This is a genomic window from Thalassotalea algicola (assembly GCF_012932965.1).
Lineage (GTDB): Bacteria > Pseudomonadota > Gammaproteobacteria > Enterobacterales > Alteromonadaceae > Thalassotalea_F > Thalassotalea_F algicola.
On the sequence record NZ_JABBXH010000003.1, the window covers coordinates 288,358 to 519,043 of the forward strand.

The window sequence follows — 230,686 nt, forward strand, 5'->3', positions numbered from 1 at the left end:
TATTGAAACTTTATACACGCGCACCGGTGGCAGTGATTTAGTTGGAACTTTCCGCGTCAATTTTAAAAATTGGCAATTTCGCAGACCAGCAGATGACGTTGTTGCTGATATTGAACAACGTACTGCAGACTTGGCAGGTGTTGAAATTGAAGCTCGAAAAAATAGCCCAGGTCCGCAAAGTGGCAAAGATTTGGTTATAGAGTTAAGTTCTCGTTTTCCCGCTAAGCTGGATGAAAATGTCAAAATTATTCGTAATGCGTTAGTGGCTAATGGCCAGTTTACCAATATTGAAGATACAGGTTCGAAACCTGGTATTGAATGGCAGCTTAAAATCGATCGATCGTTAGCTGCAACTTATGGTGCCGATGCAGCACTTTTAGGCTCTACGGTTCAGATGGTAACCAATGGCCTTAAATTAGGTGAATATCGTCCAGATGATGTCGATGACGAACTTGATATTCGCGTTCGCTTTCCTGAAGAAAAACGTAATATTGGTCGTTTAGATACTATTCGTGTAAAGACTGCTGAAGGGCTAGTTCCAGTGGGCAGCTTTGTAGAGCGTAAGGCTTCACCTAAAGTTGATACTATACGTCGAGTTGATGGTAAGCGCGTGGTAACTGTTAAAGCGAACCTAATACCAGGCGCTCAACTTATTCAGGAATTGCCAAAATTAAAAGAACAGCTACCAACCCTAGGTTTGGATCCATTAGTTGATATCACCATAAAAGGTCAAAATGAAGACCAGCAAGAATCACAAGACTTCCTTGTGAATGCTTTTGGTGTTGCTCTATTTGTTATGGCTATTATTTTGGTCACTCAATTTAATAGTTTTTATCAAGCGTTTTTAATTTTAAGCGCGGTGGTTTTTTCAACCGTAGGTGTATTCTTAGCACTGCTCATTGTCCAAAAACCATTTGGGATTGTGATGGGGGGAATTGGTGTCATTTCATTGGCTGGCATTGTGGTAAATAACAACATAGTATTAATAGATACCTATAATGTGTTACGAAAAGAAGGCTTCCCGATAACCGATGCAATATTGCGTACAGGAGCACAACGTTTGCGGCCGGTAATGCTAACTACCATCACCACGATTCTTGGTCTAATGCCGATGGTACTTCAAGTTAATTTAGATTTCTTCAATCGTACAGCTGTATTTGGTGCACCTTCTACACAATGGTGGGCACAACTGGCAACGGCTATTGCCGGTGGCTTAGCGTTCGCAACCGTTTTAACGTTAGTATTAACACCTACATTGTTAGCGCTACGTGATCGTCGGAAAGAAAAAAAACAAGGTAAGTTAAAACGAATACAACAGCATTCCGTCGAAAAAATTGGTGACGCTGCCTAATTGCGATTGCAAGTAAATGTAATTCGAGCTAGGTTAAATTTAATATTAATCAAACGGCTAAATTCTTAGAATTTAGCCGTTTGTTGTTTGGGAGGTTGAATGAAAAATAAAATTATCGCATGTATTTTAGCTTGCTTGTCACTGGCAACATCAATAGTGGTGGCAAAAGAGCTTACTAAAGACGAGCAGAAAGTACTAATGCAGTTAAAGCAGCAAAGTATGCAGTCAGACTTGTCTTATCAAATTATTGAGTCGTTAACGACAGAAGTGGGTAACCGTTTGATGGGAACTGCAGGCGATGAGAAGTCAATTATATGGGCTGTCGATAAAATGAAAGCGCTAGGCTTTGATAAAGTGTGGACAGAAGAAGTTACCTCTACACAATGGCTACGCGGCGAAGCCAAAGCACAAATTATTGCACCATATCCACATGATATGGTGGCAATTGCTTTAGGAGGGAGTGTAGGTACAGGTGAACAAGGCATTCAAGCAGATGTTGCTCATTTTAATACACTAGCCGATTTAAAAGCCGCTAAACCAGGCTCAATTACGGGAAAAATTGCCTTTGTTTCGTATCGTATGGAACGACATATTGATGGTCATGGTTATGGCAAAGCAGTGGGAACTCGAGTACAAGGCGCTTCGATTGCCGCAGAAAAAGGCGCTATTGCATTAATTATGCGCTCAGTTGGAACTGATGATAATCGCACCGCACATACTGGTGTAATGCGCTACAGTGAAGGAATAAATAAAATCCCTGCAGCAGCGCTATCAAATCCAGATGCTGATTTATTGGTTAATGTCTTAAAGCGTGGCAAGCCAGTGAGTGTATTTTTAAAGTTAACATCTGAAATTAGAGAAGATGTTGTGATTAAGTCCGCTAACGTAATTGGCGAAATCACAGGGAGTGAAAAGCCTGAGGAAATTGTTGCAATTGGTGCTCACTTAGATAGTTGGGATGTTGGTACTGGTGCACTTGACGACGGCCTTGGTATTGGAATGGTTATGGCGGCAGCACATCATATTGGCCAATTGCCAACTGCGCCGAAACGTACGATTCGAGTAATTTTATTTGCAGCTGAGGAAGTTGGTTTATTAGGTGCCAAAGAATACGTAAAAGTGCATGATAAAAACATGAGTAATCATGTGATTGGAGCTGAGTGGGATTTTGGCTTAGGTCGTATCTACAAAATGAAGTCAGGTGTGGGAGCGCAATCTCTAAACGCGATGAGAGAATTTGCACAATATATTGCTCCTTTAGGTGTGGCACTTGCTCCAGAAAATAATGCCAGAGCGCAGTCTGACATGGGCGCATTATCAGATAAAGGCATGCCAAGTGTAAGTTTCTCTCCTGATGGAACACAGTACTTCGACTACCACCATACGGAAAATGACACATTAGATAAGGTAAATCCAGACGATCTCAAGCAAAATACTGCGGTGTATACTATGTTTGCATATTTTGCGGCAATGGCAGATGTGGACTTTAGGCAGTAAACCAATCAACAATAGACTCGCAGCTTAGCTACTTTTAATTGCTAGCTAAGCTGTTGTTCAAAAATAAGTATTCTCCAAATTAAGTAGACTTTCTATTTAGCCTTAATGCCAAAATACCTAAACCAAATATTATCAGTGTCGAAGGTTCAGGAATGTCTACTTCTAGAAACGTCGGGTACAAAAACTGTCTGGTTGCATATTCATCATTGGTCAATGGCATTAGGTTTTCTAGCGGATTGTTTGGCCCAACGCCTACGCCTCGAGACTCCATTAATAGATCAACTCCTGCATTAGTTAAATGGTTTGGAGTCAAATTAAAATATTGACTTAAACCTATTGAGTCAGCCGGGTTAAGGGGGTTGATCTGCAGCGCCCATGAGTTGTTTAGTGTGCCAACAGGATCATTTGGATCGAAGTTATCGTCGATAAACCCAAAGGTTTGAGCATCTTCCAGATCGCCCATGCCAATAGCATGACCAATTTCGTGCGTTAAAATTCGGGTAAACCAATCTAGGCTCCAGACTGTACCAACATTATTATTCATATTGATATCTGCACCTATAATAGAGTAGCTATTAGCATAGTTGGTCGTACCCGACGTCAAAGTGACATTATTTGAACTTGCGTTAAAATATGCAGTTCCTCTCATCCCTGAGCCACCAGCATTAGATGCTAGCAGGTCAATCTCAGCCCCTAAAACATTTACGGTAGCAAAACCATTCCCAACGGCAGTGGTATTGTCAGAGTCATTAATGAAACTTAGAGAAGTAGTTAACCCTGTGAATGGGTCGGGAACTGTCCAGGCATTAAACGATTGTTTTATCGCCGTAGTAAAGTCACTGATAGAAGGTATAGTGTCCCAAACAAAGGCATCGCGATAAGCTTCAAATGAGCCGCCTTGCATTGAATATCTTAAGCCACCGTCAAGCGAACGTTCTAGACCATTGTGGATATAATGGTCGGCATTCCACCTAGAGCCACCACCGAGGTTTCCATCGGTGCCAAATATCACCCCAGCATTACTTGAAGTTGTTAGAACAATTATAATGACTACAAAAATCGCCTTTAAATGTTTCATGACTTTCGTTCCTGAAAAAATCAGCGTTTAATTAAAGAAAAACGAGCAATAGAAAGACTAAGTATAGGTTATAATTTGGGCAATATAAGTCGAATTACGATTGGTTTTTAACAAGCTGAAAATTATATATATTTTTATAGGAGTGCTAAATTTAAATGGGCATTTTAAAAGTGTATAATTTGGTTCTTAACCTTGTAACATTAAGAATTCCACAATCTTATTCATTTCCAAATTAAACTCATCAGCTCTTACACTTTTAACAATAAAGTCATCGGCTTTAGATAAGTCGATATCTTGTGTCATAGTATAACGTCTAAAGTCAGTATTATAGAATGAGCGCACTTTGGGCCTTATCGGATCGTCAGTACGAGCTTCGACAATTGCTAGTTTATTGGTATTAAGTTCAACCAGAGAACCAATAGGGTAGACCCCCATACATTGAATGAATTTATCTACTAATTCAGCATCTAGTTCGTTAGTCGAAGCTAATTTTCTTAAAATATTAAATGCTTTGACGTGGCAGTACCCTTTTTTATATACACGATCTGCGGTTAGGGCGTCGAATATATCGCAAATAGTGATCATACGCCCGTAGAGAGATATATCATCTGCGGCCAACTGGTAAGGGTATCCAGAGCCGTTAAGCTTTTCATGGTGCAGTGCGGCAACTTCTAAACTGACATCAGACAAACCAGGCGTTTGATTAATAATATCAATGGAGTGATTAACATGAGTTTTCATTATTTCAAACTCATCATCGGTAAGCCTTGAAGGTTTATTAAGTATGTTATCTGGAATCTTAATTTTCCCGACATCATGTAAAAAAGCGCCAACACTGATTTCTTTTGCAAGCCTTTTGTCTAAGTTTAAATGGCGGGAAAATATGGCGACTAGCACTGAAACTGATACTGAATGCTCAAGTAGATATTCGTCTTTCATTCGAATGTTAAGTATACAAGCTAAGGCGTCTGGGTTTTTAAATACCGTTTCTACTGTCTCATCGGTAATATCTTTTATTGGGCCTAAATCAATCTCTTTATCTGCAACTATGTCTTGCAATACCTGGTGTTGAACTTTTTTTGAATGGGAAAATATCGCTTTAGCTTGGGATAGCTCGAACGCTAGCGGCTCTTGTGGTTTCTTATCGCTAGGGGCCTGTGAAAAGGAAGGCTTTTCATCGTCTTCTGACTGAGTAACAGTTAACGTTTTACTGGTATCAATTAGTAGGGTTTTAACGCCACGAGACGCAAGGTTACTTATTGATTTCTCGCTTTTTACGTGACCTGGCTTTCGAAGTTGGTAGGTACCGTCTTGTTCAACAATATCAACAACGTAATGACCAAGTTCAATCTCGTTTACTGCTATTTCAACAATCATAACTACTTCTAAATTCCTATTTCAATTCAGCCAGAAAGCTCAAATTAGCTTATCATCCTTAGGCTTAGTATTAATAATAGCGCTGTGACCAGAGTTTGCAATCTTACACAGAGCTTAAATTGTGTCGTAGCTCAGTTTCTTATTCTTATGCAAGTAAAGTTGCTCGTCAGCTCTTTTAATGAGCTCATCCATTGATTGCAAACCATCGCTTTGGGCCGCACCACAACTAATGGTTATTGGTAGTAACATGTTTTGATATGGCATTGGATTATTATCAAAAAATTCAGTTAAGCGTTTAGCTGCTCTTAATGCGTCAGCATATGACTGGCTGGCAAGGGTGACGACAAATTCATCGCCTGCGTAGCGGAAACAACGATCTGTTTCACGAATTAGCTCTTTTAATTGGTTGGCAACATAAGCAAGTACTTTGTCACCACAATCATGACCATAGGTGTCATTGATTTGCTTGAATTTGTTGCAATCAATGAATAACAAAGAGAAGGGAACGTCATAGCGTTTCTGGCGGCTAAGCTCTTCCGTAATACTAACTTCCATTAGTCGTCGATTGGCAACGCCCGTTAGGCGATCATAATTTGCCATGTATTCGAGTTGCTCTCGCACTAACACATTCGATAAACACAAGCTTACCTTAATTGCGAGTTGCTCTAAGTGAAAAGTGCCAAGTTCTGGTGAAAAGCGGTCAAGTGATTCATCGATAAGTAACAAGCTACCAAACAATTTTCCTTCAAGCTTCACTGGAATAAATGCGGCAGATTTTGCCCCTGCAAATATATTAGTTGGTAATATGCAGTCAAACTGGCTTAAATCATTCGTTAGTAGTGGTTTACCGTCAGGGTGAAATAGGTTGAGGCGTTGCTCACTAATTTGACGGGTATTAGCTTTATGCCAGTCGGTTTGAGCTACATTACTTAATATATAGCTTATGGGTGTCGGTTCGACGAGCAGTAAGTGAATGCTGTGTAAATTGAATTTATCTTTAATTAAGGTGAGCAAAGTTTGCAGCAACTCTTTACTGGACTTGCTACTTAGAATTTCCGTTTCAATCTCAAACAGCTTTTGAGCTATAGCTTCATTGACTCTAGAATTCTCAATTAACTGTTCTAATTGCGACATCTAACCCTACTCAATTAAACTAGCGATAATTTCATTGTTAAGAATTATTGGCTTCGTGGCAAGTAAAAAATTGCACTTAATTAACTGCTATCTTGGTACTGAAATTGCTGTAAAAATTTAATAGCTTGTCGTCAACAATTCGACAATTTTACGAATTAATGGCTTATTCAATAAATGTTTTGCTTGATTTGCCGATAAAGAGATTACTCAATTTAAGTGGTTAAAGAAATGCGATTTTTATTTTCTATTATTCTATTCAGCATCATGAGTTTGCCTGCTAATGGTCAAAACTTGCAGGCGGTGCAAATTTATACTGACAATCAATTGTTAGACTTAATAAAAGAAAATAAGCATTTAAGCCAAGTAGTTTTAGATGAATGTCAGCTAGTTCAAGACATAGAAGCTCGAGCTATTAGAGCGCAAATGCCTTCATATCAATTTTTATGGGGCGATATGTTGGCTTATGGAGTGTGTATAAAAAAGAACGTTGAACTGGGGTTGTATTACATGCAAAGTGCCGCTGATCAAGGATTACCAGAAGCATTAGAGCAAATGGGCCGTTATTATCATATTGGCAAGTTTATGCAGCCTGATCTAGAAAAAGCGATAGTGTTTTTAAAAGCGGCCGCGAGTTCTAATAACTTAAATGCACAATTGAGATTAGCAGACATCTATAATCGAGGGCACGGTAGTCCACTTGATTTCCCTGCTTTATATTCGCAGCTGCATCATGCTGTAACCGATGATAAGAAAATTCATAAACGAATCAGTACGTCTCTTTCAGAACTAGCAGAAAAAATGCCGGAACATATCGTTGCAAAGGCTAAACGAGTGAAATACTAAATTTCTTGCTAATTTGCTCACTAGATTAAGTATTTAGGTTTATAATACAAAAAAAATCTAGAGCAAATCATGTGAGCCCTAAAGACCCTTTCCAACAGCGTGAAGCACAAAAATACGAAAAGCCAGTTGCTAGCCGTGAGCACCTGCTTGAGCTTATCAAGTTATCACCTGTCCCACTTACTTTTAGCGCGATAATTAAAAAACTTGGCTATAACAAGGATGAAGAACGCAAAGTTGGTGTTAAAAGACGCCTAAGAGCGATGGAAAATGCAGGACAGCTAACCTTCAATAAATTCAAACAGTACGTGATTGCAGACCAAACTAACAAGCTTACCGGTCGGGTTATTGGTCACCGAGACGGCTATGGTTTTTTTGCGCCAGATGGCGGTGGCAAAGACTTTTTTATTTCTTCTCATGAAATGCAAAGGGCAATACATGGCGATATAGTCGAAGCAATATTGTTAGACCGTACCGATCGTCAAGGCCGTAAAGAAATTAAAATACTCGATGTCATCGAACCTCGTAAGAGTGGCATAGTTGGCCGTTTCTTTGTTGAAAATCATTTAGCTTTTGTCGTACCAGACGATGCTCGGATTAATCAAGATATTATCATTGTGCCTGATGGTAAGTTAGGCGCTCGTCACGGACAGGTTGTTGTGGTGGAAGTAATTCAGCGTCCTAGTAAACGCTCAAACGCTGTCGGTAAAGTTACTGAAGTGTTAGGCGATCATATGGCGCCAGGCATGGAAATAGATATTGCTTTAAGAGAGCATGATTTGCCGCACACATGGCCTGAAAAAGTAGATAGAGAAATTGAAAAGCTTTCGGAAGAAGTTGAAGAAAGTGCCAAGCTTGGTCGTAAAGATTTACGAGATCTACCTTTAGTTACTATTGATGGCGAAGATGCTCGAGACTTTGATGATGCTGTTTATTGCGAACGCAAGAAATCTGGCGGCTGGCGACTTTGGGTCGCTATTGCTGATGTAAGTTATTATGTGCAGCCAGGTTATGCATTAGACGACGAAGCGTTCACTCGAGGTAATTCTGTTTATTTCCCAAGCCAAGTAATTCCTATGCTGCCGGAAAAGCTTTCTAATGGCTTGTGTTCGTTAAATCCAGATGTTGATCGTTTATGTATGGTTTGTGAAATGACCATTAGCGATCGCGGAAAACTGTCAGGTAGTAAGTTTTACCCTGCAGTAATGCGCTCCCATGCTCGGTTTACTTATACAAAAGTTGCTGCCATTTTAGATGGTGATAAAAAGCTTCGAGAGCAATACTCTGATAGGGTTTCAGAGCTGGAAGAGTTACACGCGCTGTATACGACATTAAACGACGCTAGATTAAAACGTGGTGCGATTGCATTTGAAACTGAAGAATCTCGTTTTATCTTCAATGAAGACAAAAAAATAGAGGCAATTTTGCCACTTGTACGAAACGACGCGCATAAAATGATCGAAGAGTGCATGATCCTAGCAAATGTTGCCACGGCCAAATTTGTAGAAAAGCACAGTATGCCAGGGCTCTTTCGAGTTCATGACAAACCGAGCGAAGAAAAGTATAAAAACTTTGTCAGCTACTTAGCTGAACTTGGTCTGTCGATGCCCTTTACTGAACAGCCTGAGCCACAAGATTATTGTGATATTTTAGCAAAAGTAGCAGATAGACCCGATCAAGAGCTTATTCAAACCATGCTGCTGCGTTCGATGAGACAAGCGGTATATCAAAGCGATAATATTGGTCACTTTGGTTTAGCCTTGGAATCCTATAGTCATTTCACTTCACCGATTAGGCGCTATCCGGATTTAGTTATTCATCGAGTGATTAAAGCGATTCTAGAAGCGCAAGAAAATAACCCAGTGAATATTGGGTGCTTTAGTTATTCTGAAGAGCAAGTGGTTGCTTTGGGTGAGCATTGCTCGATGACAGAGCGTCGAGCAGATGATGCCACCCGTGATGTGTCAGATTGGCTAAAATGCGAATACATGCAGGATCACGTTGGCGATGAATTTACAGGAGTAATTTCTACGGTTACCAATTTTGGTATGTTTGTGCGCTTATCTGATTTGCATATTGAAGGTCTCATTCATATTACTTCGCTTGGCCGAGATTATTATCATTTTGATGATGTTCGCATGTGCTTAACTGGAGAAAAAACAGGTGCGAAATACCATGTAGGTGATGTACTAAAAGTACAAGTTGCATCGGTAAACCTAGATGAAAAGAAAATAGATTTAGTGCTGGCTGGCGAAGATGCAGTCTTAAAACGAGCAAAGCCGCTTCGAGGAAAGGACAAAAATGCCAAACCTCCGATGCGAGACAAATCCAAAGCTAAAGCCAAAAGTGGAAAACGCGGTGGTGTAAGTTATACACCAGATAAATCGACGGATAAAAAATCATCGGGTAAAAAGACAAAACACGAAAAAGCTAAAGTTACTAAACGTAAAGCCCGCAAATCGAGGCCGGGCAAAAATGCTCGAAAGCAGAAAAAAGTTAAATAAGGTCAAAGGTATAAAAGAGCACTATGGCAAAAGATGAAATTGTTTTAGGTATTCACGCAATAAACGCATTAATAAAACGTTCGCCAGAGCGTTTTATTGAGATGTGGCTACTAAAAGGTCGTGATGATGAGCGTTTATTACCCATTATCAATCTAGCAAGAAAATACAAAATCCCAGTGCAGTTTGTTCACCGTAAAGTGCTCGACGATAAGGCCGATGGCGAACAACACCAAGGCGTTATTGCTCGAGTAACGCCAGGTAAAACTTATACAGAAAATGATATTGAAGACATTTTGTCACAAGCCGATAGCCGTGATGAGTTGCCTTTTTTGTTGATCCTTGATGGTGTTACTGACCCGCATAATCTTGGCGCATGTTTACGAAATGCTGATGCAGCTGGTGTACAAGCAATTATAGTTCCTAAAGATAAAGCAGCTCGCATAACGGCAACTGTAAGGAAGGTCGCGGTAGGTGCTGCTGAAACAGTACCTTTAGTGCAGGTTACTAATCTTGCACGTACCATGAAACAGCTTCAGCAAATGGGTGTTTGGATAATTGGTACGGCTGGAGAAACCGATTCTTGTCTTTATGACGTTAAGCTTGACGGGCCGATGGCATTAGTTATGGGGGCAGAAGGTAAAGGCATGCGACGTTTAACTAGAGAGCATTGTGACCAATTAGTTAAATTACCTATGGCTGGCAGTGTTTCCAGTTTAAATGTGTCAGTAGCTACAGGCATTTGTTTATTTGAAATTGTCAGACAAAGACTTAAACAATAGTTTTAAGGGTAGAGTTTTAACCATAGCTGCTCATTATTCGTGTCAGTGGACGCTGGCAATGTGCGATTAGTTAGATGGAAATAACGTTTATTGCGCCATTGAGCAAGTGGAAAGAGGTTTAATGTTGCAGCGTGACTTTTTCTTAGCATTGTTATGCTGCCATCTTCTAAAGCTTGTATTAACCCATATTCAATTTGTTCTGCCAGTATTTTGTTTTGCGTGTTTGTGAAAAAATAAATAGGGAAAGGGTAATGTAGAACCAGCTCGTCATACATTACTAGTTCAGGGTAACGCTCTTTAGCTGCTTTTAATTCAGCATAACCTTCAAATATTGCTCTTGGGAAATAGTCACAACGCTTCTGGGCAAGCATTTTAAACATAAGATCAAAACGAGATACGCGAATAACCTGATAACCGTTATCCTCTAAAATATCGGAATCTGGCCAATGTTCGCCTTGGCAGGCGAGTTTTTGCTTTAATTCTACTTCAGTGATATTGCTAAAATCGTTTAGGTTATCTCGATGAACTATTGAGACTCGATAACCTAATAAGCCTTTAAATAATGGAATTTTGATAGGAATAAGTTCCTGTTCGCGTTCATTATTGGTGCCAGCCCAATGAATATTCACTAAATTGTTGGTAAGCAGTTTAATAGAGCGACCTTGAGTAGTGTTCTGGGCATCAATAATTTCAATAGCTTTATATGGATATAAGGCTTTGCTTTTATCTAACGCGAGTGTTAATAAATCTCGAAAATATTCATAGCTGGCATCTTCAATGGATTGTGCTCCCATCACTTTTATGCTCAGTGACTCTTCTGCACATACACTTAAAGAGTGAGAAAATACAAATAAAAGTGTTGTGATATATTTATTAAATACCATCAAATTAGAATTTTAACCCGCCGAATATCTTTACAGTCTCTTATGAACATAGTCGAAGTTAAGAAAAGATTCACTGTTAAAGTAACTACATATTTATAGAGTTCTAACATAACTTCTCGTTGCTCTACTCATCAGTAGAAGGTAATAAGTGGCTAACTAAAGGAAAGTGTTGCTGGTTATACATATTGCCTATGTGTCAACATCGTTAAGTTCAATAAAAGCAATTACTTAGTTCGTTTATTTTCGTATTTTTTGTTTCAAAAAATCTATAATTTTTCTATTTTTGGTATTAAATATAAGTTTTTTAGGACTTTAATTAAGCCAACTTGAAAAACTATCTGAGTATTTAAAACAACATAAACTCAGGAAGTTAATAATGAAACCTAACAAGTTATTCATCTCTTTATTTCTTACTTCGGCATGCTTCGGAGCACATGCTGGTCAACAAATTAAGCCTATTGAACCGATCATGGTGACGATTCCAGCTGGTAGTTTCGACATGGGCTCAACGGAAAGTGAAAGTACTCAACCGATTCACACTGTATCGTTACCGGAATTTAGTCTAGGTAAATACGAAGTTACTGTGAAGGAGTTTGGTCAATTTATTCATGCAACAAATTATCAGGCTCCAACAGAGTGTAGACACGAATTGGATGGTTGGTTTAGGCCATCAAGCAAAGGTAACTGGCAAACCAATGCGCTGAATACTAGCGAGTTTCAGCCTGTCGTTTGTATTAATTGGCAAGCAGCTAAAGCTTATGTCGATTGGCTGGCAAAAGAAACCGGTAGACCATACCGTTTGCCTACAGAAGCCGAGTGGGAATACGCTGCTCGTGCAGGCACCAAAACTACATATTCATTTGGTGATGAGTCGAAAGTGAATGTCTGTGAATATGCCAATACTGCAGATTTGTACGGTGAAAGTATATTACAGCGTGATCGAAATACCAGCTACGTAAACTGGAGCACAGGAATTAATAACTGTTCTGACGGCTCTGCGTACGCAAGCATCGTTGGTATGTATAAACCTAACCCATTCGGATTGCATGACATGTTGAGTAACGTTTTAGAGTTCTTGCAAGACTGTTATGTAGATAATTATCAAGGAGCACCGGTTGATGGTTCGGCACGCGAGAGTGAAAATTGTGAACGTCGAGCGACAAGGGGAGGAAGTTGGCACTGGAACCACTGGCCGTTAACTAATCGTGGTCGAATTCCTGTCGATTTTGCTGGTGGTGTTGATGGCTTTCGTATTGCGCTCGATGGTAAAGCGCCTAGTTTAAGTAAGAAAACTAAGGTATTTAAGAATGCATTGCTACATGCACAAAACCTTGAACAAAAACGACGTGACTTAGTAGCTGAATTGCCGGCAAAAGTCGAAAACCTAGTTCTTAACGTAGAAGATGGTTTAGTGAAGCTGACTTGGGATAAAAGCAGCGATGAAGAAGTGACAGGGTATCGTGTGTATCGTAATCAAATCGCGGGAACCATGTTCAAACTAAGAGGTATGAATATTAAAGGAAGTGAATTTGTAGAGCCTCTTGTAGATAACTCTTACGAATACGTTGTAGTTGCTGTTAAAAACCATATGCAAGGGGAGTACAGTGAACAGGTTAAAACGCCAGTTGGCTGGACAAGCATTCCTGGGCAAGTGGAAGCTGAGTGGGGGGAAACCATCACCGGTGCCGCGATTACTATGAGCTCAGATGGTGAAGGCGATTTCAATTTAACGGGGCGTGATGGAATTGCTAAGGATGCGGAAATGACTTATCAAATTAATGTACCGAAAGCGGGCCATTATGAGTTGAGTTATCGTGTAGCAACACCAAATGAGGTTAATGGGTTTGATGTGTTATTAAATGATAAGAAATTAGCTACAGCTGCAATTGACGTGACGGGTGGCTACCATGACTGGCAAACCCAAACAGCATCAAAAGTATACTTACCTAAAGGTAAGCACATACTTAAATTAAAGTCGTTAGACAGCTTCTGGAAACTCAACTGGATTGCACTCAACTAGCAAGCACTGATTACTACTTTTTTAGCTTCATGTTGTCAATGGACAAACTATTGTATGTTGATGGCATGAAGCTTTTGTTGATTGCGGCGTGACCAATACTCGGTTGCGTGTTCTTCAATGTAGCGGAAATAGAAGTCGTAATTAATTTGCTTGTCCGGCTCATCGCACATCAGTAAAGCAATATCGAGCGATAATGATCTTTTTCCTGCAAGTTGTGCTTGTTCAAAAGCTTGTTTTCCATAAGTTTGATATTGTTCCTGCTGTTTCAATTCTTTAGCTAACCGGGCTTTTAATAGGGTGTTTTCAGGCGTTGTTGTATCGAGCGGGTTAACTAGTTCACTCGCCAAATTAAGTCGCCCAGAGGAAATGTAATAATCGAGTAATTGTCGACGACTAGATTGCGCCACCCAATGGTTGGGTGTGTGTTCGGTGTAAGTGAGCACTTGCTTTAAGTGAGGTTCTCTTTGAGCTGGACTATTGCTGTATATTGCATGGTGAAAGGGAATTTTGGCGTAGTGATACTGCGGCAGCTTGTAGCCATCCATTTTACTTTCAGCTTGTTGCAAATATAAGTACTTGTCGTCATGACGCTTGTGTTTATGTGCGAGTACAGAAAGGTAGGTTAATGCATGCAATTCACGTTCTATGTCATTTACCGCTAACGCGTGTTTAGCTGAGAGTAAAAGATGTTTTTTGATAGCGTTATAATCGCTATTTTGGTGATCTAACCAAGAACGGGCATTGTATGTATCAGCCAGTCGCCTATCATCTTTGATAGCTTCAAATGCTTTTTGCGCATTCATAAGTTTGTGATTACTTAACTCGAATATTTCTTTGTTGGTTAGAATGCTGCTTTGAAAAAGTAACGCATTACCCAGCTGTTGTGGGTTGTTTTCTTCTATGGCTAGCTGTTCTAGTTTGTCCGCTAGCGTCATCGCCGTATCGTATTGCTCCATCGTAATGTAAGTGTCAACCAGACGGTTTAGAACCAACAAATCTTTTGGTGATTCTTGATGTGCGATAGATAGCCTCGCTTGCTTTACCTCTGGTGACAATGGTTTAGTAACCATTTCTAAAATAAATGGTTGCTGTAAGTGAGCCGCGAGATTTTTTGTCAATTGTTCAATGGTGGTGCCAGACATTTGCCCTTGCCAGTCGCCGCTTAAGCCTTTTAGCAAAAAATCTAGGTGAACCTGCTTTTCAGAACGCCAAAATGAGCCTGATAAAATGAGCGGGTGTGATTGTTTAAGTGATTGGTAACTCAGTATTTGTGTTGCTTCATACTGCTGTGCAGAGATGTTTTTGAGTTCATTCACTTTGAAGGTTAATTGGTGAATGGGTACTTCTTGTTCAGCCATATTGGTGAAAGTAAACGGGACAATCGCAACTTGTGGTTTACTCTCCTTATTCACTGAGAAAACGCTAGAAAAATAGCTAACAAAACCAATCAACAATACCGCGATAAATGCTATTAATCTCCAATGTGTTTTATTTTGTGCACGAGTTTGTTGTGCTGTGGAGGGCACATTTACTGGCTGAATAGGGGATTCAGCATTTTGGCATTGAAATGTCAGTTGCCATTGATAGCCACGCTTGGCAAAGGTTTTAATAGCGTTACCACCAAATAAGCTACGCAAATGGCTGATGTTCTGGAAAACTGCTTGCTCAGAAACTACTTTGCCTTGCCATACTTCAGATAATATTGTGTCTTTACTAACGACCGATTGGTTATTTTCCAATAAGAGCTTTAGCAAAAGAGCTTCATTATGTCGAATCGCAATTGTTTGTTGATTGTGCTTAAGAGTTAAGCTGTTGGCATCAAATTCAAACTGTTCAAAGTAGTAACGCATTGAGTGATTATTGTCGTTTATTATCATTTTTAGCACGCTAGTGTACTTAACCTTTGTTGAGAATGGCAAAGAAACTATTAGCCGAATTGCAACAATTTTTATATTAAGACAACTCTCTTATCGATAAACTTCCTTTGCTCTAAGTAAAAGCTTGCCTTTATTGCTTAATTTCCCTACAATACGCGACCTTAAATCAGCCGCAAGTTTTGTTCCTTGCCTCAACACTGGTGTTGGCTGAGCCAGATACGAGGCTACAACCGTAAGGAGCTCGTAATGCGTCATTACGAAATCGTATTTATGGTTCACCCTGATCAGAGTGAACAAGTACCTGGCATGATCCAGCGTTACTCAGACATGATCACAGCTGCTGAAGGCACAATCACTCGTCTTGAAGACTGGGGTCGCCGTCAACTAGCTTACCCAATCAATAAACTACACAAAGCACACTACGTTTTATTAAACGTTGAAGCGCCACAGTCTGTTATTGATGAATTAGAAACTTCTTTCCGTTATAACGATGTTGTTCTACGTAACATGATCATGCGTACTAAAGCAGCGGTAACTGAAGCATCGCCAATGGCAAATGCTAAAGATGACCGTCGCGAAGATCGCCGCGAAGCTAAGAAAGAGGTTACTGAAAAGCCAGCTGCTCCAGCTACAGAAGAAGCTGCTGCTGAATAATTAGTAATCCGTGACAAATAATTGTCTTGTTTTAGTTGGTAATGTGGTTAAACCACCTCAATTATCAACCAGCCCTGCCGGGGTTCACCATTGTCAGTTTTCGATTGAGCACCGCTCGATACAAGTTGAAGATGGAATGAATCGTCAAGCATTTGTAAGAATGCAGGTGGTGGCAACAGGCGATTGGTCACAAAGATTAGCATGTGAATTAACTGAGGGTATGCAAGTTCAAGTGTCAGGTTTTATTAACCGTCACGAATCAAGAAGCGGAAATCCAATTCTTGCATTGCATGCTCAGCAGATTGAAATGATTAATTAGGAGAAATCCCATGTCACGTTTTTTTAGACGTCGTAAGTTCTGCCGCTTCTCAGCGGAAGGTGCTAGCGAAATCGATTATAAAGATATCGCAACACTTAAAAACTATATCACTGAAAGTGGTAAAATCGTTCCTAGCCGTATCACTGGTACAAGCGCTAAATATCAACGTCAACTTGGTCGTGCGATCAAGCGTGCTCGTTACTTAGCATTATTACCATATACTGATTTACACAAGTAACCTAAAGGGGCATTAAGATGGAAGTTATCCTTCTAGATAAAATCGCCAAGTTAGGCGGCCTTGGTGACAAGGTAACGGTTAAGTCTGGTTACGCTCGTAACTACTTATTACCACAAGGTAAAGCTGTATTCGCATCTAAAGCTAACGTTGAGCACTTTGAAGCTCGTCGTGCAGACTTAGAAAAGCAATTAGCTGAAGCGCTAACTGCTGCTGAAGCAAAAGCTGCTAAAATCACTGAAATGGCTGAAGTAACTATTGCTTCAACTGCTGGTGATGAAGGTAAGCTTTTCGGTTCTATCGGTACTAAAGACATTGCTGATGCAATCACTGCAGCTGGCGTTGAAGTAACGAAAGCTCAAGTACGTATGCCTTTAGGTACAATCCGTGAAGTTGGTGAATACGATATCGTAATTCACTTACACACAGATGTAGACGTACACGTTAAAGTTGTTGTTATCGCTGAAGCTTAATTAACAATTTTAATTAAAAAACACCATGGACTTAGGTCATGGTGTTTTTTTATGCCTGTAATACAATCTATTAATGGTGAATAGGTGGTATTAAACTTGTATCAAGTCTATAACTATTAAAGAGATGGATTTTTGACAGGTGACATGAGTGCCACAGATTTTTAAGCACACACTAACGGCAGTTATTAAGCGATTTGATATTGGCGCACTAATACTTTATTTGGCGTGTGTTGGCTTCATATTGACTTCATTATGGTATGAGCAAAACCAACAAGCTGCTCTTATCAATCAAATACCTAGTCAATGGTATCCAAGCGCGTTAGTTGAAGTAAAGGAACTCACCAGCCAACAAATTATTTATCAAGAGCGAAGTAATCGTTTTAACCTATTGAGAACGGTTAATCGTGACTCACTCCAATTTGTTTTTATACACCCGATAAGCCTTCTTATAACTTCTTGGCTTTTTCTTGCCTTTAACTTTATTTTTGCCCTTTGTGTATTGGTTATTAGACTAAGTTTACTCAAAGCGCTTCAATCAACTTTTAGCCCGATACGAGCTTTAGAAAATTGGGCATCACTTACCCGTATTCATGGCAAAGTACAGCCGATTACAGGTAAAGATCCTATTAGTGAATCAATTGCTGAAATTATCAAAAACTTGCAAGAAGCAAAAAATAAGCAAGGCGAAAATGAGCTACAAATTAGGGAGCGTTTATTATTAGACCCTGAAACGGGGGTAGGTAATCGCGAGTATTTTAATAATCGTTTGGAAGCGTTATTAAAAGAAGAAGATTCTCGAGGTGCTGTGTTGATTATTTGCCTAAAAGATTACGATACAGTTCAAACCGCCTATGGGGCACATCAAGCATTAGAATCAGTTGAGCAATGTATTGCGTTAATAAAGAAAAGGTTGGTCAACTATAGCAACTATTTTATCGCGCGCCCGAATGAAGCTGAACTTGCTTTACTATTACCTGGCCTTTACGCTGATGAAACGGCTAAACTTGCTGATAAGCTAATGGCCAGTTTTAAGCAAATCCCATTACCTGTTGGTATAACCAAAGATGAATTTATTCATGCAGGCATTGCATGCTTTGCCGGACAAAATCAAGCATATAAAGTGATGGCTGAAGCGGATATGGCGTTGCGAAATGCGCAACTACAAGGGCCTTCTCAATGGTTTATGTACGACAGTGGCGAGGTTGCTAGCGAAAGTGCTAAAGGCTCGCTAAAGTGGCGAACATTCTTAACTAATGCGATTGAAAAAAATGCTTTTGTGATTTTCTTTCAACCTGTGATTGCCAGCCAAAGTGATCAAATCTTACATCATGAAGTGTTATCAAAAGTCCGTGACAACCAAGGAAAGCTCATTAGTGCACGAGTATTTCTGCCTATGGCACAAAAGTGTGGTTTAAATGCACGGGTAGATTTGTTAGTTTTTGAACAAGTTTGTCGGCTTTTGCAGTACGAAAAAAAACAACAAGAAGCTTGCAGTCTTAATGTCTCGATTGATGCACTCTTAGATGAGAAGTTTATTGAAGTGATGTTCACTAGGCTCGCTCATACACCGGATATAGCTAAGCGTCTGATAATAGAGGTTAGTGAATATCACTTGGTTAAAAAGCATAGCAAACTAATCGCAGTATTAAGTTTGCTGCATGAACTTGGCGTAAAAATACTTGCTGATAAGGTAGGACAATATGTCGTTAGTACAGATTATTTAAATGATTGCCCAATAAGTTTTATTAAACTACATCGCAGTATCGTTTATCAAATACATGAAAAGATAGAAAACCAAGTATTTATCCAAAGTTTAAAAGCGCGTTGTATTCAACATAATGTGAAGATTTATGCGTTAGGTGTTGAAAGTAAAGACGAGTGGCGGACTCTAGTTCATTTAGGAGTAACTGGTGGTCAAGGGCATTTCTTTACAGAGCCTGTGGCGCAGATGGCAGATGCGATTGTATTACCCTAATAAACTCTTCAGGTAGTAATTTTCGTTCTATTTGGCCACCTAAACCTTGTAAGCCACCCGTATGGATGAGCACAATACGATGGCCGCTAGGAAAGTAACCTTGTTCTAGTAGTTCCAGTAGTGCTAATACCATTTTCCCAGAATAGACAGGCTCAACTGGTATGCCAGTTTGTGTGGAAAATTGAGCAAGCTTAGCGCAATCGTGCTCAGAAAACTTTGCGTAACCACCACGATGATAGTCCGTTAATAATGTCCAGCTACCATCCTGACTAACATGAGCTAACTCTTCTATTACACTGTTTAAATACTCTGCTTGCTTTAGCACCGCCACGCCTAAAATATGGTGCTGAGCATTGTCTGCTTTGATCAAACCTGAAATAGTACCAGCGCTACCAACAGGTAGTATTACTGTATCGAAATCAATTTGTTGGTTGAGTTCGGTTATTACTTCACCAACACCAGATAGCGCTGTGTGATTGGTACCACCTTCAGGGACAATATAATATTCAGGATATTGTTGTTGCAGCTGATAAAGGTACTCTTCATTGTGGCGGCATTTGTAGGTTTTTCTATCAACAAACTCTACCTGCATACCCCAATGTCGTGCCCATGTTAAAGTATAATTATTTTGATACTGAGCTTCGCCACGGACAATACCAATAGATTTCATGTTATTTTGTTTGCAAGCATATGCGAGTGCATGAATATGATTAGAATAAGCACCACCAAAACTCAATATTCCCTGTTTATCAAGCTTTTGAGCAGCTGCAATATTGCCTTTTAATTTTCGCCACTTATTGCCTGAAATGATCGGGTGAATTAAGTCATCGCGTTTAATGAATACTTCTACACCATAGCGTTGAAATATTGAAAGTTTTATTGGTTGTAATGGAGATGGTAGCAAGGCGAAATTTAATTCTGAAATGGTGTGTGAATTTTGACTTTAAATTGTAAAAATTACAATTAATTACGCTCAGCATTATCTATCGCTTAAGTTAGAGAATTCGTTTAGTAATGCTTTTATCGCAACAATATCAAAAATATCAGTGGCTTCTATTAGTCTTGTCGAATAGTCATGAAGCTGTTCAGAGTTATGTTCTTGCGCTAATTGACTAAGATTTTGGGCGAAATTAGCGATATCACTCAGATTATTATTGAGCTTGAGTTGTTCACATTGAGACATATAGTGATCGGCTAGTAATATTCTTAATGAGTCGCTAATTTGTTGAACAACAGCTTTCTCTTCTTGCTGAAGACTTTCTTTTTCGTAAGGTAAGTGATTTTTTAATTCAGATATCAACTCTTGTTTTAATACGGGTTTTCTTAAATACCCAGCAAAGTTTTCTCTTCGCATTAATTCATAATCATCTCGCATTACGGATGCGGTAAGGGCAATAATTGGCAATGTTGGTTTGGATTTTTTTATAATGTTTGCCGCTTGATAGCCATCCATTTCAGGCATTCGAATGTCCATAATGATCAGATCAAAGTCGCTAGATTCGGCTAATTTTACAGCTTCTAAACCATTCGACGCTTCCATAAACTCTATGCTAAGCGTACGAAAGATTTCAATTAGTAGTTTTCGGTTGTCTAAGATGTCGTCAACAATCAATACCCGAGTATTCTTGAATTTTACATTGCTAACTTCTTCGGTGTCTTTAGAGGTGCTTTTTACATCTTTAATCGCAGCGACATCGATACTTCGAAGATAAACTGAGAAGCAAGATCCGACCCCTAGCTTGCTCGTAACAGATAATTCACCATCCATTAGCTCGGTCAGTCGTCGGCTAATTGTTAGACCTAAACCTGTGCCACCATACTTTCGAACGCTCTGTCCTTCTTGTTGCTGAAAGCTTTCGAATATATGAGATAGCTTATCTTCAGAGATACCAATGCCTGTATCTTGAACGTCAATTCTTAAATCTACTTTACTATGAATCTTATCTTCATTAAGCGCAGTTGCTGTTAATGTAATAACACCTTTGTCTGTAAACTTAACGGCATTACCTACTAAGTTGAATAAAATTTGACGAATTCGAGTGGAATCTAATAGCAAAGCGCTAGGGATACGTTCATCTATTTCGAGCATGAAATCTAATTGTTTGCTTCGAACGTTCATTGTAAATATTTTGCTGATATCGTCAAAGATGTCGTGCGGGTTATGGACCTCTTTCGAAATGGTCAATTTACCGGCTTCTATTTTGGAAAGGTCCAAAATGTCGTTAATAAGCAGTAATAAGGAGTTGCCAGCAGACTTAATTGTTTGCACAAATGACTTTAGCTTATTGTCTTGTATTTGCTCGTGCAAAAGTTCGGTGAAGCCGATAATCGCGTTCATCGGCGTTCTGATTTCATGGCTCATATTCGCTAAAAATTCGGATTTTGCTTTATTGGCACTTTCAGCTTTATCTTTCTCTTGTTCCAGCGCACGTTCCATCACTATTCGGTCGTTAAGGTTAACCACAATGTGAAGTAACGCTGTTTTTCCTTGATACCGGATTGGTATTACAGAAAGCAGGCCATCTATAATGCGTTTTTCAGTTGTTGTAATTTGGACCTGTTGTTCATAAATGTCTTCTATGTTTCCATTATAGAATTGAGATGCGGATATTTGATTTATATTGCTTTCGTCTAATTCCAGCTCATCAATAGCGTTCGAATTAGCCATCAGTAATCTGTTCGAGTTTATATCTACCACATAAACGATGACAGGAATGTTGTTTATTACAACAGAAAGATTTCTTTCACTTTGCTTTAGAGAAAGCTCGGTTTTTGTCCGCAACTCTATTTGTTTTTGTAATTGTTTGTTCCATATAAAGATAACAATGATAATTAAGGCGGCGATTAGTACCACGATGCCAACCAATTTATAGTCGGTCTTTATAATAAGATCTTTACTACCCCAACGATCTAATACTTGCTGCTTTTCGGCAGTACTAATACTGTTTAGTACTTTGTTTAAAAGTGGCACCAGCGGCGCGTGCTGTGGTTGTACGGCAAAACTTACTTCAAGTGTGTAATCAGTTTTACCAACAATACGAAGGCCGCTATAACCTTGTTCTGCAATATAGTAGTTGGCTTGTGCTAATGAGCTAATAAATACATCTGTTTTACCTGAGGATAGCTCTTCTAATCCTTTAGCTGGCGTATCGACAAACGTAAATTCTTTATTAGGAAACCGACGAATGATGTCCTTGGTGCTAGGGTAGTCTTTTAATAAGGAGATACGTTTATTGATTATTTGCTCAATACTATTAATGTATTTATTTTCGTTTTGCATAACAAATACGATGGGAGTATTGATATAACTATTTGAAAAAGACATTGAATCAAAGTTTTTGTAATTGGGAAATGCGGAAACAATATCGGCTTTTTGGCTAAATACCTTTTCTTTACTTTGTTGCCAATTTTCGGTCTGAATGGGTTCAAAAGTAATATTTAGAGTGTCGGCTACGATTGCTAAGTAATCATGTATGATGCCTACATATTGTGCATCGGCATCTAATGCTTCAAACGGCATCCAGTTTGGATCGCCGACAATAGTAAATTTGTTGTTTTGGTTCAACCAAGCTTTCTCACCGGGGGTGAGTGGTACAACTCGTTTAACTCTTTCCAATGAGTAATCAACGAGCCATTTGTCTAATATTGGCTGAAGACCATTTGTTTCAAGTGATAATAGTGCCTTGTTTAAAATACTGATGAGTTGGCTATAGTCGTTTCTTACAGCAATGTGCAATGAATTTATTGGCGAGTTGGGTAATGTTTTAAATGCTTTTATAGAAGTTATATTTTTGGCATTTAGAATATAATTTATAACGGCATGTGAGTCATAAAGTATATCTGCATCATTCTCCAGTAACGTTGTTATCGCTTCCTCTGGTGATTCAACATATACCATTGTAATGTTAGGCAATAACCGCTTGATTTCATCTTCTTTAGCGCTATCTCTAATAATTGCTATGCGTTTTCCTGATAAGTCATCAATGGTATTTACCCGTGAATCTGTTCGAATAAAGAAGTAATTAAGCAAACTAATATAGGCATTTGAAAATAGTAAATTTTGTTCTCGCTCTTTTGTTTTAAATGTCGCAACCAGAAGATCTTTTTCTTTATTTTCAACTTCTGCAAGTGAGGTTTCCCATACGTTGGTAGAGAAATGAAATTGAAGCCCAGTTAATTTTGCTATGGCTAACAAAAGATCATGTCCTAAGCCATCATGCAATCCTTGCTCATTGCTAAATTCAAATGGCGCCCATGCATAATCACCAGCAACATTGATCACCGGGTGATGCTTAATCCAAATCTTTTCTTCTTCTGTTAATTGGAGTGGGTTGTTGAGGAATTGTTCGCCTTGTTGCAAGCTGTCGATATACAAACCGTCACGTTCTGAGGCAAGGTCTTCGATTGTTTTTGTTTTGAACCATTTGTTATGAATATTTCTGTGTTCAAGTGGGCTGATGGCATCAAGCCCTTTTTGAATTATACTAGCGAGTTCAGGGTGCTGCTTACTTGATACAATATGAATGGGATTCTTGCCTAAATGCCGTGTGGACTTGAATGGCTTTATTGTATTTATACCTTCTTCTTCTAGCGTATAAATTAGCGCACCATATGTATCAAATAAAATGTCAGCTTCTCGCTGTAATACCAAGTCAATTGCACCGCCAAACGTCTGAGCATCGACCATAATTATTTTAGGAAAGTGCTCTTTTATGATTTCTCTATGAGCATAGTCTTTTGGGATGGCTAAACGTTTACCGTCTAAATCTGCAAATGTTTCAACATTGATGTCTTGATGAACAAAAAAATAGTCTAGTGCTTCGAAATAAGGAGTAGAAAAATTGAGAAAGGTTTCTCGTGCTGGTGTTTTATAAACCGCAGGTAAGATGTGAATCTCATTTCGCCTAATACGTTGTAGATTGGCCTGCCAAGTATCGATTACCAGTTCAAACTTTAGGTCGGTATTTTTTGATATTAATTCAAGGTAATCATTTGCGATTCCCTGATATTGTCCTTGGCTGTTGACGAAATTAAATGGTGTCCAATCTAGACTACCACCTACAAGGACTTTTTCATTATTTGCTAACCAAGCTTTCTCTTTGTCTGATAAGTTAACTTGCGCACTTAGCGCCGGAAAAAGTGCTAAGCACAGGCAGGTGGCAAGTAAAATTGAACGAAAGGACATTTTATTGTTTCATTATGTCCAAAAACTCAGGCAGATGATCAATTAGTATATCGACTAGTGCTGGATCAAAGTGCTTACCACTATTGTCTTTTATGTACGTTATAGCATCATCAATTGTCCATGCGTTTTTATACTGACGTTTATGGGTCAAAGCATCAAATACGTCTGCCAATGCGACTATTCTGCCATATATATGAATTTCTTCGCCTTTCAAACCGAGAGGGTAGCCTGTACCATCCCATTTTTCATGGTGCTCTTTCGCAATTATTGAAGCCGCTGTTGAAAGACGTCTTTTAGAATTTTTAAGTAATTCGTACCCTTTTTCAGCGTGGGTTTTCATGACAGTCATTTCTTCTTCTGTCAGTTTGCCAGGCTTGTGAAGAATTTCTTTAGGAATGGCAATTTTACCTATATCGTGCATCGGAGAGGCTAAAAAGACACTATTGATATCACTTTCGCTTAGCGAAGGGACATAGCTGGCGAGCAGTCTACTCATTTCAGCAACTCGTTTTATGTGCTGTCCTGTTTCGTCAGATGTCGACTCCATTACTTCCATCAATATGTAAATCATTTCACATTGATTTTTTTCAATTTCATCTGCTAAACGCTGTGCTTGAAGTTTTGCTTTGGTTTCGACTTCATCAGCGTATTTTTGGAGGAATGTACGAGATTGTGATAGTTCTATGTGTGTTTTTACACGCGACAATAATTCGTTGGCGTGAAAAGGTTTGGTAATATAATCAACTCCGCCAGCCTCAAAGCCTTCGGCAATTGAATCGGCATCAGCCTTTGCGGTCAAAAATATAACAGGAGTGTGTTTGGCGTGCTCTATTTTTTTGAGTCGACGGCAAACATCGAAACCATTTAATTTTGGCATCATTATGTCGAGTAAAATTAAGTCAAATCCACCCGATACAATTAAATTTAACGCTTCTTGCCCATCAGTCGCAAAAGAAAATGTATAACTATCTTCCTTTAAAATATTCATCGCCACTTGAATATTTTCAGACACATCATCGACAATTAAAATACGAATATCACTACCGCTTTTCACAATTATTTCCCTATTCATGTTTACCGCAAACACAGATGACAGTATTAGTAAGTTGCTAAACAAGCTCTGTGGGGTAAGGTAATCAGAATACTTTTTTTTCTCAATATAGCAAGAAAACTCTTATGAATTTAAGTAGGTTTTGGCGTGGGGATTCGCTTAGTTTTAGGGCAGAATGTTCTGTCTATGCGTATGTAACTGAAAAGAATTTCTAATAGCCTATGGCGCTGAAGACAAGGCGAGGGCTGTTGTTGAATTACTCACTTCAAGCAAAATTCACCGTACACTTTAATCAAATTTGCGCTTATAGCTTGTTTTTCTTGCTAAAACACTTGCGTGAATAAGCGAATCGGGGATAATGAAGTTGCACGGTTATGTGCAGCTGATTTGAACAATAAGAATCGTTGAATGTCGTTTATAACAAAAATATCAAAGCTGTTTGCCAAGACTGAACCACGTCACCAACTCGGTATTGCTTTTCGTCAAGATGCCTTGGCGTTTTGTTTTGCTTCTGAGCAGGGGCAGTTCCAATATCAACAAACACCTATAACCAATGGCGAGCAAATTGCCGCATTGGCACAGGTATTGTCAGTGGATAATTTATCTTCCCAAGGACATGTGATTCTTGCGCCTAGCCAATATCAAATCGTAGCGATAGATAAGCCAGATGTGCCAGAAAATGAAATTATCAGTGCTTTAAAGTGGCAGGTGAAAGAATTGGTGACCATTGCTCCGGAAGATATGATCCTAGATTATTTCTCTGGACCAACGTTAGCTGGTGGTGCAGAAAAAATTAATGTTGTTTGTGCACAAAAGTCGTTTTTAAAATCCGTTGTTGAAGAATTTGAAAATAGTGCGGTTTATCTAAAAACAATCGCAACAGAAGAGTTTGCTTTTGCCAGCTTAGTGCCTTTTCAAGAACAAGCGGTAATGCTACTTTGTCAGCAACCGAATGAAGAAATAGTGATTCTGATCGTTAAACATGGCTGTATTTATTTTCATCGCCGATTACGTGGTTATGCACAGTTAAGTGCAAAATCAATCGAAGAGCTATCATTTGGCGCAATCGATTCATTAAGTTTAGAAATTCAACGTTCTTCAGATTATTTTGAACGCCAATTAAAGCAAGCGCCTATCAAAGAAATTCAATTAATCTTGCCAGTGAAAACGCAGGACTTTATTGCGACAAAGTTGGCTGAAAATACCAATACACCCGTAAAGGCATTTGAATTTGACCAAGCTCATCTAGATAAAACCATGTATGCCGCTGCTATCGGTGCCACGATGCTAAATCAATTGGAGGTAAAAGCTAATGCTTAAGCCGTCGATCAATTTATTACAAGCAGAGTTGTTACCTGAAAAAACGTTTTTTACCTTAAAAAATGTCGTGATTATCTGGTGTGTCTCATTGTTATTAATGATTTCACTTAGTGGCTATAGCCAATGGAAAGCAGCAGATTTGGCAAACCAAGTAGCTCAATTAGACCGCGAGAATAGCCAATATAAAAAGCAATCACAGGCATTACAAACTCAATTGGCTAATCATAAGGCTGATAGTGGGTTATTGGCAGAACTGGCTACGTTGAAATCACTTGCTCATAACAAACGATTTTTATATAGCCACCTGACTAATACTGACTATAGCTATATCGGTGGCTTTGCAGCAGCGATGACAGAATTTTCAGATTTGCACAGTAAAGATATTAGTTTAGAGCACATTGTTATTAAGCAAAATGAGTTATTATTTTCCGGAATTGCTCGAAATCCTAATGCTGTACCTGAGTGGTTAGAGAAGTTTGAGCACTCTAAAGTGTTGTCAGGAAAGTTATTCCAGCAATTTAAAATGAGTGAACGAGAAAAAGATAACTTAGTAACTTTTACTGTAAGTTCAACTAATGCTGATTTATCTGGAGGTAGTCATGCAGCAGTGGAATAGTTACGCTGAAAAGTTTTTGCAACTCACTAAACGAGAACAATATATTGTTTTCTTCGCCGGTTTGTTCTTGTTTTTATATGTGCCTTATATATTGATTATTGAGACTAATTTTGCACAAATCGACCAGCACTCTACCAAGATCGTTACGCTTAAAAACTCTGTAAAAACGGAGAAGCAATCCATTGAACTGTTTGAACAGGCATTAAACGAAAACCCTAATGCGCCTATTGAAAAACAGATTGCTCAACAGAAAGAGAAGCTTGAAAAAATTGATGCTCAATTATTGACGCTTACCTCAGAATTAATTAACCCGATACAAATGCGCAAAGCCCTTGTTGAATTATTAGCGCTTGAGCCAAATGTTTCTTTAGTGTCATTTGAAGTGTTAGCTCCTAAAGCACTGCTAACCGACAACAAGCAGATAGCTGCTGAGGAACAAGACAAAGACGATAACAAAGCGTCAAACTCAGCTAAAACAGTAAATAGTAAAGCGCAACCTGTCGGGCTGTATCGACATGGAATACAACTAAAATTGAAAGGCCGGTATGCGTCTTTACAAGACTATTTGGTGCGATTAGAGCGGTTAAAATGGAAATTTTTCTGGCAAGATTTTGAATTGAAAGTGACTAAATATCCAACCAACGAATTATCGGTTACTTTATATAGCTTAAGTACAAAGCGAGATTTTATCGGTGTATAAACTTATTATAGGAATAGTTTTTTCGCTAGTTGCCTTGAATGTGCTAGCTAAAAGTGACCCAACAATGCCACTAAGAGCAGGGCTTGCGTCTACAGAAGGTAGTGAGCGTCAAAAAAATTCTGATATTGTGTTGCAGTCGATAATTAAGTCGACGACATCTACAAATCTAAAAGCCATTATTAGTGGCAAGTTAGTTGAACAGGGACAGAAGTTGTTTGGCTATACAATCGTAAAAATTGATGGACGAAGTGTTACGTTGCAGTCAGAAGATCGGGCAAGGAAGTTAACCTTATTTACCCAATCTGTCGTGAAATATAAATAAAAGAAATCGATATGAAAAAGTCTCAAATAAGTCTCTTTATTGCTAGTGTTTTCGTGGTGTTATCTGGGTGTACATCTGTACCTAGTGAGCCAACATTTATTAACAAAGAGTTAGATAATGCTATCGATGCCACGTCGCCTCAAAAGCAAAAAAAGCCACTAACTGAACTGCCAAGTGCTGTTGAACAAGAATTAATGCAGCAAACCATGGCAACTGCAAAACAGTCTTTATTAGCGGAAAAACGGTTGGATATTGCCGCTGTTGAAGTTGATGCTAAAGAGTTCTTCGCCGCCATTGTTGAAGACTCTCAATATAGTGCTGCCGTTCATCCAGACGTTGCTGGCAAAGTCACCTTGAACTTGAAAGACGTCACAATTGATGAAGCATTAGATGTATTAGCTGACCTCTATGGTTTTGATATTAAACACAGTGGAAAAGTAATTCAGGTTTATCCTGCTGGCATGCGCACTGAAACTATTCCGCTGAATTATTTGTTTGTAAAAAGATATGGTGCTTCAAGTACAAGTATCAATTCTGGCGGGGTCTCTGAAAACGATCCAAACAGCGGTAATAGCAGCAACAATAGCTCGCGCAATAACAATAATAACTCGTCTAATAACAGTGGTAATGGCTCAGGTAATCAAAACAATCAGAATTCATCCAGTGGCATAAACTTATACACTGAAAATGAGTCAGACTTCTGGCAAGAACTAAAAGATACTTTGGAATCACTTATTGGTAATGAGGATGGCCGTTCGGTTATTGTCTCTCCTCAAGCAGGCTTAGTTACGGTTAAAGCATTCCCGAATGAAATAAAGTCAGTGAAAAAGTTTATTAGTGATACACAAAGCCACTTGCGTCGCCAAGTAATCATCGAAGCGAAGATTATGGAAGTAACGTTAAATGATGATTATCAACAAGGGGTTAAGTGGGACAAAGTACTCGGTCATATTGGTAGTACTGATATAACTTTCTCAACTGCAGGCAATATCCTAGGCAATACTATTTCTTCTGCGGTTGGTGGCACAACATCGGTCGGCTTTAATAATGCTGATTTCTCCGGTGTCATTGAGTTGTTGCAAACACAAGGCAATGTGCAAGTGTTATCTAGCCCTCGTATCACGGCAACTAATAACCAAAAAGCAGTGATTAAAGTTGGTGAAGATGAGTACTTCGTAACAGATATTTCTAGCACTACAACAACGGGTACGTCGACGACAGTAACTCCAGAAATTGATTTAACGCCGTTCTTTTCTGGTATTGCGTTAGATGTTACGCCACAGATTGATGAAAATGGTGAAGTGATTTTACATGTACATCCTTCTGTAACCGTAACCGAAGAGCAGCTTAAAACGGTATCGCTAAATTCTGAAGATGTTGTGCTTCCACTTGCGCAAAGTAGCGTCCGTGAATCTGATACCATTATTCGCGCTAAATCTGGTGAAATTGTTGTCATTGGTGGTTTAATTGAAACACGTAAAGTTGACTTGGAATCTAAAACACCACTGCTAGGCGATATTCCAATTATGGGTGAGTTGTTCAAGAGCAAATCACAGACGACACAGAAAAAAGAATTAGTCATTATGCTTAAACCAGTAGTAATCGGTCATGATACTTGGAATGACCAATTACAAGAGGCGCGAGCGTTATTGAAACAATGGTTCCCTGAAAGCAAATAAACCATGTACCTGTACCATTTTGGCTTAAAGGAGTTACCGTTTACTTTAACGCCAAATACGAGTTTTTATTTAGGATTAGCGCCTCATAATGAGGCGTTGGCAGTATTAATGACTGCGTTAAAAACTGGCGAAGGCTTTTTAAAAGTTATTGGCGAAGTAGGTACAGGTAAAACGTTATTGTGTCGTAAATTACTCAATGAAATTCCTGAGCATTTCGTAACGGCTTATATTCCCAACCCTTATTTAACTCCTGATGAGTTAAGAAGAGCGGTTGCAGTTGAGCTGGGCGTGAAACAGGCACAGCGTATGTCGGTGCAGCTATTAACGCAACGTATACAAACGCGGTTGTTGGAATTGCATAGCAAAGGTCACTCAGTCGTACTTATCGTTGATGAAGCACAGGCGCTTCCAGAAGAAAGCCTTGAGGCATTACGACTGTTCACTAATTTGGAGACAGAAAGCCGTAAACTGCTGCAGGTGGTTATGTTCGCCCAGCCTGAATTAAACCAACGATTAGCACAAGAGCATTTTCGACAGCTTAGACAACGTATTACGTTTTCTTACGAATTAAGACCAATGAGTGCTGTAGAAGTTGAACAATACATTCAGCATCGATTAACGGTTGCGGGCTATAAAGGTGCCGCGTTATTTCCAAGCATATTGTGCAAAAAGCTCACTAAGGTTAGCAAAGGTATTCCGCGTTTAGTTAATGTGCTTTGTCATAAAATGTTGATGTTAGGTTATGGTGAAGGTCAATATTTAATTACCGCTAAACATTTGGCTTTAGCAGCGAAAGATACGGAAGATACGCAGCCATTAGGGCTTAACTTTTCTAAAAAAGCATTGTGGTTAACTAGTTTAACGCTGATTAGCGTTTTAGTGGGTTTATCTTTATATACCGTAAGGGGAAGTTTGTGAGCGTCATTAATCAAATGCTCAAAGATTTAGAAAAACGAAATACCGATGCAGGGGAGTCTTCGACGGGACCTGTGGTTATTGCTCAATCGAATGACAAATCTTCAATGATGCTTGTCACTATCTTAGTTTCGGTGCTCGTAACCTTGGCATTAGTTTCGGCGGTGTGGTTTTATCAAGAAAACAAATTATTAAAGCAACAGCAACCAGCAACTGCTAATGACGTTCATCAGCAAAACCAACAAGCACAACAATTGGTTAATGCCTTTGAAAAAATCGCTCAGCAATCAAAAGCTATAAAAGAAGCCGCTACTGAAGAGCAACACTTTTCTGCTAAGCCTGCTGAAACAACTCAAGTGCAAGTTGCAATGCAAGAAAAAGAGTCAAATGGTGAAAAATTAACGCCAAACGCTTTAGCCAATCAACAAAAAACTGACCTAGTAACTGAAGAAGCGCAGGGCAATACCGATGTGGCATCTTCAAAAAAGGTTGTTCGTGAAAATAATCCAGCCATTGAAAGTAACACTGTTAGTCAAAGCACAAATGAAAAGCCACAATTAAAAAGTTTGTCATCTCTTTCAATCGCTCGTAAGCAGCTATCACCCTCAGAGTTAGCGGAGCAAAAGCTAGCAAACGCTGAAAAAGCCTTAATGGATAAAGAAGGCGAAAAAGCAGAACAGTTATTGCAAGATGTATTGTTGCTTAAACCGGATCATATTGAAGCGAGAAAGAAGTTGGCGGCTATTTGGTATGCGCAAAAATCCTATAACCCAACGATTAATTTATTAAACCAGGGTATAGACCAGCTACCGCAAGAGCCAGATTTTAGGCTGATGAAAGCTAAAATTTTATTGCAGCAAAATTTTCCGGAACAAGCGTTGTCTTCACTAGAGCCACTCGCTCATATCCAGAGTGTTGACTATCAAGCGCTTTTGGCAACTGCGGGGCAAGCAGCAAATAAACACCTTATAGTGATTGGTGCCTATCAGCAATTGGTGCTATTACAACCAAATAAAGGAAAGTGGCACTTAGGCCTTGCCGTTGCATATGACAGAAACAGTCAGTTTAGCGAGGCAGTATCAGCTTATCAAAATGCCCTAAATGTTGGTGATTTGTCCGCGCAAAGCCAGCAATTCGCCGAACAACGAATTTTAGCATTAGGAGACTAAATTTATGGCCGCCCCTAAATTAAAAATGCGCCTTGGTGATTTGCTGGTACATGAAAGCATTATTACCGAAGAACAACTAATGCAGGCGTTAAGTAGCCAGAAAACTTCAGGTCGTAAATTAGGTGACGTATTAATTGAACTGGGTTATATCAGTGAGCGTCAACTACTTGAATTCTTAGCGCAGCAACTAGATGTTCCATTTATGGATATCAGTCAGTTACGTGTGGCAACAGAAGTTGCTAGCTTGTTATCTGAAGTGCATGCACGCCGTTTAAGAGCATTAGTGATTGAGGATCGTGGTGATAGCGTCCTAATTGGCATGAGTGACCCAGCCGATCTAAGTGGTCTTGATCAGCTAGAGCAAATGCTTGCGCCTAAACGCATTCAATTAGCTGTTGTTATGGAATCTCAGCTTTTTGAAGCATTTGATAGCTTATATCGACGTACTGCAGAAATAGAATCTTTCGCGAGTCAACTAGAGCAAGAATACGAACAAACATCTGATTTTGATATCTCAGCTACTTTCGATGATGGTGGCGATGCAACTGTAGGTAAGTTACTGCAATCTGTATTTGAAGATGCCGTGCAAATGCGTGCATCGGATATTCATATTGAGCCAGATGAAAAACAATTACGAATCCGTCAACGAATTGATGGAGTGCTTCAAGAGAATATTCTCAACGAGAATAAAATTGCGTCGGCACTAGTTTTACGATTGAAGTTAATGGCGGGTCTCGATATTTCAGAAAAGCGTTTGCCGCAAGATGGTCGGTTTAACTTGCAGATTAAAGGCCACAGCGTCGACGTTCGTATGTCTACTATGCCGGTGCAATACGGTGAGTCAGTGGTAATGCGTTTACTTGATCAATCTGCGGGTCTTCTTTCACTAGATGAAACGGGTATGCCACCAGAGTTAGTGACAAGACTGCGCCATCAAATTACCCGTCCCCATGGCATGGTATTAGTTACTGGTCCTACAGGTAGTGGTAAAACAACAACACTTTATGCTGCCTTAAGTGAGTTGAATCAATCTTCAAAGAAAATTATTACTGCTGAAGATCCCGTAGAGTATCGTCTACCTCGAATTAATCAGGTACAGGTTAACAGTAAAATTGAGCTAACCTTTTCGAGTGTTTTACGAACCGCCCTACGACAAGATCCCGATATTATCATGGTGGGTGAGATGCGCGATCATGAAACGGTTGAAATCGGTTTACGAGGCGCATTAACAGGTCATTTAGTCTTATCAACGCTCCATACTAATGATGCTATTACCAGTGCATTGCGCTTAATTGATATGGGCGCAGCTGGCTTTTTAGTTGGAAGTTCTCTTAGAGCGGTAATCGCTCAACGTCTCGTTCGTCGAATTTGTGACAACTGTGGTATTGATCATCAGCCTGACGTACAAGAAATCAACTGGTTAAATAACCTTACTGGCTTAGATACTTCAACGATGCAGTTTAAGCAAGGTAAAGGCTGTCAGTCTTGCCAGTATACGGGCTATCGTGGCCGTATTGGTGTCTTTGAATTATTAGAAATGAATGAAGCCATGATGGGCGCGCTAAAAAGAGAAGATACTGAAGCATTTACTGAGCTATCAAAGGCTAATCCGACATTTAAACCTTTAGCTAATGCCGCATTTGATTATGCGCAAACGGGTATTACATCCGTTGAAGAAGTGCTAAAGTTGGTTGAAACGGTTGACGTAGCAGGGTAATTATTTCGAGATGGCGGTATTTAATTACATTGGAAGAAACGCACAAGGAAGCCAAGTTAAAGGCGCTCTTGAGGCCGCGAGTTCTACTGCGGTTGCAGAGCAATTGACACGTCAAAACATTATTCCAATTAGTATCGAACTAGGCAAAGAGAAAGCTGAAACTGCGACGAGCGCCAATGTAGATATTGGTGAACTGCTTGGTTTTAACAATGTCGCCTTAGATGATTTAATTGTGTTGTGTCGCCAAATGTACGCGTTAATGCGTTCTGGTGTTCCGATATTACGTGCAATACATGGCTTGGCTGAATCAACGACCTCCTCAAAACTTAAAGGTGTTTTATCTGACGTCGCTACCCAACTTGAGGGGGGGTATGCATTGTCGTCGGCACTTAATCAACATCCTAAAGTGTTTTCTTCCTTGTTTGTTTCAATTGTTCATGTGGGTGAAAATACCGGTCAACTCGATGGTTCGTTTCTAAAATTAGCTACTTATTTCGAGCGTGAACAAGAAACTCGTAAGCGTATAAAATCTGCATTACGTTATCCAAGCTTTGTTATTACGGCGATAGTAGTAGCTATAGTCATCTTAAATATTTTTGTTGTCCCGACTTTTGCCAATATGTTTTCAAAATTGGGAGCAGACTTGCCGTTAGCTACTCGTATTCTAATTAACAGTTCAGAGTTTTTTCTAGCATATTGGCCTCACATGTTGGTCGCTACCATCGGCTTAATATTTGGCCTTCGGTACTATGTCAGAACTCCTAAAGGGAAATATGAGTGGGATAAGCGAAAACTGAAAATACCTGTGGTCGGTAGCATTATAGAACGTTCATTGTTGTCGCGGTTTACTCATAGTTTTGCGATTGTACTTAAAGCTGGGGTGCCAATGACATCAGGGTTATCCTTAGTGGCCGATGCGGTAGATAATGACTTTGTTCGTGACAAAATACTGAATATGCGACAAGGTATTGAAAGTGGCGATAGCTTATTGCGTACCGCGATGACGAGTAATTTGTTTACTCCGTTAGTATTACAGATGGTTGCTGTAGGTGAAGAAACCGGCCGAGTCGATGAACTGTTAGAGGAAGTTGGGGACTATTACGAACGAGAAGTTGATTACGACTTAAGTACACTAACAGCGCGTATAGAGCCAATATTACTCGTGATTGTCGCTGGCATGGTGCTGGTCTTAGCGTTAGGTATATTCACTCCAATGTGGGATATGGCTTCTGCTTTCCAAGGTAAATAATGACTCTGCAAAGTGATGCTGAAAAAAAAGAACGCTCATTAGCAGAGCTTGTGATTATCGTTGTGATAATAGCGGTATTAATGGCGAGCTTTATTCATTATTTCTTTAAACAAGAGAATAATATTACTGATGCTGGCTTTGCTGCATTGGCAAATAATTTTGCGACGAGAGTACAAACAGTTCATGCGAAATGGTTGATGGATAATAAACCAGACGTTGTAACTGTTAAGGATCAAACTGGCCAAGTTGAAGAGTTTGAGGTCAATGAATTTGGTTGGGTAGATGGCCCTAATTGCCACCAAGTATGGCAGCAAGTTATGGGGACGCCCTTAGAATTTTTAAAACAACCTATTGGCGCGGTTGAACTAGCGAAAAGTGAGCAAACAGTTACAAAACGTTGTCGATACGCAATAGGTAGTTCGACATTTTTTGAATATTCACTAAGATCAGGTAAAGTTTTACTGTGATCAAGTGTAATCTTGACCGAAAAGTCAGTGACTTATGTCGTAAATCACTGCTAGAATTATATTAATAGTGTTAAAACAGGTGTGCACATGAAAAAACAAACAGGCTTTACGTTAATCGAGCTCGTTATTGTTGTAGTTATTCTTGGCTTTTTAGCCGTAACGGCAATACCAAAGTTTTTAGATCTTACTGATCAGGCGAAAGAAGCTAACATTGAAGGTATGGCTGGTGGCTTTGCTACTGCGGTATCGTTAGTTCGAGCGCAGTGGGAAGCTGAAGGTCGACCTGTTGATGGAACAAGTCGTAATATTGTTGAATATGACGGCACTGAAGTGTTATTGACGACAGAAGATGATGCCAACAATGTGCGCCCGGGTTACGTGGTTGCAACAACCGGTGGTGTAAACGCAGGTGCTGGATTGGGCGGTGGCTTTACTGTAGCTAACTGTATTGAAATTTGGCAAAACATTTTACAACAACCTCCAGGCATCTCGTCTAATGTTGCAGATTTAAATGGCGCCAGTGGCGGACAGTTTAATTATTTAGCAGCATTTAGTGGTGGTACTGATGACGGGGCAGTATGTCAGTATTATTTAAAAGAAACATTACCGCAAACAGGTGGTTCATATACGAATCCAGGTTTTGATGTAAGCGCAACAGCGGTAGGTAATAGCTTTACTTATCAGCCTTCAAACAGCTCTGTTGTTGTATACGTAAATAATTAATCGATAAATATTAGTAGAGATTTAATATGAAAAAAATTAACAATCAAAAAGGTTTTACCTTAATTGAATTAGTAGTAGTAATTGTAATTTTGGGTATTTTGGCGGCTACTGCTGCACCTAAATTTATCGACTTACAAGACGATGCAAAAACAGCAACATTAGATGCTATAAAAGCGTCTATGCAAAGTGCTTCAACGTTAGTACACAGTAAGTCATTAATTGACGGTACGGATAAAGACGCTGACGTTACTTTAGCGATTAATGTAGGAAACGTGTTTACCGTTTATGGTTATCCGTCTTCTGCGTCAGCTGATAGCGACGGTGCGAACACATGGGCTAATTTATTAGATGTCGATACAACGAGTGAGTTTACTATCAGTGTTGTTGCCAATGTTGTTTATGTAACTCCATATACGGATGGCACAGTATTGACTGTTGCACCAACAGAGTGTTTTGCTAGCTTTGCCCAAGCAACTTCTGTTGCAGGTCCTCCGCAAGTTATTACTCCTCCTTCAGTATCAGTTACCGATTGTTAATTGATAGAAAATAAAGTTTTAAAAAAAGAGAGCTAAGGCTCTCTTTTTTTATGTCCTAAATTTATGTAGTTCTTAGAATTTTGGAAACTAAGTAAGTTCACGTATACTAAGTTAAGTACTTAATAAAGCAGTAGTAATGGTTGTTGCAGTGCCTATGGTTTTTCCTAAACAAGCTCGGCTAAAAAAGCAAAGTGGTTTAACGCTACTAGAGCTTATTGTCACCATTATTATTATCGGCGTGCTATCTGCCACTATCTTACCGCGCTTTTCTGGCTCTGAAGGCTATGAAGAATATGCCTATCGTGCGCAAGCTATAGCGACACTTCGCAATATTCAATTGCGTACAATGCAGCAACGTATTGGTGACTGTTATGAAGTTGCGATTGATGCCACACGCTTAGGTATTCCAGATCAAAATCCTTGTAGTGCAAGCCGTGGGTTTTCAGGTGGTTTTGGCGACGATAATGTTAATTTTTCCATTGCAACCCAAATGCGCATAGAAAGTGGACACGATGTGACCTTTTCAAATGTTGGCGGTAATTTTGTCATGAGTTTTGATCGATTAGGCCGGCCACTTGGCAGTTGCAATGGCGGCTGTAACATTGAAATTAGCGGCCTTGAAACAATAACCATTCGTATTGAATCTGAAGGATATATTTATGCTTCAGATTAATCGCTCAACTGGCTTTACGTTAATAGAACTCATCGTTGGTATTATCGTATTGGCAATTTCATTTACCGTGATTACTCGTTTAGTCATGCCAGCGTCGGTGCAAAGTGCTAGCCAAATACATCAAATAAGGGCTGCTGAACTTGGGCAATCACTGATGAATGAAATTCTCAGCAAAGCGTTTGACCAAAACTCTGATCATGTAGGGGGCATTGTTCGATGCGGGCAAACGGTGCCAGTTGTAATACCAGCAGCTCCAGCATGTACAGCCCCCGGGTTATTAGATAATGAGGAGGGAGGTAATCGTGAAGACTTTAATGATGTAGATGATTACCATGGTTTAAATGAATCTGGTGTAAATATCGAAAATGCCTTAGGCGATCCAATGGGGAGTTTATACAGCGGCTATAACGTGTCGATAAGTGTGTTCTATGATAGCAACTACGACGGTGTAAACGATGGTGCCGTTGGCTTAGCCAAACTAGTATCTATTACAGTAACTACGCCAAGTGATGAGCAGGTTAAATTTGCGACTTATAAGGTGAATTTCTAATGAGTATGCGTGCTAAGGGTTTTACGCTAATCGAAATGGTGATGGTTATCATCTTATTGGGAATTGTTTCAGTAACGGTTGGTAGTATGATTCGTATGGGCTCACAAGCGTTTGTTGATGTGTCTAATCGAGATGAACTTATCTCTAGCGCAAGGTTTTCTGTTGAACGTTTAAACCGTGAGTTACGTGCCGCATTACCAAATTCTGTACGCTTAACGGATGCAAATACTTGCATCGAGTTAATTCCGTCAGTAGCAAGTACTGTCTATACCGATGCGCCTGTTCCCCCAGAAACCGTTAGAAATACTATCGATATCATCGCTTTTGACTCAGCGTCCGACGCGAAGGTTAATCCAGCAGCGTATGACGTGGCGATATACCCGATAGATGATGTTGATTTATATGCCGGAAGTGACCGAATCGCGAGTGTTCAAACCATCACAGAGCCAACAGCAACCGAATGGCAAATTGAACTAACCGCGAATACTACATTTGCTGAAGACTCACCAACTCAGCGTCTTTACTTTATCGAAAGAAATTCTGTTAAATATTGCATAACAGGAACTGAATTAACACGCAATACTGTATTGATGGCAGAAAATTTGGCGGCAGGATCTGCTTTTACTTTAGACGATGCGACGCATCAGCGAAATTCTATTGTTACCACGTTACTGATCTTTGAACGTAATAATGAACGGGTAACATTTAATAATGAAGTGCAGGTGATAAATGTGCCATAAGCAATCACAGTCATTGACTGCTAAATATCAGACACAAAGTGGTAGCGCCTTGGTTATTGGGATCTTTATTCTCGTTGTTATGTTACTGCTTGGTACTGCATTAACTCGTACTCTTAATAAAAGTGCCGATTCGATTGCCTATGAAGTGCTAGGCACTAGAGCTTATCAAGCTGCGAATATTGGCGTACAACATAGGCTTGCTACTATCTTTCCGCTTGATAGTGCCTCTCAATATTGTGCTGGTGGCGATATAACCGGTGCTGATCCTGGTGACGTGCTTAACGACCCTAATTATTTAACCAGTATTGAAGGTGTTGATGGTTTACGTAATTGCCGTGTAACACAAGTCTCGTGCGTTGACTTTAAAGTAAATGATGTTGTGTATTATCGAATTAGATCGACAGGTGAATGTGATATCGATGGCACGCAAACCTCGCGAACAGTAGAAGTTGAGGCACGCAGTTTATGAGAATGATTCAAGTATTATGCTTACTTATTTTTACCAGCTTTTCGCCGTGGATATACGCCGCTTGCTCCGCTTTTGCTGGCAGAGCAGTAATTAATGAAGTGTACACTGGTACATTTGAGAGTCACTTTATCGAGCTTAAAGTGCTTGATAACACCATTGATGACAGCGATTACGATAGCTGGAATTTAAGACTTTGTTCTGACAGTGGTTGTGACAATTACGATATAGACGATTTTACAAATTATTACCCTTGGCTTTATTTAGAAACCGCCGATTTCAATTCATCACGTGTCGATTTCAAAGACGGCTTCGATGTTCATCTCACCGATGGTAGTGGTGACACCATCAATTACATATCTGTAGAAGGTTTTGACGACCAAGATCCAGGGTCATGCTCTGCCTATGATGAAGAAGTCAATACCGGCGCTAGCACTAGACTTATCAAACGTGAACCGGATGGTACTGGTTCATTTGACGTACATAATAATGGCCAATCCCAAGATGAGGTTACGCAAGGGGATGACAATGTTAATCCTACACCAGCGCCGCCGGTTGGGTTTTCATGTGATGCCGCAGATAGCTTTGATGTCATTGCCCAAGATGATTTTGGCACAAACTCAGGTCGTTGGTCAGTCGAAAACTTTGACAGAAACGTGCTTAATTGGCCTGGGCAATCAATCTATAATTCGCCATCAGAAACTCAGGTAGTTGACTTTGACATCACTGGTGGTCAAATGGAAATCAATGGTGGCGTGACAAGTGGTGGAGACAATGAATACGGCGCTGTGGTTTATGACTTCGGTTCTGATTACATTACAACTGAGCCTAATCAGTACTCTATTATTGGAAAAATAACCACGAATTATGGCAATGATACCAATAATGATGTCGGTATTGTTTTCGGTTACGTCGACGATGAAAATTATTATTTAGCGCGCTGGACTAAGTTCGGTGCGATTTACAGTAATGACAGTAATTTCCCCGGGACATATCGACAACTTGACCTAATTAAAGTTGCTGGTGGTGTTGCGACAACGTTAGATACGTTAACGCGTGCGGATTCGATAGTTGAAAGTCATGCTGCAGATGATGGTACTGGCAGTAGTAACGATGGCAACATTTCGATGAAAGTTGTTGTTACTGATGAAGGTACAGGAGTTTGTGTTGGCAAAGCTGACCGCAGCGCTATGACATTACAGTTATTTTCGACTGAATCACCAGAATTAAATCGTACCGGTTTTTATAGTTACGACAATGATATCGGTCTTGAAATTGATGACTTCGAAGTGCGCTGTGATGATTGTGAAGCTGAAGTATCTGCAGCTTTTTATGAATTTGAAGATGCTGATCAAGATTTTAGCGACGGCGTGGAAGATTCCAATGGTATTTTAGACGGTATTAATTTTGGCGGTAGCTCAACAGCTGATGGCAAGTATTGTCGAGCATTTGTCAGCGATGCCAATAGCAGCTCTGCTACGAGCAATGCATTTGAGACCGGCGTTACGTTAACTAATGGCTTTACTAAAGGGACGGTGAGCTTTTGGTATAACAGTAACACTGCATGGAATACAGGTGCTGAGCGGACGTTGTGGGATGCATCAAACTACTTATGGATATTTGATTCCGTCAATAAACACTTTGTCTTAAAAATTAACAGTTCAGGGCAGCTGGTTTTTAGTGTCGAGGATAATGGATTCTTCTTTATATTTGATAATGATTATGTCATCACGGAAACGCCTGCTGCCGGCAGAGTAGCTGACACTTGGTATTATGTGACAAGTACGTGGGACTATGACAGTGGCGACTTACAACTATTTGTTGATGGTAATTTGGTTGCATCTAATAATTTTGGTGCAGGTTTAATCTTCCCAAGTGGATTGGGTAAAGTTGTTATCGGTGACAACTCAAGTGCCAATGTCGGCTCTGGTAATTACCCATCGGCGAACTCGGCTAACGGTAAGTTTGATAATGTAAAAGTATACAATAAAGTACTAAGCCAAGCAGAAATTACCGCTGATATGGATGGTGTGAGCTGTGCTACGGACCCAACTTACGTCATTGAACATGATGGGAATGGCATTACTTGTTTGCCAGAGCCAGTAACCATTCGAGCCTGTTTGGATGCAAGTTGTACCACGGTAGATACCTCGATAAATACTCAAATAAGTTTATTAGTTAACGGCGGAGCATCTCAAACGGTCGATATCGTTAATGGCATTGCTAATCCTATCCCTAGTGTTAATTATACCGATACTGTTAACAACGCGATTTTATCTTCAGGTGCTGATTTTGTCTGCCGTAATACCAGTATTATTGGTAGCTTAGGGCAAACGGATGCTGACTGTGGCGTAAACTTTGCGAATGCAGGTTTTGTATTTAACACGATAAATAATCAAGTGGCGGGTGAAGATTTTAATCAAGCGGTGACTGTTCAAGCGGTGCAAGCTGATGAAAATGGTGCCTGTAGCGCACTGTTTAATAATACAACCACTGTAGGTTTTGCCATGCAATATCAGGCACCAACTACTGCAACGGTAAACGAGTACACCATTGGCGGCACGAGCATTAGTAAAGTCGTTGGCCAGCCAGCAGCAGGAGACTTTGTCGATATTGATGTGCCGTTTAACGCTTCTGGAATTGGCACACTACCAACCAATATCTACTATGATGCAGGCCAAATTACCTTACACGCTTATAAGGTTATACCTGCCACTCCAGATCTAGACGCGGTTACACTAACTGGTAATTCTAATAATTTTTGGGTGCAACCCGATAGATTTGAAATCACTAGTACTTTAGCTGGGGCGTTAGGAACATATCCTGCTGGAGAGGATTTTAGTTACCAAATAACAGCGGTTAATGAACAAGGTGCAACAACAACCAACTATCGTGATACCCATGGTAATGTCCAAGCATCAATAGTACGAGTAGCGCCAACTTCTAGTGATGCCACTAATGGCACATTCACTTTTGCTGATAGCTTGGGGATTCGAGTTGTTGATGCATCAGAGACCTTTATTGATAGAGGATTTGATTTTGGCAGTAATGGCGTTGCTGAAATAACTACTGCTGAATATTCTGAGGTTGGCGTTATTTCCTTAGATGTACAAGATAATAATTATGGTTTGGCAGGTTTATTGGTTGAAGCTACTGCTGTTAATTTAGGACGTTTTATACCTAAATATTTTGAACAATCGGTGCCCGAAGACGGCAATATTAGCGGCACTTGTGGGCCGTGGGCATATAGCGGTCAGTTAATGGACGTAGGTGGTAATGGAGCAATAAGTTATGGTACAGAGCCTCGATTGTCGATAATAGCTAGAAATGCTCACAATGCAATTACCAGAAACTATCGAGATTTTGGCGTAGGGGATAACTTTGCTCCTCTTGTTCAAGGAGATATTGTTATAACGCCTCCCACTGAAGATTTGAATCAAGATGGTGCGTTAGGCACTAAAATGTTGTTAACTAGCGATATATCTCATGCAGTAGATGCTCTCGAACCAAAGCAAATTGGTGGAAATGACGTGGGTGGTGAGTTTATTTACTCATTTAACTCTACAGATCATTTTGTTTATACACGTGATTTAAATGCCGTATTTACCCCTTTTAATGCTGAATTTGATATTGAAGTCACGAGCATTACAGATAGTGATGGCGTGGTAGCGACTACGCTGGAAGACGTTAATATAAGAAGTAATGTCGAAATTCGTTTTGGCCGTTTGGTGCTTGCTAATTCTTATGGCCCTGAAACCTCAGATTTACCACAGCCATTTACTACTGAATATTTAACTAATGCTGTTTCAAAAACTTTTATTGCGAATGTTGATGATAGTTGCACTGCTATAAGTGATGATGCTGGGGATTGGGATATCACCAACGGTGATACAAGCAATGGATTATTTGCCAGTGACATTAGCTTGCAAGGTGGCGCTGGTGTCATGACAAGCGGCGAATTCAATGGTGTGGAATTGCGCAGTGACGATAGTGAACAAGGAAGTGTAGGCGTTGAATACACTACCCCACCATGGCTGCAATATGACTGGAATAACGATGGCGTATATGACGATAATGCTAGCGCCATTGCTACCTTTGGTCGCTTCCGTGGCAATGACCGTATTATTTACTGGAAAGAAGTGAACAATTAGGACGTATCAATATTTCGCTTTAACTACGAGCGAATGCGCAATACTCTTTAGTGACAAGTTGCCTGAAAATTCATCGATTTGACAAGTTTGTTGAAAAAACTGCGAATTTGATGAATTTTTTTGGTAAATAGTACACACATCCATTAAATACTGGGGTATGATACTTCGATCAAAGCTTTTAAAAGATAACAATAACCAAGTTCCTCACGCGAACCTGCAACAGTTATAGGGTATTTCGTTAATATGTTTAAGAAATTGCGCGGAATGTTTTCTAACGATTTATCAATCGATTTAGGAACAGCAAACACATTAATTTATGTAAAAGATCAAGGGATTGTTCTAAACGAACCCTCTGTAGTTGCTATTAGACAAGATCGTGCAGGCGGCTCGAAAAGTGTTGCTGCGGTAGGTTTGGCGGCTAAACAAATGTTAGGTAGAACGCCTGGCAATATTGAAGCGATTCGCCCAATGAAAGATGGGGTAATTGCAAACTTCTTTGTTACGGAAAAAATGCTTCAGCACTTTATTAAACAAGTGCATAGTAATAACTTCCTACGTCCAAGCCCTCGCGTACTTATCTGTGTTCCTTGTGGTTCTACTCAAGTTGAACGTCGTGCGATTCGTGAATCTGCTCTAGGTGCTGGTGCTCGTGAAGTGTACTTAATTGATGAACCAATGGCGGCTGCAATTGGCGCTGGCTTACCGGTTTCTGAAGCAACTGGCTCTATGGTTGTTGATATCGGTGGTGGTACAACTGAAGTTGGTATTATTTCACTAAATGGCGTTGTTTATTCATCGTCAGTGCGTATCGGTGGTGACAAGTTTGATGAAGCAATCATCAACTACGTTCGTCGTAATTTCGGTAGCTTAATTGGTGAAGCGACAGCTGAGCGTATTAAACATGAAATTGGCTCGGCTTACCCAGGTGAAGAGTTAGTAGAAATTGAAGTACGTGGTCGTAACCTTGCTGAAGGTGTCCCTCGTAGCTTTACACTAAACAGCAACGAAATCTTAGAAGCATTGCAAGAGCCATTAACGGGTATTGTTAGTGCGATTATGGTGGCACTTGAGCAATCTCCACCAGAGCTAGCGTCAGATATATCTGAGCGCGGTATGGTATTAACAGGTGGTGGCGCATTATTAAAAGACTTAGATCGTTTATTAATGGAAGAAACTGGTATTCCTGTTGTTGTTGCTGAAGATCCATTAACTTGTGTTGCTCGCGGCGGTGGTAAAGCAATCGAAATGATTGACATGCACGGCGGCGATTTATTCTCTTACGAATAATCAAAAAGAGCGCTAGTTTAACTAGCGCTCTTTCACTTCTATGAACCCAATATTTAAACACGGCCCTTCTCCTCAGCATCGCTTAGCATTTGTATTAATGTTGTCGGCGGCGTTAGTGTTCTTTGATCATAGAATGGGGAGCTTTGAAGGTGTACGCGGTTATTTGCAGTCACTCGTGAGTCCATTGCAATACATGGCGAATACGCCTAAACAGTTAATGACTTGGGCGGCGGAAAACTTAATAACACGTAAACAGTTGATAGAAGAGAATCAGGCGTTAAAAATTAATGAGCTAAATTATCAGCAACAGATGATGGAGCTTGAAATAGTCAAAAAAGAAAATGAGCGACTACGTTCATTGCTCGCCTCTCCTTTACGTTCTGATACCAAGAAAATGGTGGCGGAAATCCTCTCTGTTGATAGTGACCCATACACGCATCAATTAGTGATCAACCGTGGCGCAAATGATGGTGTATATGAAGGCCAAGCCGTTATTGATGAACAAGGTATTGTTGGTCAAATTTTGCATGTAGGTACAACAAGTAGTCGCGTAATATTAATTACGGATGTTACCCACGCCGTTCCGGTTAGAGTGAGTCGAAATGGCACGCGTTTGGTGGCTAATGGCGCAGGGAGAATTGAACGTTTATCTCATGCTCATGTTCCGCATAGTGCCGACGTTCAATCGGGTGATTTATTAGTGACTTCTGGTCTTGGCGGTAAGTATCCAGAAGGATATCCCGTCTCTCAAGTTATCTTAGTACGTAAAGATGAATCTCGACCTTTCGCTCAAGTACTTAGCAAACCAGTCGCACAAATTGATAAGCTACGATATTTGCTATTGTTATGGCCGAATAAGCCGACCAGTATTTTTGCGCCAAAACCAAGCGAGAAAAGCACTAATCAAAACGATAAAGTGGAAAACCAAGTGAAGGGGGCGACTAATGCTAGCGAATAACGGCATTATTATCGTTTTAAGCTTATTGCTTGCCGTGATTGCCAGCATAATGCCAATGCCACTTGATGTTGATGCATTTAGACCTGATTGGGTGTTAATCGTCCTAATATATTGGAGCCTTGCACTGCCAAGTCGTGTAAATGTCGTTACCGCTTGGGTAACTGGTTTTATTCTCGATGTTTTGCTCGGTTCTACTTTAGGCGTGCATGCTGCGGCAATGGCGTTATCCGTATATATCGCTGCGGTGAATTTTCAGAAAATTCGTAACTTTTCATTATGGCAGCAAGCGCTAATTGTTGGCGTGTTGGCAGCGCTTTATCATTTATTGGTTTTTTGGATGCAACGTTTACTTACGGATGTTGTTTTCTTACCAAGCTATTTGTATCCAGTGTTAACGAGTATTGTGTTATGGCCGTGGGTTTTCTTGTTACTAAGAAAAGTACGTAGACATTTTAAAATTTCATAGCCGTAAATAAGGGCATGAATCATATGAATTTAATTCTAGCTTCTCAATCGCCTAGACGAAAATCTTTACTTACACAACTTGGCTACCAGTTTAGTTGTCAGCCAGCTAATATCGATGAATGTGTTCTCGCTAATGAATCGCCTCATGATTATGTAGAGCGTTTGGCTAAAGAAAAAGCACAGTGTGTGGCTAGTTGCGCCGGTGAAGAATCTGTCGTGTTGGGAAGCGATACGACCGTAGTTGTTAATGGCGAAATTTTAGGTAAACCTGCCGATTTTGATGATTTTTCTCGAATGATGGCTTCGATATCAGGTACCAGTCATCAGGTGCTTACTGGTATTGCCGCTGTCTCCCGCAATAAAGTGCTATCTTCAGTTATACAGACTAATGTGTTTTTTAAGCAATTATCGTCTAATGAGATTGAGCATTATTGGCAGTCGGGTGAACCCCAAGATAAAGCGGGTGGTTATGGCATACAAGGTATCGGCGGTCAATTTGTTATTGAAATTCAAGGTAGTTATTCAGCCGTAGTCGGTTTGCCAATGTACGAAACGGTGGCATTACTCGCACATTTTGGTGTCGTAAATGCGATTAATGGTTAAGTTGTAAGGAAGTTCAGGAGCAGAATATGAGTGGAGAGTTATTAGTAAACGTTACCCCCAGTGAAACTCGCGTAGCCCTGATAGAAAACGGTGTTTTACAAGAGTTGCATGTTGAACGAGAGGCTAAACGAGGTTTAGTTGGCAACATTTACTTAGGCAAAATCATTCGTGTATTACCAGGTATGCAAGCAGCCTTTGTCGATATTAACCTTGATAAAGCGGCATTTCTTCATGCATCAGATATTCATTCAAAGTTAATGATAAATGAAGACGGTAGCGAGGTTGAGCAAGTTCCTGATATTCGAACATTGGTGCATGAAGGCCAATATTTGATGGTGCAAGTGGTTAAAGACCCGCTTGGCACAAAAGGCGCACGTTTAACGACAGACATTACGATTGCTTCACGATATTTAGTTCTGATGCCTAATGCGAGTCATGCAGGTATTTCACAGCGTATAGAAGATGTTAGTGAGCGTACTCGTTTAAAGGATATTGTCGTGCCATATTGCGATGACAAGCATGGCTTTATTGTGCGTACCGCGGCCGAAGGTGCTGGTGAACTTGAATTAAAACATGATGCTGAATTTTTACGCCGTGTATGGACCAAGGTCTTAGAGCGGAAGCAGCGTAAGCAAATTAAAGCGCCTATTTATCAAGATATTTCGTTGGCATTTCGTGTATTGCGTGATTTCTTTGGCACAGAGTTAGAGCGTATACGTATTGATTCAAAATTAACATTTGATCAATTAGTAGAATTTACCCAAGAGTTTGTGCCAAACCTTTCCTCTGTGTTGGAATATTATCCTGGCGAGCGACCTATTTTTGATTTGTTTGACGTTGAAGCTGAGATTCAACGGGCATTAGATCGAAAAATTATGCTTAAATCTGGCGGCTATTTAATCATCGACCAAACTGAAGCGATGACTACAATTGATATTAATACCGGGGCATTTGTCGGGCACAGAAATTTAGAAGAAACTATATTTAGTACTAATGTTGAAGCAACACAAGCAATAGCCCGTCAGCTTAGGTTAAGGAACCTAGGTGGTATAATCATCATTGATTTCATTGATATGGAAAGTGAAGATCATCAACGGCGCGTGCTACATAGCCTTGAAATGGCAATGGCAAAAGATAAAGTGAAGTTTAGTATTCATGGTTTCTCGGCGTTGGGCTTAGTAGAGATGACCCGTAAGCGTACTCGCGAGAGTTTAGAACACATATTGTGTGGCGAATGCCCGTCGTGTCAGGGCAAAGGAAAACTCAAAACGGTTGAAACCGTTTGTTTTGAAATATTACGTGAAATAGTTCGTGTAAACAGAGCATATGATGCGGATCAGTTTATTGTTTATGCTTCTACTGCAGTAAGTGAGTCTTTACTTAATGATGAGTATCATAATTTGGCAGAATTAGAGGTCTTCATTGGTAAATTAATTAAAGTACAAACTGAACCTATGTATAATCAGGAGCAGTTTGACGTCGTTATGATGTAGTCAGCAGGTTAATTGAAAGGTTTTAGGTAAGAATTTGGGTATTACAGCACTATCAAATAAGTGGTTAAATAAACTATACAAAAGTATTGCAATACTTTTGGTGCTGTTTGCCGTGTTGATTAGCGCCTTACGATTGTTTTTGCCTTATGCCCAACACTATCGTGTAGATCTCCAGAACTACGTAAATAATACCTACAATACCAATATTGAAATTGGCTCTTTGTCAATGGAGTGGCAAAAGCTTGGACCGGTGTTAGTAGCCAATAATGTTAGCTTGATTGATACCGGTTCGGTGGCAGCTTTTATTCAAAACCTAGATATTAAGGTTAATTTTTGGCGTAGCCTTCAACATCAAACCATTGTAACTAGAGGTTTTACGCTCGATGGTGCAAAGGTTTTTATTGATAGGGAAGCGTTAACCCAAAATGCGAGTAGTAGCCAGGACACTGATTTATACGAGCGATTGTCAGATATCTTTTTGTTGCATGTTAATAAGTTCTCCCTGACAAATAGCCAAGTTATTGTCCGAACAGATAATGGCGATAGAAAAATATCGATTGAGCACTTAAACTGGCTTAACAATGGGGATCATCATAGAGCAAGTGGCAATATCATTGCTCGTGGCCTTTCAACCAATAGCGCAAAGCTATTAGTCGAGATGAAAGGGACTGAGTTTGACAATATGAATGGTCAACTCTACCTCCAAGCACAAAAAGTTAATGTCACTCCTTGGTTAGATAAATTACTGGCCTTGGAAGATGAGAAGACGTATTCAGAAGTAAACCTGGAATCTTGGTTAACTATTGAAAAAGGGTTTGCAACGCATTTTCAATTAGCAGTTGAAGATACCAAAATGCGTTGGATTCTTGATGAACAAGAGCATGAGCTTTTAGTCACAAGCGGTGCAGTTAGTGCCGACATTCTACCTCAAGGTATACGTGTTCGTTCTTCCGCATTTGATGTGTCGGTAAATCAGCAGCCTTGGCAGCCGTTATATTTTAATATGGATGTTGCCGATAATGTCTACGATCTTTATGTCTCTTCTGTTGATATTGCTGGAGTAAGTGAACTAGCTCCGCTTGTTGTTGAATCAGAGTCTTTAGCAACAATACTTACAAATTTGATGCCACAAGGGCAACTGACTGATATCCATTTCCAAAGTGTTGCTGGCATAACGGCAGCGACAGCCAATCTTGAAAATTATCAGCAGTCGTTTAGTGGCGGCATTCCAGGGTTAAATAATTTAACCGCAAATGTTGTGATGCAAGGCGAAAAGTTAATTGCAGATATCTCTACAAACAACTCAGCATTAGATTTTGATAAGCACTTTCAACAACCCATCCCTTACGATGAAATTGTTGCTCAATTGCAGTTAGGGTGGGGAGAGAATGGCATTGATGTTACGGTCGATAATGTGCAGTTTGATGCACCATCGTTAGCATTAAATGCTCAAGTAAATGTTTCTGTGCCTACCGAAGGCAAGGCAAGTATGGCTCTGCTGGCTAATATTGAACGTGGCGATACTCAATCAGCAAATTATTATTACCCGCACCTGCTAATGGGCGAAGACTTAGTTGGCTATTTAAATGACAGTATTATTGAAGGAAAAATGGCCAGTGGGCAGGTACTGTTTAATGGTGCTTTCGCTGATTTTCCTTTTCACAATAACGAAGGCATTTTCGTTGTTGATGCAGAGTTAGAAAACGCAAAATTTCAGTTTGATTCAGCATGGCCTGTGATCAATCAAATGGCGGCTAATTTAAATTTCACTAATAACAGCATGTTAATAACGGCAAATTCTGGTGATTTAGTTGGCTTAAATGTTACTGGCGTAACTGCAGCTATAGATGACTTAACGGATGAGCAGTTGTTGGTGGTAAAAGCTAATATTCACCAGCAAGCCCCTGAACAAGTTACGCAATTGATGCAGCAAAGCCCTTTAGCTGATTCCGTTGGTAAAACGTTAACTTCGCTTACTGTTGGGCAGCAAGTGTCAGGCAAGTTTCAGCTTGATTTACCATTAAATGATGTCGATAGTGTCGTGGCGTCTGGCCATATAGATTTTACTGAAAACTCTTTAGTATTAGACACACCAGAAATGCAATTTAGCGAGATTCATGGACGATTAAGTTATCGCAATGATGTCATTGTTGCTGATGGTATCACTGCTATTTGGCGGGGCATGCCAATTACGGTAGATGTGAATGCCCAAGATAGACAAGACTATTATGAGATACTGCTTGATGTCGAAGGACAGTGGCAGAGTGAGCAGTGGTTAACGCAACTGCCAGAAAGGTTGAAATCATATGGTGAAGGAGAGCTAAATTGGCAAGGGAATATTGCACTGAATGCTCATCATAATGGGGGTTTTAGCTACCAAGCAAACGTCAGTAGTGAGCTACTAAATACTGTTTTGCAGTTACCTGAACCTTATGCTAAAACTGCGGCGCAAACATTACCTGTAACGGCAATAGTTGAAGGCCAATTAGACAAATCTACCGTCACGATTAATGCCGGTGATGAACTGAGCTTTTATGGCGTGCTAGACCATAAAGATACTCAGTTTAAAAGGGCTCACTTAGTATTGGGTAACGATACTATGTTATTACCTATGGATGGGTTTCATATCACCACGAAACTGTCGCACGCAGATGTATTAGCGTGGGAACCGTTAATTCAAGATATTTTAGATAGTTTACCTAGTGAAGAGCAGCAAACAGCAAGCGTTGGATTGTTTCCTGCACCCGAGCGTATTCGAGGGAATATTGATAGTGTCGACGTATTAGGACAACAGCTTAATAATGTTTCGTTTAACCTGTTAGATAAAAAACAATGGTGGCTGCTACGGTTTAATGCCAAAGAAGCACGTAGTGAAATTAAGTTTTTCCCAAATTGGTTAGAACAAGGCATTGAAGTAGATGCTGATTTTATTCATCTTGTGACAACAAAACCGCAAGACAATGACCAAGAGTTATTGGCTGAGACAGAGACTGAACCTGAGCCAGTGCCCGAGTTAAGCTATGAAGAAAGCTTAGCCATATTCAATAGTATTCCAAAAATAGAGTTGGTTTGTGATAGTTGTAAAGTTAATCAACTCGATTTAGGTCAGTTAAGCTTTTCACTTAAGCGGAAAGATGATGCGATTTTATTGCAGAACTTTAAAGCTAAACGGAAAAAAGGTAGTGCAAACTTTGATGCAAGTTGGCAATTAACTCCAGAAAACTCGGTGACTCAAGTTGTCGGCAAAATTAATGTTAAAGACCTAGAGCATGAATTTGAAAGTTTGGGTTTTGCATCAATAATCAAAGATAGCGGTATGAAGGCTGACTATGATTTGAATTGGCAAGGTGGTCCACAGCAGTTTTCATTGGCCAACGTCAATGGCGAAATAAAGTTAGATATTGATGATGGTTATCTAGCTGATGTCAGCGATAAAGGGGCACGTATATTTTCGGTATTAAGCCTACAGTCGTTAGTTCGCAAGCTAACGCTAGATTTTCGTGATATTTTCTCTGACGGTATGTTTTACGACTATATTCGTGCTACCGCTCAAGTTAAAGACGGTGTGTTATATACAGACAATACTCGTATGAAAGGTGCCGCTGGTGATCTAATCATTAAAGGTAATACAGCACTGGCAGATGGCATGTTAGATTATCGAATGAGCTATAAGCCCAATTTGACAGCAAGCTTGCCCGTTTTAGCGTGGATTGCAACGCTTAACCCAGTTACGTTTTTAGCAGGTGTTGCGATTGATCAGGTGTTTACTTCGCAAGTAGTTTCTGAATTCAATTTTGAATTGACTGGCAACGTACTCGATCCGCAACTAAAAGAAGTTAATCGCAAAAGTAGAAATGTTAGCGTTGGTCGTTCAACGCCTCCGCAATTTGTTGAGAATAAAACTGAACAAACAAGTGATACGCCAAAAGGGAAAAACTTAACGCCTCCATTGCCGTTAGAATTAAGTGAAAAAGATGACGGTTAAGCTCTCTGCTATTCAGTTATGTTCTGTACCAGATATAAAAGCTAATTTAGCCAAGATTGAACAGCAACTTGCTCAACTACCTCAAGCCGATGAACATATCGTTGTCTTGCCTGAATGTTGTCTGTTTTTTGGTGGGAAGGATAGGCAGCAATTAACAATAGCGAGCCAAGAAAAGTCTATTAGCCAAATGCAAGAGGGCCTATCATCTTTAGCTAAGCGCTTTAGCCTATATCTAGTTGCTGGCAGTATTCCTGTCGCCAATTCTGTTGACACTGATAAATTTGCTAATACCTGTTTAATGTTTGCACCTAATGGCGAACTATTACTTCATTATCAAAAAATTCATTTATTTGATGTAGAGGTTGAAGATAGTGAAAAAAACTATTTGGAATCTCGCTATACTAGCCCAGGTAAGGACTTAGCTGTTGCTGACCTCCCTTTTGCTAAATTGGGTTTGTCTATTTGTTACGACCTGAGGTTTCCAGAGCTTTATCGCAGTTTAACAGTATGCGGGGCGGACATTATCACTGTTCCCGCGGCGTTTACGCGAGTTACAGGTAAGGCCCATTGGCAAGCGCTTTTACAAGCTAGAGCAATCGAAAATCAAGTATATATTGTGGCTGCTGGACAAGAAGGCAGGCATGAAAACGGCAGAGAAACGTGGGGACATAGTATGATTATTAGTCCTTGGGGTGAAATATTGGCGCAATTACCATCCGGTATTGGATGTATTAGTGCCGATTATGATGCTGAACTAATTAAACAAGTTAGAAATAATATTCCGGTTGCTAAACATAACCGATTTAAAACAGAGTTAATTCATGATGAATAATGTTGAGCAAGTGTTGCTTGCAGATAGTCAGCTCGATAGAAGCGCGTTGACAGACACCTTAAATCACATTCACCAACATAATGTTGATTTTGCTGATTTGTATTTTCAATCTTCTCGCCATGAGTCATGGATGTTAGAAGACGGTATTGTTAAAGAAGGTTCGTACAATATTGAACGCGGTGTTGGTATACGTGCTATTTCCGGTGAAAAAACGGGCTTTGCTTATTCTGACGAAATATCAGCTCAAGCGATTGAAAAAGCGGCTAGTGCTGCACGAGGCATTGCTAATAAAGGCGAACAGGGCTCTGTACAAGTATTTACTGATGTAAGTGCAGAAGCCATTTATCATTCAATTGATCCGCTAGCGAGTTTAAGTCAAGAAAAGAAAATTAGTCTGCTACATGAAGTTGAAGCACATGCTCGAGGCGTAGACAGTCGTGTATCACAAGTAATTGTTAGCCTTTCTGGTGTTTATGAAAAAGTGTTGGTAGCCGCTACAGACGGCACCTTTGCAACGGATATACGCCCATTAGTTCGCCTTAATTGTTCCGTTTTAATTGAAGCAAATGGCAAACGCGAGCGCGGAAGTTCAGGCGGTGGGGCTCGAACTGATTACAGTTACTTTTTTGAAGTTCAAGGCGATAAACCGCGCTACAAATTTTACGCTGAAGAAGCGGTGCGACAAGCGGTTGTTAATTTAGATGCGATTGAAGCTCCAGCCGGAACTTTGCCAGTAGTATTAGGCGCAGGTTGGCCAGGTGTGTTATTACATGAAGCGGTTGGACATGGCTTAGAAGGTGATTTTAATCGCAAAGGCTCGTCAGCATTTTCTGGCAAAGTTGGTGAACAAGTCGCTTCGGAGCTTTGTACCATAGTTGATGATGGCACGTTAGCTAATCGTCGCGGTTCGGTGAATATTGATGATGAAGGTACGCCTGGTGCATACAACGTTTTAATCGAAAAGGGTGTGCTTAAAGGGTATATGCAAGATAAGCACAACGCTGGACTTATGGGGGTTGCACCAACCGGTAATGGTCGCCGTGAATCATATGCGCACCTGCCAATGCCACGCATGACTAATACCTATATGCTTGCTGGTGAAAGTACGCCGGAAGATATTATTAAATCAGTGAAAAAAGGTATCTATGCGCCTAACTTTGCTGGTGGCCAGGTAGATATTACGTCTGGAAAGTTCGTTTTTACCAGTGCCGAAGCTTATTTAATCGAAGATGGAAAAATTACTTCACCGGTTAAAGGAGCGACGTTAATTGGCAGTGGTCCTGAATCAATGAAAAACGTCTCGATGGTAGGTAATGATTTAGCACTAGATGCCGGTGTAGGAGTCTGTGGTAAAGATGGTCAAAGTGTGCCAGTTGGTGTTGGTCAGCCAACATTAAAAGTAGATGAAATGACTATTGGTGGTACTCAGTAGTTCCTCCTTAGCTTCAACAAGCTCAGCTACCTTGGCAAACTCAGCATGAAATATGTTGGGTTTGCTGAAGAAAAGTCACTCATATTTAACGAGTTTCTCAACGCTAATTCCATTAATATTTTCTAATTGTTAACCTTTGTAACGAGTTGTAAATATTTTCAGTTTTAACGCATTTTTATGGTCGTTAATCTGATCTCGCTCCTTTTTTGCATGCCTATCCGCTACTCTTGCCGCCAAGTTAGGATGACCTGAGTCTGAACATGAATTTAACCCGTACCGCATTAAAAAACCCCGCCGCGATAATTGTCATCGTGGCCTTGGTGATGGTGTTTGGTTTGTTGAGCGTTTTTAAACTGCCGATTCAGTTAACCCCAGATATTGAGCAGCCTCAAATTTCAATATTTACTGGTTGGCGCAGTGCCGCTCCAGAAGAAATGGAGTCAGTGATTATTGAGCCATTAGAAAATGCGGTGAAAAATACTCAAGGGGTGACTAAAGTTACGACTAATATTCAGCGCGGTTTCGGCAATATCACGCTGACGTTTGATGTTGGTGCCGACATGCAAAAAGCCATGTTGGATGTTATTAATAATTTGAATCAAGCACCTCCCTTACCATTGGATGCTATCGAACCAGTTGTATCTGCAGGTGGCGGTCAAGGTGGCCCTCAAACTGCGTCATTAATGATCAAAACATTGCCTGATAACCCCAATAAAGATTTAGGTAAATATCAAAAATTAATTGAAGACGTTGTTCGTCCTCGTTTCGCTCGTATCCCAGGCTTGGCACAGGTTAATTTAGCAAGCCATCGTCCGCGAGAATTACGCATTACCTTTGATCCGTTAAGAGCTGCTTCACTAGGATTAACTATTGGTGATATTAGCTCAACGATTGCTCGAGCCAATGACGTCTCTGGTGGCACTGCAGATGTTGGTCGCCGTCAGTATACGGTGCGCTTTGCCGGTAAATATAGCGTTGAAAACTTAACGGAAATGATTGTAGGTTATAGTGGTAATCGACCTATCTATTTGAAAGAAGTCGCGACGGTTGAAAATACGCTTGTTGATCGATTTGGCTTTAGCTGGCGAAGTGGTCAACCTGCCTATTACTTTACGTTAACACGTCAAAATGACGCTAATACCGTCGCATTGCTTGATGAAATTAACATCGCGATAAAAGAGCTCAATGCTGGCCCAATGAAAGATGCCGGCTTAACGATTGATTTAAGTTTTGATTCTTCAGTACATATTCGAAATGCTCTTAAATTAGTGAAGAGCAACTTAGGCTTAGGAGTATTGCTTGCACTAATCATTTTATGGCTTTTTCTGCGAGGACTGAAAAATACGCTTATCATAGCGACCACTATTCCAATTTCACTTATGGTGTCATTCGTTGCTTTAAGCTTATTTGAGCGTAGTCTCAATGTAATATCTCTAGCAGGTTTGGCCTTTTCTGTAGGTTTAGTACTCGATGCTGCAATTATAGTGCAGGAAAATATTGTCCGTATGCGCAGTATGAAAGGTGGCAAGGGCAATAGTGATGATAAGGCGGTCATGCGTGGCGCTATGCAAGTTACCGGAGCGTTATTTGCTTCTACAGCAACAAGCGTCGCGATATTTTTACCTATTTTATTTATGAAAGGGATTGAAGGTCAGTTGTTTTCTGACCTTGCTTTAACACTTTCTATAGCGGTTATTGCTTCTTTAGTGTCTGCGATAACTGTACTACCAATAGCCAGTAAATATTGGCTCAAGAACGCCAAAGAGATAGACCCTTTTGATCATTATTGGCAAAAGCTGACAAATTTAGTGATGCGCCTAACCAACAGTCCGATAAAGCGCTTTAGTTGGATTGGCGTTCTTATTGGCGGTTCATTATTAGTTACTGTGTTATTACTACCTAAAACTGATTTTATGCCACGTGCACCAATCGATGGATTTTTCTATAGCTTAAATATGCCACCAGGTGGCAATGTAGATTTTGTTGAAAATGAAATGGCGGACTTAGTGAAGTCGAGGTTAGCGCCTTATTTATCGGGCGAAAAACAGCCTAAAATAAAGAGCTATAACTTTTACTCTAACGGCTCAGCCAATACCGGTGGTTTCATTTATGCTGATGACCCAACACGTGTCGATGAGCTGATGAATATCGTTCGCACTGAAATTTTCAAGGGATTACCTGATACACAAGCATTTTTGTTTCGCGGTTCTATGATCAATGTATCAGGTGGTGGCAATGGCCGAACCGTCGATATTGATATTAACGGCCCTGATATAGAAACCCTGATGAAAGTCGCGCAAGTAGGGATAGGGGCAATTAATCAAGAAATGGCCAACACCACCGCGTTTCCAATTCCAGGACTAAGCTTATCTGAGCCTGAATTAAAGTTAGTGCCAGATGATCAGCGTATCACTCAAGCAGGGTTAACTCGTCATGATGTAGCTAATGCGATTCGTGCATTTACCAGTGGCTTATTTATCAATGAATATTTTGATGGTAACGACAGGGTTAACGTGATTTTACGTGGTGATCAGTGGAATACGCCAGATGAGTTAGCAGCCTTGCCAATTCATTCGCCATTTGCCGGTATTCAAACCATAGGCGAACTTGCTTCAATTACTCGTACAGCGGGCCCAACTCAGTTACGTCGTGTAGATGGTAAACGAACGATAAGTATTCAAATATCGCCGCCTGCAGATATGTCATTAGAAGAAGCACTTATAATTTTAAATGACAAAGTTGTGCCAAAAATGAAAGCAGAATTACCTGCTGACTCATCAATTTTACTTAGTGGAAATGCGAATAAAATGGCCGCAGCTATTAGTGATATGGTGCAGAATTTCGTATTGGCATTAATTATTCTGTTTTTACTAATGACTGCATTGTTTAAATCAGCCAGGGATAGCTTATTAGTCCTAATGGTAATGCCGCTTGCTGTTGCCGGTGGGGTATTAGCACTTAATGTATTGAATATGTTTAGTTTCCAGTCATTGGATTTATTAACAATGATTGGCTTCATCATTTTGCTTGGCCTAGTAGTGAATAATGCGATTTTGCTTGTTGATCAAACACGCCAAGCACAAAAAGAAGGTTTATCGACACGTCGTGCTGTTGCGCAAGCCGTTCGAGTGAGAGCTCGTCCAGTGTATATGAGTACCCTTACCAGCTTATTTGGTATGTTGCCATTGATGGTTATGCCCGGAGTTGGTAGTGAAATTTACCGCGGTTTAGCGACCGTTATTGTTGGCGGCATGGCAGTAAGTGCAATATTCACGCTAATACTTTTTCCTGCGCTACTGCGTTTAGGTGAACCTAAAGCCACACAAGACAGCAGTGATGGCGACAACGTTGAAACTTTACACCCAACCCCACAACTTAAAATTAGCAACAGCTAGGAGCTAGATATGAATAAATTATTAAAACAAACGTTATTCTTTTTAGGAGTGGGTTTGAGCTCGGCAGCATTGGCTAATACGCCCGCTCCTAGCCCAGTTAAAGTGGATAAAGTCACCAGCGTTTCGTTAGAGGCAACGGCGAATTTGATGGGCACTATTTATAGTAAAATGCATGTACCAATGACCGCTGGTATTAGTGGTAGAGTGGAGTGGGTTGCAGAGCCGGGTAGTTTTGTTAAAGCTGGCGAACCATTGGTAAAAATGGATATGTTACCGCTGGAATTAAGAAAGGCGGAACAAGTTGCTCAAATGAAACGGGCTCAAATCAATGTTAAGTATTTGTTCAATGAAGTTGAGCGTTTACAAAAACTACGTAAAACAAATGCGGCTTCGCAATTTCAGCTAGATCAAACAAAATCTCAGTATGATTTAGCATTAGCTGACAACGAAATTGCTGAATTAAAGCGTAAACAAATCGACGATCAAATTGCTCGAGCAACCGTTAATGCGCCTTATGACGGAGTAGTAACAGAGCGGGTTATTCTGGCTGGAACTGACGTCAACCGAAGTGATGTGATTAGTAAGTTTTTAGATACAGAGCACCTTGAAGCAAGAGTCTATATTCCTATTAAATACTTAGCATTTTTGCGCCGAGGCAATGAAATTAATTTAAGCAATGAGCAGCAACAAATTACCGCGCCGATTACAGCTGTGATCCCGAGTGCTGACCCTCGCTCACAAACGTTTGAAGTAAGAGTGGAAATTCCAAATCATGCAAATAGCCAATGGGCAGCAGGCCAGTTGGTAAAAGTTACTGTACCGGTCCAAAAAGCAGACCCGTCATTAACCGTTCACCGTGACGCGTTAATCTTAAGAAAAGACGGTACTTATGTGGTTAAAGTCAATGCCGATAACACTGTAAAAAGACTGCCAGTTACAGTAGGAAAAGGAAGCTTCGATCGTGTAGCAATCGTGGGTGAATTAGGTGATGGCGATACAGTCGCTATTCGAGGTGCTGAAAGGTTGCGTGACGGTCAAAGTGTAGTTATCAACTAATTCGGTAATAATTTGGCTTAACTTGCAATCTACAATAATGGCAATTTGTGTTACATTTAAAGGATAACAATAACTAATTAGCTGTTAATCTTGAAATTATTAGATTTTATTAAATATATAGTTCAGTCGGCAAGCTACGGCGTACTTGCCGCTGTCATTCTTATCTTATTGGTTCCCGAGCTTCGCACCCAGTTAGCCAACTCTACCTTTGTACAAGGCGAACCAACAGAAGAAGCTCCATTATCTTATGCCAAAGCGGTTAACCGAGCAGGTCCTGCGGTCGTTAATATCTATTCAACCGATATTAATAACTCAAGAAGTTATGCTCGAACTGCGAGAAATAATACCCGCTTAGGCTCTGGCGTAATTATGGACGCCAATGGTTATATCTTAACAAATTACCATGTTGTGCAAAATGCGGATCTAGTCTCGGTTTGGCTACAAAACGGTCAGCGTTATGACGCAGTACTTATTGGTTTTGATATTTTTACTGACTTAGCTGTACTTAAAGTTGAGGCGACTAATCTGCCTGTTATTCCACAACGCGAAGATTTAGATTCGCTTTCTGGCGACGTTGTACTCGCCATTGGTAACCCGCTTAATTTAGGTCAAACAGTTACTCAGGGGATTATTAGTGCAATAGGACGGAACGGTTTAAGTAGTACGAGTTATCTGCAGTTCTTACAAATGGATGCTGCGATAAATGAAGGTAATTCTGGGGGGGCTCTAGTAAATACAAATGGCGAGTTGGTAGGAATAAATTCGCGAAAATTTACACAACGTAACCCTCAACTCAATGTGCAAGGTATTTTCTTCGCTGTGCCTTATAAACTTGCCAACAAAATTATGCAGAAAATTATTGAGCAAGGTCGAGTGATTCGTGGTTGGTTAGGTGTGGATACAAGGCAGTTGCCCGCTAATAATAAGGGTTTCATTATTACCGCAGTTACGCCAAATAGTCCGGCATTTAAAGCTGGCCTTAAAATAGGAGATTTAGTATATCAAATTGATGATATTGCTATTACCGACGTGCCTCAAGCATTAGATATCGTTGCTGAAACACCACCAGGAACAACAATTAACATTGGTTTGTATCGTAAAAATCAAGCGCTGACTATACCGGTCGTGATTGCGGAACTAAATACTATTCCGAAATAGGTTTTTATATATTTCGGTAAATTATTTTAGACGTCTAAACGTTTAGATGTTGACATATCTAGAAATCCAAGGCACATTTAGTGAATTGAATGTTCGCTATTGTTACCCTTGGATTTTTTATGCCGATTAAAATACCTGATCAGCTACCTGCCTTATCGATTTTAGATAATGAAAATATCTTCGTGATGTCTGAACATCGCGCAGCTAATCAGGATATTCGTCCAATGGAAGTGGCTATCTTGAATTTAATGCCAAACAAGATAGAGACAGAAGTTCAAATTCTTCGCATGTTATCGAATACGCCTTTGCAGATTAATATTGATTTAGTACGTATTCATGCCAATCCTTCAAAAAATACTCCAACGTCACATTTGGATGCTTTTTATCGGCTATTTGATGATATTAAAGACAAGCAATACGACGGTATGATTATTACGGGTGCACCGCTTGGTTTAAAGGATTACGAAGACGTTAGTTACTGGAACAAAATTCAAGAAGTATTCGAGTGGGCGCAGAGCAATGTCGTATCGACTATGTTTTTATGTTGGGCTGCACATGCGGCTTTATACCATCATTACGGATTAAATCGCCAAATTAGAAGCAGTAAGTTATCAGGTGTTTATCGTCATGATGTCGTTGAGCCGCACGAGAAACTTACACGTGGTTTTGATGATGAATTTTGGGTACCGCATTCACGTTATGGTGAAGTTACCGCAAACGATTATCAGTCAATCGCTGACTTAAACGTTTTAGCACAATCACCTGAAGCGGGCGTATATTTAGTGGCTAGTGAAGATAAACGACAAGTGTTTGTTACAGGGCATCCTGAATATGATCCAACAACTTTAGATGAAGAATATTGCCGCGATGTTGCAGCCAAGATTTCGCCTGCTGTCCCAGTTAATTATTACCGAGAAGATAATCCAAATAACGCGCCAATGAGCAAATGGCGCAGTCATGGTAGTTTGTTGTTTAATAATTGGATCAACTACTATGTATACCAAATCACCCCTTATCAATTAGATGCTGAGCATATTCAGACATCGATCACAGGAGAGTAACGTGCAGCAGTCAGCATCGTTCAAGCAATTACAGCAAGCTTTATCAAAACGCATTCTTATATTAGATGGTGCGATGGGCACTATGATCCAACAGCATAAGTTTGAAGAGCAAGACTATCGTGGTGATCGTTTCTCTGATTGGCATTGTGACGTAAAAGGTAACAATGACCTGCTCGTACTCACTCAACCTGACGTGATAAAAGATATTCACCGCCAATATTTGGCGGCGGGCGCTGATATTCTTGAAACCAACACTTTTAACGCCACAACTATCGCGATGGCTGACTATGATATGGAAAGCCTAAGCGCCGAAATTAATTTAGTTGCAGCGCAGCTGGCACGTGAAGTAGCGGATGAATTTAATCAGCAAAACCCGGACAAGCAGCGTTTTGTTGCAGGTGTACTTGGGCCAACAAACCGTACATGTTCAATTTCACCAGATGTCAATGACCCAGCATTTCGTAATGTGACATTTGATGAGTTAGTTGAGGCATATAAAGAGTCAACACAAGCGTTAATTGATGGTGGTTCAGATATTATATTAATTGAAACCATTTTCGATACGTTAAATGCAAAAGCGGCAATTTTTGCGGTGGAAACCGTGTTCGCAGAGCGAAAATTAAAATTACCAGTGATGATTTCTGGGACGATTACTGATGCCTCTGGCCGAACGTTATCTGGTCAAACTACAGAAGCTTTTTACAACTCATTGCGTCATGCAAAGCCGATTTCATTTGGCCTGAACTGTGCGTTAGGTCCGGTAGAGCTGCGCCAATACGTAGAAGAGTTAAGTCGTATTTCAGACGCAGCAGTATCGGCACACCCAAACGCGGGTCTACCAAATGCTTTTGGTGAGTATGATTTCACTGTTGAAGATATGAATGATCATGTTAAAGAGTGGGCCGAGTCTGGGTTTTTAAACATTATTGGTGGTTGTTGTGGTACAACGCCGGATCATATACGTGGTATGGCAGAAACTGTGGCTAGCGTTACACCGCGTGAAGTTAAAGCACGTGATATTGCTTGTCGTTTATCTGGCTTAGAACCGTTAACTATTAATAAAGAAACATTATTTGTTAACGTCGGTGAACGTACCAATGTCACTGGCTCTGCAATATTCCGCCGTTTAATTACCGAAGAGAACTACGATCAAGCAATTGCCGTTGCCTTACAGCAAGTTGAAAATGGCGCGCAAATTATCGACATCAATATGGATGAAGGTATGCTCGACTCAAAAGCTGCCATGGTGCGCTTTTTGAATCTTATCGCTGGTGAACCTGATATCGCCAAAGTACCCATCATGCTTGATTCTTCCAAATGGGATATTTTGGAAGCAGGCTTGAAATGTATACAGGGTAAAGGGGTAGTTAACTCAATTAGCATGAAAGAAGGCGAAGAATCATTTCGTCAACAAGCTGAACTGATCAGACGCTATGGCGCTGCGGTTATAGTGATGGCCTTTGACGAAGTTGGTCAAGCAGATACTCGAGAGCGTAAGTTCGAAATATGTCAGCGTGCATACAACATTCTGGTCGATGAAATAGGGTTCCCACCTGAAGACATAATTTTTGATCCAAATATTTTCGCCGTTGCAACGGGTATTGATGAGCACAACAATTACGGCGTCGACTTTATCGAAGCGGTAAAAGATATTAAAGAGAACCTGCCTTACGCTATGGTGTCTGGCGGTGTGTCGAATGTCTCTTTCTCGTTCCGTGGTAACAATCCCGTTCGTGAAGCTATTCATGCAGTATTCCTGTATCACGCGATTAAAAATGGCATGGACATGGGGATTGTTAATGCCGGGCAATTGGCTATTTACTCGGATTTACCTGAAACGCTGAAAAAAGCCGTAGAAGACGTAGTACTTAATAGTGATGAAGGTGCAACAGAGCGTTTATTGGAAATTGCTGAAGCATATCGTGGACAAGCCGGTGGCAGTGGTAATAAAGCTGATTTGGCATGGCGAGAATTGCCGGTAAATAAGCGATTAGAGCATGCTTTGGTTAAAGGTATTAATGAATTTATTGTTGAAGATACCGAAGAAGCTCGCCTTGCTGCATCACGTCCTTTGAATGTGATTGAAGGACCATTGATGGATGGTATGAATGTCGTTGGCGACTTATTTGGCGCTGGTGAAATGTTCCTGCCGCAAGTGGTTAAATCTGCGCGAGTGATGAAGCAAGCAGTAGCTCATTTGCAACCCTATATTGAAGAAGAAAAAACTGAAGCTACATCAAACGGTAAGATATTGCTCGCTACGGTAAAAGGTGACGTTCACGATATCGGTAAAAACATTGTAGGCGTAGTTTTACAGTGTAATAACTATGAAATTATCGACTTAGGCGTAATGGTTTCTTGCGAAGAAATTTTACGTGTCGCCAAAGAAGAGAATGTTGATGTGATTGGCTTGTCAGGCCTAATCACTCCGTCACTTGATGAAATGGTACATGTGGCTAAAGAAATGACGCGACAAGGTTTTGAATTGCCATTACTTATTGGCGGTGCAACGACATCAAAAGCCCATACCGCGGTCAAAATAGAGCCACAATATGAGCACCCTGTAGTTTATGTACCTAACGCTTCACGTTCGGTATCAGTTGTGAGTGCATTACTTTCGGATGAGCTGCGACCTGACTTCGTTGCCAAGCAAAAAGCTGAATATGTCAAAGTGCGTGATCGCCATAATAATAAAGGACCTCGTTCTACCTTAGTGTCGCTAACCGAAGCACAAGCAAATGCAGCGCCAATTAATTTTGATAATTACACGCCGGTTGAACCTAAAAAGCTGGGGGTAACCGTTCTTGATGAACTTGATCTAAACGTGGTGCGAAACTATATCGATTGGACCCCATTTTTCATGACTTGGCAGCTATCGGGTAAGTACCCGAAAATATTGCAACATGAACTGATTGGCGAAGAGGCAACTAAGCTGTTTAACGATGCCAATGCCATGCTTGATGATGTGATAAACAACCAAAAACTTAAAGCCAAAGCGGTAGTGGGCTTATTCCCTGCGCTGCGTGACGGTGATGATGTGCATTTATATGCCGACCAAGCTAAGTCGCAATTGTTAATGACTACCCATCATTTGCGACAGCAAGGTAAGAAGACACAGGTTAACCAAGGGAAAACGCAATACAACCGTTGCTTAGCGGATTATATCGCTACCGAACAAGATGGCGTTGACGATTATATGGGCGCATTTGCAGTATCAGCCGGTTTCGGTTGCGACGAGTTGGTAGCAAAATTTGACGCTGAGCATGACACTTATAATAGTATCTTAATGAAAGCAGTGGCAGATCGTCTCGCTGAAGCAAGTGCAGAATATTTACATGAAATGATCCGTAAAGAATACTGGGGTTATGCATCAGATGAAAACTTTGATAATGAAGCGTTAATTAGAGAGTCTTATCAAGGTATTCGCCCTGCGCCTGGTTACCCTGCTTGTCCTGAGCACACTGAAAAAGGCAGTTTATGGCAGCTGTTAGATGTTGAGAACAACATTGATATGCAACTAACGTCGAGTTACGCGATGTGGCCTGGCGCCGCGGTAAGTGGCTGGTACTTTGCACACCCTGACGCTAAATACTTTGCCGTCGCTAAGATTGACCACGATCAAGTGCAAAACTATGCTGACAGAAAGGGCTGGGATTTAGATACCGCGGAAAAATGGTTGGCGCCAAATTTAGATGACTAATTCTTAACTCGTCTTATCTTTGCTATAGATAAAATCTACTTTGTAGAAAGTGCGCACATATACTTACATATAGCGCGCTTTTTTGTATATAAGCCTTATTACTTTGGTTAATGACGTGCCTAATCTATGTTTGTACTCACACCTTTTTATTTTCGAGTATTATCTCCCTGAGCATATCGAAAGGATTAACTAAAATAATGGCAAAACCACGTAAAAAGCTACCTGAAAAGTCGGTTGATATTTATTGCAGCAAATGCAATAGCCAGCTTTTTCAATATAAAAAAGGTGGTAAGGGCGCTTTGGTAAAGTGCTTCAAAGAACGTATTACAAAGGACTTCACAGAAGCACTTTGTACGTGCCCAAACTGTCAGCAAATATTTGCTCGTGACACTTTAGTGCGTGGTACACCTGCTTTTAAGATGATTGGTGGCAAGGTGTGGTTTAAGTAATTATAAATATTTTTCAAGCCACTGGTGAACTTCAGTTAAATATTCATTTTGAAATTTTCTTAAACTGTGTGTGCCGCCTTTATAGATGACTAACTTATTAGGGTGTTTGGCTTCTTCCAATTTTTTAGCTAGCTGCTTAGATTGTTCAACATTTACACGCTTATCATTATCACCATGAAGCAATAGAATAGGGGCTTTGGGTAAGTCGCCTAACCAACGAATTACTGAACGTTTTCTCAATTCTTCTTCGCGATTTTCTTTAAAGTTAGGGACAAGCCAGGAGTATATCTTTTCCATTTCTGGTCGCCATTTTAAAGCTTTTGAGGTATCCGAATTCCCCGCACCAGCGATTATTGCTTTGACTTCTGGTAGCTGTTTGGCTGCTAAATAAGATTGCATGACACCTCGGCTCCAGCCGAACAAAGCAATACGAGATGTATCAGCATTAGGTATTTCCTTAGCCAGCTCAACTAATTTCACTACGTCATTAATATCGGCACCGCCAAATTCATCCTTGCCATTGTTTTTTAGCCAACGGCTAGCACCACGATATTGGCTGGCAAGCACAATGTATTTATTGCTGGCGACAGGCGATAATTTTAGCATTTTGCTACCAAATATCATGGGGTGTTTAGGATTACCACCTCGGTTATAAATGACAATCGGTAGCTTTTCGTCAGCAGTTTGCTTTGGTTTTATGTAGTAACCCGATATGGTTAATCCATCTACTTGGTAAGTAAAATCAATACACTCTTGCTTTTGCTTAAATTTGTTATATTTTTCGCGAGTGAATGTGGAAAACTTTTCTTTATTAAATTTTGGTTTTTTCTCAGCAAGAAAATTCGCCCATTTTTCATGGCTCTCGAAAGCTCCGCGAAAGCAGGATTTAGCGTTTTGAATTAAGTTTTCAGCGTAAAGGGAAGGAGAAGCGATTAGCAATAGAATGCAAAATATGCGGGTCATTTTAAATTCCTTTTAATTGAGCTGCCTATAGTAAAACAGGGGACGTTCACGCAGTCAAACTAATTGATTTATAGCTAAAAATTAAAAAGGAGCCATAAGGCTCCTTATTGGTGGAAATAATAATTTAGTTAGACGCTAAACTGAGAAATAGTTTTATTTAGGTCTTCAGTAATTGTCCGCTGCTCATCACTTTTCGCCGCCATTTCACCCGTTTGAGCAACGGTTGTATCGGCCAGTTCATTAACCGCAACAGTTTGACGTGTAATTTCATCAGAAGCAGAGGCTTGCTCACGAGTGGTTGAGGCAGTTTCGTTTGACTGCTCTTCAATTAACGAAATAGCTTGGTTAATTTGAGTAAGCTTTTCGTTCACTCGATTGATGATATCGGTGCCTTGCTGAGTTCTATCACGGCCGACATTCATTGCCTCAACTGCTTTTGAAGCGGAAGTATGAAGCTTGGCAATAATGTCTTCGATTTCTTCAGTAGAATCTTGAGTGCGGCTAGCCAGTGTTCTTACTTCATCAGCTACTACTGCAAAGCCACGACCTTGCTCGCCAGCACGGGCCGCTTCGATAGCAGCGTTCAACGCTAGCAAGTTAGTTTGTTCTGCAATGCCTTTAATCACCTCTAGCATTGAGGTAATTGATTGTGAGTTTTTGTGTAGCTCTTCGACGACATCTGAAGCGGTTGATACGTCACTGGTTAAGTCAGACATAAGTCGCGTTGCATTGTCTGCTAACTGCTGGCCTTCGGCAGACTCATTGGTTGCTTGAGTTGCATACTCTAGTGCGGTTTGTGCGTTATCTGAAATGCCATGAATAGTTTGGGTCATTTCTGTAGCTGCCGTAGCAATTTGTTCAATATATCCTTTTTGCTCAGTAACATTGCTAGCAAAATCGGAAACGAGGGCACTTACATCATTTGATTCACACAAGACCTTTTCCGTTGTGGTATTGGCTTGTTTGATAATGCTTTGGATGTTTTCAACAAACTGGTTAAACGAATCACTTAACTGACCAAGTTCGTCATTTCGGTCCATATGGATACGTTGCGTTAAATCGCCATCACCTGTAGCAATATCATCCATAGCGACAACGATCTTGCTTAATGGATTAGTTAACAGTTTTTGAATGGCAAAAACCGTTACGCCAGCTGTGATCAAAATGATTAAAATAACAATAGTCGCTGAGCCCCATATTGCGCTATTAACAGGGTCATCAATAACATGTTGTGGGACCATAAAACCAACACGCCAGTCTAGTTCCATCGAATCATCCTCAATATTGGTAACAAATACTAAGTAGTCTTCATCTTGCCAAGTGACATGGGTAAGCGTTTCTTTCTGGTTTTCAGCTATCTTCATTAATTCACTAAAACCATCTGCGCCAGCAATTTCGTTATCAACCACGTTCAATTTCGGTAGTGTGCTCATATCGATGCGGTTTTGTTTATCTGGGAAAGAAATTATTTGACCGTCAGAAGTAAATAAAAAGCCATACCCTAAACCTTGGAACTTCATGGTATCAATTAAGCGACTACGAATTTCTGATGCCAAAATGTCGATACCCATGACACCTAGTAATTGCTTACTTTCGTTATAAACTGTGGTTTTTATCGAGGTAACAATCGAGCCGTCATTGGCGTCTATTTCAGGTTTTGTAATGAATAATCGGTCACGCTTTAGCGCTTCAAACCACCAAGGGCGCTTGCTGGTAAAGTAATTTTCATCATTGTATCTGCCATTGATGTCGAAATATTCATGCGTGGCTTTTGGTGCATAAAAAACTGATTTTATAAGTGGGTCGTGTTTAGATTCATTTTTAAATAATTGAACCATTTGCTGGTATGCTGGATCTGAATCTATTTCACTCCCTCGTTCAGTATAACCTTCAAACCAATCATTAACGAAGGTGTTACCTTGTAGCGCGGTGACAACACGAGAGCGCTCTCTAAAGAATTCATGAATACCATTAGATGCTTGTTGAGTTGAAATGCGAATGTCTTTTAACACTGACGATTCAACATTGGCAGCGCGTTCGCTGGTCACGGTTATTGCAACAATAATGGCAATAACGGAAATGATACTTGATACCGATAATAGTACTTTACGCACCACTGATGGTCGATTGGTCATATCTCACCTTTTATTTATTAATTTAGAACGAGAACGCCTTCACGAATATCCACTCCATGATAGTTAGCTATTAGCTATTGATAATCCATTTGTATTAGTTTGAAAGGCTCGTTGCGCCGTAAATCTATTTTTTTATGTATTGTACTCGGCAGCACGATAGCTACATCTTGACGAAATAATGATTCCTTGTCACGTCAATTTTATTCACCTATGACATTTTAATGACATTATGCTAGCGTGCGCATGCAAATTTAAAAGAAGGTTTGAAAATGTACAAAATATTATCGCCAGATAGCTATCAAGTTACCCCGTGGAAGAATGGTAAAGGAGAAACCGTAGAACTTGCCATTAACCCTGGAGGTACATTAACTGATTTTCAATGGCGCATTAGTATTGCAACGGTAAGTGAAGATGGTGTGTTTTCAAACTTTTCAGGCTTGCGCCGTGACTTGTTTTTAATTGAAGGTAAGGGTATCAGCTTGACTCATGATAATGAACAAACTGATGTGCTAGATGAATTGTTATCTGTGGCTACATTCGATGGCGGTTCAACAACCGTAGGTAAGCTTAAAGCAGGTACGATAAAAGACTTAAATTTGATGACTGCTACAGGGAAATATCAAGTGAGCACCGCGAGTCTAATTGCTGCTCAGCACTACCCATTGCCTAGTGAAGATTTATGTTTTGTATATTCTCATGAACACGACGTTGTTTTTCGCAAAGGTAATAGCAACGTAGTGTTACCACAAGGGCATCTATTACAAGCTGAAAATGGTTTATCGGGATATGCAGTAACAGGAAAACGTTTACTTATCATTCAATTAAAATCTGTTTAACACATTGCTATCTTAACAATAAAAAAAGCAGGCCTTAGCCTGCTTTTTGTTTCGCATTGAAATGCTTATTTAAAATGACGATTGAAAAAGTTGACAATAGTGTTGTTCAAATGCACTTTAACTTTTTTACCGCGCATACTGTGCTTACTACCAGGGTAAGTCATCAATTCAAATTGCTTGTTCTTATCTTGCATGGCTTTTATCAATTTAGTGGTATTGGTAAACAACACGTTGTCATCTGCCATTCCGTGATAAACCATTAGTTCACCAGATAAGCCATCGATATATGGAAAGACACTGCTTGCTTCATAACCATTTGCATTCGCATTAGGGTGATTTAAATAGCGCTCTGTGTAATGTGTATCGTACAGCATCCAGTCGGTAACAGGTGCACCTGATACGCCAGCTTTAAAGTAATCTCCTGCTTTAAACATGGTCATCAGTGCCATATAGCCACCGTAAGAGTGACCATAGATGCCAATACGCTCTTTATCGACATAAGGCAGTGTATGAAGGTATTTAACGCCAGTAATTTGGTCTACAACTTCAACTTCACCTAGCTTTTCGTAAATAGGAAACTCAAAACTTGTACCGCGGTAGTTCGAACCTCGGTTATCTAATTGAAAAACTACGTAACCTTGTTGAACTAGATATTGAGTTAAATATTCTTTTGAGCCCCATTGATTAGTGACACGTTGTGCATGTGGACCACCGTAAACTCGCACGATTACAGGGTACTGTTTACCCGGTTCCATGCTTTGCGGTTTGTATAATTTGTAATACAGCGTTGTGCCATCGTCTTCTGTTTTAAGAGAGCCGAATTCTGGTGTTACCCAGTTGGTTAAATAGGGAGTGATAGGATGGCTTTCATCAAGCTTATTTTCTGACAACCAAGTAACATGTTCGCCAGTAATTTTATGCAGGCTCACTTGCTTAGGTTGTGCAATGCTTGAATAATCATCGATGTAGCTTTGGTTGTCGCTAGAGATAAACACATTATGGTAACCATTACGCTTGGTGACTCGCACTACGTGTTCCGGCGACTTTCCTGACAATGGCGCTTTGTATAAATGTCGCTCAAGTGGCGTGTCGGCACGGCCCGTAAAGTAAACCCAACCGTTTTCTTCATCGACACTTTTAAGGCTATCAACAACCCACTCGCCTTTGGTTAGTTGCGCAACGAGCTGGCCTTTTTTGTCATAGCGATATAAATGTTTATAACCATCGCGCTCTGATGCCCAAATAAACCCACCGTCGCTTAAGAATGACAGATCTTTATGTAAATTAATCCAATGTTCTGATGTTTCTGTAAGTAAAACGTGTTGACGACGTTTCTCAGTATTGTAACGTTTGAGTACTAACGTTTTTTGATCGCGGCTTTGCCATTGATAGCTCAAGTGCTTGCTATTAGGCAGCCATTTTACGCGTGGAATGTAAATGTCTTCGTTATCACCGGTATCAATAAATCGTATTTTTTTGCCTTTAACATCTACCGTTGCTAATTGAATTTTAACGTTATTAGTGCCTGTGGCAGGGTAGCGTTGCTCGATGAGCTTTATATCTTCAGCATAGATTTCATTACGAATAGCCACTTGTACTGGAGACTCATCAACACGCAAGAATGCTAACTGCTTTTCGTTTGGTGACCACCAATAGCCGGTCATGCGATCCATTTCTTCTTGCGCGACAAATTCTGACATGCCGTTTTTGATTAAACCGCCGCCGTCCTTGGTTAATTGTCGCTCTTTACCTGATTCAATATTAATGACGAATAAGTTTTGCTCGCGAATAAACGAGACAAAATTACCTTTAGGTGAAAACTTAACATCGGTTTCAAATGCTTCGGTTTCTGTTAAACGTTTGGCTGACTTCTCAGTTAAGTTGTAGTAGTAAACATCACCATTTAATGGGAAAAGTAAGGCGGTACCGTCACTTGAAAACGTATACTCCATGATGCCTGAACCGTATACTCTTTGACGCTCACGACGAGCTTTTTCTTCATCAGATAAATTTTCAGGCCCAGAAAATATATCGTTAGAATCTACTAGCAGGCTATTTTCTTGAGTTGCAAGGTTGTATTCCCATAGATCATAACGAGATGAGTTTTCTTGCTTTCCTTGCAAATATGTCACACGTTTACCGTCAGGAGAGAATTTTAATGATTTTGGTGTTTGGCCACTTAATGCTGGCGAACTATAGATACGGTCTAAAGTTAATTGTTCGGCGCTAGCACTTAATGTGATTAACGAGCAGCTGATCACAAATGCTGCGTGTTTTAATATCGACTTCATAGTAAACCTGTATACAACTGGGTTTAAATTCGGAGTGGCATTACTGCTAATTGTAATGCCGCATAAAAGTGGCGAAATAGTAGCAAAAATAGCGTGCTAAGGTTAGTGTTAATTCGTAACCTAATGTCTATTTTGTATTAAATTGCTTCTAGTGCCTGACTTAATTTTTTCACGCCGATTACTTCCATACCTTCAATAGGCGTTTTCGGGACGTTGTTAAAAGGCACTATCGCGCGCTTAAAACCATGTTTAGCTGCTTCGTTTATGCGCTCTTGTCCACTTGGTACCGGACGAATTTCACCAGATAGGCCTACTTCACCAAATACCACTAAATCTTGAGGTAATGCCCGATCTCGAAAGCTTGATACTAAAGCCAGGAGCAGTGCTAAATCGACGCTGGTTTCTGCCACTTTCACTCCGCCTACGACATTAACAAAAACATCTTGGTCATTCATTTGTAAGCCGCCATGTCGATGTAATATTGCCAGCAACATGGAAAGACGATTTTGCTCAGCTCCTACGGCGACACGTCTGGGGTTGCCAAGTGCAGAATGATCAACTAGCGCTTGAATTTCCACGAGCAAAGGTCGTGTACCTTCCCAAAGTACCATTACCACGCTACCCGGCGTTTGCTCTTCGCCTCTGTTGAGAAATATAGCAGATGGGTTTTTAACTTCTTTTAGCCCTGTACCTGTCATGCCAAAGACCCCAAGTTCATTAACGGCACCAAAACGGTTTTTGTGTCCTCGAAGGGTGCGATATCTAGAATCGGTAGAGCCTTCGAGCATAATTGAGCAATCAATACAGTGTTCTAAGACTTTAGGCCCTGCCAAACTGCCGTCTTTAGTCACATGGCCAACAAGAATCATCGCGACATGGTGTTGTTTGGCAAATCGGGTAAGAAACGCGGCACTTTCTCTTACTTGAGATACACTGCCTGGGGCTGATTGAATATCGCCCATGTGCATAACTTGGATAGAGTCGATGACCATTATTTTTGGTTGTTCGCGTTCAGCAATATGACAAATATTTTCAACGCTTGTTTCCGACAGCAGCTTAAGTTTGTCGGTAGCTAAGCCTAATCGCTTTGCCCGCATTGCTACTTGCTGCAGCGATTCTTCACCCGTGATATACAAGGTAGACATTTGGCTAGCCAAATGACACATGGTTTGTAACAGTAGCGTACTTTTTCCGGCGCCAGGTTCGCCACCAATTAATATGGCGCTGCCAGGTACAATCCCGCCACCCAATACGCGATCAAATTCTACAAATCCAGAAGAAAAGCGTGGTAGCTCGGTTAAATCAATGTTATCTAACGTTTGAACTTGCGCATCAATGGTACCTGCAAACCCTGAAAAGCTGCCGCCTCGACCTGCTGCTTTGGCTTGGCGAAATTCAGAAATAGTATTCCAAGCTTTGCATTCTGTGCACTGACCTAACCAACGTGTAAAGTCAGCTCCACACTCGGTGCATACATAAGAAGTTTTGTTCTTAGCCATAGTTGTCCTTTAAGGGCATAGATATTGCTTTTATTTTGATAGTGTTTAAAAATTGGCACCAGATATATTTTATTGAAAACTGGTTTGATTTATTCTGTAGTGAATTAAACTTCATTAATTAAACAACCATTTTTGTATTGCCATTGTAATGATAAATGAGCGTAAATGACCAAAGATTTTTCTCAATATAGTAGCATCATTGAGCGCTTTAGAGGGCAGGTGAATCAAAGCGAGTTTGAAGCTAACTTCACGCACGCAACTAAAAGCATCGCAAAGACTGAACGTTTCTTATTAAAAATGGAAATAAAACGTTTGGCGCAACCGTGTACGCGTTTAATTGATTTGCGAGGTCATGTTGATGGTGAGTGTAAAGCATATGAGCATGATAAACGTACCCACTTTTTAGATGATATTGCGATAAAAGTTTATCAAGACAATGTTTCAGCTTATGGAAGTTATACCTTTGGAGTTTATGAGGCGGTAAATAATACCGAAAACAATTTTCGAGTAATTTACCAACGAGAAAAGTCAGGTGATCTTGCACCTGCAATAACTAAACAAAACAAGCCCAAAGTTTTTGAAAAATTACAGTATCCGGCTAAGTTTTATCAGTTTGGAAATTACGCGGATCGTAAAGAAGAGCGAATGAATTTCGCTATTCCTATTTTAATTACCTTAACCAATGACATTACTATCGAGGCAACGAGCTCAGATATTAGTGTTCACGGCTGCCGCTTTAAATTTAATGAGCCTCAAAAGATTGCCGTTGATGATGTTATACAAATCGAATTTACTGGATTGACTCAAGATTTTCAGTTTGGCCAGCAATCAATATTTGAATATCAGGTTAAAAACTTAGAGCATGAAGACAACATCCAATTTATTGGTGTTCAGCGCCTTTTAGATAAGCCTAAAGATGGCTTCAAGCAATTTCTTGCAGGTTATATTCAGGGGAATAAGCGCCGATATAAGATTAATTTAGACAATACTATTGCTGCTCTTCAAGCACGTAGTTTGGAGCAATTTACCTTACCTAAATCGAATGAATTGCCAATTTTTATGGAGGCAAGTGCAGGTGAATATGCACCTCGCTATGCGCTTACTTCGAATAATAATCAAAGTACGTATCAATATTGGCAAGACGAACTTAAACACAATACATTGCATTGCTTGGTCAGTAGCAGTCGTGTTGAGCGGCTGTTAAGGGCGGCAAAACTCGGTCGCTCGTTAACGGTCTATAGTTTCATTCACCAAAGTAAAGGTAAGTCGTATTTTTATACGGCTGATGAAAAACAATTAAGCCAAGATAAAGGCTTTATGAATCAGTTTATTGGTTTTGCTGCATCGAAGCCTTCATTTGCTGTAACACTATTAACTATTTTGTCACTAGATAAGGCAAAGGCTTATTCGCCATTGACGTTGGCCAATACTTTGCCGAAAAAAGATGAGTATCTTAATTTACCGCCCTCTGAAGATATTGAACAACGTTTATCACGCACTCCTTATGTTGTTGTCGCGCTTGATATTACCGATGAGCAAATTCGACAAGAATATGCTCAACTGAGCTTTGAAGATATTCAAACGAGTAAATTAAAGTCATTTGGACATATACGACTCACGTCACCTCCTGTTGTTGATGAGCTTGGCATTAACTACCGTAATCAACGAATTGAGCCAAGATTTGTATATAAAACGCCTGTCGAAGTTGAAGCAGACGGCGTGAACTGGATAGGAAAGTCGCAAGATTTTTCGGTGTCTGGATTAAAAGTTCATTTAGAAAAGTCAGCGGTGCTAACTAAAGGGGAAATTGTTAATGTCAGCTTCCCTAATCTGCAAAAAATAACTTCAAGCTTTGAATTAAAGTCGCTGCCATATGAAGTCATGCGTATTAATAAGAAAAAAAATATTCTTAATTTACGGGTGCATGTTGAAAAGCATCAACATATTGGTAGGGCATTTTTTAAAGTGCTCATTGAAAAGAACAAAGACAAGCTAACAAAAGATGAATATGCGGATATGAATCCTGGTTTGTCTAAGGCGTTGCGCTCTATTTATGCGCATACATTGAATGTTCCATCTTTGTTTATTCAAACCAGTGGAAGCCGTTATAAAATTGAGTCGATAGGTAGCAGCAGTAATCAACTGCCATTGCTAAATCAAATGAAAGCCTTAAGTGATCGACCCAATCATTACAACTTATATCCGTTGTTGAATAATCAACAAGCGATTAGCTTGATGAGCAATACGCTGAAGAAATTACAATCAGGTGATGCACCTATTACTGATACTTTGTATATATCGATTAAACATGAATCGGAGCTTATCGATAGTGCGGTCACAACTAAGTTGGCGAGTGAATTAAAAACCACAAAACTTCGTAAGATGTTTATTGATAAAGCACTTAACAACGGACGCTTTTATTGCATTCTAGTGAAGCTTTCTCGTACAGACGAACCCGACATGGAACATTTAAACCCAGAATTAAGTTACATCGGGTCTTATGCGATTCACCGAGGCAAACAAATTGAACAAGAAATATGGAGTGTCGCCGGTGTAATACAGTGTTTTGATATTACGCAAGAAGTGATACTACGCCATCAACTACTGCTTCAATAAGCGTAAATTGATGGCGATTACTGGCTAGCAAACCTGATTCATTTGGTTAAGCTAGCCAATGCAACATGCAATCTAAGCCCGAATGACTAATACTTGAATCTGCTTGCGCCAAAACTAATGGTTTAGCTTTATAAGCAACGCCAAGATCTGACGCTGACATCATCACTAAATCATTAGCTCCATCGCCCATTGCGACCATTTGGCCAGCCTCAATGTCGTATTCCTTAGCGAGTTTTCCTAGCGTTTGTGCTTTAACATTAGCATCAACAACATCACCTAGTACCTTACCGGTGAGCTTTCCATCAATGATTTCTAAAGTATTTGCAACGGCAGCATCTAGCCCTAATATATTTTTTAAGTGATCGGCGAAATAGGTAAAGCCCCCAGACGCGATTGCAACTTTCCAACCATGCTGTTTCAGTACGTCGATTAATGGCAATAAACCTGGCATTAATGGTATGTCATTAGCCACTTCAGCTAAGATAGATTCAGAGGCACCTTCTAATGTAGCCACGCGCTGATGCAAGCTTTGAGCAAAGTCGAGTTTGCCTTGCATAGCCAATTCGGTCACTTCTGCTACTTGCTCGCCGACACCTGCTAATTTTGCAATTTCATCGATACATTCTATTTCAATTGTCGTCGAGTCCATATCCATAACTAATAACCCAGGCTTGGCAAGCGTTGGCGCATTTTCGACAATTGCAGCTTCTATATTATTCGCTAATGTAAAAGTCACTAATTTTTCACGGGCTTGAGCAATATCTTCGCAAGCTATTGAAAACCTTATACTGGCTTGGTTGTTTCGAGATACTTGCTTTAAAAGTGTTACTGGCGTAATTCCACATTGAGTAGTTAGCTCGGTAAATTGTGCTATAGAAGTATCTGAGAAAATAATAAGTTCTAGCGAGTTATTGGCTTCATCGCCAGCAGAAATTATCCATGCTTGAGCATTTTGTAATAAGGTTGCAGGTAACTCAGGAGAGAATTCTTTAATAACTTCGGCCCATGTTTGGCTGGTGTTTGTTGGTAATGAAAGAGGGCTGTTATTCATTGTTACAGAATTTCCTATCAGTAATTGTCTAGTTAATGATTTTCAAAACACATCTAAAGCACTATAGTGATAGTAGATGGAAGTTTTTTAGCAGTTACGTGTTGCTTATGTCGCAAACAGATTTGCCTTTATACCCTAAAATATCGTCGATATATAATAAAATTCTGCAATTAGCTATAGCAATTGTGTTGATCATCGTATTATTGAATTTAATTATTGATAGCTATAGCCGTCAGTCCTCACTTATAGAGCGTCAACAGCAAGTTTATGGGGATGATTACATTAATCAGGCTGCTCGCTCGACTTTAGTTATATTAGCTAAACGCAATAAAGCATTATTAAAAGAACATATAACACAATTAGCTGTCCCGGAATTTATTGAGCAAGCCATACTTTATGATGAAACCGGCCAAACTATTGCGCAATCAGGTCTCGAACAGTCGGTTAATCAAATTTACGGTATCGGTGAACATTTACCCGATAAAAGCGGTAATAGACAGCCGTTTGTTATCGAGTTAAGAACCGATAAGTTATACGGATATTTGCGCTTAACGCTAATGAATAATCAACGACATGAAGATCTGAAATTAGCCAATGAAAACAACCAGGAACTTACTCGATTAATGTTATTAATGGCTGGGCTCGTTGGTTTTTTACTTACTCGTGGTTTGAGTCGTTTTAGTCGCCAAGGCTACCGAGTTAATTCAAAAAGTTGATTGATATTTTCTTCCATTTGCATTGCTAGCTGCTCTGCAGATTCTTCTCTTATCGCTAATAAATGTTCAAAGACGTTGATAATGCGCTTGGGGTGATTGGGGTGACCTTGATAACCTGCCAACGGCATTGATGGCGCATCTGTTTCTAGCACGAGACAGTCGATTGGTAGTTTTTTGACTGTTTTAATTGTTTTTTCTGCCCTAGGATAGGTGATTGTGCCGCCAATCCCAAGTTTGAACCCTAAATCTAAATAGTGTTTTGCTTGCTGGTAACTTCCTGAAAACGCGTGAATAATCCCTCCACTTTTTAATTTCGCTTCTTTGAGACATTTGACCGTTTCTGGATGCGAACGCCGGTGATGAACAATAACTGGTAATTGGTGTTTATTTGCCAACATTAGCTGAAGTTCAAATATTTCGATTTGCTTTGTTAAGTTTTGTTTTTCCTTGGCTATTGTGCCGTCAATACCCGCTTCGCCGAGTGCGATTAATTCGCTTTTGTGTGTTGATAGCAGTTCATCGAGTAAATTGATTGAATCAATGCTGATATCATCTAAATACCAAGGGTGAATGCCTAAGCATGGATAAATTGAAATATCACTTTTGACAGAGGTTAGCGCTAGCACTTTAGTCCAATTTTGTGGCCCGACGCTAGGTACTATAATTCGTTTGATATTATTCCGTAAGCATTCAGCGAGTACAACGTCAATGTTACTGGAAAGTTCTTGAAAGTCTAAATGGCAATGGCTATCTGTGAAGGTATGCATATTAAATATGTAAGCAAAATCATAATCAGTGTACTCAAAGTGTGGTGAAGCCGTCAATTTTAGCGAAAAACACATTATTGATAAGGCATCTAATGTAGACTTATTATGGGCTGCTTAAAAAATATTTTCTAAAACAAGCTTTAAAAAAAATTGTATCTAAATATACCAAACAGCTTTGAACTCAATCTATTTCAAATTAATAATTTAAAAACTCTCCTGTCGAACTTATTTACATTAATAGTTATAAAGAGTGACCATAAATGCATAATCGCTTGTTTTATATGGGTTTATGGTTTTGGAGTGATTATTGCTTTATTGGTGATTAACTCCATTAAAAAGGAATTACATAATGAAATTATTAAAAACCTTGCTAGCTTTTGTTCCTATTGTATTTGCTGCTTCAGTGTCGGCAACTATTATTACCTTGGATTTTGAAGGGATAGGTATTGGCGCTGACATAAACGACTTTTACAACGGTGGCACCGATTCGTTAGGCAATTCAGGTATTGATTATGGTATCTCATTCGCAGATGCAATCGCATGTTTAGATTCAGACGCTGGTGGTAACTGTAATTCTGCTAATGAACCTAGTCCAGAAACAGGGATGATTTTTCTCAATAATGATTCTGCTATTTTAAATTTGTCGTCGGGATTTGATACCGGCTTTTCTTTCTTTTATTCAAGTAACAGTTCAGCTGCGACAGTATCAGTTTGGAGTGAAGAAGGAGCTACAGGTACGCTGTTAGGTTCTATTGACTTTGGTAATAACCTTGGTAACTGTAGTGGCGATCCAAATGGGAATTATTGTAATTGGGATATTGGTTCAGTAGCGTTTTCAGGTACAGCGAAGTCTATCGACTTTGGTGGAACGGCAAATTTTATTATCTATGATGATGTTACTTTTGGTTCGGTAGATCCAACTTCAAGTAACTCTGTGCCAACCCCAACAACTATTGCGCTTTTTTCAATCGCTTTATTTGGTTTAGCTTATAGAAATCAAAAAAGCTTAAATAGAACTGGTGCATAGATAAATATACATCTGTGCTATAAAAGCTCTTATCTTGGACATGTGAACACGCAGGATAAGAGCTTTTTTCTTTCTTAATGCCTGTTAAAGCTAACCTTTTTCTCTACATTCTTAACTTATCTGCACGAGCTTGCAGTTTTTCTAACACTGACTCTAGCTTAAACTTATCAATAAAGGCGGGAGATAAATCTCGCTCTCTAATTAATGCGTCGGCAATATATATGGCATGTGCAACACCAAAAGGCTTTTTAATCAGCTTTTCCGGCTGGTGATGTAATACAACTGCTTCAATAATTGGGTAAGGGAACCCCCACATATGCAATAAATAGCCACCAAGATGCGCGTGGTCGGTAGCAAATATTTTTTGCTCAAGCAAAATATTGTCACTGCTATTAAAGCGATTTTGTATAAATTTTTTAGTTTGCTCAGCATTAATTTCAAATAATACGAGCTTTCCAATGTCATGTAACAAGCCCGCTAGTAGTGCATTTTGTTTAAGTTCTGGTTTCACAATAGATGCTGCCAATCTTGCGGTGCCTAGACTGTGCATTTGTTCTTTTTCTATTGAAAAATCGGGAATATTAGGCTCGTAAGCAAATAATTCCGCAGTCATGACAATACAACATAAGGTGTCTACGCCCATTTTGGTAATGGCGTCAGTAATGCTACTTAAAGCTTTACCTTTTGACATGGCAGAGCTATTTACAAATTGCAATACTTTAGCGACTAGTGCCGGATCACGACTAATGATTTCCGCAATTTTCTCAGAGTCTGTTGATTCTTGTTTTAAGAGCGCATTAAGTTGCATGTAAACTTTAGGTGGACTAGGTAACGCTTTAACTTCGTTAACCGCTTTGACAATTACTTTTTTAGTAATGGCATGGTTATTCGGAATAATTGATTCCAATAACTCTACAAGACAGGCAGGGCGAATAGGACTAACAAGCTGTGAATGAGCACCATCAATTTCTTGTTCTTCACCATTGTCAGTAACAACAATTCTAATCGCTAGTGGAATAAGCGTTGTTATTTCCTCTAGAAATGCTGAGATACTAGTCTCTGATAGCTGTGAATTTACAACAACAACATCGTATTTTTCATTGCCAACAAGCTCTACAGCTAAGCTGGCAGTATCAACCATACTAAGTTGATGACTGCCACGGCTAAATATTTTCTTGAGTGTAGCCTGATCGGTACTATTGGCACCGACAAGTAATAACTTCATTGAAATAAAACCTCTAGCTTACATTCTGTCCATAACTTCAATACCAAGAATATCAAGACCTTGGCTTAAGGTGTTAGCGACATTAGCACATAATGCTAATCTCGATGTTTTTACTTCATCACTAATGTCATCTTTTAAAATTGGACAAGCTTCGTAAAAACTCATGTATAGACTAGCTAATTCGTATAAATAATTACACAATAAATTTGGTGTACATTCAGAAATTACAGAATCTAATACTTCCTCAAGCTGTAATAGTTTAAGCGCTAACGCTTTTTCTTGAGGTTCAGTAATTGTTGCCTTTGTTGAAATACTATTGGCACTTACCTCTGCTTTTCTGAAAATACTTTGAATGCGAGAAAAAGCATATTGTAAGTATGGTGCTGTAGCGCCTTCAAAACTCAGCATGGTTTGCCAATTAAATATGTAATCGCTGGTGCGGTTTTTTGATAAATCTGCAAACTTAACGGCGCCAATACCAACTTTACGTGAAATCTCGGAGAGTAGTTCGCTGTCTATTTCTGGGTTCTTTTCTTTAATTAGTTCAGTCGCACGAGAAACTGCTTCATCGAGCAGCTCTGCCAACTTAATTGTGCCACCAGTACGGGTTTTAAATGGTTTTCCGTCATCACCCATCATCATGCCAAATGGGCAGTGATCGTAGGCAACGTTATCAGGCAAGAAACCAGCTTTACGAGCAACAATTTCAACTTGTTTAAAGTGTAATGATTGACGCGCATCAGTGAAAATAACAATACGGTCAGCGTTTAGTTCGCCGCTACGATAACGACATGCCGATAAATCGGTTGTTGCATATAAGTAGCCGCCACCAGATTTTTGGACGATAAAAACCGATGGTTCACCGTCTTTGTTAGCCATTTCATCAATAAAAACAACTTTAGCGCCTTGATCTTCAACGGCAATTTCCTTTGCCATTAGCTCATCAATTACTTTTGGTAAATCGGCATTGTAGGCGCTTTCACCCATAATATCGCTGCGTTTAAGTGTCACGTTTAATTTGTGGTATATCTCTTCACTGTGGGTAATTGAGATATCAATAAATTGCTGCCATAGCTTGTCGCATTCGGCATCGCCACTTTGTAGTTTTACCACGTACTCACGAGCTCGATCAGCGAACCCTTCTTCATCATCAAAGCGCACTTTCGCTTCTCGATAGAAGTTTTCTAAATCGGCTAATGCGGTTTCTGCTACTTCATTAGCTGCTAGTTTGTCACTTAAGTGTGCCAACAACATACCAAATTGCGTGCCCCAGTCACCCATGTGGTTTTGGCGAATAACTTTGTCACCACGAAATTCTAATGCACGTACTACTGCATCGCCAATAATGGTCGAACGTAAATGACCTACATGCATTTCTTTAGCAAGGTTAGGAGCTGAATAATCAACGACAACGGTTTGTGGCACTTCACGTTGAGTAACACCTAACTGTTTATCTTTAGCACTAGCGGCCAATTGATTGGCTAACCATGCTTTATCTAAATGAATATTAATAAAGCCAGGGCCTGCTAGCTCTATTTTTTCTGCAATACCAGCGCTAACTAACGCTGGTGTTAGACTTTCAACTACTTTTGTTGCTAGCTCGCGCGGATTTGTTTTTAATTTCTTTGCCGCGCCCATTACACCGTTAGCTTGGTAGTCGCCAAATTGTGGTTTACTTGACTGACTGACTGCTGGGTTAGTACCTTCGGGTAAACCTGCAGCTACCATTGCTTTTTGTACGATGTCTGAAAGTAGTTGTTTAATATTCATTTATGTATCTCTTTTTGCTTTAAGCAATCCTAACCGACATGCAGTTAGTAAAATAATTTTAAAATAACCTTAGGTAGGGTTTTAGAAAATGCAGTGCTTAGTGAAGTCTTTAGCTTCAGTAGCTGTCCAGTCGCCTTTAGGCTTCTCTTTCATCGCTTCGCACCAAGCTTCGCTACCTACTTCTGGTGCACATGCCGTAATTAATAGTAATGTTGAAAATACGATACTTAATTTTTTCATTATGGTTGCTCTACTTATTGAGTGTTTCGTTCAAGTATAAATAGCCTTTTACCAAGGCGTTTTAGTGTTCTCGAGTTTTATGGAACACTATGTCCGGATGGCGTTCTTGCGCCAAACTTAAATTGACCATTGTTGGTGCGATATAGGTTAAGTTATCACCACCATCTAGTGCCAAGTTATCAGAAGCTTTTCGTCTAAATTGTTCTAACGTGCGCTCGTCTTCACAAGTACACCAACGTGCTGTTGCCACACTAATTGGTTCGTATATCGCATCAACGTTATATTCAGTTTTTAAACGTTGAACAACAACTTCAAACTGCAGTACACCAACGGCGCCTACGATCATGTCATTATTATCAAGTGGACGGAATACCTGTACCGCACCTTCTTCCGATAATTGGATAAGACCTTTTTGCAGCTGCTTAGCTTTTAACGGATCACGAAGACGAATACGACGGAACATTTCTGGTGCAAAGTTAGGAATACCGCTGAACTTCATATCTTCATTTTGCGTGAAAGTATCACCAATTTGAATACTGCCGTGGTTATGTAAACCTATAATGTCGCCTGCGTATGCTTCCTCTACGTTAGAGCGGTCGCCCGCCATAAAAGTAACAGCATCAGCAATTTTTACATCTTTACCTATACGTACTTGGCGCATTTTCATACCTTTAGCATACTTACCAGATACGATTCTCATAAAGGCGATACGGTCACGATGTTTTGGGTCCATATTTGCCTGAATTTTAAATACGAAACCAGAGAACTTTTCTTCACCTGCCTCAACGTCTCGGACATTGGTCGCACGTGGTTGTGGTGTCGGTGCCCACTCGGTCAAACCGTCCAACATATGGTCAACGCCAAAGTTACCCAATGCGGTACCGAAAAATACAGGTGTTAATTCACCTTTTAAAAACTCGTCTAAGTTGAATTCATGTGAAGCACCAACTACTAGTTCAAGCTCTTCACGTAAATCATCAGCAAATGCACCTACTTCCGCGTCAAGCTCAGGGTTATCGAGCCCCTTAATTACACGCTTTTCTTGAATGGTGTGGCCTTGACCTGTTGAGTACAAAATGGTTTCGTCGGTTAAAATGTTATAAACACCCTTAAATTCCTTACCCATGCCAATCGGCCAAGTAATAGGGGCACATTTTATTTTAAGAACTTCTTCGACTTCATCCATTACTTCCATAGGATCACGAGTATCGCGATCCATTTTGTTCATAAAAGTAATGATTGGCGTATCACGTAGGCGTGTTACTTCCATTAACTTAATGGTTCGATCCTCAACACCTTTCGCGGTATCAATCACCATTAAACAGGAGTCAACTGCCGTTAATGTACGGTAAGTATCTTCCGAGAAATCTTCGTGACCTGGCGTGTCGAGTAAGTTAACTAAACAGTCGCCATAAGGAAATTGCATTACCGAGGTTGTTATTGAAATACCACGATCTTTTTCCATTTCCATCCAGTCTGATTTAGCGTGCTGGCCCGACTTTTTACCTTTAACCGTACCGGCTGTTTGTAAAGCTTGACCGAATAAAAGCACTTTCTCCGTGATGGTGGTTTTACCAGCATCTGGGTGAGAAATTATCGCAAACGTACGTCGTTTCGACACTTCCTGCTGTTGTACAGACATATAATACCCTGTGGTTTAAAAATGGATGGAAAATAAAGCGCGATATTATATCTGAAAGTCTTACTTAAGAGAAATTTCTAAGGAGATTTAATGTGGTTAATTATTGTTTTTTTGCTATTAGGAATTGAAAGTCAGATGTTTTTAATAAATAATCAATTAAATTAGATGTTTAAGGATGAATGTCATACGTTATTATAGCGTTATAGGTATTCACCAGTGCAATGGAAGTGCTATTTTGAATAAGTTAGTCTTTTTTTTAACCCTCAATCTATATAGCCAAATTTCGGCAGCGGTAGATATAGATACATGCAAATCAAAACTCCAAAAATTATCTGCAAACTTTCAAGAAGATGCGGCAAATATTGTTGAAGATTATCAATCAGTAATTAAAAAAATTGAAAAGCGATATATTAAAAAGCATGGGAAGCAAAAAGCCTCTGATTTTCATCATTTTCAATCACGATTAGAAAAGAAAGGTCAATTCGATTATTACGTTACTGAATACACGGAAATGTTCCCTAAAACCATTCTCGAAATAGCTGAAAAGAGTGAACAGCAACACTTTTGTGAGGATTTGTCTAGACTGGATGATTTGCTTGAAGAACATGAGCAGCAATTTGGAGGTTTATTAGAAAATATTGAAGAGAAAATTATTGAACGAGTGAAATTAGATGAACTGAGCAAAAATGAAGGCTTGGTTGTTATTGTAATTCGTTCCAACTATCGAAATATCGCAACTGAATACATATTAAAAAGTGAATCGTTGTTTGGTGACAACATTACGATAGGACCGATTGGAACATCGTATCATTTTGAAGTTGTAAAATTACCTGAGGGGAAATATTACTGGGAAAAAATTAAATGGAATAAAAATAACTATGGTTACAGTTATTTTAATTTTAAAAATGAAAAACTCAGTTTTCAGGTTGAAAAAGGAAAATTAAATTTCGCCGGTGAGTTCCTGTCTAATGTTATTAATGGCAATGGTTATGGCGATGTAAGTGATAGAAGCTCGATGATGCTCCAAATGATGGAAATTAAATTTCCATTACTTTTAAAAAATTTTTCTTGGACAAATGCTTTAGTACCGCACGACCCATTTTTAGGGTTTTATAAACAGCAGATCATGGAAGTTTCTGATGAAGAATAATAATTTTGTATATCTATTTTGCCTTTTGTTTCTTGTCTCGGCGCAATTTACTTTAGCCTCTGAACAAGAAGAGTCGGCGCAAGTTACGGTTGAAGATTTTTTTAGGAAAGCGGTTATTTCCAATGCTTCAATGAGCCCTTCTGGAAATAGTGTGGTTTATGAAAAGTTTAATGAAGTAATGTTTAGCAGAGGAAATGAAAAAGCAAGCAGTATATTTAACGTGAGTAGGGAGTTTTATATATCGAACTTTTATTGGTCTTCTGAAAATGTCATTGTCGCAAAAACCGTAAGAAGAAATGATGGAATGCATCGCTTTTATGCGTTTAAGATCAAGCAAAACGAAAACGGTGTCGAGCTCGAAAAATATAAAGTGATTGATGAACAAGCCTACGTCGTTGATCCTTTATTTGGTAACGAGGACCGAATTTTTCTTGCTCGTTATAAACGTACCGATACCAACCTATACACTGATGTGTTTAATGTAAATCTTTTCGAGCGAAATTCCTTTAAAAAGCGCCATCGTATTAATAGAGATAGCGAAGATATCGTAACTTGGCTTACAGATTCATCGCATAAACTTGCAATAGGTATTAGCTACCGTCAAGGAGTTCCAAGTATTTGGGCTAGAAAAAATAACTCCAAAAGATTAAAAATGGTATGGACAGCTCAACGCAAGAGTGAGGTGTATCCCATTGAAATAAGTAAAGACGGGAAAAAGCTTTGGCTAATTACTGATGCTGTCAATGATACAAAGAGCGCCGTACAGTTTGATTTGGAATCATTCTCTATTACAAAAAAGCTTTTTGAGATAGACGGGAAAGATATTACGGATATTTTAATTGATAATAAAAGTGATAAACCCTTTGCAGTAAGTTACTTAGAGGATGGGTTACTTACTTATCAGTTTCTAGATGAAGCGGATAAAAAGAAATTTTCTTCATTTATGTCTGTAGTCAAAGACAAGGTATTTCATATCATTGATGCCACAGAGTCATTTGATAAGCTTTTAACGGTGGCAACAAGTCAGAGTAATCCAGGTCAATTGCTTTTATGCGAAATAAATTCAACAGATTGCTCAGAAGTTGGTGACTTATTCCCTTGGCTTAAATCGGTGAAATTGGCTAAAACTCAAAGCTTTAAGACACTAAGTGATGATGGTTTGGAAATAGAGTCTTATATCACTTTACCTAATTCAGAAGAACAGAATATTCCTGTAATTGTAATGCCACATGGTGGCCCTATAGGTGTTAGAGATAGCTCTTATTTTTCAGGTGATCCACAGTGGTTAGCATACAATGGCTATGCAGTGTTGCAAGTTAATTATCGAGGTTCGGCCGGGTTTGGGCGTCAGTTTAAGTTTAAAGGGATGCAACAGTGGGGACGAAGTATTGAAGATGATATAGAGGCGGCACTAGCAAATGCCTTAAAAAAATACCCTCAAATAAATGAACAGAAAATATGTCTATTTGGTAGCAGCTATGGCGGTTACTCTGCAATTATGGGGATAATAAGAGCGCCTGAACAATATTCGTGTGCAGTATCGTTTGCAGGAGTAACAGACCTACCATTACTGTTTAATAAAAGTTCCGTTAAGAATGATCTAGAGTTGACTACAACCTTAAAGGAAATTGTCGGAGATCCAACGAAAAATGTTGAATTACTTATGCAGTATTCTCCCGTCTATCAATATCACAATATTACTAAGCCACTTATGCTTGTCCATGGCTCAACAGATGAGCGTGTAGATATTGAACACTCATGGCGCCTAAAGACTTTGCTTGAATTAGCGGATATACCAGTAGACTTTTTTAAAATGAATAATGTGGGGCATAGTTTCAAAACAACGGGTGAGATTAAACAGCTCTATGACTATATTATGCCGTTTTTAGAGAAACACTTATCAGAACCTGCTAAACAAGTCGCTGTAACAACAGGCAACCAGAATTAAAACTTCATGGCGTGTCAAAGGCTTTATTTGCTAAAGGCTAATTGCAAATAAATAAGGGGGAGCATTAAGAGTCTGAATAGTGTTCCCATCAACTTTTATCGAGCAAAAAATAAAACTTGCGATATTTGATTACATGTGTAATCTTAACTGTAAATTACAGTTGTAATCGTTTGATCATGAATTTATTAAGACTTGTTTGTTCATTGTCGGTTATTTGCTTTGTTGGAGCTTGTAGTTCGCCTACTGTGCATATCTACGGGCGCTATATGTCTAATGAGCAAACTCAAAGCTTGGTTAATCAGTTAGTAAGCCGCTCCATTGATGTAGAAATTAACCACCACAGCTTTCCTCAAACGATTAACAACACGGCAATTGTTTATTCGCCATTTGTCACGAAGCCGGAAGTTGTTCATCAACTCGAAGATATTTTGATGGCACAGCATTGGCCCGTTTCAAATGTTTCTGCATTGGTTGAAGATAATCATTGGTTTCAGAAAAATTCAATTGGTGTATTTATTGTACCTGAAGGTATAAATCCACATGCAGGCACTTCAATTGTTGATATTGCAAACAACTATCACAGTGATAATTGCTCAAACGATATAAACTTAAGCCTTCACCGTGATGGTAGTTATACCTTTAGTAGAGAAGTAAAAAGTTACAATTACAGTTATGGCACTCATGGTTTTTGGCGGATTCGTTCATACCCTTATATTGAAATGAAACCAATGAATGCTGATCGTTGGTTGTATTTTGAAGTGTCTAAACAGAAGGTCAATGATCGACTTGGTAGTGCGCTAGTTTATCGACTGTTGCCAGTTGAAGAATATGCTGCAATACGTGGCTGTGACTTTATTTTTGGTGAACGAATTTAACTAGTGTAATTTACGCTAACGAAGGTAAAAGTTTAGGCAAAAGCAGGAAAAATTATGGCAGACATTAGTAATGCGGAATTAGAAGTTTTAGGCGTGCTTTGGCAGCAAAGCCCACTTAGTGCGAATGAAATTATTGAGCGACTAAATGAGCAACGTGAATGGCATGAAAAAACCGTCAAGACATTGCTCAATCGCTTAGTAAAGAAAGAAGCAATTGGTTTTGAAAAAGAGCAACGCCGCTATCAATATTACCCGCTAATTGCCCAAGAAAATTATCAGCAACAGGCAAGTCAGTCGCTAGTTCAACGACTCTTTAGTGGTAAAGTTTCTCCGTTAGTTGCAGGGTTTGCTAAGAACAATCAATTGCAAAAAGATGACATAGAGTCACTTAAAGCTTTAATTGATGAGTGGGAGCAAGAAAATGATTGAGTGGCTATCTAACATTATTGGACCATTTACTCTTTGTTGCTGTTTGCTGTTAGCCATGCGTAGCTTAGTTGTTAACAAGTTGGGGCCTTCGGTTAGTTACATTAGTTGGCTGCTAATACCTGCTAGTTTAATTGTTCCTGTAATCGAGCTGCCTAATTGGTTTGCTTTGGTCAACGACGGTCAATCGATGCAGCGTTATTTGACGTTTTCTACGGATCAAAATATAGGAAGCTGGCTAGCGCCTATTTTGCAATACGCATGGGCGGTAGGGACATTTAGCTTAATTGGCTATTGGTTGGTTCGTCACTTTTTGCTAATTAAAGTGCAACGAAACTGGCAAACAGTAGAAAAAAGTAAGCTCAATGAATTGCAAAATAGTGACCTGCAAGTAAGAAAGAGCGACCAAGTTTTTAGTCCAATGCTTGTCGGTGTTTTTAAGCCTAAATTAGTGATTCCGAGTGAATTTGATGAATTATTTTCAAAGGAGCAGCAAGCGCTGATCCTTGAACATGAACTTTGTCACTACCGCCGTGGTGACTTGGTATGGAATGCATTTGCGCTAATGGTTTTAGCAATTATGTGGTTCCACCCTTTGGCATGGTTAGCGTTTTCTCGCTTTCGCCGTGACCAAGAACTTTCCTGTGATCAAGTTGTGTTGGCGCGCAAACACACCACAAGCAGGATCAACTACGGTAAAGCCCTTTTGGTGGCTGCTGAAACTGCACCACCACTAGGTTTTGCCCAATTGTCCTTTAAAGAATATGGAGATAAACACGTGATGTTTGAACGAATCAATCTGATCAAGAATAAACCAACAGGTTCAAAATTAATTACTACAGCGCTATTGGCTGGGGCTGTCACCTTAATGTCGGCTATTAGCTACGCTGGTAATACTGACGATGGTGCTAAACACAAAACAACTGCAATTGTTCCAGTAACGCGCATTGAGCCAATTTATCCTGAAAAAGCGGTTACTGATAGCCTAGAAGGTAGTGTCGTCTTAAAGTTTGATATCAAACCTTCTGGTGATGTCACTAATGTAACCGTTGTGAATGCTACCCCAAAGAAGGTTTTTGATAAAAGTGCAAAAATTGCATTACGACAGTGGAAATACAATGCATCAAGTGCTGGTAGCAAAAATAATTTAGTACAACTAGATTTTCTGCTTAGCCCTGAGTCAAAAGGGAAGTTTAAACAAGTGGAACAAATTGCTGTGGTTAACCACTAACGGTTCATTTAAAGAAGGGGCTAAATCAATGCTCCTTCTTACTCAAATGTATCGTTTTTATTTCAAGAATTAAGCAAATAAACCGATAATAAAGTCGCTTTCTTGATGCGAAATAATATTGAATTGAGACGCACTATCGGTGAATTGCTGCTTAATAAGTTGTTGACATTGATTTTCTGATAGTTGAGTTATTTGCTGTAACTGTTCAACAGCCTGAGCAACTAATATATTTGCTAGTTGGTTGTTACTTAGTTGGCTATCGCTTGGCAACTGTTGGCGTTTAAACATGGCATTTCTACTTAAATTAACGAATGTTTAAATCATAGTCGTACACGTTATTTGTAACTAGCTAGATAGCGTAATGAAATGTAGTTATTTGTAACTGGTAACCATCAAGCTGTGCGTTAGCAATACTTTTTCATAACGATGGCATCTTCATAGCCTATTTCTTTAGGGTAGTAACCGGTGCGCCTACCTGTTTCTATAAAGCCATGGTTAATGTAGAGCATAATGGCAGAGATATTACTTGCTCTTACTTCTAGCCAAATAGTTTCTGCACCTAAAGACTTAGCCTGATCGATAAAATGGTTAGTGAGTGCATTGCCAAAACCATTGCCTTGTTGGGAAGGGGATACACAAATATCCATTAACGTTGCTTCGCCCAAAATATATTCGCCGATATAAAAACCAATTAATTCGTCGCCTTTCATGGCGTACTGACCAAAATAACGTCCGTCAATGCATGAGCGAAATACTTTTTCTGACCAAGGGTGGCTATGGCAAGCTTGTTCTATAGGCATAAGCTTAGCAACGTCATTAGCGGTTATTTTTGTATAAGTAAGCGAGTTCATTTTATATGTGGGTGAGGATTTGTTGCCATAGTTGCTGTTTAAGCTCAGGTGACGATATTAGTTCATTTAAGGGCGGCGTTATTAATAAGGTTTTAGTAGATGTAATCTCTGAACCTTCCTTAAACTGCCAATTAAATAGGCCTAAATCGATAGCAATTTCAGAGAATTTTAGTTCAGCACTATTTAAGTTCAGTGTAGCGAGTAGATCGTGAAACAAGGTGGAATCTTCCATTGCGTTTTTATCTATGGCAATGAAACAACTATCTTGCTCCGTGGTATCTGCTATTTCCTTTACTTGATATAAAGGAACGCCCATCGCTGTTAATTTGCTAAATGCTTGTGATGAAATCATGATCAAATGAATCGAACGTTAAGAGCTCATATAATGACAAAAGATAACAAATTAAGATAGTGTGCGAAAAAGAAGAAAATGGCAGGGGTAGAGAGATTCGAACTCCCAACCGTCGGTTTTGGAGACCGCTGTTCTACCAATTGGAACTATACCCCTGCTGAGGTGGTGAATTATACCCAAGCAACATTAAAGGTAAAGCACTTTGCTGAAAAAAGTAGTCTGTTCGATTAATAAATCAGCAAAGCAGCGAAAAAGGGAGGTAAATGATTAGTTAGAGTTTGGTACAGGACCTGCGACAATCCAGTAACTATCTTTCATTTCATCAACTGTTAGTTTTCGACAAGCGACAGCGGCGTTACAATCAATGCCAGGTATGCGAGTGCCTGTACGTCTAATTTTACGTCGGAAGCTCTTTAATTGGTCACTCAAAATTTCATTGATGTCAGGGGCTCTAACGGTAATCACTTCAGTGCCGTCCATTTCAGGCCAAATCAATTGGTTGTCTTTTGATTTGATCAATGGCTTTTCATCTAACTCGGCATAAAGCATCGGAAAGTTTTCTTGAGTAATGTCTTCAAAGCTATACATATGGTCGACAAATTCTGGCATATCGTTATGGCGATAACGGAATGCACGGGCAAGCCATTTGTCAGCTTTTGCTTTATCGTGTTCGCCAAACTGATCGCTGTAATAAATAATACCAAGTAGATACATGGCATTCATATGTTGGTTATATGCTGCTTTTTCTAGGTATTTAATGCCTTTATCGTAATCATGAAATCGTTCATTAATTAGATGGATTAACCCTGCTTTATACTGTGCTCTAACAACGCCTAATCGTGCCGCTTTTTTATAATGCTTAACTGCGCGAACAATATTTTTTGGAGTGCCATAACCGTGATAATAAAATTCCGCTAATGTGGCTATAGCATCTGCTTGGCCGCGCTTGGCATTAAGTTTGAAATGTTTGTAATATTCACGACACTCAGCTGTGTCACATGGCTCTATTTTAATGGCTGTGCTTGAAAAACTGATCACTAAAGCGGCTATGGCTATCATCGCCAGTAATATTTTCATTGAAACTTCCTTTAGTTGTTATGTCTATTAAAGCTTATTTCTTGTGCACTTGTAAAAAAATCGGCGCTCTTTATTAAAGATGGAAGGATTAAAAAGCGCCGATACACTAAGGGAACTAGTTATTAACTCCTTGGGTATGAGCTATTGGACCGGCGACTATGTCCATACGATCAGCCATTTCCTGATGAGTAAGCGCTTTACAGGCGACTGCTGTTTGACAATCTACCCCAGGCATTCGGCTACCTAGATGTTTCGTTTGTTTTCTTGCGGCTGCCATTTGCTGACGCAGTAATGTGTCAATGTTTGGAGAGCGCACTGTGATGACTTCTGTACCATCTTCCGGTGGCCAAGCTAAGGTATTCTGGGCGGTAGTAACAAGCGGTTTTTTCTTGATAGCTGAATAAAGATGAGGAAATTGATTCTTGGATAACTCTTCAAAACTAAGAATATGACCAATAAATGCAGGCATATCTTTATGCCCGCCACGATATGCTTGTGCCAGCCATTTGTCAGCTTCAAGCTTGTCATGCTCGCCAAAGCGATCACTGTAATATATCGCCCCAAGTAAATAAGGCGCATTTGGGTGGTCGTTATAAGCAGCACGCTTTAAATATTTAACCCCTTGCTCTAAATCGCCAAAATGATCGTTGTTTAAATACAGCAATGCTAATTTATATTGCGAACGAACAACGCCAAGTTTAGCGGCTTTTTTATAGTATTTGTGCGCGAGCTTGAGGTTCTTTGTGATACCAAATCCGTGATAATAAAATTCTGCTAGTGTCGCAGTAGATTCAGCATGCCCTCGTTTGGCAGACATTTTAAAGTGGGTGAAATAATCTTTGCATCGATCAGTTTCACAAGGTTCAACTTTCATTTTTGCTTGAGTGCTAGTAGCAAATACCACTAGCATCAATAGTAAGATAGGGGTTACAGCTCTCATACCTCATTACCAAATCGCGGGCACTATGTAACAAGGTATGTCTAAATCTACATTTTGTGTAGTTAACTGTGATTAGTGGCAGGTTTGGTGTGATAAAACCTTATATCGTCCGGATAGGGAAAAACATCCTCTACAATGCCGTTGGCAACATTTTGCTGTGCTTGTTGCCAATAACTGGCTTCCAGTAATTCGGGGTGATGAACTAAAAATGCTTTACGATACTTAGGGTTAGCCAATGCAAAAGTGGCGAGCTCTTCTGGAAACATATCACCTGGCTCAACGGTATACCAAGGCTCTGCCGCATAAATTTGTTCTTCGGTTTTGGGTTGAGGCTTAACTCTAAAGTTCACCTCATCCATGTAAGTGATTTCATCATAATCGTAAAAGATTACTCGGCCATGGCGGGTAACACCAAAATTTTTCAGTAGCATATCGCCTGGGAAAATATCGGCGGCAATAAGTTGTTTTATCGCAGTACCGTAGCCAAGCAAAGCATCACTGATTTCTTCATCGTTAGCATCTGCTAGATACAAATTAAGTGGTGTCATGCGTCGTTCAATATACATGTGTTGAATGATAACCAGATCCTCTTCGTATCGAATTAGTGAGGGGGCTACTAGTTCTAGTTCAGCCAATAATTCGTCTGAAAAACGATCTTTTGGAAATGCTACCTCTGAGTATTCCATGGTGTCAGCCATTCGGCCAACTCTGTCATGCAGTTTTACTAAGCGATACTTGCTTTTAACATCTTGCTTAGTCATTTTCTTGCTAGGTGCAAATTTATCTTTAATTATTTTAAATACATAAGGGTAGGAGGGCAGGGTAAATACTGACATCACCATGCCTTTAATTCCTGGCGCCAATGCTAATTTATCGTCACTTTGAGCCAAGTGATGTAAGAAATCTCGATAAAACTGTGTCTTGCCTTGCTTGTGATAACCAACAGCGGCATAGAGTTCTGCTTTGGTTTTGCTAGGCATAAGCTCTTGTAGGAAGTTAACTAGTGGTAGTAAGTACTTACAGTCAACAAAAAAGTAAGCACGAGCAAAACCAAAGACAACCGCCATATGTTCTTTGTCTGTTAACAAGGTATCAATATAAATATTGCCATCTTCATCGTTTAGTAGTGCCACAATAAATGGCGTTTCACCGCCAGGAGAAACCACACGGCCAATTATATAGGCGCCTTTATTTCGATAAAATACCGGATCTAAAATATCGAATTTCATTTGACTCACAGGGTAGCGGGTTTTGTCCGCTTGTCTTAAAAAGCGGTCAATTAAAGTATTAATATCGCGTTTCAAGTTTTGGTAGGGGCGCTCAAATTCTGGTTTGTTTAAAATGGTCGCAATAGTGTCATATAAGCCTTTCTCGTCAGGCTCGTATCGGGTGTACATGACTTTATTCTTTAAGTTTTCTAAACATTGTTGTGAAGATTCAACAAAAATAAAGGCATTGTGGTAATACTTGCGCTCAAATAGGTGGCAGAATATCGAATTATAAAAGCTCTCGGCTAAATCAGATTTATTATGATAAAGCAGCTGCTCTATATATTCTTTTTTAACAGCTTGCCAAAGTGTTTCGTCTAGTTCAGTTATAGCGAAATCTTTTTCAATGGTGATCAATGTCTCTTTAATTCGAAGATCGTAAAAATCGGTGCGTTGCTTTGATGCTTCTTGAACTTCGTGCCATTGAGCTTGTTCAAATCGCTGTTTGGCGGAGCGCGTTATTTCGTTAAAAAGGTAAAGGTGTCGCTCGAAGCCGTTGATAATGGTTTTGGCAATTGCTACCGCTAAACTATTCATTTTTATAACCAATTTTTGTTTTTCTGGTTAGACCAGATAAGCCTATTCATTGAGCATAACGCAAGATAATAAAATCGTCCTGTTTATTTTGCTAAATATTGATCATCAACAAGGTTAATATTGCTTGAATTTCCGCCGCCTCGGCACTAGACTTACGCGGTTTTTTTGTTGGTTAATATAATATTACTATGCGCGTTTCTGATTTTGCCTTTGATTTACCGGAAGAGTTAATCGCTCGCTACCCAAAAAGTGACCGAACTGCTAGTCGTTTAATGACCGTAGATGGTGATTCAGGTGCTATTGAAGATGGTACTTTTACTCACGTGCTAGATAAACTAAACGCTGGCGATTTACTGATTTTTAACAATACGCGCGTTATTCCCGCTCGGATGTTTGGTAAAAAAGCATCCGGAGGCAAACTCGAAGTATTAGTAGAGCGCATTCTGAACGAACATAGCGTGTTAGCACATGTTCGTTGTAGCAAGTCACCTAAGCCAGGTAGTGAGATTATATTAGAAGACAGCGTGCACGTAACAATGGTAGCCCGTCACGATGCATTATTTGAGCTTAAATTTGAGTCTCAAGAAAATGTACTCGATATTTTAGAACGTATTGGCCATATGCCTTTACCGCCCTATATTGACCGACCAGATGAAGAGTCTGATAAAGAACGTTACCAAACCGTTTATAACGAAAAGCCAGGAGCGGTAGCGGCACCAACAGCAGGTTTGCATTTTGATGATGCATTGCTCGAACAAATTAAAGCCAAAGGTGTTGAATTAGCCTTTGTTACATTGCATGTTGGCGCTGGTACTTTTCAGCCAGTTAAAGTAGATGAAATCGCCGATCATGTTATGCATGCTGAATATGTTGAAGTGCCAAGCGATGTCGTTGACAAAATTGAACAAACTAAAGCCAATGGTGGTCGAGTTGTTGCGGTAGGCACAACATCTATGCGCAGTCTTGAAAGTGCTGCCAAAGCGGCTGATGAACAAGGCAAACTCATCATTCCATTTTATCAAGATACCGATATTTTTATTACGCCAGGCTATAACTTTAAAGTGGTTGATTGCTTGATTACCAACTTCCATTTGTCTGAATCAACATTACTTATGCTGGTAAGTGCGTTTAGTGGCTACGAGCATATGATGAATGCTTATCAGCACGCGGTTGAAGAAAAATATCGCTTCTTTTCTTATGGCGATGCGATGTTTTTGACTAAGGCATCGAGCGGCGCATAATACTGTGAGAAGCCCAGCATAAAAAACTGAGATATTAAGTAACAATATACAAGTATGTTCACACTGAGCTTGTCAACGTGTGAACAATTATTAACTTTAAGCCGCTGGTCTGTTTTACCGGTGGGCGGAGAATAAAATGAAATACGATTTAATTAAGAAAGACGGTAAAGCTCGTCGTGGTCGTTTGACCTTTGAACGCGGCACTGTTGAAACACCTGCTTTTATGCCAGTGGGAACATACGGCACAGTAAAAGGTATGAAAACTGATGAAGTTGAAGAAATCGGTGCCGAAATTATTTTAGGTAATACCTTTCACTTAATGCTACGTCCAGGTACTGACATTATTGAACAGCACGGTGACTTGCATGACTTTATTAACTGGGATAAACCGATTCTAACTGATTCAGGTGGTTTCCAAGTATTTAGTCTTGGCAAAATGCGAAAAATCACTGAAGAAGGCGTTAAGTTTTCATCACCAGTAAATGGTGAAAAAATCATGCTGACGCCAGAGCGTTCAATGGAAGTTCAGCGAGCACTAGGTTCAGATATTGTGATGATATTTGATGAATGTACTCCTTACCCTGCGACTCATAAAGAAGCGAAAGATTCTATGGAGTTATCGCTACGATGGGCACAGCGTAGTAAAGATGCGCACCAAGGTAACCCAAACGCGTTGTTTGGTATTGTACAAGGTGGCATGTATGAAGACTTACGAGAAGTGTCGATTGATGGCTTAAAAGCGATTGATTTTGACGGTTATGCTATCGGTGGTTTATCGGTAGGTGAGCCGAAAGAAGATATGGTGCGAATTTTAGATCATACCACCCCCTTGATCCCTGAGAATAAGCCCCGATATCTGATGGGAGTAGGCAAACCTGAAGACTTAGTTGAAGGTGTGCGTCGTGGTATTGATATGTTTGATTGTGTTATGCCAACGCGTAATGCACGAAATGGTCACTTATTTGTATCAGACGGTGTGGTTAAAATCCGAAACGCTAAAAATAAAACGGATACAGGGCCACTAGATACCGAGTGCGATTGCTATACCTGTAAGAATTATTCGAAGGCTTATTTACATCATTTAGATAAGTGTAATGAGATTTTAGGATCGCAGTTAAACACTATTCATAACTTACGTTTTTATCAACGAGTCATGAAAGGATTGCGTGATGCTATTGAGGCAGGTACATTGGACGACTTTGTAGCGGATTTTTATGCGCGACGTGGTTTACCGGTCCCTCCATTAGCTGAAGGTAGTGAGCAAGTTTAAGCGTTTGCCCATATAGAAAAAAATTTAATTTATAACGATTAGAAGTAGAGGAAATTATGAGTCTAACTTTAGGTACAGTATTTGCCCAAGCACAACCACAAGGTGGCGGCATGGAAATGTTAATCATGTTAGCGGTATTTGGTTTAGTGTTTTACTTTATGATTTACCGTCCGCAAGCTAAGCGTGTAAAAGAGCACAAGACGTTAATGTCAGCATTATCAAAAGGTGATGAAGTGCTAACGCAAGGCGGACTAGTTGGTAAAGTGACTAAAGTATCTGATGAAAAAGACTTTGTAGTTATTTCAATAGCAGAGACTACTGAAGTAACGGTTCAAAAAGCTTCTATCAGTGCAGTATTGCCAAAAGGAACAATGAAAAGCCTCTAATCGAGGCTTTTTTCGTACTAAGGAAACATTGTGTTAAATAAAACGCCTTTATGGAAAACACTACTAGTAATCTTTGTGATTACTATTGGTGCTTTGTATGCTTCACCAAACCTTTATGGTGAAGACCCAGCAGTTCAGGTTTCTGGGTTAAGAGGTGTTGAAGTAGATGCTTCGACACTGGATCAAATTAAATCTCAGCTGGATGAAAATAACATTGAAACCATGAGCGTCGCATTAGAAGACGGTCAAGTGTTAGCTCGTTTTAAAGACACTGAGAATCAACTTAAAGCCCGTGACTTATTAGACGACACTTACGGTCGAGACTACTCTGTTGCACTTAACTTAACACCCGCTACTCCAGATTGGTTAGCGGCCGTTGGTGGAACGCCAATGAAGTTAGGTTTGGACTTAAGTGGTGGTGTGAGCTTCTTAATGGAAGTGAACATGAAAGAAGCGGTTAACAAAGCACAAACTGGCTTAGTAGGTGATTTTCGCAGTGAATTACGTGGCGAAAAAATTCGCTACCGCAGCGTAAAGGCTGATGGTGATGCAGTTAAAGTTATATTCCGCAATGTAGAAGACATCGAAAAAGCAGAAGATTTTTTAAGTAAGCAAAATCGCGACTTGTTATTCACAATTGATGAAGACGCATTGACACTTAAAGCAACGATGACTGAGCAAAAGCAAAAAGAAATTCGTGAATATGCGCTTCAGCAAAATATTACCATTATTCGTAATCGTGTGAACGAATTAGGTGTAGCTGAGCCATTAGTACAACGTCAGGGTCAAAAACACATTGTTATTGAGTTACCAGGTGTACAAGACACAGCTAAAGCCAAAGAAATTTTAAATGCGACGGCAACGATCGAGTTTAGAATGGTTGACTCAGACAACGATATTTCAAATGCGTTAGACGGCCGAGTACCTGCTAGCTCTCAATTACTTTATGAGCGCAACGGCACGCCGGTGCTATTGAAAAAGCGCATTATGTTAACTGGTGATCATATTGTTGATGCCAACTCTGGTTTTGACGAATATAGTCGTCCACAAGTTAATATTACCCTTGATTCGCCAGGTGGTAGTAAGTTCTCTAATGCGACGAAAGACAATATTGGCAAACCTATGGCAACGGTATTTATCGAGTACAAAGGTACTGATAGAAAAGACGCCGAAGGCAATATGATCTTTGAAAAAGTGGAAGAGGTAATCTCGGTTGCGACTATACAAGCACGTTTAGGTAAAAGCTTCCGTATTACTGGTGCAGGTTCTCAACAAGAAGCGCATAACTTAGCATTGCTACTTCGCGCGGGTGCGTTAATCGCGCCTATCCAAATTGTTGAAGAACGTACTGTTGGTCCTTCATTAGGTGCAGAAAACATTAAGTTAGGCTTCCAAGCAATTGTTGGTGGTTTTGCATTAGTATTTATCTTTATGATGATTTACTACCGGGCATTTGGTGTAGTAGCTAACTTAGCGTTAGGTGCTAACTTAATTATGATTGTTGGTGTAATGTCGATGATCCCAGGCGCTACATTAACGCTACCAGGTATGGCGGGTATCGTTTTAACCGTTGGTATGGCGGTCGATGCAAACGTACTAATCTTTGAACGTATCCGAGAAGAATTGCGCAGCGGTAAATCAGTGCAGCAATCAATTCATCAAGGTTATGACGCAGCTTTCTCAACCATTTTAGATGCAAATATTACGACGTTAATTGCTGCATTCATTCTATTTGCTGTAGGCACGGGTCCGATCAAAGGGTTCGCGGTAACACTTTCAATCGGTATTATTACGTCAATGTTCACAGCGATTGTTGGTACACGTACCGTAGTAAACGCAGTTTGGGGCGGTAAACGCCTTGATAAATTAAGTATCTAGGTGATAGTGAAATGCAAATTTTAAAATTAAATGAAACTGTTGCCTTCATGCGTATACGCAAACCGGCAATGATCCTAAGTATTATTGTAATGTTGGCGGCGATAGCTTCGCTTGCAACAAACAAATTGAACTTTGGTTTAGATTTTACTGGTGGTGTGAAAGTTGAAGTAGGCTTTGAACAAGCCGCCGACTTAAAGAAAATGCGTGAAGTACTAGATGCTAACGGATTTGATGATGCTGTAGTGCAGCTTTTCGGTACTAGTCGTGATGTTGTTATCCGTATGGGGGAACGCCCTAACGTAAAAGCTGAAATGCTAGGTAATGAGATCTTAGATATCTTAAAAGAAGGTATGGGCGTAAATGTTGAAATGCGCCGTATCGAATTTGTTGGTGCTAGTGTTGGTGGCGAATTAACCGAGCAAGGTGGCCTTGCTATGCTAACTGCATTAATTTGTATCTTAGTGTATGTTGCATTCCGTTTTGAATGGCGCTTTGCTGTTGGTTCAGTATTCGCATTATTTCACGATGTATTGTTAACCTTAGGTTTATTCTCGGTATTGCAAATAGAGTTCGATTTAACGGTACTTGCCGCGATACTTGCGGTTATAGGTTACTCACTAAACGATACCATTGTTGTATCTGACCGTATTCGTGAGAATTTCCGCAAAGTACGTGAAGGCGGCCCTGAAGAGATAATTAATATCTCATTAACGCAAACGTTAAGCCGTACTTTTATTACTTCAATAACAACGCTATTAGTATTAGCTGCACTATTCTTTAAAGGTGGTGCGCTAATCCATGGTTTTGCTACAGCATTACTATTTGGTGTATTTGTTGGTACATACTCTTCAATCTATATCGCAAGCTCTGTTGCATTGGCATTTGGTATTTCAAAAGAAGACTTAATTCCAGAAGTGATTGAAAAAGAAGGTGCAGACCAAGAAGAAATGATGCCTTAAATTATAGGTCATTGATTTCAATATAATCCGAGTCTCATTGCAAATTGAGACTCGGATTTTTTTTGCTAAAATTTTTTAACCCCATTTTTATCTACCATTCGTTTTATTACTGAAGCGTTATGTTTCCTAGCTAGTAACTTTATGTCCTGTGCACAGGCGGCAACTAAATCAATATGGTAGGAATTAACATGAATAAATTAATCAGTTCGATTGGGTTAGGAGTAGCCACGACATTTGCCCTTTTTGTATTTATGGCAAAATTAATCTCCAGTGATGACTTAAATTGGCAAGACACGGAAAAGCCGCCGGTTATTACCGTACTTCAAACACCAGATGAGCCAAAAGTGGTACCTAGAGAGCGTCCAAAGCTAACACCGCCACCACCTCAACAGCTCCCACGAGTACAAAACGAAATGGTTAGTGAGGTTAGCGATGCTATATTGCCGGGATACCAACCTACAGGGTTGAAGATAAAAACAGATATTGGCATTGGTAATAAGTTTAACGTTGCGCCAGATGGCGATGCTCGTCCAATAGTTCGCGTAAATCCTAAATACCCAGTACCCGCAGCTCGCGATGGCATTGAAGGTTGGGTTAGTTTGAGTTTTGACATTAATGAAATAGGAGAAGTGGTTAATGTTAAAGTTACGGATGCCGAGCCTAAGCGTATATTCAATAAGGCGGCAACGCAGGCGTTAAGAAGATGGAAATATCGCGCTAAAATCGTTGATGGTAAGCCAATAGTTCAACATAATCTTTCCGTGTTGTTAGAGTTTAATATGTCACAAAGCAGTTAGGAGTTGTTTTTGAAGTTACCCTCAAAAATAAAAGGATTATTATCGACAGGAACTTCGCCAGAGTATCTTTGGCGAAAGTTTTACCGAACAAGGAAGCCAGAATATTTGGCTTCTCTTGTTCAGCTATTTAATCAGCCATTGTTTCACTATCTACTCACGTTAACTGACGCTAGCACTGCTGAGGATGTTATCCAAACAGTTTGGTTGAAGGTACTTAAAATGGATACCCCTCAAACAAGTGATATTGTGGTCAAATCTTGGTTGTTTAAAGTGGCTCGAAATTCTCTCATCGATGAACTGAGAAGGCTCAACCGTTGGCGTTACGAAGAATTAAAAGAACATACAATTGAACTGGAAGTGCCACTAGAAATAAAAGTATTTGACGATAGGCTCGGCAAATTTAATTGGGCACTAAGCAAGCTCTCATTTGCCCAAAAAGAAGCATTTATTTTTCAGCAGGAAGGGTTTTCATTAATGGAAATATGTGAAATCACCGACGAAAGCTTTGAGACAATAAAAAGTCGAATACGTTATGCCAAAGCCAATTTAAAAAGGCTAATGAGTTAATTTATGAAAAACAATGAATTTGAACAAGAATTGAATGAGCTTTATCGCCAACGAAAAGAACTGGTAAAAGCCCCACCAATCGATGTGCTTAAAAGTGAAGGTAAAGGCGTTTATGTACCTAGGTACTTAAAGTTTGCTGTTTTAAGTCTGTTTGGCGGTGTTGCCTCATTTGGCGTGCTTGCATTAATTACTCACTTCGCAGCGCCTAAGGTCCAGCCACCTGTGATTGATGGTACGGCAACACTTTTGCCTGTAGAAATTGCCTCACCTGATTTGGATGAGCCCATAACAATCAAGACATCGCTACCACCTATTCCAAAAATTGTTATAAGGCCGATAGAGACTCGTTCGATGCCAAATGGCACTGAAAAAATTCACGCAGCTAAAGATTTTCAACAAGCAAATGAAGACATTAATTCATTAGTTATCCCTGAGGTAGCTAAACCAAATGTACAGCAGCTAATCCCTTTATTGAAAGTGCTGCCTGAATACCCTAAAAGTGTAGCAAGAAAGAAAGCCAGTGGTGTAGTTAGGTTGAGCTATGAAGTTAATGCTAAAGGTGAAGTAATCAATATTAAAGTTGAGCAAGCACAAGGTGAACGTTTGCTGAGAAGGGCGGCTCAAAAAGCCCTCAGCCAATGGCGTTATCCAAAAAATGAATCTAGTCAGGGGCGATTAGAAGTATTATTTGATTTTACAGTTAGCTAGCGAAAAATATTATGTTACTTGCCAATATGGCTGGCAAGTAACACCATTAACTTGAATATATTGGTAAGACGAACGCCTAATCTAATTGGTTTTTTTGCATTCTCAATGTTGGCAGCTTGCTTAACGATTGCTACTTTTGAGTAAATATTTTCGAAAAGCTGTTGGGTTTCCCACCCTTGATATTGGTTTAATTGTGACGAGATAATCGCTCTATCGATAGTTATTTTTTTACTGTTTAAACTATTAAAGTTAAACCCTTCCGCCAAAGCGTGACGATAAGCATCTTCTTTTAAGTTTAAGGCTAATTGCTTAGGATTTGCACCTGTATCTATGTACAATCGAATAAGTTCGATATTTTCTTTTAATTCAACGGTTACGGTGTTTTTAAAGCCCCGATTGCCAGCTATCCATTTAAGCAAAGCAGCAGTCACTTTTTCGGTTGTGCCAATTGCCGCGATAGTTTCTTTTATGGCCAATATAATATCCCTATCTCTTTAATATCGCCGTCATTAACGGTGTACATCAAACTCTTGTTGTGCACGTGAGGCATTACTATCTTCGATAAATGGGGTTTGTTCAATAGTTTTTAGGTAATCTATTGGTACATCAATTTCCTTGGCGCCAACAATTACATGGTTTAAATACCAACTATAGGGTTTAAGTTCAGGATTTATATCGGTTGCATAGTAAATAAAAGCGTCAATCGTTTCATTTTCTTCGTTGGTAACCTTTACCCATTTCAGCTCGTAACCAAGCCCTAAGCCTTCTATTTTGTCTAAAATTGGTTTTTCATCGGCGTTAATTTCATAAAGGGCCCCAATAATTTCATCGCTGCTTTTCCGGGTGTAGTGTGCGTCACATTTACCGGAACCATCATGACTAGCTTTATGAAATTTTAGCGAGTGATCTGTTAAGGCATATCGGCCTAATCGTTTAACACTTGGCGTGCGTTGACTTAATCGATTGAATGACATGTTTGAGCCATAAGCAAAGTATTTCATGTTATTCGGTAACCTCAATATAGTAGTTATGCGATTATTATTTCATTGAGGTGATTATTAAAATGCATCACATGGGCTTGTTCATATTGCATCTTAGTTAATTCGCCATAGGCAAAGTGCGGCGCGAGCTTACCTTTATAATTTTGGAAAGTGAGTAATGATTGCTTAAAACGCTCGAAGGCACTAGGTAGATCAGCAGCTCCTGAAATTTCAGGGGCACCAGGTATTGCCTCGTTCAATCCGTGAGCCATTCTCCTTTTTGCACTGAATGCGGAAAATGCGAATTTACCTACAGTGTTTTTAAATACGGGTGACTTATGTTCAGGATAACCGATCATTGAATATTCAACACTTTGCGCACAATGGACAAGAATTTGGTATAGACTCCATTGCCCCGTAGTAGTGACTTCGTTTTGTAAAAGCAACTCAAGTTTATCCAACGAGGTAGCAATAGTGAGTGGCTCATTATTTGGTTCGATGAGCTGCCAAGCAAGTCCTGTAGAGCTAATAGCGGCAGTCCCTACAACTGCACTAATGATAAATGCCCGTCTATTCATGTCTGCTGCCTACCTTCGAGCCTTTAGCTCAGCTATGTATCCTTTGTAGTTAGAACAACAAAGGATACATGTAGCCAGCGATAATCGCCATTGAAATGATGACTACCAGAAAAGTAACTATCATTTTGTTTTGAAAGATGGATTTAAGTAAAATAACTTCAGTTAGGCTGGCGCCAGCACTACCGATGATTAACGCCATCACTGCTCCTAAGCCCATACCTTTCGCTGCTAATGCCGCGCTTAACGGGATCACTGCTTCTGCCCTAATGTAGAGTGGAATACCGATTATTGCAGCTATTGGAACCGCAAGCGGGTTACTGTCGCTTGCCATTGATGAAACAAATTCGGTTGGTAGGAAGCCGTAAATAACAGAGCCTATGGCAATGCCGCCGAGTAAATATGGTGACACTTTCTTAAAGTCTTGCCATGTTGCTAACCAGATTTCGATCCATTTACTCGCCTGAGTTTGTTGACCTGAACAACTCGCCCCGCATTGGCTCTTTTGTGGTACTTGGTAGACACTCGCTTTAATGTATCGTTCAAACCCCAGCTTTTCTAAAGTTACTCCGGCTATTATCGATACGCCCATAGCGACAGCAAAGTAAAAAATAGTGACATTAAGCCCAAACGTTATCGCGAACAAACCTATGATTACTGGGTTTAACAGTGGGCTAGCAAATAAAAATACCATCATAGTGCCAAAACCTGCTTGAGCTCTTAATAACCCTTTTAAAAATGGGATGGTAGAACAAGAACAGAAAGGTGTAATTGCTCCCAACAACGCCGCGATGAAATAACCTTTGCCATTCTTGCTACTTAAAATGTGGCGAATTTTTTCAGGTGGTATGTACATTTGTAATATCCCCACTAAGTAACTTATGAGTAGGAATAATAACGTTAATTCAATCGTCAAGAACGCAAACATATTGACGGTATCTAATAGTGAGTTTTTATCGAAACTAAACATATTTAAACAAATCCATATTTCCGGAATATTCGAAATATAAATGGTGTAGATGGATAATTCAAGTTATTTCTAGTAATATCGAAATATGTAGAATTGAAATGTGTGAAAATATAACGAATGGATATTGAATTAATTGCTAAAGCTTTTAAAGAATTAGGCCACACAACACGATTAACTATTTTTAAAAGTGTCGTTAGAGCAGGGCATCAAGGTGTGTCGGTTGGACAGCTACAAGAAAAACTATCAATACCGGGATCTACACTTTCTCATCACATATCAAGTTTAGTTTCTGCAGGTTTAATGTCGCAGCGGCGGGAAAGCCGCACGCTATTTTGTACGGCAGAATATGACACACTATTATCGGTAATTAGCTTCTTGCAAGATGAGTGTTGTGCAGATGAAAGTGATGAATAAATGAGTGTTTATTCCACGGCAATATATACTTCGATGCTATTACCGTTAGGATAATATTCAAAATCAATGGTATGAAGCCTCTGATGTTTTGCTTCGCCGGTAGTGAAGTACTGCCAAACCTCAGTCCACGCATCAATGGCAATTTGTGGCATTTCACCTTGTTGGCTAAATACTAAGTATTTTCCACTAGGGATGTCTATTTTGGTGAGTGAAACATTCGTTGGTAAGTTTGCACCGTCAAAGCCCGCTAAAACATTAAATTCACCTGTATGATCAGACTCATAGTCATAATAAACACCATAGACCCGCTCACCATGTTGGTAATCTACCGGCACTAACTCATCAAATTTTTGCCATAGCCCTGGTATTTTACCGTTAGGACTCATTTCCAAGGCATTATGAGTTCGTTCGACAATGCCATTAATTGTTTTGGCGCTAATTGTTTTCAATTCCATTTAAACTGTTCCTTAAATAAATTTATAAAATTTTGTGGTGATTACACATTTGAGTATTGTTCAGGTATTTTTTGTCGATGTTAGTTAAGCAATTCCATTTGATAAACGCTCCATTTTTAGAGGCTTTTGGTTGCAATACAAGTTTCTTGTTTTGACCAAAATCTTTCGACAAGCTGATCTTGATAGCGGCTTGATTTGTGATCTCTGAAGAAGTGATTAACTCGTGTTCGTTTAAGTCAAACATACGAATATCAACATCATTTCTGCCACGAGGAAACTCGCCGGTCATTTGATAATGTGTGGCAATTTGCATTTTTACTGGCGTTACCATGGCTAACACGTTAGCAAAATTTGCTCGAACAACATGGTTCCGATAAGTCGGCGTTACCAGGTCAACAGGTGTTGGTAATTGGTTATAAGTTGGCTGCTCGGCGGTTTTGTCTTTGCTGAGCATCGACATCAGCATAACCGTAATACCAAATGTTACCGCCACGCCAAGAATAAATCCGTAAAAGCTAGACCCACCAAACATTTTCTTTCTAGGGGGAGTTTGTATGTGCTTTGGTGAGTGCTGTTCCCGTATCAATGTGTGATTTAATGCTGAGTTTACTGCGCTTTTCTTCATATAATTACATGTTCCGGTTAGCACGATTAAATATTGTTTATTGTATCGCTAATAATGCCGCTTTTTGTGCATGAATAGTTGTCGTGTCAAATAAAGGTATATTGGTATGGCTTTGATTCACTAATAAAACAATTTCGGTACAACCTTCGATAATACATTCAGCACCGGCATCATAAAGCGACTGAATTATTCGTAAAAACTCAAGTCGTGATTGCTCGCTAACTTTACCTAAACATAACTCGTTGTAGATTACATCATGAACTATTTCTCTATCTCGCTCGTTGGGAACAAGAATGTCTAATTGATGCTTGTCTTTAAGGTGTCCAGTGTAAAAGCTATCTTCCATAGAGAATTTGGTACCTAAAAAACCGACATTACGATAGCCTGACGTTTTTATTTTTTCTGCAGTAGCGTCGGCTAAATGAATCAGGGGAATAGAGACTGCTGATGCTATAGCAGGCGCTACTTTGTGCATCGTATTCGTGCAAATTAAAATGAAATCTGCACCAGACCGTTCTAAGCGCTTTGCACAAAGACTCAAAATTTCGGCAGCACCTTGCCAGTCACCTTTATCTTGCATATCTTTGATCACTTGAAAGTCGACGCTTTCCAACGCTATAACGGCAGAGTGATGACCACCAAGTAAGTTCTTAATTTCACAATTTATTTTGCGGTAATATAACTCGGTAGACTCCCAGCTCATACCACCAATTAAGCCAATTTTTTTCATGTTGAACGTCCTTGTAGGTATTTGAAGAGACTGATTATTCAGTCGCTTGCGTTCCTGCAATTAAATTGCTGATAAGTTTAGACATTCGTTCCTTTTGATAATCTTCCATTGACGCGTAAAAAGCTAACGCCAAAACAAAGAAGATTGAACTGGTAATTACGACCGACTTTTTAAGTTTAGTTTGCATTAATATTCCTTTTAAAATAACAGAATGAATTTATTTTTTATTGCCATTCACATGAGACTTCTTTGTTAATGTTAATAATGACAATGACTCGTTTATGTAATTCATTGTGAGTCAAATAGCCACACTCACCTGACACTTCAGTGCCGCTAGCAAACAAGGTTTTATAACGATAAACACCATCTTTTTGAGCTAATGTATAGTGAAGCGTGTTTTGTGTACCAGGGGCAATACTCCCGAAATCTAAATGACTACTTGGCAAGGTAATTTCAAATTGCTTAATTTTTTCGCTAGTGTGATTAAACACGGTAATGCTAGGCAGTAAAAAGTAACTTAAATAGTACCCGCCAACTACAATGACTAGTAATGAGACGAGTATTTTTGCAATAAGTTTCAGTTTTATTTTCACTTAATTTTTACCTGAATGAATTTTTTAGCTAGTCAGTTCGCTAGAAACTAGAGTTCGGTTGCTTCAAAAATTCAATTTCTGCTTCGGTGGATTTTCGTCCTAGGATTTCATTTCTATGTGGATAACGGCCAAATTGTTCGATGATGGCTTTGTGTTTTAGTTCAAACTCCAAATTGGCAGCGTTGCCTAATGCTTTATATAAATGAACCGCCTGTTCATGAATCACTAAAGACTCACTATGCATAAATGGTAGGTATAAAAAACTACGCTTTGTTTCGTCAAGTTCAGCGTTAAAGCCTTTGGCAATTGCATTCTGGGCAAGGGCGAGGGCAAGAGAATCAAAGGCAAATGATTGTGGCTTATCGCGATAGATATTTCGTGAAAATTGATCAAGTACAATCACTTCTGCCAAGCTACCTAAGGCGCTTTCACGCCAGTGACTTAATTCTCCATTGACAGCTTTATGATGAATAGATTCAAATCGTTTCTTAATTAGTGCATCAAATTCATCATCTTTTTGCCACCATTGTTGTGGCGATATTTCATTAAACCAAAACGTAAGAATTTCGTTATTCATACTGTGTTCTCTACTTTTATGTTGCCAATTTGGGCAATTGTCATATGTATGACTTTGTTAAGGTTGTGATTAAGTATTTAACTTAAATAATTTCCTAACAATCTTTGAAATTACAAATGCGAGTGCAATGCCAACTACAAAGTACATTGCGACTAAATAGTTGGTAAAGCTTGCTTTGTGTATTTCACCATTAGCTAGCTCACATTGGCCTGTTTTGTAGTTAAAACTGCCACTATGGTTAAGGCAGTCATCAACAACCGTAAAATCGTTTATCAGTAAAATAATGATAATACTTGAGATAACACCAACAAATAATGGAATTGATTGCTTATTCATAATTGTACATTGACAGAGTTTAGGTGAGTTATAACATGTTTCTATTGCAATAAGTTGCTTTCTCGAAATCACTAATATTCATTGCAATATTCGGAATGTCAGGAAATAAAGTAACTAACCTTGCAACCAGTTGTTGTGACAAGTTTGCCTTTTGCTCAGTAGTTCGCCCTTGCATTATGTGAGCAAAGATATGAATGAAATCTTCAGTTTTATTACCGACAGAATATGTCGTAAAAGGGTTCAATCTGACTTTAATGTCGTTGGCTGCAAATAGGCCAGACTCGTTAGCTACCAGATAAATTTGTTCGATAATGTAAGTTTCATCGTAAGAATTAAGGACGGTATTGGAACAGTCCATTACAAAGTGTGGCATTCATATTCCTAATTATTAATAAGAGATAAATAACGTTTATTCGCCAATTTTTATTAATTGTTCGAGCTTATTAAAGGCGTCAATCACCACTTCCGGTTCGTGATCCAGAATAAGGTGTCTGCTATTTGGGGCAAGCATGTGATGAGTGTTTTTGGTTAAGAGCATTAAGTTTTTAATATACTTAAAGTGAAAATCATTGAATTGTCTAAAGCCTCTTCAGACGCAATTCCTGAAGGAGGCTCTAATATGGTAATAGGGTGTCCATCACCTCTACACGTATAGCTTAAATCGTAACCGTCGACAGTCATTGTTTTATCATAACTTATGACTGGTTTTTCAGCATATGCGTTAGCTGACAATATGAATAAAAGAACTGCTATTTTTTTTATCATTGATGCTCTTCCTAATATGAGCTGAAAAATTAACGAATGTGGCAATTTTAGTAATTGGTTGGATTATCTAATTCAAGTAACTGCTTTCATCGAATAAATATATCAAGCAATTACTTTGCAAATAACTAAGCCATTTTAAAATAAATAATGCTTACCACTAAGGCTAAGACCACAAAGGATAAAAACTGTAGTCCTGCTTGCCTATACGTGGCAGCAAGTTTCAATACCTGCTCGTTGGAGGCATTTTTTAACAGTTTTGCACCTTTAGGTGATACAAATACCATTGGCACTTTCAAGAACTTAGGAGAACCAAGTTGCTGCCAAATATCTGGCTCTAGCGTTTTTACTGATTGATAATAGTTGTATTCTGCAATACAAGAACGACACATAAGTAGTGCCCAAATTGCCCCAAGCGTTATTAGCATCAACATATCAAGTCCTAAGTTATTCAATAGAATTGTTATTTTCGGTTAGGTTCGAAAGCGTCATATCTTGGTAGTTTAGCATCAAGATCTTCCCAATTTGCTTTTGAAGAAACAAAATTATGAGAAATAGGTTTTTCAACAATAGCTGTATCTAAAATGCCTAGTCTTAATCTATAACGTTCTGGGTCTTGTTCATTCGAGCTATACACCGGTGAACCACAATGCGAACAAAAATGGCGATTTTTTCCCGGTTTAAAAGAGAACTTACTTAAACTTTCTTTACCTTTAATTATTGTAAAGTCTTTGGCTTGAATAAAGCCATTTGTAGCATACGCCGTACCACTGTTTTTTCTACATAAAGAACAATGACAATGAATGATGTCGCTAATTCCACCGTGGATTTGTATTTCAACTTGCCCACATAAACACTTGCCTGAGTACATTGTTTATTATTTTTCCTTAGTTAATCGTGTTAAATATTGTTATTCACTAGACAGATTAAGGCTTCTTCGCGATTACATACACATGCTTTTCTGGGTATTGATCCAATGCTAAATGTAGTGGCGTGAGGCCGTTAGTGATAAGCGTATTTATATTTTCATTTATGCCAATTGAACTGTAATAAAAGATATCACCTAACCAATTATCAGTGTGCGCACCAATGTCATTGCCAAAGGTATACATTAATATACCGCCAGAAGTTAGCATGCCACATAACTTCGTAATGACCGATTTTTGTTGTGATAAAGGTAAGTGGAACATGCTGTCCCAAGCGTAGATGAAGTCAAACTTTTCGGTAGAGTTCCACGTACAAATATCTTGAACTACAAAGCGCTGATGAGGATGATTAGCTTTCGCTAAAGTAATCATTTCTGTAGAGGCATCTACGCCAGTTATTTGGCAACCTTGTTTCTCAAGAATTCTTATAAAACGGCCGCCCGCGCCACAACCTACGTCAAGGGCGCTTTTGCAAGCGGAAGAAAAGCTCAGCGCGTGCTCAAACTGCTTTACGCCATAGTTTGAATGTTGGTGGCGCTGATGCCACCATCCAGCAATTTTATCGTATTTCTTAGCGAGTTCAGAAGGTTCCATCAACGATAGTTCTAGTGCTTTGTTAGCAATTGCTAAGCTTATTACGAATGTTCAAATGAAAGCCAACAAAATTAAAAAGATAATTGTTACCAAACTTAATGTTCTAAATGATTTACCTAACTCATTATTGAGTTTGAGTGAGGTTTTCTTAAAGCTAGGCTTAAGTTTTTTGGCGTCAGCCTCACTTAAATTCTTGCAGTGAGGGCAAAAAGGCTCTCTATCATTAATTTGCAAATAACAACGAGGACACCTACTCGACCTAATTCTGCTGTACATCTCTTAAATCCTTTTATGTATACGTTATTGGCTAAGTGGTTTCTAACGCTAACTCTTTTGATTGAGTAAAAATAATCAGTGAAACAAGTACTTCTGTAATGCCACCAATAAAGGCACCGACAGCGAAATTAGCGTCTAGTAAAATACATAACACGCCGGATATCATAAGTATTACGCCCAGTAGCCAGTAAACTTTAGCGCCATAAAGCGTATTGAAGATTAAATAACGAACACCAATACTTAGTAACATGATTGGATAAAACCATTCAATTTGATGCTTTGCGACAAAGAATGCGATAAATAAGCCAACAAATAAGATAACGGTACTTTCTAACGCCAGCTTTCCTAAAGGGTTTCTAGCATCGTGATTACCGGGGCGGTTAAGTAATTTTGAAAGCAACATTGCTAATGGGTGAATAAACATACCACCAATAAATAAGGTAAACATACTGGCTAAGTGAGTCATTGTTAGTGCAACTGTTCCGGCAATACACCACACTAAGCCAGACACTAATACACCGGTTGCACCTCCGAAATAGGCATAGCTCATGTCTTTTTGTGCTTGTTCAATATTCATTAATACACCTCACCGTCGCTTACTCATTATTGTTGTTTGGTATTAGCATGCGATTGACCCATAGTTCAGCGTCTGCAACATTTCCAAAAGAACTCCCCGAGGGCGGCAGCAACTTTTGACAAAGTGCAAGTTGTAACGAGTTAGAAACAACTATAGCGATAGCAGTGCAATTATCCTGTAAATGGTTCGTCCAAAAGTCTGCAACCATTGCCATCACCTCTGGTGAACCAAGGCTGTCATTATCCCAAATTTCGATAATGGCGTAGTGCGCTTTTGCGTGCTGTGAAAGGCAGTTTGAATACGCATTAGCTGCTTTTACGATACCTTCTTCATTGAAAGGGCCGAATGTACGAACATAAAGTACATTATTAAGCCATTCAAATGTTAGTTCTCCGTGAACGTTCATCTATATCCTTTCACATAAGGTTAGTATTAACAGGTGAAGACTGTACAGCTATGCCGTTTTGTTTAACAGAAAAAGCACTAAGTTCTTATATTCGTCCATAGTTTTAATTTTGTTAGTTACAGGCTTATATTTACCGTTGATAATAAGGGTTGGTACGCTGGTAAACCCTTGACTTCGAATGTTTTCGGTGTTCTTTTGCATTTTTTTTGCACCCATATTCACTGAAAAACTCGAAAACACTTTGTCGAACTTGTCACCATCAACATCATTAATTACAAACAAATTTTTAATGTCTTTTTCATTACTAAAGTTAGCTTTATTGAGGTGGATGTAATTAAAAATAGCGGGAACAATTTTGTCTTCAACGTTTAAATGCTTAGCGGCAATTAATGCTTTCGTTAATAAGTTTTCTATTTCGGGATTTCTACCCGGCATGCCATCAACATGATTCTTCTTAAATGTTGCACCTTCGGGGAGCGCTATTTTTAGCTGGTTCATAAAGGGCTCTTGTTTGAAACAAGCAGGGCAGTAGAAAGAAAAAAACTCGGTAATTTCTTTTTGCGCTGTTACGTTACCTTTAATTTCTACGTAGTAGTCTCCTTCGGTAAACTCAATAGCTTGAGCAGGGAACAAAGGTAAAAGTAAAAAAATGACGGCGAATAACTTTTTATACATGAACAATCCTTTTGTACGCTTGATTTGTCTATATTATTAATTTGAATAAAGAAACTTAATTAGAGCTTTAAGCGATTGAATATTCAACCCTAATTTTTTAACCTGACTTCACATTTCAATTCATTGTCATTAGGTGAACTGGCTGGGGGAGATACTATTCGCTGCGTGAGTACGAACCGTCCAACAAGCTATTCACCTTGCCATAGTCGCCTAGCGCTCTTTTCTAAAGTGTTAAAATCAGCTTGTGTTATTTTCCCGTTAGCCAAATCATCTTCTGCGGCCCAAACAATTTTCTGATATTCATACTCTATTGCCGCAAGAATATAGCCTAACTTTTTTTCCGTAATTTTTCCTGCGTGAAACTGAGACATCGCGACTTTCTTATTCCAAGGTTCGTTGTTAGGAGGTTTAGGAAGGGTGTAGTCCAAAGTGAGTAATCGCTCGTCAGATATAGTGTAACCTTTAGCGAGAGAATCTTTAGCGCAAACGTATAACATATAATCGATAGAGTCTTGCAAGCCGTATAAGTGCCAATCATATCCCGCAATGCAACCGCCAACGACTTTACCTTTGCTATCAATAATATCGATAGTTCGTTCAGCACACCCCGAAAGGCATAGCGCAAAAAGGCTTGTAACTAACAATTTTTTTGGCACAAGTTATCTCCATTATGTATGTAATGCCTCAATTCCTAGCAGGCTATTTAGTTGGCTAGCGTTTTATACAAGGTTAAAATCGCCAACTATTTTTTAACTAAACGCTCTCGGGGAGGCGAATCTAGTTTCCCATTATTTATAAATGGTGGGTAGAACATTTTTATGTAAAACCTAAATTTATACTGAACTTCGGTGCTAAAGCGTATTTTTTATAGACAGTGCTAGTTTTTGTATGCCATGACTTGGCGTCCATCGCTTAAACTCAACAAAGCCATGTTTCTTATATAATTTAATGGCTGGCTCATTAGCAACTGCTGTTTCTACAATTGCTTCGGTAAAGTCAAAAAAATCGAAAGCATATCCTATCAATTGACTCGCTATTCCTTTTTTAAAGTAGTTAGGGTCTACGGTTAAACTATCAATTTCAAGGCGTTTGTCTTTTATGGCGATCTCTATTACGCCAGCGAGACAACTATTTTCATAACAGCCATAAAAACGTGTTGCTGAATTCATAATTTCATTGAGGGTTCGCGACAGCGGTGGAAACTCACTAACACCAATAAGCTGTGCTTCAATTTGGTAAGAGTTTTGAAAAACTGTGAAAATTTGATTGGCAACGTCTACATTCGAATTATCAAGTTCATTTATCATCATATCCATATATCCAAAAACTAAATTGTTCGCTATGGCCCTGCCTGAATAGTTTGTTAATCAGAGGTATTTTGAAACAGCTGCTTTACCAAAGCTTTTATCCTCATGGACTAGTAAATAGCATTCTGCCTGTCGGTAATGAACGTCGGTTTTTATTTTCTCAATTTATTTGGTGATTTGGCGTCATATAAGGCAATAAGTGTCAGCCAATATTAGATGTGTTAGTGCCTACATGTCGCTTCAGCTAATTGCTCTGGATATTTTCTAATGCGTAAATAAATCGAATACGTTGCCTAGGGTACTGGTTTTTCCGCGATAAAATTCAGTATATGTGCAGTTAGTGCATATTACCGCAGTAAACTTTCGGTTTTGCATATCAAATATTTTTGACCAACCACTGCCTGTTGTTGCAATGGTGTCTGTATCATATTCTCTGCAATCGCATTTTGGGCACTTCCAATTTTTAGACATATTAATTCCTTGCTTTAATAATGGAACACGTACACAGAAGACATTGCAAAGCGCGAAAAACTACTGCTTGTTGCCTTCTTTAACTACCTTGTTGGACAACGTTACCACTTATTCCATGCATTTGCGCAATGAATCTATCTAAATGAATAGTATGGTGTTCATCGCAATAAACTGTTTACTATTTTCACTGAGTGCTTCAGCAGCTTCTTATAAACTACATTGCCCTTCAAGTTTAGTTCATTGTTTTAATTTCGAAATCGACAGGATAAAACCATGTCTTTTTAGGGCGGGTATATTTAGGTATGTTAGCCTCCTCAATGTAATGAGGAGGTGTCTACTAAAACGGAAGAAGACTACAGTCCTGCTTTAAATTCTTGGTATGCAGAATTGATGTACAAGCTATTATTAGTAGGTTTTATGGTACTGATATTTTAATTATTGCTTCAACCCTTATGAACTCAATAGTTTTCTTGGTTTGTATTTTTAGCCAATTATCTGAGACATCTATAACTTCTCCTTTAACAACATTGCTAAAGTCGGTAGTACCTAGTGCGATTACAACATTCTTACCTTGAACTTCTTTGAGCATAATTAATTCCTTTTGCATAATGGATGATTATCACCAAAATTTTGCTTTCTGCATAACGCCCCAATAAGGGGCTGGTAATGCTTGGCTAAAATTAGCGACGAAGGAGCACAAGCCAAGCGTTTTGCTTCCTTTTGAGTACCTTGCTAGATGGATTTATCCCATCACAAGATAGGTTTATATTTCTAGTCTTTGCTTTTGACCCTAAAGAAATAAAAAACGACAAAACCAACAAAAGGAAAAGCAAAAGAAAGAATAAACCAAATCAGTTTATCATTACTGCTTGTTTTACTTCTAACAACAATTGCTAAGGTAATTATAAAAAGAACTAATGTTAATAGTTCCGCAATACCAGTAGTGTTCATATTTAACCAAGATCTCCATATCGAGAATTCAAATATACATCTAACAGCTTAACAGGAGGAAAAAATCCTCTTTTAAACAGGGGATTTTTCCTCTTTTCTACAAATTTATTTTTTATTATGCGTTAAGTTTTTATAAATGCTAGCGTTTTTCTTTCTAAAAATTTGAGCGTAGTGGTAAGGGGGAATAATACCTCCTTTCTGCGGTTTTCCTCTTTATTACGAGTTGCTGTATTTAACAACAGTGAAGAGGGCAGTTATTTTTAGGTTATTTGGTTATGTTATTTTGTTGTTTATAAATCGATAGTATATCGCTTGCAGAGGCCGACCATACCCCTTGACTGGTAACGTACTCTAACACTTGCTCTAACTTGGCGATACGATGCGGTTGGCCGAGCATCCAAGGGTGAATATTGAGCGCCAGTATTCGCCCGCCTTGTGACTCTGCCTCGTTTAATAAGAAGTCACATGCATCACATAATTGCTCTACATAGCTTTGTTCACTATGTTGATTGTTCATAAGTATGAAGGCGTCGTCTAGCTCATTTGAAAGTGGCATGGCGGTTAGGTTGCCTTGCTGGGTGTGAAATTGATAGGGCATGTCATCGTTCACCCAGTCACAAAAATATTCTATGCCATTTTCTGCCAGTAATTCTGGCGTGTTTTCACTTTCACTACGCACTGGACTTAGCCAGCCAGTTATTGCTTGCCCGCTCAATTCTCGTAACGTAGAGAGAGATTCTTTTACTTGCTGACGCTCTTGGCTGATGTCTTGCCCGCCATAATGCAAGGCGTCCATGTGTATACCGTGGCCAAGTATTTCATTGCTACGTTCTTTAATCACATTTAGCAGGTAAGGGTTACGTTTAGCTAAAGCGGAGTTCATTGCAAAGGTTGGTGTAACTTGGTATTTGTCGAAGGCGTTTAGCAAGCGGTAAATACCGACACGATTACCGTAATCTCGTAGGGTAAAATGACGTAAGTCGGGATAAGGCATAGTCATGCCACCAGGCACTTTAAATGGCACGCCTTTTTGATCAAGTGGGAAGAACTGTAACGGTACATTTACCCACAGTGCTAGTTTATTGTTGTTCGGCCATTGAATAGATTTACGTTCACTAAGTTGTGACCAACGATATCTGTCGTGATCCATGCCATAACTACGATGTGGATATTCAAGATGTGCTTTATCTAATGACATTATTGCGCTCCTTGAATGCTAGTTTGTTTTTCTGCAATGTCATTGATTGCAGCTTGGTAGTAATGTTCACGAAAATACTCGGCGATTTCTCGGCCTGTGGTCACCCAAACATCCTCATGGCTGGTAATGTAATCAAGCGCGGCTTCGTAAGCTTTCATTCTGTGCGGGCAAGCCACTTGATAGTTGTGGGTTGGGATACACATGATGGTGCCAGATGCCTCTCCTTCTTGATAAAGACGGTCAAAATTGTCTTTAAGAATTTGTCCATAGCGGCGTGGTTCCATTTTGTTAACCACAAAGGCAATGGTGTCGTTCATTTCTAACGAGTAGGGAATAGAAACAAACTGCTTACCGCTTCTAAGGTGTATCGGCGTCGGTTGGTCATCATGAAATAAATCGCAAGTGTAAAAACCACCATCGTTACCGAATAGTTCGGTGCCCACTTCGGCAAATAAATCAAGTGTTAGTTCTGAATGTGATAGCGCTGGTGCTAGGTATCCGGCACATTTTTGGCCGGTATGTTTGTATATGGTTTCCATGGCATCTTTGATCATGTCTCGTTCTTGCATTTCACTCATGCCATAGGTGTAGCGCGTGTTGTAAATACCATGACTAAAGAATTCCCAGTTGCGCTCTTTGCAAGCGGAAATAATTTCAGGGTGATGGTCGCAAAGTGCGGTGGACAGTGAAATCGAGCCACGAATACCGTATTTGTCCAACAGCTTCATTTGTCTATCGTGACCAACGCGATTTCCATAGTCACGAATACTGTAACCAGCAACAGCAGGGGTTGCCTGAGGCCAAGCAGCGCGATTCGGGTTTTTCGGTGGGTTAAGTTCGTAATATTCAATGTTGGGGGCAACCCAAAACGCTAGCTTTTTACCATTAGGCCATTTTATTTTTGGACGATTATGGTACGGCCAATAGTCGTAAAATCCGGGATCTGATTTCATTGCCAACACTCTTTATTATCTTTGAAGACTAACGTTAATATGCTCACTATAAAGTGGGATATCGATGTGCGGCATGACAAATATCAAGCCGCAAATTCGCTTACTACTTTGTCTGTGCATCTAGCCAATTAAATACTTCTTCTACGTCTAGCACATCTGCGTATTTCAGCGATAAGTCGGTCAAGTTCGCATAGTGATAACTTTCATGTTTATCTGCGACACACTCTTCAGGCACAATTGTGCGATAGCCGCGTGACAGTGAATCTACAGCTGTGGCGCGAATACAGCCTGAAGTTGAACCGCCGGTAACAATAACGGTATCAACTTGGTGCCACACCAGCAGCGATTGTAATTGTGTTTCAAAGAATGCTGATGGCATTTTCTTGGTGTAAATAACGTCGTTAATGCGATCTATTTCCAGGCGATCGTCAAATTCGCTACGGCGTGATTCAAATTTAATGTTTTGGAGTGAATCTGGCGTATTGGTGCGCGTAGCCCAAACACCGGCATCTTCACCCGACTCCATGTAAGCGACATGTGTCCAGACCACAGGCCAACCAAGGGCACGGAACTTTTTTGCTAGTTCGTTGGTGTATTCCATTTGGCGTGGGTCGGTTTCATAAGCGGTAGTGAATTCATCTGTCGCGGTATAGGCTTTTTGTGGATCAACATTCACCAGCACAGCTTTATTGCCAAAACCAAAGCGTTTACGGGCAGGGTTGTTTTTAACGTCGAAATAGATTTCTTTGGCGGTTTTGTTGGTAGTTTCCATAGGTTGACCTTTAATTTTGATTTTTATCAAGGGTTTTAACGCAGGTTCACTAAATAATGCGTTAACAGTTTAGTCAAAAACGTCGGCAAACGTTTTGGCTGTGGAAACTTTTAATTACTTTTAAGTGGCAACGGCGTATTTATATACCCAATCAAATTGCTTTGTAAAGCACTATTGTTAATGCACAATAGAGCTAGCTAAGCTCAGCCTAAATTCGAGGAAACTACCGTGGCAAATGCAGTGTTAAGCAACTGGGATGACATCCTTTTACTCAACGATCAGCTAACTGAAGACGAGCGAATGATTCGCGACATGGCACATAACTTCTGTCAGGAAGAGTTAATGCCTGGCATTTTGATGGCTAATCGTAACGAAGAATTCGACCCTAACATTATGCGCCAATTCGGTGAAGTTGGTTTATTGGGCGCAACGATTAAAGACTTTGGCTGCTCAGGTGTGAACTATGTCAGTTATGGCTTGGTGGCTCGTGAAGTTGAACGTGTTGATTCGGGCTATCGCAGTGCAATGAGTGTGCAATCGTCATTAGTTATGCATCCAATTAATGCTTTTGGCTCTCAAGCTCAAAAAGAAAAGTACTTACCAAAACTCGCGACCGGTGAATACATCGGCTGTTTTGGTTTAACTGAACCGGGTTCGGGGTCAGATCCTGCGAGTATGGTAACTCGAGCGAAAAAAGTAGACGGTGGCTACCGTTTAACAGGTTCAAAAATGTGGATCACTAACTCGCCAATAGCTGATGTTTTTGTTGTATGGGCGAAGAATGAAGCTGAAGGTGATGCAATTTGTGGTTTCGTGCTTGAAAAAGGTATGGACGGATTAACGGCACCAAAAATTGAAGGTAAGTTATCGCTTCGTTCATCGATTACCGGTGAAATTGTGATGGATAATGTGTTCGTGCCAGAAGAGAATATGTTCCCAGAAGTTCGCGGCTTAAAAGGACCATTTAGCTGTTTAAATATGGCGCGCTACGGCATTTCGTGGGGCGCATTAGGGGCTGCTGAATATTGTTGGCATGCTGCTCGTCAGTACGGTTTAGACCGTGTGCAATTTGGTAAACCACTTGCGCAAACTCAACTGTTCCAAACTAAGTTAGCGAATATGCAAACAGAGATTACTTTAGGCTTACAAGGTTCGCTACGCGTGGGTCAAATTATTGATAGTGGTGATTGGGATCCTACAATGATCTCGCTTGTAAAACGCAATAACTGTGGCAAGTCGTTAGATATTGCACGCATGGCTCGCGACATGCACGGCGGTAACGGCATTGCTGATGAGTTCCATGTGATTCGTCACATGATTAATCTAGAAACAGTAAATACCTATGAAGGTACTTATGATGTGCATGGTTTAATTTTAGGCCGTGCACAAACTGGCTTACAGGCGTTCTTCTAAGGGGTATTGATGCTTGTATGAGCTTTTCGGAAAATGAAAAGCTCTTGGTTACATTGAGTTCAACGCAGAGCGTTAGGCTCATACGTCGTCAGGCTCAGTATGAAGAAAGCACTTTTAGTGTCTCTGATTCAACCTGAGCAAGTCGACGGGGTTGCTACCGTTAGCCTTAACAACAGGTACCCGTTTGGCAGCTATCACTAGGTGCACAGCCCTGTTGAAGTGGGTCGCATCCTCGGCCTAAATAAGTCTCTTCGGATAAATAAAAGCTGACAAACTTTTCTTCAAAATCAGTTGTAACACTCTGCTCAAATAACCCTGTTTTTGCCAATGCTTGTTGCCACGCCTTGACCTTTGGAAAGCTAGCTAAAAAGTCATGGCCGGAGTGCTGCTCAATTATTGCTGCGCGATGTAACAGCGGCAGCCACGCCATATCGACATTACTTAGGTGCTCGCCTTTCCAAAAAGGATGGACGACATTGGCTTCGGCTTTGATGAATGCTTTGGCCAATTTAGCTTCGCGCTCATTTAACGTGGTTTCATCTGTACTGCGCATTGTTGAACACTGCACTAAATAATGTTTTGCAGCTTGGTAGCTCCATGCTCTATCTAGTGCTTTTTGTTCAGCTAATACATCGTTTTCGATCGCAGGGTACGCATCATCCAAATACTCAGCAATTGCATCTGATTCAAATAGTGCAGTGTTGTTGTCGGTAACAAGTACCGGAACTTGTCCATTAGGTGAAATATCTAAAAACCACTGAGGTTTGTTTTTTAAACTAATGAATTCGATTTGGTATGGGACGTTTTTTGCTTCCAATAACGCGGTAATACGTTGCACGAATGGGCAAATAGTAAAACTAACAACTTTGATCATTTTCAATCCTTACTTCATTGATTTCCCTTATAAGACGAAGCAGGTTTGAAAAAGACGAAATTATTGATAATTATTTTTATAGCTATTGTTTTAAAGCGCTAACATTTGTTGCAGTTGTTTGATTTCTCGATGAATTCGACAATGTTGCCGTGCTTGTCTAATTCAAAGGTACAACATTGTTCAAATAACTTTTTAAGCTCGCCGCGGCTTCTTTGCAGACGAGATTTTAAGGTTGAATAGGCAATATTGTGATTTTCTGCATAGTCTTTTTGTGAGCTGTCACCAAGTTCGATATCACGAAGTAGCTGACTAGATTGTTCGTCAAGTGCGTTTATAAATGGTGATAAACAGGGCGCCAAAGCTTTTTTCAAATCAGTGGCTGATTCATTAAATACAGTCATCTCTTCATCAAATGGTTCAAGGTGCTTTTGCTTACGATAGAAGTCAATAATGGTGTTGTTGGCTATTGCAAAAAGCCAAGACTTTAAACTGTTTGCTTGGTTTACTGTGCCTAGCTGTTGATGCGTTTTAAGTAAAATCTCCTGCAATAACTCTTCAACATCGCTAGGGTTGCTTACTTTACGTTGTAAGAATCGTTCTAGCTGATATTTATATTCTTGCCAAATATGTTCTATGTTCATGGGAAGCTCTTTGTTTATCTTTTTTACGGCTGGCAGAGATACCTTATCGTTTGTCAAATAATTCCATGTTAACTATATGGGTATTTGAAATTGACAAAGGTCAACGCGCTTTACCTGATAAACAGTAATGATAACCGACATTATTTGGCGAATAACAGTGAATTATGAAACATAGAACGATTAGAGGTACGGTTCAGTACACCAGTAAAAAGCCTGAGCGAATGGATCAAGAACGTGGTCGCGAATATTTCTCGATTACTAAGCAAAACGATGGTGTGCGAGTTTTACAAGCTCACTGTGAAATTGATGATGAACCTAATGTTGTACGTGATGTTGTTGTAGCAATGAATCCCGATGCGAGTCCTATCGATTGTTCTGTTCGTTTGTCGGTAGGTGATAAATACGAAGGCACTGGCTGGTTTCGCTTTGCTAAGCACTATGTTGAATGTGAAAGCCATAATCAACGCGATGGGCGAATTACCCAAAAGATAGATATCGATGAGCCTGTAAAGTGGTTACAAGCTCACCCTATTGTTGGTGACGCGCTATTGATGCGCATCTATGATTTGTCTCAAGGACCGGGTAAAACGTTTTTTCCAGATTTAATGCTAACTTCGCCAGATCACCGAGGTGCGACTGGTCCATTATTGTTTAAAACAGGTTTTGGTATTCGTTATGTTGGTGAAGAAAAGATCACAGTAAAAGCTGGAAGTTTTACCGCTAGACACTTTCAAGTGGTTGATACGGCAGGTAATTTACCTGAAGAGCACCCTCCGTACAATTTATGGTGCACAGCGGATGATGACTACTTGCTATTAAAAGCGGGTGCCGAAGGTTATATGCAGACTCACTACGAATTGGTTGAATATTCAATTATTGAAGGAGGCTTATAATGGCCACTAAAACACTCCCTTCATGGGACGTGATCACTAAACATGATGTGTTTGCTGATGCAAATCATGACGAAGTAGCAAGGCTAAATTTCCTAACACATTTAAATGTGCATTTAAGTGCCAACGTGTTGCCTGGTGTAAAAAATGCCTATGAAACTCAAGTAAAGCCAGAGTTTATAAAAGCACAAGGGCATGAACCTGAAAATCGACATCAATTGCGAGCGGCGATCACTCAAAATCATACGTTTCAGATGTGGAGCGCACTGCGTCGAAATACCATGGAAATGCGCCAGCAAGCGGGTCGGGCACAAGTGCTTCGTCAAATTGAAGACATAGTCGCTAAAGTAGAGCACTACAATGAAGGTGCTGATACCTTGAAGTTAGATGAATCAATTGCGATCCCAGAAAACGTTGGCTCGGTAGATATTCATTGTCAGCCAGGGTGTTATTACACCGAATATTTTGAAAATGATGTCACCGTTGCGGCAAGTTATGATTTAGGGTTATTCGTTACTACAGCAGGCTTACTTGGAGCATTGAGTGATGGCGGTGGTCAAGCGGTAGGTAAATGGTTGGCAGACAATCACCCTGACTTTCAACCTAAACGTATTTTAGATATCGGCTGTACCATTGGCCATAATGCAGTGCCCTTAGCGCAAGCGTTCCCTAATGCTGAAGTTATCGCCGTTGATGTAGCTCGTCCAAGTCTTCGATATGCTCATGCTCGCGCAAAAGCATTAGGTGTGAATAACATCACTTTTGTACAAGCAGATGCTGAAAATCTTAGCCAATATCAAGATGAATCATTTGATTTAATAACTACAGCCATGTTTTGGCATGAAACATCTGACACTGCAATGCCAAACATCTTAAAAGAAATAAACCGCTTACTTAAAACAGGTGGCTTAACTTTACATCTTGAGCAGCCACAATATCAGGGCATGGGGGTTTATGAGCAATTTATTCGCGACTGGGATACCTATTACAACAATGAACCTTACTGGGGACCGATGCATGACTTAGATTTAAAGGACATGCTTAGCAAGTGTGGCTTCAATAGTGATGATTTGTTTGAAACCGGGGTTGTGTCGTTAGTTGACGAGAAAATTTTTGGTAAACGCGAAAAAGGTGATGCTGGCGAAGATTACGGGCGAGCGCCAGTGTGGAATGCGTTCGGCCTCTGGAAGAAATAAAGGTTTCTTGTATTGGTCTTTGAGTTAATTTCGTTGTCGAAAATACTCACGTATGAGCATAAGTAGTGTGTTTTCTCCTAGAACTTAAGCCATATACCAACACAATTATCCCGATTATTAGTGTCTAGAAAATCGAATATTAATTTTTGAGAAGAATTTGAGCAGGCTAAAAAAGTCTGGAGAGATAAAATGGCAGAGATAGATAAATTAAATTTAGCGGGTACTAAGGCGAAAGGACAACGCCCTTATTTTTTAGCAGATAAACAAACTGAGCAAGTGATGTCGATTACAATGGCGCTTGCTATGGAACTATCGGTTGCACGTGAACGTATTGCTACGCTTGAGTGTGTGCTTGAGCAAAAAGGTGTATTAACCAGAGATGAATTGGCGGCGTTTAAACCGGATGCTGATGAAGTCGCGAAGCGCAGTCAAGAAACACAAGAGTACTTAGCGCGAATCTTACGTATTATTCAGCAAGATAAAGAAGAGCTTATGTCAAATGAACCAACGGTTGAAGAAGTTCAGGAAAAGCTAACGCAAGGTAATACCTAGTTTTTCAACGAGTGAAGCTTTTTAAATGATTGAGCAAATATTTGCTGAGTATTACTTGTCATACCTTTGGTATATATCGCAATTAATTGCTCAATAAACTTATTACTTGCTAGTAGTTTGTTAATTTGAGCAAGCGCTTTGTCAGATAATGCTGACTTTGAACAAGCGATGAAAGACGGTGATAAATCTTCGTAACCCACCATGGTGTAGCTTTGGAAATTAAATGATATTGAATCGTGTGGTTTAGAATCTTTTAATAATCTAGGCAACCCTATTAAGTAGTCTATTCGTTTACGTTTTAAATATTCGTAACTATCTCTTAGTTTCGATTCATCAATAATTATAAATCGTTCGGGGTTCGCATCGATTAGCGCTCTTAGTTGTTGATCAAAACTTTGAACTGAAAAACGATAGTAGCCAAAAATAGCATCAGTATGCTTTTGAAATAATTCTATAATATCTATCTTCTCGTCATTGAGTAGTGGCAACAGTTGCTGCTCAGGTGGTTCATATCTCAAAGTATATAAGCGGTAATTAAAATAAAGAGCGGAAGCATTGCTGTAATCGGCAACTGCAAGTCTTTCTTCACTTTTGATGGTATTTAAAATACAGAGATTATTTTGATTACTTAACTGTTGAAAACCGATGGCCGTACTCCCAGAGTCGATGTGTTTACTGTTAAATTCACTATTCAACATTTTAAGTACTTGTTCGTCTTCAGAGTAGGGGACTAGCTTGCCTAGTTCAGTGTCGAATTTCTTGACTATCAAATACCACTGAAGTGCGTCACTATCTGATTGTCTGTTTGAGTTTTTTTTGGGGGTGTGTTTTAAAGAAATTGCCGATTTTGAATAGTTTGCCGCCATATTCGCATCGCGAAAATAAACATAAACGGCTTTTTTTTCTGATAGTGGGGTAATAACAACATTAGGTAATTCCCGATAATATCGCGCTTGGTTTTCTCGGAAGTCTATAATGCCATCAATTTTATTCTTTGCTAATAATTTAACTGCACTATCGCGATCGTCCACTATATAACTATTTTGTTGGCTTTTAAGCAGGTATTCATGGCGAATGGCGCCATATAATGGGTTGCTAACTTGTGCGACACTTAGTGTGATTAAGTCAAACGCTGGAATAGTATCAAGTAAATAATAAGACTTAATCCACTGGCTGTTTTGTTGTAATGCATCGGTAATAAGTATGTCGGCGTTAAGTAAATTGATCGCTTCAGCAACGTTTACAGATTGGCCAAGTGCATTTTGCAGAATTTGTTGGTATCGCAGTAAAGTGGCACCGTTAAGTTTAACGGTGCTTATATGAATACTTGCTTGGGTCGTAGCAAAGCACTTGGCGGGCATCAACACCAATAAGCAACTAAATAATGTGAGAGAAATAACTTTCGCTAACGTTCCTTGCATTTACTCGCACTATTTTGTCCTTTTTAATAAGCCTAGTGTTTGTCTTTATTGCTGTCAAAATTAGAATGGTTAACGATTATTAAAAAGTTGCTTTCATGACGAGTTGGTTAGTCTAAACGTCGTTATTTATCTGACCAAACGGCTAGTTCATTGTTACAAGGGTCGGTAAAGTGAAATCTTCGACCACCAGGAAATTCAAAAACTGGCTTGATAATATTACCGCCAGCACTTTCGATAGCGTGTTGTGTTGTTGCTAGATTGTCACTGTAAAAGACTATTAGTACACCACCTTTTGCTTGACTAGATGCGGCGTCAGCTTGATAAAAGCCACCGTCGATAGTATCGCCGGAAAATGCAGTATATTCAGGGCCGTAGTCGGTAAATTGCCAATTAAAAACAGTCTGATAAAAATTTTTCACTGCAGGTAAATTACTAGCAGCAAGTTCTAAATAGTTTATTTTGGCCATATGTAGCTCTATGTCTCATAAAGTTCTAGTGGTAAGTTATCGGGATCTGCAAAGAAGGTATAGCGTTTTTGAGTAAATTCATCAATGCGAATAGGCTCTACAGCAATGTCATGGCTAACCAAGTGTTCAACGGCAGCGTCGACATTAGTTACTTTAAAAGCAAGGTGCCTTAACCCTCTTGCTTCAGGATAACTTGGTCTTTCAGGCCGATTAGGGAATGAGAACAGTTCAATTTGACCACCGCACGGTAACGCGAGATCTAGCTTGTATGAGTTTTGCTCTTCTCGGTAATTTTCAGCAATAACTTTCAAGCCTAAGACTTTGTGGTAGAAGTTTTTAGAACACTGATAGTCGCTGCAAATTATCGCAACATGATGTATCCCTTGTAGCAAATTCATTTATCCATGATGAGTGGTTGAATATTAATTGGGCTTCACTTCACTTGAACATTCATCAACAATATTCATTTGATTAAATCCTTTCACCTGCATGCAAGCGACTTTTAAACCATTGTTATTGTTAACTTCAATATCACTAACCGCATTTAACTGTTCGCCTGTTAAGTGAAATTGAAAATGATGATGCGGTTTAAAAAACATCATTTGATAAGCGCCTTGCAACCAATCGTATTCAATCTGATAGCTGCCTAATGCCGCAGCAACATCAACTCGTTCGACAAGTTCAGATTTAGCGTAATTAAACGCTTGGTAGGTGGCGTAACCTCTAAAAGCAACAACAGACAATATTACTGCAATTATGGCTAACCATAACTTAGTCATGCTCATGCAACCTCCTGATTTTTATTTTTATATTTATTTTCGATTGCAAATTCATATTAAGAGTAATCTTTAATCAAGGTCAAGCGCTGAGTTTAGTTATTGCCATTTATCAATTCTATCCAGAGCGCTTATCGTTAAGGTTTAGGCTTATAACAATAAGCTGAAGACAACTTAGGAGTGAGCCATGACCACCGTCGTTGTGCTATTTAATTTAAAAGCAGGCGCAGACCAAGCTGCTTATCAAAACTGGGCAAAAGAAACGGATATACCAACCGCGGGGGGCTTGCCTTCAGTTGACGTATTTGAAGTGCTAAAAATAGAAGGCTTATTGATGTCCGAAGAAAAACCACCTTACCAGTATATTGAAATATTAAAAATTAACGATATGGAACAGTTTGGCAAAGACGTTAGTAGCGACATAATGCAAAAAGTCGCCAGTGAATTCCAAGCATTCGCTGACAACCCTCTATTTGTTATGACATCCAAGTTATAGAGGTGATTATGTCTCAATCTACTCACAATCAATATCCTGAACTAAACGGCAAAGTAGCGGTTATTACTGGTGCTGGTCGCCATGAAGGTTTGGGTGAAGCTATGGCTAAACGCTTAGCAAGTGAAGGCTGCAAAGTGGTAATTACTGATATAGGCCAAGCACAAGGCGCTCACATGCCGAAATCCGCTATCGGTACCTCTGATGAGATGCAGCAAATTGTTGCAGAAATTAAGGCGGCAGGTGGTGAAGCCGCTAGTTTTGTTTGCAATGTGTTAGATGCAGAGCAAGTAAAAGCGGCTGCGCAGTTTGCTGTTGATACCTACGGTAGTTTAGACATTTGGGTGAATAATGCCGGAATTGGTTATTTAATGAAGCCAATTCTAGAGATGGATGTCGAAGAGTGGGACTCGGTATTAAATGTAAACCTGCGGGGCACATTCTACGGTATTAAGTTTGCTGCCGAGCAAATGGTTAAGCTTGGTAATGGTGGCAAAATTATCAATATTGGCTCTCAGGCGTCCAAGTCTGCTTTTGCTCATGCTTCGGCCTATACTACTTCAAAACATGGCATGAACGGTTTAACTCGCACTGCTGCATTAGAGCTGGGCTCAGAAAAAATCAATGTTAACCAGATTTGTCCTAACCATGTAACGACAGGTTTAGGGGCTTGGCAAAATGCTCACTTTTCTGATGTGACCGGTAAAGGCCACGAAAAATATATGGAAGAAATGCGTAATCGTATTCCACTTGGGCGCCCTGGTTTACAGGAAGATATTGCTAAAGCATGTGCCTTTCTATGTTCGGATCAGGCTTCCTATATTACAGGCGAAACGATGAATGTCTCTGGTGGGGAAGAATATCACTAAATTGATTTATATGGGCTATTAGGCTTTCTAGCTTTGTCGAGAATGCTCACATATATTTGTATGTTGCGGCTTATCTCCTCGCTATAAAACCTATTAGCCATCTTATAAACCCAACTTAGTTCTCAAAATAAATAAGTTTGTTGAAAAAATTATGTCGAAAAATTATCAATGGCCAAAGAATGCGCGACTTGCGATGTCAGTTGTGGTGAATGTCGAAGAAGGCTCTGAGTATACGGTTAAAGATGGTGACAAAGGTATGGAGCCGGTTGACGAGCTGCATGTGCATTTGAAAAAACCGATGCGTAACTACGGCAATGAATCGAATTATCAATACGGTATCAACGAAGGTGGTCCGCGCATCATTAAGTTATTAGATAAATTTGATATTCGTTGTACTTGGACTGCCGCAGCGCTTTCCTTAGAACGTGCGCCGTATTTGGCTGAAGCCATTCGTCGCCGTGGTGATGAACCTTGTTCTCATGGTCATCGTTGGGTGCATCAATTTAGAATGGATGAAGCACAAGAGCGTCAATTTATCCGTGAAGCAGTTACTAGCATTGAAAAAACCACTGGCACTCGCCCATATGGTTGGTTATCTCGCTACCTACATACCGAGCATACGCGCCGATTGCTTCAGGAAGAAGGTTTTCTATATCACATGGATGATTACAGTGCTGATGCGCCATTTTGGGATTCAGTTAATGGTAGTGACGAACCTATGGTGATTGTGCCGTATGCTCTTGATTCCAATGATATGAAGATGTGGGTAGCACCGAGTTACACGCCAGAAGCTTGGTTAAAATATGCCAAAGATACCTTCGATGTACTTTATGAGGAAGGTGCAGAGCAACCTCGCATGATGAGTGTAGGGTTACATCTACGCATTATTGGTCGACCTGGACGAATCTGGGCTTTAGAAGAATTTTTTAATTATATCAGCAAGAAAGACGATATTTGGTTTGCAACTAGGCAAGATATAGCACTACATTTTAAAGAACACGTTTCTGCGACCTAATGAGAATTTAAATGTCTATATCCCCAAATAAGTTAATTCGTTCACTTCTTTTTGTGCCTGGTTCAAAACCTGACCGCTTTGCTAAGGCAGATGCAGCAGGAGCTGATCTTATCTGTATTGATTTAGAAGATGCTGTGCTACCAGAAGATAAAGACTGTGCTCGACAAGCAGTCGTTAACTATATCAATGACACCAATCGAGAGGTATGCGTGCGCATAAATCCGATTGATTCTTGGTTGGGTCAACAAGACTTAGTGGCAATCGCCAAAGCAAAACCAGCTTACATAATGTTGGCCAAATGTGGCTCTGCTGAACAAATTAGTATGGCCGCTAAAGCGTGTAGCCCTAAAACAAAACTTATTGGCCTAATTGAAACGATTGAAGGGTTGGAACAAGCTTTTCAAATTGCCACCGGCTCAGACAAAGTCGCTGCTTTGATGTTTGGCGGCGCTGACATGTCGGCGGAGCTGCGCTGCGACTTTAGCTATCAACCATTGTTATTTGCTCGTAGTCAACTAGTCATGGCTGCTGCAAAAGCGGGCGTAGATGTTTTAGACGTACCTTTTGTTGATATTAAAAATGAAGCAGGGTTAATCGAAGAGACCAATCAAATTAGGCTGCTTGGCTTTACAGGCAAGGCAGCCATCCATCCTATACAGGTGCAGGCGATTCATGATGGATTTACGCCAACCAATGAGCAATTAGCGTATGCAGAGTCTGTTATGGCTGCAGTTGATGGCCCTGATGCCGGTGTTGTCGTTGTCAATGGCCGAATGGTCGACCGCCCAATTATTCTAGCGTCTGAGCGCGTATTAGCGTTGGCTCAGGCTGCTCAACACTGTAGTTAAGAGAGAAAAACATGGTACAAAGTGCAAAAAAAGTAGGTGAAAACCGTTATAGAGAAACTTTTGGTCGTTATTTCGAGCAATTTCACGTTGGTGATATCTACGAACATCGTCCAGGTAAAACCATTACCGAGTATGACAACCACTTATTTACACTGATGACCATGAATACGCATCCAATGCATTTTGATGATGAGTTCGCAAAGAAAAGTGAATTTGGCAAATGTATTGTCTGTTCACCACTAACCGTGGCGTTAATGGTAGGAATGAGCGTGACCGATTGTAGTCAAAAAGCAATTGCTAACCTAGGATGGGATGATATCCGTATGACCAAACCTTTGTTTGTTGGCGATACTCTATATGCAGAATCAGAAGTGTTGGATAAACGTGAGTCTAAATCTCGTCCTACTCAAGGTATTGTGACTATTAAGACTAAGGGCTTTAATCAAGATGGCGAGCAGGTTTGCCAATTCATTCGAAAAATGTTGATCGCGAAAGAGGGTCACGCAGTAGAAGATAAAATTGATTAGCTAATTGTACGAAATTCTTAATTGTTGAGGGGCTTGGTAACGTTAGTTGCCAAGCCCTTTTTGCTTAATATCAATCACAAAAATTGCAATTTCAGCCACTATCTACTCATAACTGAGTATTACCGGAGCTATTAATGTCTGAAGCTTATTCAAAAGAAGACGAGATCGCGATTTTAGATATGATCAACAAATGGGTTGATAACGAAGTACGTCCAATTGCCCAAACGTACGATCAAGCAGATAAATACCCATTTGAACTAGTCGAACAAATGAAAGAGTTGGGTTTGTTTGGTGCAACGATTAGCCAAGACTACGGCGGCATGGGTCTACCTGCGTCTATTTACGCAAAAATTGTGATTAAAGTTGCTTCCGCTTGGATGGCGCCAGGAGGCATATTTAATTCACATTTAATACAAGCTTCTGCTATTGAACGTTGTGGAACAGAAGAGCAAAAGTCTCGATTTTTACCACGCATGGTGACAGGTGAATTGCGTGGTGGCATTGCGCTTACAGAGCCAAATGCTGGTAGCGATTTGCAAGCCATTAAAACGGTTGCTATTCGTGATGGTGACGATTACATCATCAATGGCGCTAAAACTTGGATAACTAATTCATTAAATGGTAACTCACTAGCAGTCCTTGTTAAAACTGATACAGAAATTGAGCCTCGTCATAAAGGTACTTCTATGTTTTTAGTTGAAACCAAAGACGAAAATGGCGAATTCCTGCCAGGTATTGAAGTGATCAAAATGAAGAAGCTCGGCTATAAGGCGATAGATACCTGTGAGGTGGTATTTACAGATTTTAGAGTACCTGCTGAGAATCTTATTGGTGGTGTTGAAGGTAAAGGCTTTATTCAAGCAGTGGGAGGCTTAGAGCTAGGTCGCATAAATGTAGCTGCTCGAGGCGCTGGTATCGCGCAAGGTGCTATGGAACTTGCGGTGCGATATGCACAAGAACGAGAGACCTTTGGTAAAGCTATATGTAACCATCAAGCGATACAGCTAAAGTTAGGGGAAATGGCTTCTAAAGTAGAAGCATCACGTTTACTTATCGAGCAAGCTGCACTTAAGTATGATTCAGGAGAGCGCTGCGATATGGAAGCTGGTATGGCGAAGTATTTCTCATCTGAAACAGGGGTTTTCTGTGCCAATGAGGCGATGCGAATTTTTGGTGGGTATAGCTACAGTTGTGAATACGAAATTGAACGCTATTACCGTGACGCCATGCTGATGTGTATTGGTGAAGGTACGAACGAATTCCAGCGTATGATTATTGCTAAGCAGTTAATTGAGCGTAACAAAGTATAAATTTGTGCGCCATATTTGACGTTTTAGCTGCGTTATTGTTTGTTTCATTTTAGTCATGCACTGACGGTGTCCACCTAAAGCAGAAACCGCACAATGCCTTGCTCTAACAGCAACTATTTAGCGCAATGTACTTCTTTAATTACTTGGCTTAAAAGAACTAAATTTATTGGATGTAAAATGACAAACTCACTACCACTTAAAGGCATTCGAATTATTGCTGTTGAACAATATGGCGCTGGTCCATATGGCTCTATGTATCTAGCTGATATGGGCGCGGAAGTAATCAAAATAGAAAACCCAAAAATTGGTGGCGATGTCTCTCGTCAAACAGGGCCATTTTTCTTAGGAGAAAACGATAGCTACTTTTTCCAAACCTTTAATTTAAATAAGAAAAGTATCACGTTGAATTTGAAGTCAGAAGAAGGACGAGCGGTTTTTGAAAAGCTAGTTAAAACGGCTGATGCGGTAACAAATAATTTACGTGGTGATCAACCTGAAAAACTAGGCATTACTTATGAGGCGTTAAAGCACATTAACCCTAAAATTGTCTGTGGCCACCTATCGGCCTATGGCCGAGATAACGATCGTGCGTCATGGCCAGGCTATGATTATTTAATGCAAGCAGAAGCGGGACTAATGAGCTTAACGGGTGAGCCGGGTCAAGCGCCAGCTCGATTCGGGGTGTCTATGGTCGACTTTATGACAGGTGCAGTCGCATCACTTGGCTTAACTGCCGCTTTGCTCGGTGCGCACCGCTCAGGTGTCGGCTCTGATGTAGATGTATCACTATTTGATGTTGCACTGCATCAGCTATCTTACCCTGCGACTTGGTATCTAAATCAAGGGCATGTAGTGGAACGCGTTGCTCGTTCAGCACACCCGGCTACTGTGCCATGTCAGCTTTATAAAACACAAGATAGCTTTGTATTTTTAATGGCAATGACTGATAAATTTTGGCAAGTGTTGATGGATATACTTGATGACGAAGTGTTAAAAGCGCAGCGGTTTGCAAAAGTGGCAGATCGTCGTGAAAACAGAGACTTGCTAACGCAGGAAATTGATCGCGTACTTGGCAAGCATCCGACAGCATATTGGCTTGAAGTACTCAAAGGGAAAATTCCTTGCGCACCGGTTTACGACTTACCACAGGCAATGAACAATCCTTATATACGCGATACGGGGATGGTGCAAAAAGTACCGCACCCTCACAATGCCGATATGGAAATATTAGCTAATCCAATCAAAGTTAACGGTCAGCGATTGGTTGGTAAAGCGTCGGTTACTATGGGTGAAAATACTCAGGAGTTACTGTCAGAATTAGGCTATGACGAGCAAGCTATTGCAGGTTTAAAGCAGCGTCAGGCTATCTAGGAGTTAATAATGAAGCTTGAGGGACTAAAAGTACTCGATTTGTCAATGTTTCTACCTGGTCCTCATTTTACCATGATGATGGCTGATCATGGTGCAGAAGTCATTGCACTTGAGCCTCCTGGCGGTGAACCAGTGCGTCAAGTTGGCTTAAAGCAAGATGAGCATACAGTTTGGTTTCGAAACGTTTTTAGAGGTAAGAAAAGTATTAATTTAAATCTTAAATCGGAGGCCGGGAAAAAGGCGTTTTTTGAACTGATTAAGACGGTTGATGTCATCGTTGAAGCATTTCGTCCTGGTGTTGTTGAACGTTTAGGAATTGACTACAAAGCAGTTTCAGACGTTAATCCTCATATTGTGTATTGCTCAATTTCTGCTTATGGGCAAACCGGTGAAAAACGTTTAAATCCCGCACATGATTTAAGTATCCAAGCCGACTCTGGCTCAGTATTTATCAATGAAGGTTTAGATGGAAAGCCAGCCCAACCAGCAATGCCGGTTGCTGATATGGCAGGAAGCTTAATGGCATTTTCGGGTATTTTAATGGCGCTCTATCGCCGTAACGAGACGGGCAGAGGGGATTACTTAGATATTTCAATGCAAGACTCCTTAATTGCTTGGTACGCTAACGTGATGGGGCCGCCATTTGCAGAAAACAGACCACCAGTGCCCAAACAAGAACGCAGTTGGGGTGGGACAGCGATGTACAATGTGTATCAAACGTCTGATGACAAATATTTAACGCTTGGTGGCAGTGAACTAAAGTTTGCTGCAAACCTGTTAATAGCTCTTGGTCGTGAAGACTTAATTGAGTTATGTAAACAGCCGCCAGGTGAGGCTCAAGAGCCAGTAAAATTATTTTTTAAAGAGACATTTAAAACTAAAACGTTGGCGTATTGGACATCATTATTAGCAGAGGTTGATGTATGTTGGTCTCCTGTTAGAGAGTTAAATGAAGCAATTCGAGAGCCTCATTTAAAAGAGCGTGAGATGATAATTAAAGATGAAGATGGCAATTATCACTTAGGGGCACCGATAAAATATGCTCAAGAACCAGCACAACTTGATTTTTCATTGCCTAGATTTAGCCAGCATACCGAACAGGTATTGGCTAAGATAGGTTTTAGCGAACAAGATATTGCGACAATGAAAAAAGACAAAGCGTTTTTATAACGCTTTAGTGTTTCTCAATTGATTAGTAGATAGGGAATGCCGACAACATTTCCATTGCTTTTTCATTACAGTAATCAAGCGCGTCGTCTACATCTTTCATGGATAAACCTAAATCTTCTAATAAATGTTGTCCGACGATGTTCTTTTTGGAATAAAGGCCAGGGTGTGCATTATAGACCGCAAGTCGTGAGCCAATATAAAGCAGATTGCTAGCAGCATCTAACTCCTTTTGAAAGGCCAAATTAAATTTAGAAATGGGCTCAACTATATTGTCTGGTAGGTTCCAAAGTTGAAGTAATTCTGCACTGCAATCGGCAAAGGTAAAACCAAAGACATCTTGCTGCCTTTGCCATGGTGTTTCTTTGGAGTCATATTGCTCACAATATTTTACTTCTTTGGGCGCATTATGAATTAGTGCTAGTGCGCCAAGGTTATGAAACAGTCCAGACAAAAATATGGTGTCGGTATTAGCAATTTTTTTACGTCGCGCAAGAAATTGACAAATTAACGCGCAATCAACGCTAATTTCCCAGAATTTATCCATATCAGCTATTTGTGGATCTAGGCCAGAAAAAGCGGCAGTAACCCCATAGGCATTAACTAACTTTTGAACTTCTTTGAGGCCAAGCAATAAGAGTGCTTTTTGGATGTTATCTACTTGCTTAGGAAAGTTAAACATAGCGCTGTTAGCTATTTTCAATAGGCTAGAAGCTATTGCAGGCTCCATAATAATGATTTCGGCTAAATCATCTAAGGTGCACTCATCTTGCGCTAACATATCAGTTAGTTTGGTGTATATATCAGGCAAAACACAAAGCTCTTGTGCTTGTTGTGCATAATCTGAAGGAGATTGCGGCATAACGACTACTTCCAGCAAAAAGATTAAATCCTATTCCTTTTAATATGGGACATGTTAGTTTTTTCGTCAAACTTAAACGCAATGAATAGGCAGTTAATCAAAACTTAGCTAGAATATCGGCTGTTTTATTAGTGAGATTTTCCCTTTATGTCTGGCCCTGTTAATTATTCACATACTTTTAAGTTAGATAGAGCATTGCTAAATGAATGCTTTGAACAATCAATGGACCAGCCGGTTACTTGGTTTAACTACCGCAAAGCCTTAGTATTTGTTTTTATCGGTATGGCGTTACTAATGGCTACTGAGGTTGACGGGTATTTAGCGAGTTTTATTGTTGGCTTAGGCGTTGTTGAAGCGTTAAGCGTAAAGTATCAACAAGCTTGGTGGGTGACTCGTCAGCTGTTTGGGCGCAGTGGCAATAGTGACGTCACTGTGGGGGTAGATATTAACGGTGTACATATTAACTCTGCTTATGTGTCGCAATCGTTTGTTTGGCAAGATATAGATGAAATTATAGAGACAAAAAAGGGGCTGCTTTTGATGAGTAAAGGCATTAAACATTACCTGTCGGCAAGTGTATTGTCTGACGAAGCGCAACAATTTATGCTAGCTCAAACAAGCCACCAGACTGATAACTAAAACTAATAATTAAATCCCATAATAAATAATGACTAGTGATTAACTACCAATGTATAAACCCTTTTTGAGTCAGTATTAACGTGTCGCATAATCTAAAGCTGCCCCAAATCATCACTAAGCCAAAATTTTACCTGCCTTTTGTTGTTTGTTGGTTATTGCTTATCTTCTTGTCGCCACTACCAGTAGCGCAACTTTTTGATTACTTAATATTTTCATTACTTGGTGTGCTGGGAGCGATATTCGCGAATTCTACCGGTGCTGGCGGTGGTGTTATATTTATTCCTATGTTTAATCAGCTGGAATTTACTGAAGCACAAGCTATTGCCACCAGCTTTGGTATTCAATGTTTTGGTATGACAGCTGGTGCTATCACTTGGTGGCAGCATTACCACGTTGATAAAAGAGAGTTAAGACTGTGGCAAGGTTTTAAACGAATTGTTTCAGTTACTACATGTGCAGGAATTATCGGTATTTGGTTTACCTATGGTGGAAATATTTCATCTCCAGCCTCTTTACATCAAAGTTTTAGTTGGTTTTCGCTAATACTTGGTGCCTTTATTATTAGTTCGGTTTATTTTATTAAGCCTAAGCGAGAATCCAGTCAAATTGCTTGGTTTGATTATTTAGCGCTTATTTTGATTGGTTTATTGGGTGGTGCAATCACTGCGTGGTTATCTGTTGGTATTGGTGAAATTTTGGCTATATACCTGATCTTAAGGCGGTTCGATGTCACTATGGCAGTTGCAGCAGCAGTGGTGGTATCGGCTTTTACTGTTTGGTCTGCAATTGCACAGCATACAATCGTAAGTTTTTCGGTGTATTGGCAAGTCGTGATATTTGCAGGACCTGGGGCCGTACTCGGTGGGATTTTAGCTAAGTCTTTAGTGACTTACTTATCGGCAAGGCGACTCAAACTATTTTTTGCTTTTTGGTTACTAATGATAGGCATTGTTGGAATTTAAATGAGAATTATTCTCAAAAACCTTGACATGATTTAGGCAGTTAATTACTCTTTCGCAACATAACAATTAAGGTCAATACAATAATAGTATAAAGGCTTAGTATGATTAAAAAAATTATTGGAATTTCGGCATTAATTGCCACTAGTTTTTCAACATTTGCCAGTGAAGTGAATGTTTATTCTTACCGTCAAGCGTTCTTAGTAGAGCCGCTTTTTAATGAATTTACCAAACAAACGGGTGTTAAGGTTAACGTTGTCTTTGCTAAGAAGGGTATGGCTGAACGTTTAGAACGTGAAGGTGAGCATAGCCCAGCAGACGTACTATTAACGACAGATATTAGCCGCCTAATTGAATTACAGGAAAAAAGCTTATTACAACCGGTAAATTCGGCAGTTTTAGAGCAAGCAATTCCGTCACAATTTCAAGCTGACGATAACACATGGTTTGGATTAACTACTCGTGTACGTAATATCTATTCAGCTAAAAGATTAGGTAATGTCGACATTAATTATGAAGATTTAGCTGACGTTAAATACAAAGGAAAAATTTGTACTCGCAGTGGTAAGCACCCATACAATGTTGCACTAGTTTCATCAATGATTGCAGAACATGGCGAAGCTAAAACTTTGGAGTGGTTGAAAGGGGTAAAAGCTAACTTAGCCAGAAAACCTCAAGGTAATGATCGCGGGCAAGTTCAAGCTATCCACCAAGGCTTATGCGATGTGTCGCTGGGTAATAGTTACTACTTTGGTAAGATGATAAACAACGACAAGCAAAAAGTCTGGGCTGATGGGGTAAATATTAACTTCCCTAATCAGGCTAACCGTGGTGCTCACGTTAATATCTCTGGTGTTGGTGTAGCTAAATACGCGCCGAATAAGTCTTCAGCGATTGCACTTATTGAGTTTTTAGCCTCTGAACAAGCACAACAAATGTATGCGGAGACGAATATGGAATACCCTGTGCGTGCTGGCGTTAAAAAATCGGAGCTAGTAGCGTCTTGGGGTGAATTTAAGTCGGATGCTTTGCCATTAGAAACTATTGCTAAGCACCGAAAGACGGCACTTAAACTGTTAGATCAGGCACAATTTGATCTGTGATATTTGGTCGTACGAATAAAATATGGCAGTCCTCTAGTTGGATAATAGCACTGGCGCTTCTAGCGCCAGTGCTCGTTATGCTTGCATCAAGTATCGGCCATTCCGGCGATACCTTTTCTCATTTATGGCAAACGGTTCTTCCTACCTACATCAGCAATACCATTTGGTTAACATTCGGTGTCGTCGCCCTTTCGCTACTTTTTGGTGTACCGGCGGCCTTGTTGGTTAGCCAAACTAATTTATATAGTGCAAAAGTGTTGCGCTGGGCTTTATTGTTACCGCTGGCTATGCCTGGTTATTTAGTGGCTTACCTCTATACCGATTTGTTTGACTATGCAGGGCCTGTTCAGCGTTTATTGCGAGAATTATTTGGTTGGCAATCACCGAGTGACTATTGGTTTTTCGATATTCGCACCTTATCAGGGGCGACTGTGATTCTAGCGTTGGTATTGTTTCCTTATGTATACATGCTAGGCCGAACGGCATTAGAGCAACAGGATAAAAGCCTACTTCGCGCCGGGCGTACGTTAGGTTTAACTGCAAGACAAAGTTTAATCAAAATCGCCTTACCTTTAGCTAGACCGGCAATAATGGTTGCTGCCAGTTTGGTGATGATGGAGACCATCGCTGATTTTGCAACGGTGCAATATTTTGCTGTTAATACTTTAACAACTGCTATTTATGATACTTGGCTTGGCTATAGTGACATGGCAGCGGCAAATGCGTTAGCAAGTGTCTTGTTGCTTTTTGTTTTATTTGCTGTGGTCGCTGAACAAAAAAGTCGTGCTGGACAACGACATCAGTCAGTAAGGCCTAATACATCTAATGATAAGTTAGTACTTACTCGTATGCAGCAGCTGTTGGCTGTCAGTTTTTGTTGGGTGCTAGTAGTACTCGGTTTCGTATTACCTTTTGTGTTATTAGCCATTATGGCGATTGATTATGCGCAAATCGATCAACTAGCTAAACTTGGCGAAATTGGGTTAGCGACAATTGAAGTGTCGGCATATGCAGCAACAATAGCTGTAGTCATTTCATTAACTCTAGCGCTGTTAAATCGGTTTTACCCTGTACGTATAAATAGCTTGCCACTTCAAATTTCTGGCTTTGGATATGCTGTGCCAGGCACTGTTTTAGCAATGGCGTTAATGGCTAGTTTTGGTCCGCTTGATCATTGGTTAAATGATATTGCGGTAGCAATAAACATAGAAAAGCCAGGCTTAATATTGTCAGGTACAACGTTTGCTATTATTTTTGCCTTTGTTGTTCGCTTTGCGGCAATCGCTAACGGCACCGTAAATTCAGGTATAGCGAAGATCCCCCATTCAATTGATAAAGCACCAGCAAGTTTAGGCATTGGCTTATTAAGTACAATACGACAAGTGCATTTACCCTTATTGAAAAGTTCTATTTTAGTTGCCTGGCTGTTGGTTTTTGTTGAGGCAATGAAAGAGTTGCCTGCGGTTTTGTTATTACGACCTTTTAACTTTGAAACGCTCAGTACTTTTATCTATCAGCTAATTTCTGATGAACAGCTCGAGCAAGGCGCTATTGGTGCCATTTTTATTGTACTGTTTGGTTTAATACCAATTGTTTGGCTTAATAAAGATAATCAATCTAGCTAAGTGTTTGTTGAACTGCGCTTGCTAAGTTAAACTGCAAATCGATTTATCATTCTAACTAAAGAGTTTTACTAGTTGTGAGCCATGTATTAGCTGTCAATCAGCTTGACGTTACCTTAGATAACCAGTCGATATTGAATAACATTTCTTTTTCATTATCTCGAGGTGAAATATTAGGGCTAGTAGGGCCCAGTGGTTGCGGTAAAACAACGTTATTAAATACAATCGCAGGGTTTATTGCTCAGCAGTCTGGTGAGATTATTATTGATGGTACATCAATAGATGCGACTAACTTATTAGCTCCAGAAAAGCGTCACGTTGGTATGATCTTTCAAGATTATGCGCTGTTTCCTCATTTAACCGTTCGTCAGAATATTGCATTCGGACTTAAATCGCTGACTAAAGAGCAGAGAATCATCCGAGTTGATGATTTACTTGCGCTGTTAAAGCTAGAAGATTATTCAGAACGATTTCCACATCAATTATCTGGTGGCCAACAGCAGCGTGTCGCCATCGCAAGAGCAATTGCACCGCAGCCAAAATTGTTATTGCTTGATGAACCTTTTTCCAATATTGATGCGAGATTACGTCAAGCGTTAATGTTAGAGCTAAGGCAACTCTTAAAATCATTAGACATGACGGCAATCTTTGTGACTCATAATAAAGATGAAGTCTTTACCTTTGCCGATAAAATGGCAGTAATGTCGGCAGGCACTATATTGCAATTTGGCTCTCCTTCTATGCTTTGCCAGCAGCCTAATAGCTATCAAGTTGCAGACTTTCTTCAGTTAGGAAGCTGGTTACCTTGCAAGGTCGTTGAAGGTCAATTGATTACTTGTATTAGTCAATTTGAAATAAGCCTACCCCTTGAGCGCAGCCAATCATCCGCTTTACTTGTCAAACCACAACATTTAAGTATTGAAGCTAATACTAATAGCAAGCTGTGTGTCTCCAATATTAGCGTCACCGAACAGGGCTTTCATTACTTATTAACGAGTGAAAATGACCAAGACGATCTAGCCATTCATCAATTAAGTGTTTATTCAGAACAAGTTTTTACTTTAGGTGACAAAGTGGCTGTTGAGATAAAACCTCACGACTATTTGATCTTTGCCACTCCATAGTGAGCATAACCCACTTAAACACCTGTTTATATCCTCAGTGGTTCAAAATCTTTAAAAAATATAGGTATAAATTAATTTTTTTGGGTCATTGATCCACAAAACCCCACAGAATCATCAACTTCGCTTGATCGCCTAATTTTTCTGGCTTTTAGAGCGATCAAAATCACTATTCTTTGCTTGACATAACTTTACTTAACTCTCTAAACTGTACAAATGTGGGAAAAAGTGGGAAATAGTGGATCGAAGGTGTTAATTATCGATCACTTAACTAAAAAGTAAGGTTATGTTTAGAGGCACCAGCGCAATCACGCTAGATAGCAAAAAACGAATCACGATGCCAACTCGGTATCGCGAAGAGCTTGTTGCCGATTGCCAAGGAAAAATGGTGTGTACTGTTGATATTCAACATCCTTGTTTATTGCTTTATCCACTTCCTGAATGGGAAGAAATAGAATTGAAACTGTGTGGGTTATCGTCAATGAACCCGCAAGAACGTTTACTGCAGCAAGTGTTACTCGGCAATGCCTCCGATTGCGAGATGGACAAGAGTGGACGTTTATTGATCAATGGCCCGTTATGTCAGCACGCGTCTTTAGAAAAGAACGTGATGTTGGTGGGTCAACTAAAGAAATTTGAAATTTGGAGTGAAACGGCTTGGCAAACGCAAATGCAACAGGGTATTAGCAAGATCCAAGCAGGCGAAATCGAATTAACTGAACGATTACTTGATTTATCATTATAAAAAAAATGCCTAAACAAAGTTCACACATTTCTGTATTGCTTGATGAAGCAATCGAAGCCCTAGCAATCGATCCCGATGGCTATTATATCGACTGTACCTTTGGTCGAGGCGGACATTCGACGCAAATTTTATCGCAACTTGCTGACAGCGGGAATTTATTAGCAATTGATCGCGATCCAACAGCAATAACAGCAGCAGAAAAATTTGCAGATGATAGTCGTTTTGCCATCGAACATCATGGCTTTGCAGAGCTCGGTAATATCGCCCAAAAAAGAGATATTGCCGGTAAAGTTGATGGTGTTTTATTTGATTTAGGTGTTTCCTCACCTCAATTAGATGAAGCTGAGCGTGGTTTTAGCTTTATGAATGATGGTCCCCTAGACATGCGCATGGACACCACTCGTGGTGAGACGGCTGCAGAATGGCTAGCGCGTGCAGATGTTGAAGACATCAGTTGGGTGTTAAAAACCTTCGGTGAAGAGAAACATGCTTGGCGTATTGCAAATGCTATCGTCGACACTCGTGAAGAGTCGCCACTTACCCGTACTGGGCAGTTAGCCAAATTAATTAAAACAACTGCACCGCAACGAGAAATTAAAAAGCATCCAGCAACGCGCAGTTTTCAAGCGATCCGCATGTATATCAATTCTGAATTGGATCAAATTGAACAAGCATTAGCAGCTTCGTTGGACGTGTTGAAACCCGGCGGTCGATTAGTCGTGATTAGCTTTCATTCATTGGAAGACAGACTGGTAAAACAATTTATGCGGAAACATTCACAAGGTAAACAAGTACCGCGTGGCTTACCTGTCAGCGAAGCAGAATTACAAAAAGGCAAAAAGTTACGTTTGGTAGGTCGTAAAACTAAACCTAGCAAAGCTGAAGTTGAACGTAACGTGCGCTCTAGAAGTTCAGTGTTACGTGTGGCAGAGCGATTGGCTGATAGCTAATGGCTGCGAAAAGTGCCGCTTTGGTTGTAGATATCTTACATGATATCCAACAACACATTTTGACATATTTACTATTGGTTGCCGTTATTTCTTCGGCATTTGCGGTGATTTATTTCACCCATGTTAATCGCCAAACCACTAGTGAATTGGAAGTGTTGTTAACCGAGCGCGATGAATTAGATATTGAATGGCGAAATTTATTAATAGAACAAAATAGTTTGGCTGAGCATAGTGCGATAGAGCGCAAAGCATCAAAAATGCTAGATATGCACAGACCAGATACAAACTCAGAAGTAGTTATAAAATTACCATGACAGTAGCGAACAAAAGAAACAAAGCAAAACAAAAGCCCAGCACAGTTGCTTGGCGCTTTTATGTTGTGCTGTCTGTTGTTGTCATTATTTATGGTAGCTTGATGGCGCGTGCTGCTTATATTCAGGTTGTTGAACCTGACATGCTGAAAAAGCAAGGTGATATGCGCTCATTAAGAACGGCAGCAAATAAAGTACAACGTGGCTCTGTGCTTGATCGCAATGGCCGCGAGCTTGCCGTTAGTGTCCCAGTAGAAACTGTTTGGGCAGACCCTAAAATTGTTATGGACAACAATGCACTTGCGATGACTGATCATTGGCAAGCGCTGGCTGATGTTTTAGGGCAAGACGTAAACAAATTAACCAGCCGAATAGTGCGCAATCCCAATAAACGTTTTGTTTATGTGGAGCGTCAAGTTTCGCCGGTGATGGCAAATTATATCAAAGAGTTGAAAATTCCTGGTATTCACCTACGGAAAGAGTCGAAACGCTTCTATCCATCAGGAGAAGTGAGTGCTCATGTTGTTGGTTTTACCAATGTTGATGACAAAGGCATTGAAGGAATTGAACGGGTATATAACACGTTACTCACCGGTACTGGCGGCAAGAAAAAATTTAGGAAAGATGCCAAAGGACGGAAAATAGAAATTCTCTCCGTCGAAGAGGCTAAACCACCCAAAGATGTCGTACTCAGTATCGACCAGCGAATTCAAACATTAGCATACCGCGAACTAAAGGGCGCGGTTTCTGCGTTTAAGGCGACCTCAGGTTCTGTGATTGTTGCAGATGTTCATACCGGTGAAATTTTGGCGATGGTGAACTCTCCATCTTATAACCCAAACAATCGCAGTAATACGCCAGTTCATAAGCTTCGCAATCGTGCGATTACTGACATGTTTGAACCAGGTTCAACAATGAAGCCGCTGTCTTTGTTAACCGCGATGGAGTTTGGTGTAGCTGAAGGTTCTACGATAGTAAATACTCACCCTGGTTGGATGCGATTAGGGGGTAGACGAGTAAGCGATCCTAGCAATCGTGGCGATCTAACCATGGAAGAAATTCTTATTCATTCTTCAAACATGGGAACAGCGAAACTTATTCTATCGCTGCCGAAAGAGTTTTTATTAGATAAGTTTTTCGATGTTGGTTTTGGTGAAGATACTGGAACTGGTTTAGTTGGCGAATCTAGCGGCATGATGCATGACCGTGCTAGATGGTCTCAATTTGAGTTGGCTACTTTGTCTTTTGGTTATGGACTTGCCATTACGCCAATGCAAATAGCACGCTTTTATACTGCAGTTGCTAATGGCGGTAAAAAGTTACCATTTACTATTTTGAAAACAGATAAACAGGTAGAAGGTGAACGAATATTTTCAGAGCACCATACAGCAGATTTGAGAACTATGCTTGAAGGCGTTATTGAAAACGGTGCGAAGAAAGCGAAAGTTGAGGGCTACCGTGTTGGTGGCAAAACTGGTACGAGTATCAAAGCCATTGCCGGTGGCTATGGTAATGACTATGTTGGTTTGTTCGCTGGTATGGCACCGATTGATAACCCAGAAGTAGTGGTTGTCGTAGTTATTAATGAGCCAGGTGGTGATTTGTATCATGGTGGTGATGTAGCCGCGCCAGTATTTTCTCGTGTTATGAAAGGCACAATGCAAGTACTAAATATTGCACCTGACAATACAAGGGTAGTAACAGCAAGCAAGAAAAAAGGAGATACGAATGCCTAACACCGTGTCTACTTTTAACATTGCCAAAGCTTTATCACAGTTTGATATTGAGATTGAATATACATGCTCAAATCAGATAACGAATGATAGTCGACAAGTCACTCACGGTGACGTGTTTTGCGCTGTTATTGGCAGTGAAAGTGACGGTAGACAATTTATTGATCAAGCAATTGCTGCAGGAGCGGTGTTAGTTATTGCACAGTGTCATCACCAACAACAACATGGCAATGTAATTAGCCGCAGCGTTGAGTCAATCAGTGGTGAAGTGCTTACTGCACAAATTGTTCAGTTCTATGAGTTGAATGAAAAGTTATTTGAGCTTGCTGCTCATTATTATCACCAACCAGTTAATGAATTATCGCTGATAGGGGTAACGGGTACTAACGGTAAAACCAGTACAACTCAGATAATTGCAAGCTTATTGGAACATTGCGGTAAAAAGTCTGCCGTTATAGGGACAACGGGAGCTGGAAGCTTAAATTCTTTAGCACCAATCGCTAATACCACGCCTGGCCCTACAGAGCTTAACCACTTGATGGCAGGTTTTGTTGAGCAAAAAATTCAGCATGTTGCTATGGAAGTATCTTCTCACGCCTTAGATCAAGGCCGGATATTGCCTAGTCAGCTTGATGTAGCTGTATTTACTAATTTGTCCAGAGATCATTTAGATTATCACCAAACTATGGAAGAGTATGCTGCTGCCAAATTCAGTATTTTTTCAGGTAGCGCAGGTCAGACGGCCATTATAAATGGTGATGATGTATATGGTCAGCAATGGTTAACTCTGATTAACCAACCTAGCTATGTTTACGGACGTTCAGGTCAAGTTAAGACTTATGAGCAGTTTGTATATGGTAGCAATATAAGCCTTAGCGAACATGGCATAACGTTTACTATAGAAACCTCAACTGACCAGGTTGAAGTAACTACTCAATTACTTGGTATGTTCAATATCGATAATCTTCTTGCCGCAATTGCAACTATGCTAGCGCTTGGTTTTTCATTAAAAGATATATCCCCAGCAATTGAAAAAGTCGAGCCTAGCCAAGGACGAATGGAAGCTTATTCAACGATTGGCATGGCGACGGCAGTCGTCGATTACGCACATACTCCAGATGCATTAGAAAACGCACTAATGGCATGCCGCGAACATTGCCAAGGTGAACTTTGGGTAGTATTTGGTTGCGGTGGCGACCGAGATAAAGGTAAGCGCGCACAAATGGGCGCAATAGCAGAAAAATATGCAGAGCATGTAGTGATCACCAATGATAACCCTCGCAGTGAAGCTCCTGAACTTATCGCAAACGATATCTTAAGTGGCTGTAGTCATACTGAAAAAATTACCGTGATGTTAGATCGCAAGCAAGCTGTGCGCTCAGCAATTGCACATGCTAAAGCAGAAGATTTAGTGTTGCTAGCGGGCAAAGGTCACGAAAACAATATAGAAATTGCTGGTCAAATTATTGAATACAGCGAACGCGCTGTCGTCAAAAGTTTATATCAGGCGGGAGAGCGCCCATGATCAAATTAACCTTGTCAGAAATTGCAGAAGTTACTGGTGGTCAACACTTAGGTAATGATTTAACTATTGACGCAATAGGTACTGATAGCCGAGCTTTGACGAATAATGAAGTCTTCCTAGCACTTAAAGGACCAAATTTTGATGGTCATAAATTTGTTGCGCAAGTGGCTGAATTAGGGGCCAGTGCATTGATCGTTGATCATCAAGTGGATAGTGAACTACCACAGGTTGTAGTCAATGATACAAGAATAGCGTTGGGTAAAATTGGTGCTTATGTTAAGCGACAAACAGCACCGAAAACGGTAGGGATAACCGGAAGTAGCGGTAAAACAACTGTAAAAGAAATGGTTGCTGCTATCTTATCTCGATTGGGCAATGTGTTGGCAACAGATGGTAACTTTAATAATGACATTGGTGTACCACTAACCTTGTTGCGTCTTAGCCATGAACATGATTTTGCCGTTATTGAAATGGGGGCTAATCATATTGGTGAAATAGCTTACACCACTAACTTAGTTAAGCCAGATGTTGCGATTATTAATAATATCGCTGCAGCGCACTTAGAGGGATTTGGCGATTTATGTGGTGTTGCTCGAGCAAAAGGTGAAATCTTTGAAGGGATCCCGCAAGGCGGCGTAGCGTTATATAACCAAGATTCAAAGTGGGCGAACAAATGGCAGTGGCGCTTAACCGATAAAAACGTTCGCCGTTTTTCTTGTGCAGGTGAAGCCGATTGTTACAGCGCTAATGTTGAATTAGATGATAACGGTTGTGCAAACTTTAAATTGAATACGCATATTGGTAGTACATATATACAACTGGCTGTTCCTGGAAAACACAATGTATGTAATGCAGTAGCAGCTGCTGCTATTGCCATTGAGTGTGGTGCAAGCCTTGACGATATCAAGTTGGGTTTAGCTGAAATGGCACCAGTTAAAGGGAGACTAAACCTTTATCAGTTAAGTGATAACTGCAAGCTGATTGATGATACATACAATGCAAACGTTGAGTCTATAAAAGCCGCGACAGAGTTGCTGGCTAGCTACCCAGGCTATCGAGTTTTAATTCTTGGTGATATGGCAGAACTCGGCTCTGAGGCGAGAAGTTATCATCAGGAAGTTGGAGAACACGCGAAAGTTCAAGGCATAGATTCATTATTAACATTAGGAGTGTTAAGCCAAAGTACTGCTGATGCTTTTGGTGATAACGGTCAGCATTTTAGTTCTAAAGACCAGTTATTAACTAGCTTGTTTAATTTATTAGCTGATGAATCTCGTTATATCTCTATTCTAGTTAAAGGTTCACGCAGTGCGCATATGGAGCATGTAGTGAATGAAATAATTGCTTGGCGAAAAACGGACGCCACTGAGGAGCACTCGTAATGTTATATTGGTTAGGCGAGTACCTCACACAATATTTTTCTGGGTTTAATGTATTTTCGTATTTAACGTTTAGGGCCATTGTTAGCACTCTAACGGCGTTAATTATTTCACTTTATTTTGGCCCAAAACTAATTCGCTATTTGCAACGAATGCAAATTGGTCAAACGGTTCGTGATGATGGTCCTGAAAGTCACTTATCTAAGTCAGGTACACCTACAATGGGTGGGATTTTGATCTTAGCATCGATAATTTTTAGTGTATTGCTTTGGGGAGATTTGTCCAATAGCTATGTATTGACTACGTTATTTGTCGTTGCCAGTTTTGGCGTAATTGGTTTCGTTGATGATTATCGTAAAGTTATTCGTAAAGACTCCAATGGCTTAATTGCACGTTGGAAATACTTCTGGCAAACCGTTATAGGTTTAACAACCGCAGTATTTTTATATTGGAATGCACAATCTCCTGCTGAAACTGCATTGCTTATCCCGTTTTTGAAAAATGTTATGCCGCAATTGGGCTTGCTATATATCGCTTTAGCCTACTTTGTGATTGTAGGTACAAGTAACGCTGTGAATCTTACGGATGGATTAGATGGTTTAGCTATCGTTCCAACTATTATGGTCGCAGGCGCATTTGCCGTATTTGCTTATGTGACGGGCAATGTGAACTTTTCTGCTTATCTTAATATTCCCCATATAGCACAAGCCAGTGAATTAGTGGTGGTATGTACCGCCATCGTTGGTGCTGGTCTTGGCTTTTTATGGTTCAACACTTACCCCGCTCAGGTATTTATGGGGGATGTTGGCTCATTGGCGCTAGGTGCCGTCTTAGGTGTGATCGCGGTACTAGTCAGGCAAGAATTAGTGTTGGTGATCATGGGAGGGGTTTTCGTGATGGAAACCTTGTCAGTAATTTTACAAGTTGGTTCATACAAGCTACGTGGTGAGCGCATTTTTAGAATGGCACCGATACATCATCACTATGAATTAAAAGGCTGGCCAGAGCCGAGAGTAATTGTACGCTTTTGGATAATTTCCTTGGTACTAGTGCTCGTTGGTTTAGCGACGTTAAAACTCAGATAAGAAGAGAAGATGTTAGATTTATCGCAATTACAAAATAAGCGCATTGTCGTGTTAGGTTTAGGCCTAACAGGCATGTCGTTTGTGCGTTTCTTATCAAATAAAAAAACGTACAATGCGCTTAATTTTGCGGTAAATGATAGTCGTTCATCACATGCTCAATTTGAAGAATTTAAACGTGACTACGCTACGATTGAGTTAGTTACTGGTTGTTGGGACAGTCGGTTAATTGCAAGTGCTGAAATATTACTGGTAAGCCCTGGTGTGGATATTAATCAGCCTGAAATTGCTGATAACATTGCCGATAACTGTCAAGTATGGGGCGATATCGAATTATATGCTCGATTAAAACAAACACCATGTGTCGCTATAACTGGATCAAATGGTAAATCTACCGTTGTTAATCTAATACACCATATTGGCCAAAAGCTTGGTGTTAAAACCCAGCTTGGAGGCAATGTTGGGGTGCCAGTGTTAGACACCCTTGATACAGAACCAGAGTTACTAATACTTGAATTATCCAGCTTTCAACTTGAAACTTTAACAAGCCTAACGCCAATTGTTAGTTGTATGTTGAACTTAAGTGACGATCACTTAGATCGTCATAAATCCATTGAGAATTACGGTGAGATAAAGCAGCGTGTCTATCAAGGCGCACAATATGCAGTATTTAATCGTGATGACTTAGTGACAAAACCAACATCGGAGTTAGCTGCGGTATCATTTGGAAAAGATAGCCCGGCCGCAAATCAGTTTGGCATTATAGAAACGACTCGAGGTAAATTCTTGGCGTTAGGTAAGCAAGCATTAATGCCATTAAGCCAGTTAACAATTTCTGGTATTCATAATGCGACAAATGTTTTAGCAGCGTTAGCCATTGGCCAATTACTTAAATGGCCATTAGATACGATGCTTGAAGCATTAGCTAGTTTTGAAGGGTTAGCACATCGTTGTCAGGCAATAGCAAGTAATGACGATATCTTCTGGATTAATGATTCTAAAGCAACCAATGTTGGTGCGACAGTCGCCGCTATTGAAGGCATTAGCTCAACGATAGGTGCGCAGCAACAATTAATCCTTATTGCTGGTGGCGACGGTAAAGGTGCAGACTTCTCTCCTTTAAAAGCTGTAATCGATGAACACGTAAGCCAATTATTTGCATTGGGCAAAGATAAGGCTCAGCTCCTTGCGCTTTCAGAAAAGTCACAAGCGGTTGAATCGTTAGAGCAAGCCGTTGAACTATCGAGAACAATCGCCAAAAGTGGTGATGTAGTTTTATTATCTCCTGCCTGCGCAAGCATTGATATGTTTACTAATTTTGCTGAGCGTGGCCAGACCTTCGTTGACGCAATCAATAACGTAAAGGAGGCAAGCTAATGGCAGCTAACTTCTCTTTACGCGTAATGGAAATGCCAACATTACCTAGTTGGATGAAAGTAGAAACTAATGCCAACGTTACATTTGACCGTAGCTACGTCATTTTAATGGTTGCTATGTTTTCTATTGGACTAATTATGGCGGCTAGCTCGTCGATGCCGGTTGCAGAACGTTTGTTTAACGACCCATTTCATTTTGTCATTCGACACGGTATATACATCGGCTTAAGTGTGTTAATTGCCGCCTTTGCACTGCAAATCCCCATGAGTTGGTGGCATCAGAATAGTGGGAAATTACTGATACTTGCCATTGGTTTATTAATAGTTGTGCTTGCAATTGGTCGAACAGTTAATGGTTCTACTCGTTGGATTGTTGTCGGACCTATTACAATTCAAGCTGCGGAACCGGCCAAATTGTTCTTCTTTTGTTACTTAGCTGCTTACTTAGTGCGACGCCGTGATGAAGTGATGGAAAACATCAAAGGCTTTGCTAAACCGCTCGTGGTCTTTGGTGTGTTAGCAATGTTGTTATTGCTTCAGCCTGACCTAGGTACAGTCATTGTAATGTTTGTAACGACCTTTGGTTTATTGTTCCTTGCTGGCGCTAAATTATGGCAGTTTATAGCGGTTGCGAGTGTTGGTGTTGGTGCGCTATCATTGCTCGCCATTTTTGAGCCCTATCGATGGCGCCGAGTTACCAGCTTCCTTGACCCTTGGGCAGATCCTTTTGGTAGTGGATACCAATTAACACAATCGTTAATGGCCTATGGTCGTGGCGAAATTTTTGGTCAAGGATTGGGAAACAGTATTCAAAAATTAGAATATCTTCCAGAAGCGCATACTGACTTTGTTATGGCGGTTTTGGCAGAAGAGTTTGGATTTATTGGTATCAGTGCCATTTTAGTATTGAGTAGTATTTTAGTGATTAAGGCATTATTGCTGGGCCGTCGCGCGGTAAATAAAGAAAAGTATTTTGAAGGCTTCTTTGCCTACGGTATTGGAATTTGGTTTTGTTTTCAGGCTGCGGTTAATGTTGGAGCAAGCGCTGGTATTGTGCCAACTAAAGGTTTAACGATGCCCTTGATTAGTTATGGTGGTAGTTCAACGATTATTATGACGCTTGCTGTTGTTGTATTGCTGCGCATCGATCATGAATTGCGTCTGCAGAGTCTTCAAGCGACAAAGTCGACGCGGAAGTCAGTTAAAAAAGGAGCGTCCGATGACTAAACAAGCTCCTAAGTTGTTAGTAATGGCTGGTGGTACTGGCGGACATATATTTCCTGGTGTTGCGGTAGCTAAGGCGCTAGAGAGTGAAGGTTGGCAAATTCACTGGCTTGGTACAGCTAAGCGTATGGAAGCAGAAATTGTTCCTCAGCAGGGTTACCCCATCTCCTTCATCAATATTGCTGGTATGCGCAATAAAGGTTGGAAAGAGTTAATTAAGCTGCCTTTTAAACTACTGCAATCATTAATACAGTCAATTCGAGTAATACGTGGAATTAACCCTGATGTGGTTTTAGGTATGGGTGGCTATGCAAGTGCTCCAGGTGGTGTTGCTGCGTGGTTATTGGGTAAGCCATTGGTATTGCATGAACAAAATGCCGTTGCAGGTATGAGTAATCGTTACCTATCAAAAATTGCAAAACGCGTACTATGTGCTTTCCCTAATGCATTCAAAATTAGTGTTGGTGCAAAAGTTGTTGGTAATCCTTTACGTAAAGAAATGGTTGAATTAGAGCAAGTGGTTTCTGTTCAGCCTACAAGCAGTAAAAAAGTACTTGTGGTTGGTGGTAGCTTAGGCGCCAAAATTTTTAACGACACTGTGCCTTCTGCGATGAAACAAATTCAACAGCAACATATTCATGTATGGCATCAAACGGGTAAAGGAAATGAAGCTGAAGTTCAAGCCAGGTACCACGAGCATGGCTTACCAGAAGAGCGCATTAAAGTAACTGAATTTATCGATAATATGGCTGAAGCCTATAATTGGGCTGATATTGTTGTTTGCCGAGCCGGGGCTCTTACTGTGTCGGAATTAGCGATGGCTGGCAAGCCTGCTATATTCATTCCTCTTCCTCATGCCGTTGACGATCATCAAACAAAAAATGCAGATTACTTAGTTGGACGAGGCGCCGCTAAATTAATTGCCCAAAAAGATTTTAACGGTACTACGTTAGCGCAAATGCTAAATAGCATGTTTAGCTCAGATACCGTGGTTAGAAATATGTCAAAAGCTGCATTAGATGCGGCCCATGCAGACGCTACTATCAAGGTTGCAGAAGCCTGTAAGGAGTTAGTAGCTAATGGTTAAGCAAGTGAATCAAGCAGGACAAGTAAATACATTGGCACCAATTAAAGTGCCAGAAATGCGCCGCGTAGAACAAATACACTTTATTGGTATTGGTGGTGCAGGAATGGGTGGTATTGCCGAAGTGCTACTCAATGAAGGTTATAAAATTTCAGGCTCTGACATCAACGAGAATGCCGTTGTTAAACGCTTGGTTTCATTAGGTGCTCAAGTTCACATTGGTCACGACGCTAAGAATATCGATGGTGCGAGTGTCATTGTTGTATCTACGGCAATTGATCAAACAAACCCAGAAATTATCGCGGCATTTGAACAGCGTATTCCTGTAGTACGCCGCGCTGAAATGTTAGCTGAATTGATGCGGTTTAGACATGGGATTGCAATAGCAGGTACTCATGGCAAAACCACAACTACTAGCTTAATCGCCAGCATATTAGCAGAAGGGGAACTTGACCCGACATTTGTTATCGGTGGGCTGCTAAATAGTGCAGGTACCAATGCTCGTTTAGGCTCAAGTCGTTATTTAGTGGCTGAAGCAGACGAGTCAGATGCTTCTTTCTTGCATTTACAACCTATGGTGGCCGTTGTAACTAACATCGACGCTGATCATATGGAAACGTATGAAGGTGATTTTGAAAAGTTGAAAGATACTTATATCGAATTTTTACATAACCTACCCTTTTACGGTGTTGCAGTTATGTGTATCGATAACCCTGTCGTACGTGAATTATTACCTCGAGTAGCACGTCAGGTGATTACCTATGGCTTCAGTGAAGATGCCGATATACGAGCGACAAATTATCAGCAAACTGCAGGACAAAGTAGTTTTACTGTTGAGATGGCTAATGAGACTCCATTTAGCGCAACAGTTAATTTGCCCGGCCAACACAATGTATTAAATGCACTGGCAGCCATTGCAGTTGCTAAAGATGAAAAAGTAGTAAATAGCGCAATCGTGAAAGCGCTAGGTGAATTTGAAGGTATTGGCCGACGTTTTGAACAGTTATCAAACCTTACAACATCACAAGGCGAAATGGTGTTGGTTGATGATTATGGTCATCATCCGAAAGAAGTAGAAGCAACGATTAAAGCAATGCGCAATGGTTGGCCGAAAAAACGCTTAGTCATGGTGTTTCAGCCACATCGTTATTCTCGTACGCGTGACTTATTTGAAGATTTTGTAGAAGTTTTGTCGGAAGTCGATAGTTTATTTTTGCTAGATGTCTATGCAGCTGGTGAAGCACCGATTCCAAGTGCGGACAGTAAAGCTTTGGCTCGAGCAATTAGATTGCGTGGCCAGATTGAACCTGTTTATGTGAGCGATGCGGACAAGTTAGCTGAATTATTAGCAAATCAATTACAAGATAAAGACATGGTTATCACGCAAGGTGCCGGAAATATTGGAGCTATTGCTCGTTCGTTAAGTGATGACCCTCTCCTGCATAGGGAGGTAAGGTAATGACTGATACAAAAAGCATTGCGGTACTTCATGGCGGTACTTCTGCTGAGCGCGAAGTTTCTTTGAATTCTGGGCAAGCGGTTGCTAGGGGCTTAGAGCAAGCAGGTTACCAAGTGGAACTTATCGATACTAAATATGTTCCATTAGCCGATATTGCAGCTAAAAAAGTTGATTGTGTATTTATAGCGCTTCATGGACGCGGTGGTGAAGATGGCTGCCTACAAGGTGCACTAGAGTTTATGGGCTTACCATATACTGGTAGTGGTGTACTAGGTTCAGCATTGTGTATGGATAAAATACGCACCAAACAAATTTGGCAAGCTGTGGGGCTACCAACAGCGCCATTTAGCATTATTACCAAAGCTGATTTTGATGAGGGTAACTGTTCGCAAATACTTGCTAATTTGGGCGGTAAAGCGATGGTAAAACCAGCCAATGAGGGTTCTAGCATTGGTATGGCAAAAGTAAGCAATGAAATAGAACTTAAAAATGCGTTAACAGAAGCGTTTGGATTTGATTCGCAGGTACTGGTTGAAGCGTGGATTGATGGGCCTGAATATACAGTGGCGATTTTAGGCGATCAGGTATTACCTGCAATACATATGGAAACGCCAAGAGAGTTTTACGATTACGAAGCAAAATACCAAAGCAATTCGACGCAATATCACTGTCCAAGCGGTTTATCAGATGAAGATGAAACACAGCTTAAAGTATTAGCAAAACAAGCTTTTGACGCAGTAAGTGCTGAAGGGTGGGGGCGTGTTGACGTGATGCGCAACGATAAAGGTCAATGGCAATTACTAGAAGCGAATACAGTGCCCGGGATGACGGAAACTTCGCTAGTACCGAAAGCTGCAAATGCGGCGGGTATAGACTTTTCTAGCTTGGTGTCGAACATAGTGGAGCTAGCGATTAAATGACAAGTGCAGCGGTAACTAAAAAAGAACAACCTGATTTAACAAAAGTTCATTGGAGCTTTTGGGCAGGCTTAGTGTTTTTCTTTTTGGTTGTTATCGCCATGTTGTCGGTATTTTGGAATGTTAGTAAGCGAGTAAGCTCAGCTGAAACTGCACCGGTTACCTCCGTTGTTATCAGTGGTGAAATGCCTTATACGCAAGAGCAAGATATTTACTCGGTGATTGAACCGTTAAACATAGGTAACTTTTTTAAGGTTGATGTTAATCAAGTACAACATCAAGTTAAGCAGTTACCTTGGGTATATTCAGTTTCTGTCCGTAAACAGTGGCCAAATGAACTGAAGATATATGTGGTTGATCAAGCACCTATTGCGCGTTGGAATGGTGATTTTTTCATTAATCAATATGGTACTGCTTTTCAGGCCAGCGCTGAGCGAGTTAGCGAGCCGATGCCAGAGTTTTTTGGTCCTGAAGGCAGCGAATTAGTCGCGTTGGATAACTTTAAAAGTTTAAACAAGCTATTGGAATATCGTCGCTTAGCAATAGAAGAGTTAGTGTTGTCCGAGCGATTCTCTTGGCAACTAACGTTAAGTGATGGCGTACAAATAAATTTAGGTAGGGAAGAGCGTGTAGAACGTGTTCAACGTTTTATGGATATCTACCCTCAGATAAAACAGTATCAAAAAGAAAACGAAGTGATTGATTATATCGACCTTCGTTACGATACCGGTGTAGCAGTTGGCTGGAAGCCGGCTCCAGAAAAACAAAGAGTTTAATCAGATGGCAAAAGTGGCAGACAGAAAATTAGTCGTAGGTTTAGATATCGGTACATCAAAGATATCTGTCGCCGTTGGTGAAATTACCCCAGAAAACAAGCTAAGTATTGTTGGTGTGGGTAATCAGCCATCACGCGGTATGGACAAAGGTGGAGTTAACGACTTAAACCTAGTCATTCAATCAATTCAACGTGCAATTAATGAAGCTGAGTTAATGGCAGATTGTCGTATTACTTCGATCTATCTAGGAATATCAGGCAAGCACATTAGTTGTCAGAATGAAAATGGCATGGTGCCAATTAGCGACAATGAAGTAATACAAGAAGACGTCGATAATGTTATTCACACTGCACGCTCTGTACCAATTTCTGCTGAGCGCAGAATGCTTCACGTACTACCGCAAGAATTTAGTATTGATTGCCAAGATGGTATCAAAAGCCCAATAGGTATGTCAGGTGTTCGTATGGAAGCGAAAGTCCATATTGTGACTTGTGCTAATGACATGGCAAAGAACTTAGTGAAATGTGTTGAACGCTGCGAATTAAAAGCAGACCAACTGATTTTTTCCGCTTTAGCCTCTAGCTATGCTGTGGTCACAGAAGACGAGAAAGAGCTGGGTATCTGCGTTGTTGATATCGGTGCCGGCACTATGGATCTAACGGTATTTACCGGTGGTGCGTTACGTCATACCGCTGTAATTCCTGTTGCGGGCAATCAGGTAACTAGCGATATCGCGAAGATTTTTAGAACACCACTGAGTCATGCAGAAGAAATTAAAGTGCAATATGCCTGTGCGCTTCGCCAAATGGTAAGCATGGAAGAAAGTATTGAAGTACCGAGTGTTGGTGGCCGTCCGGCGCGCACTATGTCACGTCATACATTGTCAGAAGTCGTTGAGCCGCGTTATCACGAGTTATTCGAATTAATTCAAGAAGAGTTGCGCGAAGCGGGTTTAATTGATCAAATTGCTGCAGGTTATGTCTTTACTGGTGGTACAGCGAAAATGGAAGGTGTTGTCGAGTTTGCTGAAGAAGTATTCCAAATGCCGGTTCGTATAGCACAGCCCTTACCTGTAGAAGGTTTATATGAATATGTCAGCGACCCGACATATTCAACCGTAGTTGGTTTACTTCATTACGGTATGCAGGAAAGCAGCAATGAAGAAAAAAGTAAGAAGAATGTTGAAGGTGTGACTGATCTTTGGTCACGCATTCACGCCTGGTTTAAAGGCGAATTTTAAGCGTTGCTTGGTAAGAATAACAATCACTTAAGCAACATTGTTTTAATTTTTGGTGGAACAAAAACGTTAAAAACGGAGAGAAAAAGATGTTTGAATTGATGGAAGATCATAATGAAGAAGCGGTAATTAAAGTTATCGGTGTAGGTGGCGGTGGCGGCAACGCTGTCGAGCATATGGTAAGTCAAACCATTGAAGGTGTTGAATTTATCACGGCAAATACTGATTCACAGGCATTACGCAATTCATCTGCAAATGTAACATTACAACTTGGTAGTGATGTAACTAAAGGTCTTGGTGCTGGTGCAAACCCAGAAATAGGTCGTCGCGCTGCAGAAGAAGATCGTGAAACGATTAAACAAACGCTACAAGGTGCCGATATGGTATTTATTGCTGCTGGTATGGGCGGCGGTACAGGTACTGGTGCAGCACCAGTGGTTGCTGAAGTAGCTAGAGAAATGGGGGTGTTAACGGTTGCTGTAGTAACAAAGCCATTCCCATTTGAAGGTAAAAAGCGTATGAATTACGCTGATCAAGGTATTGAATTTCTAGCTAAACATGTGGATTCGTTAATTACGATTCCTAACGAAAAGCTATTAAAAGTATTAGGCCCAGGAACATCATTACTCGATGCATTTAAAGCAGCAAACAATGTATTGCTTGGTGCTGTGCAAGGTATCGCAGAATTAATTACTCGCCCAGGCTTAATTAACGTGGATTTTGCTGATGTTCGTACTGTTATGTCTGAAATGGGCACAGCAATGATGGGTTCTGGTATTGCATCAGGTGAAGATCGTGCACAAGAAGCAGCTGAGGCAGCAATCGCAAGTCCATTATTGGAAGATGTCGACCTAGCTGGTGCACGTGGTATTTTGGTTAATATTACTGCTGGTATGGATATTAGTATTGATGAATTTGAAACTGTCGGGAACCAAGTGAAAGCTTTTGCGTCTGAGAATGCAACGGTTGTTGTTGGTGCCGTAATCGATCCTGAAATGACAGATGAATTAAGAGTTACTGTAGTTGCAACAGGTATTGGTGCAGAGCGTAAGCCTGATATTACACTAGTAAACCCTGCTCCTGCGGTTGAACCAATTGCAGTTGGTCAAGAATTTGTTGCATCACCACAGGCTGAGCCAATGGTAAGTGCAGCAATGGAAGCACAAGCTGCTCCGGTGACGACAACAGAAAAAGAGTTGGACAATTATTTAGATATCCCTGCTTTCTTAAGAAAACAGGCTGATTAACACTTAATTGTTACAAATCGTACAGTTTACGGCTGTATTTTTGATTTTGTTGGGAATTTTTGATACATTACGCCACCGCTAAAACAGGTGGTCGGATGTTGTCCGAAATTTTATGGCTTAAGTAAAGGCGATCTATGATTAAACAACGTACATTAAAAGATAGCGTTTCAGCAGTCGGTGTTGGTTTGCACAAAGGTGAAAAGGTAAGGGTCACTCTCCGTCCTGCACCTGCGAATACTGGTATTGTGTTTAGACGCGTCGATTTAGATCCGGTAGTTGATATTAAAGCTACTCCGGAAGCTGTTGGTGAAACCACGCTATGTACATGTTTAGTTAATGAAGAAGGTGTCCAGATTTCCACCGTCGAACATCTTCTATCTGCAATTGCAGGTATTGGCATAGATAATTTAATTATTGATGTCGACTCGCCGGAAGTACCAATTATGGACGGTAGTGCTTTACCTTTTGTTTATCTAATTCAATCGGTAGGTGTTGAAGAGCAAAACGTTGCTAAGCGTTTTCTTCGAATTAAAAAGCCGATTCGTGTTGAAGAAGGTGACAAGTGGGCAGAGTTAACACCTTATGAAGGTTTTAAAGTTGATTTTGCCATTGAGTTTGAGCACCCGGTTATTTCGAAAACAGGTCAGAGTATGACCATGGACTTAACCACATCATCATTTATCAAAGAAATTAGTCGTGCTCGTACCTTTGGTTTTATGAGAGATATAGAATTTTTGCGCTCTCATAACTTAGCATTGGGCGGTAGTTTAGAAAATGCGATTGTACTTGATGAATATCGCATGCTTAATAAAGACGAACTTCGTTATGATGACGAATTCGTTAAGCACAAAATTTTAGATGCCATTGGTGATCTTTATATGGGCGGCGTTAGTATTTTAGGTGAACTTAAAGCATTTAAATCAGGCCACGCGTTAAATAATATTCTACTTCGTGAAGTATTTAATCAAACAGATGCTTGGGAGTGGGTAACTTATGAAGATGAAGCCAAAGCACCGATCATGTTCCAGGAAGCTGGCGCATTTAGCTAAAAGCAACTGACAATTGAATTATTAAAGGCTGACTTTGTCGGCCTTTTTTGTTTTTGTACATTGTCGTACAATAAAGTAATTAGTTTTAGCAGTTGGCATTTATGATAAATTATGCCAAAGTGCCGCACGCCTTTTAGGTTGTGTATTAAAAGCGAATGATAATTGTCGTTCAAATGAGCCAAGTTTAGTAAAAGTTTTATGAGTTTAACCCTATTATATCGTGGCAATAATGTAAGATTCTCAATGAAGTTAACAAAGCTTCATTGGCTTTCTGCGCTTACAATTTTTGCCTTAATGTCAGGGTTAATTGTCCATTTAGTAATATCGGCCAATGCAATTCCGCAGCACAATGTTCAAGCACTAGATCCTAATCAAAGTATTGAAGAATTGGCTTCTTCTGAAAAACAACAAGTTATCGCATTAACGCTTAAAATTGCTGAACTACAATCTCAGGTTTTAAGGTTAAATGCTCTAGGCGATCGCTTAGCAGACGACAATAATATTCCTCAAGAAGAATTTAATTTTGAGCAGATGCCACCAGCGGGTGGGCCTATTCAATCACCTGAAGAAATAAAAGATAAAACATTGGCAGACTTACTGTTAGAAACTAATGATTTAGCGAAAAGTCTGGCACTTGAAGAAAAACAATTAAAAATACTTGAATCACTGACATTAGGTCACCATATACAAAATAATAGTTATTTATCTGGTCGCCCAATTATAAAGGGTTGGCTTTCTTCCTATTACGGGATCAGGAAAGACCCATTTAATGGCCGTCCTGCTATGCATAAAGGTGTCGACTTTGCAGGAAAGGAAAATGCTCCTATCATTGCGACAGCTTCTGGCGTCGTTAGCTGGGCTAGCGAACGTTATGGATACGGGAATCTAATTGAAATAGATCATGGTGACGGTTACAAAACACGTTATGGTCACAATAAAGTGATATTGGTCGAATTAGGCGATGTGGTAGAAAAAGGGCAAGTAATTGCAAAAATGGGAAGTACAGGACGTTCAACTGGTCCTCATGTTCATTACGAAATTTTACGCAATAATACACAAATCAACCCCGCGAAATACGTTTATCGCAAAGCTAAATAACTCAAAGATTTAACAAGGTTTAGGTAACAGGTGTATCCCTGTTATTGGATTTTTTATTAGTTGAAGAATTGTCTTCTAAAAATGGTTTAACAAGATGTTTGTAAAGTTAATGACAAAGCTTTTCGGTAGTCGAAATGACAGATTACTGAAAAAAATGCGCAGAGAAGTAGATAAAATTAATGCGTTAGAAGCGACAATTGAAGCGTTAAGTGACGAAGAGATTAAAGCGAAAACAACAGAGTTCAAAGAACGTTTAGAGCAAGGTGAAACGTTAGAAGCGATTTTACCTGAAGCATTTGCTGTTGTTCGCGAAGCAAGTAAGCGTGTTTTTGAGATGCGTCACTTTGATATGCAAATGGTCGGCGGCATGGTGTTAAACCAAGGTAAAATTGCCGAAATGCGTACTGGTGAAGGTAAAACGTTAACCGCAACATTACCGGCTTACCTTAATGGTTTGACTGGAAAAGGCGTACATATCGTTACTGTTAACGACTATTTGGCTAAACGTGATGCTGACTGGTCTCGCCCATTATTTGAATTTCTTGGCTTAACAGTTGGTTGTAATATCCCTGGTATGGCGCCAGCGGAAAAACATGAAGCCTATAACTGTGACATTACCTACGGTACAAATAACGAGTTTGGTTTTGATTACTTACGCGACAATATGGCATTTACCACTGAAGAGCGTGTTCAACGTCCTTTAAACTTTGCGGTAGTCGATGAGGTAGATTCAATCCTAATTGATGAAGCTCGTACGCCATTAATTATTTCAGGTCAGGCAGAAGATAGTTCAGAACTTTATCGCGCAATTAATACAATTGTTCCAGACCTAGAACGCCAAAGTGAAGAAGATAAAGACGAAGAAACAGGGCAGTCAGAAGATTTTGTAGAGGGTGATTTCACCGTTGATGAAAAATCTAAACAAGTTTATTTAACTGAGCGTGGCCAAATACGCATCGAAGAAATCTTGCAAGGTAAAGGCCTTATCAAAGAAGGTGAGTCTTTATTTGCTGCCGCTAATATTTCGCTATTGCATCATGTTATGGCGGCACTTCGTGCACATAACCTATTCCAAAAAGACGTTGATTACATTGTTAAAGACGATGAAATCGTTATTGTTGACGAGCACACTGGTCGTACAATGGAAGGACGTCGTTGGTCTGAAGGTTTACACCAAGCGGTTGAAGCTAAAGAAGGTGTAAATATTCAAAATGAAAACCAAACATTAGCATCTATTACGTTCCAAAATTACTTCCGTATTTATAACAAACTGTCAGGTATGACAGGTACTGCTGATACTGAAGCGTTTGAATTTAACCATATTTACGGTTTAGAAACGGTAATTATCCCAACGAATAGACCGATGATCCGTAAAGATATGGCGGATTTAATCTACCTAACAGCGGAAGAAAAGTTTGAAGCGATTTTAGAAGACATTAAAGATTGTGTAGAACGTGGTCAGCCGGTTCTTGTAGGTACTATCAGTATCGAAACTTCAGAATTCCTTTCTGCTTACTTAAAGAAAGCGAAAATTAAGCACAAAGTACTGAATGCGAAATTTCATGCTCAGGAAGCGGAAATTGTCGCAGAAGCCGGTAAAATCGGTGGTGTAACTATTGCTACTAATATGGCTGGTCGTGGTACTGATATTGTATTAGGTGGTAACTTAGATGCTGCTATTGCAAAAATTCAAAACCCAACAGATGAGCAAATCGCTAAAGTTAAAGCGGACTGGCAAGTTGAACATGACAAAGTGCTAGAGCTTGGCGGCTTACATATTGTTGCTACCGAGCGTCACGAGTCACGTCGTATCGATAATCAGCTACGTGGTCGTTCTGGTCGTCAAGGTGATGCGGGTTCTACTCGTTTCTATCTTTCAATGGAAGATGGCTTGATGCGTATATTTGCCTCTGAGCGTATCGCTAACATGATGCGTAAGTTAGGCATGGAGCGTGGCGAAGCTATCGAGCATCCGTGGGTAACTAAGAGTATTGAAAATGCGCAACGAAAAGTAGAAGGCCGTAACTTCGATATTCGTAAGCAGCTACTAGAATTTGATGATGTTGCCAATGATCAACGTAAAGTAATTTACGAACAGCGCAATGAATTATTAGACGAGAGTGATATTGGCGAAGTTGTAGGTATTATTCGCAATGATGTTTTAAATGGCATTATTGATCAGCACATACCACCGCAATCATTAGAAGAAATGTGGGATGTTCAAGGATTAGAGGATCGTCTGAAAGGTGAATTCAATACAGAACTTGCAGTAGCGAAATGGCTTGAAGAAGATAAGAGTCTTCATGAAGAAACACTTCGCGAAAAAATTATTGCTGAGTTTGAAGCGCTATACTCTGCTAAAGAAGAAATGGTTGGTAAAGACGTACTTCGTCAGTTTGAAAAAGCAGTTATGCTGCAAAGTTTGGATTCTCATTGGAAAGAACATTTATCAGCAATGGATCACTTGCGTCAAGGTATTCATTTACGTGGTTATGCGCAAAAGAATCCGAAGCAAGAGTACAAGCGCGAATCTTTTGAGTTATTCTCAGAGATGCTTGATAATTTGAAGTATGACGTTGTAGGAATTTTAAGTAAGGTTCAAATTCAGGCTGAATCAGATGTTGAAGCAGTAGAAGAGCAACATCGTAAAGCCGAAGAGTTACCGAAAAACTACCAACATCAAGAGGCCGAAAATGAAGTTGCACCACAGCAGCAACGTCAGCCTAGAGTTGGGCGTAACGATCCATGTCCATGTGGTTCTGGTAAAAAGTATAAGCAATGTCATGGTAAGTTAAACTAATCTAACCAAGTCATAGAAGAACAAATTATAAAAAGGTGGATTTTCCACCTTTTTTATTGCCAAAAAATTAGGAGAAATTTTGAAACAAGTTCATGTTGCCGTTGGCGTTATTGTAAAAGGCAAGCAAGTATTTCTAACTAGAAGGCACAGTAGTGCTCATCAAGGCGGGAAATGGGAGTTTCCTGGTGGTAAGGTGGAAAGCGATGAAACTGTCGCTCAAGCGCTTGCTAGAGAGCTTAAAGAAGAAGTGTCAATAGATATTCTAGCGTGTACGCCATTTATGGAAATTAGCCATGATTATGGTGATAAACAAGTGAAGCTTGATATATTTGTTGTTGATCAGTTTATCGGTGAGCCCAACTCTTTAGAAGGTAACGAACAGCAGTGGTTTGCAATCAGTGCCATCAATGACTTGGACTTCCCTGCTGCAAACCTAGCAATTGTTGAAAAACTCCAAGTAGAATTTTCTTAAAATTACAGGAATGGTTTATTCAGGCTCAACGAAGAATTTGTTGTGTTGAAGGAATTGCTCTTCCAATGCATCTATCATTTCTTCGGAAATCGGCTCATTGCTTGGTAATTTTTGAGAAATCTTATGGTTTTCTTCTGCCCAGTCACCCAAATCAATTAGTTTACAGCGCTCAGAACAGAAGGGTCTAAAAGTATTTTCTGCTTGCCATTGTACGTCTTTTTCGCAAGTGGGGCATTTCACAATTAATGTCATTTTGTTTAATGTATCACTTCATTTGATTGAATTGGCGCGAGTATAGCGCTAGCAGCGGGCAAGTTCAAATGTCGTGGGCTGGCTTGAATATTTTCGCCCAGTTTTATCGCATGGCAACATAAACCGAATGGAATAGCGAAATTTATTACCACTAACGGTTGGGTAATGTTGAGACCTTTCATCAACCTTAATGCGCAGTAGTAATAGGCCTTCACCATTATCTTGATAAAAGCCGCTTTCAGTATTAATCGTGTCATACCCACTGCGTTGACGCAGGAACTTCATAATTAATCCAATTGCTTGTTCTAATTCTGCAAGCTTACTTAACCAAAGTGATATATCTGTACTTATCCTATCGATTGGCCTGCTTAACCAAAATTGCAGTTGTGGAAGGTCAAATATTGAACTACCACCTTGAATGGCAAACCGTTGCTTAATTGATGCAAGCAATTTGTCATCTTTTAATACGTGCCAAGGTGGAAGGTTGCCGCGTAATGTACAAATCAGAGCAACGACTTGTTGTAAATTTTCTTCTAAAACTGGGCTATTAATTTCGGGTGATTTAGACCAGATCACCAAATGTTGTTCTAGTTTCTCTAAATCTTTTATTAATTCGCCGCGGATGTCATTTCTGTCTAAAGTGTCAAAAATAGCGAAAAGGGCATTAAAGAATACTTGATAATTGGTTGCGATTTGTTCTGGTAGGCAGTTTTTAGCCTGAGCAAATAATTGCTCAAGTTTAAGGTAATTTCGGATACGCTCGTTGAGCGGGTGTTCGTATAAAACCGATGCCATTACAAAAAGTTAAAGGTTAAGTTGCAGTTATACTAACGGGTGATTCTAAAAATGGCGAATTATTTTAACCAAATTGTCATTTTTCATTGGCAGCCAACTGTAAATAGTGCTTATGAAGTGCATCGACACTTTGCTCAATTTGGATAAAATCGCTTTTACTATTGTCAATAATGTCATCAGCTCTACTGAGTCTAAGCTCTCGGGTAATTTGCGCATTAATTATATTTTTAACAATATTTTCGTCACAATTATCTCGCTGTGCTGTTCTTGATATTTGTTGCTCTTCAGGCACATCGACAACCAAAACTCGGTTAACATGTTTGTCGAGTTGATTCTCTAACAATAACGGAGCAACCAAAATACAGTAGGGTGAATGACAAGCAGATATTTGAGAAAAAACTTCATCTCTGATCAGTGGATGAAGTAACTGGTTTAGCCACTGCTTTTCAGACTCATCAGTGAAGACTATTTCTCTTAGCGCAGCTCTATCTAGTTCGCCATTGCCTTTGATTATGCTTAAACCAAAATGATCAATTATTGACCCTAAACCGACACTTTCAGGTTCCACTACTTCGCGAGCAACGACATCAGCATCGACGATGTCTATATCCTTTTGAGCAAATAAATTTGCTATGGTCGTTTTACCGCTGCCGATGCCGCCTGTTAAACCGATGATCACAATTTTACCCTAATTGACTTAAATACCATTGCCATATCGGAGCTCCCCAAAGTAAGCAAATCCAACCGGCTACTGCTAAATATGGACCAAAGGGTATTGCTTGATCACGTTGATGATTCTTAAATACCATTAAACTGATGCCAACAATTGCGCCAACTAATGAGGCCATTAAAATAAGTAATGGTAGTAATTGCCAGCCCATCCAAGCACCGAATAAAGCGACCAATTTAAAGTCGCCATGACCCATTCCTTCTTTACCCGTTAATATCTTAAACAACCAAAATACACTGAATAAACTTAGGTAACCGGCTACAGCGCCTATCACGGCATCGTCAATTGGCACTATAAGGCCGTTTAAGTTAATGAGTAGCCCTAGCCAAAGAAAAGGTAATGTTATTTGGTCAGGCAGTAGCATGTGGTCCAAATCGATGACGGTTAATGCGATTAAAGCAAAAGTGAGAAACAGCACCCAAAATGCCGTCCAAGTCACGCCATAATGGCTAGCCACTATAAATCCCATTACCGCTGTAATTAATTCAATTATTGGGTATCGTTTAGCAATAGGATTTTTACAACTACTACACTTTCCTTTTAATAGTAACCAACTTAATACTGGAATATTTTCGTAAAACTTAATTGCATGACCACATTTAGGGCAGGTCGAATTTGGTTTAGATAAAGTGATTGGTGTTAAATCTCGAGTAGGTTCTTTTGGTACTTCATCACTTAAAAATTCGCGACATTCTTGATACCAGCCGTACTCCATCATTTTTGGTAAGCGATGTATTACGACGTTTAAAAAGCTACCAACTAATAATGAAAAAACAACAATTGATCCATAATAAAATGCGGGCACTTGTTCGAAAGTAGCAATGACATTTTCTAACATACTAAAAACCTAAATTTATTAAATGTTAAAACCAAAAAAGCCATTAACTAGCTTTTACTAGCAATGGCTTTATTTTAGGGGTTGTTGATTATACCACTTGACCGATTTGGAAAATTGGTAAATACATCGCAATAATTAAACCACCGATGACTACACCTAAAACTGACATAATCATTGGCTCTAAAAGAGCCGTTAAATTATCTACGGCGTTATCAACTTCTGCTTCATAAACACTAGCTACTTTAGCCAACATGTCATCAACTGCACCAGATTCCTCACCGATAGCAACCATTTGGATTACCATGTCGGGGAAAATTTGAGAATTTCGCATAGCTAAGTTCATTTGCATACCAGAAGATACTTCAGAGCGAATATCTAATATTGCATCTCGATATACCGCGTTACCGGAGGCACCGGCAGCAGATTCTAATGCGTCTATTAACGGTACACCAGCAGCAAATGTGGTCGACAAGGTTCGGGCATAACGGGCAACTGCTGCCTTATCCAAAATATCACCAATAACAGGTATCTTCAAAACTGCTTTATCAACCTTGTCTCTAAAATCTTGACTGTTTTGGTGGGTTTTCTTAAACATAAAGCCAGCAGCAAATAAAGTACCCAATCCAAGGTACCAATAAGCTTGCATAAACTCAGAAATAGCTATAACTAACAGCGTGAAGGCTGGAAGTTCTGCGCCAAAGTTAGCAAAAATGTCTTGGAAAACCGGTACTACAAATATCAGTAGTATTGAAGTCACAATTGCTGCAATAACTAATACGGATATAGGGTAGGTTAGCGCTTTTTTGATTTTGGCTTTTAATGCTTCAGCTTTTTCTTTATATGTGGCTATACGGTCATAGATAGTTTCAAGTGCACCAGATTGTTCGCCAGATGCCACTAGATCACAATATAAATCATCAAAATATTTAGGGTGCTCTCGAAGACAATCGGAAAGCGGTAAACCGGAAGCGAGTTTTATGCCTATATCGTTTAAAAGTTTTTGCATATTGCCATTATCATTTCCTTTGGCAATCATTTCGATGCTTTGCACTAGCGGCACGCCTGCACCCAACATAGTTGCGATCTGCCTTGTTACGGTAGCGATATCTGCAGGTTGAATTGCCTTATCACCACCGCCGAGACCAAATAAAGGTCTTGGTTTTTTCTTAACTTTACCAGGGGTTACGCCTTGCTTTCTCAGCTGAGCTTTTAAATCTAAAATGCTTGCAGCACTTAGTTCGCCCGATATTTTTTTACCTTTTCGGTTAACACCTTGCCAAATAAATACATCATTAGGCTTTGTTTTAACATTTTTCTTGGAAGATTTTGCTTTCGATGCTGATGATACTGCCATGTTTACTTCCTTTACGCTTTTTCATTATTTTATTGTAATTATTGGTGCCTAGCCCGCAGTAACACGGTTAACTTCTTCTAGACTAGTAATGCCGCTCATAGCCTTAACTATGCCAGATTGGCGAAGATTATTGTAGCCTTCTTTCGCGAACTGCTTGGATATGTCTAAGGAGTTACCACCCTCCATAATAATACTAGCCACTTCTTGAGTTATTTTTACTACTTCGTAGATACCGACACGGCCTTTATAACCCCCTGTACATTCGTCACACCCAATAGGCTTATAAATGGTAAAAGTACCCAATTTATCTTCAGGGAAACCCATTTGCGTCAAATGCTCATGTGGTATATCGTCTTCTGCTTTGCATTGAGTACAGAGCCTTCTTGCAAGGCGTTGGGCAATAATTATACTTACTGAGCTGGCAACGTTAAATGCGGGAACACCCATATTGAGTAAGCGCGTTAATGTTTCGGCCGCAGAGTTAGTATGAAGTGTAGATAACACTAGGTGACCTGTTTGTGCCGCTTTTATCGCAATTTCAGCTGTTTCTAAATCACGAATCTCACCAACCATTACAATATCTGGATCTTGACGTAAGAAAGAGCGCAAGGCGCTAGGAAAAGTCAGCCCGGCTTTAGTATTAATTTGAACTTGGTTAATGCCTTCTAAATTTATCTCTACCGGATCCTCGGCTGTCGATATATTACGTTGCTCAGTGTTAAGAATATTCAAGCCAGTGTACAAGGAAACTGTCTTACCAGAACCGGTAGGGCCTGTAACTAGTATCATGCCTTGCGGTTGATCTAGTGCTTCCATATAGATATTTTTCTGATCGGGTTCATAACCTAGCATATCAATACCTAGCATCGCGCTAGAAGAATCAAGGATACGCATTACGATTTTTTCACCCCACATAGTAGGGAGGGTTGAAACACGAAAATCAATAGATTTCTTTTTTGATAGTGCTAGCTTGATACGACCATCTTGAGGTACTCGTCGCTCAGCAATATCAAGCTTAGACATAACTTTTAATCTTGCAGCCATGCGTGATGCAAGCGTGACTGGAGGTTTAGCTATTTCATTTAAGATGCCGTCAATACGAAAGCGAATCCTATATGTATGCTCGTATGGTTCAAAATGTAAATCTGAAGCCCCTTTTTTTATTGCATCCAGCAGTATTTTATTAATATAAACAACAATCGGTGCATCATCTTGTTCTTGGCCAACAGGTTCGTCGTCAGATTTATCTTCTTGAACTTCTAGGCCAGATAGTTCATCGGAATCTATATCGCTTATATCAAGAGCATCAGCCTCTGATTCAAGTACCGCTTCAATTGCATTTTGTAAACTCTGCTCATCGACAAGCACAAGTTCTGTGCTAAATCCTGTATTGAATTGGATATCTTCTAGCGCGTCAAGGTCTGTTGGATCAGACATAGCAACAAACAACACTTTTCCCCTTAAGAACAAAGGTAGTGCGTTATGCTTTTTTATTAGTTTTTCGTTGCGTACACCTTCTGGTACCAGTGATGTATCAAAATGCGCGAGATCAATTAAAGGATAGCCAAACGAGCGAGATAAAACAGAAGCAATTGAGTGACCATTTAGGTGTTTATCTTCAACTAAAAAGCGTAAGAAAGGCTTTTCCTGCTCGTTGAAAGCCTCATTAATTTCTACAATTTGATCATGTGCAATCAAACTGTTTTTAGCTAAGGCAGATAATAAGCTTGATTGCTGGTGAATTCCTTTCATTATCTATCAGTTAAGTTTAGGTAATATATACATAGTGTATAATATTTGTAGGTAAAATAAATCTATTTAGTGTCTTAGTAATAAATGAATTCTGCTATCAGTGATTCAAATCAGATATTTCATTTGCTAAGAAGACTTAATTTAATATTTCTACCCTTTATTAAGGTAAGAGCAGATCTCATTCCAAAAAAAAGGAACAGGATCCAGCGTATTTTTTAATAAATAGTCTAACTTTGCGGTTACTTCACTATCTGTTAAATTGAGTAAGTAGTTTATATGATTTAGAATGCCACTTTCGTTATCAGGCTTGAACCCTTTGGTTAACTTCATTTCCTCTAGAGCCTCTAAATAACCAATCCTCTTTGCAAATGAAGATATTCTTATATTAGGAACCCCTAAAACTGCAGCTTCTGCAGCCATAGTTTGACTGTCAGTTACTAGAATAGCTGCATTTGCTAGTATATTGTGTTGCTCTTTTTTTTCACAATTCAATTGAAGGTCTTCTAGTTTCCCACTCAAATTAGTTTCAGATGATATTACTATTTCGAGTCCATTACTCAGTTTTGTAATTACTTTAGATAATAGTGAGCTGCTAACTCCGCTCTCACCGATATCATGATGAGCTGACATTGAAGAAAGTCGAATTAAGGCATAAGGTTTATGACTATCTATCTCTAATACTTTATATGCTCTTGTTCTATTTTTCTTAAATCTAGAAGGATGTAGATAGAACAGTTCATGGAACGAACGATATTTTACTATTTTATTTTTAAAATTCTTTGTTCTAGTCCAGTTCGTGCAGAGCACTTTATTCGCGAAAGGATAGCTGGTTGCTGCAATTAAGGGAACGATATCTTCATCATCGTCGTTGAAACTAAAATTATCTATTCTTAGTAACCAACTGCTGATATTAACTGAGCCGTACTTTGATAGCCAAAAGTCAATATTGTATCGTTTTGAATAGTAGAGAAATTTAAATATATTTGTAAAAAGTTCACATGCATTACCAATGATGCCACTTCCCGCTTTTGAAACGAGAACAAAATTTAAATTTAGCTCCCTAGCAAGTGCTAACGTAACATCTTTATCTCTTATAAACCAGACTACTTCTGCATTATCTGGAGCGCAGTCTGCTAATGATTTCATCATCCAAAATTGTGCAGGATGCGCAGGGAAAAAGCCTATTCTAAAGTTTTTCATTTTGTCAATTTTAAGACTATGGTAGATAAAGTGGCGTTGACTAATTCACTTAATATTAATGCAAGCCTTGATATAGATGCACATATAAGTGCTGCCTCTAATTCAACATTTAATGTTGTTAGAAAAAAAACTATAGCAGCCTCTTTCACAACTAAGCCGGCAGGAACTAATAAAGCTAGTTGGCCTAGAAGGCTACTTATATATAATGCTGTAGTAGCCTCTAGGAAACTAATATCTAAATGGGTAGCGGTGGTTATTATATAAAACGCCAGACCATGTATTGCGACTGCGGTAAAAGAGAGAAAAAGCGCCTTAAGAATATGATTAGGATTATAAGAATCATCGTTTAGCTTTTGAGCTATCTGTTTATTGAATATCTTGATAACCTTTCGCAGGTTAATTACCGTAACGAAGCTTAAAATAATTGCACATAAGATAAGGTATGGAAAGTCTTGAAAAAAATATATCAAAACTAAAATGAATACAGGGTAATAACTGATGATTAACTCATTAATTGACGCAATTAGAGAGTTTTTTTTAGTCGAACCTTGTAACTTATGCCTTACTATATAAGTGAAAACTTTTCCTGGGACATATCTAAATAAACGGCTAATTGACCATGCTTGAACTGATTGAAAAAATTTAGTTGAGTAATTCTTTATCTTGTTAATTTTATACCAAAGATAAGCATTTATTAGCCCAGCTGCCACAGCCAATAGTGTTGGTAGGATAAGTGTTTTAGACAAAATTAAAGAAAATTCAATATGACTTTGACTAATGGTAGTAACAACGGCGTTAAATAAGTAGTAAGCAGCCACTGAAACCAAAAGCAAACTTGTAACTATATTGAGAGCTCTTAGTGTTAAATTCATTTATAAGCTATAGCAATAGTTTGATGGCAAAAAAAGCGTGGGCAAGGAATCAGTCCTATCGCTGGAATTGGAAAACCTCCAGAATGCAGCTTTACGTTTTTAAAGCCTGATATTTCAAGCATTCGAACTAACCAACGTTGTGGAAAAAGCATTACATGATCTTTGGTATAAAAATACTTACGGTTTAAGGTAGTTGTAAGTATAGTTTCAATAATCGAATGAGGATTTGGTGTTGATAGAATTATTGCTCCGTCAGGCTTTAAAAGCGAGTAGCAATTTTTGAGGAATGATATTGGATCTAACAGATGTTCAATTAACTCGCCTGCAATTATTGCATCAAAAAGTCTATTTTCCCCAACAAGCAAGTCCTCAATACGTCCAACGATATGCGTATGATAATTACTTGGAAGCATCATGTCGTTTAAGTCTAAACCTGTAACCACTTTATTGCTTAAAAAAAGATTAGGCGACTGTGCACAGCCTACATCTAGTACCGAGTTATATTCTCTAGCTAATCGTGCGATTTTTTTGGTTCTGTAATCTTCGTTGACGGTATAAGGCATATTTAGTGTGTGACTAGTCTTTATACATCAAATTGGTTATTTGCTCTGAAACTAAACCAACCATAAATATTGTAAGGGCAGTAGTGAACATCAGCGCACTCATATTTGTAAACCTGCCCATTGTTATAAAAGTATATAAATAGTAACAGCAACCGGTCAGAAATACTGAACCTGAGATAGGTAAAAACATTTTCAGTGGTGAATATAAAGTGCCTATTTTGAAAATAATGAGTAAAAATCTAATGCCATCTTTTATAGGGCTTATGTGGCTTTCACCCTCACGTTGATTCGCATTGATGGGGTGGTAACTTACCGAGTAGCCTGCTCTGAAAAAGGCCATTGTAGAAGTTGTAGGATAAGAAAAACCATTTGGATAAAGGTATAAGAACTCTCTAAACTTATTAGCATTAACAGCTCTAAATCCAGAAGTTAAATCTTCTACTTTATGACCTGTCATATAACTAGCTAAACCATTATAAAATTTATTGGCTAGGCTGCGACCTATTGAAGCCTGAGAGCCTTTTTGTCTAGCGCCAACGACCATGTCATAGCCATCGTTCAACTTTTTAAGTAAAGAAGGTATATCTTCAGGTTTATGCTGACCATCACCATCTAAGAATATGATAATATCTCCTTTAGCCTGCCTTGCCCCCGTCTTAATTGCAGCACCATTGCCCTTGCTATAAGGATGACTGATTACCGTTGCTCCTGCATTTTTTGCAACTACTTTTGTGTCGTCATTTGAGCCATCATTCACAACAATGACTTCTAATAGTCCGGGTATATTTTCTGCGTAAATTTGTTCTATAGTATTAGCTATGGAAAGGCTTTCATTTTTGGCTGGAATAACAACCGATATTTTATTTGCTTTCATTAAGTTAATTGCTTTCTTTATATTTAGCTTTGAATCTTGTGCAATATTCCAACTGTGACATTTTCGGGTACTTAAATAAATCAGAAGAGTTGCAAACAGACGTTATTAAATATTCGGCCTCCTCCTGCTTAGCTAATTTCTTAAATACCTCTAACATCTCATATGCAATAGCAGGATCTGTTGTTAATTGCCAAGCTTTTTTAATATATAACTCAGCATTGACATAGTCATTATTTGATACTGATATATTGTACATATTTTGCAGCAGCACAAGGTCGTTTCTAATTAACAACGGCTTGTTTTGAAATAACATCTTATTTATTTCATACAATAACGAAGTATTTATGCTTGGACATACACCGTCATTTTTTAATTTTGCCAATGTTGCAAGTTTGCCCGAAAGCCCTTTTACTTTCACTACTTCAGGTAAACGAGTCTTAACATCTAGAAGAATATTATTGATATTAAGCTTGTCATTTAAAAAACAGGCCGAAATTGCAGATTGTAATTTAGCATTTAAACAGTTTGTGCATTTCTGTGCTTGATAGTTGGCAACATTGAAGCTTTCGGCGTATTTCTGTTGATTAAAAAGCATTACAGATAGGTGCTCTGAAGCTCTTTCAGATGAGCCTTGTTCTATAAACCAACGTTCTGCGGCAAGTTCTTTATTTCCCCACGTATTTGCTGTCATGGCAAGGGCACAAGCTAGTAGGATGATATATGCAATAAAAGCACAATAAATCGCTCGTTTATGTTCATATTTTGATATTGCAAAAACAATGGCAATACAAGGGCCTACTAGAGCAATATAATTACGATGTAAAAAAAATAGTTCAAGTGGAATAATGGTTGATTCAATAAGGTGCGCAGTTAAAAACCATAATACCGCAAAGCTAAACAAAGGTACTTTACCTCGATAATGTATAGCTGCCGTAAAAAGGCTTATCAAAATAAATGTAGCTATTGCAGTATAAAAATTAAAAAAACTGGTAGCTTCGGAGTAGTTATCATGAAATGGATTTATAGCGTCAATACTCGGTATAAAAGACAAGAGCAGATAATCTAATAAAACTTGAGGCTGAGTCATTAAACGCTCAACTGTTGTAAACTCCCTTCCTAAAGGGTAATTACCTGTTTTTATTACTGAAATAATAAGTGTAATAGAAATAAGTATAAGAGCAACAATTCCTAGCAAAATTCGATGTTTTCTAAATTGATGAATTCCTCTGCAATGCTTTAAAATTGTAATTTCCATAACTAAAATAAAAATGGGCAATAGAGCACCATTTTCTTTACTGAAGATTGCTAAGAGAGAGCCTAATAATACGCCTGCGACTTGCCAAACTATGCTTATATATAGTTGATTACTGCTTTCTTGTTCATAAGCACGACTTTGCTTAACAAGCCCCCATAGATATAATGCTATCCCAAGCAACATAAACATTGTAGTTAACTGAGCCATGCGTTGAATAGCAATGAAAACGGTAGCGGCATTAATTGGTAATACAAGCCAGAAGACTGCACATGCTAATGCTATTTTAAAAGGATATTGCTCAACTTTAGGGGGAGAAACTGCGCTAAGCTTGATAGTTAAGTAAGCGATAATATAAATTAGTCCACCGCATACTAAATGGATAATAATATTACCTAAAAAGAATGCTTGACTATTATTCGGCCAATCGTTGACATGAGGTAAGAAGGACAGCATTGAAATTGGGCGTCCAAGAGGCCCTGAAGTTTCCGAAAAAACGTAGGTAATTGCAGATGTCACATCTGTAACATTAACTAAAGCACCAATTGGTCTGTAATCATCATAATAAAACGATGCATCGATACCTAGCGAGTAAATAGCAAATATAACAACAGCTACTGATGCAAGATAAATAAATTGCATGTTACGTTTTTGAATCATGTAATTGGGCTCTATAGAATATTAGTAGTTCAAAAATAATTAGATTAAAATTACGGTAATCTAGAAATAGCGGCTTACTAATAATTAAGGAAGAAGTTTTTTAAGTATAAAAAAAGCCGCTAGTGCGGCTTTTTCAATATCTAGGTAATATTAACAAACACCGTTTGCTATACATGTGCCTGTTTGAACCCACTCTGTAATTCCAACAGTAGCGATTGTTGGTGTTAAAATGTAAGTAGACGCACTTCCATCAACACCCGTACCTGTAATTACGCCATTAGCGCCAACAGCTACGGAATCAACATTTTCACCTGCTTCAACTTGTGCTTGTACAGCGCCAATTTCAGCATAAGAGTCACAGTTGTCGATGTCACGATTACCACGTGTTTGGTAACAAACATCAATTGCACCTTTAACTGAAGATACTGCTAATACGACTTCAGAGTATCGTGCTTTTTCTGTATATGTTTGATAAGCAGGCAATGCAACTGCTGCTAAAATACCGATGATCGCAACAACGATCATTAATTCAATTAAAGTAAAACCTTTTTGAACTTTGTTCATAATAATATTTCCATCTTTATTACGGGGGCTAGGCACATACTGCAATAAAATATTGCGTATGTAAAATATTGTAACTGTTTTTTTTCGTTTTATGGTGATTTTTTGCAAAATCATTTGTTTTTTAACAAAAAATTAACCAGCTTAGCAACATTTTATTAGCAAAGTAGGACTTATTTGCTGGATTTATGTACTTTTTTATGAGTTTTGTTGTTAAGAAAAGCGCATTGATAGATCAATAGCATTGACGTGTTTGGTTAAGGCGCCTGAAGAAATATAGTCAACGCCGGCTTTGGTATATTCTTTCAATGTTTCTATTGTCATATTGCCTGAAACTTCAAGCTTTGCTTGTTTAGTATTTGCTTGGTTATGGGTTTCGGTAATGTGAACGGCTTGTTCAATCATCGCCGTGGTGAAATTGTCTAACATGATGATATCAGCGCCAGCGTTCAAGGCTTGATTAAGCTCATCCATATTTTCTACTTCAACTTCTACTTTTATTTCTGGCTGATTTTGTCTAGCCGTTGCTACGGCTTTATCAATACCACCGCATGCAGCAATATGATTCTCTTTGATAAGGTAAGCATCGAATAAACCAATACGATGGTTGTTGCCACCACCGCATTTTACCGCGTATTTTTGTGCGCTTCTTAAACCAGGTAACGTTTTACGTGTATCTAACAGTTTTGTTTTCCCACCTTCTAATTCTTTTACATAACTCGCGGTGAGCGTTGCAGTGCCGGAAAGGGTTTGTAAAAAATTCAGGGCGGTACGTTCACCGGTTAGTAATGTTCTCGCGTTACCACTTAATTCACATAAAACGGTATTGGCTTTAACCTTTTCACCGTCATTAACAAACCAAGTGATATTGGTTTTATCGTGTTGCGTTTCATCGAGTTGCTCGAATACTTCATTTACCCAAGCAATTCCACAGACAATACTTTCATCGCGACAAATAATTGTGGCGACTGCTTTATTTTCAATTGGAATAAGCATCGCCGTTACATCACTCGTTGCACACACTGCTTGATCACTATTAAAGCCTAAGTCTTCTTTTAGAGCCCAGGAAACGGTAGATTTAATATCGTTCAAAAGTGCTTGCGGTAACATTGATTTGTATTCTCTTTATAATGGTAATAATTAATAATGTTGAAACTAACGTTGTTGTAATACAAGTTGATTTCCAGTTTGGCGAAATTCTACCTTTTTTAATGCGCTCATGCCTAACAGAATTTCATTGCTTTGCATGCCAGGGTTAATATGAGCGTCGACATTGTATAGGTATAAATTGCCGATAGATAGCGAGTCTATCTTAGTGCGATAAACGGTAACGGTGCCATTTGCAGTTTGAACAGGGTATTGACCATAACTTTCTAATTGAAGTTGTTCGGCAATATGTGCCGGAATCGAGACTTGTGTCGCGCCAGTGTCGAGTAAGAACACGACTGGCGAGTCATTAATGGTACCGCTCGTAATATAGTGCCCACGTCTATTTTGATTTAACGTAACGCTCGCCTTTCCTTGCGCTGAAAGTGCTGATTCTGGTTGTTGGTTAGGATTCCATTGGCTATCTAACGCGTCTTGAAATACAAATACCAATAATGCGATGGCTAATATCCAGGCTATCCAAATAAACCCTTTACCTAGTTGGTTAGTACTATTACTTTCTGTCATACGCTATAGGATAAATAACTATGTCTAGGTATTATGATACGTAATTTATAAATAAATAGCTGCAAATGTCACAAATGCTCACAATAAAAAATGGTTGGTTGGAAAACATAGAGCACCATAAAACGTCACATTTTACTCCTAGGGAACTAGGTGAGAAAATCGATTTACTGGTTGTACATAATATTTCATTGCCACCCGGTAAATTCGGCGGATCATTTATCACCGATTTATTCTTAGGGAAACTTGATAAAAACGCCGATCCATTTTTTGAAGAAATATATCAACTGGAAGTTTCCGCGCATTGCTTAATAAGGCGCGATGGACAAATCATTCAATATGTATCGTTTGACAATAAAGCCTGGCATGCCGGTGTTTCGGCCTTTAACGGACGTGAACGATGTAATGACTTTTCGATAGGGATCGAATTAGAAGGCACCGATATATTGCCTTATACTCCGCAACAATATCTGCAACTGGTCAGCTTAGTGAAAAAACTGCAAGAATCTTATCCACTTATTAGCCATAATAATATCGTTGGCCATTGTGATATTGCACCAGGGCGCAAAACCGACCCTGGAGAAGCATTTGATTGGCCTTATTTTCATTCACTTTTAAATGATTGACTAAAACGTTAATTCACACGTAAAAGCACGACTAGCACAGGAACTGTTATGGGATTGATAAGCTTACTTATCTCACTTGCCGCTGAGAAAAAATTGTCATCACCTTTTTGGCAATTTAATTACGCGTTCTCACATTATATGCAATTTGCTAAGCATCAAGACTTCCACAATAAAATTAAAGGCACGCTTTACCCTATATTATTGTTAGCGGTGCCTGTAACGATTACATTAATTGTTCTGCATTTAATTCAAGACAGTGTTTTAGATCTTATCGTCTCTACTGGATTATTAATCATCTGTTTTGGTTGTGTAAAAACGCGAGATACTTACAAGTGCTATCTTAAAGCGGCTTATCAAGGTGAAAATACAACTTGTGATTTGCATTACCAACAATTATTAACCGACAAAAACCTGCCAGATTATGGCTTTGGACAAACGTTAATTTGGTTGAATTACCGCTATTATATAGCCGTCATGATGTACTTCGTTGTATTTGGCGCTGCTGGGGCCGTATTTTATCGCTTACTATGTAGCCTCGATGAGCAGCAAAAAATTATTAAACAGGAAGAGCCTGATAGCCCTGCAATTACACCTGTATATGGACAAATTCTTTATTGGGCAGATTGGTTACCTGTTCGAATTGCTTCGTTTGGGTTTATGGTCGTCGGCCATTTCTCTAAGGCACTACCTGTTTGGCTGGAAAATATATTTGAATTTCATAAAAAGCCTCAATGCGTATTAATTGATGTCGCTCAAAAATCAGAAGATATTATGGTTGATAAAGACGACTGTACAGCAGAGCCTTGTTTATTAGTAAGACTTGCAAAGCGCAACGTGTTGCTATTTTTAGCGACCGTGGCAATGTTAACTCTGTCTGGTATTTTGCTATAACCTAAACATCCACAATCTGTTCAGACCAGTAAGTAAAAAGACTTCTTAGGCCAGTATTATTGCGGTACTGGCCTTTTTAATGTCACTGGAAAAATCCTAACTATCAACTAAATTAATTTACACATAGCACAATCTTTGTTAAGTTAATGCGCAGAAAACACAATGGTAAGACCAATTTACCAAAAAGTTACAAGAGTCTATTTAAAGCTCAATAATGAACTTTAAACTGTAAAAATATAGAAGGTAACTCACCAATACATGGTTGCAATAAAGAGCGTTAGAGCGAAACAGCCCAAATTATCCGATGTGATTTTGTCTCAACTGGAGCAAATGATCGTTGAAGGGAGTTTAGTGCCTGGCCAAAAATTGCCTCCTGAACGTGAGCTAGCTACACAGTTTGAAGTTTCACGCCCTTCATTAAGAGAAGCGATTCAGAAGTTAGAAGCAAAAGGCCTTGTTACTCGTAAGCAAGGTGGCGGTACGTTTGTCACGGAAAACTTACTGAGTGGTCTTTCAGATCCTCTATTCGACCTGATGTCGAATAATCATGAATCGCAATTTGACTTATTAGAGTTTCGTTATGGCATGGAAGGGATGTCTGCATATTACGCAGCAATGCGAGGAACGGAAGCGGATTTTGAGCAGATTAAACTTAAGCATGAAAATATCGGCAATGTACAAATAGAAAATAATTACCGCGCTGAAGCTGAAGCGGTATTTGAGTTCTATATCGCAATTTGCGGAGCATCTCACAATGCCATCATGTTGCACTTAGCACGCAGTATGTCGAGTTTAATTATCGACAACATTGAACAAAACTTAACAGTATTAGCACAGCGACCTGATATCTTTTCAAAGATCTCTGAATATCGCACGCAGCTAATGAATGCGATTGTCAGCGGGCAGCCTCAAAAAGCTTGGGGAGCAAGCCATCGACACTTAGCATTAATTGAAGAAGTCCTATTGAATTTAACTGATGAACGCAGCCGTATGGAACGTTCTATGCGCCGCATGCAACGGTACTAATTGAAAATTTATAAAGAATATAAGCAGATAGTTAATTTTTAACTATCTTTAAGAGATTTAAACACATAACAATACGGAGACTAAGTAAAATTATGTCTGAGCTCCCAAATCACTTTGATGTAGATTCTGCAGAAACTCAAGAGTGGCTAGAATCGTTAGAAGCAGTTTTGGATAATGAAGGTCCAGAGCGTGCTCATTTCATCTTAGAAAAATTGATTGAACGTGCCCGTCGCGGTGGTACGCATTTACCATTTGAAGCAACTACTGCTTACGTAAACACAATACCACCAGGGCAAGAGCCACATATGCCAGCAGACCAGACGATTGAAGCACGTATTCGTGCCGCAATTCGTTGGAATGCAATGGCACTTGTACTTCGTGCTTCTAAGAAAGACTTAGAACTGGGTGGACATATCGGTTCATTCGCCTCTAGTGCTATGTTATATGATGTTGGTTTCAACCACTTCTTTAAAGCTGCTGGCCCTGAAAACGGTGGTGACTTTATTTTTGCCCAAGGTCACATCTCTCCAGGTATCTATGGTCGCGCGTTCTTAGAAGGTCGTTTAACCGAAGAGCAAATGGACAATTTCCGTCAAGAAGTTGATGGCAACGGTTTATCTTCGTACCCTCATCCGCACTTAATGCAAGACTTTTGGCAGTTCCCAACGGTTTCTATGGGCTTAGGTCCACTTCAAGCTATTTATACTGCTCGTTTCTTAAAATATTTAACTGACCGTGGCATTAAGGATTGTTCCGGCCAACGTGTTTATGCGTTCTTAGGGGACGGTGAGTGTGACGAGCCAGAATCATTAGGTGCTATTGGTTTAGCTGCTCGTGAAGGTTTAGATAACTTATGTTTTATCATTAACTGTAACCTTCAGCGTCTCGATGGCCCAGTGCGTGGTAACGGTAAAATAATCCAAGAACTAGAAGGTACCTTCCGTGGCGCTGGTTGGGAAGTATTAAAAGTTATCTGGGGTTCATACTGGGATCCACTGATTTCTCGTGATACGTCTGGCAAGCTTTTACAGTTGATGAATGAAACTGTAGACGGTGAATATCAAAACTGTAAAGCCAAAGGCGGTAAATATACTCGTGAAAATTGGTTTGGAAAATACCCTGAAACAGCGGCAATGGTTGCTAATATGTCAGACGAAGATGTATGGCGCTTAAACCGTGGTGGTCATGATCCAGTTAAAGTTTATGCAGCATATGATCGAGCGAAAAATACTAAAGGTCGTCCAACTGTAATCTTAGCTAAAACAGTTAAAGGTTTTGGTTTAGGTCAGTCTGGTGAAGCGCAAAACGTTGCTCATAACGTTAAGAAAATGGATATTGAATCGATCAAGCAATACCGCGACCGTTTCAACATGCCAATTGCTGACGACCAGTTAGAAGAGTTACCTTTCTTCCGTTTTGATGACGACAGTCCAGAAATGCAATACATGCGTGCGCGTCGTGAATCACTTGGTGGTTCTTTACCTGCCCGTCGTGAACAATCTCAAGACGAATTAGAAATACCATCAATGAAAGTGTTTGATGCGATTACTAAAGGCTCAGGTGATCGTGAAGTATCATCAACAATGACCTTTGTACGTGTACTTAATGCACTTTTAAAAGATAAGAAAATTGGCAAACGAATCGTACCAATTATTCCAGATGAAGCGCGTACCTTTGGTATGGAAGGTTTATTCCGCCAAGTAGGTATTTATGCACATGAAGGGCAAAAATACGTACCACAAGATGCTGATCAAGTGGCTTACTATCGTGAAGATAAGAAAGGCCAAGTATTGCAAGAAGGTATCAACGAACTAGGCGCAATGGCGTCATGGGTAGCTTCAGGTACATCTTATTCAACTTGTAATGCGACGACTATTCCATTTTATATCTACTACTCAATGTTCGGGTTCCAACGTGTTGGTGATTTAGCGTGGGCAGCTGGTGATAGCCAAGCGAGAGGATTTTTACTTGGTGCAACGGCAGGTCGTACAACGCTTAACGGTGAAGGTCTGCAGCATCAAGATGGTCATTCTCATGTTCAGGCTAACCTTATCCCTAACTGTTTAACGTACGATCCAACTTATGGATACGAAGTGGCGGTTATTGTGCGTGAAGGTTTACGCCGTATGTATGAAGAAAATGAAAATATTTTCTACTACATCACATTGATGAATGAAAATTATCAGCACCCAGCTATGCCAAGTGATAAAGATATCGAAGATCAAATTATCAAAGGTATTTATAAGCTTGAGCGTGTCGAGCCAAAATCGGCTAAAGCAAATGTGCAATTGATGGGTTCAGGTACAATTTTATTGCAAGTACGTGAAGCCGCTCAAATTTTAGCAAATGATTATGGCGTATCTAGTGATGTTTACTCAGTAACTTCATTTAATGAATTGGCTCGTGAAGGTCAGGAAGTTATTCGTCAAAACATGCTAAACCCAGAGTTAGAAGCGAAAGTGCCGTATATCGGTCAAGTTATTACTAAAGAAGCTGGTCCAGCAATTTCGGCTACTGACTACGTGAAGAACTACTCGGATCAAGTACGTGCATTTATTGATACTGACTTCCGTTGCTTAGGTACTGACGGTTTCGGTCGAAGTGATAGCCGGGCAAACTTACGTCGCCATTTTGAAGTGAATGCCTCATATATCGTTGTTGCATCACTTTATGAATTAGCAAACCGCGGTGAAGTGGACAAGAGTGTTGTAGCAGAAGCAATTAAGCGCTTTGATATTGATACTGACAAACTTAACCCGCTTTACGCGTAATTTGGGATTTAGGAGAATTTAATATGTCTGATATTCAACAAATTCTAGTCCCAGATGTTGGTGGTGATGAAGTTGAAGTGATTGAAATTTGTTTCTCAGTGGGTGACACGTTAGAAGCAGATGAAGGAATCGTTACCGTTGAAACTGATAAAGCGTCAATGGATATTCCAGCACCAATGGCAGGTGAATTAGTATCACTTGATGTTAACGTTGGTGACAAAATTAAAGAAGGCGATGTGATTGGTACCCTTCGACAAGCTCAGGGTGAAACTACAGATTCAGCTGCAGCACCGGAAGAAGCGCCAAAAGCAGAAACTCCACCATCAGTAGAGATATCTGCTCCAGTTGAAACACCGGCGTCAGCTCCTGCTGCAGGCGGTAGTGAAGTGGTTGATGTTATCGTGCCTGATATTGGTGATGATGGCCAAGTAGATGTCATCGATGTGCTAGTTTCTGTCGGTGATGAAATCGCCGAAGAAGATGGGCTAATCACCTTAGAAACTGATAAAGCGACCATGGACGTACCTTCGTCACATGCCGGTATTGTTAAAGAAGTACTCGTAGCTGTCGGTGATAAAGTTGGCCAAGGCTCGTTAGTTATCAAGCTAGAAACCAATAGTGGTGCACCAGCGGCAATTGAGCAACCTGCAGCGCCAGTTGCAGCTCCTGCACCTGAAGCGCCAGTTGCAAGCCAAGTGCCTGTAGCAAAAGCAGCGCCTGTTCCGCATCATCCGCATGCTGGAGATTTCAAGGCGGTAGGTAAAGTTTATTCATCACCATCTATTCGACGTTTAGCACGTGAATTTGGTGTAGATTTAACCTTGGTTAAAGGTTCGGGTCGTAAGGGTCGTGTACTAAAAGAAGATGTTCAGTCTTACGTTAAATATGAATTGTCTCGCCCTAAAGCAAATGCAGGCAGCTCTGTTGCATCTGGCGAAGGTGGCTTACAAGTCGTAGCGGGTAAATCTATCGATTTCTCAAAATTTGGTGAAATTGAAACTAAAGAACTTACACGTATTCAGAAAATATCTGGTCCATTCTTACATAGAAGCTGGGTGACTATTCCTCATGTTACTCAATTTGATGAAGCAGATATCACTGACTTAGAAGCGTTCAGAAAAGAGCAAAATGTTATCGCTGAAAAACAAAAGCTTGGTTTTAAAATCACGCCACTTGTTTTCATTATGAAAGCTGTTGCAGATGCACTTCGAACCTATCCAGTGTTTAACTCTAGTTTAAGCGAAGATGGCGAAAGCTTAATACTGAAGAAATATATCCACGTAGGTGTAGCTGTTGATACGCCAAATGGTTTAGTCGTTCCAGTGGTGAGAGATGTCGATAAGAAAGGCATTTATGAACTGTCAAAAGAGCTATTGGAAATCAGCAAGAAGGCAAGAGACGGCAAGTTAAAAGCGACTGATATGCAGGGTGGTTGTTTTACCATATCGAGTTTAGGTGGTATTGGTGGTACGGCATTTACGCCTATCGTTAATTCGCCTGAAGTAGGCATTTTAGGTGTATCAAAATCAGAAATGAAGCCGAAATGGAACGGTAAAGACTTTGAGCCTCGCTTAATGTTGCCATTATCGATGTCGTACGATCATCGTGTAATTGATGGTGCATTGGCTGCACGCTTTACCGTGCATTTAGCACAAGTGTTATCAGACTTACGTAAACTAATTCTGTAGTTAAACACTAAAAAGACGTCGGCAACTTAAAAGCCCACTTAAAAGTTTTTAAATTTGCCGACAATATCTTCTACAAAAGATAGCGATTTACTTGAAGTTTAAGTAAACTTCGAGCCAGAAAAAATAGAATCAACTTTGCTAGCTTAGCATTAGGTTAAATTAGCAAAATTACACACGTTAATTTGAGGTTAGCATGAGCAACGAAATTAAGACTCAGGTAGTAGTTTTAGGGGCAGGCCCAGGTGGTTATTCAGCAGCATTCCGTGCTGCAGATCTTGGTCTAGATGTAGTATTGGTAGAAAGCCGTGAAACACTAGGCGGCGTATGTTTAAACGTAGGCTGTATTCCTTCTAAAGCATTACTTCACGTTGCTAAAGTGATTGATGATGCGGCTGAAATGGCATCTCACGGTGTTACTTTCGGTAAGCCTGAAATTGATTTGGATAAAATCCGTAGCTGGAAAGAAAGCGTAATTGGTCAGTTAACTGGTGGTTTAGGCGGTATGTCTAAAGCTCGTAAAGTAAAAACGGTAACTGGCTATGGTAAATTTACTTCTGATAAATCTATCGAAGTTGAAGGTGCAGATGGCAAAACTACCATTACTTTTGATAATGCTATCATTGCTGCAGGTTCATCAGTAATTGATTTACCATTTATTCCAAATGATGATCCTCGCGTTATAGATTCAACTGGCGCATTAGAACTTAAAGATGTACCAGAAGAAATGTTAGTACTTGGTGGCGGTATCATCGGCCTAGAAATGGGTACTGTTTATAATGCATTGGGTTCAAATGTTTCTGTAGTTGAGTTTGCTGACCAATTAGTACCTGCTGCCGATAAAGACATTGTTCAAATTTACACTAAATACAACAAGAAGAAGTTCAACATGATGTTGTCTACTAAAGTTGTTGCCGTTGATGCAAAAGACGATGGCTTATATGTAACATTTGAAGGTAAGAATGCGCCAGAAGGCCAAGTTCGTTACGACAAAATTTTAGTTGCGGTTGGCCGTAAACCAAATGGTCACTTAGTTGCAGCTGACAAGGCTGGTGTTAATGTTGATGAGCGTGGCTTTATTAACGTATCTAAAGAGCTACGCACAAACGTGCCTCATATTTTCGCTATTGGTGATGTAGTTGGTCAGCCAATGCTTGCTCATAAGGCGGTTCACGAAGCTCACGTTGCTGCAGAAGTTATCTCTGGTAAGAAACATGAATTTGATCCTCGCTGTATCCCTTCAATTGCTTATACAGATCCTGAAATGGCATGGGTTGGTGTTACTGAGCGTGAAGCAAAAGAGCAAGGTTTAAACATTGAAGTTGCTAATTTCCCTTGGGCAGCGTCAGGCCGAGCAATCGCATCAGCACGTACTGAAGGTAAAACGAAGATGATCTTCGAAAAAGAAACCGGTCGTGTACTAGGTGGTGCTATTGTTGGTATTAATGCTGGTGAAATGCTAGGTGAAATTTGTTTAGCAGTTGAAATGGGCGCGGATGCAGAAGATGTTGGCTTAACTATTCATGCTCACCCAACGTTGAATGAGTCAATCGGTTTAGCGGCTGAAATTTTTGAAGGCTCAATCACTGATTTACCTAATGCAAAAGCAGTGAAAAAGAAAAAATAATTTCTTACCGTTTAACTGATTAAACTATCGCTAAATCAGCGAAAGCTTAAAAATAATAAAAGCCAGCATTTAATGCTGGTTTTTTTGTTTCCTAAATTCCTACAACACGCACCATATATATGATTCCAACAAAACTTAGTAACTTAATATTCACCTGAACGCAAAGGCAAAATGCATTACTTCGGATGATGAGATTCGAGAATTTTGATTATTTTATAAGTTACCTTTACAAAAGTTATACAATCTAATGTATTTGTGTTAAAACTATGTTAACGGGATGTTTAAATTGTTATCAAATGTTGCACAGGATTGGCGACGTTAAATTTGAATAGCAAAAAATACTTATAAAAAATTAGTTCAGGGAAATTCTGTGAAAAATCTCAATATATTATCTAAAAGCATTAAGGTTGCGCTTTTAGCGGGTGTTGTAGGTGGCATGAGTGCACAAGCGCTAGCTGCTGAAGCAAACGCTGTAGCTGCAATTGAAAAGCAAACTGCAGAACAAGCAAGCGAAGAAGGCGGCGTATTGCTTGAAGAGGAAGACGAAGAGCGTATCGTTGTAACGGGCTCTCGTATTCGTCGTTCAGAGTTTGCTACCGCATCACCAGTTCAAGTAATTAGTGGTGATATCTCTCGTGAACTTGGTTTATTCGATGCAACAGAAATGTTGCAAAGCACTAACCAAGCTGCCGGTAGCCAAATTGATAACTCATTTGGTGGCTTCGTACTAGACAATGGCCCAGGCTCTGCAACTATCGGTTTCCGTGGTTTAGGTGCTGAGCGTACATTAGTACTTGTTAATGGCAAGCGTATGGCACCTGCAGGTGTTGGTGGCGCGCCAACTTCACCAGATCTAAACTTAATTCCTGCGGTAATGATTGACCGTGTAGAAAACTTGTATGATGGTGCTTCTACTGTTTACGGTTCTGATGCGGTAGCTGGTGTTGCTAACGTTATTTTACGTCAAGACGTAGAAGGTTTTGAATTACAAGGTTCATACAACAGCCCGAAAGGTGGTGGCGGTGAAGAAACCGTACTATCTGGTATGTGGGGCAAAACAACAGATAATGGTTTCATTTCAGTTGGTGCTGAATACTATGATCGTAAATCACAATCGTTAGCGCAAAACTCTTTTGTTAAAGGCTGTGAAGAGCGTATTTTCGAAACCGAAGACGGCGACATTATTAAACGTTACGGTGGCATTGGTCCAACGGTAAACGGTGAAGATTCTTGTGATATTTTCCCATTAACTAACCGTATGTTTATTTATAACGGTTTCTGGGGCAGTGTTTATAATACACCAGGTTTCACCAATACTGGTATTCCAGGATGGAGTGAGTCTACAGTACCATTCCAATACGCAGGATTGTTACCAACTTGGATCGAAGGTGATTCAAATGGTGATGGAATTAATGACATTGCGTTCCCTGATGGCGACGGTGATGGCTTTAGAGATTTTGACTTCCAAGACCCACGCTATGCTTTCCAACAATCTGATTACTACAAATCGGGTGACTACTTAGGTAAGAACAAGCGTTTATCTGTTGTTGCTAATGGTGAATACAACTTCCAAGATGTAGATGACACAAAAGTTTACTTTGATGCCATGTACGCAGAGCGTAACTCAGATCAGTTCTCTCCTGGCGCTCAAATGTTTGAGTATGTACCTGAAACCAACCCGTTTAACCCGTGTAATCCAAATGGCTTAAATGGTATTGACTGTTTTGGCGTACTAGGTTTTGGTAATGCTGGTCCTTTAGCAGTAGAGCCTATTATTAATATTCGCGGTGATCGCGATACTCATAAAGTTGATGTATCTCAATACCGTATCGTTTCTGGTATTACAGCTGATTTAAGTTCTCTTGCTGATTACGGTTTAGAAAACTGGTACTACGATGCATATATTTCATATAGCGCATCAAGTGGTGATTATGTGACTCGAGGTATTAATGAAAGCCGTTTAGTGCATTCTTTAAATACTTCAGTATTAAATGACGATGGTTCTGTGACTTGTGGTGACGGCTCAGATGGTTGTGTACCGGTAAATTTATTTGCTGATAACATATATCAAACAGGTGGTGGTACATTAACTACTGAAGAGTATGATTACTTAATGACAGACCGTGTTGCTAAAACTGAAGTTTCTCAGTTAGTAATTAACGGTTTCGTTGGTGGTGATTTATTTACACTTCCTTGGAATGACAATGTAGTTAGCGGTATCTTTGGTGCTGAATTCCGTCGTGATGAAATTGAATCAAATAACAATGACGTAGCGACTGATGGTTTACTGTGGGGTTGGTTCTCAGATAAAGGTGCAAATGGTTCTCGTAACTTAAAAGAAGCCTTTACTGAAATGGAATTCCCACTAGTGAGTGGTCGTGAGTGGGTAGAAGAGCTTACAGTTACCGCTTCTGGTCGTATTTCGAAAGAAAGTTACTATGATGCAGCTAGCACATACAGCTTAAAAGCAGTATACCGCCCTGTAGAATGGTTCACTTTACGTGGTACGCAAGGTACTTCATACCGTGCACCTAACTTACGTGAGCGTTTCTTAGCAGGTACTACTGGCTTTAGAAGCGTAACCGATCCATGTGTTGTACCAAGTGATGCTCGTGAGTCTGATGCGTTAGATCCAAGCGCACCAGATACATATAATGCGGCAGGAGATGACCGTTCTACCGGTGTACTTGCAGCTTGTAATGCAGATGGTGTAGATCCTACTAAACTAGGTCTTGGTCAAGACGGTACTGAGAAGTTTAATTCGAGCACAAGCGCCGAAGTAGTTAGTGGTGGTTCTTTAGCGTTAGTTGAAGAAAAATCTAAAGCTAAAACATTTGGTTTTGTTTTCGAACAACCATTCTCTGAAGAGTTTGAGTTAACATTCTCGATTACACGTTTCGATATCGAAGTTACTAACTCTATTGCTGAGCCTTCTCCAGCATACTCGATTGATCAGTGTTATTCAGCAGACGGAAATGATGCATTCTGTGACCGTTTAATTCGTGATGAGAATGGCCAAATCTCTGAGGTTGATGGCAAATTCATTAACGTTGGTCTATTTACCTCTAAAGGTATGGACTACAACGTATACTTCCAAAAAGATTTCTTAATTGGTGAGCACAACTTAGATGTATCTTTAGATCTAAAAGCAACTCGCATGACAGAAGCTGTTGAAGATGTACTAGGTACAGTTGATGATAATAAAGGCGAGCCAGAGTTCCCAGAATGGCGTGCATCTGCACAGCTTTCTGTGAAATATGACGACTTCCGCTTTAACTGGTATACACAGTTTATCGGTAAAGGTGAAGAGGATTGGTTAAGCGATCCAGAAGAAAATGAATTCTACGACGGCGTAGCTTGTGACGGTTTATGGAAAGATGCCGCACAAACAGACCCAGTATTGTGTCGTGAAGTAGCTTATACAGATGATTACATTTTGCATAATGCTTCTATTACTTATACACAAGATGACTGGCGTGTAGCTGTTGGTGTTCGTAACGTATTTAACGAAGCGCCACCAAAAGTAGATCCAAATGGTTCATTCTCTAACACTAACATTCCGTTAGGTGTTGGTTATGACTCGTTTGGTCGTATGCCTTACATTAACTTTACAGCATCATTCTAAACAGAGTTAGTGCAAATAATAATGGCCTCATTTGAGGCCATTTTTTAATAGGATAGAAAATGAAAAAAGTAATTGTCGCCTTAACAGCAATTTCAATAATGTTATTGACATTAGCGCCAACCAGTTTTGCACAAACAGGTGCGGATACGGTGCCATTGGATGCATTTGCCGCATTGCCAGTTATACGTAATGTTTCTGTATCACCTGATGGTAAAAAGTTAGCTATTGTCCGCGCAAGTTCGAACAATGGTGATTACATTATTGAAATTACTAATTTAGATAATTTAAAAGAAAAGCCCGTGCGATTAGGTGCTAATAAGATGTTAGTGTCGGGGATTTCTTGGTTAAATGAAGACAAAATTTTAGTCCAGTTTAGACAAATTCTACGAGACGGTAGTAAAAGCTATTGGGTAAATAAAATTGCTATTACTGATGCTGATGGCAAAGGTAAATGGTTAGTGCCGTTTAGAAAGAAAAAGAACTTGAACTTCAGTTTGGTAAGTTTGTTGCCAGATGAAAAAGATTACGTGCTTATTGAAGCTGATGTGAATAACAATAGAACGCCAGATGTTGTGCGCATGAATATCAATAGTGGTAGAACTACAACTATTCTTCGAGGAAACAGCAAAATACAAGGTGATTTTGTCGCGGATAAAGATGGTGAAATTCGTGCAGCCTCAGGCTGGAACACTTCAGACGATACCATTGATTTGTTTGCTCGTAAAAAAGGTGATGATGAATGGATTACTATTTATCAAAACTCACCAAAGAAACGCGAAAACTTTTCATTTCTTGGTTTCTCAGATGAAAAGCCAAATCAAGTCTATGTTAATGCTAACCTAGGTGAAGATAAAACAGGTATTTATCTATATGACCTGGAAACGGGCACTTACTCAGAAAGATTATTCGGGTTAAAAGGTGTCGATGCTGGCGGTATAGTTACTAATAAATGGGGTAAGTTATTAGGCTATAGCTATACTACGAAACAGCCTAAAACTTTCTATGTAGACGAAAATGAACAAGCGCTTTACGACTCTATCACCCCATTATTTGCCGGGAAGTTTGTCCGAATAGCAAGTCGTTCTGATGATGACAATATGTTGGTCATCTTTACTCAATCTGGTCAAGATCCGGGTACTTACTATTTACTTCGTGACAAACAAAAACTAGAAAAAATTGGTGAGCGTAACCCTCGCTTAACAGCAGAAAACTTATCGCCAGTTAAGTACGTAACCTATAAAACGCGTGACGGAAGAAAAACTAAAGCTTACGTAACTATTCCAAAAGGCAACCCTCCTTTTTCAGCTGTCGTTTTACCGCATGGTGGTCCTTGGGCACGTGATGTGAACATTTACGACGAGTGGACACAAGTGTTAGCCCATCATGGTTATATTGTTATTCAACCACAGTACCGCGGTTCGGAAGGTTATGGTTTAGAGCATTGGAAAGCGGGCGATAAACTTTGGGGCTTAGCAATGCAGGACGACATGGACGATGCTGCAATGTACCTTGTAGATAAAGGGTTAGCTAAAAAAGATAAGTTAGCTTTATTTGGTTGGAGTTATGGCGGATACGCTGGTTTTGTAGCGTCTATGCGTGAAAATAACATTTACCAATGCTCTATTGCTGGTGCTGGTGTAAGTGACCTAAATCGTATTAATGCGACATTGAATGAGAGCATTTTCTTAAAAGAGTTACAAAAACCAACGATTGATGGCTTAAACCCTATTAAACACGTAGATAAAGTGAATATTCCAATTCTAGTTGTTCATGGGGACATTGATATTCGAGTGCCAGTTAAGCACAGTCGTGAGTTTGTAGATTTACTTGAAAAATATAATAAAGACTACAAATATGTAGAACTTAATGATGCGGACCATTTCTCCGATACATTGTTCTATGATCACAAAACTGAATTTTATTCAGCTATGTTGGATTGGCTAGAGAATAAGTGTCAGCTTTAACAATTTGATTTAATGAAAAAAAGCCAGCTTAAATGCTGGCTTTTTATTAGGTTAGTCATAAACTGTATATAGCAACCAATCATCATAAGTAAGGAAGTTTTCATGAAGTTGTTGTCTGTTTTGGGTTTATCGGTATTACTTTCTACAAGCGTTCAAATTTGTGCTCAGGCTAACGCGACAGAAAGCAATTTTGAAACTGATTTAGACCATAGAGTGCAATTTAAATTAACGAAGTTAGATGGCAAGAGTTATCAGATGGAAGTGGCTAGATTAGGTGGCGTTAAATTTGACCGTATGAATCTTTTTGCGACCAGAAAGGCTAAGAAGATTTGTGGTTCACTTGGCTTTAGCATTCGCTATTTAGAAGGTGTAGAAGGCTATGATGATCGAAAGTTTAACCCAAACTACATTTTTCCTTCCTTAAAAGTAAAAATTACTTGTCCGTAAGTTGTAGTTTTTTAGCAATATTTTTTAAATTACCGGTTATACTAAATAAAAAAGGGCTACTGAATAGTAGCCCTTTTTGTGTATTTTAAGGAAAGAGTTGCTTAGCTAGGATCAGCAATCTTAACTGCTACTGCAGATGCCGGAGTCGTCATTGCTTCTGTTGGTGGAGCGAAACGTGTTAAGTCGATACCTTCAACAGCTGCTGTGTACTCATCCATTGTTGGGAAGCGACCTAGGATACTAGAAAGTACTACTAATGGTGTTGAACCTAGTAAAGACTCACCTTTCTTCTCAGCACTGTCTGCTACGACACGACCTTGGAAAAGACGAGTTGAAGTAGCGATTACTGTGTCGCCTGGTTCAGCTTTTTCTTGGTTACCCATACATAAGTTACAACCTGGGCGCTCTAGGTATAAGATGTTTTCGTAAGTCTTACGTGCTTCACCTTTCGGGTTGGCGTCATCGAATACGAAACCTGAGTACTTAGCTAAGATATCCCAGTCACCTTCAGCTTTTAGTTCATCAACGATGTTGTATGTTGGTGGCGCAACTACTAATGGAGCGTTAAATTCGATAGAACCGTTTTGCTTTTCAAGGTTACGGAACATTTGCGCGATAATTTGCATGTCGCCTTTGTGAACCATACAAGAACCAACGAAACCTAAATCAACTGGACGTTCGTTATAGAATGAAACAGGGCGAATTACGTCATGCGTGTAACGCTTAGATACGTCTTCGTTGTTTACGTCAGGGTCTGCAATCATTGGTTCAACGATTGTATCTAAATCAACCACAACTTCAGCGTAGTACTTAGCGTTTTCATCTGGTGCTAATGCTGGCGTTTCACCTGATTTGATGCCAGCGATACGCTCATCAGCTAGCTTGATTAAGCCAGCTAATGTTGCTGCTTCGTTATCCATACCTTTGTCGATCATGATTTGGATACGAGACTTGGCAAGTTCAATAGACTCAATTAATGTTTCGTTGTTTGAAATACAAACAGACGCTTTCGCTTTCATTTCTGCTGACCAATCAGTGAATGTGAACGCTTGGTCTGCTAATAACGTACCAATATGTACTTCGATTACGCGGCCTTGGAATACGTTTTCACCTTCGAACTGCTTAAGCATTTGCGCTTGAGTCGCATGAACGATATCACGGAAGTCCATGTGATCAGCCATTTTACCTTTGAAGGTAACTTTTACTGATTCTGGAATAGGCATTGCAGACTCACCAGTTGCTAGTGCGATTGCAACCGTACCTGAATCGGCACCGAATGCTACACCTTTAGACATACGCGTATGTGAGTCACCACCGATGATAATTGCACGGTCGTCAACAGTAATGTCGTTAAGTACCTTGTGAATTACGTCAGTCATTGAGTGGTAAACGCCTTTCGGGTCACGTGCTGTGATAACACCGAATGCATTCATGAATGCCATCAATTTAGGCGTATTAGCTTTTGCTTTGCTATCCCATACAGAGGCTGTGTGACAACCTGATTGGAAAGCACCGTCAACAATTGGAGAAATAGTAGAAGCAGCCATTGCTTCTAATTCCTGACATGTCATAGGGCCAGTAGTATCTTGAGAACCGACAATGTTCACTTTAACACGTACGTTAGAACCAGCGTGAAGAGGAGAGTCAGATGAAACGCCTACTGCATTGCGGTTGAAGATCTTCTCTACTGCCGTTAAGCCTTGGCCTTCGTGTGAAATTTCTTTAGCAGCTGCGTATACAACAGGTGCATCAACACCTAATGTTTCAGCAGCAAATGTTTGTAATTTCTTACCGAAAGTAACCGCGTAAGAACCACCAGCCTTCATGAATTCTTGTTTCTGTGGTGTAAATGCAGAAGAAACGTCAGCTACTTCTTCGCTGCCATTAAATAGTTTCTTAGCTTTAGTGTCGATTGTTAACACAGTACCTGTTGCTACAGAATATGCTTCTTCTAATACTGGGTCGCCATTTGCGTCAGTAACAGTATTGCCATTTGCATCAACTTTCTTCACCCAGTTTTTAAGGTCAAGACCGATACCACCAGTAACATCTACTGTTGTTAAGAAGATTGGTGCAATACCGTTAGTACCAGCAACAACAGGTGCGATGTTTATGAATGGAACGTAAGGAGAAGCTTTTTCACCCGCCCAAAGTGCTACGTTATTAACACCAGACATACGAGATGAACCAACACCCATAGTACCTTTCTCAGCAACTAACATGACTTTTTTGCCAGGATGCTGTTCTTGAAGTGCAACGATCTCTTGCTGCGCTTCTGGCGTGATCATACATTGGCCGTGTAATTCGCGGTCGGCACGTGAATGCGATTGGTGGCCCGGAGAAAGTAAATCAGTAGAGATATCACCGATGCCTGCAACGTATGTTACAACTTCAACTTTTTCCGAAACTTCAGGTAATTTCGTAAAGAATTCTGCATTTGCATAACTTGCTAAAATGTCTTTAGCAACTGCGTTACCTGCTTTGTAGGCATCAGCTAAACGAGCAGTGTCCGCATCATATAAGAATACTTGTGTTTTTAACACGTCGGCGGCTGGCGCTGAAACCGAGGCGTCGTCACTTAGTGCAAGGTCAAGTAGCACTTCAATTGAAGGACCACCTTTCATGTGAGAAAGTAATTCAAAGGCAAACTCTACCGAGATTTCAGCTACAGTTTCTTGACCTAAAATGATTTCTTTTAAGAATTTCGCCTTTACGCCAGCAGCACTTGTAGTACCCGGTAACGTATTATAGATGAAGAAGTTTAATGAATCTTCACGATGCGCATTTCCAGCATCTTTAATCTGCTCGATAATTTCAGATAACAACTCTGCGCTATCAATTGGTTTTGGAGCTAAACCTAGCTCCTGCTTACGGCTTTCAATTTCCGCGATATAATCTGTATAAAGGCCCATTTTACACTCACTTTAACTTCAAAATGCTAATAGAAATATTAGCAGGATAGAATTTGGCGCACATTTTACCTTATTTTTTGGTCGCGAGTAATCATTTGCTTAAATAAGCGCTATTCATGTGAGTTATGGGTGGTAGAAATTTGGATTATATTGGTTATGTCAGTACGCTATAGATTGAAAAATCAAGTAAAAATAATCATAAGTTTGTTACTTAGGACCAAGGTCTAATGTTGCAATTTTTCATTTTACTTTACGTTTAGCTTTACAGTTTGAACTAACAATTGTGGTTGCTGATTTTAACTTTTACTTGACTATCAGCTAGAATCAGCAAGTAAATTTACAACTTTAAAAACCTCACTATTTATACTGACAGTAGGGCTTCATGTTAGTAATTTTTAGTAGTGTTAAGTGTCTTTATAATAAATAAGGTGAATGTGGTGCTTCAAGATTATCGTAAACACATAGAACAGCGCGCGGCAGAAGGTGTAGTTCCAAAACCATTAGATGCAGAACAAGTGGCTCAATTAATTGAGTTAGTTAAGAGCCCTCCTGCGGGTGAAGAAGCGCTAATATTAGATTTGTTGGTTAATCGTGTCCCGCCTGGTGTTGATGATGCGGCATATGTCAAAGCTGGCTTTTTAGCAGCAGTTGCAAAAGGTGAAGCAAGTTCGCCAATTTTGGATACTACACGTGCAACAGAGCTGTTGGGTACTATGCTAGGCGGCTATAACATTCAGCCAATGATTGATTTGCTGGAAAATGATGCGTTAGCGTCGACAGCAGCGGCTGGTTTAAAGAAAACACTCTTAATGTTCGATGCATTTTACGATGTGAAAGAAAAAGCCGAAGCAGGTAATGCAGCAGCTAAAGAGGTCATGCAGTCATGGGCTGATGCAGAGTGGTTTACCTCTCGCGATAAAGTAGCGAATAAAATTACCGTTAAAGTATTTAAAGTTACTGGTGAGACCAATACTGATGATTTATCACCAGCACCAGATGCTTGGTCTCGTCCAGATATTCCTGTACATGCTAAAGCCATGCTTAAAATGGCGCGAGATGGTATTAATCCTGATGACGATGGAATTGTTGGTCCAATTGAGCAAATCGAAGCATTACAAAAAGATGGTATTCCTTTAGCTTATGTAGGTGATGTTGTTGGTACTGGTTCTTCTCGAAAATCTGCTACCAATTCTGTGCTCTGGTTTATGGGAGATGATATTCCACATGTTCCTAATAAACGCACTGGTGGCGTTTGTTTAGGTGGAAAAATAGCACCAATTTTTTATAACACGATGGAAGATTCTGGCGCATTACCAATTGAATTAGACGTACAAAAAATGAATATGGGTGATGTTATCGACATTTACCCTTATGAAGGGGTAGTTAAAAATGCCGCTGGTGACGTTATTTCTGAGTTTGAATTAAGCCCAGTGTTACTTGATGAAGTGCGTGCAGGTGGTCGTATTCCATTGATCATTGGCCGCGGTTTAACAGGACGAGCGCGCGAAGCGCTAGGTTTATCAGAAGCAGACTTATTTGCTAAACCTATAGATCCCGCTTCTTCAGCCAAAGGCTTTACATTGGCGCAAAAAATGGTGGGTAAAGCTTGCGGTGTTGACGGTGTTCGCGCAGGTCAATACTGTGAGCCGAAAATGACAACTGTTGGCTCTCAAGATACAACAGGGCCAATGACTCGTGATGAATTAAAAGATCTGGCTTGTTTAGGCTTTTCGGCTGACTTAACTATGCAGTCTTTCTGTCATACTTCGGCGTATCCTAAGCCAGTGGACGTGCACACTCATCACACTTTGCCTGATTTTATGATGAACCGTGGCGGTGTTTCTCTTCGACCTGGTGATGGTGTTATTCATTCGTGGCTAAACCGAATGTTATTACCTGATACGGTGGGTACCGGCGGTGATTCACATACACGATTCCCTTTAGGAATTTCTTTTCCAGCAGGTTCAGGCTTAGTTGCCTTTGCTGCCGCAACAGGTGTGATGCCTTTAGATATGCCTGAATCTGTATTAGTTCGCTTTAAAGGTGAAATGCAACCGGGCATTACACTACGTGATTTAGTACATGCAATTCCATATTACGGTATTAAAAATGGTCTACTGACAGTTGAAAAAGCAGGCAAAGTCAATGAATTCTCTGGCCGAGTGTTAGAAATCGAGGGTTTAACGGGTCTTACAGTCGAGCAGGCATTCGAATTGTCTGATGCTTCTGCTGAGCGCAGTGCGGCGGGTTGTACCATAAAGCTTGAAGAAGATGCAGTAAAAGAATATCTAGAATCTAACATTGTGATGCTTAAATGGATGATCAGTGAAGGTTACGGTGATGTGCGTACTATCGAACGTCGTATTCAAGGTATGGAAGCTTGGTTATCAAATCCGTCGTTAATGTCGGCAGATAGTGACGCAGAATATGCTCATGTACTTGAAATTGATTTAAGCGAAATTAAAGAGCCAATCGTATGCTGTCCAAACGATCCTGATGATGCGAAGTTATTATCAGAAGTTCAAGGTACAGAGGTTGATGAAGTATTCATTGGCTCTTGTATGACGAACATTGGTCACTTCCGTGCGGCAGGTAAGCTACTAGAAGATTTCGGTGGCACATTAAGTACTCGTATGTGGGTTGCTCCACCAACCAAGATGGATCGTGATCAACTAACGGAAGAAGGTTACTATTTTACTTATGGAAAAGCAGGTGTGCGCATCGAAACGCCAGGGTGTTCATTATGTATGGGTAACCAAGCTCGTGTTGCTGAAAAGTCGACGGTATTGTCGACGTCAACGCGTAACTTCCCTAACCGTCTAGGAACAGGAGCAAATGTTTATTTAACATCTGCTGAGCTTGCGGGCGTTGGCGCTATTTTAGGTAGATTACCTACGCCTAGTGAATATATGGAATATGCGAAGAAAATTGATGCAACAGCTGCTGATACTTATCGCTATTTGAATTTCCATAAGATGGATCGCTACACAAAGAAAGCGGGGAAGGTAATTATTCAAGAGCCAGCATAATTTGATATTAAGCTCGTGGTAAATCCTACTATTTGTTTAGCGTTTTTATAGCCAATAGCAAACACCAATTGTGTAAAGATATAAAGGTCAGCATTGCTGGCCTTTTTTGTGAATAAAACATGAAGCTTTAAAACTGTGTAGGCTTCATTTCTATAATTTTGTATATGTAAGGCTTTTAATGGACAGAGTAGAGTAGAGTAGCTTATATACTCGATTTACTAGGCCATTTTGAAATGGAACTTCTTGCCCTCGCTCTTTTTGTTTTTTCTACGTCTGGTACACCAGGCCCTAACAATATTATGCTGTTAAGTTCCGGCGTAAATTTTGGTATTAAGAAAAGTTTGCCACACATTTTAGGTGTCAATTTAGGCTTTCCCATCATGGTAATCGCTGTGGGAATAGGGCTAGTGTCGCTATTTAATCAGTTTCCTCAGCTTTATACATTGATGAAAGTTGTTGGCATAGGTTATTTATTATTTTTAGCGTTTAAAATTGCTCAAACTCCGGTCTCCGCAAACACTAAGCAACAAGCGAAGCCGATATCATTTGTACAAGCAGCTGCATTTCAATGGGTTAACCCTAAAGCTTGGATTATGGCCATCAGTGCAATTGTTGCATTTTCCTCGGCAGCGGAAGCTTCATTAGCAGAAGTTGTGTGGATTGCTTTGGCCTATTTATTGTTTGGATTACCGTGTTCATTTGCTTGGTTATCTGCCGGCGTAGGGTTAAAAAAAGTGCTTAATAACCCGTTGTTTGTCATATGGTTTAATCGTGCGATGGCAGTATTACTTGTAATCTCAATTGTCCCAATGATCAATGTTCAAATAATGTCATAGGAAAAGCTCAAGAATAACAGGAGATATACTTTTTCTTAATTACGAAGGATAATAGCAATGCATATTTAATGCGCTCGCTTAACTTCAAGGTCATTTATGAACGAACAACCGAATAACCCACTTCACGGTAAAAAGCTCGAAGCTATTTTAAATGAGCTTGTAGACAAAATTGGTTGGGAGAAAATGGGACAAACAGTGAATATAAATTGTTTCAACAAAGACCCTTCAATTAAGTCGAGCTTAAAATTTCTTCGGAGAACACCATGGGCAAGAGCAGAAGTAGAAGAAATGTATATTAATGTCTTTCATGGCTTTCAATGGCCTGATTCACAGTAGCAATTCACCTTTTACCGAGTTTCTTTGCGACTTTTTTCATGTGTAATCTAAAACTTTTATCGAATTTAGACTCTCCGCAGTTGAAGCTTGAATAAGCTTTAACTCCTTCTATTCCAACTTTTGATAGGTCTTCTTCGATACCACATCGACCGTCTTCACCTTTGATTATTGATAAGTCGTCGCTGTAACGTACGGTATTTTTTTCTTTTTTCTGTGCTCGGGTTAAAGGAACAACTGACTTAGGCGCCGGTAGTGGGTTAGGGTGCATAGCTGACACTGATCTATGTTGCTGAAATTGATTCACACTGTCTTCAATTACTTGGTTACTGATAGATTCCCGCAATCTGTCTAGTTGTTTAAATGCTTCTGCTTTAATCGAGGCTTCTCCCTGGGTGCTTGTTAGGATTTGTTTATTAACCTCAGGCTTTGGTGTGTGTGTGCTTGCTTTATTTGGCGGGTTTGATACTACTTCTTTTACTCTTTCGGTCACTTCTTCTACGTCTGAAGTTGACACTTTACTTTTAATAACTTCTACAGCTTGCTGAACAGGTACTTCCTTAATCGGGGCTTCTTGCTCAATAGGGGGCGGCGTAGTTGGTGTGTAAAGGTAGCTACTAATCGTTTCTGGTGGCTTTTCTATATGAATAGGCTTTTCGATAGTTAAAGACACTAACCCAAATAAAGCTAAATGCACAAAAACAGAGGCAATTATGGCAATAGCTGTTCCTTGCTTCACTAATATTTTTATCCGTAACTAAAACTAGTGGCTAAATAGACTGACTAATTGGCAGTAAGTTCATTTTCAGTATGTACTATTCAAATGATAGTCAAAGTATTACTATTACCTGGGGTATAATGTATACAATAAGTCAAATGAAATACTTTTCTTTCTATAAAATTGCTTTGTTAATGTGTTTAGTGCTGGCTTCATTCTTTTTTAGCAGCCAACTAGTGGCAAATAATGTTAACCGAAATATTGTTGATCGTTTTGGTGTCCCGCAAAAGGCTGCGGAATATGATCAATATAAAAATCAGCGCTTTAATCCTTTATTTGATATGGGCGCATGGCATGGCTTTACTTTGCCTGACGATGCTAAATATTACGGAGCCTTTACCGGGCCAATGGTGATATTCGAAGAATATAGTTTATTCATCGCTTCAGCGCTGGAAAGACTTTCCGTAGAATTAGTGAATGAAAAACGTAAATTTCAATTAGAGCAAAGTAATCCACAAATTTACGCGATACCTGGCGCACTCGTTCAAGAATTTAGTAATGATAAATTAACACTTAAACTTACACTTAGATTTGTTTCAAATCGAACGGCATTAGTGTTAACAGAAATAATTAACCATTCTAGTGAAAATTTAACACTTAAATTAACGTGGCAAGGAGAGCTTTTTAAAGATGAAAACGGGCAAGCCAATTTAATAATTACACAAGAAAACTTAGCCCATAACGATTATCAAAGCTTAGTGTTTAAATATGGAAAAGTAAGAAGTAAATGGCAACGTATGTCCGGCGGTAATAACCGGTATGTCATTACGCGATCAATTAAAGCCATTTCGAAAATAAATCAAAGAAAAAAGTCTTACGCAAGCGAAGTCAAGCTCACTATAGTGCCTCAAGAAACAAAACACATTAGTACACTGCAAAGTTACTATCACAACGATGAAGAGCACGAAATCGAAGCTAACCATTATTCAAATTGGTTTAGTGAATATCAAGACTTACTTGCACAAAATAAATTGCGCTGGCATCACTATAATAAAGGGAAAGATCCTCTAGCGATTAAGTCGATAGAAACGCTAATTGGCAATTGGCGAAGCCCTGCGGGGGCGATTAAACATGACGCTATTACGCCTTCGGTAACGGCAAGATGGTTTAATGGTGTTTGGGCTTGGGATAGTTGGAAACATGCTGTTGCCTTGGCTGCATTTAATGGGCAGTTAGCTAAAAATAACGTTAGAGCAATGTTTGACTATCAGATTAATGAAGAAGACGTGCTAAGGCCACAAGATGCAGGGATGGTTATTGATGCAGTCTTCTATAATAAAGCGCTTTATAGAGAGGGAGACGGCGGCAACTGGAATGAACGAAATACCAAGCCGCCATTAGCAACATGGGCGGTGTGGGAAATTTATCAAAAAACTAATGATCTTAACTTTGTTAAAGAGTTGTTCCCTAAACTTCAGGCATATCACAATTGGTGGTATCGAAATAGAGATCATAATAATAATGGTCTTATTGAATATGGTGGAACTGTAGATCCAGCTCATACAGAAAATGAGCAATTAATTTTTTATGTGGAATTTGCAAATAAACAACAAGCACTCAAATTAGCAGGGGAAAATAATTGTAAGTATATAGATAGGCTAACTTATCGATGTTTGTCTTTGAATTTGTTAAATAAACTCCAAGTGATGACAAATATTAAGCTGGATATTCCTGTTCAGCATGCGGCTGGCTGGGAGTCTGGAATGGACAATGCGGCTAGGTTTGGCTTTATTACTGATAGCCAGTTGCTTGATTATGCTAATAGCAAAAACATTCCAGCTGGCCAAGCGATGACTGACTGGCAAGTCACAATTTTAGAAAACAAAAACCAAATTGGTGAGTTAGTTGGTTATTCTATCAATCAAGAATCTGTAGAGTTAAATAGCTACCTGTTACTTGAAAAAAGTTTATTAGCGAAAATGGCTAATTTGCTAGGAAAAACGGATTTAGAAAAGGGGTATTTAGCACAGTATCAACAGTTAAAACCTATGATTAGCCAGTGCTTTTTTGATAAAGAAACCGGTTATTTCTACGACCGCCTGTTAAATCCAAATGATAAAAAACTACAATGTACAGGAGAGTTACTATCTTACCGTGGCAAAGGCCCTGAGGGCTGGTCTCCTCTTTGGGCTAATCTAGTATCACCAAGTATTGCTAAGCAAGTGGTTGATGTGATGTTAGACGAAAATGAATTCAATACTTTTGTTCCGTTAGGTACTGCAGCCAAGACCAATCCGGCTTATGGTGCTGATATTTATTGGCGTGGTCGAGTGTGGTTAGATCAAGTTTATTTCGGCATTAGGGCAATGGGAAATTATGGTTATCACACGCAAGCTGCTCAATTAACCCAAAAATTGATTGCCAATGCACAAGGGTTGAAGTCTGACCAACCTATTCGAGAAAATTATCATCCTGAAACCGGAAAAATGCAGGGAGCAACTAACTTTAGTTGGAGTGCTGCGCATTTACTAATGCTAATGAACAATCAGGGTAGACTTATTAGGCAGTAACTAAATAGCTGAAAATAAAATTGCAAATTTTCAAACTATTTACGATTAAAGTGCACCTTATATGTATATACACAATTAAAAGTACATTAAAGGTAGGTAATATCATGAAATATTCAGTTAAAGACTCTTTTCACAAACTAAAAGTTACTGCATTTGCAGCGACCATTACTTTGGCAGCATCAGCTAGTTTTGCTCATTCTTATAAGGATGATGGAAATGATGAAACTGCGAGAGTTATCGCAAAAGGCAAATTAGCTCAAATAGAGCAATTAATTGATGATGGTCTCGATATTAATCAAAATATTGGTAATGACGGTACACCATTGATTATTGCTGTACAGTCTGAGCGAAATGATATCGTCAAGTATCTAGTTGAACGCGGAGCTGATGTTAATAAAGCTAGTATTCAAGACGGAAATCCGTTAATTAACGCCGCATTAACTAATAATGTTGAGTTACTTGACTATTTGCATCGACATGGCGCGCAGTTAGATATCATTGTTGAACATGACGAAACGGCATTAATTAGTGCCTCTAGAGCTGGCAACTTTAAGGCGGTGAAGTTTCTAGTGGAACATGGTGCAGATGTAAATTTATCAGTGCTTGTTGAAAAAATTCGAGGCGATACTGAATTAAGAAGCCCTTTAAATGGTGCAAAAACAAAAGAAATTTATCGTTATTTAATAGCCAATGGCGCCGAAAGTTAACGCTAATAAAATAACTAAATTTTTAAGTAAATTATGCACCCTTGTTTTTTATCCAAAAACGAGGGCTTTGTGTTGATGCTGTAACAAAGTCTTCTTCAATTAACGGCTTGGCCATTAAAAAGCCTTGGCCATAATTCCCACCAAGTTTTTGCAATAGTTTATATTGTTCCTGCGTCTCTATACCTTCTGCAATCGCGTTAATTCCAATGGAATTGGCCAAGTTTATAATTGACTCTAATATAGTTGAACTGTTGTGACCCGCCTCATAACTACTGACAAAGCTTCGATCTATTTTTAGACTATCAAAAGTAAACATATGAAGGTAACTAAGCGACGAATATCCAGTACCAAAATCATCCAGCGAAATTTTTAAGCCCATCTCTCTATATAGCTGCATATTTTTTTGTGTTTGCTTCACATTATTAACCAAGGTTTGTTCGGTTATTTCTAGTGTAATGTGCTTAAGAAGATTAGGTGCTGTTTGCCAATAATGTTTTATATGACTTTTAATAACTTCAGATGCAAAACCAGCACTTGAGAGATTAATACTAAGCCTAAATTCTTCAGGTTTGTCTTCCCAGCGCTCTATGAAGACGATCGCTTGTTTAAATACGTATTCGTCTAATATGGCAATACAACCGTTTTTTTCGAATTCAGGAATAAATTTATCCGGCGGTATAAAACCATGTTCAGGGTGGTTCCACCTAACCAGTGCTTCTGCTGCAATAATGGTGTCTTTTTCTAAACAAACAATAGGTTGAAAGTGTAATACAAACTGGTCTTGCTCAACTGCTGGAATAAGATCGAGTGCAAGCTTGTAGCTTGCTGTTGCTTGTTCGCAATCACTTTTATAAACCTTAACTTGGTTTTTGCCATTAAACTTGGCTTGATACATGGCTTCATCGGCTTGTTTTAATAACGTTTCAGCGGTTGTTTCTTCACCGCTGTTAAAACTCATTCCAATGCTAGAAGAGGTGAAAATTTCAAACTGCTCTATAACAAAAGGTGCTCTAATTGCGTTGATGACTTTGTCAGCGATCTTTTGAGCTTGTTCTAATGTGTTGATCTCTTCTAATAATATGGCAAATTCATCACCGCCTAGACGGCAGACAGTATCTGACTCCCTGATACAGCCTTTAATTCTTTCGGCAACCTGCATTAATAGTTTGTCACCAACGGAGTGGCTATAGGTGTCGTTCACGTGCTTAAAATCATCAAAATCTATAAAAAAGACAGCTAAACGATTTTCCTTATGCCTTAACATTTGTTTTAACGCATGATCAGTTCGGTCAAGAAAAAGTGATCGGTTGGGTAATTTAGTTAATGGGTCGTGCAGAGCTAAAAATGTGAGTTCATTTCGTGCCAGCATTCGCTCTATGGCGCTGTGAATATGCTTGGCAGCAAAGTTTAATAGCATGACATCGTTTTGACCATAAGAGCGCTCAATATCATAACTTTGGATGACGACTATACCTTTCAAATTACTGTTGCCAAATGGTACGCCTAGCCAGTATTGAGGAGTAGAACCTAGTACTTTTAGCTGCTTTTGCTTTATCAACTTAGAAATACTGTACTCATTCAACAGTGTCGGTTGATCAAGTGAGATTGCATGCGTAGTTAATGTCGGTGGATTAACCTCTAGTTTAAACTCTTTACCAACAGGTATTGAGTCTTTATCATCTAGCCCATAACTAATTGATGCAGAAGCATTATCTTCATCAATTAGCGCAATGTAAAAGTTATCTGCATAGGTCAGCTTTTTTACACACTGATGAAGTTGGTAGTAAAAATCGGCTAGAGAGTCTGTTTTGAATATCAGCTCTGCAATATCAAATAACACTTCTTGAATTTTACTGCTGTATTCCAGTTGCTCTACGGTGGCTTGAAGCTTTTCAAATGACCTAGAGCTAGTTATTTTAGTAGCCGCGATAGAGGCCAATACTTTTAGTGTTTGTTCATCTTGTTCGGTATAAAAATTTGAGTCTGGGTGCTCAGAGTCAATAACACCGATCAGCTTTCCTTGAGAAAGCATTGGGACAGCAAGTTCTGACAATCGAATATCGTCATCAACGATATATCCTGGAAATGTTCTGGTATCGCAAATGCGAATGGCTTGCTGAGAAGCAGCACAAGTACCGACGACACCTTGATTTAAAGCGATTTCAATAGGGTCTTTAATAACATAATGTTCTGGGCTCTTATTGCCAAATGCCGCAGCTTGAATAAGCATTTTAGATTCTGGTTCATAAAGGTAAATGACTACGTCAATAAACCCTAGTTGTGCAATTACATTACGAGCTAAGTGCCACAGAGTTTCTTGCACAGAATTTAAGTTCAGCAAGTCAATGGCAAATGCACTAATGATTCCCAAGTGATCTTGATTATCAATTGCTTGATTTGGCAGGAAGCTATTTTCAACCACTATATATACAACCTTTAAAACAATAAGTGATAAAGCTATTATTAATGGTTAACCAGAATGCGCTTTTTTTCAATTAAAAAGCGAATAAACTCATAATAGTTGTTTTCACTTGGTATAGGTTGGCTATTTAATGACAACGTTGTTCAACATCATTTGTCGAAATTTGCCATGTTTCACATTTCCAAAATTTTAAATCACCAAAGTGTCCGTGCTTAAAAGGAAGTTGATCTTGGACTTTATTGAATGCTTTTAATGTCACAGGATCGTCCATATTTGAAAAAGCGTTCCTAATCGTTGTTAATGAAGATTGAATATTGACTTCAGAGCCAAATGTTCGTAATAAATGATGCTCTGGTGCATCATGGTACTTGTCTATCGATACTAAAAGTGAACCACTTGGAGCAAGTCCTGCAAAATAAGTTTCAGCCACTTCTGCAACACGGTTAAGTGTTAGGTTGTAGAAGCCGATATTGTTAGGATTGTTGCGTAAAATATCTGGTACTATAGATAGAGTTTCTATTGTATTTGCCGCTGCAGCCATATAAACAATGGTATCAAGTGACTGGCTTTTCTCGAAATCCGTTTGGTAACGGGTAAGCATATTGTTAAGCACAATAGTGCCCATGCTATGTCCTACAAGCGTTAATTTTATATCAAGTGTAGGGTGTTGTTTCTCTAATTCGAATAATCGACTAAACAAACGGCCTACACCTTGACCAACTCTATTACTGTCACGAACTGATTTATTAAATTCTCCGGTAGGATATGCAATAGCTCTAGCTCTACGTTTCATCATGTCCCAGCTGTCACCTGCAAGCGTGCCATTCCAAACGATACCTGCAACGTACCTTACGGGCGTTACTACCACTAGTGCGCCAGACTTAACGCCATTAACAAATCCTGTATTTTGGTATGTACTGCGATTGATTTTTATGTTTTCAATTTCATTGACGTAGTATTTGTTTGATTCAAACTCGCCAGGATTGTCAAAAAAGTGTTGTGTATATTGATAGTCAGCTTCTTTCCAGACACTGGAGAGAAAATCGTTATTCCAGCCAGAAGCAAACCTGTCTTTGTCATTGGTAAATTGATAATAAACATTGGCTGGAGCTCGCCCAATTGCCGTAAAAATATCTTCGAACAACACAAATGGCGAGCTTAAAATACCCGCCCAAGTAGACGTATCTCTTCCTTCTCTTACCTCAAAGTAATGTTCTTGAATCGTACCTGGTACATTAGATGGCCATGAAATATAAATAGGGTAGTGCCAGTCACTCTGTTCTTGAGTGATCTGAGAAAGCTGACTTTCCATTCTTTCGTCGGTATTTGCGTATGTATTTAAGCCGCCATGAACATAAACGAGTATTTTCAATTCGTTTATCTTATTAATGACATCCTCTGTAATATCGTTGATAGAAGTAACTTCGTCACAAGGAGAATTTGCTTTATTGCAGGCAAGCAAAACTGCTTCTGTGAGCATGCTATCTATTTGAGCGTTTGCATCTTTAATTGGTTTAGGTGTTTGTGAGTTTCTTCTAAAGAAAGGGTATGTAGCAAAATCACTATTAATTAGGTAGCCATGTCGATTAACCCGCAATATATGATTTTCTGCATCTTGTGCATAACTGTCTGTTGTTGGCTTATAAGCGCAAGAACCCGTTGCTAAGGTGATTACTAGAATGAGCAGGAAGTTGACTTGTTTCATAAACGTCCATGTTAATGTGCTATCTTCAAAGAATAGCAGCTAATACAAAAAGTGCTTTGCGGGCAACACTGGAAGTATCAGAATGAGCGCTTGAAATTAAGGTTTAGATTAATTGCTTTTGTTAAAAAGTCGCCATTTCAGAAAACAGTAAGTAAATGGAACACATTAAGGGGTAATAACGCTTTGAATTAAATGGTGGCCCGTCCCTGACTTGAACAGGGGACCTACCGATTATGAGTCGGGTGCTCTAACCAACTGAGCTAACGGGCCATATAGAGTGCTTTTAGACTTAGGAAAAAGCCTTTTGAACAAGCGGGGGCAGTATAAGCATTTTTTATTTTAATGTCACCATAGCGGAAGCAAAAAATTATCTGAATACGTTCAACAGCTTAAAAGTTGAGCATTTAATAAAATTAATCTACTGTTTGGCGATTTTTTTCGCGTTATTGTTAAGGGATTATGCAATGGCTATGGATTCGTTTGCAATAGGAAAACATAGCTCAAAGGTTGTTCCTTCTCCTTGTGTAGACTCAACCTTAATTTCGCCTTTATGGTGCTCAATAATCGCGTAAGATACTGAAAGCCCAAGCCCGGTACCTTGCCCTTCAGGTTTTGTCGTAAAGAATGGTTCAAACAATTTGTTTTTTGTTTTTTCATCCATGCCACAACCATTGTCAGATACAGATATATATACTCTGCGTTTATTTGCCCAAGCTTTAATAGTAATCTTGCCTTGCTCTTCGAGTGAATGAACAGCGTTAACAATCAAGTTAATTAGTACCTGCTGTAATTCGCCTTTGTGTCCCATAATTTTAGGAAGGTCCTCGGTGCATTTAAGGTCGATTTCACTATTATATTTGATGTTATTCCAAGCAATTTTTATGCTGTCGTTTATGATGTCTTTAATAGAGACAGGTTGCAGTTCGGTACTTTCTTCCTTGCGTGAGAATGAGTTTAAGCTACTTACAATTTCCGCTACGCGATCAACGCCTCCGATACATGACTCTATAAGTGGGCCAATATCTTGTTGTGCAAAGGTTAATTCTTCGTTTTCTGGTAAGTGGTTACCTACTTCTTTAATTGCTTGGTTGAATAGTAATATGTAGTCATTTAGTACCGATAGGTTGCTTTTTACATAGCCGATAGGGTTATTTATCTCGTGGGCTATTCCGGCTGCAAGTTGGCCAATAGAGGCCATTTTTTCACTATGCACAAGTTGATTCTGCATCGATGTCAGTTTTTTTAGCGTGTGTTGGAGCTTTTCATAGTTATTCGCAAGTTTCTCTTCAGTAGAGCGTTTTTGGAGCGCAGAAACGAATTGCTGGCCTGCGGTATCTAGGGTTTGTTTTAGCTCTTTGCTGTAACAATAGTGAGGGATATCAATAATCACTAAGTTTACTCTGTTGCGTAAGCGGTGGTAAGTAAATACTAACTGAAAGTCGTGTTCTAAAAATGCGCTGATTTCATGATTGTGAGTAAGCTTTTCAGTAATACGTTGCCACTGACTTTCATTACCGCCAACAAGTGAATATAAACTTGATATGTCTGTACGTTTTGGTAATAACTTTACTAAGTTGTTGTTCTCTTTGTCTAATTTATATGAAATAGCCTGTTCAGGTGTTTTAAAGTCAAATAATATTACAGAAGCATCTTCAAGAAGAAGAGATATTTCTTGTAGAAAATGTGTCAGCATTTCAGCGGTAGAATTATAACTAACATGGTAATTTGCCAAATTCGACAATACCTGCAATTGCGCTTGTCGGTGATTGGCTTGCTCCAATGCGCTGACTAATTCTCGATATGAATCGTATCTATGTTGATATATATCATCGAGTTTTTGCTCTGCAATTTTCTTTGATGCACGTTCATCACGCAACGCTTTTTCAAGCAGTGTTATATGCTTGGTGAGTCGTTCAACTTCTAGTCGGTCGTCACTTTCATTAGGCAATGCTTGTCTCCTTGATGCGTACAACTTATATGTTCAATAGTTACTTGTTGGTTAAAGTGGTTGGCTGCACCATAAATCAAACCTTCAGCTAAGAAGCATACTTGCCGATGTGAGGTATATTTTAACAGTAACTTGTTATTCGATATTTTGTCGAGAATAAGTGAAGGGGTATAAGCTAAAGGGTCAGCTTTTTTCACTTCAATATGAATGACATTTTCAACATGGTCGAGAAAATCAAATATATTATCGCATTTATCGACATGGTGCTTAGCAGCTTCCATTAATTTGGGAAACAATATTTTACCAAAACTAGTTAGGATTTCACTTACTGTAACTCCTAGTATATCGCTCGTAATGGTGAGCAGCTCTACAAGGATATTGTCGTCATACAATTCTGTAGCTATGAAACTGCTGGATGTGGCAAGTTCACTTTTGTCGATGATTTCTAGCCACGTCATTAAGCCGTGGTTTTGTTCGATAAATTCAGCATACCCACAAAAAATTGCACCCTTCATTTTAACTCCACGTATTTATTTGCCTTACTTAGTGAGTTTAGTCTTTGTTTTTCAATATGTTAAATTTTTATCCCTTTTATATTTGTTTAAGGCGCAGCAGGTTCTATAGGCAAGCAATGTATTTTTCTTTTCAATATATAGCTCGGTAATGCATTGCAAAATGCAAAAACACATTCTCGAGTTTTTTCAGAATGAATGTTTAAGAGTTTGATTTTTAATGTTTTATTCGTTTGGAATGCTCTTTGCTCAATGTAATTGATGTTTATGAAAAGTAAGGACGTTTTATGTTGAAAGTCACATTATCCGCATTTTTTTTGATTTTTTTAGTCAATAGTGGAATTCAATCTGCTCACTCAGCCTCATTTAGTAGTTGTCCGTCGAAAGCGTTTTTAGTGCAACAAAATGTAGCGCAGCTATATGGGGTTAATTTGGTTACTGGTCAATATAGTTTGTTATCAGGAAATTTAGGAACTAGTAGCAAAATTAACGCGGTAGGTTTTAATTTTCACGATAACTATATTTATGGCTGGGGCCATGAGTGGGGGACAATTGTCAGAATAGGAGATGACTTTCAAGCACAGCCACTCGAGATTGACAGTAATCCAGGTACGAACTTCTTTGTTGGTGATATCGCTTTAAGCGAAAATAGTTACTTTGTGTATAAGAAAAACGTTGGCTTATTTAAAATTTCGTTGGATGAGAATAGTTCAGATTACCTTGTCGCACGTATGATCGGTAGTCAAGATTCGCTTTCTATTAGTATTTATGACTTTGCATTCCATCCGGAAAACTCTTTTGCCTACAGTGTCGACAATCGCGGGGGACTTCACAAAATTGATGTGAATAATGGTTCATCTGAAAACCTTGGCAATGTCGGACAAGCAGGAACTTTTGGTGCTGTGTATTTTGACGTCGAGGGAAACTTTTACATCAGCCGAAACAATGATGGCGGCATTTTCATTATTGATGTAAAAGCTCAAACGCCCGAAGCTGAGTTTTTTGCCTATGGACCTAGCTCTAACAATAATGATGGTGCGCGCTGTGCTACAGCGCCTATTGTAGATGAATCTGTTAGCCCAACGGTTGATTATGGCGATGCACCGGACAGCTATCGTACATCACTCGAAAATAATGGAGCTCGCCATAGCGTGGGTAGTAACTATTTAGGTTCAAAAGTTGACGCAGAATATAATGCGCAAATGTACCCCAGTAGTGACGAGAACTCTGGAGAGAATGATGATGATGGTGTTGTATTTATTACGCCATTAATTTCAGGTATGGGGAGTTTAATTCAAGTCTCCACAACAGGTGGAGGATATGTGAATGTTTGGGTGGATTTTGACCAGAATGGTGAGTTTTCAATAGAAGAGAAGCTTGTTACCGATTACTTTATGTATAACAGCTCTGAAATCTTTTTAGTGGATACCCCTATTGAAGCGTTGACCGGTTATACCTGGGCGCGTGTTCGATTAAGTATTGAACCCGGCATTATCGCTTATGGTGGTGTAACCGATGGTGAAGTTGAAGATTATCGCATATATGTTACTAACTCAGGTTTATCGCAGCTTAAACATAATACTTACTTTATTGCATTTGAAGATAATTGGCCTGAAATGGGTGATTATGATATGAATGATGTTGTAATAAAACAGAAATCTTCGTTACTAATTTCGCAAGAAAATGAAGTTAATCAATTAGAAATTAGTGGTGAATTAACAGCGTATGGTGCTGCTTATGCGAATGGCTATGCCATTCAAATTGACGGTGTTTCGCCATCAGCGGCTAACACCGGGCTAATTAAATTCGAAATAAACGGCGTAGTTCAAGAAACATCTTTAGTAGAGTCCGGTACTGATTCTCTGGTCTTAATGATATCTAATGACTTAAGTACCTATTTTAGTGCAACTAATGGTTGTAGTTATTACCAGACTCAGGTGGGTTGCGCGAGTTTATCTCGCATGAAATTTAGCTTAAAAGTGCCATTTAATACGCCGATACCATTAGGTACATTTCCTAGTGCACCATTTAATCCATTTATTTTTGCAAAGCCTAATACTTATCACGGTGACTCCTTCTATCAGCCTGGTCGAAGTATGGAAATTCACTTAAAGAATAAAGTGCCTACATCGAAAATGGATAGCGGATACTTTGGCTTGGCATCTGATCGCAGTGATTTGGGCTCAGGATATACATACCAAACAGAAAATGGTTTGCCTTGGGCGCTCGCGATTAACCCAGGTAAAGCTGAAAACTGGCGACACCCTTTAGAGAAAGTCGATTTGTTGAAGGCATATCCAATGTTCCAAGAGTATGTTGAAACCAGTGGTTCAAAGTCCGTGGATTGGTATTTAACAAGCAAAGCTACGTCATCCAATGTGTATAACAAATAGGGGAAGTATAATGAATAAATCATTAATCATATTGTTGTTATCGACCTTAACCGCATGCGGTGGCGGAAGTGAAAGTACAAAAGAACCGACGATTAGCTCAACTATTGCACCGCAGTCATCAGATATTGATATTACAACCGGAGAGTTAATCAGTACCCCAGAGTTTAGCTTTATTGGTAGCTTTGACTTAACGATCAACATTGCAGAAGCGCCAGAAGGAAGCATTCAATATTACATTAATATTTGTAGCGAATTTACTGAGGAAAATAACGAGATTATAGTCAATTATGATAGTTGTATGCTGCGTACTTTTCTGACGAGCCAGCCACAGTCTTTCGAGCTGGCATTAAGTGAATCGCAATCAACTTTAGTCGCGCAGATATGGCCGATGGAAAATAATGCTGTTGTTATCGATGTATTTTGGCAGAAACAAGGTGAGGTAAGCGTCTGGAATATTAGTATTTAAAAAATATAGCTCCTGTTCTTTATTTAAAAGCCTTCTTATTCAAGAAGGCTTTTTCGCATTCTGCAAAGCAAGTCACAAAACATGTCACTAGTATGTTAGTTGAATAATATGTTGATTGATAATTAATTCGTATATTAAACAAATGTTTAGCGTATTTTTTTTGTTGCTGGTACGCATCTTGAAATATGTTTAAGAGAACATTGATATATAGCTAACTGGGAAGTTCTACATGGTTTTCTTAAAGCAATTAATACTAGTCGTAATGTGCATCAGCTGTTTGTCTGGTTGTGCTTCGACGTTATTGTTAACGGCTTTTAACCAAGGTGATACTTCAAAGGAAGAAAAGCCAGAGGTAAATCGTAGATTGCTTCATACCATCCAATCATTGAGAGCATTACAGCCACCTAAAACCCAACGAATTACGTTGGGGTATATGCCAAACAGTGCTGACTTAATGCCAAAAGAACACCAGAAGTTTTCCACGATTATAGGAAAAACTTACAGCAAGTTAACGATAAGTATTGCACCCGCTAAGGCGCAAAATATATGGGAGCAATTGTCTCTAACTAATCAACGTGTCAGCGCTTTGCGACAAACCGCCTTACTAATAAATAAGCAACTAAATATCGTTTTTGAGCCAGCTTTAGAAGATGACACATTACATATTGTGGTGGAGTCATAATATGAACACTACTGTAATTATTAACTTTCACCTAATACTGGCGGCATTATGGCGAAGACGTTATCTAATCGCTATGCCTGTATTAGTCTTTCCCATTGTCGCAATACTTATTAGCATTGTTACTCCGAGAAATTGGCAAACACATACCACGATATTGGTGCAAGAAAGTGCAAAGATGAATCCTTTTTTGGAGGATTTATCTGTATCTACAGATCTAGAAAATCGTATTACAGCTTTGGATACTCTATTACATAGCCGTCATATGCTGATTCAAGTAGGAGAAGATTTAGGTGAGTTAAGTGCTGATTCTTCTTCACTTGAACAGGAACAATATGTAAAGGAGATTTCCAGTGCCCTAAGTGTTCAATTGGTAGGGAAAGACTTAGTAAAATTAATTTATCGCGCTAACTCACCTGAAGCAATTGACTCGACATTACTTGCAATCAGAAAGCGATTTTTAGAAAAGCTATTAGCTCCGGAGATTTCTGCTATTGCAGCATCTGAGGTGTTTTTAACTGAACAATTAACTATAAAGCAAACTGAATTACGCGGTGCGGAGTTGTCACTTGCACAATTTAAACAAACGCATGCTGATAGTTTACCTCGTTTATATGGAGCAAATAGTCAACGCTTAGCGCAGATTTCTCAGTTAATAGAACAAAGAAAAATAGAACTATCTGGAGCATTGGCTGCTAAAAAAACGATCAGAACAAGGTTGGCACAAGTTGATCCTGTTATGAGCGAAATAGAACAAAGCATCGTTGCGACTAAGGGCGAGTTAGCCATTTTACGCTCGCGCTATACAGACAAGCATAGCAAAGTACAAACTGCCTTAAGAAAACTTGTTCAGCTAGAAGAAGAGCGTGTTATCCAAAGCAAAACCTCTTACAAGTTAGACGCACAATCATTGCAACGCTTATGGGAAATAGCGAATCAAATGAAAGATGGTGATCTAGACAACCAGCAAAGCCCGCTGTTGGTATCTCAACTTAAAGAATTGCAATTGGCTGACGGTAAAGTCGAGCAAATTCGTGAAGAATTGGCTTCGATTGAAAGTCAGGCAGAGATCTTAAAAAACACCTTAGCTAGTAGTGGTGATATGGAGCGCCGCCTTCAGGAATTAGAGCGCGATTTAACTGTTAAACGTGCACTTTACGAAGACTTATTAGCGCGGTATGAAAAAGCAAAAATCACAGGGGCGCTAGGTAAATTTGAACAACCGGAGCGTATTAAAATAATCGATGAGCCCTATCAACCGTCAATACCAAACAACTTTCCACTTCTGGTCTTTTTATTGGCAGGCATTATTGGAGGTTTAAGTTTGGGAATTGGTTTAGCACTTTTTGCTGAAGTTACAGATACAACCGTTCGTGCAAAAAAACAGTTAGAAATGTTAACGAGAGTGCCTGTAATAACGCGTATTCCGAGAATATTAGAACAGCAATTTATAGGAGAAAAGTAATGAAAGCGTCAATTGTTCATATTGTTCAACACCTTAAACCGGGTGGTATTGAAAGCTTTGCATTGGAATTTCAACGAGCTGCTTCTGCTTACTATAATGTGCATATTATTTCGCTTGAGCGTAGTAATTGCCAAAGTGTGAAAGGGAAATATCACGAAGCTGGGCAGTTTGTGCATATCTTAAATAAAGCTCCTGGGTGGCAACCGTCTATCATTCTTAAGATAAAAGAATTACTTAAAAGTATTGATCCTATGTATGTTCACACACATCACATTGGTCCGTTAATTTATGGTGGGTTAGCAGCCCGTTTGTCGGGCATTGATTGTGTAATTCATACTGAGCATGATGCTTGGCACTTGATGCAAACAAAACGTCGTTTATTGCAAGATTGCTTTCTTAAAGTTGTGCGTCCGGTATTCGTAGCGGATGCAGATTTTGTTGCTAAGCAAATTAAAACTACTTTACCTGATGTTAATCCTTACGTAATTGCCAATGGTGTCGATACCGAACATTTTACGCCAACACCTATTGCAAAACATGTTTTAAGAGAACAAGCCGGTTTACCAAAAGAACTTAAATTTGTAGGGTGCGCTGCAAGACTAGAGCCTGTTAAATCTCATGATACTTTGATTGACGCCGTTGCAAAACTTCCTGAAAGTGTTGGTTTATTGTTGGCAGGAGACGGCAGCCTAAAAGAATACTTGCTAAGAAAAGTGAAAAAAATGGGGTTACTACATCGCATATTTTTCCTAGGGCATATTGAAGACATGCGTAGCTTTTATCAACTGTTAGATGTGTTTTGTTTGTCTTCAAGTAATGAAGGATTACCATTGGCACCGATGGAGGCACAAGCTTGCAATATTCCCGTTGTAATAACTGATGTAGGCGGTAGTAAAGAGGCTATATGCAACAGTACTGGTCACGTAGTAGCGCCTAACGACTCAATTCAGTTATCAAAGGCGTTGTTTAATTGTTTGAATAAGCAGCTTGTTAAATCACCTCGTGAATTTGTCGAAAGAGAACGTTCAATTAAAACCATGATCACGCAATACATCACTCTTAGCCAACCAAGTTTGAGGGGAAAGTTATGATTAATTTAGCCATGATTATTCTATTTGGTGTCGCCATATTTTTGGTCATTTATCATCATATAGCTTACCCAATATTATTACGTTTTATTGCTAGTATGAAAGAGGGTGATTCGCCATCAATTAAGGCAAGAAAGTACATGAAAGGTGAAGATAACAGCTTTGTCAATCGGTTCTCGATTGTTATTCCTGCATATAATGAAGCAGCTTATATTGCAGAGAAGATTAGAAATTTAGGCTTTTTAGACTACCCAAACGACAAGTTTGAGTTAATTTTGTTATGTGATGGTTGCAGCGATGAAACCTATGAGATCGCTTCTGAAACATTACTCGAATTATCATGTGAAGATTTAAACTACCAAGTCATTGAGTTTGAAAAAAACAGTGGGAAGGTAGCCGTACTTAAAGAAGGCGTAAAGCGAGCAAAATTTGAAAATATCGTTTTCTCTGATGTTTCAGCATTGCTGCCTATTAATTCATTGTTAATGCTTGATAGTCAATTTGAAAATAAAACAATAGGAGCCGTGTCTGGTGGATACCGGTTTGTACATAAAGGCTCGTTAGGAGAACAAAAATACTGGCAGTATCAACGAAAATTGCGGGAAAGAGAAAGCTCTATTGCTAGTGTGTTAGGTGCGCACGGTGCTTTTTATGCGATACGAAAATCTTGTTATGAAGATATTCCTGCGCATACTATTAATGACGACTTTTTAATTCCTATGAATGTTATAAAGCAAGGCTACCGGGTGATCTATGATGCGCGAGTATCGGCTATTGAATTAGAACAAGTCGATCTTGAGCAAGACATGAAGCGCAGGTTACGTATTGCAGCAGGTAACTTCCAACAAATGTTGATGCTTTTGCCTATTCTAAATCCTAAGTATGGTTGGAATGCTATTAACTTTGCATCTGGTAAAGCGTTGCGAGCATTAATGCCATTTTTATTGCTTTTCATTTTTATCTGTAACGCTTATTTAATCACAATTAATGACTATTTCCTTGTAACTTTTGCAGCCCAAATTTTGCTATATGGCGGTGTTTTTCTTTTGAATATAAGTCGTTGTGTCCCAAAAACTGGAGCGTTAAAGCTTGTGTGTTACTTAGTGAATGGGTACTGGGTTGCGTTAATTGGATCAACAAAGTATGTGTTGGGTTTACAAGAGAAAATTTGGTCAAAAATTTAAGGAGCCTACTATGAATAGTAATGGTTATATTTCTCAAAATGTTGCAACTACAAAGCGTTGGTTTGATGTTGCTGTGTCTTCTGTAGGTCTTGTATTAACTTTACCGCTGTTTGTTATTATTGCCTCGGCAATTAAGTTAACTAGTAAAGGACCTATTTTTTACAAACAACAGCGGGTCGGTGCCATTTCTCCCAATAAAATCCGTTACTTTAATATGATTAAATTTCGGACAATGCGGGTTGATGCCGAAGCCACTACAGGCGCAATTTGGGCGAGTGCTAACGATGATAGATTAACGAGTGTTGGTCGTTTTTTAAGGAAGGTTCGATTGGATGAATTGCCCCAGTTTATCAACGTTATTAAGGGGGAAATGTCTCTAATTGGTCCTCGGCCAGAACGCCCAGAGATCGCTGAAAATCTAGAGAAAAATATTCCCCTGTATAATGAACGCACCTATCAAGTTGTCCCAGGTATAACTGGGTTGGCACAAATAAACCAGGGCTACGATACGTCTTTAGATGACGTACGCTCTAAAATCGCATATGACTTTGCTTATTCAATGTCGTTAACTTCAATTACTCGATGGTTGTATATGGATATAAAAATTATGTTGAAAACTGTAATGATTATGGTTTTAGGTAGAGGCCGATAAATGAATTATTGACAAATTAACTACGATTACTCTTAATAAAATGAAGGTAAAGTAATGAGATCGTAGATTTTGGCAAAGAGTAATTTACGCAATGTAACCTGTATTGGGGGAGGACATGGTTTAGGTCACCTACTATCTGTGATGTACGAGATAGAAGGTTTAATGCTAACAGGTATTGTTTGTACCACGGATAACGGCGGTTCAACTGGCAGATTAAGGGAGCAGAGTGACTCAATTGCCTGGGGAGATATAAGATATTGTCTTTCGAAACTTAGCGACAAACAGTCAACTAAATCTCTTTTATTTGAGTATCGTTTTGATAATTTAGGTGAACTAAGCGGCCACAGCTTGGGGAACTTAATGTGTTGTGCGGTAGATTCATTGTGTATTAGACCTACTGATAGCGTTAAAGTAATGCGCGAATTTTTAGGTGTGAACGTAGAGGTTTTGCCAATGTCAGATCATGCGACACACCTGATAGCAACATTAACAGATGGTAGCTATGTGTATGGCGAACTTAATGTTGACCATAATGCAGTCAAAGGTTTAGATAGTTTAGCCTTATCCCCAGCGGTTGATGCTAGTCCAGAAGTATTGTTGGCAATTGCAAAAAGCGAGATAATTCTGCTTGGACCTGGCAGTTTTTACACAAGTGTTTTACCTAACCTATTAGTTAACAATGTTATCGATGCAATTAATGGAAATAAAAAGCTAAAAATATGGTTTATAGTGAACGTTGAAGCAGAATTTGACGACTTGAATCATGAGCTAGATAGGCAAATTGAATTTATCCATTCTATTGGAATAATGCATCCTATTTCTCTTTTAATACCTCGAACTAGAAGTGGTGAAGCAGAATCATTGAATGTACCTTTTACAATCCTTGATGTTGATGCTGACACTAATGGTCGACATCAGGCTTCACAGCTCAAAGCGGCTTTGAGCAAGTTACTTTTTGATTAACGCATCAGCGCTAATTTCTCATTTTTATACTAACACCATCTTCAAATTGCAAATTGCAACTCAATACGCAGAGCTTGAATGTCGCCTAATGCTGCAGTCTTTCTAAGTTGTTGAAAATTAACTGTTATATCTTTTGGTCTGATCGTTGCTCATAACTTTATAGCAACACATGAAAAAACCGAGGTATATATGTTAAATGAAACATTTCAATTAAATAACGACGTCGTCATTAAATTGTTTGAAGACTTAGATGCCGATGCTGTTCAAACCATGAAAGGAGACTTAGAAGCCTATAGTCAACTTTCTTCTGATCTCGTTCTTGATCTTAAGGACGTAAAATTTATTGATTCATCAGGTATTGGCGCGATCGTTTATTTATACAAACGAATGGTTGCTAAGGGGAAGTTGGTATCAGTAGTAGGTTTGAATGAACAACCGAAAGAGCTATTTGCTATGTTGATGTTAGATAAAACAATACGCTGTTTTAAGTCGCTAGAGCAATATGTTACCGAAGAAGTGAACTCAGCGGTGGTTTAATATGAAACGTCTTACTTTATCTTCCATATTACTGATACCTGCGTTGTTTAACTGCAGTAGTGTTGAATATGATTCAACCCAAAAAGTAGAGCGCGAAACTGTAGAGCACTATATTGCTTCTTCTCGTAAAGAATTAGCAACATTAACTATTAATGACAGTGATCGGTGCATTAGTGGACAATTGAAGATTGCGTATCGCCTATTAGATAAAACAGAGCAAGAATATGCGGGTCATATGTATGACGATGCGTTCATTACGTTGACCAAGTTTGATCGCCAAATACGTAAGCTGCAGTGCATCCAAAGCTACGTGGAAGGTAAATTTGGTTGCCAAGAAACCAATAAGTTTTCTGTTTTAAAAGACTGGTATAAGTCGGGGTCATTCGAACAATGTAGCGACAATCTGCAAAGTGATGAAAGCACGATAAAATCTGAAGCCGTTGATCTTACCTCACATAACATTATTACAGAAACGCTTCATGATTTTGACCAAGCGAAGATTAAGCCTATTTATTTCCCAATGCTAGATAACTTAGTCAAACTCATGCAACATTTTCCTGCTTCTTCTTTACGAGTATTAGGGCATGCAGACAGTTTTGGGGCAGCACAATACAATGACGAACTTAGTTGGGAAAGAGCAAAAAACGTTGCTGAATATTTCTTTGAACGTGGCATTCCGTTTGAAAATATTACGCTGGTATCAAATGGTGAACTAATGTTGAGAAATATCGAGACTTCATCTCAGCAGAGGGTTTTTAATCGGTTTACTCAACTATCGCTCAATTTAGTAATAGAAATGCCAAGCCCTATAAGGGGAGGTGACTATGAATAAGTTAATCGTTTTCTTAATTGCAATATTCATAAATATTTACGCTTGTGCTGAAGATGTTTCGACTCTGAGACCTGGTGACGTGCTAAAGCTTAACCTTCCGGGTGAAATTGAGTTTGCAGATACTTTTCAGATAAAACGAGATGGATCAATGTTTTTACCTGAGATAGGGCAAGTTGGGCTTGCTGGTATGACACTCGAGAAGGCGTCGAGTTACTTAAAAAAGTTACTTGGTGAAGAGTACCGTGCAATAGGTGATTTCTCCCTTCAATTGGTAGAGAGACGCTTACCTATTAGGGTATTAGGTTTTGTAAAGTCTCCTGGCCTTATCGATCTACCTGCAGATGGTAATATCCAAATGGCATTGCAAGAAGCTGGAGGGCCAAGTGCCGGCGCTCAACTGGATAGAATGCAAATTAATCGACAAGGAACTGTCAATGCATTTGACTATAAAAGATATCTCGATACTGGAGATTTCAGCATTTTACCTAAATTACAACCATTAGATGTGATTTTTGTTCCTGCATCGCCATTGATTGGCAATGTGCAAATGGAATTTGATGCGGCGACGTTGTCGGCAAGTGGTGATGGTTCTGAAGCGGCAACGGCAGTTAAAGTTTTTGGGGAGGTGCTAAAGCCAGGGGTGTTCTCGTATAAATCAGGGAATACAGTAGTCGACATGTTGATGAGGGCTGGCGGTGTTACACGATATGCAGGAGTTGAGCACATTAGAGTAATAAACCAAGGTGTACCTCAGCTATTTGATTTGAAACATTACCTGGATACTGGCGATGCCGAAAATATGCCGGTAATTACAGCAGGTTCAACTCTTTTTGTTCCTATTCAAGAGGAAGAAATTAAAACTGGTTTGCGAACAGTATATGTTATGGGGGAAGTATTCAAACCAGGAGCGTACGAAGCTGCGACAGGTACTGCATTCTTTGACATTTTAGCAAACGCTGGTGGTCCTACTCGGTTCGCTGAGACTCGCCAGGTTCGCATTATACGTACGACCGGAAAGGTGGATGCATTTGATCTTCAAGCTTATACCGAAGGGTTAGCAGTTACCAATGTTCCCAAAATATCGCCAGGCGATGCCATCTTTGTACCAGAAAAAACAGACATGAATGAAAAGTCTTGGCTTAAGATTTCACCGAATAGAGCAATTCGTGTCATAGGTGCAGTGATTAAACCAGGTCGTTATGAGTGGGGCGATGAAATGTCGTTTCTTGATATACTTGCGCACGCAGGTGGTCCAACGCAAGATGCTGATATTTCACAAATAAAAGTATTGAAAAACGGGCGTAAAACACGAGAAAAACCTTTTGATTTAGCCGCGTTTATTTCTGATGGAGGGGATTTTTCATTATTACCTGAAGTAGGTGCTGGTGATACCATCATAGTACCGGAAAAGCCAAGAGATGTTATTGACAATAAAGCTCGTTGGCTGCGTCAGTCTCAAGAAAGCTCTATTTATGTATTCGGCCAAGTTGGTCAACCAGGGCGCTATGCTTTCGACAATAAATTGCATTTTCTGGATATTTTATCTGCTGCAGATGGTCCAACTCAATATGCTGACATTCATACTGTTAAAGTGACTCATCGCAACGGCTATAGCACTAAAGTAAGCACTGTAGATTTAGGACTATATTTTGAAACTGGTGATGAAAGTTTATTGCCTTTAGTCAGAGCAGGAGACACGATTTATATACCGCAGCGCGATAAAGTTTGGCTGGATAAGAAAAAGGAACAAACTGTAAGGATTATAGGTGCTGTAGATAAGCCAGGTCGTTATACGTTTAGTGAAGAAATGACGGTACTAGACTTACTTGCTGAAGCTGGTGGCCCTACTGAGAACGCTCATCTGGAAAAGATAATGGTGGTCAACATTTCAACCGCTAGCGCAAACGAAAACCAAAGCCAAGTTTTTGATTTAGAAGCATTTGTAGAACGCCCCGATTTCAACACATTACCACTTGTTCGTACAGGTGATACTGTTTTTGTGCCGGATATTTCTAATAGTAATTGGAATGTATTTATCTCGAATGTAAAAGATATGGTCAGTATTGCGTCTTTAGTTGTAATTGCAGGAGGTATTTAATGGTTGTTTTACCTAGTCGATATTCTGAGGTTGAAGCGATATATGGGCAAACTATAGGGGCAAACTATCGTACGCTAGCAATTACTTCATCTGCACCAGGAGAAGGAAAATCAACGCTTGCTGAGGCATTGGTTAAACGAGCTCAATCTGCAAATAAGCGTGTTCTATTAGTTGAACTCAATACTTTTAACCCTGTTTTCAAAGATAAGTTAGCTAGTGTATTGTCTAGTAACAATGTAAATAAAGACGAACAATTGATGTTAACTAGCCAAGATAAAAAGCTCGGCCTTTTGCAAGCCACACAGGCTAAGTCAAGTCTGGTAGATTATCGTGAGGCGAGCTTGCTTGCTGAGTCAATCAACCTTTGGCTCAACGATTTTGATTGTGTCATTTTTGATACAGCTTCTTTGGCAATGTTGAATCAACACAACATTCCTGCAGATACTGTATGCCAAGTGTGCGATGGGGCAATTTTAGTTGTAGAGGCAGGTAGAACACCTGCAAATTTAATAGAAGAAGGAATAGCCAAACTTGTAGCAATGCGAGTAAATATTATTGGCACGGTCATAAATGATAAAAGTAACCCTACATTATTAGCTGAGTTGTTGCGGGAAACTCGCAAGTTTGACAAGTACCTGCCATCTTTAATGAATAAAATAAGGAAGCTACTTAGTGCTAGTTCCCTGCTCAAAGTATCGATTTAAAGGAATAAACAAATGACCACTATCGAAGCAAATAAAGGTCAAGTTAGCGTGTTATTTGTTGATGATGAGCGTGCAATATTAGCCGCCATTAAACGATTGACGCGAAACATACCTGCAAGGTTCTATTTTTCAAATAGCCCTATAGAAGCTCTTGAGCTAATCGTAAAGGAAAAGCTGGATATAATTATTTCAGATATGAGAATGCCTGAAATGGATGGGATTACGTTTTTATCTCATGTGGCTGAAAATTACCCTGAAACAATACGAATAATGTTAACGGGGAATGCAGAATCAGATGTTGTAATGTCGGCCATTAATAAAGGAAGAATCTGGAGTTTTATAGAAAAACCTTGGGATCCAGAGCAGTTAATTTTAACGATAAAACAAGCGATACAAACACGAAATTTAATGCGCTCTCGTGTTAATCATCTATATCAAGAGTTAGAACAGGCAAAGCAATTAGCTGACTCTGGCTCAAAAGAAAAAAGTAACTTCTTGGCAGTAATGAGTCACGAAATCCGCACACCTATGAATGCAATGCTTGGGTCAATGGAGTTACTTTCAAGCACTAATTTGGATGAACCACAACGTGCATTAATTTCCAACGCTCTAACAGCGGGTGAATCATTATCTACATTGGTAAACGATATTCTCGACTTTTCTAAAATAGAAGCCGGAAAATTACAGCTGAAGCCAGCAGAACTCAATACAATAGAATTAGTAGATTACCTGCACAGTCTATTCATTGAGCGAGTGAAAGAGAAAGGTATAGGCTTAATGTTTTGCATTTCTCCTAAGTTATCGGCGCAATTGTTCCTTGACGATCAACGAGTAAAGCAAATTTTAATAAACTTAATCGCCAATGCCATCAAATTTACTCTTGAGGGCGGTGTAGAAATTAGCGTATATGGCAATGAAAATTTAATTCATTTTGAAGTGAAGGACACTGGCATTGGTATCAAAAATGAAGACATTTCTAAGTTATTTAATAAGTTTGTGCAAGCCGATTCTTCTTATAAGCGCCAATTTGAAGGAACAGGCTTAGGACTCGCTATTACTAAACAACTTGTTGAATTAATGGGAGGAGAAGTAAGGGTTGGTTCTACCGAAGGTAAAGGTAGCACCTTTTTAGTAGCTATACCGCATGAGTACTACTCTCGTCCTATTATTGATTCTGAATTAGCGCGCCCCAAACAGCTCACTTGTTATAACTTTAGTCGTTATAGTGAGGCTTCATTAAAGAAACAGCTTCATTTATGGGGTTGTGAAGTTAACTTTGTACAAGAAAAATCTCAACCTACTAAAATTGTTGTGTACGAAGAAGAAAATAATTTAGCAACAAAACAGGAGTGTGTTCAATTTGATCGGTTTTGGACAGATTCATATTCAGCATTGCTTTCGTTTGTATTTGGACAAGGAGCACCTTTAAATGCCGAACTGAATTTGGGAGAGTACACTTGTATAGGTGCTGGAGAGCATATTCTAGTAGTTGAAGATAGCTTACCAAACCAACTAGTTATTAGAACTATGTTGGAACGAGTAGGCTACAAGGTCGATATTGCTAATAATGGTAAAGAAGCAATCAAGGCTGTTGATGACTTTGATTATCAACTTGTATTAATGGATCTATCAATGCCTGTTATGGATGGAGCCCAAGCTTGTAGAATAATCAGATCAAAATCAGATAAGTTTGCCAAATTACCGATATGGGCAATGACTGCCAATGTAACCAAAGATGATATGCAACATTGCTTTGAAGCTGGAATGAATGAATTTATTGAAAAGCCCATAAATAGAGACGTATTACTGTTTAAAATACATGAGTTTTTCAAATTAACTCGCCACAATAATGTAAGTGAATGTGGAGATTTAAATACTTCTAAAAGTGCTGTGAGCAACACTTACACTAAACGTGTTGAAGAGGTTGAGGTTCTTAATCATGATGTGACAAATCAACTTAAAATAGATGTTGGAGATGATATTTTTATAAAAGTTATTGATTTATTTATAAAAGAAACTGACAGGCGAATTGTTGTTATAAAACAGGCGGCTCTTGAAGATGATATTCAACAAATTGAAAAAGAAGCTCACGCGATTAAAAGCAGCGCATCAAGCGTAGGTGCTATTGCTTTAGGTGATTTAGCAAGATTATTGGAATTAAGCTGCCAACAAAATAATGCGCATGAGTTACCTGAACTAGTCGCAGGTGTTAGCAAGTTAGCATTTAGTTCGCTTTCTTCATTAAAACAAAAGTATTTATTGGATAGTGCATAATGATTGCATCAATACCTTTATTAGCATTGACGATAAGCCCCAGGCTCGCAGAAATAAAATTGCTAAGGCAGGCTACCTCTAAGTTGTTGAAAAAATTGAGCACTCCTTCAAAAGAGGCTAACAATATTCTGTTGGCGCTGTCCGAAATTACCAGTAATGTTGTTAAGCATGCCAATCCTGCAGCAACTCAATTAAGTTTCAATATATCTACAAATGATGATTGCTTAGTGTTTGAAATTAGCGATGATGGCGGCGCTTTTTATCACGATATAGCTACCCTTAATCCAGATAATCACCTTACATTTGATGAATCTGGTATGGGAGTGAATATCATTTATTCTTTGTTTCCAGAATGTCAATATCGACGTGTTAATGACGTCAATTATGTTCGCTTTTCTATTGCCAGAGAAAAAACCAATAAAGGTCAGGTATCGATAGCGGTAGTGGAAGATGAACCTATGATGCGGGAAATAATTAAAAGCTATTTGCCAGATTATTACAACGTACAATTATTTGAGGATGGTCAACAGTTTTTATCGTTTGTTGCGTCAGGGAAGAAGTTTAGATTTGATTTAGTAATTTCTGATATATCAATGCCTCAGATTGATGGTATAACGTTAAAAAAACAACTTTCAGAGCACAGTGATTATGCACAAACACCATTTATATTCCTCACTGCTCAGGACGATATTGATCTCGAAATGCAAGCTAATCGATTAGGTATTGACAACTATTTAATCAAACCTATCCAAAAAGAGAAATTGGCATTGTCAGTAGAACGAGCATTAATTAGACATCAACAAATATACAGTTTAAGTGACAAAGAATTCAGCAATGTTTTGAAACCAAAAGTTGACAATAATATTGAGAATTTTGATATCGCAGCATGCAATATTTCACCTTTTGCTGGCGGAGGTGACTTTATTTTTCAGCAAAAAGTTGGTGACAAAGATTTAGTTATTTTGGCAGATGTGATGGGGCATGATGTTCAAGCAAAGTTGTTTGCCCATAGTTTTGCTGGTTTTTTTTCTGGTTATGTTCATTGCGTTCAGAACTTTGATTTGTCGAAAATGATGGCGGCGCTATCGAATCAAATTTTTGATGACCCGCTTTTAAGTCAAAGTTTGGTGACATACATTGCGGTTTTAATTTCAAAAAATGGAATAGAAATCGCGAGCGCTGGCCATCCACAACCAATGATGATGAATAATGATGGGTATGAATTTATTAAAGTTTCAGGGCATTTACCCGGTGTCAAATTAGATATTGAATACCCAACTCAGTTTTTGCCAATAACATCAGGTCAGCGACTGCTCCTTTATACCGATGGTTTTATAGAGTGGGCTAGAGATCAAGATACTCTTAAGCAGTTTATTAATCTGTTAGTTGACAAGAGTAAGACCTTTGATGAACAGGCTGAGGAGCAGTCGGTTGCGGATTTAAGTCAGCAATGGCTAAATTGTTTTCAGCATAGTTGTGGCAAGATAAATGATGATACAACGATTGTTGTCATTGAAAAAAAGTGAAAAAGTGGTAGTTTCTGTAAATAGACCTTCCTTCAAGGAATGATGTAAGTTATGGAAAAAGCGCAAATTTTATTGCTAGAAGATAGCCCAACTTTATCTGCTATTTATGCCGGCTTTTTAGTCGATGAGCCCTATGAATTGATGATGGCTGATAGCGGACAAAAAGCGTTAGATATTATTCATACTCATTGTCCCCGTATTTTATTATTGGATCTAAACCTGCCTGATATGGAAGGGATGGATATCCTGAAATATATACATAAAGAAAACCTGCCAATAGTTGTCGTTATTTTAACTGCTCATGGCTCAGTTGATGTCGCGGTAGATGCTATGAGATTTGGCGCTTTTGACTTTATTAGTAAACCAGTTGAGCCTAAACGCTTATTAATTACTCTGAGAAATGCCATTAACAATCATACGATGAGCAGGATGATTGATGAATATCGTGAAAACTTTGAACGTCAAGACTTTTGCGGCTTAATTGGAACCTCAATGGTAATGCAAGGGGTGTATCGTATTATTGAAAGTGCAGCCCCAAGTAATGCAACTGTATTTATTACAGGAGAAAGTGGCACTGGAAAAGAGCTTTGTGCAGAAGCTGTTCACCAACTTAGTGCGAGAAAGGACGGTGCTTTCATCGCGTTAAATTGTGCCGCTATTCCGAAAGATCTAATAGAAAGTGAGATATTTGGTCACGTAAAAGGAGCTTTTACTGGTGCATCAAGCGATCGAAAAGGTGCTGCAATGCTGGCCGATGGAGGTACGCTTTTTTTGGATGAGCTTTGTGAAATGGATATTGATTTACAAAGTAAAATATTGCGTTTTATACAATCGGGGACTTTTCAAAAAGTTGGTTCCAGTAGACAAGAAAAAGTAGATGTACGTTTTGTTTGTGCAACAAATAGAGAACCGTTAAAGGAAGTACAAGAGGGGCGATTCAGAGAAGATTTGTATTACCGCCTACATGTTATACCTGTTGCGCTTCCAGCGTTAAAAGAACGTGGTAAAGATATTCTTGAGATTGCAAAGAAGCTGTTGATTGATATTAGTAACGAAGAAAATAAATTTTTTAAACGCTTTGGTGCTGATGCAGAGAGGATTTTGCTCTCTTACAGTTGGCCGGGCAACGTTCGAGAGTTAGAAAATGTCATTCGTAATTTAGTTGTCTTGAATACGGGTGAAGTTGTCCACGCCAATATGTTGCCACCACCACTTAACTCAATAACTTATGTTAACGGCGGTGAATTAAGCGTGACTGAGCAATTGCTTAGTTCAAGCAGTACAATAGACGATGCAGAGCAACAAACATTGACTAGTGCTGATGCCAATTGTCAAGCCGCGTTAAACAATAATGAAACAATAGGTGATATCATTCCTTTATGGCTTGTGGAAAAACGTGCCATTGAGAGTGCGATTGACTATTGTAGCGGCAATATACCTAAAGCTGCGGCTATGCTAGATGTTAGCCCTTCCACGATATATCGAAAGAAACAGGCGTGGGAAGAATAATTTTCCACAACGAATTCGATACCTTCAGTCATAGTTAGCCAATATATTTATGGAAGGCTAATTAATCTTTAAGATATTTTTTGCAATTTAGAAAGTAGTTATTTGCAGAGTGCAAATAACTACTGGTAAACCTTTTTAAGCTACTGAAATAAAACAATAAAACTTATGGCTTGGTTTGTGCAAATGGTAATTACCTAAAGTATTAAAAGGTGATTTCATATGTCTAATTCTCCATTACATATTGTTCTATTGTTAGATAGCCGCTGCTTTGGCGGCATTGAAACGCATGTGGTTAACTTGGCTAGAGGCTTTGAACAGCAAGGTCATAGCATTACGATTGTGTTATTTAATGACTATGGTGAACACCCAGTGTTTGATGGAGAACAGTCTAAAGATTTATCTGTATGCAAGTTGGATGGTAGCTTGCGTAGCTTGTATAAAATGCTCAAATATATACCAACAGATGTTGTACATACTCATGGTTATAAAGCTGGAGTCCTTGGTCGGCTAGTATGTAAATACTTAAAAATCGCTGTTGTTTCTACGTTTCATGCTGGTGAAAAAGGTAGCGTGAAAATGCAGTGTTACCGTTGGTTGGATAAGTTCACCGCTAAATGGAGCCATTGTATTAGCGTCTCCGCGGAAATATCGAGTAAGTTAGGTCACCCTTGCAAAGTCATTCAAAACTTTGTCATGCCGACTTTTCACGCCAATGGCATGTTTTCTCCAAATCAAATCGCCTTTGTCGGTCGATTGAGCCATGAAAAAGGACCTGATTACTTTTTACAGGTCGCAAAAGCTATACCGAGTTGTGACTTTGTAATGTATGGCGATGGCCCATTGTTTGAACTAGTGGATGAAAGCAAACCCCAAAATTTAACATTAATGGGGCAGGTTGACTCAATGGTGCCACACTGGCGGCATATTAAAGTGCTTTGTATTACAAGTAGAGCAGAAGGATTACCTTTAGTCGCTTTAGAGGCGATGACCCGTGGTATCCCGGTTATTGCATTCAATGTCGGCGGGCTATCAACATTGATTCAACACAACGTTAATGGTTGGTTGATTCCTGAATGTAAACCTCAGCTGTTTATTGAAACCTTACATCAAGTGCTTCAGTTTAAGCGCAGCCGCTTTGATTTATTGGCTCAAAATGCCCGTAAAATTATTAAAGATAAGTTTTCTAGTCATGCGGTAATACCTCAAATTTATGCGGTTTACATTCAAGCAATGAGTGGGCTAAACAATGTTAAGTCGTAATATTCGGAGCTTTCTCGGTGAAACCGCTTTATATGCTGTAGGAATTTTCTTGATGAAAGGAGTTTCCTTAGTCATGCTTCCTGTTTATACACATTATTTGTCGCCGGAAGAATATGGTCGATTAGAAGTTATTGTCGTTTTTTCTAATCTTGCATCGATATTTCTAGGGTTTGGTTTAGTCGAGGCTTTGTATCGTTATGTTGGCCTGGCAACTCAAGATGAGTGTAAAAAACAGCATGCAGCAGAATGTTTGCTTTTAGCTGTGATAATCGCTGCGATCGCTTATATTTTTTTTCATTTTTTCTCTAGTGCTATTGCACTGTATTTGCCGGGTAATATTACAGAGCATGAAATATATTTGCTGGGCGTCGCATTGGCGCTGGGAGGCGTGGTTAACGTACCATTAGCCTGGGTGAGGATAACGGCTCGCGCAGGCTTATTCTTCAAAGTGACTATGGCAAAAGTGATATTGCAGGTAGCAATGTCATTTTACTGGTTAACGCAAGGGTTAGGAGTCGAGAGTATTCTTGCTTCGGGCGCTATATCTACAGTAGTTATCGCCTGTTACCTTTGCCAATTGCAGTATCGTGAAACTGGATTTAAGTTTTCAACTGCTAATTTAAAAAGCATTGTTAATTATGGTTGGCCAATACTTATCGGAGGGGCTGCTACTTTTGCATTAGCTGGATTGGATCGCTGGTTGTTGGCAGAATATTTTGGTGCTGAAGACATAGCTACTTATGCTATCGCGCTTAAGTTTGCTTTAGTGCCTGTTCTTTTAATACAGCCATTTACACTTTGGTGGTATCCGAAACGTTTTAGTGTGTTGCAGCAAACTGATGGCGTTATCCTAAATGCTAAGTTTGCTACGTTTGGAGCTGTGCTGGCCGTATCAATGTGTGCCTTATTAGGCTTAATTGGACCAATTTTAATACAATGGCTCACCCCGAGAGAGTATCACCACGCAGCGAATTTGCTACCGGGTTTATTATTATGTACGTCACTAAAATTAATTTCAGAGCTACTAAATTTAGGATGTTATATAGATGCAAATAGTCAAAAGCAAATGGTTATAAACATGGTTGCGTCAGTCGTAGGCGCATTGTTGTTGTTTGTTTTAATACCTAACTATCATGTGGTGGGTGCTATAGCATCATTACTTGTAGCGTATAGTGTACGTACTTTTTTGTTCTATTTTCATAGTCAACGTCGCTTATACCTTCCATATAAACTGACTTACTTATTTTCAGCGTTAAGTGCATTCGTGTTAATAACGTTCATTGGCCAGCATTTAGAGGCGCCTTTATGGCTGGCGGCAAAATAAATTTATTTGGGTTGTGTGCTCTATTTTTTATAGTAGCGATTACCTTGTATATATTTCCCAACCCGATGCTATTAATAGTCGTCGGTGTGATACCTTTTTTACTATGGGGACTACTACGATTTTCTTTCTTCGTTGTATTGGCATTTGTAGTATTTTCGTTCTTTAGAATCCATGAGGTTTTTCCTGTATTGTCTCCGTTGAAGCTACCACAATTGCTAGCATTAGGTTCACTATTTGTCGTGTTTCTTCGTCTGTTCTTCATGCAAAATTTAGCACCTTATTGGTGCCGACAATTTACATATCTCGCATTGTTTTTTTCATTAGTAACGCTTACGTTGCCGTTCTCTGCCAATGTTGATGTAGGATTTAAGGCTTGGTCAGGTACTTACAGCAAAGTCATTTTAATGACATTTGTGGTTGCATGGATGATGAGAAAAGAGAGTCACTTTGTAGCGGCTCATCGTATATTCATCCTCGCAGGCTTTTGTGTAGCAGGTATTGCGCTTTTAAATAAGGCAAGTGGTATAGGTTTGGTAGAGGGAACTCGAGTAACGATTGGCAGAGATATAGGATCTTTGTTAGGGGACCCAAATGATTTAGCCCTTGTGCTTCTATATCCTTTAGCATTTGCTACTAGCGCCATGCTGGAAAAAGAATTACCGAGGTGGGAAAGGTTGTTCGGTGTAATAGCCTTTATATTACTTTTTATGGCGATATTAGCAACGCAAAGCAGAGGAGGATTGCTTGGGTTTGTTGCCGTTGTAGGGGTATTCGCATACAACAAAGTGAAATCTAAAATGCTAATTATTAGTGTAGGCACTATAGGATTATTACTTTTATTTGCAATAGCAGGAATTAGTGAACGTTCATCAGGTGGAGCAGCAGAAGAGGGGATTGATGAATCAGCGATGGGGCGTTTGTATGCGTGGCAAGCTGCTTGGA

The 230,686-nt window shown here is 39.5% G+C and carries 206 protein-coding genes and 2 tRNA genes (2 of these 208 running past the window's edge); 128 read left to right on the plus strand and 80 right to left on the minus strand.

Translation table 11 applies throughout. The annotated features are described in order from the left end of the window. Both HII17_RS10025 and HII17_RS10030 read left to right on the plus strand, forming a co-directional pair. Positions 1-1,351 carry the 3' portion of an efflux RND transporter permease subunit gene (locus HII17_RS10025; RefSeq protein WP_169075233.1) on the plus strand. 1,790 nt of this gene lie to the left of the window's left edge, so 1,351 of the gene's 3,141 nt are visible here — the last part of the coding sequence; the start codon falls outside the window, past its left edge; its stop codon occupies positions 1,349-1,351. 99 nt (positions 1,352-1,450) lie between these two features. Beyond that, positions 1,451-2,848 carry a M20/M25/M40 family metallo-hydrolase gene (locus HII17_RS10030; RefSeq protein ID WP_169075234.1) on the plus strand — a complete coding sequence of 466 codons (1,398 nt, stop codon included), beginning with the start codon at positions 1,451-1,453 and terminating at the stop codon, positions 2,846-2,848. A gap of 79 nt (positions 2,849-2,927) precedes the next feature. Here HII17_RS10030 and HII17_RS10035 read toward each other — a convergent pair whose 3' ends face one another. The 3 genes from HII17_RS10035 to HII17_RS10045 form a co-directional block, all read right to left on the minus strand. Next, positions 2,928-3,926 (minus strand): PEP-CTERM sorting domain-containing protein, encoded by a 999-nt coding sequence (locus tag HII17_RS10035; protein ID WP_169075235.1) that lies wholly within the window; start codon positions 3,924-3,926, stop codon positions 2,928-2,930. Positions 3,927-4,112: 186 nt separating this feature from the next. Next, positions 4,113-5,303 (minus strand): HD-GYP domain-containing protein, encoded by a 1,191-nt coding sequence (locus tag HII17_RS10040; protein WP_169075236.1) that lies wholly within the window; start codon positions 5,301-5,303, stop codon positions 4,113-4,115. A 114-nt stretch (positions 5,304-5,417) separates the two neighbouring features. Next, the gene (locus HII17_RS10045) at positions 5,418-6,437 is read right to left on the minus strand and encodes a sensor domain-containing diguanylate cyclase (RefSeq protein ID WP_169075237.1); all 1,020 of its coding nucleotides are present in this window, start codon (positions 6,435-6,437) and stop codon (positions 5,418-5,420) included. 228 nt (positions 6,438-6,665) lie between these two features. On the opposite strand from HII17_RS10045, the gene HII17_RS10050 reads away from it, so the two are divergent. From HII17_RS10050 to rlmB, 3 genes are all read left to right on the plus strand, one after another. Then, positions 6,666-7,280 carry a tetratricopeptide repeat protein gene (locus HII17_RS10050; protein WP_169075238.1) on the plus strand — a complete coding sequence of 205 codons (615 nt, stop codon included), beginning with the start codon at positions 6,666-6,668 and terminating at the stop codon, positions 7,278-7,280. A 71-nt stretch (positions 7,281-7,351) separates the two neighbouring features. After that, on the plus strand, positions 7,352-9,781 hold the full coding sequence (gene rnr, locus HII17_RS10055; RefSeq protein ID WP_169075239.1) for a ribonuclease R: 2,430 nt from the start codon (positions 7,352-7,354) through the stop codon (positions 9,779-9,781). 23 nt (positions 9,782-9,804) lie between these two features. Further along, entirely contained in the window at positions 9,805-10,560 is a 756-nt protein-coding gene (gene rlmB / locus HII17_RS10060) for a 23S rRNA (guanosine(2251)-2'-O)-methyltransferase RlmB (RefSeq protein ID WP_169075240.1), read from the plus strand. Between the two features lie 2 nt (positions 10,561-10,562). On the opposite strand, the gene HII17_RS10065 is transcribed toward rlmB, so the two are convergent. After that, positions 10,563-11,444 (minus strand): type 2 periplasmic-binding domain-containing protein, encoded by an 882-nt coding sequence (locus HII17_RS10065; protein WP_169075241.1) that lies wholly within the window; start codon positions 11,442-11,444, stop codon positions 10,563-10,565. A 376-nt stretch (positions 11,445-11,820) separates the two neighbouring features. Here HII17_RS10065 and HII17_RS10070 point away from each other — a divergent pair, with 376 nt between their 5' ends. Next, positions 11,821-13,464 carry an SUMF1/EgtB/PvdO family nonheme iron enzyme gene (locus tag HII17_RS10070; RefSeq protein WP_169075242.1) on the plus strand — a complete coding sequence of 548 codons (1,644 nt, stop codon included), beginning with the start codon at positions 11,821-11,823 and terminating at the stop codon, positions 13,462-13,464. A gap of 47 nt (positions 13,465-13,511) precedes the next feature. On the opposite strand, the gene HII17_RS10075 is transcribed toward HII17_RS10070, so the two are convergent. Then, positions 13,512-15,341: a winged helix-turn-helix domain-containing protein gene (locus HII17_RS10075; protein WP_235938708.1), complete on the minus strand. Its 1,830-nt coding sequence runs from the start codon at positions 15,339-15,341 to the stop codon at positions 13,512-13,514. Positions 15,342-15,587: 246 nt separating this feature from the next. Between HII17_RS10075 and rpsF the strand changes: the two genes are divergently transcribed. From rpsF to HII17_RS10100, 5 genes are all read left to right on the plus strand, one after another. After that, entirely contained in the window at positions 15,588-15,995 is a 408-nt protein-coding gene (rpsF, locus tag HII17_RS10080) for a 30S ribosomal protein S6 (protein WP_169075243.1), read from the plus strand. Between the two features lie 10 nt (positions 15,996-16,005). Further along, the gene (gene priB / locus HII17_RS10085) at positions 16,006-16,314 is read left to right on the plus strand and encodes a primosomal replication protein N (RefSeq protein ID WP_169075244.1); all 309 of its coding nucleotides are present in this window, start codon (positions 16,006-16,008) and stop codon (positions 16,312-16,314) included. Positions 16,315-16,324: 10 nt separating this feature from the next. Continuing rightward, positions 16,325-16,552: a 30S ribosomal protein S18 gene (gene rpsR, locus HII17_RS10090; protein ID WP_074500237.1), complete on the plus strand. Its 228-nt coding sequence runs from the start codon at positions 16,325-16,327 to the stop codon at positions 16,550-16,552. Positions 16,553-16,569: 17 nt separating this feature from the next. After that, positions 16,570-17,022, plus strand: coding sequence for a 50S ribosomal protein L9 (gene rplI / locus HII17_RS10095; RefSeq protein ID WP_169075245.1), 453 nt, complete (start codon positions 16,570-16,572; stop codon positions 17,020-17,022). 148 nt (positions 17,023-17,170) lie between these two features. Then, complete coding sequence (locus HII17_RS10100) at positions 17,171-18,997, plus strand: EAL domain-containing protein (protein WP_169075246.1); 1,827 nt, start codon at positions 17,171-17,173, stop codon at positions 18,995-18,997. Here the strand turns inward: HII17_RS10100 and HII17_RS10105 are convergent. The 3 genes from HII17_RS10105 to HII17_RS10115 all read right to left on the minus strand — a co-directional run bounded on the left by HII17_RS10105 (position 18,951) and on the right by HII17_RS10115 (position 25,236). Continuing rightward, positions 18,951-19,901, minus strand: coding sequence for a 1-aminocyclopropane-1-carboxylate deaminase/D-cysteine desulfhydrase (locus HII17_RS10105; RefSeq protein ID WP_169075247.1), 951 nt, complete (start codon positions 19,899-19,901; stop codon positions 18,951-18,953). The genes HII17_RS10100 and HII17_RS10105 overlap by 47 nt on opposite strands. 75 nt (positions 19,902-19,976) lie before the next feature. After that, the gene (locus HII17_RS10110; RefSeq protein WP_169075248.1) at positions 19,977-24,182 is read right to left on the minus strand and encodes a transporter substrate-binding domain-containing protein; all 4,206 of its coding nucleotides are present in this window, start codon (positions 24,180-24,182) and stop codon (positions 19,977-19,979) included. Position 24,183: 1 nt separating this feature from the next. Next, positions 24,184-25,236, minus strand: a complete 1,053-nt coding sequence (locus HII17_RS10115) for an HD domain-containing phosphohydrolase (RefSeq protein WP_328824518.1) — start codon at positions 25,234-25,236, stop codon at positions 24,184-24,186. A 405-nt stretch (positions 25,237-25,641) separates the two neighbouring features. Here HII17_RS10115 and HII17_RS10120 point away from each other — a divergent pair, with 405 nt between their 5' ends. The 31 genes from HII17_RS10120 to HII17_RS10270 all read left to right on the plus strand — a co-directional run bounded on the left by HII17_RS10120 (position 25,642) and on the right by HII17_RS10270 (position 65,100). Further along, entirely contained in the window at positions 25,642-26,553 is a 912-nt protein-coding gene (locus HII17_RS10120; protein ID WP_169075250.1) for a type IV pilus biogenesis protein PilM, read from the plus strand. After that, positions 26,546-27,169, plus strand: coding sequence for a PilN domain-containing protein (locus HII17_RS10125; protein WP_169075251.1), 624 nt, complete (start codon positions 26,546-26,548; stop codon positions 27,167-27,169). Before HII17_RS10120 ends, HII17_RS10125 begins: the two co-directional genes overlap by 8 nt. Next, positions 27,153-27,869: a type II secretion system protein M gene (locus HII17_RS10130; protein WP_169075252.1), complete on the plus strand. Its 717-nt coding sequence runs from the start codon at positions 27,153-27,155 to the stop codon at positions 27,867-27,869. Before HII17_RS10125 ends, HII17_RS10130 begins: the two co-directional genes overlap by 17 nt. Next, positions 27,862-28,191: a hypothetical protein gene (locus HII17_RS10135; protein ID WP_169075253.1), complete on the plus strand. Its 330-nt coding sequence runs from the start codon at positions 27,862-27,864 to the stop codon at positions 28,189-28,191. Before HII17_RS10130 ends, HII17_RS10135 begins: the two co-directional genes overlap by 8 nt. An 11-nt stretch (positions 28,192-28,202) precedes the next feature. Further along, on the plus strand, positions 28,203-29,870 hold the full coding sequence (gene mshL, locus HII17_RS10140) for a pilus (MSHA type) biogenesis protein MshL (protein WP_169075254.1): 1,668 nt from the start codon (positions 28,203-28,205) through the stop codon (positions 29,868-29,870). A 3-nt stretch (positions 29,871-29,873) separates the two neighbouring features. Next, positions 29,874-30,788 (plus strand): ExeA family protein, encoded by a 915-nt coding sequence (locus tag HII17_RS10145; protein WP_169075255.1) that lies wholly within the window; start codon positions 29,874-29,876, stop codon positions 30,786-30,788. Next, positions 30,785-31,954, plus strand: a complete 1,170-nt coding sequence (locus HII17_RS10150; protein WP_169075256.1) for a tetratricopeptide repeat protein — start codon at positions 30,785-30,787, stop codon at positions 31,952-31,954. The genes HII17_RS10145 and HII17_RS10150 overlap by 4 nt, the downstream gene beginning before the upstream one ends. Positions 31,955-31,958: 4 nt before the next feature. After that, positions 31,959-33,671, plus strand: coding sequence for a GspE/PulE family protein (locus HII17_RS10155; protein WP_169075257.1), 1,713 nt, complete (start codon positions 31,959-31,961; stop codon positions 33,669-33,671). 10 nt (positions 33,672-33,681) lie between these two features. Next, complete coding sequence (locus HII17_RS10160; protein ID WP_169075258.1) at positions 33,682-34,920, plus strand: type II secretion system F family protein; 1,239 nt, start codon at positions 33,682-33,684, stop codon at positions 34,918-34,920. Further along, entirely contained in the window at positions 34,920-35,387 is a 468-nt protein-coding gene (locus HII17_RS10165) for a hypothetical protein (RefSeq protein WP_169075259.1), read from the plus strand. Before HII17_RS10160 ends, HII17_RS10165 begins: the two co-directional genes overlap by 1 nt. Positions 35,388-35,474: 87 nt before the next feature. Further along, entirely contained in the window at positions 35,475-36,110 is a 636-nt protein-coding gene (locus HII17_RS19315) for a prepilin-type N-terminal cleavage/methylation domain-containing protein (RefSeq protein ID WP_169075260.1), read from the plus strand. A gap of 26 nt (positions 36,111-36,136) precedes the next feature. Then, positions 36,137-36,646, plus strand: coding sequence for a prepilin-type N-terminal cleavage/methylation domain-containing protein (locus HII17_RS19320; RefSeq protein WP_211185326.1), 510 nt, complete (start codon positions 36,137-36,139; stop codon positions 36,644-36,646). A gap of 136 nt (positions 36,647-36,782) precedes the next feature. After that, entirely contained in the window at positions 36,783-37,319 is a 537-nt protein-coding gene (locus HII17_RS10180; protein ID WP_169075261.1) for a type IV pilin protein, read from the plus strand. Next, positions 37,306-37,869: a type IV pilus modification PilV family protein gene (locus HII17_RS10185; RefSeq protein ID WP_169075262.1), complete on the plus strand. Its 564-nt coding sequence runs from the start codon at positions 37,306-37,308 to the stop codon at positions 37,867-37,869. The genes HII17_RS10180 and HII17_RS10185 overlap by 14 nt, the downstream gene beginning before the upstream one ends. Next, entirely contained in the window at positions 37,869-38,609 is a 741-nt protein-coding gene (locus HII17_RS10190; RefSeq protein WP_169075263.1) for a PilW family protein, read from the plus strand. The genes HII17_RS10185 and HII17_RS10190 overlap by 1 nt, the downstream gene beginning before the upstream one ends. After that, positions 38,599-39,078 (plus strand): pilus assembly PilX N-terminal domain-containing protein, encoded by a 480-nt coding sequence (locus tag HII17_RS10195; RefSeq protein WP_169075264.1) that lies wholly within the window; start codon positions 38,599-38,601, stop codon positions 39,076-39,078. Before HII17_RS10190 ends, HII17_RS10195 begins: the two co-directional genes overlap by 11 nt. After that, on the plus strand, positions 39,075-43,226 hold the full coding sequence (locus tag HII17_RS10200; RefSeq protein ID WP_169075265.1) for a LamG domain-containing protein: 4,152 nt from the start codon (positions 39,075-39,077) through the stop codon (positions 43,224-43,226). The genes HII17_RS10195 and HII17_RS10200 overlap by 4 nt, the downstream gene beginning before the upstream one ends. 243 nt (positions 43,227-43,469) lie before the next feature. Then, the gene (locus HII17_RS10205) at positions 43,470-44,513 is read left to right on the plus strand and encodes a rod shape-determining protein (protein WP_169075266.1); all 1,044 of its coding nucleotides are present in this window, start codon (positions 43,470-43,472) and stop codon (positions 44,511-44,513) included. Between the two features lie 40 nt (positions 44,514-44,553). Next, complete coding sequence (gene mreC / locus HII17_RS10210) at positions 44,554-45,471, plus strand: rod shape-determining protein MreC (RefSeq protein ID WP_169075267.1); 918 nt, start codon at positions 44,554-44,556, stop codon at positions 45,469-45,471. Continuing rightward, complete coding sequence (mreD, locus tag HII17_RS10215) at positions 45,458-45,937, plus strand: rod shape-determining protein MreD (protein ID WP_169075268.1); 480 nt, start codon at positions 45,458-45,460, stop codon at positions 45,935-45,937. Before mreC ends, mreD begins: the two co-directional genes overlap by 14 nt. A 23-nt stretch (positions 45,938-45,960) precedes the next feature. Continuing rightward, a complete protein-coding gene (locus HII17_RS10220; RefSeq protein ID WP_211185327.1) occupies positions 45,961-46,539 on the plus strand; it encodes a Maf family protein in 579 nt (192 codons plus the stop codon). 26 nt (positions 46,540-46,565) lie between these two features. Then, the gene (gene rng / locus HII17_RS10225; protein WP_169075270.1) at positions 46,566-48,032 is read left to right on the plus strand and encodes a ribonuclease G; all 1,467 of its coding nucleotides are present in this window, start codon (positions 46,566-46,568) and stop codon (positions 48,030-48,032) included. A 34-nt stretch (positions 48,033-48,066) separates the two neighbouring features. Further along, on the plus strand, positions 48,067-52,017 hold the full coding sequence (locus HII17_RS10230; protein WP_169075271.1) for a YhdP family protein: 3,951 nt from the start codon (positions 48,067-48,069) through the stop codon (positions 52,015-52,017). After that, positions 52,007-52,849, plus strand: a complete 843-nt coding sequence (locus HII17_RS10235; protein WP_169075272.1) for a carbon-nitrogen hydrolase family protein — start codon at positions 52,007-52,009, stop codon at positions 52,847-52,849. Before HII17_RS10230 ends, HII17_RS10235 begins: the two co-directional genes overlap by 11 nt. Continuing rightward, complete coding sequence (tldD, locus tag HII17_RS10240; RefSeq protein WP_169075601.1) at positions 52,842-54,281, plus strand: metalloprotease TldD; 1,440 nt, start codon at positions 52,842-52,844, stop codon at positions 54,279-54,281. The genes HII17_RS10235 and tldD overlap by 8 nt, the downstream gene beginning before the upstream one ends. A gap of 260 nt (positions 54,282-54,541) precedes the next feature. Further along, positions 54,542-57,676, plus strand: coding sequence for an efflux RND transporter permease subunit (locus HII17_RS10245; RefSeq protein WP_169075273.1), 3,135 nt, complete (start codon positions 54,542-54,544; stop codon positions 57,674-57,676). 9 nt (positions 57,677-57,685) lie between these two features. Beyond that, a complete protein-coding gene (locus HII17_RS10250; protein ID WP_169075274.1) occupies positions 57,686-58,732 on the plus strand; it encodes an efflux RND transporter periplasmic adaptor subunit in 1,047 nt (348 codons plus the stop codon). Between the two features lie 90 nt (positions 58,733-58,822). Beyond that, entirely contained in the window at positions 58,823-59,890 is a 1,068-nt protein-coding gene (locus HII17_RS10255; RefSeq protein WP_169075275.1) for a trypsin-like peptidase domain-containing protein, read from the plus strand. 119 nt (positions 59,891-60,009) lie between these two features. Beyond that, entirely contained in the window at positions 60,010-60,951 is a 942-nt protein-coding gene (gene metA, locus HII17_RS10260) for a homoserine O-acetyltransferase MetA (protein ID WP_169075276.1), read from the plus strand. Position 60,952: 1 nt separating this feature from the next. Further along, entirely contained in the window at positions 60,953-64,651 is a 3,699-nt protein-coding gene (metH, locus tag HII17_RS10265) for a methionine synthase (RefSeq protein WP_328824520.1), read from the plus strand. Positions 64,652-64,848: 197 nt separating this feature from the next. Beyond that, positions 64,849-65,100, plus strand: a complete 252-nt coding sequence (locus HII17_RS10270; protein ID WP_169075278.1) for a hypothetical protein — start codon at positions 64,849-64,851, stop codon at positions 65,098-65,100. Here HII17_RS10270 and HII17_RS10275 read toward each other — a convergent pair whose 3' ends face one another. Together HII17_RS10275 and HII17_RS10280 are read right to left on the minus strand one after the other, a co-directional pair. Then, complete coding sequence (locus HII17_RS10275; RefSeq protein ID WP_169075279.1) at positions 65,101-66,063, minus strand: alpha/beta hydrolase family protein; 963 nt, start codon at positions 66,061-66,063, stop codon at positions 65,101-65,103. Positions 66,064-66,191: 128 nt separating this feature from the next. Beyond that, on the minus strand, positions 66,192-68,198 hold the full coding sequence (locus tag HII17_RS10280) for a methyl-accepting chemotaxis protein (protein WP_169075280.1): 2,007 nt from the start codon (positions 68,196-68,198) through the stop codon (positions 66,192-66,194). Between the two features lie 269 nt (positions 68,199-68,467). Between HII17_RS10280 and HII17_RS10285 the strand changes: the two genes are divergently transcribed. After that, positions 68,468-69,034, plus strand: coding sequence for a HutD/Ves family protein (locus HII17_RS10285; RefSeq protein WP_169075281.1), 567 nt, complete (start codon positions 68,468-68,470; stop codon positions 69,032-69,034). Positions 69,035-69,099: 65 nt separating this feature from the next. Here HII17_RS10285 and HII17_RS10290 read toward each other — a convergent pair whose 3' ends face one another. Further along, the gene (locus HII17_RS10290) at positions 69,100-71,325 is read right to left on the minus strand and encodes a S9 family peptidase (protein WP_169075282.1); all 2,226 of its coding nucleotides are present in this window, start codon (positions 71,323-71,325) and stop codon (positions 69,100-69,102) included. A 137-nt stretch (positions 71,326-71,462) separates the two neighbouring features. Then, complete coding sequence (gene radA / locus HII17_RS10295) at positions 71,463-72,824, minus strand: DNA repair protein RadA (protein WP_169075283.1); 1,362 nt, start codon at positions 72,822-72,824, stop codon at positions 71,463-71,465. 165 nt (positions 72,825-72,989) lie between these two features. Between radA and HII17_RS10300 the strand changes: the two genes are divergently transcribed. Further along, positions 72,990-75,440: a PilZ domain-containing protein gene (locus HII17_RS10300; RefSeq protein ID WP_169075284.1), complete on the plus strand. Its 2,451-nt coding sequence runs from the start codon at positions 72,990-72,992 to the stop codon at positions 75,438-75,440. Between the two features lie 46 nt (positions 75,441-75,486). Here HII17_RS10300 and serB read toward each other — a convergent pair whose 3' ends face one another. Further along, on the minus strand, positions 75,487-76,491 hold the full coding sequence (gene serB, locus HII17_RS10305; protein WP_169075285.1) for a phosphoserine phosphatase SerB: 1,005 nt from the start codon (positions 76,489-76,491) through the stop codon (positions 75,487-75,489). Positions 76,492-76,598: 107 nt separating this feature from the next. Between serB and HII17_RS10310 the strand changes: the two genes are divergently transcribed. Next, complete coding sequence (locus tag HII17_RS10310) at positions 76,599-77,207, plus strand: AhpA/YtjB family protein (protein WP_169075286.1); 609 nt, start codon at positions 76,599-76,601, stop codon at positions 77,205-77,207. Here the strand turns inward: HII17_RS10310 and HII17_RS10315 are convergent. After that, the gene (locus tag HII17_RS10315; protein WP_169075287.1) at positions 77,183-77,974 is read right to left on the minus strand and encodes a TatD family hydrolase; all 792 of its coding nucleotides are present in this window, start codon (positions 77,972-77,974) and stop codon (positions 77,183-77,185) included. The genes HII17_RS10310 and HII17_RS10315 overlap by 25 nt on opposite strands. 349 nt (positions 77,975-78,323) lie before the next feature. Here HII17_RS10315 and HII17_RS10320 point away from each other — a divergent pair, with 349 nt between their 5' ends. Further along, positions 78,324-79,001, plus strand: coding sequence for a PEP-CTERM sorting domain-containing protein (locus HII17_RS10320; protein WP_169075288.1), 678 nt, complete (start codon positions 78,324-78,326; stop codon positions 78,999-79,001). A 103-nt stretch (positions 79,002-79,104) separates the two neighbouring features. On the opposite strand, the gene HII17_RS10325 is transcribed toward HII17_RS10320, so the two are convergent. From HII17_RS10325 to prfC, 4 genes are all read right to left on the minus strand, one after another. Next, complete coding sequence (locus HII17_RS10325) at positions 79,105-80,226, minus strand: HDOD domain-containing protein (protein WP_169075289.1); 1,122 nt, start codon at positions 80,224-80,226, stop codon at positions 79,105-79,107. 18 nt (positions 80,227-80,244) lie between these two features. Continuing rightward, positions 80,245-81,996, minus strand: a complete 1,752-nt coding sequence (gene argS / locus HII17_RS10330; protein WP_169075290.1) for an arginine--tRNA ligase — start codon at positions 81,994-81,996, stop codon at positions 80,245-80,247. A gap of 81 nt (positions 81,997-82,077) precedes the next feature. Next, complete coding sequence (locus tag HII17_RS10335) at positions 82,078-82,236, minus strand: DUF3012 domain-containing protein (RefSeq protein WP_169075291.1); 159 nt, start codon at positions 82,234-82,236, stop codon at positions 82,078-82,080. A gap of 61 nt (positions 82,237-82,297) precedes the next feature. Next, the gene (prfC, locus tag HII17_RS10340) at positions 82,298-83,878 is read right to left on the minus strand and encodes a peptide chain release factor 3 (RefSeq protein WP_169075292.1); all 1,581 of its coding nucleotides are present in this window, start codon (positions 83,876-83,878) and stop codon (positions 82,298-82,300) included. Between the two features lie 235 nt (positions 83,879-84,113). On the opposite strand from prfC, the gene HII17_RS10345 reads away from it, so the two are divergent. From HII17_RS10345 to HII17_RS10365, 5 genes are all read left to right on the plus strand, one after another. Then, on the plus strand, positions 84,114-85,028 hold the full coding sequence (locus tag HII17_RS10345; RefSeq protein ID WP_169075293.1) for a hypothetical protein: 915 nt from the start codon (positions 84,114-84,116) through the stop codon (positions 85,026-85,028). Beyond that, positions 85,018-86,976: an alpha/beta hydrolase family protein gene (locus tag HII17_RS10350; RefSeq protein ID WP_169075294.1), complete on the plus strand. Its 1,959-nt coding sequence runs from the start codon at positions 85,018-85,020 to the stop codon at positions 86,974-86,976. The genes HII17_RS10345 and HII17_RS10350 overlap by 11 nt, the downstream gene beginning before the upstream one ends. Positions 86,977-87,152: 176 nt before the next feature. Further along, positions 87,153-87,851: a hypothetical protein gene (locus HII17_RS10355; RefSeq protein WP_169075295.1), complete on the plus strand. Its 699-nt coding sequence runs from the start codon at positions 87,153-87,155 to the stop codon at positions 87,849-87,851. 54 nt (positions 87,852-87,905) lie between these two features. Beyond that, positions 87,906-88,280: a BlaI/MecI/CopY family transcriptional regulator gene (locus HII17_RS10360; protein ID WP_169075296.1), complete on the plus strand. Its 375-nt coding sequence runs from the start codon at positions 87,906-87,908 to the stop codon at positions 88,278-88,280. After that, complete coding sequence (locus HII17_RS10365) at positions 88,273-89,508, plus strand: M56 family metallopeptidase (protein ID WP_169075297.1); 1,236 nt, start codon at positions 88,273-88,275, stop codon at positions 89,506-89,508. Before HII17_RS10360 ends, HII17_RS10365 begins: the two co-directional genes overlap by 8 nt. A gap of 69 nt (positions 89,509-89,577) precedes the next feature. Here the strand turns inward: HII17_RS10365 and HII17_RS10370 are convergent, their stop codons facing one another. The 7 genes from HII17_RS10370 to aceK all read right to left on the minus strand — a co-directional run bounded on the left by HII17_RS10370 (position 89,578) and on the right by aceK (position 94,533). Next, positions 89,578-89,796, minus strand: a complete 219-nt coding sequence (locus tag HII17_RS10370) for a hypothetical protein (RefSeq protein WP_169075298.1) — start codon at positions 89,794-89,796, stop codon at positions 89,578-89,580. Positions 89,797-89,912: 116 nt separating this feature from the next. Further along, entirely contained in the window at positions 89,913-90,359 is a 447-nt protein-coding gene (gene rimI, locus HII17_RS10375; RefSeq protein ID WP_235938709.1) for a ribosomal protein S18-alanine N-acetyltransferase, read from the minus strand. A gap of 1 nt (position 90,360) precedes the next feature. Then, on the minus strand, positions 90,361-90,711 hold the full coding sequence (locus HII17_RS10380) for a DNA polymerase III subunit psi (RefSeq protein ID WP_169075299.1): 351 nt from the start codon (positions 90,709-90,711) through the stop codon (positions 90,361-90,363). A 79-nt stretch (positions 90,712-90,790) separates the two neighbouring features. Further along, positions 90,791-90,867: transfer RNA gene (locus HII17_RS10385), tRNA-Trp, on the minus strand. A gap of 111 nt (positions 90,868-90,978) precedes the next feature. Continuing rightward, positions 90,979-91,788 (minus strand): tetratricopeptide repeat protein, encoded by an 810-nt coding sequence (locus tag HII17_RS10390; RefSeq protein WP_169075300.1) that lies wholly within the window; start codon positions 91,786-91,788, stop codon positions 90,979-90,981. A gap of 115 nt (positions 91,789-91,903) precedes the next feature. After that, on the minus strand, positions 91,904-92,728 hold the full coding sequence (locus tag HII17_RS10395; protein WP_169075301.1) for a tetratricopeptide repeat protein: 825 nt from the start codon (positions 92,726-92,728) through the stop codon (positions 91,904-91,906). A 62-nt stretch (positions 92,729-92,790) separates the two neighbouring features. Then, positions 92,791-94,533 (minus strand): bifunctional isocitrate dehydrogenase kinase/phosphatase, encoded by a 1,743-nt coding sequence (aceK, locus tag HII17_RS10400; RefSeq protein ID WP_169075302.1) that lies wholly within the window; start codon positions 94,531-94,533, stop codon positions 92,791-92,793. 188 nt (positions 94,534-94,721) lie between these two features. Between aceK and queA the strand changes: the two genes are divergently transcribed. The 8 genes from queA to HII17_RS10440 all read left to right on the plus strand — a co-directional run bounded on the left by queA (position 94,722) and on the right by HII17_RS10440 (position 102,339). Further along, a complete protein-coding gene (queA, locus tag HII17_RS10405; RefSeq protein ID WP_169075303.1) occupies positions 94,722-95,774 on the plus strand; it encodes a tRNA preQ1(34) S-adenosylmethionine ribosyltransferase-isomerase QueA in 1,053 nt (350 codons plus the stop codon). Between the two features lie 136 nt (positions 95,775-95,910). Continuing rightward, positions 95,911-97,044, plus strand: a complete 1,134-nt coding sequence (tgt, locus tag HII17_RS10410) for a tRNA guanosine(34) transglycosylase Tgt (RefSeq protein WP_169075304.1) — start codon at positions 95,911-95,913, stop codon at positions 97,042-97,044. Positions 97,045-97,100: 56 nt separating this feature from the next. Beyond that, on the plus strand, positions 97,101-97,430 hold the full coding sequence (gene yajC, locus HII17_RS10415) for a preprotein translocase subunit YajC (protein ID WP_169075305.1): 330 nt from the start codon (positions 97,101-97,103) through the stop codon (positions 97,428-97,430). Positions 97,431-97,460: 30 nt separating this feature from the next. Then, on the plus strand, positions 97,461-99,308 hold the full coding sequence (gene secD, locus HII17_RS10420) for a protein translocase subunit SecD (protein WP_169075306.1): 1,848 nt from the start codon (positions 97,461-97,463) through the stop codon (positions 99,306-99,308). Between the two features lie 11 nt (positions 99,309-99,319). After that, positions 99,320-100,267, plus strand: coding sequence for a protein translocase subunit SecF (secF, locus tag HII17_RS10425; protein WP_169075307.1), 948 nt, complete (start codon positions 99,320-99,322; stop codon positions 100,265-100,267). 188 nt (positions 100,268-100,455) lie between these two features. Then, positions 100,456-101,064, plus strand: a complete 609-nt coding sequence (locus HII17_RS10430; protein WP_169075308.1) for an energy transducer TonB — start codon at positions 100,456-100,458, stop codon at positions 101,062-101,064. A 9-nt stretch (positions 101,065-101,073) separates the two neighbouring features. Continuing rightward, positions 101,074-101,631 carry an RNA polymerase sigma factor gene (locus HII17_RS10435; protein ID WP_169075309.1) on the plus strand — a complete coding sequence of 186 codons (558 nt, stop codon included), beginning with the start codon at positions 101,074-101,076 and terminating at the stop codon, positions 101,629-101,631. Between the two features lie 3 nt (positions 101,632-101,634). After that, positions 101,635-102,339: an energy transducer TonB gene (locus HII17_RS10440; RefSeq protein ID WP_169075310.1), complete on the plus strand. Its 705-nt coding sequence runs from the start codon at positions 101,635-101,637 to the stop codon at positions 102,337-102,339. A gap of 14 nt (positions 102,340-102,353) precedes the next feature. On the opposite strand, the gene HII17_RS10445 is transcribed toward HII17_RS10440, so the two are convergent. From HII17_RS10445 to HII17_RS10460, 4 genes are read right to left on the minus strand one after another with little or no spacing between them, the layout of a single operon-like run. Beyond that, positions 102,354-102,815: a hypothetical protein gene (locus tag HII17_RS10445; RefSeq protein WP_169075311.1), complete on the minus strand. Its 462-nt coding sequence runs from the start codon at positions 102,813-102,815 to the stop codon at positions 102,354-102,356. 33 nt (positions 102,816-102,848) lie between these two features. Beyond that, entirely contained in the window at positions 102,849-103,340 is a 492-nt protein-coding gene (locus tag HII17_RS10450; RefSeq protein WP_169075312.1) for a gamma-glutamylcyclotransferase family protein, read from the minus strand. Between the two features lie 26 nt (positions 103,341-103,366). Continuing rightward, positions 103,367-103,897 (minus strand): DUF1569 domain-containing protein, encoded by a 531-nt coding sequence (locus HII17_RS10455; RefSeq protein ID WP_169075313.1) that lies wholly within the window; start codon positions 103,895-103,897, stop codon positions 103,367-103,369. A 49-nt stretch (positions 103,898-103,946) separates the two neighbouring features. Further along, complete coding sequence (locus HII17_RS10460; RefSeq protein WP_169075314.1) at positions 103,947-104,864, minus strand: permease; 918 nt, start codon at positions 104,862-104,864, stop codon at positions 103,947-103,949. A 117-nt stretch (positions 104,865-104,981) separates the two neighbouring features. Between HII17_RS10460 and HII17_RS10465 the strand changes: the two genes are divergently transcribed. Further along, positions 104,982-105,278: an ArsR/SmtB family transcription factor gene (locus HII17_RS10465; protein WP_169075315.1), complete on the plus strand. Its 297-nt coding sequence runs from the start codon at positions 104,982-104,984 to the stop codon at positions 105,276-105,278. Positions 105,279-105,286: 8 nt separating this feature from the next. On the opposite strand, the gene HII17_RS10470 is transcribed toward HII17_RS10465, so the two are convergent. From HII17_RS10470 to HII17_RS10580, 23 genes are all read right to left on the minus strand, one after another. After that, positions 105,287-105,733: a GyrI-like domain-containing protein gene (locus HII17_RS10470; RefSeq protein WP_169075316.1), complete on the minus strand. Its 447-nt coding sequence runs from the start codon at positions 105,731-105,733 to the stop codon at positions 105,287-105,289. A gap of 22 nt (positions 105,734-105,755) precedes the next feature. Continuing rightward, on the minus strand, positions 105,756-106,358 hold the full coding sequence (locus tag HII17_RS10475; protein ID WP_169075317.1) for a pilin: 603 nt from the start codon (positions 106,356-106,358) through the stop codon (positions 105,756-105,758). Between the two features lie 37 nt (positions 106,359-106,395). Continuing rightward, a complete protein-coding gene (locus HII17_RS10480; RefSeq protein WP_169075318.1) occupies positions 106,396-107,088 on the minus strand; it encodes an aspartate/glutamate racemase family protein in 693 nt (230 codons plus the stop codon). A gap of 34 nt (positions 107,089-107,122) precedes the next feature. After that, positions 107,123-107,275, minus strand: a complete 153-nt coding sequence (locus HII17_RS10485) for a hypothetical protein (RefSeq protein ID WP_169075319.1) — start codon at positions 107,273-107,275, stop codon at positions 107,123-107,125. A gap of 37 nt (positions 107,276-107,312) precedes the next feature. Continuing rightward, positions 107,313-107,681, minus strand: coding sequence for a hypothetical protein (locus HII17_RS10490; RefSeq protein ID WP_169075320.1), 369 nt, complete (start codon positions 107,679-107,681; stop codon positions 107,313-107,315). A gap of 40 nt (positions 107,682-107,721) precedes the next feature. Then, a complete protein-coding gene (locus HII17_RS10495; protein WP_169075321.1) occupies positions 107,722-108,258 on the minus strand; it encodes a DUF924 family protein in 537 nt (178 codons plus the stop codon). A 69-nt stretch (positions 108,259-108,327) separates the two neighbouring features. Further along, positions 108,328-108,594, minus strand: a complete 267-nt coding sequence (locus HII17_RS10500; RefSeq protein WP_169075322.1) for a hypothetical protein — start codon at positions 108,592-108,594, stop codon at positions 108,328-108,330. A gap of 28 nt (positions 108,595-108,622) precedes the next feature. Further along, positions 108,623-108,967: a 5-carboxymethyl-2-hydroxymuconate Delta-isomerase gene (locus tag HII17_RS10505; protein WP_169075323.1), complete on the minus strand. Its 345-nt coding sequence runs from the start codon at positions 108,965-108,967 to the stop codon at positions 108,623-108,625. 164 nt (positions 108,968-109,131) lie between these two features. Then, positions 109,132-109,359 (minus strand): hypothetical protein, encoded by a 228-nt coding sequence (locus HII17_RS10510; protein WP_169075324.1) that lies wholly within the window; start codon positions 109,357-109,359, stop codon positions 109,132-109,134. A 125-nt stretch (positions 109,360-109,484) separates the two neighbouring features. Next, positions 109,485-109,790: a hypothetical protein gene (locus HII17_RS10515; RefSeq protein ID WP_169075325.1), complete on the minus strand. Its 306-nt coding sequence runs from the start codon at positions 109,788-109,790 to the stop codon at positions 109,485-109,487. A 29-nt stretch (positions 109,791-109,819) separates the two neighbouring features. Continuing rightward, positions 109,820-110,227, minus strand: coding sequence for a GFA family protein (locus HII17_RS10520; protein WP_169075326.1), 408 nt, complete (start codon positions 110,225-110,227; stop codon positions 109,820-109,822). 55 nt (positions 110,228-110,282) lie between these two features. Then, positions 110,283-110,876 carry a class I SAM-dependent methyltransferase gene (locus HII17_RS10525; RefSeq protein WP_169075327.1) on the minus strand — a complete coding sequence of 198 codons (594 nt, stop codon included), beginning with the start codon at positions 110,874-110,876 and terminating at the stop codon, positions 110,283-110,285. A gap of 307 nt (positions 110,877-111,183) precedes the next feature. After that, positions 111,184-111,729 carry a DUF7010 family protein gene (locus tag HII17_RS10530; RefSeq protein WP_169075328.1) on the minus strand — a complete coding sequence of 182 codons (546 nt, stop codon included), beginning with the start codon at positions 111,727-111,729 and terminating at the stop codon, positions 111,184-111,186. A 19-nt stretch (positions 111,730-111,748) separates the two neighbouring features. Continuing rightward, positions 111,749-112,135 carry a hypothetical protein gene (locus HII17_RS10535; RefSeq protein WP_169075329.1) on the minus strand — a complete coding sequence of 129 codons (387 nt, stop codon included), beginning with the start codon at positions 112,133-112,135 and terminating at the stop codon, positions 111,749-111,751. A 48-nt stretch (positions 112,136-112,183) separates the two neighbouring features. After that, the gene (locus HII17_RS10540) at positions 112,184-112,810 is read right to left on the minus strand and encodes a thiol:disulfide interchange protein DsbA/DsbL (protein ID WP_169075330.1); all 627 of its coding nucleotides are present in this window, start codon (positions 112,808-112,810) and stop codon (positions 112,184-112,186) included. A 188-nt stretch (positions 112,811-112,998) separates the two neighbouring features. Beyond that, positions 112,999-113,466: a hypothetical protein gene (locus tag HII17_RS10545; protein ID WP_169075331.1), complete on the minus strand. Its 468-nt coding sequence runs from the start codon at positions 113,464-113,466 to the stop codon at positions 112,999-113,001. Between the two features lie 195 nt (positions 113,467-113,661). Then, positions 113,662-114,117, minus strand: coding sequence for a GNAT family N-acetyltransferase (locus tag HII17_RS10550; protein WP_169075603.1), 456 nt, complete (start codon positions 114,115-114,117; stop codon positions 113,662-113,664). A gap of 264 nt (positions 114,118-114,381) precedes the next feature. Then, positions 114,382-114,588: a zinc ribbon domain-containing protein gene (locus HII17_RS10555; protein WP_169075332.1), complete on the minus strand. Its 207-nt coding sequence runs from the start codon at positions 114,586-114,588 to the stop codon at positions 114,382-114,384. A 415-nt stretch (positions 114,589-115,003) separates the two neighbouring features. Then, positions 115,004-115,177: a DUF6897 domain-containing protein gene (locus HII17_RS10560; protein WP_169075333.1), complete on the minus strand. Its 174-nt coding sequence runs from the start codon at positions 115,175-115,177 to the stop codon at positions 115,004-115,006. 182 nt (positions 115,178-115,359) lie between these two features. After that, a complete protein-coding gene (locus HII17_RS19390; protein WP_169075334.1) occupies positions 115,360-115,539 on the minus strand; it encodes a PLDc N-terminal domain-containing protein in 180 nt (59 codons plus the stop codon). Between the two features lie 265 nt (positions 115,540-115,804). After that, positions 115,805-116,737 carry a polysaccharide deacetylase family protein gene (locus tag HII17_RS10570; protein ID WP_169075335.1) on the minus strand — a complete coding sequence of 311 codons (933 nt, stop codon included), beginning with the start codon at positions 116,735-116,737 and terminating at the stop codon, positions 115,805-115,807. Beyond that, positions 116,737-117,690: a polysaccharide deacetylase family protein gene (locus tag HII17_RS10575; RefSeq protein ID WP_169075336.1), complete on the minus strand. Its 954-nt coding sequence runs from the start codon at positions 117,688-117,690 to the stop codon at positions 116,737-116,739. The genes HII17_RS10570 and HII17_RS10575 overlap by 1 nt, the downstream gene beginning before the upstream one ends. A gap of 103 nt (positions 117,691-117,793) precedes the next feature. Continuing rightward, the gene (locus tag HII17_RS10580; protein ID WP_169075337.1) at positions 117,794-118,462 is read right to left on the minus strand and encodes an isochorismatase family protein; all 669 of its coding nucleotides are present in this window, start codon (positions 118,460-118,462) and stop codon (positions 117,794-117,796) included. A 228-nt stretch (positions 118,463-118,690) separates the two neighbouring features. On the opposite strand from HII17_RS10580, the gene HII17_RS10585 reads away from it, so the two are divergent. Further along, positions 118,691-119,875: an acyl-CoA dehydrogenase gene (locus tag HII17_RS10585; RefSeq protein WP_169075338.1), complete on the plus strand. Its 1,185-nt coding sequence runs from the start codon at positions 118,691-118,693 to the stop codon at positions 119,873-119,875. A 166-nt stretch (positions 119,876-120,041) separates the two neighbouring features. Here the strand turns inward: HII17_RS10585 and HII17_RS10590 are convergent, their stop codons facing one another. Next, on the minus strand, positions 120,042-120,749 hold the full coding sequence (locus HII17_RS10590) for a glutathione S-transferase family protein (protein WP_169075339.1): 708 nt from the start codon (positions 120,747-120,749) through the stop codon (positions 120,042-120,044). Positions 120,750-120,847: 98 nt separating this feature from the next. Next, the gene (gene sigZ, locus HII17_RS10595; RefSeq protein ID WP_169075340.1) at positions 120,848-121,390 is read right to left on the minus strand and encodes an RNA polymerase sigma factor SigZ; all 543 of its coding nucleotides are present in this window, start codon (positions 121,388-121,390) and stop codon (positions 120,848-120,850) included. Between the two features lie 164 nt (positions 121,391-121,554). Here sigZ and HII17_RS10600 point away from each other — a divergent pair, with 164 nt between their 5' ends. The 3 genes from HII17_RS10600 to HII17_RS10610 all read left to right on the plus strand — a co-directional run bounded on the left by HII17_RS10600 (position 121,555) and on the right by HII17_RS10610 (position 124,028). Further along, positions 121,555-122,283, plus strand: coding sequence for a hypothetical protein (locus HII17_RS10600; RefSeq protein ID WP_169075341.1), 729 nt, complete (start codon positions 121,555-121,557; stop codon positions 122,281-122,283). Then, positions 122,283-123,476 carry a class I SAM-dependent methyltransferase gene (locus HII17_RS10605; RefSeq protein WP_169075342.1) on the plus strand — a complete coding sequence of 398 codons (1,194 nt, stop codon included), beginning with the start codon at positions 122,283-122,285 and terminating at the stop codon, positions 123,474-123,476. Before HII17_RS10600 ends, HII17_RS10605 begins: the two co-directional genes overlap by 1 nt. A 189-nt stretch (positions 123,477-123,665) precedes the next feature. After that, positions 123,666-124,028: a hypothetical protein gene (locus HII17_RS10610; RefSeq protein WP_169075343.1), complete on the plus strand. Its 363-nt coding sequence runs from the start codon at positions 123,666-123,668 to the stop codon at positions 124,026-124,028. On the opposite strand, the gene HII17_RS10615 is transcribed toward HII17_RS10610, so the two are convergent. The 4 genes from HII17_RS10615 to HII17_RS10630 all read right to left on the minus strand — a co-directional run bounded on the left by HII17_RS10615 (position 124,025) and on the right by HII17_RS10630 (position 126,701). Continuing rightward, the gene (locus HII17_RS10615; protein ID WP_169075344.1) at positions 124,025-125,449 is read right to left on the minus strand and encodes a hypothetical protein; all 1,425 of its coding nucleotides are present in this window, start codon (positions 125,447-125,449) and stop codon (positions 124,025-124,027) included. The two genes, HII17_RS10610 and HII17_RS10615, sit on opposite strands and share 4 nt — an antisense overlap. 122 nt (positions 125,450-125,571) lie before the next feature. Then, positions 125,572-125,916, minus strand: coding sequence for a VOC family protein (locus HII17_RS10620; RefSeq protein ID WP_169075345.1), 345 nt, complete (start codon positions 125,914-125,916; stop codon positions 125,572-125,574). An 8-nt stretch (positions 125,917-125,924) separates the two neighbouring features. Next, a complete protein-coding gene (gloA2, locus tag HII17_RS10625; RefSeq protein ID WP_169075604.1) occupies positions 125,925-126,308 on the minus strand; it encodes an SMU1112c/YaeR family gloxylase I-like metalloprotein in 384 nt (127 codons plus the stop codon). Positions 126,309-126,338: 30 nt separating this feature from the next. After that, a complete protein-coding gene (locus HII17_RS10630; protein WP_169075346.1) occupies positions 126,339-126,701 on the minus strand; it encodes a hypothetical protein in 363 nt (120 codons plus the stop codon). A gap of 178 nt (positions 126,702-126,879) precedes the next feature. Between HII17_RS10630 and HII17_RS10635 the strand changes: the two genes are divergently transcribed. The 8 genes from HII17_RS10635 to HII17_RS10670 all read left to right on the plus strand — a co-directional run bounded on the left by HII17_RS10635 (position 126,880) and on the right by HII17_RS10670 (position 134,295). Beyond that, positions 126,880-127,188 (plus strand): REDY-like protein HapK, encoded by a 309-nt coding sequence (locus HII17_RS10635; RefSeq protein WP_169075347.1) that lies wholly within the window; start codon positions 126,880-126,882, stop codon positions 127,186-127,188. A gap of 8 nt (positions 127,189-127,196) precedes the next feature. Beyond that, positions 127,197-128,054, plus strand: coding sequence for an SDR family NAD(P)-dependent oxidoreductase (locus HII17_RS10640; RefSeq protein ID WP_169075348.1), 858 nt, complete (start codon positions 127,197-127,199; stop codon positions 128,052-128,054). Positions 128,055-128,205: 151 nt separating this feature from the next. Further along, entirely contained in the window at positions 128,206-129,069 is an 864-nt protein-coding gene (locus HII17_RS10645; protein WP_169075349.1) for a polysaccharide deacetylase family protein, read from the plus strand. Positions 129,070-129,080: 11 nt separating this feature from the next. Continuing rightward, positions 129,081-129,917: an HpcH/HpaI aldolase/citrate lyase family protein gene (locus HII17_RS10650; RefSeq protein WP_169075350.1), complete on the plus strand. Its 837-nt coding sequence runs from the start codon at positions 129,081-129,083 to the stop codon at positions 129,915-129,917. Positions 129,918-129,928: 11 nt separating this feature from the next. Continuing rightward, complete coding sequence (locus tag HII17_RS10655; RefSeq protein WP_169075351.1) at positions 129,929-130,444, plus strand: MaoC family dehydratase; 516 nt, start codon at positions 129,929-129,931, stop codon at positions 130,442-130,444. Positions 130,445-130,578: 134 nt separating this feature from the next. Beyond that, positions 130,579-131,754: an acyl-CoA dehydrogenase family protein gene (locus HII17_RS10660; protein ID WP_169075352.1), complete on the plus strand. Its 1,176-nt coding sequence runs from the start codon at positions 130,579-130,581 to the stop codon at positions 131,752-131,754. Between the two features lie 177 nt (positions 131,755-131,931). Beyond that, on the plus strand, positions 131,932-133,125 hold the full coding sequence (locus tag HII17_RS10665) for a CaiB/BaiF CoA transferase family protein (protein ID WP_169075353.1): 1,194 nt from the start codon (positions 131,932-131,934) through the stop codon (positions 133,123-133,125). Positions 133,126-133,134: 9 nt separating this feature from the next. After that, a complete protein-coding gene (locus HII17_RS10670; RefSeq protein WP_169075354.1) occupies positions 133,135-134,295 on the plus strand; it encodes a CaiB/BaiF CoA transferase family protein in 1,161 nt (386 codons plus the stop codon). Positions 134,296-134,317: 22 nt separating this feature from the next. On the opposite strand, the gene HII17_RS10675 is transcribed toward HII17_RS10670, so the two are convergent. Next, entirely contained in the window at positions 134,318-135,154 is an 837-nt protein-coding gene (locus HII17_RS10675) for an HDOD domain-containing protein (RefSeq protein ID WP_169075355.1), read from the minus strand. A gap of 147 nt (positions 135,155-135,301) precedes the next feature. Here HII17_RS10675 and HII17_RS10680 point away from each other — a divergent pair, with 147 nt between their 5' ends. The 24 genes from HII17_RS10680 to mutT all read left to right on the plus strand — a co-directional run bounded on the left by HII17_RS10680 (position 135,302) and on the right by mutT (position 163,062). Beyond that, positions 135,302-135,793: a YcxB family protein gene (locus HII17_RS10680; protein ID WP_169075356.1), complete on the plus strand. Its 492-nt coding sequence runs from the start codon at positions 135,302-135,304 to the stop codon at positions 135,791-135,793. 80 nt (positions 135,794-135,873) lie between these two features. Further along, positions 135,874-136,755, plus strand: a complete 882-nt coding sequence (locus HII17_RS10685; RefSeq protein WP_169075357.1) for a sulfite exporter TauE/SafE family protein — start codon at positions 135,874-135,876, stop codon at positions 136,753-136,755. A gap of 101 nt (positions 136,756-136,856) precedes the next feature. Then, positions 136,857-137,855: a Fe(3+) ABC transporter substrate-binding protein gene (locus HII17_RS10690; RefSeq protein ID WP_211185328.1), complete on the plus strand. Its 999-nt coding sequence runs from the start codon at positions 136,857-136,859 to the stop codon at positions 137,853-137,855. Next, a complete protein-coding gene (locus HII17_RS10695) occupies positions 137,852-139,480 on the plus strand; it encodes an ABC transporter permease (protein WP_328824521.1) in 1,629 nt (542 codons plus the stop codon). Before HII17_RS10690 ends, HII17_RS10695 begins: the two co-directional genes overlap by 4 nt. Positions 139,481-139,554: 74 nt before the next feature. Further along, positions 139,555-140,601, plus strand: a complete 1,047-nt coding sequence (locus HII17_RS10700; protein WP_169075358.1) for an ABC transporter ATP-binding protein — start codon at positions 139,555-139,557, stop codon at positions 140,599-140,601. Between the two features lie 283 nt (positions 140,602-140,884). Next, positions 140,885-141,343: a division/cell wall cluster transcriptional repressor MraZ gene (gene mraZ / locus HII17_RS10705; protein ID WP_169075359.1), complete on the plus strand. Its 459-nt coding sequence runs from the start codon at positions 140,885-140,887 to the stop codon at positions 141,341-141,343. Positions 141,344-141,348: 5 nt separating this feature from the next. After that, positions 141,349-142,293 carry a 16S rRNA (cytosine(1402)-N(4))-methyltransferase RsmH gene (rsmH, locus tag HII17_RS10710; RefSeq protein ID WP_169075360.1) on the plus strand — a complete coding sequence of 315 codons (945 nt, stop codon included), beginning with the start codon at positions 141,349-141,351 and terminating at the stop codon, positions 142,291-142,293. Continuing rightward, a complete protein-coding gene (ftsL, locus tag HII17_RS10715; protein ID WP_169075361.1) occupies positions 142,293-142,607 on the plus strand; it encodes a cell division protein FtsL in 315 nt (104 codons plus the stop codon). The genes rsmH and ftsL overlap by 1 nt, the downstream gene beginning before the upstream one ends. After that, a complete protein-coding gene (locus HII17_RS10720; protein ID WP_169075362.1) occupies positions 142,604-144,340 on the plus strand; it encodes a peptidoglycan D,D-transpeptidase FtsI family protein in 1,737 nt (578 codons plus the stop codon). The genes ftsL and HII17_RS10720 overlap by 4 nt, the downstream gene beginning before the upstream one ends. After that, entirely contained in the window at positions 144,333-145,862 is a 1,530-nt protein-coding gene (locus HII17_RS10725) for a UDP-N-acetylmuramoyl-L-alanyl-D-glutamate--2,6-diaminopimelate ligase (RefSeq protein WP_169075363.1), read from the plus strand. The genes HII17_RS10720 and HII17_RS10725 overlap by 8 nt, the downstream gene beginning before the upstream one ends. After that, positions 145,859-147,244 (plus strand): UDP-N-acetylmuramoyl-tripeptide--D-alanyl-D-alanine ligase, encoded by a 1,386-nt coding sequence (murF, locus tag HII17_RS10730; protein ID WP_169075364.1) that lies wholly within the window; start codon positions 145,859-145,861, stop codon positions 147,242-147,244. Before HII17_RS10725 ends, murF begins: the two co-directional genes overlap by 4 nt. Continuing rightward, positions 147,244-148,326 carry a phospho-N-acetylmuramoyl-pentapeptide-transferase gene (gene mraY, locus HII17_RS10735; protein WP_169075365.1) on the plus strand — a complete coding sequence of 361 codons (1,083 nt, stop codon included), beginning with the start codon at positions 147,244-147,246 and terminating at the stop codon, positions 148,324-148,326. Before murF ends, mraY begins: the two co-directional genes overlap by 1 nt. A gap of 9 nt (positions 148,327-148,335) precedes the next feature. After that, the gene (murD, locus tag HII17_RS10740) at positions 148,336-149,700 is read left to right on the plus strand and encodes a UDP-N-acetylmuramoyl-L-alanine--D-glutamate ligase (protein ID WP_169075366.1); all 1,365 of its coding nucleotides are present in this window, start codon (positions 148,336-148,338) and stop codon (positions 149,698-149,700) included. A gap of 26 nt (positions 149,701-149,726) precedes the next feature. After that, on the plus strand, positions 149,727-150,926 hold the full coding sequence (gene ftsW / locus HII17_RS10745; protein ID WP_408033887.1) for a cell division protein FtsW: 1,200 nt from the start codon (positions 149,727-149,729) through the stop codon (positions 150,924-150,926). After that, positions 150,919-152,010: an undecaprenyldiphospho-muramoylpentapeptide beta-N-acetylglucosaminyltransferase gene (gene murG / locus HII17_RS10750; RefSeq protein ID WP_169075368.1), complete on the plus strand. Its 1,092-nt coding sequence runs from the start codon at positions 150,919-150,921 to the stop codon at positions 152,008-152,010. Before ftsW ends, murG begins: the two co-directional genes overlap by 8 nt. Beyond that, positions 152,003-153,466, plus strand: a complete 1,464-nt coding sequence (murC, locus tag HII17_RS10755) for a UDP-N-acetylmuramate--L-alanine ligase (protein WP_169075369.1) — start codon at positions 152,003-152,005, stop codon at positions 153,464-153,466. Before murG ends, murC begins: the two co-directional genes overlap by 8 nt. Then, a complete protein-coding gene (locus HII17_RS10760; RefSeq protein ID WP_169075370.1) occupies positions 153,466-154,386 on the plus strand; it encodes a D-alanine--D-alanine ligase in 921 nt (306 codons plus the stop codon). The genes murC and HII17_RS10760 overlap by 1 nt, the downstream gene beginning before the upstream one ends. Then, positions 154,383-155,159 carry a cell division protein FtsQ/DivIB gene (locus HII17_RS10765; RefSeq protein ID WP_169075371.1) on the plus strand — a complete coding sequence of 259 codons (777 nt, stop codon included), beginning with the start codon at positions 154,383-154,385 and terminating at the stop codon, positions 155,157-155,159. The genes HII17_RS10760 and HII17_RS10765 overlap by 4 nt, the downstream gene beginning before the upstream one ends. Positions 155,160-155,163: 4 nt before the next feature. After that, entirely contained in the window at positions 155,164-156,399 is a 1,236-nt protein-coding gene (ftsA, locus tag HII17_RS10770; RefSeq protein ID WP_169075372.1) for a cell division protein FtsA, read from the plus strand. Between the two features lie 86 nt (positions 156,400-156,485). Next, a complete protein-coding gene (gene ftsZ, locus HII17_RS10775; RefSeq protein ID WP_169075373.1) occupies positions 156,486-157,643 on the plus strand; it encodes a cell division protein FtsZ in 1,158 nt (385 codons plus the stop codon). 134 nt (positions 157,644-157,777) lie between these two features. Beyond that, positions 157,778-158,692, plus strand: a complete 915-nt coding sequence (gene lpxC / locus HII17_RS10780) for a UDP-3-O-acyl-N-acetylglucosamine deacetylase (protein ID WP_169075374.1) — start codon at positions 157,778-157,780, stop codon at positions 158,690-158,692. Between the two features lie 243 nt (positions 158,693-158,935). Beyond that, positions 158,936-159,790, plus strand: a complete 855-nt coding sequence (locus HII17_RS10785) for a M23 family metallopeptidase (protein WP_235938710.1) — start codon at positions 158,936-158,938, stop codon at positions 159,788-159,790. Between the two features lie 94 nt (positions 159,791-159,884). Beyond that, positions 159,885-162,590: a preprotein translocase subunit SecA gene (gene secA, locus HII17_RS10790; protein ID WP_169075376.1), complete on the plus strand. Its 2,706-nt coding sequence runs from the start codon at positions 159,885-159,887 to the stop codon at positions 162,588-162,590. A 79-nt stretch (positions 162,591-162,669) separates the two neighbouring features. Then, entirely contained in the window at positions 162,670-163,062 is a 393-nt protein-coding gene (gene mutT, locus HII17_RS10795) for an 8-oxo-dGTP diphosphatase MutT (protein WP_169075377.1), read from the plus strand. A gap of 15 nt (positions 163,063-163,077) precedes the next feature. Here mutT and yacG read toward each other — a convergent pair whose 3' ends face one another. From yacG to HII17_RS10865, 14 genes are all read right to left on the minus strand, one after another. Then, complete coding sequence (gene yacG, locus HII17_RS10800; RefSeq protein WP_169075378.1) at positions 163,078-163,314, minus strand: DNA gyrase inhibitor YacG; 237 nt, start codon at positions 163,312-163,314, stop codon at positions 163,078-163,080. 48 nt (positions 163,315-163,362) lie between these two features. Then, the gene (gene zapD, locus HII17_RS10805) at positions 163,363-164,109 is read right to left on the minus strand and encodes a cell division protein ZapD (protein ID WP_169075379.1); all 747 of its coding nucleotides are present in this window, start codon (positions 164,107-164,109) and stop codon (positions 163,363-163,365) included. 76 nt (positions 164,110-164,185) lie between these two features. Beyond that, complete coding sequence (gene coaE / locus HII17_RS10810) at positions 164,186-164,788, minus strand: dephospho-CoA kinase (RefSeq protein ID WP_328824524.1); 603 nt, start codon at positions 164,786-164,788, stop codon at positions 164,186-164,188. A 4-nt stretch (positions 164,789-164,792) separates the two neighbouring features. Further along, the gene (locus HII17_RS10815) at positions 164,793-165,677 is read right to left on the minus strand and encodes a prepilin peptidase (RefSeq protein WP_169075380.1); all 885 of its coding nucleotides are present in this window, start codon (positions 165,675-165,677) and stop codon (positions 164,793-164,795) included. Positions 165,678-165,765: 88 nt separating this feature from the next. Continuing rightward, positions 165,766-167,031 carry a type II secretion system F family protein gene (locus HII17_RS10820; RefSeq protein ID WP_169075381.1) on the minus strand — a complete coding sequence of 422 codons (1,266 nt, stop codon included), beginning with the start codon at positions 167,029-167,031 and terminating at the stop codon, positions 165,766-165,768. 48 nt (positions 167,032-167,079) lie between these two features. Then, positions 167,080-168,783, minus strand: coding sequence for a type IV-A pilus assembly ATPase PilB (gene pilB, locus HII17_RS10825; RefSeq protein WP_169075382.1), 1,704 nt, complete (start codon positions 168,781-168,783; stop codon positions 167,080-167,082). A gap of 150 nt (positions 168,784-168,933) precedes the next feature. Then, on the minus strand, positions 168,934-169,983 hold the full coding sequence (locus HII17_RS10830; RefSeq protein ID WP_169075383.1) for a hypothetical protein: 1,050 nt from the start codon (positions 169,981-169,983) through the stop codon (positions 168,934-168,936). Then, a complete protein-coding gene (locus tag HII17_RS10835; RefSeq protein WP_169075384.1) occupies positions 169,980-170,855 on the minus strand; it encodes a lysylphosphatidylglycerol synthase domain-containing protein in 876 nt (291 codons plus the stop codon). The genes HII17_RS10830 and HII17_RS10835 overlap by 4 nt, the downstream gene beginning before the upstream one ends. Further along, positions 170,852-171,418: a class I SAM-dependent methyltransferase gene (locus tag HII17_RS10840; protein ID WP_169075385.1), complete on the minus strand. Its 567-nt coding sequence runs from the start codon at positions 171,416-171,418 to the stop codon at positions 170,852-170,854. Before HII17_RS10840 ends, HII17_RS10835 begins: the two co-directional genes overlap by 4 nt. Before the next feature lie 13 nt (positions 171,419-171,431). Next, on the minus strand, positions 171,432-172,292 hold the full coding sequence (locus HII17_RS10845) for a glycosyltransferase family 2 protein (RefSeq protein WP_169075386.1): 861 nt from the start codon (positions 172,290-172,292) through the stop codon (positions 171,432-171,434). 4 nt (positions 172,293-172,296) lie between these two features. Further along, on the minus strand, positions 172,297-174,204 hold the full coding sequence (locus HII17_RS10850; RefSeq protein WP_169075387.1) for a hypothetical protein: 1,908 nt from the start codon (positions 174,202-174,204) through the stop codon (positions 172,297-172,299). Positions 174,205-174,354: 150 nt separating this feature from the next. Continuing rightward, a complete protein-coding gene (locus tag HII17_RS10855) occupies positions 174,355-174,768 on the minus strand; it encodes a pilin (protein WP_169075388.1) in 414 nt (137 codons plus the stop codon). Between the two features lie 210 nt (positions 174,769-174,978). After that, positions 174,979-175,875 (minus strand): carboxylating nicotinate-nucleotide diphosphorylase, encoded by an 897-nt coding sequence (gene nadC / locus HII17_RS10860; protein WP_169075389.1) that lies wholly within the window; start codon positions 175,873-175,875, stop codon positions 174,979-174,981. A 45-nt stretch (positions 175,876-175,920) separates the two neighbouring features. Next, positions 175,921-176,439 (minus strand): retropepsin-like aspartic protease family protein, encoded by a 519-nt coding sequence (locus HII17_RS10865; protein ID WP_169075390.1) that lies wholly within the window; start codon positions 176,437-176,439, stop codon positions 175,921-175,923. 74 nt (positions 176,440-176,513) lie between these two features. Here HII17_RS10865 and ampD point away from each other — a divergent pair, with 74 nt between their 5' ends. From ampD to HII17_RS10910, 9 genes are all read left to right on the plus strand, one after another. Continuing rightward, positions 176,514-177,062: a 1,6-anhydro-N-acetylmuramyl-L-alanine amidase AmpD gene (gene ampD, locus HII17_RS10870; protein WP_169075608.1), complete on the plus strand. Its 549-nt coding sequence runs from the start codon at positions 176,514-176,516 to the stop codon at positions 177,060-177,062. 48 nt (positions 177,063-177,110) lie between these two features. After that, positions 177,111-177,953 (plus strand): beta-lactamase regulator AmpE, encoded by an 843-nt coding sequence (gene ampE, locus HII17_RS10875; RefSeq protein ID WP_169075391.1) that lies wholly within the window; start codon positions 177,111-177,113, stop codon positions 177,951-177,953. 258 nt (positions 177,954-178,211) lie between these two features. Next, entirely contained in the window at positions 178,212-178,979 is a 768-nt protein-coding gene (pdhR, locus tag HII17_RS10880) for a pyruvate dehydrogenase complex transcriptional repressor PdhR (RefSeq protein ID WP_169075392.1), read from the plus strand. Positions 178,980-179,071: 92 nt separating this feature from the next. Further along, on the plus strand, positions 179,072-181,750 hold the full coding sequence (aceE, locus tag HII17_RS10885) for a pyruvate dehydrogenase (acetyl-transferring), homodimeric type (protein ID WP_169075393.1): 2,679 nt from the start codon (positions 179,072-179,074) through the stop codon (positions 181,748-181,750). Positions 181,751-181,773: 23 nt separating this feature from the next. Continuing rightward, positions 181,774-183,438, plus strand: coding sequence for a dihydrolipoyllysine-residue acetyltransferase (gene aceF, locus HII17_RS10890; RefSeq protein ID WP_169075394.1), 1,665 nt, complete (start codon positions 181,774-181,776; stop codon positions 183,436-183,438). A 193-nt stretch (positions 183,439-183,631) separates the two neighbouring features. Continuing rightward, entirely contained in the window at positions 183,632-185,062 is a 1,431-nt protein-coding gene (gene lpdA / locus HII17_RS10895; protein ID WP_169075395.1) for a dihydrolipoyl dehydrogenase, read from the plus strand. 370 nt (positions 185,063-185,432) lie between these two features. Next, complete coding sequence (locus HII17_RS10900; protein ID WP_328824525.1) at positions 185,433-188,687, plus strand: TonB-dependent receptor; 3,255 nt, start codon at positions 185,433-185,435, stop codon at positions 188,685-188,687. Between the two features lie 59 nt (positions 188,688-188,746). Beyond that, a complete protein-coding gene (locus tag HII17_RS10905) occupies positions 188,747-190,651 on the plus strand; it encodes an alpha/beta hydrolase family protein (RefSeq protein ID WP_169075396.1) in 1,905 nt (634 codons plus the stop codon). A 102-nt stretch (positions 190,652-190,753) separates the two neighbouring features. Continuing rightward, complete coding sequence (locus HII17_RS10910; protein ID WP_169075397.1) at positions 190,754-191,098, plus strand: hypothetical protein; 345 nt, start codon at positions 190,754-190,756, stop codon at positions 191,096-191,098. Between the two features lie 101 nt (positions 191,099-191,199). On the opposite strand, the gene HII17_RS10915 is transcribed toward HII17_RS10910, so the two are convergent. Continuing rightward, entirely contained in the window at positions 191,200-194,010 is a 2,811-nt protein-coding gene (locus HII17_RS10915) for a bifunctional aconitate hydratase 2/2-methylisocitrate dehydratase (RefSeq protein ID WP_169075398.1), read from the minus strand. A 437-nt stretch (positions 194,011-194,447) separates the two neighbouring features. On the opposite strand from HII17_RS10915, the gene acnB reads away from it, so the two are divergent. From acnB to HII17_RS10930, 3 genes are all read left to right on the plus strand, one after another. After that, positions 194,448-197,039 carry a bifunctional aconitate hydratase 2/2-methylisocitrate dehydratase gene (acnB, locus tag HII17_RS10920; RefSeq protein ID WP_169075399.1) on the plus strand — a complete coding sequence of 864 codons (2,592 nt, stop codon included), beginning with the start codon at positions 194,448-194,450 and terminating at the stop codon, positions 197,037-197,039. 233 nt (positions 197,040-197,272) lie between these two features. After that, entirely contained in the window at positions 197,273-197,875 is a 603-nt protein-coding gene (locus HII17_RS10925) for a LysE family translocator (RefSeq protein WP_169075400.1), read from the plus strand. A gap of 96 nt (positions 197,876-197,971) precedes the next feature. After that, positions 197,972-198,211, plus strand: coding sequence for a VF530 family protein (locus HII17_RS10930; RefSeq protein ID WP_169075401.1), 240 nt, complete (start codon positions 197,972-197,974; stop codon positions 198,209-198,211). A gap of 4 nt (positions 198,212-198,215) precedes the next feature. Here the strand turns inward: HII17_RS10930 and HII17_RS10935 are convergent, their stop codons facing one another. After that, a complete protein-coding gene (locus HII17_RS10935) occupies positions 198,216-198,947 on the minus strand; it encodes a hypothetical protein (RefSeq protein ID WP_169075402.1) in 732 nt (243 codons plus the stop codon). Positions 198,948-199,066: 119 nt separating this feature from the next. On the opposite strand from HII17_RS10935, the gene ygjK reads away from it, so the two are divergent. After that, positions 199,067-201,496 (plus strand): alpha-glucosidase, encoded by a 2,430-nt coding sequence (gene ygjK, locus HII17_RS10940; RefSeq protein WP_211185329.1) that lies wholly within the window; start codon positions 199,067-199,069, stop codon positions 201,494-201,496. 104 nt (positions 201,497-201,600) lie between these two features. Next, entirely contained in the window at positions 201,601-202,203 is a 603-nt protein-coding gene (locus HII17_RS10945) for an ankyrin repeat domain-containing protein (RefSeq protein WP_169075404.1), read from the plus strand. Positions 202,204-202,234: 31 nt separating this feature from the next. On the opposite strand, the gene HII17_RS10950 is transcribed toward HII17_RS10945, so the two are convergent. The 5 genes from HII17_RS10950 to HII17_RS10970 form a co-directional block, all read right to left on the minus strand. Further along, positions 202,235-204,625 (minus strand): EAL domain-containing protein, encoded by a 2,391-nt coding sequence (locus HII17_RS10950; RefSeq protein ID WP_169075405.1) that lies wholly within the window; start codon positions 204,623-204,625, stop codon positions 202,235-202,237. Between the two features lie 127 nt (positions 204,626-204,752). Then, positions 204,753-206,330 carry a hypothetical protein gene (locus tag HII17_RS10955; protein WP_169075406.1) on the minus strand — a complete coding sequence of 526 codons (1,578 nt, stop codon included), beginning with the start codon at positions 206,328-206,330 and terminating at the stop codon, positions 204,753-204,755. 193 nt (positions 206,331-206,523) lie between these two features. Next, positions 206,524-206,600: transfer RNA gene (locus HII17_RS10960), tRNA-Ile, on the minus strand. A 187-nt stretch (positions 206,601-206,787) separates the two neighbouring features. Beyond that, positions 206,788-208,278 (minus strand): sensor histidine kinase, encoded by a 1,491-nt coding sequence (locus HII17_RS10965; protein WP_169075407.1) that lies wholly within the window; start codon positions 208,276-208,278, stop codon positions 206,788-206,790. Next, the gene (locus HII17_RS10970) at positions 208,251-208,793 is read right to left on the minus strand and encodes a heme NO-binding domain-containing protein (protein ID WP_169075408.1); all 543 of its coding nucleotides are present in this window, start codon (positions 208,791-208,793) and stop codon (positions 208,251-208,253) included. The genes HII17_RS10965 and HII17_RS10970 overlap by 28 nt, the downstream gene beginning before the upstream one ends. A 284-nt stretch (positions 208,794-209,077) precedes the next feature. Here HII17_RS10970 and HII17_RS10975 point away from each other — a divergent pair, with 284 nt between their 5' ends. The 18 genes from HII17_RS10975 to HII17_RS11060 form a co-directional block, all read left to right on the plus strand. Next, the gene (locus HII17_RS10975; RefSeq protein ID WP_169075409.1) at positions 209,078-211,183 is read left to right on the plus strand and encodes an LruC domain-containing protein; all 2,106 of its coding nucleotides are present in this window, start codon (positions 209,078-209,080) and stop codon (positions 211,181-211,183) included. Between the two features lie 10 nt (positions 211,184-211,193). Next, complete coding sequence (locus HII17_RS10980) at positions 211,194-211,649, plus strand: hypothetical protein (protein WP_169075410.1); 456 nt, start codon at positions 211,194-211,196, stop codon at positions 211,647-211,649. 229 nt (positions 211,650-211,878) lie between these two features. Then, positions 211,879-212,331, plus strand: a complete 453-nt coding sequence (locus tag HII17_RS10985) for a hypothetical protein (RefSeq protein WP_169075411.1) — start codon at positions 211,879-211,881, stop codon at positions 212,329-212,331. 1 nt (position 212,332) lies between these two features. After that, complete coding sequence (locus tag HII17_RS10990) at positions 212,333-213,793, plus strand: GumC family protein (RefSeq protein WP_169075412.1); 1,461 nt, start codon at positions 212,333-212,335, stop codon at positions 213,791-213,793. Beyond that, complete coding sequence (locus tag HII17_RS10995) at positions 213,793-214,884, plus strand: glycosyltransferase (RefSeq protein WP_169075413.1); 1,092 nt, start codon at positions 213,793-213,795, stop codon at positions 214,882-214,884. The genes HII17_RS10990 and HII17_RS10995 overlap by 1 nt, the downstream gene beginning before the upstream one ends. Further along, positions 214,881-216,065, plus strand: coding sequence for a glycosyltransferase family 2 protein (locus HII17_RS11000; RefSeq protein ID WP_169075414.1), 1,185 nt, complete (start codon positions 214,881-214,883; stop codon positions 216,063-216,065). The genes HII17_RS10995 and HII17_RS11000 overlap by 4 nt, the downstream gene beginning before the upstream one ends. A 10-nt stretch (positions 216,066-216,075) precedes the next feature. After that, positions 216,076-216,717 (plus strand): sugar transferase, encoded by a 642-nt coding sequence (locus tag HII17_RS11005; RefSeq protein WP_169075415.1) that lies wholly within the window; start codon positions 216,076-216,078, stop codon positions 216,715-216,717. Between the two features lie 69 nt (positions 216,718-216,786). Beyond that, on the plus strand, positions 216,787-217,680 hold the full coding sequence (locus tag HII17_RS11010; RefSeq protein WP_169075416.1) for a gluconeogenesis factor YvcK family protein: 894 nt from the start codon (positions 216,787-216,789) through the stop codon (positions 217,678-217,680). Between the two features lie 189 nt (positions 217,681-217,869). Then, on the plus strand, positions 217,870-218,217 hold the full coding sequence (locus HII17_RS11015) for an STAS domain-containing protein (protein WP_169075417.1): 348 nt from the start codon (positions 217,870-217,872) through the stop codon (positions 218,215-218,217). Between the two features lies 1 nt (position 218,218). Next, positions 218,219-219,049 (plus strand): OmpA family protein, encoded by an 831-nt coding sequence (locus HII17_RS11020; protein WP_169075418.1) that lies wholly within the window; start codon positions 218,219-218,221, stop codon positions 219,047-219,049. After that, a complete protein-coding gene (locus HII17_RS11025) occupies positions 219,042-221,147 on the plus strand; it encodes an SLBB domain-containing protein (protein ID WP_169075419.1) in 2,106 nt (701 codons plus the stop codon). Before HII17_RS11020 ends, HII17_RS11025 begins: the two co-directional genes overlap by 8 nt. Continuing rightward, a complete protein-coding gene (locus tag HII17_RS11030) occupies positions 221,147-221,851 on the plus strand; it encodes a P-loop NTPase family protein (protein WP_169075420.1) in 705 nt (234 codons plus the stop codon). The genes HII17_RS11025 and HII17_RS11030 overlap by 1 nt, the downstream gene beginning before the upstream one ends. Positions 221,852-221,863: 12 nt before the next feature. Then, the gene (locus tag HII17_RS11035; protein WP_169075421.1) at positions 221,864-224,125 is read left to right on the plus strand and encodes a response regulator; all 2,262 of its coding nucleotides are present in this window, start codon (positions 221,864-221,866) and stop codon (positions 224,123-224,125) included. Further along, positions 224,125-225,651 carry a SpoIIE family protein phosphatase gene (locus HII17_RS11040; RefSeq protein ID WP_169075422.1) on the plus strand — a complete coding sequence of 509 codons (1,527 nt, stop codon included), beginning with the start codon at positions 224,125-224,127 and terminating at the stop codon, positions 225,649-225,651. Before HII17_RS11035 ends, HII17_RS11040 begins: the two co-directional genes overlap by 1 nt. 51 nt (positions 225,652-225,702) lie before the next feature. Further along, positions 225,703-227,160 (plus strand): sigma-54-dependent transcriptional regulator, encoded by a 1,458-nt coding sequence (locus tag HII17_RS11045; RefSeq protein WP_169075423.1) that lies wholly within the window; start codon positions 225,703-225,705, stop codon positions 227,158-227,160. A gap of 219 nt (positions 227,161-227,379) precedes the next feature. Beyond that, on the plus strand, positions 227,380-228,420 hold the full coding sequence (locus HII17_RS11050; protein WP_169075424.1) for a glycosyltransferase family 4 protein: 1,041 nt from the start codon (positions 227,380-227,382) through the stop codon (positions 228,418-228,420). Then, on the plus strand, positions 228,407-229,744 hold the full coding sequence (locus tag HII17_RS11055) for a lipopolysaccharide biosynthesis protein (protein WP_268969147.1): 1,338 nt from the start codon (positions 228,407-228,409) through the stop codon (positions 229,742-229,744). Before HII17_RS11050 ends, HII17_RS11055 begins: the two co-directional genes overlap by 14 nt. Beyond that, positions 229,726-230,686, plus strand: partial view of an O-antigen ligase family protein gene (locus tag HII17_RS11060; RefSeq protein WP_169075426.1) — the 5' portion only. The gene runs 458 nt beyond the window's last position; only the first 961 of its 1,419 coding nucleotides appear in the window; its start codon is at positions 229,726-229,728; its stop codon lies off the right edge, out of view. Before HII17_RS11055 ends, HII17_RS11060 begins: the two co-directional genes overlap by 19 nt.

Coding starts and splice junctions, on each gene's coding strand:
- HII17_RS10030 (WP_169075234.1), top strand. CDS start 1,451: ATGAAAAATAAAATTATCGCATGTATTTTAGCTTGCTTGTCACTGGCA.
- HII17_RS10035 (WP_169075235.1), bottom strand. CDS start 3,926: ATGAAACATTTAAAGGCGATTTTTGTAGTCATTATAATTGTTCTAACA.
- HII17_RS10040 (WP_169075236.1), bottom strand. CDS start 5,303: ATGATTGTTGAAATAGCAGTAAACGAGATTGAACTTGGTCATTACGTT.
- HII17_RS10045 (WP_169075237.1), bottom strand. CDS start 6,437: ATGTCGCAATTAGAACAGTTAATTGAGAATTCTAGAGTCAATGAAGCT.
- HII17_RS10050 (WP_169075238.1), top strand. CDS start 6,666: ATGCGATTTTTATTTTCTATTATTCTATTCAGCATCATGAGTTTGCCT.
- rlmB (WP_169075240.1), top strand. CDS start 9,805: ATGGCAAAAGATGAAATTGTTTTAGGTATTCACGCAATAAACGCATTA.
- HII17_RS10065 (WP_169075241.1), bottom strand. CDS start 11,444: ATGGTATTTAATAAATATATCACAACACTTTTATTTGTATTTTCTCAC.
- HII17_RS10070 (WP_169075242.1), top strand. CDS start 11,821: ATGAAACCTAACAAGTTATTCATCTCTTTATTTCTTACTTCGGCATGC.
- HII17_RS10075 (WP_235938708.1), bottom strand. CDS start 15,341: ATGATAATAAACGACAATAATCACTCAATGCGTTACTACTTTGAACAG.
- rpsF (WP_169075243.1), top strand. CDS start 15,588: ATGCGTCATTACGAAATCGTATTTATGGTTCACCCTGATCAGAGTGAA.
- rpsR (WP_074500237.1), top strand. CDS start 16,325: ATGTCACGTTTTTTTAGACGTCGTAAGTTCTGCCGCTTCTCAGCGGAA.
- rplI (WP_169075245.1), top strand. CDS start 16,570: ATGGAAGTTATCCTTCTAGATAAAATCGCCAAGTTAGGCGGCCTTGGT.
- HII17_RS10110 (WP_169075248.1), bottom strand. CDS start 24,182: ATGTCCTTTCGTTCAATTTTACTTGCCACCTGCCTGTGCTTAGCACTT.
- HII17_RS10120 (WP_169075250.1), top strand. CDS start 25,642: ATGTCGTTTATAACAAAAATATCAAAGCTGTTTGCCAAGACTGAACCA.
- HII17_RS10125 (WP_169075251.1), top strand. CDS start 26,546: ATGCTTAAGCCGTCGATCAATTTATTACAAGCAGAGTTGTTACCTGAA.
- HII17_RS10130 (WP_169075252.1), top strand. CDS start 27,153: ATGCAGCAGTGGAATAGTTACGCTGAAAAGTTTTTGCAACTCACTAAA.
- mshL (WP_169075254.1), top strand. CDS start 28,203: ATGAAAAAGTCTCAAATAAGTCTCTTTATTGCTAGTGTTTTCGTGGTG.
- HII17_RS10145 (WP_169075255.1), top strand. CDS start 29,874: ATGTACCTGTACCATTTTGGCTTAAAGGAGTTACCGTTTACTTTAACG.
- HII17_RS10155 (WP_169075257.1), top strand. CDS start 31,959: ATGGCCGCCCCTAAATTAAAAATGCGCCTTGGTGATTTGCTGGTACAT.
- HII17_RS10160 (WP_169075258.1), top strand. CDS start 33,682: ATGGCGGTATTTAATTACATTGGAAGAAACGCACAAGGAAGCCAAGTT.
- HII17_RS10165 (WP_169075259.1), top strand. CDS start 34,920: ATGACTCTGCAAAGTGATGCTGAAAAAAAAGAACGCTCATTAGCAGAG.
- HII17_RS19315 (WP_169075260.1), top strand. CDS start 35,475: ATGAAAAAACAAACAGGCTTTACGTTAATCGAGCTCGTTATTGTTGTA.
- HII17_RS19320 (WP_211185326.1), top strand. CDS start 36,137: ATGAAAAAAATTAACAATCAAAAAGGTTTTACCTTAATTGAATTAGTA.
- HII17_RS10180 (WP_169075261.1), top strand. CDS start 36,783: ATGGTTGTTGCAGTGCCTATGGTTTTTCCTAAACAAGCTCGGCTAAAA.
- HII17_RS10185 (WP_169075262.1), top strand. CDS start 37,306: ATGCTTCAGATTAATCGCTCAACTGGCTTTACGTTAATAGAACTCATC.
- HII17_RS10190 (WP_169075263.1), top strand. CDS start 37,869: ATGAGTATGCGTGCTAAGGGTTTTACGCTAATCGAAATGGTGATGGTT.
- HII17_RS10195 (WP_169075264.1), top strand. CDS start 38,599: ATGTGCCATAAGCAATCACAGTCATTGACTGCTAAATATCAGACACAA.
- HII17_RS10200 (WP_169075265.1), top strand. CDS start 39,075: ATGAGAATGATTCAAGTATTATGCTTACTTATTTTTACCAGCTTTTCG.
- HII17_RS10205 (WP_169075266.1), top strand. CDS start 43,470: ATGTTTAAGAAATTGCGCGGAATGTTTTCTAACGATTTATCAATCGAT.
- mreC (WP_169075267.1), top strand. CDS start 44,554: ATGAACCCAATATTTAAACACGGCCCTTCTCCTCAGCATCGCTTAGCA.
- mreD (WP_169075268.1), top strand. CDS start 45,458: ATGCTAGCGAATAACGGCATTATTATCGTTTTAAGCTTATTGCTTGCC.
- HII17_RS10220 (WP_211185327.1), top strand. CDS start 45,961: ATGAATTTAATTCTAGCTTCTCAATCGCCTAGACGAAAATCTTTACTT.
- rng (WP_169075270.1), top strand. CDS start 46,566: ATGAGTGGAGAGTTATTAGTAAACGTTACCCCCAGTGAAACTCGCGTA.
- HII17_RS10235 (WP_169075272.1), top strand. CDS start 52,007: ATGACGGTTAAGCTCTCTGCTATTCAGTTATGTTCTGTACCAGATATA.
- tldD (WP_169075601.1), top strand. CDS start 52,842: ATGAATAATGTTGAGCAAGTGTTGCTTGCAGATAGTCAGCTCGATAGA.
- HII17_RS10245 (WP_169075273.1), top strand. CDS start 54,542: ATGAATTTAACCCGTACCGCATTAAAAAACCCCGCCGCGATAATTGTC.
- HII17_RS10250 (WP_169075274.1), top strand. CDS start 57,686: ATGAATAAATTATTAAAACAAACGTTATTCTTTTTAGGAGTGGGTTTG.
- metA (WP_169075276.1), top strand. CDS start 60,010: ATGCCGATTAAAATACCTGATCAGCTACCTGCCTTATCGATTTTAGAT.
- HII17_RS10270 (WP_169075278.1), top strand. CDS start 64,849: ATGGCAAAACCACGTAAAAAGCTACCTGAAAAGTCGGTTGATATTTAT.
- HII17_RS10275 (WP_169075279.1), bottom strand. CDS start 66,063: ATGACCCGCATATTTTGCATTCTATTGCTAATCGCTTCTCCTTCCCTT.
- HII17_RS10280 (WP_169075280.1), bottom strand. CDS start 68,198: ATGACCAATCGACCATCAGTGGTGCGTAAAGTACTATTATCGGTATCA.
- HII17_RS10285 (WP_169075281.1), top strand. CDS start 68,468: ATGTACAAAATATTATCGCCAGATAGCTATCAAGTTACCCCGTGGAAG.
- HII17_RS10290 (WP_169075282.1), bottom strand. CDS start 71,325: ATGAAGTCGATATTAAAACACGCAGCATTTGTGATCAGCTGCTCGTTA.
- radA (WP_169075283.1), bottom strand. CDS start 72,824: ATGGCTAAGAACAAAACTTCTTATGTATGCACCGAGTGTGGAGCTGAC.
- HII17_RS10300 (WP_169075284.1), top strand. CDS start 72,990: ATGACCAAAGATTTTTCTCAATATAGTAGCATCATTGAGCGCTTTAGA.
- serB (WP_169075285.1), bottom strand. CDS start 76,491: ATGAATAACAGCCCTCTTTCATTACCAACAAACACCAGCCAAACATGG.
- HII17_RS10310 (WP_169075286.1), top strand. CDS start 76,599: ATGTCGCAAACAGATTTGCCTTTATACCCTAAAATATCGTCGATATAT.
- HII17_RS10315 (WP_169075287.1), bottom strand. CDS start 77,974: ATGCATACCTTCACAGATAGCCATTGCCATTTAGACTTTCAAGAACTT.
- HII17_RS10320 (WP_169075288.1), top strand. CDS start 78,324: ATGAAATTATTAAAAACCTTGCTAGCTTTTGTTCCTATTGTATTTGCT.
- HII17_RS10325 (WP_169075289.1), bottom strand. CDS start 80,226: ATGAAGTTATTACTTGTCGGTGCCAATAGTACCGATCAGGCTACACTC.
- argS (WP_169075290.1), bottom strand. CDS start 81,996: ATGAATATTAAACAACTACTTTCAGACATCGTACAAAAAGCAATGGTA.
- HII17_RS10335 (WP_169075291.1), bottom strand. CDS start 82,236: ATGAAAAAATTAAGTATCGTATTTTCAACATTACTATTAATTACGGCA.
- prfC (WP_169075292.1), bottom strand. CDS start 83,878: ATGTCTGTACAACAGCAGGAAGTGTCGAAACGACGTACGTTTGCGATA.
- HII17_RS10350 (WP_169075294.1), top strand. CDS start 85,018: ATGAAGAATAATAATTTTGTATATCTATTTTGCCTTTTGTTTCTTGTC.
- HII17_RS10355 (WP_169075295.1), top strand. CDS start 87,153: ATGAATTTATTAAGACTTGTTTGTTCATTGTCGGTTATTTGCTTTGTT.
- HII17_RS10360 (WP_169075296.1), top strand. CDS start 87,906: ATGGCAGACATTAGTAATGCGGAATTAGAAGTTTTAGGCGTGCTTTGG.
- HII17_RS10365 (WP_169075297.1), top strand. CDS start 88,273: ATGATTGAGTGGCTATCTAACATTATTGGACCATTTACTCTTTGTTGC.
- HII17_RS10370 (WP_169075298.1), bottom strand. CDS start 89,796: ATGTTTAAACGCCAACAGTTGCCAAGCGATAGCCAACTAAGTAACAAC.
- rimI (WP_235938709.1), bottom strand. CDS start 90,359: ATGAACTCGCTTACTTATACAAAAATAACCGCTAATGACGTTGCTAAG.
- HII17_RS10380 (WP_169075299.1), bottom strand. CDS start 90,711: ATGATTTCATCACAAGCATTTAGCAAATTAACAGCGATGGGCGTTCCT.
- HII17_RS10390 (WP_169075300.1), bottom strand. CDS start 91,788: ATGAAAATATTACTGGCGATGATAGCCATAGCCGCTTTAGTGATCAGT.
- HII17_RS10395 (WP_169075301.1), bottom strand. CDS start 92,728: ATGAGAGCTGTAACCCCTATCTTACTATTGATGCTAGTGGTATTTGCT.
- aceK (WP_169075302.1), bottom strand. CDS start 94,533: ATGAATAGTTTAGCGGTAGCAATTGCCAAAACCATTATCAACGGCTTC.
- queA (WP_169075303.1), top strand. CDS start 94,722: ATGCGCGTTTCTGATTTTGCCTTTGATTTACCGGAAGAGTTAATCGCT.
- tgt (WP_169075304.1), top strand. CDS start 95,911: ATGAAATACGATTTAATTAAGAAAGACGGTAAAGCTCGTCGTGGTCGT.
- yajC (WP_169075305.1), top strand. CDS start 97,101: ATGAGTCTAACTTTAGGTACAGTATTTGCCCAAGCACAACCACAAGGT.
- secF (WP_169075307.1), top strand. CDS start 99,320: ATGCAAATTTTAAAATTAAATGAAACTGTTGCCTTCATGCGTATACGC.
- HII17_RS10430 (WP_169075308.1), top strand. CDS start 100,456: ATGAATAAATTAATCAGTTCGATTGGGTTAGGAGTAGCCACGACATTT.
- HII17_RS10440 (WP_169075310.1), top strand. CDS start 101,635: ATGAAAAACAATGAATTTGAACAAGAATTGAATGAGCTTTATCGCCAA.
- HII17_RS10450 (WP_169075312.1), bottom strand. CDS start 103,340: ATGAAATACTTTGCTTATGGCTCAAACATGTCATTCAATCGATTAAGT.
- HII17_RS10455 (WP_169075313.1), bottom strand. CDS start 103,897: ATGAATAGACGGGCATTTATCATTAGTGCAGTTGTAGGGACTGCCGCT.
- HII17_RS10460 (WP_169075314.1), bottom strand. CDS start 104,864: ATGTTTAGTTTCGATAAAAACTCACTATTAGATACCGTCAATATGTTT.
- HII17_RS10465 (WP_169075315.1), top strand. CDS start 104,982: ATGGATATTGAATTAATTGCTAAAGCTTTTAAAGAATTAGGCCACACA.
- HII17_RS10470 (WP_169075316.1), bottom strand. CDS start 105,733: ATGGAATTGAAAACAATTAGCGCCAAAACAATTAATGGCATTGTCGAA.
- HII17_RS10475 (WP_169075317.1), bottom strand. CDS start 106,358: ATGAAGAAAAGCGCAGTAAACTCAGCATTAAATCACACATTGATACGG.
- HII17_RS10480 (WP_169075318.1), bottom strand. CDS start 107,088: ATGAAAAAAATTGGCTTAATTGGTGGTATGAGCTGGGAGTCTACCGAG.
- HII17_RS10485 (WP_169075319.1), bottom strand. CDS start 107,275: ATGCAAACTAAACTTAAAAAGTCGGTCGTAATTACCAGTTCAATCTTC.
- HII17_RS10495 (WP_169075321.1), bottom strand. CDS start 108,258: ATGAATAACGAAATTCTTACGTTTTGGTTTAATGAAATATCGCCACAA.
- HII17_RS10500 (WP_169075322.1), bottom strand. CDS start 108,594: ATGAATAAGCAATCAATTCCATTATTTGTTGGTGTTATCTCAAGTATT.
- HII17_RS10505 (WP_169075323.1), bottom strand. CDS start 108,967: ATGCCACACTTTGTAATGGACTGTTCCAATACCGTCCTTAATTCTTAC.
- HII17_RS10510 (WP_169075324.1), bottom strand. CDS start 109,359: ATGATAAAAAAAATAGCAGTTCTTTTATTCATATTGTCAGCTAACGCA.
- HII17_RS10515 (WP_169075325.1), bottom strand. CDS start 109,790: ATGTTGATGCTAATAACGCTTGGGGCAATTTGGGCACTACTTATGTGT.
- HII17_RS10520 (WP_169075326.1), bottom strand. CDS start 110,227: ATGTACTCAGGCAAGTGTTTATGTGGGCAAGTTGAAATACAAATCCAC.
- HII17_RS10525 (WP_169075327.1), bottom strand. CDS start 110,876: ATGGAACCTTCTGAACTCGCTAAGAAATACGATAAAATTGCTGGATGG.
- HII17_RS10530 (WP_169075328.1), bottom strand. CDS start 111,729: ATGAATATTGAACAAGCACAAAAAGACATGAGCTATGCCTATTTCGGA.
- HII17_RS10535 (WP_169075329.1), bottom strand. CDS start 112,135: ATGAACGTTCACGGAGAACTAACATTTGAATGGCTTAATAATGTACTT.
- HII17_RS10540 (WP_169075330.1), bottom strand. CDS start 112,810: ATGTATAAAAAGTTATTCGCCGTCATTTTTTTACTTTTACCTTTGTTC.
- HII17_RS10550 (WP_169075603.1), bottom strand. CDS start 114,117: ATGATAAATGAACTTGATAATTCGAATGTAGACGTTGCCAATCAAATT.
- HII17_RS10555 (WP_169075332.1), bottom strand. CDS start 114,588: ATGTCTAAAAATTGGAAGTGCCCAAAATGCGATTGCAGAGAATATGAT.
- HII17_RS10560 (WP_169075333.1), bottom strand. CDS start 115,177: ATGCTCAAAGAAGTTCAAGGTAAGAATGTTGTAATCGCACTAGGTACT.
- HII17_RS19390 (WP_169075334.1), bottom strand. CDS start 115,539: ATGAACACTACTGGTATTGCGGAACTATTAACATTAGTTCTTTTTATA.
- HII17_RS10570 (WP_169075335.1), bottom strand. CDS start 116,737: ATGTCATTAGATAAAGCACATCTTGAATATCCACATCGTAGTTATGGC.
- HII17_RS10575 (WP_169075336.1), bottom strand. CDS start 117,690: ATGAAATCAGATCCCGGATTTTACGACTATTGGCCGTACCATAATCGT.
- HII17_RS10580 (WP_169075337.1), bottom strand. CDS start 118,462: ATGGAAACTACCAACAAAACCGCCAAAGAAATCTATTTCGACGTTAAA.
- HII17_RS10590 (WP_169075339.1), bottom strand. CDS start 120,749: ATGATCAAAGTTGTTAGTTTTACTATTTGCCCATTCGTGCAACGTATT.
- sigZ (WP_169075340.1), bottom strand. CDS start 121,390: ATGAACATAGAACATATTTGGCAAGAATATAAATATCAGCTAGAACGA.
- HII17_RS10600 (WP_169075341.1), top strand. CDS start 121,555: ATGAAACATAGAACGATTAGAGGTACGGTTCAGTACACCAGTAAAAAG.
- HII17_RS10605 (WP_169075342.1), top strand. CDS start 122,283: ATGGCCACTAAAACACTCCCTTCATGGGACGTGATCACTAAACATGAT.
- HII17_RS10610 (WP_169075343.1), top strand. CDS start 123,666: ATGGCAGAGATAGATAAATTAAATTTAGCGGGTACTAAGGCGAAAGGA.
- HII17_RS10615 (WP_169075344.1), bottom strand. CDS start 125,449: ATGCAAGGAACGTTAGCGAAAGTTATTTCTCTCACATTATTTAGTTGC.
- HII17_RS10620 (WP_169075345.1), bottom strand. CDS start 125,916: ATGGCCAAAATAAACTATTTAGAACTTGCTGCTAGTAATTTACCTGCA.
- HII17_RS10630 (WP_169075346.1), bottom strand. CDS start 126,701: ATGAGCATGACTAAGTTATGGTTAGCCATAATTGCAGTAATATTGTCT.
- HII17_RS10635 (WP_169075347.1), top strand. CDS start 126,880: ATGACCACCGTCGTTGTGCTATTTAATTTAAAAGCAGGCGCAGACCAA.
- HII17_RS10640 (WP_169075348.1), top strand. CDS start 127,197: ATGTCTCAATCTACTCACAATCAATATCCTGAACTAAACGGCAAAGTA.
- HII17_RS10645 (WP_169075349.1), top strand. CDS start 128,206: ATGTCGAAAAATTATCAATGGCCAAAGAATGCGCGACTTGCGATGTCA.
- HII17_RS10650 (WP_169075350.1), top strand. CDS start 129,081: ATGTCTATATCCCCAAATAAGTTAATTCGTTCACTTCTTTTTGTGCCT.
- HII17_RS10655 (WP_169075351.1), top strand. CDS start 129,929: ATGGTACAAAGTGCAAAAAAAGTAGGTGAAAACCGTTATAGAGAAACT.
- HII17_RS10660 (WP_169075352.1), top strand. CDS start 130,579: ATGTCTGAAGCTTATTCAAAAGAAGACGAGATCGCGATTTTAGATATG.
- HII17_RS10665 (WP_169075353.1), top strand. CDS start 131,932: ATGACAAACTCACTACCACTTAAAGGCATTCGAATTATTGCTGTTGAA.
- HII17_RS10670 (WP_169075354.1), top strand. CDS start 133,135: ATGAAGCTTGAGGGACTAAAAGTACTCGATTTGTCAATGTTTCTACCT.
- HII17_RS10675 (WP_169075355.1), bottom strand. CDS start 135,154: ATGCCGCAATCTCCTTCAGATTATGCACAACAAGCACAAGAGCTTTGT.
- HII17_RS10680 (WP_169075356.1), top strand. CDS start 135,302: ATGTCTGGCCCTGTTAATTATTCACATACTTTTAAGTTAGATAGAGCA.
- HII17_RS10690 (WP_211185328.1), top strand. CDS start 136,857: ATGATTAAAAAAATTATTGGAATTTCGGCATTAATTGCCACTAGTTTT.
- mraZ (WP_169075359.1), top strand. CDS start 140,885: ATGTTTAGAGGCACCAGCGCAATCACGCTAGATAGCAAAAAACGAATC.
- rsmH (WP_169075360.1), top strand. CDS start 141,349: ATGCCTAAACAAAGTTCACACATTTCTGTATTGCTTGATGAAGCAATC.
- ftsL (WP_169075361.1), top strand. CDS start 142,293: ATGGCTGCGAAAAGTGCCGCTTTGGTTGTAGATATCTTACATGATATC.
- HII17_RS10720 (WP_169075362.1), top strand. CDS start 142,604: ATGACAGTAGCGAACAAAAGAAACAAAGCAAAACAAAAGCCCAGCACA.
- HII17_RS10725 (WP_169075363.1), top strand. CDS start 144,333: ATGCCTAACACCGTGTCTACTTTTAACATTGCCAAAGCTTTATCACAG.
- murF (WP_169075364.1), top strand. CDS start 145,859: ATGATCAAATTAACCTTGTCAGAAATTGCAGAAGTTACTGGTGGTCAA.
- mraY (WP_169075365.1), top strand. CDS start 147,244: ATGTTATATTGGTTAGGCGAGTACCTCACACAATATTTTTCTGGGTTT.
- murD (WP_169075366.1), top strand. CDS start 148,336: ATGTTAGATTTATCGCAATTACAAAATAAGCGCATTGTCGTGTTAGGT.
- ftsW (WP_408033887.1), top strand. CDS start 149,727: ATGGAAATGCCAACATTACCTAGTTGGATGAAAGTAGAAACTAATGCC.
- murG (WP_169075368.1), top strand. CDS start 150,919: ATGACTAAACAAGCTCCTAAGTTGTTAGTAATGGCTGGTGGTACTGGC.
- murC (WP_169075369.1), top strand. CDS start 152,003: ATGGTTAAGCAAGTGAATCAAGCAGGACAAGTAAATACATTGGCACCA.
- HII17_RS10760 (WP_169075370.1), top strand. CDS start 153,466: ATGACTGATACAAAAAGCATTGCGGTACTTCATGGCGGTACTTCTGCT.
- HII17_RS10765 (WP_169075371.1), top strand. CDS start 154,383: ATGACAAGTGCAGCGGTAACTAAAAAAGAACAACCTGATTTAACAAAA.
- ftsA (WP_169075372.1), top strand. CDS start 155,164: ATGGCAAAAGTGGCAGACAGAAAATTAGTCGTAGGTTTAGATATCGGT.
- ftsZ (WP_169075373.1), top strand. CDS start 156,486: ATGTTTGAATTGATGGAAGATCATAATGAAGAAGCGGTAATTAAAGTT.
- lpxC (WP_169075374.1), top strand. CDS start 157,778: ATGATTAAACAACGTACATTAAAAGATAGCGTTTCAGCAGTCGGTGTT.
- HII17_RS10785 (WP_235938710.1), top strand. CDS start 158,936: ATGAAGTTAACAAAGCTTCATTGGCTTTCTGCGCTTACAATTTTTGCC.
- secA (WP_169075376.1), top strand. CDS start 159,885: ATGTTTGTAAAGTTAATGACAAAGCTTTTCGGTAGTCGAAATGACAGA.
- yacG (WP_169075378.1), bottom strand. CDS start 163,314: ATGACATTAATTGTGAAATGCCCCACTTGCGAAAAAGACGTACAATGG.
- zapD (WP_169075379.1), bottom strand. CDS start 164,109: ATGGCATCGGTTTTATACGAACACCCGCTCAACGAGCGTATCCGAAAT.
- HII17_RS10815 (WP_169075380.1), bottom strand. CDS start 165,677: ATGTTAGAAAATGTCATTGCTACTTTCGAACAAGTGCCCGCATTTTAT.
- HII17_RS10820 (WP_169075381.1), bottom strand. CDS start 167,031: ATGGCAGTATCATCAGCATCGAAAGCAAAATCTTCCAAGAAAAATGTT.
- pilB (WP_169075382.1), bottom strand. CDS start 168,783: ATGAAAGGAATTCACCAGCAATCAAGCTTATTATCTGCCTTAGCTAAA.
- HII17_RS10830 (WP_169075383.1), bottom strand. CDS start 169,983: ATGAAAAACTTTAGAATAGGCTTTTTCCCTGCGCATCCTGCACAATTT.
- HII17_RS10835 (WP_169075384.1), bottom strand. CDS start 170,855: ATGAATTTAACACTAAGAGCTCTCAATATAGTTACAAGTTTGCTTTTG.
- HII17_RS10840 (WP_169075385.1), bottom strand. CDS start 171,418: ATGCCTTATACCGTCAACGAAGATTACAGAACCAAAAAAATCGCACGA.
- HII17_RS10845 (WP_169075386.1), bottom strand. CDS start 172,292: ATGAAAGCAAATAAAATATCGGTTGTTATTCCAGCCAAAAATGAAAGC.
- HII17_RS10850 (WP_169075387.1), bottom strand. CDS start 174,204: ATGATTCAAAAACGTAACATGCAATTTATTTATCTTGCATCAGTAGCT.
- HII17_RS10855 (WP_169075388.1), bottom strand. CDS start 174,768: ATGAACAAAGTTCAAAAAGGTTTTACTTTAATTGAATTAATGATCGTT.
- nadC (WP_169075389.1), bottom strand. CDS start 175,875: ATGTTACCGCAAGCACTTTTGAACGATATTAAATCTACCGTTTCCTGG.
- HII17_RS10865 (WP_169075390.1), bottom strand. CDS start 176,439: ATGACAGAAAGTAATAGTACTAACCAACTAGGTAAAGGGTTTATTTGG.
- ampD (WP_169075608.1), top strand. CDS start 176,514: ATGCTCACAATAAAAAATGGTTGGTTGGAAAACATAGAGCACCATAAA.
- ampE (WP_169075391.1), top strand. CDS start 177,111: ATGGGATTGATAAGCTTACTTATCTCACTTGCCGCTGAGAAAAAATTG.
- pdhR (WP_169075392.1), top strand. CDS start 178,212: ATGGTTGCAATAAAGAGCGTTAGAGCGAAACAGCCCAAATTATCCGAT.
- aceE (WP_169075393.1), top strand. CDS start 179,072: ATGTCTGAGCTCCCAAATCACTTTGATGTAGATTCTGCAGAAACTCAA.
- aceF (WP_169075394.1), top strand. CDS start 181,774: ATGTCTGATATTCAACAAATTCTAGTCCCAGATGTTGGTGGTGATGAA.
- lpdA (WP_169075395.1), top strand. CDS start 183,632: ATGAGCAACGAAATTAAGACTCAGGTAGTAGTTTTAGGGGCAGGCCCA.
- HII17_RS10905 (WP_169075396.1), top strand. CDS start 188,747: ATGAAAAAAGTAATTGTCGCCTTAACAGCAATTTCAATAATGTTATTG.
- HII17_RS10910 (WP_169075397.1), top strand. CDS start 190,754: ATGAAGTTGTTGTCTGTTTTGGGTTTATCGGTATTACTTTCTACAAGC.
- HII17_RS10915 (WP_169075398.1), bottom strand. CDS start 194,010: ATGGGCCTTTATACAGATTATATCGCGGAAATTGAAAGCCGTAAGCAG.
- HII17_RS10925 (WP_169075400.1), top strand. CDS start 197,273: ATGGAACTTCTTGCCCTCGCTCTTTTTGTTTTTTCTACGTCTGGTACA.
- HII17_RS10930 (WP_169075401.1), top strand. CDS start 197,972: ATGAACGAACAACCGAATAACCCACTTCACGGTAAAAAGCTCGAAGCT.
- ygjK (WP_211185329.1), top strand. CDS start 199,067: ATGTATACAATAAGTCAAATGAAATACTTTTCTTTCTATAAAATTGCT.
- HII17_RS10945 (WP_169075404.1), top strand. CDS start 201,601: ATGAAATATTCAGTTAAAGACTCTTTTCACAAACTAAAAGTTACTGCA.
- HII17_RS10955 (WP_169075406.1), bottom strand. CDS start 206,330: ATGAAACAAGTCAACTTCCTGCTCATTCTAGTAATCACCTTAGCAACG.
- HII17_RS10970 (WP_169075408.1), bottom strand. CDS start 208,793: ATGAAGGGTGCAATTTTTTGTGGGTATGCTGAATTTATCGAACAAAAC.
- HII17_RS10975 (WP_169075409.1), top strand. CDS start 209,078: ATGTTGAAAGTCACATTATCCGCATTTTTTTTGATTTTTTTAGTCAAT.
- HII17_RS10980 (WP_169075410.1), top strand. CDS start 211,194: ATGAATAAATCATTAATCATATTGTTGTTATCGACCTTAACCGCATGC.
- HII17_RS10985 (WP_169075411.1), top strand. CDS start 211,879: ATGGTTTTCTTAAAGCAATTAATACTAGTCGTAATGTGCATCAGCTGT.
- HII17_RS10990 (WP_169075412.1), top strand. CDS start 212,333: ATGAACACTACTGTAATTATTAACTTTCACCTAATACTGGCGGCATTA.
- HII17_RS10995 (WP_169075413.1), top strand. CDS start 213,793: ATGAAAGCGTCAATTGTTCATATTGTTCAACACCTTAAACCGGGTGGT.
- HII17_RS11000 (WP_169075414.1), top strand. CDS start 214,881: ATGATTAATTTAGCCATGATTATTCTATTTGGTGTCGCCATATTTTTG.
- HII17_RS11005 (WP_169075415.1), top strand. CDS start 216,076: ATGAATAGTAATGGTTATATTTCTCAAAATGTTGCAACTACAAAGCGT.
- HII17_RS11015 (WP_169075417.1), top strand. CDS start 217,870: ATGTTAAATGAAACATTTCAATTAAATAACGACGTCGTCATTAAATTG.
- HII17_RS11020 (WP_169075418.1), top strand. CDS start 218,219: ATGAAACGTCTTACTTTATCTTCCATATTACTGATACCTGCGTTGTTT.
- HII17_RS11025 (WP_169075419.1), top strand. CDS start 219,042: ATGAATAAGTTAATCGTTTTCTTAATTGCAATATTCATAAATATTTAC.
- HII17_RS11030 (WP_169075420.1), top strand. CDS start 221,147: ATGGTTGTTTTACCTAGTCGATATTCTGAGGTTGAAGCGATATATGGG.
- HII17_RS11035 (WP_169075421.1), top strand. CDS start 221,864: ATGACCACTATCGAAGCAAATAAAGGTCAAGTTAGCGTGTTATTTGTT.
- HII17_RS11040 (WP_169075422.1), top strand. CDS start 224,125: ATGATTGCATCAATACCTTTATTAGCATTGACGATAAGCCCCAGGCTC.
- HII17_RS11045 (WP_169075423.1), top strand. CDS start 225,703: ATGGAAAAAGCGCAAATTTTATTGCTAGAAGATAGCCCAACTTTATCT.
- HII17_RS11050 (WP_169075424.1), top strand. CDS start 227,380: ATGTCTAATTCTCCATTACATATTGTTCTATTGTTAGATAGCCGCTGC.
- HII17_RS11055 (WP_268969147.1), top strand. CDS start 228,407: ATGTTAAGTCGTAATATTCGGAGCTTTCTCGGTGAAACCGCTTTATAT.